Here is a 230,686-nt window from a genome sequence, read left to right as displayed (position 1 = left end):
GGAGGAAATGTTTTTGGATGGACACTGGATGAAAAGCAGTCTTTTGACATACTGGATCAATTTACAGAAGCAGGATTTAATTTCATAGATACCGCAGATACTTATTCATGGTGGGTGAACGGAAAAGGAGGCCAGTCGGAGGAGATCATCGGAAAATGGATGAAAAGCCGTTCTAACCGAAAGGATCTTGTAATCGCCACCAAAGTAGGCTCGGAAACTAAAGAACATGGTTTCGATATCAGCAAAAAACATATTTTACAGTCAGTAGACGAATCATTACAAAGGCTTCAAACCGATCATATTGATATTTATTATACCCATTTCGATGATCATAAAACGCCTGTAGAAGAAACTCTTTCAGCTTATGATGAGATTATTAAAGCCGGAAAAGTACGTTATATTGCGGCTTCCAACCTTTCGCCTGAGCGCTTAAAAGAATCATTCGAAGTTTCAGAAAAACATAATCTTCCCAAGTATGTTGCTTTGCAGCCTCATTACAACTTAATGGAAAGGGAAGGTTTTGAAAAAAACTATGCTCCGCTGGTGGAAGAGTATAACCTGAGTGTATTTCCGTACTGGTCTTTGGCAGCCGGATTTTTAACAGGGAAATACCGTAATGAAGAAGATCTGGCAAAAAGTCAGCGAGGTGAGGGGGTTAGAAAATATCTTAATCCTAAAGGACTGGAAGTCATCAAAGCTTTAGATCAGATCAGTGAGAAGCATAATACAACTCAGGGAGCCGCAGCATTAGCCTGGCTTTTGGCTAATCCACTCATTACAGCTCCTATTGTAAGTGCAACCAGCAAATCCCAGCTTACCACACTTTTCAATGCTCCGAAGCTTGTTCTTGACAAGGAAGATCTTGATCTTCTGAATACCGCAAGCCACTAAGGAACAGTACATTATCAACTTTTTATAAAAAAATAAGCTATCCATTGGGACAGCTTATTTTTTTATTTATTAATCTGAATACTCTTTCAAAAGCTGTCTGTAGCTCATCAAAATAGACGATTTCGAAATAAATCCTATGAAACCATTAGTTTCACTGACGACAGGGAGATTCCAAACTCCGGTATCATCAAAAATCTGAAGGATTTCCAACGGTTTAAAGTCCGGATAAACCACGGCCGGAGGTGCTTTCATAATATGAATAACAGATAATGAGGAATCAATTTCTTTATTAAAAAGATAAGGGCGTATATCATCTAATGTTAGAATTCCTTTCAGCTTTTTAGCTTCATCGACTACGGCAAAAATATTTTTATTTCCATTTTTCACAAGTTCAAATAATTCTGTAACGGGTGCGTTTTCACTGATGGTCTCCGAATATTTATCAATAAAATCTTCGGTCCGCAATAAGAAAAGAATATTGTTATCATGTTTATTGGTGAAAATTTTCCCCTGATCGGCTAAAAACTTCAATTCCGGAGAGATGGGAGAAAACCATTTGGCAATCAGATAAGACATAATGGAAACGATCATTAAAGGAATGAACAGGTCGTATCCAAAACTGGATTCTGCAATCAGAAATATTGCCGTTAACGGTGCATACAGCACACCGCTCATTGCTCCTGCCATTCCTACCAACACAAGATTAGTCACCGGAACGTCTGCAAATCCTAAATGCTGGCAAATCAATGCAAATAAATATCCCACTGTTCCGCCGGCAAAAAGAGAAGGAGCGAAATTCCCACCGTTTCCGCCACTGAAAATCGTAAAAGAAGTGGCAAAAGCTTTTAAAAGGCATACCAAAACTAAAAATATAATCACTGTCCAGTCTCCGATCTCAAAATACCTGAAAAAACTGTTTTCAATAATAGAGTAGGTGTTGCCATTCGTAAAGGCTTTTACGGTCTCATATCCTTCACCAAATAATGGTGGAAACAATACGCAGAGCAGTGATAATACGGCACCACCAAACATCGCTTTACGCATCCTTGAAAGTTTTAACCCTTTAATAAAATGCTCAACTTTTTGAGAAATTACCAGGAAATAACGGGCATATAAGCCGGTTACAATTCCTAATATTAAATAATAGGGCACGTTTTTATAATTGAAAGCTTCCCTGGTATAAAACCTGAAAAGGACGTCTTCCTGAAGCAATATCCTGGATAGAAGACTTCCGCAGACCGCGGCAACCACCAATGGAATAAAATCGGTAAATACAACGCCTGTCAGCAGAATCTCAAAAGCAAACATAATTCCGGCAATAGGAGCGTTAAATGCTGATGCAATCCCCGCTGTAGCGCCTGCTGCCAATAATAGAGTCCTTTCTTTATAACTCAGTCTATAGGTTTGGGCATAATTAGAGCCTATCGCGGCTCCTGTTACCGCAATGGGACTTTCCAGTCCGGCCGAACCTCCCAATCCAACCGTTATTGCACTCTGAATAACCTGAGAATACATTTTAACGGAAGCAACAATACTTGAATTCTGGGCAATTTCATATAAAATCGCACCAATCCCTTTTCGGTCCTGTCCTTTAAACAGGGTAAGAACGATACTTGTCGTAAGGACGATCCCTAAAAACGGGAAAATAATATAGAATAAAATCTGATATTCAAAATGAACCTTGTGGGTAATAAAATAATGAATATTATGCACCAGTGTCTTCAGGATTACTCCTGCAAGACCGGCCGTACATCCCACCAGAATTCCCGATAGAACCAGGAACTGGCTACGGCTGAGCCTATTGTTCAGCCAATGCAGGATAAGCTCATAACTGCGCGCTTTTTCAAGTCCATATTTCTGAAAGTCTCGTTTAAACTTTAGAAAGCTCAGGTACTTTTTTTTATTGTGAATTTTCACCTGGGAATCATTTTAGTGCTGTCACCGAATTGTTACAGTTCCGTAAATTTATGAAATATATCATGAATCATAAAATGACTGTGTTATATGAATATTTCCAATATATTCAGTTTTCACATGATCAGTTCAAACTTCGGTATTCAATAGGTGACATTCCTACTTTTTGTTTAAAAAGGCGGGTAAAATGCTGCGGATATTTAAATCCTAAATGATAAGCAATTTCACTGATGGATTTATCAATCTCGAAAATTCGTTCTTTGGCAATATTGATTACTTTGGTCTGGATATATTCCTGAGAGGAGATTCCTGTTTCTCTTTTAATTAAATCCCCAAAATAATTGGCTGAAAGATGAAGTTCTTCTGCACACCAGCTTACTGAAGGAAGTCCTAAATTCTGAGGTTTATCGGAAGAAAAGTAGTCGTTCAAAAGGCTTTCAAAACGTTCCAGAATTCCCTTATTTGCATTATCGCGGGTAATAAATTGACGGTCATAAAAACGGGTGCAGTAATTGAGAAACAGTTCAATATTGGAAGCAATTAATGTTTTGCTGTGCTTATCGATATTCTGTTCAAGCTCTTCACGGATGTTGGCAAAGCAGTCTAATACGATCTGTCTTTCTTTTTCAGAAAGATGAAGTGCCTCGTTGGAATCGTAGGAAAAAAAAGTATACTCCTGAATATGTTTTCCCAATAAAGTTCCTTTGATCAGGTCAGGATGAAATAATAAAGCCCAGCCTTTGGGATCATATGTTTTCACGTTCGGCTGTACTCCCATTACCTGCCCGGGAGCAATAAAAACCAATGTTCCTTCCTGGTAATCATAGGTATTGCGTCCGTATTTCAGTTCACCACAATTCAATTCTTTCAAGTAAATGGCATAGAACCCAAAATGGAAGGTCCGGGCGGGCATCGCTGCTGCCTTCGACAGATCAATAATACTGATTAAGGGATGAAGGGTTTCCACACCACGTATTTTATTATAGACATCAATACTATCCAGTTGTATAATCTTTTCCATGATTTTTTATTTTGCCTGTACAAATCTACATATTATAGAACACTGATTATCATCCTGAAATCCCAAACAGTGATTTTGGTAATAAATACAGTAATCTGTATAAAAGCCTGTTCACTTTTACTGCTGAACTTTGCATAGAGAGATAAGGAAATAAAAAAGGGTTAAAACTATACTCTGTTATTGATTAACATAACGCATCACTTTATGTTGTATGCCGGGTTATCTATCATAAATACATTATACATTAAAAACAAAAAAATATGAATACCAGAACATTAGGAAACAGCGGATTGGAAGTATCTGCCTTAGGATTAGGATGCATGGGATTAAGCTTCGGCTACGGTCCTGCAACCGGCACAAAAGAAGCAATACAATTGCTGCATACAGCGTTTGATTCAGGAATAACGTTCTTTGATACAGCGGAAGCTTATGGTCCTTATACCAATGAAGAATTATTGGGAGAGGCATTACAACCCTTTAGAAAAGAAGTAGTAATCGCTACCAAGTTCGGATTTAAAGAAGGAAAAACAGATTTGGGAATGGATAGCCGCCCGGAAAATATTATTTCATTTGTGGAGGCTTCTTTAAAAAGATTAAAAACAGATGTTATCGACCTGCTTTATCAGCACAGGGTAGATCCCAACGTTCCGATCGAAGAAGTGGCAGGCACCGTAAAAGATCTTATCCTACAGGGTAAAGTGAAACATTTCGGATTGTCGGAGGCCGGGACGGAAACGATTAGAAAAGCCCATGCCGTACAGCCTGTAACAGCGCTTCAAAGTGAATATTCACTATGGTGGCGCGAGCCTGAAAAAGAAATCCTGCCGATACTTGAGGAACTGGGAATTGGTTTTGTACCCTTCAGTCCGCTTGGAAAAGGCTTTTTAACAGGAGCTATTAATGAGAATACACAGTTCGATAAAACGGATTTTAGAAATATTGTTCCCCGTTTTTCAGAAGATAACAGAAAAGCCAATCAGACATTAGTGAACCTTCTTCAAAGCATTGCAAAAGAAAAAGAGGCAACCTCTGCACAAATTGCTCTGGCATGGCTGCTGGCTCAGAAACCATGGATTTCTCCTATTCCGGGAACCACCAAAATCCACCGTCTGCAGGAGAACATTGGCGGTGCTTCTATCACACTGACTTCAGAAGATTTACAAAAAATAGAACATGCTGCATCCAAAATAGAAATTTCAGGAGCCAGATATCCCGAACATCTGCAGCAGAGAGTTGGAAAATAAAATAATACCATGAAAAAAGTACTTATTATAGGAGCCGCCGGAAGCCTTGCGGAATATGTTATTGAAGGTAGTAAACACTTAGAAAATACCTCACTGACTCTATTCGTAAGGAATAAAAACAAGCTTTCGAAAGAATTATCGGATTCATGCGAAGTAATCGAAGGGGATGCACAGCGATATGAAGATATTAAAAATGCAGTAAAAGGAAAAGATATCGTGTATATCAATCTGGCCGGAGATCTTGAAACAATGACTGGAAATATTATTAAAGCCATGCAGGAAGAACACGTCAGAAGAGTCATTGCTATCAGCTCAATCGGTATATATGATCAGCCTCTTAGAAGTGTTTTGGCTCCATACAGGAAACTTGCAGATCTTATTGAAAGCTCAGGTCTGGATTACACAATCCTGCGTCCCGACTGGTTTACCAATGCCGATGAAATAGAGTATGCAATCACCCGAAAAAATGAACCGGAGTCCGGAACTGCTGTTTCCAGAAAGAGTATTGCTCATTTTGTGACAAGGCTCATCCATGAACCTGACTTATATATTCATGAAAATCTTGGAATTAGCAGACCTGATTAATGATCAAAAAGGGAAAAATTATTCCACTTCTTCATCAGAGAAAATATGTATATGAGATAAAATAGTTCACAGAAAGATGGCCTTAAAAATGAAAAAAAATCGAAGAATATACTTTCAGTTATTATGGATAACCCTCTTTTTAGCAAATAATTACTCTATACAATCTCAAGTAAAAAATAACGATAAAAATTTAAAAATGAATTCATTTACAGATAAAGGAAACCACGCACCAAAAGAAAATTTTACCGGCACAGTTTGGGTCAATCTGAATATCGGAAAAGATGATGACTACAATACCATTATAGGAACCGTGACTTTTGAACCTAAAGCAAGAACAAACTGGCATACCCATACTACGGGACAGATCCTTTTTGTGGTGGAAGGTATGGGATATTATCAGGAAAAAGGAAAACCTATTCAGATCATCCAAAAAGGAGATGTTATTAAAATTCCTAAAAATATTGTTCACTGGCACGGAGCCTCACATAACAGCTTGATGAGACACATTGCCATTGTTCCGGAATCAGATAAAGACAAAACAGAATGGCTTTTACCCGTTAATGACGAGGAATATAACAGCTTTAAAGCTTCCGATATAAGGTAGAAATCATATTATTGAAACAGTTATTATGAACCGCGAAGATCGGTAACCTCATCCAAAACACGTTTTGACAAAGGACTGGCTTTACAAAAAGAAATTTAAAATTATATTCCCCTTAGCGGAACGCCTGCCCGTTCTTATGAAATTCAGGAATTGTATTTAAACATATTTACTCCAAACTATAAAGTATCTATCCATTTGTACAGATCTATGTCAGCAGATATTCCGAATGATTTCCTCAGCCTACTTTTCCTTGTCTGAACGGTCCGCACAGAAATATGATTGTATTCTGCTATATCTTTTGTAGTGAAGCCTAGCTTGAGAAGAGCACATAATTTAAACTCCTCGGACGTAAGATCCGGATTTATTTCCATGAGGTTATCATATAAATTTGGAAATGAAGATTTTATTTTGGGTATGAAAGCAATATCATCATTCATGGCCAGTTTTACTAGATTCTCCAAATCCATATCGTCTTTTCTGTTAAGCTTTGCACGCATATCAGAGATTATTTTTTCACTCCTAAGAACCTTATGGTATAATTCCAAAACCGTAAAGTGTTTTGACAGGATAAAATATCCGAGAATTGCAAACCATATAAACACCATTATAAAAGTTACAAGTCTCCGATTTTTTAAATATTTTAAATTTTCAGCACTTTCAACCTTGAATATTCTGAAATCATAATAATGGCTTATGAAAAAAAGTATAAATGCGGTAGCAAAAATAATTATGATATATTTCGAAGTTTTTCTTGTATTAAAAATAAACAGCGAAATAGTAAAGAGCGGAAAATAATATAGTGATATGCCATTTTCAAAACCTGATGTGGATGAAAAAAAGAAAACTAGCAACATGGAAATCTCAATACTAATCAGGCATACCAAAGAATTTTGTCGAATCTTCGTAAAAAAGAAAAGGGCAAGGAAAATAACCCCCAATATAAACAAAACCCAAAAATAATCTTTGAACCCAAATAGTAAATCCCTGAAACCACTCAAAATCAAAATAATGCCTATAGAAAATGCGAATAAATTTAATCTTTGGGCATCAAGACGCTTAAAGGCGTCCTCATCTGGGTCAATGTGTAGATTCTCTATATAATTCAATATTCGGCGTAGCATTGTTTATAAATAATTGTAAAAAGATAATACTTATTTATTGATAAATTTTATGTTTTAAAAATTAATTTTCTGTAAAATCAAAAAAAAATTATAGTTTGTAGACATTTGTTTATCAATAAAATATAATAAAAAGTCTTCTTTGAAAAACTTCAGATAACATTTCCAGAATGCATTTTATTAAAGAAAAACCGCATTCCCTTTTATACGAAAAAACGTTTTTTCCATTTGGTTACCGAGTTACGGCTTAATTTAAAATGGATGGCAAGTTGAGTATTGTTAAGTTGATTTTTTTTCTGATAATCAAGTATTTTAATAATATCTGTTTTTCTATATGAACGGTGTCTCTGGTTGGCAGCAAAAGTTGCTTTGTCCGGGAAGCCGAAAATTTTTTCATTCAGTTCTATAATATCTACAACAGATAAGCTTTCTTTCTGTAATAATCGCATACAGCAATCTCTTTTGTCCGGAAAATCTTTTATAATGATGTCGTTATAGATTCTCTTATAATCAGGGATTAATTTCTCCATAAGTCGTTTTTATTTTAATTTCATATACCTTTTCTTCTTTGAAATACAGCAATAATACTTTTACTTTTCCCAGCCAACGCTTAGGCAAAATATAGAACCAGAAATCGGCGGGGTAGTAGTTAAAGTGTTGTTCAAGAAGTTCTGTTATCTATTTTTTGGATTTTTCCATCAGATAATTATATTTATTTTTTTTCATCTTTATACTTGCTCATCCACTTATAAAGAGTTGTTTTTGGGATTTTATAATGTTCTATTACTTCAACTTTTGACATTTCTCCTGATTGCATTTGTCTCAGAATGAAATTAATAACTTCTTTTGTATACATGTTTTTTCGGAACTGAGGTAAGATTGTTTTTTTGTATTTCTTGCTTTCTGCACTTTTATTTGCCGGAGCATACAAGATCAAATGCTGTGAATACAGCCTGAAAAAATCATATTCTAATAGCTTGCTCCATTTCAACAGATTTTCTGTTTCTATACTTTTTGCTTTGTACATTCCCTTTATTTCCTGTTCCGTACATTTCATAAAATTGCAGATACGGGAAAGTTCTATCCCGCGTGCTGCAACTTCTTTTTCAATCAAAGGTCCTATTGGAATCTCTTTAAAATTCATTTGTTTGTGTTTTTAGAATCCTACAGATTTCTTAGCCTAAACCTATTTTATAGATGTATGTTTAAACCGGCAGATGAATGCATCTGCCGGATAAACTAAATTTAAGGAGCTTTAATTTGTTCTATCTTTATATACACTTTCATATCACTAGGATTAGTTCCGGTTGGTCCATTATTAGCCCCACCCATTATAGTTACAAGGTATGCTACTTTTGTAGTTCCCTGTTCTATCCAGCTGTAATATCTAAATTCCGGTCCGTTATTAGATCCCTGATAAATACCAGGATCTCCCCAATTCCCTCTGACTGATGTTGTAGCTTGATTCCAGGTATTATCAGTTGTTCCTCCCCATTGGCTTGGTGGAAGTACAACAGAATTACCAGAGTTGGTTGTCACTCCACCTCCATAACCTCCAAGGTGATTGTACATCAACGTTTTGTTTCCTGCTGCATTACTTCTTATCTGAGCATCCGCATTTTGTACCTGATTGGTATTATTGGTAGCAGTTCCAGAAGCTTGGTCACTATGTCTCAGAAATGCTCTTACAGTATATAAACCATCCGGTGTGGTAAGGGCTACCTGAAAACCTCTGGTATTAGTACTAGGATCTACAACATATTTCAGAAAATCCATGGTAGCCGCCACCTGTACATCAGCTTTAACCTCTTTCCCCACTGTAACACTGGAACAAGAATTGGTAATTGATGGATTTGCCGTATAAAAAGGCGTAAGGTCAAATGTCATACCGGTAGGGGCCTCCTGTGAAGTAGTAGGTGTACCGCTGATAGTAAAATTCAATGTACCAGATCCAACTTCAAATGTTCCTGCGCTTAGGGTTACTGTTACTGCAGCGTTTCCAACAGACTGTAAAGTCACCCCACTATAACTTCCCCCGTTACCGGCTACATAAGGTATTTTTAAGATGGTTCCTGTCGAAAAAGCAGTTCCGCCTGTGATTGCCTGTGCCGGATCCAGATATACTTGTGTGCATTGTAATGTTGCATTAGGTGCAACAGAAGACTTATTGTCTATTCTTCTCCATTCCGTTCCGTTCCAGAAAAAATATCCTCCTGTAAGGATAGTTCCACTATTATATACCAATAGTCCTTTTGGCTGATTGCCAATATTATTATCTCCATCGGCATTAAGGTCCATAGTGGAGGATGTTAAATTAACCCTTGGCGCCAAAATGCCTTGGTTGGTAGATTTAACATCCAATGCGGCATAATTGTCTGGTATTGTACCGATACCTGTTGTTCCTTTGCTCGTTACAATAAAATCATCAGCAAGCTGTACTGCAGTGGGAGTTCCTGTGGTAGCATTGTTTTTACCACCATCTATATTGAAAACGCCCTGTGGATTTTGTGTATTAATCCCCACCTGTCCGAAAGCTAACGAACCGATCGTTAATGCAAAAATTGTATAAAATTTATTTCTCATTTTGTGTAATAATTTTAGAAGAATGGAAAAGAGTTTTACAATTACTCCTTTCCTAAGTTGATATATTTGAATTTATGTTTTTATTATATAGGGCATTTAAAAGAAGGTGGAGGGCGGATCTGGATTCCTAGCAGAAAAGTCCTTTCGAATAATCCTGCTTTGAAAGATTGTTTTGGAAAAACTTTATTTTCGTATACGACAAACATCTTGTATTTGTTCTGTAATACTCCCTGTTTTTCCTTAAAAGTATTGGTTATGATAACAGCAATATTTACTGATTTCTCATTAGAAATTATAACAGAGTTTCTTTTTTCAGATATATAGACTTCCCGTTTGGAAACCAATTTTAAAGCCGTCTTTTCTTTTGTTAGACTTTTAGATTTTCTTACGGTTTTAGCAAAAGAGGTCGGTGATGATTTTTGTAGAGTAGGAACAGAAAGCACAACCACTTTGATATTGGAAATTTGTTCCGGATTATGCATTGTGGTGATGTCTTTTACATATAATAAAACCGGACTATCTTTTTTCTCTGTATGAAAAGGAATACTGTCTTTTATATGTAGACTACCACCTGTACTGATGTATAATTGTGCATTGGTATTATAAAAAGAGCATAGCAAAAGAAGCATGTTGGATGCTTTTTTTATACTATAACTGCTTTTCTTTACATGCATTTTTTTACCTCTTAAGAATTAAGAAGCAAGATTAGTCTTATTTTGAGCTGTAATAAAGGAATGAGATACGCTGCAGATACTTCATGAGTACAATTAGACATACTACATAGATACGATCAAAAAGTGCAACATGAGATTAAATCACTTATTATCAATATTTTACTGTAATATAACGTATTTTAATTTGTGATGGTATTTTCAAAATGCGGAGCTAAGTAAATACGTTAAAGTATATCCTATTTTAATATAAGTACGAACTAAAATTCATGAGATGTGGAAAATTAAACTTTAGTAATATGCTGCAAATTCTAGAACAGGGCTTCTCCAATTCCTGAAGATGCCCCGTAATCCAGATTATTATATGATTAAAATAGATGTTTGGTGTATTTATGCTTATTTCAATGCTGCAATATATTTTCCTGCCTTCATTCCTGAAAAGATACATCCACCCAGAAAAGTGCCTTCCAATGCCCGGTATCCATGCATTCCGCCGCCGCCAAAACCAGATACTTCTCCTGCAGCATACAATCCTTCCAGTATTGTATTATCTTCCTTTAAAACCTGTCCGTTAAGATTGGTTTTAATTCCTCCCAACGTTTTGCGGGTCAGAATATTAAGCCGAACGGCAATCAGTGGTCCGTTTCCGGGATCTAATATTTTATGCGGTACAGCTACACGACCCAGTTTATCACCCAGATATTTTCTGGTGCTACGTATATAATTTACCTGAGTATCTTTTGAAAACGAATTATCCAATTCCCTGTCCCTGGCTTCAATCTGTAATTTTATATATTCATAATCTAAAAGATGATCTCCCGAAAGCATGTTCATTTTTGAGACGAGATCTTCCAAGGTATCAGAAACAATAAAATCTTTTCCGTGCTCTTTAAATGCTTCTACAGGACCAGGTGCCTTTTTTCCAAAGATCCTTTTTAAAAACAGTGCATAGTCTTTATTGGTAATATCGGGATTCTGCTCAGATCCGGAAAGGGCAAATTCTTTTTTTATAATTTTTTGAGTCAGAATAAACCATGAATACGAAAATCCTGAATCCTGTATATATTTTAGGGTGCCCAACGTATCAAATCCAGGTAAGAAAGGGGCGGGGAGGCGTTTTCCTTTTGCATCAAACCAAAGTGAAGACGGCCCCGGCAAAATCCTGATTCCGTGATCCGGCCATATAGGATTCCAGTTTTGCAGGCCTTCCGTATAATGCCACATTCTGTCGCGGTTGATCATATGAGCTCCTACATTTTCTGCAATACTGATCATTTTCCCATCTACATAGGCAGGAACACCACATACCATTTTTTCCGGTGCCTTGCCTAACCGTTCCGGCCAGTTTTTCCGAACCAGCTCATGATTAGCACCTATACCGCCAGATGCTATTACAATATGCGGTGCATGATACGCAAATTGCGATACAATCTGCCTGTTGGTCGGTGCCCCTCTTTCCTGATCATCTTCTTTCAGAACATCTCCTTTTACACCGGTTACTTTTCCATTTTCAGTAATAAGTTCGGTAACGCGATGTCTGAACTGCATCTTTAGCAATCCCTTTTCCTTTGCTGCATAAGCTTTTTCTACAAAAGGTTTTATAATTCCGGTTCCGGTACCCCAACTTACATGAAAACGGGGAACCGAATTCCCATGGCCGTCTGCAGATCCATCACCACGTTCTGCCCATCCAACCATAAACATCAGTTTTATTCCCATCTTAGAAATATATTCGTATTTTTCCTTTGCTGCGAATTGTAAATAGGCTTCAGCCCATTGTTTAGGCCAGTAATCTTCCTCACGGTCAAATCCTGCAGTACCTATCCAGTCCTGTCTTGCCAACTCATAAGAATCTTTGATTCCCATTATGCGCTGCTGGGGTGAATTGATCAAAAACAGTCCGCCAAATGACCAAAAAGCCTGTCCGCCGATATTCTGTTCCGTTTCCTGGTCTATCAGTAATACTTTTTTTCCGGCGTTGGTGATCTCCATTGCAGCAGTGAGGCCGGCCAGTCCGGTTCCGATGATGATCGCATCGGGTTGAAATTCTTTATCCATATATTGTATTTCTAAAGGTCTATTTCTTCTATACACTAATATAAAAGTTTTTTTTCCTAATACGAAGAAAATTTAGGATACAGAGTAATCAGTATATTTAGAATTTATACATAGCCATTCTTTCCAAAATAGTAATATAATGGAGAGACTAGTCACGACTGTAAAATGTAGTATTAGGACTGATCAGGCTTTGAAATAGGCTTAAATACCGGAGATTCCCCGGAGGAAAAGTTTCTTTCCTCCTCGTCAAGAGTTTATATGGTTTTGTTTTTTCTAACTCTTTTAAGATAAAGAAATTATTGACAGAAATATTATATATCAGTCTGTTTACTTGCTTTATCCTGACGCTTGGTCAGCTTATCAGCTTTCTTTTCTTTTGCTGTTTTCAACGCTGGCGTCTTATCTGATTTCTTTTTACCGTCTTTTTCTTTTGCCATAATGGAATATATTTTATTAATGGTAAAGGTGGCCTATTAAAAGCCAAAAAACTTATACTTATCTTTCCATTTGTTGCATAAATCATACTTCTTACTTGTTTCTATTTTTTTAATATAAATAAAATCAACCTTTTGCGCGATAACAATTCATTAAAGCGTAACTTTGGGTATAATGACGTGTACTGATTTACGATATTAGGTGGATCTGCTTGAAAGTTCTTATACAATACAATGAAATTGTATATAAAATATATGGTGAGTCTTCGGTGTAAAATGGTCGTACACGAAGAACTGAATAATCTGGGTATAAAACATGCTGTTGTAGATCTGGGTATGGTAGAAATACTGGACGATATCACCAGACAGCAGCGAGAAATACTGAAAGAGAATCTGCTGAAATCCGGACTGGAATTACTGGATGATAAAAAGAGTATTCTTATCGAGAAGATCAAAAACGTAATTACCGAAATGATTCATTATTCTGAGGAAATGCCCAAAGAAAATTTTTCAGATTACATCAGCGAAAAATTGGGATATGATTATACTTATCTTGCCAATACATTTTCAGAAGTAAAAGGCATTACCATTCAACATTTCATCATCGTTAATAAAATTGAAAAAGTAAAAGAACTGCTGTTGTATGATGAACTCAATCTCACAGAGATATCTTATAAACTCAATTACAGCAGTGTCGCCCATCTTTCCAATCAGTTCAAGAAAATAACCGGACTTTCTCCTTCTTTCTATAAACAGCTAAAAATCAAACGTAAAAATAATCTGGAAGACCTCTAAATATATGGGATATATATAACTTTATTATAATGTTGTACAACATCATCCATTTAAAACGAGTCATCTTTGTATGATAAATACCCTAATTATGGAAACCAATCACAACAGACCCCGTACCCCCTTTAAAATTACCGGAGACTGGAAAACACAGTCAAAACAACTGAAAGAAAAATTTTCAGTTTTAACCGATTGGGACTTGCTGTTTAGTGAGGGTAAAGAAAGAGAACTCGTTGAAAAAGTAGGAAACAGATTGAGAAAGAACAGGGAAGAGGTAATCGATCTTTTAAAATACATCAATCTTTCTTCAATATAATCCGGAGCTGTATGAATCATACTCAACTTGAAAAATCAAAAGTACACGATACTGTTGAAATGATAGAATATGTTCCGCACTCTGTGGTAAGCAAAACTATTGTAAACAAATCAACGGGCAGCGTCAGTATTTTATCTTTTGATGCCGGTGAAGGAATGACCGAAAAAATTTCTCCTTTTGATTCTTTCATACAGGTTGTAGAAGGAAACGCAGAAATTATTATCGAAGAGCGTACTTTCTTTTTAGAAACCGGACAGTGTATGATCATCCCTGCCCATAAATCCAATTGTATTAAAGCAAATGAACGTCTTAAAATACTGATCACCATTATCAAAAGCGGGTATGAATAAATTCCCAAAAAATTATCCCACTACTCATATTCTTAATCATTTAATGCAATTTTCTTCTTTATGAAAACCATTCATCTTTTTCAATTTAAAAAATCCATTACCAGCGAACCGCCTTTTTTCAATGAAAAATACAGACCTCTGAACGTAGATGATTTAATAAAATCCAATGCAGTTAATACCGAAAAAGTAAGAGAATTTATTATGGATGTTTCGGATGATTTCATTTTTGAAAATACACATATAGAAGATCTGCTGCGGATGTGCCTGAATGCCCGCCAATGCATTGATCATCATTTTGGTGCTGTTCTAAGCGATCCTGTTTCAGTGTAAAGTAATCATTCAATTGTTAAAATAATTGAACGATCCGGACAAAATTGATCATGTAACAAAAAAAACAATACAGTAAAACCGATTGCTATTTTTATCATTCTTTGATTAAACGAAAAGTAAGATTAATACGTGGCTGCATGGGTTTTACGGATTTTGCGATCCGATGTTCCCAATGAGTTTGAAGATCTCCTTTCATAATAAGCAGTGAACCATTTAATAATGGCAAACTATATTTTTTATGATGATCATCAACTTTACGAAAGTCAAAATTCCTAACCTGTCCGAGACTGACAGACGCAATAACAGGCCGAATGCCCAATTCACTATCTTTATCCCTGTGCCAGGCAACAGAATCATTGGCATCACGGTATAAATTCAGCAATACCGTATTGAACTGATATCCCGTACTTTTTTCTATGTTTTCCTTCAGTGCCAACAATTCGGGAGACCAAGGATTGGTATGTACCATATTATTTCCTAATTTGTACGATTTCCCTTCCTCGCCGTACCAGGCAGTAAGTCTGGGGGTAAGAACCGTTTTATCATACATTTTTTGAGAGGTTTCTCTCCATGAAACATTTTCTATCAGCAGTTCGTAAAGCATTGCTGCTTCCGCTGCTGATAGAAAATGTTCTGTATACTCCAATAACTCTTCAGGGAATTGATAATATTCATCTGCATTAAATAAACTAAGTTGATCCATTACAAATAAATTGTTTTTCTTTTCGTAAAAATTCTTTTAATTTTGTCCCTGAGCATTGGAGTATTTATCTAATCAAGAGGCTTTCGGCCTGAAATAAGATTATAAAGCACTACAATAACAGCTATTACCAATAAAACATGAAGTAAATAACCTGTACTGATTCCCGGTATTACATTTAACATTCCTAAAAGCCAAACAATAATACAAATAACGGCGACTAACCATAATAGACTTCTCATAATGTAAATTTTTAAAGTTATATAAGTTAATACTAGCATATTTTGTGCCTTTTATAATTATTATGCATGAATTTTTAGGCAAAATTCATTCAAAATCAGTATTCAAATTTTAAAATCAACCATAAAACAATGATTTTTCACAAGGAATAAATATTTGATTTGCAGGATATTATATATTTAAAATCGAATAATCATTATATCAGCTAATTTATTTTCAGCTTAAAAATGGATTAATGTAAAGTGTGGTATCTAAATAATGATTTGCCTTTTTTATCCACTTATTAAAGCCGATATTTTAATGATATATCAGAATTTTCCCCTTGAAAATATTGTAAATATTCAAAACAGAGCCTGATATATGATGATCTATTTTATTCTGTAATTTCTATCCAGTTCCCCTCGGGATCTTCCACAATACTTTCATAATATCCATCACCGGTAGTTCTGGGCTCTCCAACAATAGAATAACCATCAATACGTAATTTCTCAGTCAGTTGATCGACTTTTTCTCTGCTGCCCACCGATACTGCCAGATGAGCATAGCCCATTAACATACCTCTCGTAACATTATTGTCTATACAGTCAGGACGCTGCATCAGTTCCAGCCGAGTAGAAGAATCAGTATCAAATGATAAAAAGTAAGAGGCATATTTCTTTGCATGATTCTCGTATTTTTCATTACTATTCATTGCAAAATATTTCATATAAAAAGATCGCATCACTTCCAGATTACGACACCAAAGTGCCATGTGTTCAAATTTCATCTGTAAAATTTTAATTAAAATTAGTTGTTAAAACATTTTGCAAATTTATGCAAATTTGCATAAGTTTGCAAAATAAAATAATAATTGAATGGCAACACCTAGAATAATCAAAGCAAAAAGAGCCACACAACTCATATTTTTAGTATGCGGATTGGGCATAGCAAGTTGGGCTCCAATGGTACCAATAGCCAAAGACAGGCTTGGACTTAACGAAGCTGATTTAGGATTGCTTCTTCTTTTACTGGGAGGTGGAGCATTGCTAATGATGCCACTGTCTGGTATTCTCATTAACAGAGCAGGAACCCGAAAAGTCATTGCCGGAAGTGTCGTATTAAGTGCTTTATTACTGCCTTGGTTGTTGGTGATCTCAAACATATACATGATGGGAGTTTTTCTTTTTGCATTCGGATGCAGCATAGGAACCATTGATGTCGCCATGAATGCACACGGTGTACAGATTCAGAATGAGTATGGGAAACCTATTATGTCATCATTGCATGGATTATTCAGCGTCGGAGGACTTTTCGGATCACTTGGATTAGGATTTTTAATGAAAATAGGTCTTAATCCTATTTATGCAGCAGTCAGTATTTCCGGGCTTCTTATTTTTCTGCTGGTCATTCAGTTCAGGTATTTGCTGGGATATAAAGAAGAGAAAGAAATCATTATAAAATTTTCGCATGCTGACAATAAAAATAATGATATAACACGGTTTCAATGGCTTAATTCAAAAATAATATTGCTGGGAACGATGTGTTTTATTGTATTTCTTTCCGAAGGAGCAATGCTAGACTGGAGCGCTGTATTTTTAAGAGATAACAAAGGTGTTGAGCCTGCATTTTCAGGAATCGGATACGCAGCATTTTCAGTCGCAATGGCGGTTATGAGATTATCGGGAGATTCTTTAGTCAGTAAGATAAGCAGCAGAGTAGTCGTGATAGGAGGCAGCCTTGTCGCTTCGTTTGGAATGCTCATCTTAATTTTCAGTCCATGGATAGGTTTATCTTTACTGGGATACATCCTGCTGGGACTGGGTGCCGCGAATATTGTTCCGGTATTCTTCAGTGAGGGAGGACGGATTCCGGGGATTTCATCAACGGTAGCCATTCCTGCTATTACCACTATGGGATACGCAGGACAATTGGCAGGGCCGGCATTATTAGGCTTTATTGCTCACCATTTTTCTTTGACCGTTGCCTTCGAAAGTATAGCTTTGCTGTTTATTGTCGTTGCATTACTCTATAAATTCAGAAATAACTCACCGGTATGCTAAAAGAAGAACGTTTTGAGATCATACTGACTCAATTAAAGGAAAAAACAAAGGTAACCTTTGAAGAACTGGCTGTAGGTCTTCAGGTCTCTGAAGATACTGTACGAAGGGATATTGAAGTCCTTCACCGAAACGGGCTCCTGTCAAAAGTAAGGGGTGGTGCTATGCTAAGAGAAAAAGATCCTCTTTCCTTTCATGACAGACAATCATTTTCAACAGATGAAAAAAATGTGATCGCTTTAAAAGTACAGCCTTTCATTAGAGACGGAATGACGGTATTCATGGATGGAGGAACCACTATTGCTGCCGCTGCCCATGATATGCCCGCCAATATCAAGCTTCGTGTGATTACCAATAATATGTCGCTCATCCCTGTACTGAGTAGATTTAAAAATATAGAACTGGTGGTTTTAGGAGGAAATTATGATCCAGATCTCGCTGTTACTGCAGGACCGGCAACCTGCCATGAAGCATCTCAATACATTGCCGATCTTTTTATCATGGGAACCTGCGCAGTAGACGGAGTATTTGGAGTTTCAGCAACATCTGATGCGGATGCAGAGACAAAAAAAGCAATGATCCAGTCTTCAAAAAAAATCATTGCACTAGCAGATCAAAACAAACTCCGCCGTACAGAGCCATTCAAAATATGCAGTATCAGTGATATTCATATTTTAATTACAGATTTGCCGGCAGATGATTCAGAACTGGAGCCTTTAAGAAACTCAGCTATTCAAATCGTATAACCTGTCTAGAAAGATAGCGAGTACAAAAAACAATATTCTTAATGTTAATGTATCTTAATAGTATGTAAACTGTTCTTTTTTTGCGGTAACTTAGAAGTATATCTAAAAAACATCTGATATGAACACTTCAAACGCAAAATCTCTCCAACAAATTAATGTTAATGGTAAAACGTATTCCTACAGCTCTCTGAAAAACCTTTCGGCAGGAGTCAGCCATCTTCCATTCAGCATCCGTATTCTTTTAGAAAATGTACTGAGAAATTACGATGGCTTCAGTATTACCGATGAACATATCAATACCTTACTCAGCTGGACTCCGGCATTTACGGATAAAGATATTCCGTTTAAACCGGCAAGAATCCTGATGCAGGATTTTACAGGAGTTCCGGCCGTTGTAGATATGGCCTCCCTGCGGGCGGAATTTGTGCGCCAGGGAAAAGACGGACAAAAGATCAATCCGGCTATCCCGGTGGATCTGGTGATTGACCATTCTGTTCAGGTAGATTATTTTGGGACAGATTATGCGTATGATAAAAATGTAGAACTGGAGTTTGAAAGAAATAAAGAACGGTACGAGCTTTTAAAATGGGCACAGCATGGGCTCAATAACTTTACGGTAGTTCCTCCCGGTATGGGCATCTGCCATCAGGTAAATCTGGAATATCTGGCTAAAGGAGTCATCAGCAGAGACGGCTGGCTTTTCCCGGACACCTTGGTAGGAACAGATTCTCACACACCCATGGTGAATGGAATTGGAGTGATTGCATGGGGTGTCGGAGGGATAGAAGCAGAAGCCGCAATGCTGGGACAGCCGATCTTTTTTACCTGTCCTGAAGTGGTGGGGTTAAAACTGACAGGTAAAATCCCTGATCACTGTACCGCAACTGATATGGTACTTTCTATTACAAAAATATTGAGAGATAAAGGAGTGGTAGGGAAATTTGTTGAAGTTTTCGGGGATGGTCTGGACCATCTGACGGTAACCGACCGTGCGACTATTTCCAATATGTCTCCGGAGTTTGGCTGTACGGTAACTTATTTCCCAATTGACAACAGAACATTGGAGTATATGCATTCTACCAACCGCTCCCCTGAACAGATCCAGATTGTTGAAGAATATTGCAAAGAAAATCTTTTATGGAGAACAGGAACCGAAGAAATCATCTATTCTTCCGTAGCAGAACTTGATCTTTCAACATTAGAGCCTACCGTATCTGGACCTAAGCGTCCTCAGGATAAAATTTTAGTAAAAGATCTCAGTCATAAATTCTCTGAAGTGTTAATAGATGAACACCACCGGATATATGAGCCTATTTCCAAAAGAACAGACTATGCATGGCTTGCCGATGGTGGATCAGGAACTGAATTTACCTTTGGAAAAGTACCTATTGAAGGAGAATTGCATTCTGAAGTTATTCAGGATTCTCTGCGTACCGTAAGAATCAAACATAATAATTCCGAATTTACGTTGAGTGATGGAAGTATTGTTATTGCAGCAATCACCAGCTGTACCAACACTTCAAATCCTGCGGTAATGATCGGAGCAGGGCTGCTAGCCCGAAATGCTATTGAAAAAGGCCTCAGAACTAAAAGCTGGGTAAAAACATCTTTAGCACCAGGTTCTAAAGTCGTTACAAAATACCTGGACCGTTCCGGATTAAATACAGATCTTGAGGCGCTTCGCTTCCATACCGTTGGATATGGATGTACTTCTTGTATCGGGAATTCAGGGCCGCTTCCTCCTGCAATTGCTACAGCGATTGATAAAGGAGAACTGGTTGCCGCTTCAGTACTTTCAGGAAACAGAAACTTCGAAGCCCGTGTTCATCCGCAGGTAAAAATGAATTTTCTCATGTCTCCGATGTTAGTTGTAGCCTATGCTTTAGTAGGACACGTTGACATCGATCTCATCCATGATCCCATTGATTATGACCCGAATGGACAGCCTGTGTATTTAAAAGATATCTGGCCTTCACGGGAAGAGATTCAAAAAACGATTAATGAATGTATGAAACAGCAAGATTTTGAAGAAGTATATAATGTGATCTTTGACGGGGCAGAAGACTGGCAGAATTTAGAAGTGAATCTTGATCAGAATTTTGAATGGAGAAAAGATTCTACCTATATTAAAGAAGCTCCTTTTTTTGAAAATATCAATGCTACTCCTGATGTGGTAACCGACATAAAAAATGCACGGGTACTGCTGTATCTGGGAGATTCTGTAACAACCGATCATATCTCGCCCGCTGGATCATTTAAAGAAGATTCTGCAGCCGGAGGGTATTTAAAAAACAACAGCGTCAATAAAGAAGATTTTAATTCATACGGTTCCAGAAGAGGAAATCATGAGGTCATGATGCGCGGTACCTTTGCCAATGTAAGAATCAAAAACAAAATAGCAGATAAAGAAGGAGGATACAGCAGATATCTGCCGACCGGAGAAGTGAAAACCGTATACGACACTGCTATGCAGTACCACAATGACAATACTCCTTTAATTATACTGGCAGGAAAAGAATATGGTTCAGGTTCGTCCCGTGACTGGGCTGCAAAAGGTACTTTCCTGTTAGGAGTACGTGCAGTTATCGCTGAAAGTTTTGAACGTATCCACCGAAGCAACCTCGTAGGAATGGGCGTCGTTCCGTTGGTTTTCAATGAGGGAGAAAATACCGAATTATTAGGCTTGGACGGTACAGAATCCTATACCATTACCGGTTTAGAAGAAAACCTGGTTCCTCATAAGATTCTGAATGTACATGCAGTCCATCCTTCAGGAAAAGAAACTCAGTTCACGGTTAAAGCCAGACTAGATTCTGCCATAGAAATTGAGTACTATAAAAATCAGGGAATTCTGCAGTATGTATTGCGTGATTATTTGAAAAATAATTAACCCTAAAATGTAAGAACAGCTCCTCCCGTTAAAGAGGAGCTTTTTTAATAATACAATGGATCACCCAAAAATATTTCCTGTTCTATTTATTTTAACGATTAAAAAATATACCTTTTGTAAATTAAAAAATGAGCTTCTCAGAAACATAAATTGAGCTTTACAATAACAGTGTAGTCCATGTTAATGAGTAAATTTGTTAGATTTAATTAAAGTGCAGAAAAAAATGGAAGTAAAAAAAGAATTGAAAACATTAAGCTATTCCGGTATATTTCTCTCATGCTTTTCGGAGTACAGTGAAAAATGCATTCATGCAACGCCTGAACACACTTTGGTTTATCTCTATTCGGGAGAGCAGATTATTGAAGACAGAGGAGAAAAAATGATCATAAAAGCCGGAGAATGTGCCTTTATCCGAAGAGATCACCGAACACTGATGTATAAAAACAGCATTGGCGAAGATTTGTATAAAGGTATTTCATTAACGTTTAAAAGATCCGTTTTGAGGGAATTTTACAGTAACATGAAGAAATCTGAAATCCCTGAAAACCTTTCTATTTCTGAAAAAAATATTTTTAAAATAGAACCCCGTCCTGATATCACCAGTTTATTTCAGTCGCTGACACCTTATTTTGACGATAATACAAAACCCACAGAAGGAGTAGTACATTTAAAATTACTGGAAGGAATTTATGCATTACTTAATAATTCTGAATTTCTATATCCCATCCTTTTTGATTTTACAGAACCGTGGAAAGTAGATATCATAGAATTCCTGAACCAAAACTACATGGATGATCTCAGTATGGAGCAAATTGCGTCTTACACGGGAAGAGGTTTGGCAACTTTCAAAAGAGATTTTAAGAAAATAAGTGATCTGACTCCCCAAAAGTGGCTGATTAAAAAACGTCTTGAAGAAGCTTATTTTAAATTAAAAGAGGAGGGAAGAAAAGTACAGGACGTTGCAATGGAAGTAGGATTTAAAAACTCATCTCATTTCTCAACAGCATTTAAAAAGCAGTACGGATTTCCACCTGCAGAGCTTTAAAAATGCACTTCTGAGAAAGATATATTGAGCCTCACAGCAAACCCATTGTGAGGCTTTATCTATAATTTTGCTTTGTATTAATATGATAAACAATGCAAAACAAAGAGATTTTAGAAAGGTTAAAAAACGGTGAACCCATTCATCTTCATGATCCTGAATATTCCAAGATCAATGCGATTGTCAGCAAAACCATACAGCTGTCTCAGCAGCTTAATCAATCTTCGGATATTGCACAGATACGTCATTTCCTTGGCGAGATTACAGGAAAAGAAATAGAAAAGAGTACAACAATATTTCCTCCGTTTTATACCAATTTCGGACAATTTATCACCATTGGTAAAAATGTTTTCATCAATCATGCCTGTTCCTTCCTGGATATGGGCGGTATTACCATAGAAGACGATGTTTTAATAGGCCCGAAGGTCAATCTTATCACCGAAAATCATCCATTGCATCCAGAAGACCGGAGAGCAATCATCACCAAACCTATCGTTATCCAACGCAACGCCTGGATTGGTGCCAATGCTACCATTCTTCCGGGAGTTACCATCGGGGAAAATGCAGTGGTAGCAGCAGGAGCGGTAGTATCAAAAGATGTTCCGGCCAATACCATTGTAGGAGGTGTGCCAGCAAAATTCATTCAATCAATTCATAAACAATCATAAGATGAAAAAATTACTAGTCATTATAACAGCGCTTTTATTTTTAGGACAAGTTTCAGCACAGAGCTCTCAAAAAGAAAAATCAGAAAAAACAACTATGAAGCTTATTTCACCAGATGCTTATACAACCTTCAAAGTAAACAGCAACCTTAGCATGTATCGGGTCAGTTTTAAGAATCAATATGCTATGGAGGTTGTAGGACACCTTTTTATTCCAAAAAGTTTTGACCTCCAAAAAAAATATGCTGCTATTATTGTAGGCCATCCTATGGGCGCCGTAAAGGAGCAAAGTGCTGATGTGTATGCAGCACACATGGCAGAAAGGGGCTTTATTACGATGGCAATAGATGTATCTTATTGGGGGGAAAGTGCAGGCGAACCAAGAAATGCTGTTGCTCCCGACATCTATTCTGAAGATTTCAGTGCAGCCGTCGATTTTTTGGGAACCCGCTCGTTTGTAAACCGTGATAAGATTGGCGTTATTGGCGTTTGCGGAAGTGGGAGCTTTGTCATCAGTGCCGCAAAAATAGATCCTAGAATGAAGGCCATTGCCACGATAAGTATGTATGATATGGGATCAGCAAGCCGTAACGCTTTACAACATTCCCAAAGCCTGGAACAAAGAAAGAAATTAATAGCAGAGGCTGCTGCACAACGCTATGTAGAATTTACAGGAGGAGAAATAAAGTATACCGGTGGAACAGTCCACAAGCTGGATGAAAATACCCATCCTATCCAAAGGGAATTCTATGATTTCTACCGTACTCCAAGAGGTGAATACACCCCTAAAAACAGTTCTCCGGAACTAACCACTCATCCTACATTGAGCAGCAATACAAAGTTTATGAATTTTTATCCGTTTAATGATATAGAAACTATTTCACCGCGCCCTTTGCTTTTCATTACAGGAGATCAGGCACATTCCAAAGAATTTAGTGAAGATGCCTACCAGCATGCTGCCGAGCCCAAAGAATTATATTATGTTCCGAATGCAGGCCATGTAGATTTATATGATAAAGTAGAACTCATCCCTTTTGAAAAGTTGGAATTATTTTTCAAAAAAAATCTTTAAATCATAAAATATACCTCCCTAAAAAAGCATTGGTATACCTTTAAGAGCAGTTGATACGAAATGTACATCCTTTATTTTCCTGATTCTATACTTTTGGATCATGAAAAAGAGTTTCTTCCTTCGTTTGGCGCTTTCAGTAATCTTACTGATGCATAGCATACATTCTATCTTAAGTGGAGACGTTAATAATTTCGGGCTCCACTTTCTCAATACTATAGGTTTTAGTCCGTTTGGACTGTATCTTGCCTGGGCCATTAAATTGACCCATCTTATTTCAGCTCCATTACTTTGTATGAACCATTACATAAAACCTGTGGCGATCTGTAATATCTTAATTTTTATCTTTGGGATCTATTATGTTCACCTTCAGAACGGATGGTTTGTAGTAGGCGGTGGGACCAATGGTGTTGAATTTAACTTCCTGCTTATATTCTGCTTTCTCAACCTTATGTATCCTGAAATTACCCTGGGAGGTACAAAAACACACAGTTCGTAGACCAATTCAACGATTTCGTAGTTTTTCTGTTTTTATATTACGTAGAAAGATATTACTTTGTATGGTAAAACCTAATTCCCTTGAAGCCCAATATATCATCTAAATTATACACCCATCTGACTTTCTGGATACTCTATTTACTTCTGGAAGTGTATCTGGATTTTTATTGGTCTAGGTACCAGTTTCCGGATTTCAAATGGCAGGTACGACTTCAGAATACCGTTATGCTGGAGTTAGGATACTTACTGATCAAAATTCCGCTTGCCTATGCGCTGTTGTATGTTTATGAAAAAATAAATATTCACAGGATTTTCAAATATCTTTTATGCGTAATTATTCTGGTAACGGGAGTACTGATACACCGGTTTTTCACTCATTATATCATTTATCCGTTCATTTATGGAGTAACGGAAACCCTCGACGGGCATCAGCCTTCAGGATTTATTAACGGACTGGTAGCGTTCAACGCATTTATGGATCTTATTTTCATGGTTGGCTTGGTCTTCGGAATAGAAATTACCAGACAGAAAAACCTTCTGAATCAACAAATTTCAATACTGAAAGCAGAAAAGCTTGATCAGGAACTCACCATGCTGAAAGCCCAGATCAATCCGCATTTTCTATTTAATACCCTTAACAATATTTACGGAATGGCATTAAAAAAAGCCGATGAAACTCCCGATGTCATCCTTCAGCTTTCCAAAGTAATGCGGTACAATATTTATGAAGCTGCGGTAAAAAGTATCGCTCTAGAAAAAGACATTGAAAATATTAGAGATTTTATACAGATTCAGAAAATCCGCCATCACCAGCTTTCTGTAGTTTTCAATGAAAATATTGATCATCCTTCACAGCAAATTTCACCGTTGATATTGATTCAGTTTGTTGAAAATGCTTTTAAACACGGCGTTTCTGAAAGTCTGGGGCATTCATTTATTAGTATTGATATCCAACTGAAAAATGGAATTCTTACCTACCGAATTGAAAATTCCAAAGAGCAAAGATCTCAGGGACAGTCAACCAAAATGGGACTGAAAAACATCCACAGACAGCTTGAATTATTATATCCCAGGCATACGCTCAGCGTTGAAGATCAAAATGACCGATATATTGTAGAACTAAGCATTGATTTTAATGATACATCCAGCCTCTAAAAAATACCGCTGCATTATCGTGGAAGATGAACCTATTGCAGCAGAAATCCTCGAAACCTTCATCTCCAAAGACGAAAACCTTCATCTTGTGGGAAAATGTGCCGATGCCGTGCATGCAAGCAATCTGTTACATACCCACAAAGTAGATCTTATGTTTCTGGATATCAATCTCCCTGTAATCAAAGGTTTTGATTTCCTGAAACAATTAAAAAATCCACCATTTGTCATTGTAACCACTGCCTATCACGAATATGCGGTAGAAGGGTATGAACTTGATGTCGTAGATTATCTGATGAAACCCATTCCTTACTGCAGATTTCTTACTGCAGTCGGAAAGTTTACGTACCTCCTCGAAGCAGAAGACGCTTTATTAGAAATTGCTGACCGCGATCATATTTTCATTACTATTGGAAAAAAGCAAATCAAAATAACCCTGGAGGATATTTTTTATATCGAAAGCTTAAGAGAATACATTCATATTCATACTAAAACCGAGACTTTCACGGTTAAAATGCCTATCAGCCGAATAGAAGAAAGTCTCAATCCCAAGCTATTTATACGGATTCATAAATCATATATTATTTCCAAGTCTAAAGTTGAAGTGAAATCCGCAAATATGATGCAAGTAAACGGCAAAAAACTCCCGATAGGCAGAACTTATAAGCCTTCTATAGAATTTTAAATAAAATTTATTCTTTCAAAAACACTCCAAAATAGAGTGTTTTTATTTTTAATAGACGTAAGCCGCTGTTTATATATTTATTTTCAGGGTTGGGGGAAATGGTTTTGCTCTTAGTTTACTAAAAAAATGAAAAGAACCAGAGATCTTGATTTTGTCGTGTTTATACAATCCTGATCCGGGAGCATTTCAGAATTTTGTAACCAATAAACAAGACAAAATATGTTACTTAACAATAAAAAGGTAGCCATTATTGGTGCCGGACCCGTAGGTTTAACCATGGCTATATTATTACAGCAAAAAGGAGTGGATGTATCCGTGTACGAAAGGGATACCGATGCACAAACCAGAATTTGGGGTGGCACGCTTGACCTGCATAAAGGTTCAGGTCAGGAAGCTTTGAAAAAAGCAGAACTGCTGGAAAGCTATTACGAAAAGTCTATACCAATGGGAATCATCATTACAGACGAACATGCCAATCATTTATTCACGAAAGAAATTACTCCTGAAAACCAATATGATAATCCGGAAATCAACAGAAATGATTTAAGAACAATGCTTTTTGACAGTTTAAAAAGCGGTACAGTTGTTTGGAACAGCAAAATAACCAGCCTTGATGAACAACAGGGAAGATGGCACCTGCAGTTTGAAAACCAGCCCGATGCTACCGCAGATGTTGTCATTATAGCCAATGGAGGAATGTCAAAGCTGAGAAAGTATGTTACGGATACCGAGGTTGAAGATACAGGAACTTTCATCATCCAGGGAGATGTTCCGGAACCCGAAATAAACTGCCCTGAATTTTACCAGTTATGCAATGGCAGCAGATTAATGACTGCTCATGGAGGAAATCTATTTGTTGCCAATCCACGAAATAATGATGCATTAAGTTATGGAATCATTTTTAAAAAGCCTGAAGAATGGGGCGATCATAATGGATTAAACTTTCATGATAAGGACAGTATTGTTACCTTTCTTTCCAGCAGATTCTCACACTGGGATGAGCGGTACCAACAAGTATTCCGTGCAACTTCTTTCTTTGTTGGACTCCCGACCAGAAAACTGCCATTAGGCAAACCATGGAAAACAGAGCGTTCTTTGCCGATAACCCTTATCGGAGATGCTGCCCACCTGATGCCTCCGTTTGCAGGACAGGGCGTGAATACGGGACTGATTGATGCCTCTGTTTTATCTGATAACTTAACGAATGGCACATTTGCAACCCTGCACGATGCGATCAGCGACTATGAACAGAAAATGTTTAGCTATGCTTTGGAAGCCCAGCTTGAATCAAGTAAAAATGAAATGGAAATGCGTGATACCAATTTTTCTTTCATGACCCTGATCAACCAGTAACTTTGAATTCCAATATGTTATTTTGATAATTTTTCATTTAATCATATATTTTGATGGAATAATTATTGCCTTATGACCAAAAGAGATCTAATAATTTATCCAAATCATGAAAATAGCAACGTATAATGTGAATGGAATCAACGGGCGGCTGCCGGTCTTACTTCAATGGCTGAAGGAAGCACAACCCGATATTGTCTGCCTTCAGGAATTGAAAGCTCCACAGGAACGTTTTCCAATAGAAGAAATTAACGCTGCCGGATATCAGGCGATCTGGAAAGGACAGAAAAGCTGGAACGGGGTTGCTATTCTCACCAAAGATCTTGAAATCACAGAAGTTCAGAATACGCTGCCCGGAGATCCTGAAGACGTTCAAAGCAGGTATATTGAAGCCATTATTGATCAAATGGTCATCTGCTGTCTTTATCTTCCCAACGGTAATCCTTATCCGGGACCGAAATTCGATTATAAACTGTCATGGATTAAACGTCTGAAAAAACGGACGAATGAACTCATCAGCATGGAACTTCCCGCCATTATCATTGGTGATTTCAATATTATTCCTACGGCATTGGATGCTCATCATCCGGAGCGGTGGGAAGATAATGCGCTGTATAGAATTGAAGTAAAAAAAGCCTATCAGGAACTGCTTAAAAAAGGATGGCTTGATTCTATCCGTACCTTATTTCCCGATGATGAAATCTATACTTTTTGGGATTATCTGTACAAATCATACGACCGGAATGCGGGATTAAGGCTGGATCATATTTTATTAAGTCCTTATCTCGTTTCCCGTTTACAATCGGGTGGAGTAGACCGCCATGTCCGGGGATGGGAAAAGACCAGCGATCATGCTCCTGTATGGATTGAATTACAAAAAGAAAAGTAATTATTTTTCTCATCAGAATGATTCATTTGATAAATTAATTATTGGTGGGAATTAAAACATTTTACGTAATATTAGAATATTAACTTAAACATTTCAATATATGAAAAACACAAATTTATTACTGGCGGCGATGATGACCGTAACGTTTGCCACAGCAGGATTTGCACAGAAAACAACTCCAAAAGCAGTAGGTTCTGATAAAGATAAACATGGCTGCATCGGTTCGGCAGGCTATACTTTTTCGGTGGTAAAAGATAAATGCATCAAGCTTTTTGAAGAAAAAATACAGCTAAAAGAAGCTGACTCCAAAAAATCCTATATAGCCAATGCGGTGGTTATTTTGAGTAAAGATGGGAAGAAAGCAGAAGTATTTATGCCTGATGCCAAAGGAAGCATCATACTTACCAGAGCTCTTGAATACAGAGATACCACGGTATATAAAAACAAAAAAGGAGCTTACGAACTTTCTAAAGATAAAGACAGTTATACTCTGAAAAAATCTAAGAAAATTATTTTCAGTATTTAAAACTTAAAAAGCCGGAGCCCAGATAACATATCTGGGCTCCGGCTTTTACTATTTACTAATAAATTATTTTTCCTTAAGATCTTTTTTGACCTGTTTCTCGGCATTCTCCGCTTTTTTCTCCTGAGCTTCTTTGTCTTTACGCTGTTGTTGACGCGTTTTTTTCTCAGCTCTTCTTTCTTCCCGGATTACTTTGTTGGATTTTTTATTGTATAAAGCGTCTACGATTCCCTGTCCGGTTTTGCTGAAAATTTTTATTTTCGGTTTGTCATGGGTTCCTGTTACCACGACCGGAAAACCGATCCATCCGGCAGGCGGCAATCCAACTCTTACCCGGAGATCCAGCAATCCGTTGAAGCTTGTCGTTCCGCTGATAGAAGGTCTTAAAATAGAAACCTTGAAGGTGAATTTATCAACATGGATCAGATTATTTTTAATGAACGTTTCAATAGTCACTCCTTTCATATCAGGATTATTAAACGCGTTAGCACCAATATCATCCCCAATTGCGGAAAGCATTTTCAGGTTTTTTACTTCCACATCACGAAGGTTTACAATACCGCCGCCTTCCAGTGATGGATAAATAGGGCTCATATTTTTATCAAAATCACCTTTCAGCTTATAATCCAGTGATACAATTCCTTTTACATTTTTTGCAGCAGTCGCCATTTCACGAACCATATCAATCTCTTTATACGCTCTCTCTACATTAAAATCCTGAACTTTAAGTGCTACATCATAATTAGCGGTTAACGGAGATTCGTCCTGATAACGGGCATGAATATTCATCCGGCTTCCAATAATGTCAAAAGAGGTGTTTTTAAGATAAACTTCTCCTTTATTTACAGAAGCCGTTCCTTTAAGATGATTAAGCCCTAAACCTTTAAATTCTACTTTTTTTGCATTGGCTTCCAGCGCTACATCCAGATTTTTCGGAACGATTACTACACCGCTGCTTTTTGGGTTTTCGGCTTTAGCGTATTCAACTTCTATAGATTTGTCAGTGTTGTCACCATTTTTAAGCGCCATAAATTCATCTATCAGAATATAATTGGAGTTCATGACAAACTTTCCATGAAGCGTCCCTTTTCTTTCAATAAAATAATTAATCGTGTTCAGAAGATAACCATTCAGTGCAAAATCTGATTTCCCGTAGGTGGCAAAAAATTTTCTGAACCACATTTTTTCATTTTCAAACTGGAAATTTCCTTCTTTAATATAAAATGACTTCGGCAAATATTCTGTAGTGGCTTTGATATCCTTTAATACCAGAGTTCCTCTGTTATCAAGTTTGCTGTATTGACCTGTAGTGGCATAACTTTGTCGTCCGTTAAGAGAAAGATCAGCCATAATCAATCCACTGATATCTAATCCTTTTTTAGCAAAAACTTTATAAATTCTACCTACATTTAAAACTCCTTTTGCCTTTACTTTATACAGCAGATCTTCAAAATTCTGTAAATCAGCATTCACAAAAACCGGGTTTCCCTCAAAATCAAACTGGAAAGGATTCAATTGTACTCCAAGGCTTTTGAAAGTACCATCGGTATTTTTAACATGGGCTGCCATGCTGATGTTTTGGATAGGGTTAGGATAATATTTGGTCTTCAGCCAACCGTTTTTAAGATTGATATATCCATTGGTAATGGGAAACAGCTTTTTATCGAGGCTGAAGATCCCGTCTGCTTTGATGTTGGTATCGATAAGACCTCTTATGTCGATATCTTTTAATCCTAATGCCTGATCTAATGTCTGAAGGTTAACCGCTCCTTTTACATCTGCTTTGATCTGCATTTCATTCAGTCCTTTCGTTTTTACTACCGCCCGGAAATTATTATTCGGGCCAAGATCAAAACTTAATTTTTTAAGATTCAGAGCCAATTGCTCGGTGTCCAATGACGGAAGATCCACATTGAGATCCATATTAAGGTTGTTCATAGGAACTGGAGCTTTCCCGCTGGATACAAATCCATTTTCTACAACCAGCTTGGCAATAAGTCTCGGCTTAAGCTTTTTAGGTTCACTGAATTTACCTTTCAGACTGAAAAACAGATCACTGTTACCTTCTATTTTCGTATCCTTTGCCCAGTCCAGATATTGTGGCGGCAATACGGAAATCATATCGCGAATCGTGGTTTTTTCAGATGCTGCATTGATGTTAAGATCATATCCATCTTTAAGAATACTTAAATCTCCGGTAAATTTTAATGGCAAATTATTGATTCTTAACTCATTTTTTCGTAGAACGAAAGTCAGTGCATTCGTATTGATTCTGGTAATCAGGTCGGCATGCAGTGTTTTTTGCTTCGCATAATAAATCCTGTTCAGACTAAAATCCACTTTATCAATATCCAGATTCGTTTTAAGATCAAAAATATCTTCACTTAATCCTCCTTTTCCGGTATAATTTAACCCTTTTGCATCTACTAAAACTCTTGCTGCATGATCATTATATCTGATATGGCAGTTCCTGAACTTAATAAGATCCAGTTTTATGGATGCTCCTTTTTCATTGCTGTCTTTCGGCGTTGTGGAAGGTTTGGAAATGTAGACGTTATAATTGGCTTCTCCTTTGGTATTCACAAAAACATTGGCGTAAGCATCCGTTACATATATTTCATCAATCTTCACTTCGCGGTTAAAAATCAGATTTTTTAAATTGATGCCTACAGAAACTTCTTTTGCCGCTAATAAAGTATCCTGTTGAAAAGGTTTCGACCCATTTAAAATAAGATCATCCACAGAAACCGTTAGGGAAGGGAAATGCCTGAAAAAAGTAAGATGTGTTTTCTTATAATCAAGTTTTCCGGCAAGATGTTTATTGGCAAATAATTTCACTTGTTGAGAAATCGTACCGGGAAATAAAATAGGAATGATAAACATCAGAAATAGAATTGATGCAACTGAAATTCCAGTCCATTTTAGAATTTTCAAAATTATTTTCTTAAATCTTTCCATAAATCTATAATTTTGATTCAACAATATGATTATTACATAATAAGTAAGAATAATGAATTATTTATTATCTAAAATCAAGCCATTTTCCCTGCATACATATTAAATTCAGAATCAAAAAGGGGAGGATACTTCATATTCTAAATACAGAGATTCTCAAAGAGGAAGTATTATCAATAATTTAATGCTCCGTTAAAAATAGACTTCTTCTTTATTGATAATTTTGAACAGATTTAACCGTTTATGCTGTACATATTTATTGTAGTTATTCTCCAGGCCTTTATTACCCTGGCAGTTTTACTTTGCCTGGCGCAAAATAGAAATTCTTTTCACAATATGTTACTGCTTTATATTGTGACCGTAGTCCTGGATATGGGCTATGAATACTTTATTATCAACAGATTCGGCTATGAATCTGTTCTTTACGAAATCCCCTGCAGCTTAAGAATCTTCAAAGGGTTACTTTTTCTGTACATTACCCTTTACCTTATTGAGAGCAAGTGGCGGGATAAGCTGAAGTATCTATTATATCCTTTCTGCATGATCGTTTTATTCCACACCTTTGCCTTATCTATAAAATTGTTCGGCTATAAAGAAGCAGATTCACTTTTACATCTGTATAAGACCTGTTTCTTCAATTTTTATATTTATTATTGGACCGGAAGTCTCAGCGTTTGTATTTTCCTACTTTATGTGTTTCAGAACCGCACCAAAAATCCTTTTGCTAAAAAATTCAGATTATTTTTATCGTTTGTTTTACTGAGTGCTTTGGCATTTTGGGGAAGTTTTACATTAGGACTGGACGTTTTGTTATTTCAAAAAATTTACAGCCTTCTGTTTTTAGTTCAATTTGCCTGGATTTTGTACGTTTATATTTTAACGTACCAGGAACAGCTGAAGAAACTGGCTGCTGCCATCGCTGAAGAAATCACTGTTAAAGAAAAATACCAATACAAAGATCTTTCTAAAATAAATTTTGAGGATATAAAGCATTCCATCTCCGAATTTTACAGCAACAGCAGGGTATATCTGGATGAAGGCTTTACCCTGGAACAGCTTTCCCAGTACCTCTCAGTTTCCAAAACCGATCTCACCATTACTTTCAGTCAATATCTCTCTTCTAATTTTCATGAATATACCAATCGTAACCGCGTGCTGCAGTTCAGGAGGATGCTTGAGGAAGAACCAGATGCGAATGTAACAGATCTTGCGTATCAATGCGGATTCAAATCCAAATCTACTTTTTACAAGTATTTTAAAAAGGAATTTAACTGCCTTCCATCAGAATATGCCTTTTAGCTTTTTGATGATGTTACAATTATTTAATATTTGTAAATACCAATAAATCAATTACTTAAAAACAATCACATACAAATTTAGTCTGTTAAAATTTAAATGAACTTATTTTTTTTCGGGGCAAAACATCTTTGCATCAAATTTAAAATATGTTACAAAGAAGATTTTTTTTAACCACCGCTGCCGTCTTTTTATTAGGCAGCTTTGCGGTAGCCCAAACCACCATACATGGGGTTGTAACAGATCATCAGGGGAATCTTCCCAATGCTTTGGTCTATCTTGAAAATAAAGGTGAAAAAATAACATCCAATACAGACGGATCGTTTATTCTAAGTAATATTCCGGACGGAAATTACAGACTTGTCGTTGAATATACCGGCTATGAAATTACCTATCTGCCTTTCACTATTAGCGATAAAAAACCTGTAGATCTTGGGATGATCCGCATAAGAGAAAACAAAGCCAAGGAAAATACAATTCAGGAAGTTGTGGTAACCAGTGTTTATAAAGCATCTCAGGCCAGAGCGATTACCATGAAGAAAAATTCCAATACCATTACGGAAGTTTTAAGTGCAGACGCCATTGGAAAGCTTCCGGACCGTAACGCAGCCGATGCTGTACAGCGTATGCAGGGAGTTTCCATTGAAAGAGATATGGGCGAGGGGAGGTTTGTCGCAGTACGGGGAACCCCGGTACAATGGACTTCTTCTACACTCAATGGCAACAGAATGCCGAGTGCCAGTGGTGATAATGCCAACAGAGGGCTGCAGATGGATATCTTCCCTTCAGAACTTATCCAAAATGTACGCTTGTCCAAAGCTTTAACTCCCGATCTCGACGGAGATGCCATTGGAGGGAGCATAGATTTTATTACAAAAACATCACCCAACAAAGAAACTCTCGCCATCAGTACATCCACCGGATATGTGAATATGTCCAGATCGCCTACTTTTAATTCCTCTATTGTCTACGGAAATAAAATTACAGACAAATTAAAGTTCATTTCCTCGGCAGTGATATGGCAGCGATCCAGCGCGATAGACCAGATGCGTAATATTTTCAACTATGGTCTGGGTGGGACTGCATCTAATTCTATCAATCAGCTGCAGTTGCGTGATTATCTGGCTGACAGGAGAACGTTAGGTTTCAATTATGCCATGGATTATGATATCAACAGTAAAAACAAGCTGTATTTCAAAGGTTTATACAGCCAATACAAAGATCAGCAGTCGGTAAGAGAAACATATTTTAATTTTGACAGTAAAAATGTGATGCTGCAGGCAAGGCATGCGGATTATCTTACAGATCTGTATTCTATGCAGATTGGGGGAAACCATCAGGTAGGGCAGCGACTGGAAATAGACTGGTCTGCATCGAAGGCAAGATCTGCTTTTAAATTCAATTCTCCGGGCCAGCTGGATGAACATGACAGGGTATATCCTATTATTAATTTTATACAGCCCATGGGTTATGGAAATCTTGCTTCCGATGGCAGAAAATATTTTGCAATGGACGCTCCCAATGGCGTCGGCGATCAGACAGCGTATACATTACCCTATAATCAAAATACCATTTCAGGCAATCAGTTAAAGCTGAACCAGGTTATTCTCAGCCAGAACCGCAACAGCGAAACAGACTTGCGGGGCCAGGTGGATCTGAAATATATGGTTGCAGAAAATTTCAAATTACAGTTTGGAACCAAATTCAACAATAAGGAAAAAGTGGTAGATGCTGCCGTATTGGTATGGATGCCCAAATCAGCATTAGGAATTCCGGGCGCACCAATAAGTTATATGAATCAGTTTGGACAGACGGATTTTCCATTGAACGGAGGCTTTATGAACCCTCTTGGAAATCCATATCAATCTGTTATCATCAATCAGATTACCAATACCCAGATTGACCAGTTTTACAATGCCGATACCCAAAACAGTCTCGGACTTCAGCAGGTAAGCGGGAAAAACAGCAGTTCCAATATCACCAGCTCTTATCGCGGACAGGAGAATGTTTGGGCAACTTATCTTATGGGTACATGGAAAGTTAATGAAAAACTGCAGTTACTGGGCGGTGTACGGAATGAATATAACGATATTTCCTTTTACGGTAAAAAAGTAGTCTCCACTCAGGCAGGAATTGCAGCAGAGGACATTAAAGACAGTAAAAAGTACAATGTATTTCTTCCGATGATCAATATGAAATGGAATCTGAGTAAAGATCAGATTGTGAGGGCTGCTTACACAAGATCTTTTGCAAGACCGGATTTTAATGACCTTAATCCCGGTACTATCGTGAATGATCTCTCCAGCACGATAACGCAGGGAAATACCCAGCTGAATCCTACATTTTCCAATAATTTCGATCTGATGTTAGAAAACTATTTTGGAAAACTTGACCTTGTAACTGCCGGGGCTTTCTATAAAGATATTACCGATCTGATTTATAAAGATCAATCGATTGTCAGCCTCAATGGGCTGCCTTATACCTTTACCACTCCTAAAAATCTGGAAGGAGCAAAACTCTATGGTTTTGAAGTCGGGATTTCCAAACGTTTTGAAGGGCTTCCGGGGTTTCTAAAACATATTGGTTTCGAAGGAAACTACACTTTTATTGCTTCAGAAATGAAAATGCCGGTATATGAAAACGGCCACCAGACAGGAACCATGAAAACTACGATTCCTAACCAGGCCAAGCATATTTTTAATACCATTTTATTTTATGAAACCGGTTCATTTATGCTCAGGCTGGCAGGAAATTACAAAGGAAACTATGTAAGCGAAATAAGAACTGCTGCAGGTCCGGATCATTATCAGCATTTCGATAAAAACTTTACGGTAGATGCTTCGGCTTCCTACAGCATTCACAAAAACATAAGGCTTTTTGTAGAACTGAATAATATCTTCAATGAACCCAACCGCTATTATATGGGCATTAAATCCAGGGTAGAAAATATTTCGTATTCGGGGATACGGGGTCAGATGGGTGCAACTTTCAATTTTTAATAATACAATAATCTTCAATTTTATGAAAAAATATATCTGTACTGCTGCCATAGCAGCTGCAACGTTATTCCATGCGCAGGAAAAATGCCGGAATATTAAAATCAATCAGATACAGGTGCTCGGAACGCATAACTCCTATGCAGAACCTGTGGATCCCAAAGTGCTTGAATTAGTAGCTCCCATTATCAAAAATGCCATGAAAAGCTATGATTCTGGGATGTCTCCGGAACAAAAAGCAAAATTTCAGGAATATCACCCCAACGGATTAGATTTTAATGAAGCGCTTAATTACAATCATCCGGATTTTATTCAACAGCTGAATGCCCATCTCCGCAGTCTCGAATTGGATGTGTATTATGATCCTACCGGAAACCGTTTTAATCACCCTGCATCGTATCGTGTTTTGAACGAAAAAGGAGTTAAAGATCTTGCTCCCCATAATATTCAAGGATTGGACAAACCAGGTTTCAAAGTACTGCATATGGCAGATATTGATTTCAGATCCCATTATCCGACTTTAAAAGCTGCATTAACAGAACTTCGTCAGTGGTCTGATAAAAATCCGAAGCATACCCCAATTTTTATAATGGTCGAAGCTAAAGATTCAGGTTTTCCTATTTTTCCCAACAGTACTCAGGTTTTACCTTTCGATCAGACAGCCTATGATGATCTGGACAAGGAAATCTCTCAATATCTTGGAAAAAATAAGATCATTACTCCCAAAGAGGTTCAGGGGACATTTCCCACCTTGCGTGAGGCGGTTATTCATGGTAACTGGCCAAAGCTGGAAGACAGCAGAGGCAAATTTATCCTGATGCTCCTTCCTGGAAGTGCCGGAACCCGATCTACTAAAGATAATCCGTATCTGGTCAACGGTTCTCTGGAAAAAAGACTTATGTTCATGGAAAGCGAGCCCGACGACAATTTTGGAGCTTTTATTTTAAGAGATAATGCTCTGGTCCGTCAGAAGGAAATTAAAGAGATGGTACAACAAGGATTTATGGTAAGAACAAGAGCGGATATTGAAACCTATGAAGCTAAAGTAAATGATCCCACCCGTTCAAAAGCTGCCTTCAGCAGTGGGGCACAAGTGGTATCCACCGATTTTTTCAAACCGGGAAACAGCTATGGAACGCCTTATTTTGTGAAACCTCCGCAGGATAAAGATTTTCTTGCCAATCCGGTGAACGGAGAATGTCAATAAAAAAGTTCCGCCTCAAGTTATTCTGAGGCGGAATTTTTATTTTATACAAAGAGCATATCCTTAGTTAAAAGATATTTTTATAAAATTCTGAGTAAGAAGTTACGAGATCTTCAAGACCAAAGCCACGGTTCAGGCCGCTTGTATTGGGCAATACCCAAACTTTAGCCCCACAAAAATCTGCATCCTGAGGTCCCCAGGGGATTTCTTTTTTTCCAGAGAACGCTTTGTATGCCGCTTTACCGAGAAAGGCAATATATTTAGGCTGAAATTGGTTCATTTTATTTTTGAAAGTTTCAAGGGAATGATCAAATTCTTCACTGGAAAGCTCATCTGCACGGGATGTTGCCCTCGCTACGGCAGTCGTCAGTCCATATCCAAAATCTAAAATACTGGTGTCATTTTCAGCTTCAATCTGATAAGGGGTAAATCCTGCCTGATGCAGAACTTTCCAAAAACGGTTGCTTCTTCCTGAAAAATGATGTCCGTCGTCCGAAGATTTTAATCCCGGATTAATTCCGCAAAAGAGGACTGTCAGATCGTTGGTGATGATATCGGTTAACATAGTTTGAATTAAAGGAGATTCTATAGATTTTGTTTTACTATTATTTATTAGGCTTGCTCACATATTTATTGCCTTTTACAAAAAAACGCCATGGCAAGAATGCATCTTCCTGGGCATAGGCAACTCCTATACGAGGTCCGGCGGTAATCTCATCCGGTGTATACCGAATGTTGTGATCTTCAATCCATATCTCTTCTCCGGTTAGATCTTTGGTATTGAAAGAACGGTCAATGCCTAAAGCTTTCGCAGCAGAACCTGGACCGGAAGAAATAGCAGCTTTAGAAGCAGGCATATTCCGCCGGAACTCCATAATCTCTATACCTAGTAAAGGCTCAACAGCCCGCACCAGTACTGCATGAGGCTCGTCTTTAACAGAGCTCACTATATTGAAGAGATGGTGAATGCCATAGCATAGATACACATAGGAAAGACCACCATCATTGTAGAGAATTTCAGTTCGGTCAGTTCGTCGGCCGCCATAAGCATGAGAAGCCTTATCCATTACCCCGAAATACGCTTCTGTTTCTACGATAATGCCTGCGGTGATATTTCCTTCAATCTCAGTAAAAAGTACTTTTCCCAAGAGGTCTTTTGCCAGAAAAACAACGTCCTGATTTTGATAATAAGAAAACGGTAATTTCAAATCTTTTATAGGTTATAATGAAATTTAAAGGTAATCAAAAATTATATTTTTATCCTAAAGAATCAAATGTCAATCGATCAGATAATTTTGCGTAGCAGTTCAAGAGACTGTTCAATTTCCTGTTCATTAAGTGATGCAAATCCCAGTCTAAGACCGTTGGGTATAAATATTTCATTATTATAAAACGAGCCGTCAGCTATTTTTAATCCCTTTTTTGCCGCAGATTGTGAAAGCTCGGATAGGTTAATGGAGGCATCAAATACGGACCAAACAGCAAGGCCGCCTTCAGGAATTTTAAAGTCAATCACATCACTGAACCTGCTATGAAGTATTTCACAAAATAAATCCCTGCGCTGTCTGTATATTTTCAACGATTTACGGAAATGCCTTTCCATTTCTCCATTATCAAACAAAGAAGAAAACGCTTCTTCCAGTAAGGAATCACCTTGTTTATCGATCAGCTGCCTCAATGAAGATGAAGCTTCCACAAAACCCGATTCAGCAATCATAAATCCTGTTCGTAGAGCAGGCGCAAAGGTTTTGGTAATAGACCCGATATAGATAACATTTCTGTTGTGGTCTATACTCGCTAACGGAATATAGGGTTTATTATCATAATGAAAATCGAAATCATAATCATCTTCAATGATCGCAAAACGATATTCTTTGGCGAGCTTCAGAAGTTTCAGTCTCCTTTCCATACTCATCGTTACCGTAGTGGGAAAATGATGGTGCGGAATAATATAAACCGCTTTAATGGTATGATGATGCAGAACTTCCTCAAGAACATCAATATCCATCCCATAATCATCTACCGGAATTCTTAAAAGAGAAGCCCCTGTATATCTGAAAATTTCATCAGCAGAGCGATAATTGGATACTCCTACAGCTATATGATCCGATGCTTTCAGTAAAAGCTGGGCGGCAAGATATATACCCATCTGGCTGCCTTTTGTAATCAGAAGATTTTCAGGAGTAACTACTAAGCCCCTCGTATCCGCCAGATAACGGCACAGGGCATTACGAAGATGCTCCGAACCTTGTGGATATCCATATTTCAGGAAGTTTTTCCCGTAAAATTTTTTAGAGATGCTTCGATATTCACGCATCAGCAGATCTATCGGTGTCAGCCTTACATCAGGAAATCCATCATCAATCGTTAAAACTGATTGCTGGAAATTCTCAGTTTCTTTCTTTCCCATAAAGGGATTATCCCATATAAATGATTCCTTTGGCAGATCCAAATCCCGGGTAGAACTATTTTTTTTACTTTTAGAAAGGGCAGGCAGCTTAGACAATACAAATATGCCTTTACGTTCGATGGATTCAGCCCAGCCCTGGCTTACCAGTTCTTCATAGGCCAGCTTCACTGTATTCCGGTTGAGTGCGGTTAATTCCGAAAGCGTCCGCGTACTGGGCAATGCATCTCCAGCCTGCAGCGTACCATCGGTAATCAGGCTGATAAAGCTATTGCACAGCTGAATATACAATGAAATATTTGATGCTCTGTTAAGCTGTATCAGTGTTTTGTAAGGTAACATTCCAGGTCAGGTATTTTTATTTTACCCTGTAATTTATATTAAAAAAATTATTAATAGATGTAAAACTCTATAAAAAACTGCTTCCATATAAAGTAAGGAAACAGTGATAATTCAGATAAAAAATGATTATTCTAACCAGGAATTAATTGGGTGGTAATACCAATTCTATTCCATGCGTTGATCGTTATGATGGCTAGAATCACCTGGGCCAGATACGTTTCTCCCAAAGCTTCCAGCGCTTCCTGGTACGTTTGATTCTTTACATGATTACTGATCAAAGTAACTTCCTCAGTTAAGGCTAATATCGCACGTTCTTCTTTAGTGAAAAAAGGAGTATCACGCCAGGCATTAAGGGCATAAATACGTTGTTCCGTCTCACCGGATTTTCGGGCTTCTTTTGTATGCATATCAATACAAAATGCACATCCGTTGATCTGTGAAGCTCTGATTTTTATTAAATCCTTATGCGTTGCCGTAAGGGGAGTGCTTTCAATGAATTTTTCAAGACCCAGGATCGCTTTGTATCCTGCCGGTTCTGCCTGATCAATTTTAATACGTGTTGCCATTTTATTATTATTTTATATGTGTTTTATTGGATGTAAATACTTTCTAAAAGAATGGGAGCGTTATTTACCTTTAAAAAAATTGTCCAGGCTCCATTCATAATTAGGTATACGGGAAAGCAGGAAACTTGCAGCAGTTGCTGTAAAGACCCCAAAATTGATTGGTTTTTGTATTCCGACAAAAAGAGTCATAAACACAATAAATGTGAGCGTCAGCAATGAGCCCGCTATCGCAGCATATTTTGTTTTAAAACCTATGATTAAAAGGATGCCGATCACCAATTCACATACAGTAGCGATTCCACCCATTACATTGACCATCGGTCTGTCTAAAAAAGGCATGAGCGTTGTAGTGTAACTAATGAAATTATCCCAATTTCCCCATTCTACATTTCCCGTACCTGCTGGTCCTAAAAGTCCTAATCTGTCTGAAACCGGTGTTAAAAATGTAATCCCCAATGCAAACCTTAACAGAAACTGTGGAATTTTGAATGAATCCTTCATAAATCTTGTATTTTATTGGCACAAAAGTAGGAACATTCTGAACCACTTTATAGATCCAGATTTATCAAATTACATGGCCCAGCAAAATAATGGTTCAGTAGTATTTCAAATATTTTGTGAAAGTTCTTGACTCAACATGTTTTCAACATATTGTAAATAAAAAAGAGCTATATTGATATTCAACTCTAGCTCTTTTTATATGTTAATTGGGATATTATTGTGGGCTTTATGCCATCTTATCCTTTAGGTTTTTCTTATTATTTTTTAATGCCGATAGCTTTTAAAGCAGCGTGCGTTAAATATATTTCTTCAAAAACAGTAAAGGACTCAATATCTTTAAATGTTGGAGACCTTAAGTCACTTTTATTAAAAGTCAGTTCAATAGAATCATCATAGTTGGCTACGATTCTTACCACTGAATAGCCGTTATAATCAATTCTGAATTCTTCAAAAAAACATTTTTGTTCGGCCTTTTGATACATTCTGTGTTCATCAGATCCAACCCCTTCATCATCTGTTCCATTGTTATGTTCGAGTGTTTTCCAGATGGTGTAGTTTTTGGGCATTTTCAGCACGTTTCCTTTTGGATCTACAGGAACAAACATTCCAAGTGTTAGTGGTTTTTTAAGGAAATTAGCATAATTATTCATCAAAGCTAATGTTTGTAAATCAGCATATCCTTCGTGTGAATAATATTCAATCACAAAGGTTGTCATAGGAATCAGCTTGTGAGACGCTTCAGTCGGCATAACCAGTATTTTTTTTTGAGAAATAAATATAATATTTTTATTTATTCTTCCAGCCTCTATTTACAGCTTTCCGATTATTCGTGGTAAACTGTTAATTAAAGCAACAGTACAGAGCTCTGAAGAATGAAATTGATTTTCAATATATTTTATGATTTCATAGTATTTTTTTCAACAAAAGAAAATAATATATTTGCAGATCACCATTGAAAATAAATACTTCAAGAAATTTTAAACTCTTGGGTATACCCATCAAATGTCAGATAACGAAATTACTTACCCCATTTATTCGCCGGCTTCAGTCATTGGGCTTTTCAGCAATGCATTAAAACTGCCTGCAACGGTAAATCTCATTTACCTGAAAGGAAAATATTCTTACGGTGGCGGCAAGGCATATGGGAATTATTATTATGACTATCTGTATTCTGAAGGAGACAATACCAGCATAGGAGTTCGTATATCGTCTTTGATGCGGAGTACAATTATCAATAATGAAATTTATACTTTAAAAGGATTTATAGAGAAGAGTATAAAAAACTCAAGCATAGAACTTCGTTTTGTTGTTGATGAAATCATCCAGCAGGAAGAAAAAGCCATATCGGAAGAAGAACTGCTACGTTATGAACTGATCCAGAAAAAGCTTGAAAAGGGATCAAAAGATTTGGAAACAGTGATCAGAGATAAAATCCTTAAAAACGAAGAAATAAGAATTGCCAACATTTACGGGCACAATGCTATCGTTCAGAAAGATTTTAAAGAAGGGCTGGATGTCTCACAGGCTTTTTTTCATATTTCAGAATATACCTGTAATATCACATCTTCTACTTCCATTCTATCAAAGTTAGGGGAAATCACTGCACTGGATTATGACATTATTGCTTTAGTAAGAGGAGGGGGCGACAGGCAAAGTCTCGAAGCTTTCAACGATTTGAAACTGTCCGAAACATTTATTTCCCTCAACACGGTTACCATTACAGCCATCGGCCATACGGTTGATGAAACATTATTAGACAAACTTGCCGACAGAAGATTCCATCTGCCTCATGATTATGGTGCCGGACTTCATTCCATTATAGAAAAACTTTCTCATGAAAAATCCAATTCCAGAGCTTTACTCATTGAAGAAGTGAAGAAAGACATGGTAAAGCAGTTTCTGGAACAGGTAACCACTCTGGAAAAGCAGCTGAAGAACAAGAATGACGAATTCACAGAAGCTCAAAAAGCATTTAAAGAACAGGCTGAAAATCAGAATAAAGCTTTTACAGACCAATTAAAGCTCCGCAATGAGGAAGTCGAAAAATTAAAAAAGGATCTTTCTGAAAAACATGGGGAACAGCTGAAAATGCTTTCCGAACAGTTGGCAAAAAAGAATGATGAATTCCAGAAATTTCAGGAAGCATCCGCAAAGCAGGCTCAGGATGTACAGAAAAACTTCCAGGATCAGCAGAAGCAGCGCCATGAAGAAATGGATCAATATAAAAAGGAAATCGCCTCCCTTCATGAGAAAAATATACAGTCTGCCGTGAATGAGAAAACAGCCACTTTACATGCTAAACTGGAAACCTATCAAAAAGAAAATACACAGCTTCAGCAAGAGCTGAATACTCATAAACCCAATTATATAAAGCAGATTATTTTTATCATTCTGGCTCTTATTGCAGGAATTATTATCGCTAAAATCCTATAAAAATCAAACATATGTGATTTAATTTAAAAGAACTATATTTACCAGTAAGCATTATTTCTTTAATTAAAACTTAAGCATATGTCATTTGTAACAGCAGAGGGAGCTAGAAAAGCTCAGTTATCCAAATCTGAAAGGCTACCGATTGCGAATGCAATGTTATCAGGTGCCGAAAATATTTCAAAATACAACAGTGGAGTATGCCACGATGTGGTAGGATACGCATTATACATGCTCGGTTCCGGAATAGCTCCCGATGATTTGGTTGAATTATACGGGCAAAAGTGGTTGAATAAATTTAATTACTCCGGAGGACAAAAATGGAATGGATATTCTGTCATTCCAAAAGGAAAAGCGATAGGTTTTTATAGGCTTATTGATAAAACCTGGTTTCATTCAGCGATAAGTACCGGAAACGGAAATGAAATCCGCTCAGTCAATGGATTGGCATTGGGAACCGCTTGGTCTGTACCGGTAGATTTAAAATGGGTGTTGGGAAAAATAAATCCGGATGGAACATTTAATTATGACGGAACCAAAATAGAAGTGTATATCTCTTCTTTATAAAATCATTTCAAACCTTTTCTAAACTGTCAGAAAAGAAAAGAAAAGCCGCTTCAAAAATAAGAAACGGCTGTATATATAGTATGATGTAATGTAGATTAAAAATCCTCTGGAAAAATTCCTGAAGCATACTGCCATATTTCCAGAATGTCTTCCAAAGGAATATCATACGGATCATAAAAAGAATTGTCCGCAGCAACAGTAATGGAGTATTCTTTTTTCCCTTTGAACCTTTTATATGTAATACCGTCATTCGAGGTTACAAACACATAGGTTTTCTCTTCTTTCAACTCACTGATGCTTTCAACATATTTTCCGATAATGAAAGAACCGTCTTTAAACGGCGGCATCGAATCTCCATCAGCAGGAAATGCCCTGAATTTCCCATTTTTAAGAAACGGAAAAGAAATTCTCTGCAAGCCTTCAATGTATCCGGGATCACTGTAACCCGCCAAATACCCCATTGAAGCTTTCTGGGAAACAATCTCAATACTTTCATTTCCTGCCTGATCTACTACAATCGGCAGTACAATCCTGTTATCCGGAAGTTTCAGCATGTCTTCCAAAGGGTATTTTGTAATGTCGACAGACAATAAAAGATCAATGCTTACATGGAAAAATTTTGACATTGTAATCAGTACGTCGATTGGGGGCCGGGATCTTCCGTTTTCATAAGAAATATATCGTGAACGGGTAATTTGTAAATGTTCGGCTATTTCACGTTGAGTTTTTCCCTGCTTACCCCTCAAAAGCCTTATATTATCTGAAAAAATTGACATTGTTAAAAATTAGAATGGTAAAAATACAAATACTTTAAAGATAACACCAACTTTAGAGCTTAGAAAATGATGTCTGGAAGCCTATAAAACCCCATAGATTCAGTAAATTTTGAAATCCTTTGCTTTTTTATCTTCTAAAAATTATCAAAGACGGGAAAACCGTTCTTTTTGAAATTCTCATTTAATATCAAGAAAATCAATCAAATAACCGAAATAACTCATATAATGATATATTCATTAAATATCGTTTATATTAATGGAATATTAAATTATAAAAATATTTAATTATTTTTTTCGAAAACATATTGCTGTATTGTTATTATTCATATCTTAGTGATGTAATAATCATACAAATTTATATCATGAAAAATTTAAAAAAACTAAACAGAAACGAGATGAAAACTATCTCAGGAAATGGATTATTTGACAATATCGGTGGCGTAGTAGGCGGCCTTGGTGGCGCTATTGGCGGTGCAATAGGAGGTGTAGGAGGAGTAATCGGCGGTGCTATTGGCGGCGTTGGTGGAGTAGTTGGAGGTGTAGTAGGAGGCCTAGGTGGTGTTGTAAGTGGTACTCTATGTAACGTACAGTGCGTTATCAATGGAGTAGTACACATCCAGGTTCTTTCATGTGGATCCACTTGTTAAGATTAGTAATGAATTTATAAGGTATACCGCTCTGAAAAGAGCGGTTTTTTTTATGGAATATTCTTAGTTATTAAATTGTATAAAATACTGAATGACAGTAATAAAAACTCATGGAAAGTAAAGAATTAAATACCTATAAAACAATATAAACATTTTCGGGATTAAATTCAATACCAATAAAAATAGCTAAAACATTTTTTACTATATTGGATTAAATAAATTTTAAATGATGAAAAGGTTTTATTTAATTTCTTTGAGTGTTTTTCTTTTTACTATTTCCTGCAAAAAAGAAAATACTACAATTTCTCATTCCGAAGGTGTCGTTAATGTGGAGGATCTAGAAAATATGACTGATGAAAAAAAGCTTGAATTTTTCTCTAAAAGGGAGTTTAAAGGTTTTACCTTGAATAATTTTATTATAAAAAAGATAAATGATCACGAAATCATCCCTAACAATAAGAATACATTAAAAGCTGATTTTTCAGTAGATAAGATTGATTTCAATGTGAAGATTAATTTGACAGATAAAACTAAATTTTATTCTGTTTCTGATAAAAAAATAATGGTATCAAATGATAAGGAAAAGGATTATTTCTCTGCAAATGATAATAGGTACTTTATTTCCGGATATTTTAAAGAAGGAAAGTTTTATTTTGATAAGGTGAATAAATTAGGCTCTTAATTGATCACAAAAATGAATAATTAAAAAATAGTAGATAAAACTTTTAGATTTTTCTACTATTTTTTAATACTAAACATGTCCTTCAATAGCTTGAAGATGATAGTACAGCAACAAATATGGTTTCCGTTAATTATATCAAAATTGCACAATATATATTTGTTAATCAATTACACTTTTGTGTAATATCTAGATGTGATCTTCTAATATCTATACAAACCTTTATTGTAAATTGTGATAGTAATTAATTAAATAATAAGCTTTTAATGAAGAAGAGCAAATACGTGATCATATTCTATTTAACATAATATAAATTATAGGATAAAGTATAATTCAAACATTAAGCTGGTTATCTTGCCAAATGACAACTTCTATTATCCTAAAACATCATAACTTTATCCTACCCAAAAATAAAATAATATGAAACCTAAAATGATCTGGTCTAATCTGGCTGTAGCCAATCTGGAACGCACCTACAAATTTTATACGGAATTAGGATTTACACCAAATGGTCCGCATACTTCCGATCAGCTGGTAAGCTTCTTTTTCGGGGAAAAAGATTTTATTATTCATTTCTTCTTACAACATATAGAAAGCCAACGAAATAGTTTTTACTTTATCTGCTGATAGCAAGGATCAGGTAGATATGTGGGCTAAAGAAATTGAAAAATCCTGCGGAAAAATTATTTCAGAACCTGAGAGCTTCGGAGAAAATTATTATGGTTTTGTTTTTGCCGATCCCGACGGTCACAAGTTTAATGTTTTTTATATGTAAGCTTAAAAAATATTTTTCCTATATTTGAGCTACAACAAATAAATATGAACCGCGCGAACTGTCTGCCTCCTCCGGCACCTTAATATTTTCAAATTGCTTTGAAGTATACTTATGTTGTTAACTTATTAACTACTCGTATTGTTATGCTTCAGATTCTGATGAAAAATATTAATTCAAAATCTTTACAGTTCATTCTCCATGAAAAAATCATATTTATTATTACATCTGGCCGTGATACTGGCCGGATTCACAGGCATATTCGGAAAATTAATCACTCTTAATGAAGGATTGCTAGTCTGGTATAGACTCTTATTTTCCTCAATCATATTATTTGTTATTCTAAAACTGCTGAGAATCCCCTATAACCTCTCCACACAGGAAAAGATCCGTATAATGAAAGTTGGACTGCTTATCACAATGCACTGGCTTTTTTTCTATGCCAGTATCAAATATTCTAATATTTCGATTGGCGTAGTCTGCTATTGTCTTACCAGTTTTTTCACTGCTGTATTCAAACCTTTGCTCGACAATGAGAAGTTTAAGATCTCTGAACTCCTTCTCAGTACATTAACTTTACTGGGGATCAGTCTGATCTTTCACTTCGATGCCTCTTACCAGCTGGGAATTATTTTAGGGATTATTTCTTCTGCTTTAGGAGCTCTTTATACGATTTACAATAATCGTCTGGTCAGGCATTTTGATACTAAGGTAATTAACTTCTACCAAATGATTGGCGGAACCTTATGCCTAGGAGCATTTTTGCCCATTTACCTTGTTTTTTTTCCGTCAGATAGCATAATACCTGACTTAAAAGATGCAGCTTATTTGGGCGTTTTATCACTTTTTTGTACTGTAGGCTTATATGTGGCTTTTGCGGAAGTTTTGAAAAAAATTCCGGCATTTACTGTTAACTTAACCTTTAATCTGGAACCTGTTTATGCGATCATTATGGCATTTTTATTCTTTAATGAAAGCAAAGAAGTTAATGGCGCATTTTACATAGGACTCTCATTTATAGTTATTTCCGTTATCTTACAAACCTTCATTTCAATAAAGAAAGTCTAACTGTTAACAGCCCTCATTATGATATATGAGGGCTGTATATTATGTTAAATTGTGACAGTATCACTTTACGTCATCAGCTTCTGCCTCCAAATAGTAAATTATTTTAGTTTTGTCTCTTTTCAGATTTTAAATACATTTAATTCACCATAATCATCTGTGAAATCTGTATAATCTGTGGTAAAATGAGAGTGAAAATCTGTATAATTAGCGCGAGCATAAAATTAAGTCTAGAATTCTAATTTTATCTATTAATGATCATACTTTTTCTTCAGCCACAAACTTACTCTTACCAAAAGTATTAATACCGGAACTTCTACTAAAGGACCAATAACTCCCACAAATGCCTGGGGTGAATTAATCCCGAATACCCCTATTGCAACAGCAATTGCCAATTCGAAATTATTTCCAGTAGCAGTAAATGCGATAGATATATTCTTGTCGTAAGGAACTTGTAAAGATGTGTTGATAAAAAAGCTCACTAAAAACATAACAACAAAATAAATGATTAATGGTATTGCTACTTGTATTACATCCATTGGTAATTCTATTATTTTTTCACCCTTCAGACTAAACATCAAAATAATGGTAAACAATAATGCATATAAAGTAACAGGGGATATTTTTGGGACAAATTTCCTGTTGTACCATTCTATTCCTTTTGATTTTATGAGAAAATAACGGCTTAAGAAACCAGCAAGAAAAGGAATTCCCAGATAAATCAATACACTTTCCGTGACATCTTTCATCGATACCGTAACATTGAAATTGGCAATTCCCAATTGCCGTGGCAGCACATTAATAAATATCCAGACAAAAAAACTGTACGTAAATACCTGAAAAATACTGTTTAAGGCAACCAATAAAGCGGCATATTCCCTACTTCCTTTTGCGAGATCATTCCAGACAATTACCATAGCAATGCATCTTGCGAGACCAATGAGGATCAAACCTATCATATAATCAGGTTCATTTTTCAGGAATAATAATGCCAGTACAAACATGAGAACAGGACCAATAATCCAATTCAGGATCAGTGAAATGCTGATTACTTTTTTGTCTTTAAATGCGATGGGAAGTAATGAATAATCAACCTTTGCTAATGGCGGATACATCATTACTATTAATCCTATGGCCAGCGGAATATTGGTAGTCCCCACTGATAAAGCATTAATAACTTTTGAAATATCCGGAAAAATATATCCTAATCCTATCCCCACAGCCATGGCAAGAAATATCCACAGGGTAAGATACCGGTCTAAAAATTTCAATTTTGGATCCATTATTTGGTATTAATCTGTGAAAAAACATATCTCATTTCTGCGCCTATCTGCAGACTTCTGTCATTGTAAATTTGATCCTGTTCACGGGTGCCATCAGAGATTTTCGGATCTTCAAAAGGGAGAGAAATTCGAAGATCAGCACCGGCAATAAACGGGTATCCGCCATCAGCTTCCGAGCAGGTCATTACCGCTATAAATCCGTTTGCTGGATTGAACTCATCGTCATACTTTTTAGAAAAAGCGATTACAGGATGCGAGTTTTTATCATACTTAATGGCATATACCGGATTATTAGTATCGGTTATTTTCTGAATTCCAAATCCCTGTTCAGAAAGCGTTTCTATAATTTTAGGATACACAGCTGTATCTCCTGTACCTCCTGAATAACAGTCAACTATATGAATATTGTAATAAAAACTCATCGCTTGTGCCCAAACCTGAGCCAAATGGCTTCTTCTGGAATTATGAGTACAAATGAAAACAATATCTATCGCTTTTTCATTTTGAATGTGGTCCTGGATACAATCTATTAAAGGGTGCAGCATTAATTTTCTTTCTGCACTTATTTTATAATTCTTTAAGAATTCTATCGTTTGCAATAGTTTCAAATTCATAGGCTTTATATATTAGGTATGACAATCGATTGGTTAGCAGCATCCTGACCCTGGAGCACAGCTGGAATTTGAAGGAGAAGAAAGTTTCGAATTTTCCACATTTGCCTTTGCTGCGGGAATACCACATGCTTCCTGAGCTAAACAGGCAGTCGTTTTATTGATGAGTACAAACGTTTTTCCATTAAAACCTAAATCATATCTTCCAATGGTGGTATTCTGAAACTCAACTTCAATTTCATCATCTTCAATTCCTAATTTTTCTTCAGATAGCTTAATGATATTAAGAAGTTTAGCAGGTTTTAACCGATGCTCAAAATCATCAGCATTCCATAGCTGGAAGTTGACTGCTTTTTCAGTACGGATTGTTCCGCCACAATCTATAAACTGTTTGGTTACCGTCCCGACTTCAGTTACATGAAAATGTTCCGGTACAAAAGTTCCGTTTTCCAATTGAAATTCAACATTTTCTAATGTGGTAAGAATTTCTTTAATTTCAGATAATTTCATATTTTTTAATATATTATTAAATCGTAATATTACGATAATTAGAGCAAAAAAAATGCTTAACAGCACTTTTGGTGAGTCACTGTAGTGATGATTTTTGAAAAATAGGCATTGACAATTTCAAAAGTATTTTCATTAATACAGTAACAAATAGCGGTTCCTTCAATGTTTCCTTTGATCAGTCCGGCATTTTTTAATTCTTTTAAATGCTGAGAAACCGTAGCTTGGGCCAATGGAAGTTCATTCACAATATCTCCGCAAATACACGCATTTACTTTTAGCAAATATTCAATAATCGCTATTCTGGCCGGATGCCCCAATGCTTTAGCAATCGCTGCAATCTGGTTTTGTTCATCCGTGAAATGTTCTGTTTTTGTAGTGCCCATCTTCTAATTATATATCGCAATATTACGATATAATATAGTTTCGACCAAATTTTATCTTTTATACTTTTAATTTTTACGCAAAATAAATTCTTACTTCATAATAATAATTTTTTTTCAAAAAAATATTTGCGTAGTCAAATAACTTCATTTAAATTTGTAGTTAAATAGCTACACGATGAATTTAAGAAGAGATGTATTTCAGGCCATTGCCGACCCTACCAGAAGATCAATCCTGATGCTGGTGGCTGCACAATCTATGACGGCCGGTGCCATCGCTTCCAATTTCGATACTGCGAGACCTACCGTTTCCAAGCATCTTCAGATTCTTACAGAATGTGAATTATTGACTCAGGAACAAAACGGACGTGAAATGATTTACCATCTTAACCCAAACAAAATGAAGGAAATTGCTAATTTTATAGAGCCATTCCGCAAAATGTGGGACGACCGGTTCAATACGTTGGAAAGTGTAATGAAAAATTATAAAGCATAATATAGGTTCGAAATTTTAAGTGCCTCATTAATAAAACATCACCCTCCGTTCCAAAACACTAAACACCAAACACCAAAATACTAAACACCCAACACAAAATGGAACTCAAAACCAAAATCCACGCTGAAGATAACAAACAGGAAATCCTGATCACCAGAGAGTTTGATCTTCCGGTAGAGCTTCTTTTCAAAGCATATACAGAATCAGAAATTGTAGAACAATGGATGGGAACTAAAGTCTTGAAACTTGAAAATAAACCACATGGCAGTTATCAGTTTGAAACTTCAAATCCTAAAGGTGAAGTTGTTTTCCGGGCCAATGGAACCATCCATGAATTTCTCCCGGATCACAAAATAACCCGAACTTTCCAGATAGAAAACACCCCTTTTCCGGTTCAACTGGAATTTTTAACCTTTGAAAAAATCACTGATAGTACCAGTAAAATAACCATTCACACCATCTATCAGTCAGTAGATTACAGAGATAAAATCCTGAAACTTCCTTTTGCACAAGGATTGAATATGGCTCATAATCGCCTGCAGGAAATCGGGAATACATTGAAATAACAGTCTATCATTTTAACATCAATATTATGAATCCAAAAGTAGATTTCTTTTTCGATCAGGCCAAACAATGGCAACAGGAGTTTGAAAAATTAAGAGCCATTGCGCTGGACACCGGACTTGAAGAGGAAGTAAAATGGGGATGTCCGTGCTATACTTATCATGGGAAAAATGTTTTTTTAATCCACGGATTTAAAGAATACTGTGCTCTCCTATTTTTCAAAGGAGCATTACTGAATGATTCAGAAAAAATACTGATTCAACAGTCTGAAAATGTGCAGGCTTCCCGACAGATTCGCTTCACTAATCTTCAGGAAATTACTGATCTGGAAAAAGCAATAAAAATGTATATGTATGAAGCCGTTGAAGTAGAAAAAGCCGGATTGAAAGTTGTATTAAAAGAAACAAAAGAATTCGAAATGCCTGAAGAATTTCAACGTCAATTAGATGAAAACATTGAATTAAAAACAGCTTTTGAAGCGCTAACTCCCGGAAGACAAAGAGCTTACCTACTCCACTTTTCTGCGGCAAAACAATCTAAAACCCGCGAGTCGAGGATTAAAAAATACATTCCACAAATCCTTCGTGGAAAAGGAATTAACGATTAACCATACACTTTCAACCATGAAAACACCCACTCAATTCCGAAAAAGAACCACTATTATTTACTGGATTTTCACAGCATGGCTGTCATTAGGAATGCTCTCAACAGCAGCTGTACAACTCCTGAAAAATAAAGATGAAGTAGAAAACTTTACCCATCTGGGATATCCATTGTATCTTATGACCCTTATTGGAATATGGAAAATATTAGGCGTGATTGCAATACTCATCCCCAAAACACCATTATTAAAAGAATGGGCATATGCCGGATTTTTCTTTGTAATGTCCGGAGCTATTATTTCCCATATCGCATCAGATCACAATTTAAGTAAAATATTTGCATCGTTGCTCCTTCTTGTCCTTACCATCATATCATGGTATTTCAGACCGGCAGAACGAAAAATGATTTAATATATTTGAATACAGATTTAAAATACACCAAAACCAATCTTATGAAAAACAATAAAAAATTATCTACCGAACAAGCTCAGGATTTATTAAAAATACTACAAACCCGTTTTGAGAAAAATATAAAACGTCATAAAGATCTTGACTGGAAAAAAATTCAGCCAAAATTAGAAGCTTCACCCGAAAAGCTCTGGTCTTTGCACGAAATGGAACAAACGGAAGGCGAACCAGATGTAACAAGTTACGACAAAAAAACTGACGAATATATATTCACCGACTGCTCTACTGAAAGTCCGAAACGCAGAAGTCTCTGTTATGATAAGCAAGCCTGGGATTCCAGAAAAGCAAACAAGCCAGAAAGTAACGTGATTGATAGAGCGACAGAAATGGGAATTGAATTACTAACAGAAGAACAATACCGGAAACTTCAGGAAATAGAAAAATTTGATTTAAAAACTTCCAGCTGGGTAAAGACTCCTCAACATATCAGAGATCTTGGAGGTGCGATTTTTTGTGACCGACGTTACGATATGGTTTTTATGTATCACAACGGAGCAGATTCTTATTATGCTGCAAGAGGTTTCAGAGGAATGTTAAAAGTTTAATTTTTTCAGCTTGGGGATTTGCCAATTTTGTACATTGAGCAAAACTCTTCTTTCTTAAATCTGCGGAATCAGCTTGATCTGCAAGAGCTAAAATAAATTATCGGAATTTCAGATTTTAATTTTCTCGCCGATTTTGCAAATTGAGCAGATTTTTTTTGATCTGCGAAATCAGCTTGATCTGCAAGAGCAAAAAATAAATTATTGGAATTTCATGTTTTCTGAATCGACCGCGGATTTTACAGGTTGAGCAGATTTATTATCTTATTTTTGGATATTTTCTACCACCTTTATTTTTTGATGTACGGGAAAAGATACAGAAATATTTTTTTTAAACGATTCTCAGCGATTAGAAAATAGCTAATCTTTTCTCATTTATATTCAGTTACTTACGCTTATAAATTGCTTACAATCAAAAAATAGTTTTTAATTTATAGATAATTTGCTTTCATATACAAATACTATTATTAATTTAGCCTTAACGAAATTGAATTTAACATAATAATAATGGGTATGAAAAAATTGATCGTATTGGGTTCATTATCTGTATTTTTAATGAACTGTAATAAAAAAACAGAAACTCCAGCTCCTAAAGCTGAGACAGATTCTGTAGCGACCGTTGAAAAGGTAGTAGATACGCTAGGTTCGAAATCATTCTGTTACATGGGAGTAACCGGAAAAGATACTGTTTTTGCATCTATTGATGATAATCTGGGAACGGTGACCGGAAAATTATTCTACAAAAACAGCGAAAAAGACAGCTCAAAAGGTGACATAACGGGTTTTAAATCAGGAGATACCTTAAAATTAACCTATGAATTTACTGCTGAAGGTTCAAAAAGTAAAAGCGATATCTTCTTCATTCAGAAAGGTAATACATTGGCTGAGGGAATTGGCGACCACAAAGAAGAAAGTGGACAGTCAAAATATGCTGATGAGAAAAAAATAAATTATGCCAGCGGACAAAAATTGACTTCCGCAGATTGTACTCTTGTGAATAAAGCTTTAAAATAAAATTCGCTAAAACATATAATTCCCTTAAAAATGAAATACTTGCATGGTATTTGCTATTAAAAAGTTTCGCACACTTAACAACAAATTATTAATAACTAACTATGCAGCGTTTACAATTAAAACCATTTTCAAAAACTGAACTTATTGAAGGACTGAAGAAAACATTTCCTCAATATAAAATCCAGACAAATTTTGGATCATTACAAGTCCGCACCAGTGGTTTTACTCTGACGGGAAATGTGAAAATAAATGCACATCCGGAAACCGGAAAAATATCTACACAAACTCAATTAGATTCTGGTTTTTTTCTTATCCTGTATTTCCCTATCGGAATTTATGTGATGATGAAAAAAGAAAAGATAAAAAGGCTTGAAAATGAAGTTGTTGAGGGAATAAAAAAAATACTCAGTCAAGAAAACTAAGAATTCTTGTCAACTTAAAAAAGAAAAACAGCCTGATCAGGCTGTTTTTTATTTATGATAATTCACTGTTAATCATTTCATTAAAACTGTCTACTGCTTCATCGCTGGTATTCCAGGAAGTAATAAGACGGATTGCAGAATATTTTTCGTCGATTTTTTTCCAGACATAAAATTCAAACTTTTCAGATAAAATTTCAATCATTTCATTGCTGATTACAGGGAAAATCTGGTTGGTATAGGTATCCGAAAGAAACTGTACTCCCCTTTCCGCCATGGTATTTTTCATTTTCATAGCCTGTTGGTTAGCATGTTTTGCAAGATCAAAATACAAATCATTCTTCATCAGCTCCAAAAACTGAATTCCAAGAAGTCTTCCTTTTGCCAGTAATGCACCTTTCTGTTTGATATTAAAACCAAAATCTTCCTGAATAGCAGGATTATTAATGACAATCGCCTCTCCTATCAATGCCCCGTTTTTGGTTCCTCCTAAATAAAAAATATCCGTTAATTCGGCTACTTTTTCAATAGTAAGATCACTTATTTCTGCAGTCAGTCCATGTCCAAGTCTTGCACCATCCATAAAAAGATAGAGTTTATGTTCTTTACAGAAAGCAGAAAGTTCCTCTAATTCTTTAGCCTGATAAATGGTTCCTAACTCGGTAGAATTAGAAATATACACTAATTTCGGCATCACCTGATGCGGTACATTAGAATGGTTTTCCAGGATAGGAATAATATCCGCAGGACTTATTTTTCCGTCTTCGGTTTCAATACCTAAAACTTTATGACCGGTTGCTTCGATAGCTCCCGCTTCATTGTTCAAAATATGTCCCGTAGAAGCGGAAATCACACATTGATAAGGTTTTAACAAGGAAGAAATTACAATTAAATTAGCCTGAGTACCTCCGGAAACAAAGTAGATTTCTGAAGCGGGGCTTTTAATTCTTTCCTTAATTAATTCTTTAGCCTGTAAAGAATACTGATCTTCGCCATAACCTGCCTGTTGGTCCGTATTATTCAACAAAAGTGATTGTAAAATATTAGGGTGGCAGCCCTCTGAATAGTCGTTTTTAAATGAAAATTTCATACTGTAAAATTAAAAAAAGTTAAAATAACAAGAGCAAAATTTTAATAATATTTTGTTAGATTTGTAGTGAAAATCATCTAACATTTTGAGAACAACATTAACAGAAGAAAATTATCTGAAGGCTTTGTTTCATTTAGTTGACAATGAAGGGAAAGTGACGATTAACGAACTCAGCAAATTTTTAAATGTAAAAATGCCGAGCGTCAATAATATGATGAAAAAATTCGCGGATAAGAACTGGGTTATTTACGAAACCTATAAACCATTGATTGTCACAGAAAAAGGAAAGCAGGAGGCCGCTTTAGTTGTCCGCAAGCACAGACTGACTGAAATGTTTTTGGTGAAAACCATGAATTTTGGATGGGAAAATGTGCACGAGATTGCTGAACAGCTGGAACATGTACACTCACAGCTGTTTTTTGATAAAATGGATGAAATTCTGGATTACCCAAAATTTGATCCTCATGGTGAGCCCATTCCTGATAAAGACGGAAATATTATTGCCCAGGATCTGCAAAAACTGAGTAACTGTGAAGATGGAGAAACGGTAGTATTTGCTTCAGTAACTCTTTCTGACGACAGCTTTTTAAGCTATCTCACTGAGAGAAATCTTCTTCTGAATACCAAGATAAAAGTGATTAAAACAGAAAGTTTTGATAAATCGATGACCATAGAAATTGGTGACAAAAGAGAAATTATCAGTAAAAAAGCTACTGAAAAGATATTGGTAAAGAAATAAAATAGGAATTTCTTTACCAATATTATTATTTTGAAAGTATTTCCAATACCGCTTCAATTTCATCAGAAGTATTGAAATAATGTGGGGAAAAACGAATCACACCGTCTACATTTTTATGGGTAAAGTCAATTAAAGCTCCGTTTTTCGGGCTTATTGAAAAGTATACATTATGCTCTTTTAATACTTTCTGAATGCTTTCAATACTGCCATCCTGAGTGCAAAATGTAATAATACTGCTCAGATTGTTCCCTTCATCCAACACTCTGAAACCTTTATTCTGAAGTTCATTCCGTAATTTTCCGGATAATTTTTGGTTGTAATTTTCAATTGTTGATAATCCGATATTGTTGGCATAGTTCACGGCTTCGGTAAGCCCAAGCAATGCTGCATATGAATTTTCCCAAAGCTCAAATCTTTTCGCTGTTTTGATCAATTCATACTCATTAAATCCTGTCCAGACCGCACCGCTCATATCCAAAAACAAAGGGGCAAGGTTTTGAGCGATTGCTCTGTCAGAGACATATAAAAATCCGGTTCCACGGGGTCCACGCAGAAATTTCCTTCCTGTAGCCGTAAGAAAATCACAGCCTATTTTCTCAACGTCTACTACCATCTGACCAACCGACTGACAAGCATCAACAAGATAAAGAACGTCATACTTACGGCAGATTTTCCCAACTCCTTCCACATTTTGAATCAATCCTGAATTGGTGGGAATATGGGTAACCGCAACTAATTTTGGATTCCGTTTTTGAATGATATTCTCCAGATCTTCTAAGTCGAGTTCATGGTCAGCAAGATTTTTAAGCCTGATAATCTCTATATTATATTTTTTCTGTAGCGAAATAAAAGCAATCTGATTGGAAACATAATCGTCATTCGTCGTGATGATACAATCTCCTTCTGCAAAGGAAATACTTGATAAAGCCTTTACGTAAGCATCAGTAGCACTTGATGTGAAGGCCATATTTGAAGCTTTAGCATTAATTAATTTTGCCGTTTCTTCATAAAACCCGCTGATTAATTCAGCATTACGATTCGCAGTTTCATAACCGCCATACATCTCTTCCTGATGTAAATAATCAGTCATTGTTTTTACTACAACTTCCGGCATCAGCGATGAGCCGGCACTGTTTAAAAAAATTTTATCAGATAGTCCTTTAGTATCTTTTCTTATTGAATGTATGTCCATCTTATATCGTTTTTCTCTTTTAAATATATGTTCATCGGTAAAATTGTCAATAATTTCACTTGTATATAGAGTAACAATTTTACACAAAAAATCCCGAAATTTGCATAACGGGATTTATTTTTAAGGTATTGAAATTAATCCAGGACACTCCAGCCTCTCTTTGGATTGCTGTTTGAGGATACTTCCTGCTCATTAACAATAATGTTTTCTTTTCTCTGACCGATATAATCAAGCTCGCTTAATTTGGAGAAAATAGTTTCTAAACTCTTCAGCATCTGATTGATATATAAAAGAGGTTCTCCACAATTATGATGATCATAGTTGGTTTCTGCAACAATAGAAAGTTGGTTCAATATCGTATGAGGTGCTATTTCACTCCATTCTAAGCTGTAATTCAGCATTTCTTCCAATTCTGCAGGTACCAGAACCTGCGTGGAATTATAAAGATGAAGCGCTAATTTCGCAAAAGAATCAATTAAAAATACCGGCGGTTGCCAAGGGATAATATTTCTGAACTGGAAATACATATCGCCAAAGGTATTGACCATCGTGGTACACAAAAATTTAACGTTCTGCGCTAATGCCGTATTTTGATTTTTATGAGATGCTTTTTGAATGATCTTAAAGGCGTATTGCTGCAAATTACCAATCGCTTTTGCATAACTGTTGTAATAATCCAGCAACGCAGGATGGCTCTGAATAGAGGTACAAGGCGGAATAAAGTTGGAATCTACCTGTGCAATATTCCCTTTTAAGTCTACTTTACCAATAATCAAATAATTTCCACCCGAATAACTGCTGTTCAAAGAAGTTACGGGAAGCAATTCGATATGATGGTTAGGTTGTGCACTGGGATGACGTGGCGGAATTTCTTCCGGATCAATATCCCCGAAAGGCACTTTATCAAAAGGATTTACTGAGATTAAAATGTAATATTCCCCATCTGCCTGCTCTTCATTCATAGATCTGGCTAATGATTTTACACTAACTCTTCTATCGTTAAGTTCGATTCGGTACCCTGCCATGGTAACAGCTGTACAATGCTTTATAACCAACTGAACATCATTGGTTGCCGTATTGTGAACATCAAAAATAGTTCTGTCTGTAAATTCATTGGATATGGGCAAAAGCCCATAATTGTATGTCGTGATCCCAAGTGAATTGGAATCTCTAATAGTATCAATTAAGAAATTATCCTGATCATTAAGGTGTTTCTGGGAAACTTTCATCCCATCTACCCAATTGATAGCAAAATGTTTAATAGGCTGTATCATAGTAATACTTTTTAAAATTTTGTGTGATTATGGTCGTCTTTTAATTCCTTCTTCCTCATGCTGGATCACCCTTTTACAGATTACCACTTCATTTTCGGAAATACTGTTGGTAGAAATATCATGATCAAAATCAATATATTTTCTGAAGCTGAAAAAGGACTTCTTGGTGTAGAAAATCCAGTAATATGGCTCTTTTTCCTGATCTGTAAGGTGAATGATCGAATTAGGATTTTTGTGATTGTAATCATCAACAACCCTATAAAACCAATCTCCGAAAGTAACTCCCGTCGGTAATGTTTTGGCTTTAATCCTGAATCTGTTGGCATCTTCCAGTTTTTTACTTAATTCAACATTAAGTACCAATAGGCGGTCAAAATCAACGCCTTCAAAGTCCGGCAGCCTTTGATCAGGTGAATACCTCCATGTTTTATAAATATCAAAAGGAATACTGATAAGCTGGATATAACAGTAATAAAATACCATGGGAACAAAGAAAATAAGTATACTTGTTGCTGACATTACAGCATATCCCATTCCATTACTCATCCAATTGAAGATCAATGTAAAAAGAAATCCTCCGAAAACAACACAGGTAAGGGTAAGTATTGATTCAAACAAGATGTTCATTGCTAAAGAATCAATATGTTTCTTGAAATATCTATGAAGCAGATTAACATGGATAATCCCAAAAATAAGGTAAATAATCTGTGCGATAAGATACCAGTAAGGATTAAACAAATTCCCTGCAAACCCGAAAAATCCAGGCAGGGCAAGACATAAACTGCATAGAAGAACGTATACAATGATGACTTTAATTTTAATCGCAGGTTTGTTTCGTCTGATTATCCCAAGGATAAACATCATAATAACAGCGATTAAAGGCATTAAAATATATCTAAGAAAGATACCTTTTACTGAAGAAATTTCCATCTGTTTCTTTTCAAAATTAAAATTGGTTGGTGATTGTAAATATAATAAAATAATCTACAGAAAAGTAGAGTATCCAAGACGGTTTGCATTTCTTCCGTCATCTTCAAGACTAAATGAATACTCTTTCTTATCGGTAACAAAATTTTCCACAACATCTACTGTTACAGGAAGAAAATAATCATATAAAGCCTGAAGTACTTTTCTGAATGGACTTCCGTCAATATATTTTGTCATTTCTTCATAAGGAATCGGTCCGATATTCACTACCCAGTTGCGCTGTCCGTCCATATGCCTTCCACTCGGAATATAGGTAACGCCCAAGGTAGAATTTCCCAATAACATAGAATCGTCATTTTTCTCTATTCTGTCGATTACATTTGGAGTGAAAGTTACTTCCACCGGCATCTGTAAAAAGGCGGTCATGCACCTTTCAAACCATTTTTTGTCGCCTCTTATCTGATGAAAGAATGGCAAAATATAGATGAAAATGTACGCATGCTGCTTGTCCAGCATCCTTACCAAGGGCCAGAGCTCACTTACTGTTTCCAGTAAACTATCCGTGTCACTGGTAATCTCAAAATCAAACTCTTTAAGGAGAGAGCTGATTTCCGTGAAAAATATTTCCAATTCGAAGGGCTGGAAAAATTTTCGGGCATCCTCTTCTACCCTTTTCTGCTTACGGATCTCTCTTACTACCGTATCTACGTTTTTTCTTGAAGCACCCAGTGAAGGCGGATGAAAAAGTCCTTCAGGAAGATAATCATAGATTCCCTCCCTATAGGTTTCTATTGTGAAAACTTCTTCATCAAACCCCAGGTAACTGCTCGAAATACTTTTGATATCCTTTAAATAGGCACGATCATTAATGCCGAGCCTTTCTATAAAAATATTACTTACCGCTCTCTGGTATTTCAAAAGATTAACGGCTACCGCTTCAGCTTTAAAATCTGTCTGAAGCTTATTGTAATGCATATCTACAATATTGTTCTCATACATAGTGTTTCCGTGATTATGACTTGTAAAGATAATATATCTCGTAAGGTAGAAAAATATTTTGGCTATTAATTTTACTTAAAAATGCTAATTAATTGAATTCACAAAGAATAAAATGTAATCAGATCAATAAATGTATAAAAAAACTGAATAAAAAGCACCGATTTCAGAGGGAATATAAGAATCTTAATAAATCAGATCTCCAAAAATGATGTCGTCTATCAAGCTGTTCACCTTTTAATTAATATCAAATCAAATTACGGAATGAAGTATAAAATTCAGTTGTAAGGTTAAGTCTTATTTAGATTAAATTTTATTAACGCATATAAACGAAATAAATTAGCCAAATCCTAACACGAGTTAGAAAAGCGAGCCGTATCTTTGTGCTTTGAAAATGTTATTTAAAATGAAAAGTATTTATTCTAAAATTCTGATTTTAGCATTCATCTCCTCTTCACTGTATTCTTATGCATGGGGATTGACCGGGCACAGAATTATTGCAGAAATTGCAGAAAATCATCTTTCCGGAAGAGCAAGGAGAGAAATCAGAAAAATAATGGGCCAGGAACGTCTTGCCTATTGGGCAAACTGGCCGGACTTTATTAAATCTGATACCACAGGAGCATGGAAACAGGCTTCATCATGGCATTATGTAAATATTGATCCACAGGTTGATTTTAAAGCTTTTGAGCAGAATCTTAAAGCTCAGGCAGGTCCAAGTCTTTATACACAGGCAAAAACTTTATCCAGCCAGATTAAAGACAAAAATACTTCTGAAAAAGACAGAAAAATTGCATTGATCTTCTTGATTCACATCATGGGAGATCTGGCTCAGCCACTACATGTAGGAAGAGCTGATGATTTAGGAGGAAACAAAATTAATGTAACTTATTTCGGAGAGAAAACAAATTTACACTCTGTATGGGATGGAAAGTTAGTGGATTCTCAGAAATACAGCTATACAGAATATTCTAAATTACTGGATATCAAATCTAATGATGAAGTAAAACAGATCCAATCCGGAACTCTGGAAGACTGGTTATATGATTCTCATAAGATCGCAAACAAAATCTACGCACAAACGCCGAATGATTCAAAATTATCTTATGACTACCAGTATAAATTCAATGATACCATGGAAAGACAACTTTTATATGGTGGATTGAGATTAGCAAAAATGCTTAATGAATTGTTTTAGTTGATAGTTGAAGGTAGTATTTTAAAACATCTTTTATCTTCATACAAATAAAATAATTCTTAATATAATACATAAGCGAAACTTCGGTTTCGCTTTTTTTTGTGTAATTTTTTTTTCAAGTTCATAAATACAGTAAAGATTAGCCTTAAATTCCACTATATCATTTATTCATAAATGATTGATATGCAAATATTTAATATCATTTAAAATAGTAAAATTCAGCATAGCCCATCTCTATTATATATCTCTTCAATGGTGTAAAAGTTGTATTTGTAAAGCGGAAAAACAGGAAAAAAAGAATGTACAATGCATTAATTTAAAAAATAATTAAAGTACGTGTAACCTTTTTACCCTTTCAAGCGTATAATATATAGTAACTCTATTTTGAGGAATAATAAATGAGACAATTAAAAATCACTAAGCAGGTTACCAACAGGGAAACTGCTTCATTAGACAAGTACTTGCAGGAAATTGGTAAAGTGGAACTGATCACTGCGGACGAAGAAGTAGATTTGGCACAGAGAATCCGTGCAGGCGACAGAGCTGCACTGGAAAAATTAATCAAGGCCAACCTTCGTTTCGTAGTTTCCGTATCTAAACAATACCAAAATCAAGGTCTTTCTTTACCCGATTTAATCAATGAAGGTAACTTAGGACTCATGAAAGCAGCCAAAAGGTATGATGAAACTAGAGGTTTCAAATTTATCTCTTATGCGGTTTGGTGGATTCGTCAGTCAATTTTACAGGCTTTGGCAGAACAGTCAAGAATTGTAAGATTGCCATTGAATAAAATTGGTTCCATCAACAAGATCAATAAAGCATACGCTCACCTTGAACAGGAAAATGAAAGACCTCCTTCTCCGGAAGAATTGGCTGAAGTTCTTGATATGAGTGAGGAAGATATCAAAGAATCTATGAAAAACTCCGGTAGACACCTGTCTATGGATGCACCTCTTGTAGAAGGTGAAGATTCTAATCTTTATGATGTATTGCGTTCAGGAGAATCTCCTAGTCCGGATAAAGATCTAATGCTTGAATCTCTTCAGATTGAAATTGAAAGAGCATTGAATACTTTAACTCCAAGGGAGGCTGACTTAGTAAGATTATACTTCGGATTGAACGGAAAACATCCAATGACTTTAGAAGAAATTGGGGAGACTTTCGATCTTACAAGAGAAAGAGTCCGTCAGATCAAAGAAAAAGCAATTAAGAGACTAAAACATAATACCAGAAGCAAGATCCTGAAATCTTACTTAGGTAAATAAATTTTAGCGTAAAAACAATGTATGCGGAGTCTGTTTTCAGGCTCCGTTTTTTTATTTTTGTATCATGGAAATGTATTATATTTTCGCAGGAATGTTCTGTTTTTTTATTTTTGGAAACTTGGGGATTCATCTTTATTATAAGAAAATGCATCAAAAACTTATTGAATCTCTAAAAGGTAAAAACTACATTTTATTTAAAAATGTAGATATGGAAATGGATTCTTCCGGGAAATTAGCATTTAGCTATCAACGTAATAAGGCCGACATTATAATTTTAGATAATGAAATTTTTATTTTGCTTTTTAATAAACCATTGAGGCAAGCCCAGCCTATTTTACAAATAAGCAACAGTAATGAAACTTTTCCTTTTATCTCAAGAAAAATTTCTTTTGATTCAAAATTCGGAGTAAATGGAAAACTTAGAATACAAGGTACTTTCGGACAAGGAATAACAAGTGGAAAGTACAAGATATTTTTAGATTTTAATACAATAGATTTCGATCTAGAATACTATTTACATCATTCAACGTAACAATTTTCACATGATCTTCAACTAATTGAAATAACAAGTAGCTATCACATTTGTCATTCAGAACGAAGAGCAGCAGAGTGAAGAATCTCTGCAATGAATTATTAATTAGCCATTAAGATGTAAGATTATTAGAGATTTCTCTTATCATCGAAATGACACCATCAACTTAAAAAAACAAATTATGAAAAAAATACTCTTCTCCTCTATCTTAATCTTATCATTACTTTCCTGTTCAGAAAATAAGCATGAAAATCAACCAATTGTAGAAAATGCCGTTGACAATACAGATTCTAAATTCTCCTCCACAAGATATGGCAAAAGCCAAAATATGCTTGATGCAATTTATTATGAACAAATCAAAAATGATGAAAGTTTAAAAAAGTTAGATAAAAAGATTAATTTATTACGCGAAGAGAGTCATAAAGTTAAAGATCTCTATGATGATATTCTGCGCAAAAACGATGAATACTATTCTGATGCTGAATATGGAGCTAACAGCATTATTGATTCTGTTTTAAAAAAGCAAATTATCAGTATAGTAAAAGAAAGTTCGGATAAATACTATTTAAAAACTAAAAAACTAAAAGAGCTTACTTTTCAAATGAATCGCAATAGTCAAAATATTTATAATTGCTATGTAGCTTTTAAGATCAAAAAAACGCTTCCAGAGATCGAAAAATACCAGAGTGCTCATCCCCTAAAAACTGACAGCCTGGAAAATTTCATCAATAAACAGAATCAATTACTGAATGAACTGAAAAATTTGAAATAAAATCATGAACTATACTACACAATGGCTTACCGATAATAAAAGAACTGAAGAACTGGTTGATTTTTTTATGACCCATAAAACAGATTCTTATATCTCACACGGCGAAATCATCTCCGGAAGAGCTTTGGATTCACAGCACTGGAATCCTGATCTTAAAGCCATATTAACGGCACAATTTAATTCCGGTTTTACTGCTGATCAGCATTCAAAACTAAATATTCTGATTGCTGAAAATGAAGACGGAAAGATTATAGGAATACTGATTTTCAATATAATTACCGGATTCAAAAATTATGCAGTACTGGAAGATATGCTGCTGGACCAATCCGTTAGAGGACAATCACTTGGCAGTACTTTACTGGAAAAAGCTGTAGAAAAATCCAAAAACTGGAACATCAGCTTTATCATGTTAGAAAGCGGAATTAATAATACCGGTGCGCATCACTTTTTCAATAAGTACGGATTTAAAAAAGTCTCTGAAAATTATATTTTAACGCTTTAAGAAGACCAAAAACCGATCCTGATGAACAACATTTCAATAATTGGAGCGGGAATCGGTGGACTTAGTCTTGCCAATATCCTGAAACAACAAACGCTGGATTTCTCTATCTATGAATCTGCCTCGGAAATTAAACCTGTAGATGCTGGAATCATGATGTCTATCAATGCGATGCAGATATTTGACAAGCTGGGATTAAAAGAAAAAATTGAGCATGCAGGAAATAAAATCCATGGGATTACCATTACAGATGAGTCTTTAAAAAATATTTCGAAAACCCGTATTCTTGAACTGGAAAAGAAATATAATTCCTGCAATGTCGCTATTCACAGGGCTTCCCTTCAAAAAATTTTAGCGGAAAACATAGGTCTGGAAAAGATACAAACTGGCCACAAGCTGCTGCAGATTGAAAAGAAAAACAATTACCACGTGACTTTTGAAAACGGAAATACTGTTGAAAGTAAAATCGTTTTCGGAGCAGACGGCATACAATCAAAAGTAAGAAATCAAATATTACAAACCGGAACCATCCGAAATGCCCGGTCAAAAATGCTGGCGTGGCTGGGTTAACTTTGATCTTCCCGAACAATATCATCAGGAAGCCATGGAAATGTGGGGCAAAGGAAAACGGTTTGGGTTTGTGAAGATGTCTGACAAAAGTCTGTATTGGTATGCTTTAGTAAATAAAAAACATTTCAGCAAGGATCTAAATTTATTGTCTGTTTTCAAGGATTTTAATGGTTTAGTTTCGGAAATTCTCCAGGCTACTCCACCCGAACATATTATTCTGAATGATATTACAGACCTGTCTCCTATTCCCAAATGGTATTCTGAACATCTTTGCCTGATTGGAGATGCAGCGCACGCAACAACCCCTAATATGGGTCAGGGAGCCTGTCAGGCCATTGAAGATGCCTACATCATCGGAGAACTTCTGAAAACTCACACCGAGTATGATAAGATCTTTGAAGAATTCCAGACCATAAGAAGAAAAAAAGTAGACTATATTGTTCGTACAAGCAGGACCATTGGTGAAATATCCCAATGGGAACGTGGAAATTCAATACGGAATTTTTTAATGAGGTTTCTCCCGGAAAGCGTCAATCAAAAATTAGCTGAAAAAATTATCCGATTGGAAAAGTAAAAACTCTGTAGATCTTTAATTATTTTAAAATATTTAATTGCAATTTGATCAAGAAGATATTAGACCACAGATTTCACAGATAAACACAGATGTTTACGTGATTTCTAATCTGTGAAAACCTGTGCCGATCTGTGGTAAATGAAAATACTAATCATTATTAAACAATACCTATAGCAGATTTATCTATTTTAATAAAATCATATGAAAATATTAAACCACGGATTTCACAGATCAACACAGATGTTTGCGTTATTTTTTAATCTGTGAAAACCTGTGCCGATCTGTGGTAAATGAAAATACTAATCATTATTAAACAATACCTATAGTAGATTTATCTATTTTAATAAAATCATATGAAAATATTAAACCACGGATTTTACAGATCAACACAGATGTTTGCGTTATTTTTAATCTGTGAAAATCTGTGCCGATCTGTGGTAATTAAAAAAACAAGTAATAATTCAATAAAAAAGACCGCCTCTTGGAAGCAGTCTCATGGTTTAATAGGTTAAAGTAACCCCGGCTCCCCAGCCCATTTCATTATCATAATTTCCGGAAACCGAAAACCATTTTTGTACAATATACCGGAGCCCAGTTGTAAACTCTCCGTCAGAATTAAGACTGAAATTTCCTCTAATTCTTCTGGAAATAGGAATATCTTCCCTGCTTAACTCTAATAGCACCTTTCCGTTATGATCTACACTTGCATCAGCTGTAATCAGCATTGGCAGAAGATATTGAGCTCCCACAATAAATGCATACCGGTCTTTTGAAGCTTTATATTGTCCAAACCAGGTCTTTTTACCGTGATTTTCCATTCCTGATTCTCTCGCCATCTGTCTTTCCATGATTTCATGGTTTTTCTGCACTCTGAATCCTGCATAAGGAAGCGCCCATTGAAATTTCCCTAAGAATCTCCCCACTTTAAAATTTCCGTCAAAATGATCAAAATCCCAATTCGAATGAAATTCATTCAGGTTAGCCCATCTTGGTCCGAACATCGTCATGGTTTCAGCATGCATTTTATTACTTGCCACATCCAGCATTGCCATTGAGCTTACCATCTTATTGTCTTTTATAAAATCTTTCCATGCCAGTTTTCTATTCGGAAGCTGTGGGTTAGGTTTAGAATCTTCATAACTGAAAACTCTTCCCATTCCAGCCATCATATGGTATAAAATATGACAATGGAAAAACCAATCACCATCCTGATTGGCTGCAAATTCAATAACACTGGTTTCCATGGGCATGATATCGACTACATTTTTCAGAGGGGAATATTCTCCTTTTGAATTGATCAGTCTGAAATCATGGCCATGCAAGTGCATAGGATGACGCATCATTGAGTTATTATACAATGTAATTCTCAACACTTCTCCCTTTTTGATCAGGATCTTATCTGTTTCCGTCACAGTTTTATTGTCCAGTGTCCAGAGATAATGATTCATATTTCCTTCGAGGGTAAATTTCATTTGCCTTACACTATCAGTTGGAAGAATTGTCTTTTCAGGAGATTTCAACAGGTTATAAGAAAGCCTTTTTATTGGCTTTTCTTCTTTCATGTTCATTCCTACATGCTGTGAATGATCTTCTGCCGCATCAGAGTCTTTTGTTTTGACTCCCATCATTTCATTCATATGTTTCATGGTCATTTTCCGCTGACTTTCCGGAAGTTCAGGATACATCACTTCGTTCATATCCATCATTTGATTTCCCATCGTCATATTCATCGGTTTCATATTTCCGCTCATTTCCATCATGCCGTTCATCATTTTCATTCCTTCAAAAAGCATTAGTCTTGGCAGGTTCGGAGCTTCCATTTTTTCACCAGCTCCCAGCCAAAGTGATGTGTGTCCTACCCGATCTTCAGAAGTTGCCCGAAACTCAAAACTTTTATTTTCAGGAATCGTCACTTCGATATCATAAGTTTCCGAAACACCAACAATAAGACGGTCTACCTCTACCGGAACCACGTCATTTCCGTCATTTCCAACCACTTTTATTTTTCCACCCCCATAGTTGAGCCAAAAATAAGTGGAAGATCCTCCGTTGGCCACTCTCAATCTTACTTTATCACCCGCTTTCAGGCCGGAATAATCAGAACTTGGCTGTCCATTAATTAAAAATTTGTCATAGTAAACATCACTTACATCCATCGCTTCCATCCTTTTCCATTCGTTGAGGGCCTTGGTTCCGAAATTGCCGGATTTTATAGCTTCCCAATAGCTTTGAACGGCATTTTTTTTAATGGCATACCAGTCGGTATTGGCCATATGAAGCCTTCTGGCGATCTGCATAGGATCATCATCACTCCAATCTCCCAATAAAACAGGGATTTCAGCATTATATTCCGTTTTAGGTTCACCTTCCCTTTTTTTGAAAACCAAAATACCATTCATTCCTATCTGCTCCTGAAGTCCTTCATGGGAATGATACCAGTAGGTTCCATTTTGGGAAATCCTGAACTTATACAAATGGGTTTCGCCGGGTTGTACAGGTTTTGTAGTCAGATAAGGCACACCATCATGCTCATTGGGCAACATCACCCCATGCCAGTGAAATCCAGTGTTTTCCTTCAGCATGTTGTGAAGATAGATTTCCGCAGTATCTCCTTCCGTAAAGTATAAGGTTGGAGCCTGCAGCTTTCCGTTGACCGCAATTGCCCGTCGGTTTCTTCCTGTAAAATTGACAATGGTATCTTTTACATATAAATCATAGCGTACTGTTTTACCACCAAAGCTTATTTTTCCGTTTTCGGTATTCTTTTTTAAAACAGACTGAGCTTCTTTTTCACTGTTTTCTGTTTTAGGCTGATTTCGCTCTATTTCAACCAGATCCATTCCGCATTTCGGGCATTTTCCAGGTTGATTGGAAATCACTTCAGAATGCATTGGGCAGGTATATTTTGCTTGAGATTGGACTGTTGATTGGGGTTGTATCCCAGATTTAGGCTTCCCATTTCCATTAAGCTTTTCCCCGTGAATTTCTTTAGTTTTCGGTTTTATCTTCGCTTTAACCTCCGGTTTCAACTTAGATTTAGACTTATCCTCAGTCTTAACTTTAGGTTTAGAAATCTGTATTTTAGGTTCTGTAGCTTTTGTTACTGTCTTGGATATCGGCTTAGTCTCCACTTTTGGAGTAGCCTTAGGTTTCATGATTACAATCTTTTTTACCAAAGACATGCTGCATTTAGGACAATCTCCAGGTTTTGAAGACACCATTTCAGCATGCATAGGACAGATGTAATATATTTTTGTCGTTTGCGCAAAACTGAAAACAGAAAACAAAAGCATCAGAAACATTATCAATTTTTTCATAATATTTCGAAGTTGTAACATTGTACCGCTTCATTATTTTATCACAAAATAAAGTGACATGAAGTGATACAATCTGTTAGTTTAAAGAGAGATAGGGAAGTTATTTAATCGTGGACTTTACACTTCCGCAAGAAAGCATAGAACTTCCGTAGTAAGGATTTACGATCTTTTCTTCATTGCTCAGCCAGCTTGCATCTGCCATTGGGCAATACTGTACGAATATAGGTTTCTCTGAAAGCTTGAATTCTTTCGCTAAAGCAATCATATTGTCAGAAAGGTTGGAAAAAGTTTCTCTTTGAGCATCAATACTTCTGGCATCAGAAATAACGGTTGCATCTTTTCTTAATGTATTTAAGTTTCCTTCTGTTACTACTTTTAAATCAACGGCTGAAGCAGTTTTAATAAATTCTGTGGCTGCCTTTGATGTTTTGTCTGCATCATCTGAAGCCAGAGCTGATTTAATCGTAAGATAATTTTGATATAATTTTGAAACCTGAGCATCAGATTTCGACTGAGCGGTTATAGAAATTATTGAAAATAAAGAGAATACTGCTGTAATGATATACTTTTTCATTGTTTTAAATTTTAGAATTAATAAAGAATAATTTGAAGCCGCAAGAACGCGACAAGTCCTGTCGTCATTAGTGATATCAATATCAGACGACTGACGAATTCTAAATTCTAAAATTACAATGATTCAGATAGATGGGAACCGGCCTGTATTCAGGCGGTGCATTGATTTGTATCTGTGTAGCTTTTGTAGCAGAAAAAGACCGGTCTGCAAAGAAAAAATGATGATTGGGAACCTCCGGAAGCTGTTGTAAAAAATTTATGGTCAGCAGATCCGTCTTTTGGGAGTTATCTACTTTTACCACTTTAATTTCTGTCTTACAACAGTCCTTTTTAGTTTTAACCCCGCATTTACTGCAAAGATCATCCACTTTCTGGCTTACAGAAGCCATTTCTTTCATACAGTAGTGAACGCTAAAAGCTGCCCCGGAAGAAAATCCGAAGTAGAAAATAGAGAATAGTATGGCAAGAATCTTTTTCATTGGCTTGTACAAAGGTAAAAATATCTTTGAGACCCTTGTTATAAAATTCTGTATTCTTGTTATAGAATTCAGGAATAAAAAAACTCCTGAACGTATTCAGGAGTTTTGTATGTTGTTGCAAATATTGTATTACAGCTTGAATTCTAATTTTACATTGAAGAAACGTCCTGTAAGGTTAACAGGAACCGGAATCATTGTATTTGAATTATAATTGGTAATCCACTGGTTTGAAACTCTATTCGTTATATTAAATGCATTGAAAACCTGTACTCCTAATGTAAGTTCTTCAAAATTACCCCAGAATCCATATCTGTTTTTCTTATCTTTCGAATCAATGAATACTTTTGAAAGTCCGATATCTACTCTTTTATAAGCCGGCAATGTAGCCTGATACTGGTAAGGATCTGTGAAAACAGCCGCTCCATTCGGAAGTCCCATTGCATAGACTAACGTAAGGTTTACACGCATGGAAGGAAATTGTGGCATATAATCCTGATAAAATGCAGAAAATCTGAACCTTTGATCGGTAGGTCTTGGAATGTTTCCTCGTCCGTCAATATTTTCGAATGTCCTTGCATAACTGGCAGACAACCATGAATCTACTCCTGGAACAAATTCACCAAACAATCTGGTGTCAATTCCGTAGGCATATCCTGTAGCATTATTCTTACCGGAATAACGAATCCTTACATTATCCATATAATAAGGGATCAGGTCATCCATTTTCTTGTAATACAACTCTGTTGTTAACTTAAATGGCCTGTCGTACATCTGAAATTCATAGTCATTCGCAAGAATTAACTGGATCGAACGCTGAGACTTGATATTGGAATTAAAATTACCATCCAGATCCTTGATTTCTTTATAGAAAGGTGCCTGATAGTACACCCCTCCTGAGACTTTAAAGAGCATATCGCTTTCCCAGTCCGGCTTTATCGCAAACTGAATTCTTGGTGAGAATATGGTTTCTTTATTAAAACTCCAGTTTGAAACTCTCGCACCGGCATTCAGAAATACTTTACTGGCTCCCCAATAAAACTTTTGAGAATATTGAGCGTATGCCGATAATCTTGTTGGTTCAATGCTGTTTTTCCCGGCGATATGGTAAAAAAGATCAAGGTCTCCCGGTGTCCCAAATCTTGGATCATTTATAGGCAACGGAAGGCTGTACCCTGCAGAATCTACCAACTTCCATTCATTGGTAAGGTCTTTCAGGTTTTCTTTTTCATATTTAAAACCTACTTCAATATCTGTATTGACATTAGGTGAAAAATGGGCTCTGAACTGTGTTCCATAGGTTCTTACGAACAAATCATTTCTGGCTTGTTCTATTTGTCCGCCACCATCGTATGTGGCAACCGGATTATTAGTGACAGGATCAAAAGTCTGGATTTCATAGCTGGAAGCTATTGAATAATATTCTTTTTCTCTGTTCTGATAGGAAAAAGTATCCAATGTAAACCTCCATTTGTCGGATGGTTTATAGTTCATTGAAAAAGTTCCCATCATATTCTTATACATATCATCTTCTCTACCTCCGTAGCCTATATTTACGGTCATTGGCTGTAAAGTACTCCCAAAATTCACCGTTTTTTGTTTGGGAATCATCTCATAATCATTCTTAGAATAGTACCCTATAAAAGAAAGAGAGAATTTATCGTTGATATGGTAATTGATATAGGATTGAAAATCCCAATACGTCGGATTAAAATCCGTATCCTCATTCAGTGTATTCAGGACAAGATTGGTATTTCTGTATCTTCCTGAAAATAATGCGGTTAATTTTTTATTTTTTGAGGCTAAACCAGCGGTTAACCTACCTCCTACTAAACTCGCCTCGCCTGAAACTTCAAATTTTTCAGGTTCACGGTAGTAAATATTCAGGGCAGAAGACATTTTATCTCCATATTTAGCTTCAAATCCTCCTGCTGAAAAGTTAACCGAAGATACCATATCCGGGTTAATGATACTCATTCCTTCCTGCTGGGAATTCCTGATCAGGAAAGGTCTGTAGATTTCAATATCGTTAATGTAGATAAGGTTTTCATCATAGTTTCCACCACGAACCATATATTGGGACGAAAGTTCGGTATTGGAGTTTACGGAAGGAAGTGTCTTCAAAAGTCCTTCAATCCCGCCACCAATAGTCGCTACATTTTTAGCATCTTTCGCTGAAATCTTGACATTGGTAATGTCATTCGTTCTTCCGACTGCTTTTTTCTGGAAAACGACTTCCTCAATATCGGTTACTTTTGCTGCGGTATCTCTTTTTTTATTTTGAGAGAAAATAAGCATGGGAACCATAAGGCTCAACGGTAAAACTAGTTTTTTCAAAAGAAATATTTTAAGAATTTCTAAAAATAGGTATTTTTTAACAATTACAAAATTGATTCTCTGATTCTTGTTAATTTTTGTAACAAATCTTCTAATAAATCTAATCTTAACATGTTGGCGCCGTCTGATAAAGCGGTTTCAGGGGTTGGATGGGTTTCAATAAAGATTCCGTCTGCTCCTACCGCAATTCCTGCTTTGGCAATAGTTTCTATAAGATCCGGTCTTCCACCTGTAACGCCTGAAGTCTGATTAGGCTGTTGTAAAGAATGGGTAACATCCAAAATTACCGGAGCATATTCTCTCATGGTAGGAATTCCTCTGTAATCCACGATCAAATCTGTATATCCGAAAGAATTTCCTCTTTCAATAATTGCAACTTTCGGGTTATTGGAATCTGTAATTTTTTGTACTGCAAATTTCATGGATTCCGGAGAAAGAAATTGGCCTTTTTTCAGAGAAACACATTTTCCAGTGGCTGCCGCAGCTATCAAAAGATCGGTCTGACGCACCAAAAATGCAGGAATCTGTAAAACATCTACATATTGTGCCGCCAAAGCCGCATGTTCGTTCTCATGAATATCTGTAGTCGTAGGAATATTAAAAGTTTCTCCAACTTTTTTAAGAATCTCCAGTGATTTTTCTTCACCAATAGTGGTAAATGAGTCTACACGGCTTCTGTTGGCTTTTTTGAAGCTTCCTTTGAAAATGTAAGGAATATTATATTTATTGGTAAGTTCAATTACTTTCTCGGCAATTCTAAGAGCCATATCTTCGCCTTCAATAATACAAGGTCCTGCAATAAGAAAGAAATTTTTTGAATCTTTGTGGTGGATATTATCTAAATACTGAATCATTTTATTAAAATTAAAAAGTTCAGTAAAAATACTTATAAAGTTTCAGAATCGGAAATTATTTGAGAGGAATAGATGGTGTGGATTAGATAGAAGATTTCAGATGCCAGATCTCAGACTTTAGATTAAGCCTGTTATTATATATTGTATAAAAAAATAATACATAATCATGTGCAAAATCAGTACAATTTGCGAGAAATATCATTAAAAAATATATATTGTTTCAGAACCTTATGAGCTCATTTTCTTCAAAACTTTTTCAAAAGTATTGATATTCCGGCTGGTGAATTGGTCTTTTAAGTTTTTCCTGCCTAAAATCTTTCCAAAAGAGGAATCCAACGTATTTCCTTTCGGTACCTGCCAATAAAAAATCCCATTAACAACGGTTGCTTTTTCATGTTCAGTTTTGGAAGCTTTTTCAAATTCCTCCACAAGGATATTCTCTACTCCATCAGCTCCTACAAAAGCATAAGTATGAAGATCTTCATTTTTTTCAAAAGGATTTCCAGACCAAAAAGCTTCCGTATCATCATGAGATTTCACAAATAAAAAAGCTTCATAAGAAAAGTGGTCTGACATCGCTTTTTCAAGGATCTTTTTTAGATCTGCAATATTTTTATCGGAAGAGAAAACAATATTTCCTGAAGCCAGCACAGAACCAACATCCTGCATTCCGGCTTCTTTAAAAACCTGGCATACATCTGCCATTTTCATATTGGTTCCTTTTACATTGACTCCACGGAGAAAAGCACAGTATTTCATGGGTTGGTTTTTAGTGTTTGGTGTTTGGTGTTTGGTGTTTGGTGTTTGGTGAAAGTACTAATCCTTAAATCTTCAAATGTTTTAATCTTTAAATTTTATTAAACCTAATCTCTCACCCTCTCATACAAGTTGTAATCCGTTCCGGAAGGCTTCAGAATATAGATCTTTTCCAAAATCTTATTGTTGCTCTTCAAATGATCTTTTACCCTGAATTCTTTTAATAGTTTATAATGAATCTGGTAGTATTCCGCGTCTTTCCCTTTAAATAGATTGTCATAGGAAAGCAGATATTTCGGTTTTCTCTTTTCTACAGTATTGATCCAATAATGTTTCTTGTCTTTTATGGCTTCTGCCTGAATCTGTTTGTCTACCAGCCCTACTTCATCTATTGTCTTTAATCCTGAAAAATAAGGTACATAGCCTGCCGGTTCAAGTAAAATCCACTGATTTTTATCTTTTTCATAGGTATTTAAAAAGAGTCCTATCGTTCTTCGATAATTCCATTCCCCGTTTCCTGTTGCAATGGAATGAACCGTCTGGAAAGCCAACATTGGAAGGATATAAAAAACGGCAAGAGAAGAAATCCACCAGTTTCTTTTTTCTTTCTGCTCCAGTACAAAAATAAGAACAGGAACGAAAAGCAGAAGCTGCGGCACCCAATAATACCAATCAAAAAGGCTTTTCTGAGAAAGGAAAATAAGCTGTTTTGCCCATCCAAAAATGAAAATCATCCATAAGAAATAATTTCTTTTGTCTCTTTGCCTTATCAGATAGATAAAGCATACAAGTTCGAAAATCAATACAACAATAGTAATGATATTAAAATTCCCGGGAAGCTTCAGCATTCCCCAGAAATTTCCGAAACTTATGATGAAGTAATTCAGATTTTGCTGAAAGTTAAAAGAATGATCGTACAGCAGCTTTTTGGCAACAATCGTATTGTTCACCAGTTCTCCAAAATAGAACCAGTTGAATGCCACCGTCGTTAAAACACCCAGAATACCTCCTAAAACATAGTTCCACCTGATTTTTTTATTCCAAAAAAGATCCACTAAAAATACAATTCCAAGGAAAATTACGGTATCTATTCTTGTAAATAATATCAAAATCGGAAGGATGATAAAGGCCCATTTTTTCTGCTGATGGAAACCATAATAGAGCAAGGTCATTTCTAAGAAGAAAAGAATTCCATATTCCATTCCGAGAATAGAAATCTTGATACCTGGAGGCAGAATTCCTAATAAAAATATAAAAATAGCTTTATGCCATGGATTTTTTAATACTAAATTCGACAGGAATAATGTTCCAATAGTAAAAAGAATGGAATTGAAGATCAAAAGAGGTTCAATGAAATGTTCTTTACCAAAAATCAAATTGAAAAAATAGGAAACGAAAACATACAAATGGGTTGTAGAGGCCGAAATTTTAGTATCTCCATTAAAGCCTATTACGCCATAATCCAATAGATTTTGGGCTACGCGCCAAGTAATAAAAGCATCTTCCTGAATATAATGGGTTAATAAAAAAAGGAGCTTGAATAGTACCGTTGTTGCGACGGCATAGATAGGGAGTCTGCTAATTTTGGTTTCGGACATTGTGTATTTTTAATTCCACAAATATAATCTTAAAATTTATGAATCCCAATACAAAAAAAGCGGAACCGAAGTTCCGCTTTTAGTCATTTATTATTGTGTGACTTTAATAATTGCTGTGGTGATCTGACTTTCTTTTTCTTTCGAATAAGTGGAATCAAAAGGTTCCATAATATCAAATAAATATTGGTAGAAAGGAGTAATCTTTTGAATATTTTCAGATTCTTTTCTTGCTTTTTCTTTACCCATCTGCTGAAGATCTTTTATAAAGACATTAAACTTTTTGTCGATCGGCTCAATGGATTTCACAAGATAATCGTAAGCTTTTTCCTTTTGTCCTATCTTATTGTAAGCATCTGTAACCGCTGAAACTACAAGTGAATATTCCATAGGTTTTGTTCTCATCTGTCTTCTCAGATAGCTTTGATCTGACGCGGAAAGACTCAGGTAATAATCGTACTCGTCAAAAATACCTTTTTTAAGAACTTCTGCCAGTTTCAATCCTTTCTGCTCCTGTCCGGCAATGATGTATCCCGATACAATGGAGCTTAATGAACGTGGATCATTGTATTTTTCCGCAGGAATTTCTTTGGCAGCAAGATCTAATAACTCCAGTGCCTTTGCTTTCTGACCACTAAGAGCCAGCGCTGAGGCGGCTCTGCTTGCTGACATTCTGTAGCTGATGATGTTTGATGTTGCTGTTTCATCGAAATGAACATTCAGGTTTTTAAAATTACCCCATCTATAGTTTTTCACTACATTATAAAGGGAGTTAGGATCTACTCTTCCCATATCACCATCTGCACTTGGAGGTGTATGAATAGGTACCAATCTGTAGCTAAATCCATCAAACTGAAGGTACTCATTTAGGTAAAAAATGTTTTCGCTGTCATACACTCCTCCTGAAGAGAAGTTAATCGGACGCTTCCAATCAAAGTTTGCCAATAGATCCATCATGATTAGATTATTCTTATATAAAGTGTTTCCTTTATAAGTAATCATAATTTGGTTGGCTACGTTTGGAAGGTCTGCCTGGTTGATGATTCCAGCTCGTAAGGCATTATCCTTATTAACCGGTAAAATGAATTTATTAACAGGAAGAATATTATATTTTTCAAATTTCTCTTCTCCGAAATACATTTTCAGAAGTTCATCTTTGGCTGGAGACTTATGCTTAATGAAATTAATAGCCTCTTTCAATGACATTGAATCCTGAACAAGGTATTTTCTGAATTCAGCAAACTCCGTTTCAGGAGCTCCCTGCTCTTTAAGCATAGAAAACACACCTTGCCAATCCTCTTTCTTCATCATATAGATCTGGTCATTAACACCATCTCTGTAATCTTCGTGAGTTAGCTGGCTTGGAATTCCCTGCGCATTGTATGTTTTTCTTTTAACCTGATCTAAATTCCATGGAGTTGAAGCTAAAGTAAAGTTAACCACTTTCACATCATCTCTGAATCTTTCAGTCTCCTGAATTGCCCAAACAGGGTAAGTATCGTTATCTCCATAAACGAACAGGATTCCATCTTTCGGTAATGATTTTAACATTGAATATGCATAATCATAAGCTGTATATCTATTGCTTCTATCATGTACATTATAGTTCTGGAAGCCCATCATAAAAGGTACTCCCAATAACATTACTCCTGCAGCGATATTCGCCCCGTTTGATTTTATTTTAGATTGCAGGAACCATAGAATTGCTCCGGCTCCCATCCCGATCCATATCGCAAATGCGTAGAATGAACCTACCATTGCATAATCTCTTTCTCTTGGTTCAAAAGGTTTTACTCCTGTATAGAAGACAATCCCTACACTTGTTATAATGAATAAAGATAATATCGCATAGAACCTTCCAAAGTCTCTGTTCAGCTGGAAGAAGAATCCTATTAATCCTAATAATAATGGTAAGAAAAAGAAGGTAACCGTACTTTCATTTTTGAATTTCGCCGGCATTTTCTCCTGATTTCCATATAAAGCATCATCAATGAAAGAAATCCCGGAGATCCAGTTTCCTTTTGTGCTTTCCATATTTCCTTCAAGGTCATTCTGTCTTCCGACAAAGTTCCACATCAGGTATCTTGCAAAATAATATCCGTTCTGGAACGTAATGAAATAATCCATATTCTGAGCCAGAGAAGGCTTCTGGACATTGATCAGGTTATAAGGTTTTACCTTTAAATAATCTGCTGCGGTAATCGATTTATCTTCATATTTACCTCTCAGCTCTTCAAAAATCTGCTTAGCCTGAGGGTTATCAGCAACTTCTTCATTGCCGTAGTTAAAGGTAAAATCCGGTGCCCCATACATAGAGATATAATTAGCCATTACATCCTTATCCTCATTAAACATCCTTGGCATCAAACTGATCTGAGACTTACTGAAAACATAATTAAAACGGTCTCCTGTCTTTCTATAGGTTCCTGTTTTCTCATCTTTTTCGTAGATATCACCACTTTTCTCAGTCTTGAAGCTTCCGTCTTCATTTTTTTCGATTCCATTGGCATCAAGGAAAGCTGTATAGTTCTGTCCGTAAATAGTAGGCCAGTCTCCGTACTGAGCTCTGTTATAATAGTCCAGCATACCGATAGCAGTATCAGGATCGTTAAGGTTCATTGGAGGATTAGCATTCGCTCTGATAGGAATTACCATCCAGCAAGAGAACCCAATCATCATATACACTACAGATAATGCAGCAGTCTGGTATAAATTTCTTTTTGCTTTTCTTGCATATTTAATCATGAAATAACAGATCGCCACCATTAAAATAAAGGCTACAATCGTTCCTGAATGGAAAGGAAGTCCAAGACCATTCACAAAGAATATTTCCAGTCTTCCGAACATCGTCATGATTAAAGGGAAAATAATTTTGAAAACAATAATCAAAATTCCCAGGGTAATAAGGTTTGCCCAAAGAAAGTTTTTCCAGGTAAACGTATAATTTCTTGCATAATATACTAAACAAACTGCAGGAATAGCAAGCATACACATCATGTGCACCCCAACAGAAAGTCCTAAAATGAAGAAAATAAGAATAATCCATCTTTCATTATCCGGCGCCTGATATTCGTTTTCCCATTTCGTGATCAACCAGACCAATAATGCGATAAACATTGAAGCCATTGAATACACCTCTCCTTCTACAGCAGAAAACCAGAATGTATCCGAGAATGTGAAACATAAAGCTCCCACTGCACCGGCAAATAAGATCGAAATCTCCTGGTGTATGGTAACTTCTTCAAAATCTTTGTTCAGGAGTCTTCTTACAAAATGAGTAATCGTCCAAAACAAAAATAAAATAGTAAATGCACTGAATAATGCAGACATCGCATTGATTACGATAGAATAATTTTCCCCTTTCCCCAAAGCAAAAATGGCTGCAACGGCACCCACAATTTGGAATAAAGCCGCTCCTGGAGCGTGCGTTACCTCTAACTTTACTGCTGAAGAAATGTACTCGCCACAGTCCCAAAAACTGAAATTGGGTTCTATCGTCGACAAGTACGTGAAAAATGCAATGACGAAAATCACCCATCCTAAAGCGGTGTTCCATTGCCTAAAAGTCCAATTTTTCATAGTATTAAATCAATTATGCGAAAATAAGGCTTTTATACCATTTTAGATTGATTTTAACAAAATTTAAAAAAAATGGCGTGGTATTTGAAACCATAGTACACCGAAGATTGCAAATAAGAAAATGATTTTTGTTTAATCTATGCTTACAAATCAAACAAAAGTTTAGAAATTATTTATTTTTTTGTATTTTTGCGGTCAGATTTTTATTGAAAAATAACAAATAATGAGTAATGTTTACGATAATATCCTTGGCCTAATAGGGAACACTCCTATGGTAAAGCTAAATACTGTTACAAAAGATATTCCTGCAACTGTTTATGCCAAGTTAGAATCATATAATCCTGGACATTCCACTAAAGATAGAATCGCACTTCATATTATAGAAAACGCCGAGAAAAAAGGTTTATTAAAAGAAGACTCAGTAGTTGTAGAAACTACATCCGGGAATACCGGATTTTCTATTGCAATGGTTTGCATCATTAAGGGATATAAATGTATTCTTGCAGTAAGTGATAAAACAAAACCCGAAAAAATCGCTTATCTGAAGGCGTTGGGAGCTGTTGTGTACATATGCCCTGCTAATGTGCCCGCAGATGATCCAAGGTCTTACTATGAAGTTGCCAAAAGGATTGCTTCAGAAACACCCAATTCCGTGTACATCAATCAATACTTTAACGAGTTGAACATTGATGCGCATTACCAGTCTACAGGACCGGAAATTTGGGAGCAGACAAAAGGAAAGATTACCCATCTTTTTGCATGCACTGGAACAGGTGGAACGTTGTCAGGATCGGCAAAATTTTTAAAAGAAAAAAATCCCGATATCAAAATAATCGGAGTAGATGCCGACGGTTCTATTTTAAAGAGCTACCACGAAACGGGAGAAATTCATAAGGAAGATGTGCATCCTTACCAGATTGAAGGTATGGGGAAAAATTTAATTCCTGCTGCTCTTCTTTTTGACAAGGTAGATGAATTTGTAAGGGTAAATGATGAAATGTCTGCTTACAGAACGCGTGAAATTGCTTTGAAAGAAGCCATTATGGGAGGTTACACTACAGGGGCCGTTACCCAGGCATTAATACAGTATGCCAATTCTCACGAGTTTTCTAAAGATGATATCGTTGTTTTAATTTATCCGGATCACGGTTCAAGGTATATCACGAAAGTATATAGCGACAAATGGATGGCTGAACAAGGTTTTGTTAATAACTGCGTTCATAATTATGACGAAGTCTTCAAAACGGAATTCATCAAATAATAATAAATTAATTATACAAATTAAGCCTTTTTTGTAGATCACAAAAGGCTTTTTTACTTAAAAATCACTAATAAAATGTTAGATATTTTTGAAAGAATAAAACAAAATCCAGGACCTCTTGGTCAGTTTGCAGATTATGCTGAAGGATATTTTGTTTTTCCAAAACTGGAAGGTCCTATTGGCCCAAGAATGAAATTCCAAGGTAAAGATGTAATTTTCTGGAGTGCCAATGACTATTTAGGATTGTGTAACCATCCGGAAGTGCTGGAAGCTGATGCAAAAGCGGCTGCAGAATTCGGAATGTTTTATCCGATGGGCGCAAGAGCAATGTCCGGTGAAACACAACAACACCAGCAACTGGAAAAAGAATTAGCAGAATTCACTCAAAAAGAAGCTGCTTATTTATTAAACTTTGGATACCAGGGAATGGTTTCGACCATTGATGCTTTGGTAACCAGACATGATGTAATTGTATATGATGCTGATTCTCACGCTTGTATTGTAGACGGAGTTCGTCTTCATATGGGTAAAAGCTTTACATTCAAACACAATGATATTGAAAGTTTAGAGAAAAACTTAGCCAGAGCAACCAAAGTAGCAGAAGAAAACGGAGGTGGAATTTTGGTGATTACGGAAGGAGTTTTCGGAATGAGAGGAATGCAGGGTAAACTTAAAGAAATCTGTGATCTGAAATCAAAATTCAATTTCAGATTATTGGTGGATGATGCTCATGGATTCGGAACTTTAGGTAAAACCGGTGCCGGAGCAGGTGAAGAACAGGGATGCCAAGATCAGATTGATGTTTACTTCTCTACTTTTGCCAAATCTATGGCTGGTTTCGGAGCTTTTCTTTCAGGAGATGAAACCATCATCAGATTTTTAAAATACAATCTTCGTTCTCAGATTTTTGCTAAATCTTTAACCATGCCAATGGTAATCGGAGGTTTAAAAAGACTGGAACTGTTGAGAACACGCCCGGAAATTAAAGCTAAATTGTGGGAAAACGTGTACAAACTTCAAAACGGATTGAAAGAAAGAGGATACAACATTGGAAATACCAATACTTGTGTAACTCCTGTTTTTATTGAAGGAACAACGATTGAAGCTACACTTTTAGCGAAAGATTTAAGAGAGAATTACGGAGTTTTCACTTCTGTGGTAGTATATCCGGTAATTCCAAAAGGAATGATCTTATTAAGATTGATCCCGACAGCTTCGCATACTGATTCAGAAATTAATGAAACACTGGCTGCTTTTGACGGCATCCGTGAAAAATTAACTTCCGGACATTACACAGAAATGGAAAAACAAATGAATATCGAGTACAAGCAAATGTAATACTTGATACCGTCATATCATAAAAAAACCACTGATGTATTTTCAGTGGTTTTTTATAAAATAAATAGTCAATGAAGTTCAAAGGGTATGCATTAGGTATTATATCTGCTATTTCGTATGGCCTGATTCCTATTTTTATTTTACCAATCAAACGGTCTCATTTCTCATTGGATGTCACTTTATTTTATCGTTTTTTATTTTCAGCATTGATGGTTGGGGGTTACCTTATCTATTCTAAAGAAAATTTTACTTTAAATAAAAAAGAAACTTTAATATTGGCTTGCCTGGGAATTTGTTATGCACTTTCTTCCGAATTTTTATTTTTAGGATATGATTTTCTCAGTGCCGGAATTGCGTCCACAGTGTTGTTCATATATCCTATCATTGTCGCATTAATCATGTTTTTTGTGTATAAAGAAAAACTGACGTCACTTTCTGTCATTTCTTTGCTCTTTGCTTTTGCGGGAGTCATTGTGCTTTGCTTACAAGGTACTGGATTTCAAATCAACTTTAAAGGGTTGGGCATTGTAATGTTAAGTTCCCTTTTCTATGCATTGTACATGGTGATCGTCAATAAATCCAATATGAAAATTTCGGGATTTAAGCTGGCGTTTTATTCCATGCTGACGACTTCGGTATTTTTTATGATCAAGGCATATTTCGGAAATGATTCATTTATCATTCCTTCCGTACCTATTTTCTTTAATTTTGTTACTTTTGCATTTCTAACCACTCTTATTTCGAGTGTATGTTTAGTGTATGCCGTTCAATATATCGGCCCTACACCGGCTTCCATTTTAGGCGCATTAGAGCCTGTGGTTGCAGTGATGATAAGTGTCCTGATATTCCATGAAGCGTTTACCAGTAATCTGTTTGCAGGAATTGTATTCATTCTTTTCGGGGTTACTCTGAATGTTATTTCAGACAGCAGAAAATTGAAAAAAAATTAAAATTGCTTATTTGCAAACAGCTTCATTATCTTCTATTATAATTAAAAAAACTTCTCTTTTGAAAGATCTGCTTCTTATCACTCCCCCTTTTACTCAGCTTAATACTCCTTATCCGGCAACAGCTTACATAAAAGGTTTTCTGAATACCAAACATATTTCCAGTCATCAGATCGATCTGGGGATTGAAGTTATTTTGGAATTATTTTCGAAAAAGGGAATTCAAAAAATATTCAGCAAAGAAATTGATCTCCAGACGATTTCTGAAAATTCTCAGCGTATTTACGCATTGAGAGAGGAATATATAAAAACGATTGACCAGGTTATTCTTTTTCTGCAGACTAAAAATCCTACACTGGCCAGACAGATTTGCAGCATGAACTTTTTACCGGAAGCCTCCCGTTTCAATCAGCTTGATGATATGGAATATGCATTCGGAAATATGGGGCTTCAGGATAAGGCAAAACATCTTGCCACGTTATACCTTGAAGATCTTTCGGATTATATCGTTGAAAATGTAGATTCCGATTTTGGATTCAGCAGATATGCAGAACGATTAGGGAAAAGCGCCAATTCTTTTGATGAATTATATTTAAAACTGTTAGGAGACGAGTCGTTTATCGATGTAATTTCCTTGCAGATCCTTCAGGAAAACCTGGAAACCGTGCAACCCAAACTGGTTTGTTTTTCGATTCCTTTTCCCGGAAATTTATATGCAGCTTTCCGATGTGCCAAATTTATTAAGGAACATTATCCACACATAAAAATAGCGATGGGCGGTGGCTTTCCCAATACAGAACTCAGAGAAGTAAAAGATGTCAGGGTATTCGAATTCTTTGATTTCATTACGCTAGACGACGGTGAACTTCCGATAGAATTACTTCATGAAAATATGGATCAGCATGAAAATGCTGCTTACAAAAGAACTCTTCTCTTGGAAAACGGAGTGGTTACGTATAAAAATAATACCACAAGACACGACTATAAACAGGCTGATATCGGCACTCCTGACTATACGGATTTACAGCTTGGCCACTATATTTCTGTCATAGAAATTGCCAATCCGATGCACAGTTTATGGAGCGACGGAAGATGGAATAAACTGACTATGGCTCACGGATGCTACTGGGGTAAATGTACTTTTTGCGATATTTCTTTAGATTATATTAAAATTTATGAACCTATTTCAGCCAAAATCCTGGTCGACAGAATGGAAGAATTGATTGCCACCACAGGAGAAACGGGATTCCATTTTGTAGATGAAGCAGCCCCGCCCGCTTTGATGAGAGAAGTTGCTTTGGAGATTTTGCGGAGAAATCTGGTGGTTACCTGGTGGACCAATATCCGTTTTGAAAAAAGTTTTACACGAGATTTATGCTTTTTATTAAAAATATCAGGCTGTGTCGCAGTTTCCGGAGGACTTGAAGTGGCGAGCGACAGACTGCTAAAACTGATCGAAAAAGGAGTATCTGTAGAACAGGTAGCCCAGGTTACCAGAAACTTCACAGAAGCCGGTGTTATGGTGCATGCTTATCTTATGTACGGTTATCCTACGCAGACGATTCAGGAAACGGTGGATTCGCTGGAGATGATCAGGCAGCTGTTCGAAATGGGTGTTTTACAGAGTGGATTCTGGCATCAGTTTGCCATGACCGCTCATTCACCTGTCGGATTGAAACCGGAAGAATTTGGGGTGGTTCCTATCAAACAGGAGATCTTATTTGCCAATAATGATATCGATTTTACGGATACCACCGGAATCGATCATAACAAGTTTAGTTTTGGATTGAAAAAATCTCTTTTCAATTATATGCATGGAATTAATTTTGAAATTCCCCTGCAGGATTGGTTTGATTTTAAAATTCCAAAAACAACCATTCATCCGGATTATATTCATGACTGTCTTTTGGAAGATGAAAATTTTACATTTAAAGGAAATTCCAAAGTTATTTTCTTAAGTAAAAATATAATCAGTGAGGAACGTGTAAAAGCAAAAAAAGGAAATTCATGGACGTATACCCATCTTACCTTTCATTTGAAAACCAATATTGTATCTATTGATCTGGAGCCGGAAAAAGCTGAATGGTTGATGAAAATCCTGCAGGAAAATTCAATAGAACATTCCAAAAAGATCACTCTTCAGCAGCTTAAAGTTCTGTTTGAAGAATACTTTGAAGATTTCGAGTTGTTCTGGTTTTCAAAACCTATGCAACAATTGAAGGAAAATGGTATTATTTTAAGCCTGTAATTTTTGAATGTATTGAGAATAAAAAATCCGGAAATTTATTTTCCGGATTTTTTAATGTATTTAAAGTCAATATAATTTTATTTTTCAGCATTGCCTTTCACCACATCCCCAACGATTACTTTTTCCTGAACTTTGATAAAACTCGGATCCATAATGGCTATCCGCTCTGCAATGGATTTATAGGTCGGGAATTTTAATAGTGCTGCCCTGCCGGACATTTCCCGGTAGAGCGTAAAAATCTTTCCGTTTGCTGTTTTAATCTGCTTGGTGGTGGTAATATATCTCCCAATATATTTACTCTTGGCATCATACACTTCTATATCGATGAAGGTTTTATCCGTAATGGTATCTTCTGAACCGAAACTTACAGGAAGATTGGTAAAGTATCCTACCGGAACGCCGTTGCTGATGATCTCTCCTACTTTATTGACTTCAATATTCAGCTTATCGATTTTGCTTCTTGTGGTATAGGCATCTTTTGTTTTGCTGTCCAGCTTTCTTTTCGGAACATTTTTGAAAATTTCATCCAGATTTTTAACATTGATTCCTTTGTTATCAATAACCTTTAATCCTTTTATGGATGTATACACCGCCGACTTTTCTTCGCCTGAAAATGCCGACGGAGAAATATAGTCGAGTTCTATTGTTTTATCTCTGTTGTAAACCCTGTTCAGCTTAATGTAGCTGTCTCTTACCGAATCTACCACACTTTTGTCTATAAACTCCATAGTATACATTGGGGTTTCCCCCAGATCCATGAAAGTATAGATATTGGATTTGTTTGAGATTTTGGCAACATGTATTCCGTCAAGACTTACAATACCTCTTTTGGTTTTAAAATCCTGGGCATTACACAAGATTCCCAGAACAATAGTAAAGAATATGATTGTACTTTTCTTCATAAAATCAGACTTTTACACAATAAAAAAAGTGTAACCAAAGTTACACTTTCTTGAAAATATATTTAGCTTTTCATTTAATTATTCACAAAGGATAATCCCTTTATTATGATTAAATTCTACAACACCGCTTTTGATAGGATATGAATAAACAGCGTCTTTCCCGCCCTCTTGAGTAAAGTTTTTAGCGTATGCTTCATCCACAGATGAAACAAAAAGCTTTACATTACCGCCTACTAAAGAAGAAACGATTCCTGCGTGGTTTTTCATGATGTGAAATTCACCATTTTTTCCAGGCAATAATACAGAGTTTACTTCTCCTTCAAAAACTACGTATTCTGGTGTTAAAATTTTTATATTCATTTTAATTTAGATTTAAAGATTTCAGAATTCAGATTTCAGACATAAAAGTCTCATGTCTAGAATCTGACATCTTGTGTCTAATTAATTTATTACGCGTTATCAGCTAACATTTTTTGTCCAGCTTCGATCGCTTCTTCAATAGTTCCTTTCAAGTTGAAAGCAGCTTCTGGTAAGTGATCTAATTCACCGTCCATAATCATAGTAAATCCTTTGATGGTATCTTTGATATCTACCAATGATCCAGGAATACCTGTAAACTGTTCTGCTACGTGGAAAGGCTGAGATAAGAATCTCTGAACTTTTCTGGCACGGTATACTACAGATTTATCTTCTTCAGAAAGTTCTTCCATACCAAGGATCGCGATAATATCCTGAAGCGCTTTGTATCTCTGAAGAATTTCTTTCACTCTTTGAGCACAGTTATAGTGTTCTTCACCGATGATTTCCGGAGCTAGGATTCTTGAAGTTGAAGCCAATGGATCTACCGCCGGGTAAATACCTAATGAAGCAATTTTTCTGTCTAGTACCGTTGTTGCATCCAAGTGAGCAAACGTTGTTGCCGGAGCCGGGTCAGTTAAGTCATCCGCAGGTACGTAAACCGCCTGTACTGAAGTAATTGAACCATTTTTAGTTGAAGTAATTCTTTCCTGCATCGCACCCATTTCAGATGCCAATGTAGGTTGGTAACCTACCGCTGAAGGCATACGTCCAAGAAGTGCAGACACCTCAGAACCAGCCTGTGTAAAACGGAAAATGTTATCTACGAAGAATAATACGTCTCTACCTTGTCCGCTTTCACCTCCATCTCTGTAGTATTCAGCTAACGTAAGACCAGAAAGTGCTACTCTAGCTCTTGCTCCTGGTGGCTCGTTCATCTGTCCGAAAACGAATGCCGCTTTAGAATCTTTCATAGCTTCTAAGTCTACTTTAGAAAGATCCCAACCTCCGTTTTCCATAGAGTGCATGAATTCGTCACCATACTTGATGATCCCTGATTCAAGCATCTCTCTTAAAAGGTCATTTCCTTCTCTCGTTCTTTCACCTACTCCGGCGAAAACTGAAAGACCTCCGTGTCCTTTTGCAATATTGTTAATCAACTCCTGGATTAATACTGTTTTACCTACACCAGCACCACCGAACAATCCAATCTTACCTCCTTTTGCGTAAGGCTCGATAAGGTCGATTACTTTGATACCTGTAAATAAAACTTCTGCAGAAGTTGAAAGTTGATCAAATTTTGGAGCTTCTCTGTGGATCGGCAGTCCGCCTTCCTTAGAAATATTCTGAAGCCCGTCGATAGCATCACCAACCACGTTGAATAGTCTTCCGTTTACAGCTTCACCGATTGGCATTGTAATAGGCATACCATACCCGATTACTTCCTGCCCTCTTTGAAGACCGTCTGTAGCATCCATAGCGATACATCTCACTGTATCTTGTCCTATATGCTGTTCTACTTCTAAGACTACTTTTTCACCGTTTCCTTTTGTAATTTCCAATGCATCATAAATGCTTGGAATTGCCTCCACATTTGAGAAGACTACATCGATTACAGGACCAATAATTTGAGAAATTTTTCCTTTAATTTGGTTTGCCATTGCTAAATTTTTTCTTGGTGCAAATATAATGATTCTTAATAAACCCACAATTGGTAAAAAAAAGATTTTTATCATACTTTTTAAAGAACAAAACATTCAGATTTTGAGGCTATTTTTTTTGAATTTTGAATTAATTTAAATATAATTATACGTTAATTCCATTTCCCGACCTTCACAGATGATAGAGATTTTGATTGTAATTGCCTTTTTATCAGACCGGCAAGAGCAGCATTTCACAAAAATCAATTCTAAATTATGAATTGATCCTATAAAACATGATAAGAGAAAATAACTTCGTATACATTATTATAGATAATTTAAAGGCTTTATATTTGCAGTCAAATTTTTTCCGTTTTGAAAGTTTTCAAGAATTTTAAAGATTATTCCTCTCAAAAGCCTCTAGCATTGTCTTTAGGAATGTTTGACGGCGTGCATCTTGGCCACAAAAGTATTATTGACGCGTTAACTAAAGTGGGTACGCAAAACAATTTAGAAACAGCAATCCTTACTTTTTGGCCCCATCCACGATTTGTTTTTAATCCTAATGAAGATTTAAAACTGCTGAATACGATCGATGAAAAAAAATTACTGATTGAAAAATATGGCGTCAATAATTTATTTCTAAAAGAATTTGACGACGAGTTCAGAAATCTTACGGGTGAGGAATTTGTGAGACAAATCCTGGTTGATCAGCTGAACGTAAAGTATCTTATTATAGGATACGACCATTCTTTCGGAAAAAATAAAAGCGGAAACTTTGCTCTTCTTCAGGAATTATCTAAAGAATTGGATTTTGAAGTCGATCAAATGGAAGCCATCAACATTCATGAAAATAATATCAGCTCTACGAAAGTGAGAAATGCACTTTTAGAAGGCAATATTAAAGAAGCGAATGAAATGCTGGGATACACCTACTCTGTTTCCGGAAAAGTGGTTCATGGGAAGAAGATCGGAAGAACGATTGGTTATCCTACGGCAAACATTGGAACAGAATCCATCAAATTGCTTCCTAAAAAAGGGGCTTATATTGTTGAAGTCTATGTAAAAGGACAGTTTTATAAAGGAATGCTGAGCATTGGCACCAATCCTACGGTGAATGGAGATTCATTAACGGTTGAAGTTTATATTTTAGATTTTAATGAAGATATTTATGGTGAAAACATCACCGTACAATTCAGGGACTTCCTTCATGACGAAATTAAATTTGAAGGGCTCGACAAGCTGATCGAAAGGTTGGACGAGGATAAAAAAATTACTAATAATTATGGTTTCTAGAGCTAATAATTTTGATTTTTTAAGACTGCTTTTTGCCAGTGCTGTTGTTATAACCCATTCTTATCCTTTATCCGGGATGCTGGAGTCTGATATTTTAAACCGAATGACTTCCGGCCAAATATCTTTTGCTTACCTCGGGGTTAAGGGATTTTTTATTATTTCAGGATTTTTGATTTTTAAGAGTCTTCTTCGTTGTGATAATCTTCTTGATTTTTACTGGAAAAGAGTTTTAAGACTTTTTCCGGCATTAATTGTTATTCTGCTCCTGACGGTTTTACTGGCGCCAATGGTTTATGAAAGTTCCATTCCTTATTTGAAAAACAAATCTGTACTTACCTATATTCCCCACAATATATCTTTGTTTTTTCTTCAATCTAAAATTGAAGGAGTCTTTGAGAACAACCCATACAAAGGCAGTATCAATGGGAGTTTATGGACAATATGCTATGAGTTCAGTATGTATATTATGGTGTCTTTACTGTTTTTTATCCGCAAAAAATCTTTTGTTAAGACTGTCGTATTTTCATTATTCATTTCAAGCTTTGCTTTATCCCTTTTTTATCCTAATTTTTTATATGGAATTTTAGTAAGGCTGCAATTGAATAGTTCAATCTTCTATAATCTCATGTGTTTCTTTACCGGTGGAATGTTGCTTACCTATTTAGATATTCGTAGTAAGAAGTTGGAGAATATTGTAATAATAGCCGCTCTTATTGTCTTTATAGCCAGTATTTATCTGAAAATATCTATTTATACCTGTAATTTTACCTTGCCTATTCTGATCATTCTTATTGGTAAAAGATCGACAAAATATATCAATAAAGTAGGTGATGTTTTAGGGGATATTTCTTATGGAATATACATCTACTCATTCCCTATCCAGCAAACCTTAATGTATTTCTTTAAACTGGATACGATCCCATTAATGATATGTTCGCTGATACTCTCTTTTTTAATGGGATATCTTTCATGGCATCTGGTAGAGAAAAAAGCCTTAGGATATAAGAATTTAATGATCCAGTTGCAGCAAAAGCGCAATTCACTTTCCATGAAGAAAGGCTGATTATTTCCCGAACATTTCTAGGAAAGATTAATTTCTTCTCTCGCTTTTTTCGTTAATGAATTAAAAACCAGTTCATACGACTGATCTATCATTTTAAAAATAAGATCTCTTTTCAACCCGTCTACCGAAACCGAATTCCAATGGGTTTTATTCATGTGGTAAGCTCCCGTGATCTGCGGATATTGTTCGCGGAGTTCTGCACTCCATTCCGGATCAGTTTTTACATTGATCCCTAAAGGCTGTCTTTCAAGCCCCATCAGAAGAAACATTTTTGTTCCTACTTTCATCACAAGGGTTTCATTATCAAAAGGAAAAGTTTCTGTCACTCCCTTTTTTGCAAGACAATAGTCTAAAATTTCGTTGGCGTCCATAGGTTTGGTTGTTGGGGTTTGGTTGTTAGTTGTCTGTTGTTGGTTTTTAGTGTTTGGTGTTTGGCCTGTGTGTTAAGTTGATGTCTAACTTCTTTATTCCTGTCTCTTAATTCTTACTATTCAAAAATTTCAAAAGTCAATATTATTAAAATTTTGTAAATTTAAAGGTGTATCTTTAAAATATTCAATCTACAAACTCAATTATTATGAAAGCTTTAGTTATTGGCGCCACTGGTGCTACGGGAAAAGATCTGGTTCAGCAGCTGCTGAATGATAAAGATTTTGAGGCAGTAGATGTTTTTGTACGAAAGCCCATCGATATTCAGAATGATAAATTAAACGTCCACATTGTTAATTTCGAAAAACCTGAGGAATGGAAAAATGCTGTGAAAGGCGATGTCGCTTTTTCATGTCTGGGAACGACTTTGAAAGATGCCGGAAGTAAAGAAGCCCAGAGAAAAGTAGATTTTGATTATCAGTATGAATTTGCCAAAGCAGCTAAAGATAATAATGTTGATGATTATGTTTTAGTTTCAGCATACGGTGCAGATCCAAAATCAAAAATTTTCTATTCTAAAATGAAAGGTGAACTTGAAGAGGCTGTAAAACAACTCCATTTCAACAAAATTACAGTTTTCAAACCGGGAATGCTGGAACGAAAAGATTCCCAGAGAACCGGAGAAGTTTTAGGAAGCAGAATCATCAAATTTGCCAATAAAATTGGACTTTTAGAAAGTCAGAGACCGCTTCCCACCGATGTTTTAGCAAAAGCTATGATCAATTCTTCAAAAATAAAAAGTAATGGCTATTCCAGTATTAAACTTGGAAATATTTTTTGTTTTGCAGAGAAAAGTAATGAGTAATTGATTTTTGGTTGTTGGTTGTTGGTTCTTGGTTCTTGGTTCTTGGTTCTTGGTTGTTGGTTGTTGGTTGTTGGTTGTTGGTTGTTGGAAATTACAATAAGGGAAGATAACTGCAAAATTTCTTTGTATGACTAATCCTTTTGATTTGTTATTTATTTTGTAGTGGTAGCTCCCATACTTTTACCAAGTTTTTCATATTCTACATCATTAGGTTCCCAAAGCTCTATTTTATTGCCTTCCATGTCCATGATATGAACAAATTTCCCATATTTGTAGGTCTCAATTTTATCAACAATGGTGACATTTTCTTTTTTAAGTTCTTCAACTAATTTTTCAAGATTCTCTACACGATAATTGATCATAAAATCCTTTTCAGAAGGCTGAAAATACTTTGTTTTCTCACTGAAAGGGCTCCACTGTGTAAATCCTTTTTTAGAATTATCTGCACCCTGATACCATTCAAACACTGCTCCATAATCATTGGTGGTAAGACCTAAATGATCTTTATACCATTGTCTCATTTTTTTAGGGTCTTTACAGGTAAAAAAAATCCCTCCGATACCAGTTACTCTTTTTACATCTTTGCCAGATTCATTTTCTGTCACCGATTTAAAAGCAAATCCAAATACAAAAGAAGCCAATATACAAACGGCGAATGTCAATTTTTTCATGATAAAGTGCGTGTTTTTAAATATTATACTTGATTTTTGTGAAAGTTATAAGCCTTTAATTGAAACGGCTATTATCTATAACCTCTTTAATCCAACTGTATTCATGTAAACTCTGAAGCTTTGATAATAATCCTGCTGGTATATTTTCAGTCCCAATCAATGTTCCTGAAATTTGTCCAGCAATAGATGCATTAGTATCTGTATCTCCTCCAGAATTAATTATTTGCTGAAACATTTTTTCCAATCCCAGATCCAAAATTTTCGTTGAACAAAAAATTGCAAGGGGAATAGAATTGACAACGTATCCATTATTTCCCAATTTAGCTATCTCAGGAATTGTTGCTTTTGAAGTATAATTATTAATCTCAATTAACCGGTCTCTTACATTCGTATCGGGAAGTTGAGGAATGATAATATCAAAAAGGTTATTGATTCCATCCCATTCAGAATTTAAAATTGCTTTTATGGATAAATATACCGCTAAAGTACCTGCAAAAGCTTCATCATTTTTATGAGTAATTGCACAAGCGTTAAAGACATCTTCTCTTGTTATATTAGAATAAAATGCCAGTGGTGCTATTCTCATTGCAGCTCCATTTCCTGCTGCGTATTCTCCGGTACGTCCAGCTTGAGTCCAATGAAATCCAGCTTCTTTATCTAGAATAGCCTTAAGTGTCGCTGCTCCTATTCCTGTTAACTTATTACTTCTGTAATAGGTAATAAACGTATCAATAAGTTTTTCGGGATCAAAATTTTCAATTAATAAAGCTTCGCAAGTAGCCAAGGTCAATTGAGTATCATCTGTAATACACCATTTCCGGGGTTTAGTACTTTTCCCTCCTAAGTAATAAATGTTAGAATCATCAACGATAACTTCGTTTTCATAACTGCTTCCCCAGGCATCACCAATAGCTCCGCTCAATATACAAGCCTCAAATCTATTAAAAATGTCCACGAATGCCCGAAGTTATATGAATATTATTTCAAATATTTAGTAATTGCTTCATCAGTAGGTTTTGTTGTACTTATGAAGGTGTCGATTAATTTTCCGTTTTCGTCAATTAGAAATTTGGTGAAATTCCAAAGGATCGTGGTATTTTTTACTCCGTTCAAATCTTTTTCTGTCAGATATTTAAAAATAGGTGCTGTATCATCTCCTTTTACAGAAACTTTAGCTGCTAAAGGAAAGGTTACCCCATAGTTTTTCTGGCAGAATGTTCCAATTTCAGTATTCGTTCCCGGTTCCTGACCGCCGAAGTTATTAGCTGGAAATCCAACGATGACCAACTTATCTTTATATTGTTCGTATACTTTCTCAAGATCTGCATATTGAGGAGTAAATCCGCATTCGGAAGCGGTATTAACAATAAGAATTTTCTTTCCTTTAAAATCTGCAAAGTTAATTTCTTTACCATCAAGGCTTTCAACTTTGAAATCATATATTGTTTTTCCCATAAGTTCGGTGGTTTTAGCTTTAGAAATTTCACTTTTTTGATTGGTGCAGCTTTGCAAAAATGCGGTAAAAGAAAGCAGCATTAAAAAAATATTTTTCATTTGAATATTTTATATTTATTATTATATCTCAAAAGAGTTTCTGAATCTCTTTACATCCTTGTTTCACACTGCTAGTTACAAAATATATTTTATGTAACCATTAAAAAACTTGCAATATTATCTATTGCATTCTATTGATAATCCCTGTTGCAACTTATCCTTATCATCTTACAATACATAAAAAAGGAACAGAATTTACAGTCTGTTCCTTTGTATTTTTGATTAAGTTCTACTCTCCTATTAAAATTTAAAAATATTAGCAGGAAAAACTTTATTAACATCTATTTTATTGATAATCATTACGTAATCACCGTCTTTTTTAGCGCTTGATGATTCTATTCTGAAAGGCATCATCATATTTCCTACTTTTTTGTAATCGAAATAGCTTAATGCTTCGTCTTTCTTCACTTCTTTTACCAGCATATAGGTTTTAGTATCAAAGTAGTATAGATTTTTGTTTACATTTTTGGTAAGTTCTACTTTATGACAGTAGATATCTCCTACTTTTTCTTTTCCCAAATATTTGGCTTCAAATCCTTTATTTTCCCAATCTATAAAATCATTATCGAAGCTTTCGGCCACGTAATCCGGGTATTCCTGAAGTTTATTGGTAGCATAATTCATTGCATACCCTTTGTTTCCGTCATATCCTTCGATGGCTGTATCTTTATTATTGATGGTAAGAACCGTTTTGGTAAGATTCGGGCGCTGCTGGTATATTTTTATAGGATATTCATCTTTAACTCCTAAAATAACCTTGCCTTGCAGCAGTACTGAATTCAACAGCTTCCAACTCGTTAATCCTCCTGACAGTTCGATATTTTTATCTATAATTTCCTTTGCGGTCTGTGCAAAAGATATTTGTGACCAAATCAGGACGAATACTAACAGTAATTTCTTCATTAACTCAATTTATAAATTCAAATATAGGGTTTTATTAATTTATGAATGTATCGGTTTAACGATTTATCAATTAATTGAATAATAATTTTCTAGCTTTTTCCAGATCTTCCGGAGTATCAATTCCTACTCCAACGAAATTGGTCTCAATCATTTTAATCTTCATTCCATACTCCAGATAGCGAATGCATTCTATTTTTTCTGATATTTCCAGCGGTTTCATTTCCAGTTTTGAAAACTGAAGCAACGCGTGCTTTCTAAAAGCATAGACTCCGATATGTTTAAAATAGTCCACATTATAAGAGATTTCTCTATGAAAAGGAATTACAGAACGGCTGAAATACAGCGCAAAACCGTTATTATCGGTAATTACTTTTACGTTATTCGGATTTTCAATTTCTTCTTTTTCAACCAGTTTTATTTTTAGAGAAGCCAAAGAGATTTCCTGATTATCATCTTCTCTGAAAACTTCAATAAGCTGTTGTAACGGCTCCAATTTCAGAAACGGTTCATCTCCCTGAACATTAATCACGATATCGCAGTCAATATTTTGAACGGCTTCTGCAATACGGTCGCTTCCTGTTTCGTGCTGGCCGGTCATCACTGCTTTTCCTCCGTTATTTACAATTTCATTGAAAATAATTTCTGAATCTGTAGCAACAAAAACTTCGTCAAAAAGACCTGTTTCCACTACATTATGATAAGTGGTGGTAATCACGGTTTTGTCTCCTAACGTTTGCATAAGCTTTGCAGGAAAACGGCTTGCTTCGTACCGTGCCGGAATGACAGCGATGATTTTCATCTTATTGTATATTAATTATTATTGTATTTATAGAAATAAACGGTCTCAGGACCGGATAATCTATGGCTAAAGTACTGTATTTCTTTACTGTCTTTTATTTTAAACCCGTAAAACGTACCTTTCATTATGTTATTGGCTAAAAGCTTACACTCAATCGATACAAAATCAGTATCATAGACGAGTTTTTTTTGAGATTTAAAATCCGGAGGTTTTATTATTTTTAAAAATAATTGATAGGTAATGGAGTCTTTGGTTTTGTACGTAAAAACATCATTAAGTCCTAACGCTTCAAATTCAAATAGCTGCGCATCTTTATTAAATTTAAATTTTTTAAATCTTTCGAGAGTAGAATTACAATTCTTCAGTAATCCCCATTCTGAATCAGAAATAGCCTTAAGCTTTTCACCATCTTTTTTAACAATAAACTCGTTTCCATCCATTACTCCTGGATATAAAGCATACGTATCTTTACTCATGAGTATTTTATTAATTCTGACATTCGGTCCTAAATCCAGTTCTAAAATTTTGGAACTGTCATTTCTTTTAATAAGTTGAGCATCTACTGTTCTATACTTATTGGTGACCGTATAAGAATTAAAATACGTATGCTTTACAACCATAGAATCACATGCATTATCAATAGGATAAAGCACATAATCCTCTTTTTTACAAGAGATTAAACTCAATGCTGCAATTATAAAAAAACCTTTGTGAAGGTATTTCATAAAAATGATGTTTTATTTTAAAGCATTCAGCGCGTTCTCCAGTTTCGGCATCATGACTTCAATTTCGTGAACGTCTAATCCTCCTACTGAAGCACGGAACCAAGGTTCTGATTTTTCTTCTCCAAAAGCAGAGAAAGGAACCAATGCTACTCCGGCATCGTTGATTAAATAAAATACCAGATCAGAAGAGTTTCCGATTACGGTACCGTCCGGTTTTGTTTTTCCGATATAGTCTAATTTAATGGTAAGATAAAGCGCTCCCATAGGCTCAATACTTTCTACGGCCAATCCTTTAGCTTTCAGATCCTGAATTCCTTTGTGAAGTACTTTTAAGCTGGTTTCCAGCTTTCCTTTGAAATCATTTACGAAAGTATCTACATCTTCAGTGTTTTCATAGAATTTAGCAGTAGCTTCCTGTTCCGGTTTTGGTGCCCAGGCTCCAACGTGGGTAAGAAGCGCCTTCATTTTATCGATAATATGAGCAGGACCGAATCCCCATCCTACACGAACTCCAGTGGCTGCCAGACATTTAGAGATACCGTCTATATAAATTGTATATTCTTTCATTTCCGGGAAAAGAGAAACGGGATCAACATGTTTCGCACCAAAAGTAAGACAAGAATAGATTTGGTCATACATCAGGTATAGAGGCTTTTCATCTTCTCCTCTTTTTTTGTTTTCTTCCAACACCATTTCACAGATTTCGGAAAGCTGTTCTTCTGTAAACATAGTTCCGGTTGGGTTCAGTGGAGAACACAATGCCAATAATACTGCTCCGTTCAGATGGGGTCTTAAATCATCTGCAGTGGGAAGAAAGTTATTTTCAGGGGTCGTCTTTACTTCTACAGCATCAGCTGACGTTAAATAAGCATAGTGGTTGTTATTCCAAGATGGAGTTGGATAAATTACTTTATCTCCTTCATCAACAATGGTTTTGTATACTGCATAGATTAATGGTCTTGAACCTGCAGTGATCAAAATATCATTGGGTGAATACTCAAGATTCCATCTGTTTTTAAGGTCTCTTGCAACCTCTTTTCTTAATGATAGAAGTCCATTAGCTGGCGGATAATTTGTCAGATTGTTCTGATATGCTTTCTGAATTTCTTCCTTCAACTTTACAGGTATCGGATACAGATTAGAATTCAGGTCGCCAATGGTAAGGTTGGCTATTTCTGCTCCTTTTGCCTTTAAATCATTTACTTCATTACCAATTTTTACAATTTCAGAACCGATCAGGTTCGCTGCTAATTTTGAAACTTTCACTTTATTTTTATTTAAAATTTACTAATACTATCTTCTTACATTGATTTTCTCTCCTATTTGATCCACAGGTACATGGGCATCAAAGGCGGCTATTAGTTCTCTAGTTTTTTTTGCGGTATTGGAATTCGGATATTTTTTGATAATCCGGTTATATTCTTCCATTTTGTCATCAAAAATTTTTCCTCCTTCGCTGTCATAAATCGGATCACTATCCATTCCCAAGAGATAATCAGACAAATAACTATCATAATCATTTTTCGCTCTTTTGATCAATAGGCTTTTTGGATATTTATTGATAAAGTTCTCCCATACGATCAATCGGTCACCTAATTCTTCCCAGGTTATCATCAGACCTCCATTGATGGCATAATTTTCCTTATTATCTTTTGCCATCTGTGAAATATAAGCACCATAATCAGGAGTCACCTTATTCTTAAACACAGACTCATAATATCCCGGTAATGAATGAATTTCGGTAAGACCTTCGCCCATTACACGAAATTCAAGACCGACTTTATTCAGTTCTGCAGCCATTTTTTTCACATTGTCGGGCAGATCATAGGTATCCGGTCCTGTATGATAATCAATATATTTGTCTAATATATCTGTATGCAGACCATTGAGACAGTCTGTATATTTTTCTCTTATTTTCAGGTAATCTTCGTATACTTTGTCGTTCTGTTCCGGGCTGTTTTCCGCTATTTCCTTGTCAACCTTTGTACGGTACCATTGAAGAGCAGTCATATAATCCTCCGTCTTGTTAGCAGGTGAACACGCTGTATCAATCGGCTTAAACAGGTCTTCTTCCATTTCTGTTCTGGCAATTGAATCATTGGCTGTTTTTCCTTCTGCTGTTTTAGATGCTTCTTTTTTGCATGAAAAAATAAGTACGGAAAGCATACAGACTGCTAAGCTCTTTCTCATCATTTTCTATAGATCTGATATTAATCCAGCTTCAGATCTTTTCTTACTTCTTCAATCTTAGCTTCCAATGTTTTCAATTTGTCTTTGAAGTCTGCTTCTGAAGTGATGCTGTCTTTTACAGAGATATAAAATTTAATTTTAGGTTCTGTTCCTGAAGGTCTTACACAAACTTTAGTTCCGTCCTGGGTATAATAAATCAGTACGTTAGATTTTGGAATGCCATCCATTACCTTCTTCGCGTTTTCAGAAACCACAAAGTTCGTCTGTTCTTTGAAATCCTTTACTTCTTCTACCAATGAACCCGCTAATTCTTTAGGTGGATTTTCACGGAAGTTTTTCATCATATTCTGAATTTCTTCTGCTCCGTCTCTGCCCTTTCTCACAAGGTTTACCAATCCTTCATAATACATTCCTACTTCCTGGTAAATCTCGATCATATATTGGTACATGGTTCTTCCGTTTGCTTTACACCAGGCTGCAATTTCGCAGGCAAGCACAATACTTCCACAAGAATCTTTATCACGGACAAAATCTCCGGTCATGAATCCAAAACTTTCTTCTCCTCCACAGATAAATTTTTCTGTTCCTTCCGCTTCACGGATCATTTTTCCGATCCATTTGAATCCGGTAAGTCCTGCTTTACAGTCTACTCCGAATTTCTGTGCGATATCAAAGAATATATCTGAAGTTACAATGGTAGAACCTATAAATTCTTTACCTGTAATTTTACCCAATTTTCTCCATTCATTTAAAATATAGTACGTAAGAATGGTATTGGTCTGGTTTCCATTCAATAACTGCATTTCACCATCAAGGTTTCTTACGGCAATTCCCAATCTGTCGCCATCCGGATCTGTTCCGATCACGATATCTGCATTGGTAATTCTTGCCAGGTCCATTGCCATTTCTAATGCAGCAGGTTCTTCAGGGTTTGGTGATTCTACCGTCGTAAAATTACCGCTAGGAATCATCTGTTCTTTTACAAGATCAATTTTCTTGAAGCCCGCTTTTTCTAATGCTTTTGGAACCGTAGTATAGGTAGTTCCGTGGATTGAGGTGAAAACAATATTTAAGTTTTCTTTTCCTACATTCTGATAGGTAGAATTTTCAATACAGGCATCGATATAAACGTCATCCTGCTCTTCTCCGATCCATTCAATTAAATCATCATTTCCGTTGAATTTAATTTCCTCGAATTTTACAGAATATACTTCATTAATGATTGCTTCATCATGAGGGGGAACGATCTGAGCTCCGTCATTCCAATATACTTTATAGCCATTATATTCCGGCGGATTGTGAGAAGCCGTTAATACAATTCCACCATTACATTTTTTATCACGCACTGTGAAAGATAATTCAGGGGTTGGTCTGTGTTCTTTGAAAAGAAGAACTTTAATTCCGTTTGCTGTTAAAACATCAGCCACTAATTTTCCAAATTCTTTGGAGTTGTGACGTACGTCATAAGCTATAGCCACTTTTATTTCTTCGTTAGGAAACTGCGTCAACATATAATTCGCAAGTCCCTGTGTAGCTTGACCTAACGTGTACTTATTTAAACGATTGGTTCCTACTCCCATAATTCCACGCATTCCTCCTGTTCCGAATTCCAATTCTCTGTAAAAAGAATCTTCCAAATCCGGTGAGTTGCCGTCTATTAATAATTGTACGGCATCTCTTGTTTCCTGATCGAAGGTGTCACTTAACCAAAGTTTCGCTTTTTCTAGTGTTGTCATATGTATATTTCGTATTTTTTTAGTTGTAAGCCGGATGCTTGAAGATGGAAGTTATTGTATTTACTACTTCTTGCACACAACTGTAATTTATTCTTCTTATTAATCCAGTTTTTTATTCTCTACCCTGGTTGTTTTATCAATTTTAAAAGCTCTGATAGGATCATTATAATAGATGAATTTCGCCGTATTCTGAACATGTCCTTTTAAGGAATCTTTTACATTAACTTCTGCATAATTCCCATTTTTAGAATCAATATTCAGGTTGGTAATCTTCCAGTATGGCGCAATAAAACTCGCTGTATCTGAGATCTTTATCACTGCATTTTTAGTCTCTCCAAGAAAATTGGCACGGCTTCTGTTCCGCATTTCTACTTCTGCTCTTCTCGTATTGACCGATCCCATAAAAGTAGCGTTATTTTTTAAATTCAGCCTAAAATTATCGGTTTTAATTTCACTTGAAATATTCATTTCTACAGAATCTGCAACAGAAACTTTTTCAAGGTTATATTTTGAATAGATGGTTACATTATAAAAATCAACCCCTTTTGTCCCTCTGCTTTCTTTGATAGAAAGGGTTTTATCTTTTACATCAACATCAAGGTTGGCAGCAACATTCGGATAGGTTTCAATTTCAACGAAATTCTTTGGGCCTCTGGCATAAAATACCCGGAACTTCCCTTCCAGGTCGAGATTAACGAATTCTGCAACATCTACATCTTTTTTCTCAATATTTCCTTTCGGAGAAATTTTCCCGCAGGAGATAACGGAAAGAATCGCTAATGAGTATATTATATTTTTCATTGAATTTAAAAAATTTTATAAAACAGTACAATAAATAGTAGAATCTCTATGATCATTAATAAATAGAACACAGCGATCCTCCCAATTAACTCTAAATGGGAATATGAACTTCTAAAAGCATTACAATAAGTAAAGGCCGGAAATAAAAGTATACTTAAAATAAACATTTTATCTATGACATCCGTAATTTTCAATAAGGGTTTATATATTCCTATAATACTAATTATATCATCCAGTAACAACAGAAGTAAAATTCCTGAAAGAATTACAGATGCTAGGATTACATGCTCTGCAAGATTCAGCTTAATACGTTTAAAAAGAATCCATCCATTGAAGGCAAAAATAGGGATTAATCCAAATAAGATTGTTTTAGAATATTTAGAGAAAAAACCTATAATATTAGTACTTCCGTCAGGAATTTCAGCAGGGTTGAGATCCAGATAAAAATGAAGGGCCAATACATTGAATCCGAACAAAATAAGGAGTAAGGAAAACAAATTATAATAGGTAATCCTTTTGCCCGAAATATAGTCTGTTGCCATTTTCCCGGGGCCCAATAAAACATGCTGTATCGTTCGAAAAAATCTTGCTTCAACATGCCAAATCGATCCCAGGATATCGTTTTTAAAGAGAGAATGTGAAGTTATTCTTGCGGTATCGGATTTTTGTCCGCAATGAGAACAAAACTCACCGGAAACCGGGTAACCGCAGTTTAGACAACTCTTTTTATTCATCTTTAAGATCAACACATTTTTTAACCATTCTCAACGGATGCCGCATACACCATGAGTGCAATAAAAGCTGCAGTGATCATCACAGCGATGATCAGGGGGTTCCAAATTTCTTTTTTAGGATATTGTTCTTCATCCGGAAAATATTTCGGAACAAAATAATTTGAAAGTAAACTTCCTCCTGCAAAACCACATACATATGCAAGATAGCTTTTAGGATTTTCGGGTATATTTACAATAATTATACTGATAATAGTTAGCAGTATTGAAATTCCCAGAACAATATAAGCCTCTTTCTTCTTTCTGACATTAATTAAATTTTGATATAATAAAATGCCTCCAAAAAGAGTTGACATAAAAATAGAAAAACCTAAAATAGCTTTTTTAGAATATATTTTCGGCGTTTGATCATCCATGCCTATATCACTTCATCAATATTATAATTTTTATGCTCGCGATTGGTTCTGATAATCATTTCCCCTAAGAATCCGGCGATAAAAAGTAAAGTTCCCATAATCATCATGGTTAATGCAATAAAAAACCATGCATTATTGGTAAGAAGATGTCCGTAAATTCCTCTGGCCACATCAATCAGTTTGGAAACCCCAAGCCAAAGGGCAGAAAGAAAACCCAGGATAAACATCACGGTTCCAACTGCTCCAAAGAAATGCATTGGTCTGCCTCCAAAACGGCTAACAAACCAAAGTGTTACCAAATCCAAAAAGCCACGGATAAATCTTTCCGTTCCAAATTTAGAAGTTCCGTAAGGTCTTGCCTGATGCTTCACTTCTTTTTCGGTAATTCTTCTGAATCCGGCGTTCGCAGCCAGCACGGGGATATAACGATGCATATCTCCATATACATCGATCGATTTTACTACCTGCTTTTTATACGCTTTCAAACCGCAGTTGAAATCATGAAGTTCCACTCCGGACACTTTTCTTGCCGCAGCATTGAATAGTTTTGAAGGAACATTTTTGGTCATTACGTTATCAAAACGCTTCTTTTTCCAGCCTGAAACAATATCATAATTATCTTCGACAACCATTTTATAGAGTTCAGGAATTTCTTCCGGAAAATCCTGTAAATCAGCATCCATGGTGATTACTACATCTCCATTCGCTCTTTCAAAGGCTGCGTGAAGCGCCTGGGATTTCCCATAATTTCTGGAAAATTTAATCCCGTGAATCTGAGGGTACTGTACTTTCAGATTTTCAATAATATTCCACGATAAATCCGTACTTCCATCATCTATGAACCAAATTTCATACAATAAATTGTCTGTTTTACAGACATAATCGATCCTTGAAAAAAGTTCTTCCAGAGAAGCTTCTTCGTTAAGTAACGGAATAACTATAGATAGATTCATTTAATTTTAATAAAATTATTCTTGATTTGTTATTTCCTGGTGCACCGTTCTCGTTCTGAAAAACGCTCCGAAAAATACTGACAAAACTACGTAAAATATAAGAATTGCTGCAAAATATCCGGAAAAATGACTCAGCGTAAGCATATCTTTTCCCTTAACCGCTTCTGGAGTAAAGCTTTGAATTCTTTCGTTATATTTCTGATCTAATTCATCAATGTCTTTCTGATGCTTCAATATCTTCCTCGCAGAAGTATATTCGGTATCCAATTCTGATTTCTGTCTTTGAACATATTGGTAGTTCAACAGTTTTTTTGCATCGGTATCTACGAAATTTAAAAAGGCGAAAATGCTGATAATTGAAAGGATTCCCCCAGTGAACATCGGCACAAATGCTCTTTTAAACGCTTGTTTAAAACTTACTGTTTTATGAGCTCTCCAAAAGGTATTCACAGACCAGAAAGCAGCTCCTGCATAAATCAGCGGAAGCACGAATGCATTGGCTTTTAGAGAGATATCGAAATAATTAATTCCGGAGAAAAAGCCGTATACGATAAAAAAAATAGTCATCGTGGCTATAAAAAGTATAATTCCTAATGTTGATGGACTTTTCGTCATATTTAATTTTTTAGAAAAAAGTTGAAAAATTATTCCCTTACCATTCAGCATTTTAGCATTGACAGAGGATTTTTCAAGTGAATTTTCTGTAATTTTATTTTGAAGTTTATAATTTATTCCTACCTTTGCAACGGCAAGTCCTAAACAACCAGCTCCTGAGAATCCTCCAGGGTGGGAACACAGCAAAGGTAATTGGTCGTAGCGGTGTGATTTAGGTAGCTTGCCATTTTTTTTGTCTTAAAGTGAAGAGAGGTAATTTGATAATTATCTTTTTTTTGTTTTAATATCTTAAACATCTTTATTCTCATTTTCAAATTACCGCAATCTCAATTAAAATTCGAACTCCTCTCCCAGTTTTGGCAACACAAGTTCTACATTTTTATCAGCAAAATGCTTCAATGCACTTTCATGATTAATTTCAATGGCAGGGAAAGTATCAAAATGACATCCGATGACCTTCGGAGTTTTCAATAATTCTGAAGCGGCAAAGGCTGCTTTTCTCGGGCACATGGTATAATGGCTTCCAATCGGAAGGATCGACAGGTCTAAGTTTCCGTATAGCCTTGGAAACAGCTCCATATCTGCCATTACTCCTGTATCACCTGCCAAATAGATGTTCTTACCTTCAGGAAGTCTGAAAATATATCCTACAGGAACACCTCCATAGCTTCCATCCGGAAAAGAACTTGTATGGTGAGCCGGTACCATTGAAATTTTAAGATCGTCGATTTTTGCTGACCCTCCTAAGTTCACATCGTCTTTGTTTTTTGCCGTTTTAAAATAGGCACACACTTCAGGAACTCCAATCACTACTGCTTCCGGGTAATGGTGTAGTACCTCTTCAACATCAGCAATGTGATCTCCGTGCGCGTGAGTCAGCAGAATATAATCTATTTTCTGAGCAGTGATATCAAATCCGGACTCTGCCTTTTTGTAATTGTAAAAAGGATCGCATAAAATCGTCTTGTCTTTATACGTGAACAGAAAACAGTTCTGTCCTAAGAATTGTATTTTCATTTTAATTTATTTTTAAAATTGTTAAACACAAATAGCTCAAATAGTTTCACAAAAAACTCAATAGTATTCGTGAAAAGATTTGTGTTATTTGTGTTTTAATTAACCGCAAACGGTCATTATTTAAATATATTATTTCCGGGAAAATCTATTTCTGCGGAAATTTATCTTCTATCAAATTCAGTTTTAATCCATGCTCAAGATAAGCTTTACAGCCATCTAAAACGGTTGTAAAACCACCTGTATTGTCATTAATGGTCTTCAGCAAATCTTCTCCCGTTTGGGTAAAGCCATAGCTTTTAATCACTACAAATGTTCCTTTTTCCATCTTCCTGAATTCATAATCTACATGTGTTGAAGGATTTCCCCATTCTGTTTTGATCAGTTGATTGGGAATAATCTCATTTACCTTTACATCGGATTTCACACCGTACATTTCCCATTCCCAGGTTACTGTTTTTCCGGCTTCCAATACTCCGGTAGATTTTGTAAACCAGAACTGAGTGGTAATTTCAGGATTGACAAATGCTTCGAAAACATCTTCAATGGGTTTTCTGATCAGCATCTGAGCTTCAACGTACGCAGTAGCATTCATGATGGTATATTTTTATCTAAAAAAATTAAGGCCTATTGCGGTAAGAACAGCCATCGTAAAGGTAAGAATACCAACTTGTTTTAAAAACTGGTCGAGTTCTTTAGGCTCTTTTACAGACATAATTCTTCTTCTTAATTTAGCAAAAGGAATGATCAGAATCATGACAATAAACACATAATAGTTTTGTGACTGTATGAAACCATTTATTGCTAAAAATATAAGAATCAGTATCAAAGGAAGCTGAAGCAGGATCATTTCATAGATCATTGCATTTTTAAAACCAATCCTCAAAGCGAGACTGTTCTTCCCTGACAGCTTATCGCTTTCAATATCTCTCATATTATTCAGGTTAAGGACCGCCATGCTCATCATTCCAACTGCAGTTCCCGGCAGCAGAATATCCCAGCTGAACGTTTTTGTAAATAAAAAGTAGCTTCCACATACGGAAACCAATCCAAAAAAGATAAATACGAAAAGGTCTCCCAATCCCATATATCCGTAAGGTTTTTTACCTACCGTATATCCAATGGCTGCTAAAATACTGGCTACACCCAATCCTATGAAAATATAAAATTCTGTCATGTATTGCGGTATGAAAGCTACATACAACAAAGCTATTGTTGCTGCAAAAGACAATACTGAAAACAGGATTACCGCATTTTTCATCTGTTTTGCAGTAATTTTTCCGGATGCTACAGCTCTTGCCTCGGCTGATGTACTTCTTTTTGCGTCAGTCCCTTTGATTCCGTCACCATAATCATTGGCATAGTTGGATAAGATCTGATAGAGCAATGTCACCAAAAGCGCCAATGCAAATATTTTCCAATCCCAGGTTCCGCCTTCACCCCAAAGTCTCCATTTAGCAATGAAAGCACCCATAATAATCCCGCTTAAAGAAAGCGGAAGTGTTCTTAGCCTTGCGGCTTTTATCCAGTCAGTCATATGTTATTGTATTCATGTACAATGTATTCACGTAAAATGACAATTCATCAATACATTTTACGTGAATACTTCAGTACATTTTTAAGATATCCATTTATTTTCTCCGAAGTCAGGTTTTCTTTTTTCTAAGAATGCGTTTCTTCCTTCCTGAGCTTCTTCCGTCATATAAGCTAATCGGGTTGCTTCTCCTGCAAATACCTGTTGTCCTACCATTCCGTCATCGGTAAGGTTCATGGCAAATTTCAGCATTCTGATAGAAGTTGGAGATTTAGCTAAAATTTCCTGAGCCCATTCGTAGGCTGTATCTTCTAATTCTGCATGAGGAATTACTGCATTTACCATTCCCATATCTAATGCTTCCTGAGCGGAATAATTTCTTCCTAAAAAGAAGATCTCACGGGCTTTTTTCTGACCTACCATTTTCGCCAGGTAAGCAGAACCATATCCACCATCAAAGCTGGTAACATCTGCATCTGTCTGTTTGAAAATTGCATGTTCTTTACTTGCTAATGTAAGATCGCATACCACGTGAAGTGAATGTCCACCACCAACAGCCCAACCTGGTACTACTGCGATTACTACTTTTGGCATAAAGCGGATCAAACGCTGTACTTCCAGAATATTCAGACGATGTCTTCCATCTTCTCCTACATATCCCTGTTTCCCTCTGGCTTTTTGATCACCTCCACTGCAGAAAGCCCAACCTCCGTCTTTAGGACTTGGCCCTTCTCCTGAAAGTAAAACAACGCCTATTGAAGAATCTTCAGAAGCGTCATAAAAAGCGTCATATAATTCTGAAGTTGTCTTGGGTCTGAATGCATTACGGATTTCTGGTCTGTTGAAAGCAATTCTTGCTACACCGTTGCATTTTTTATAGGTAATATCTTCGTATTCTTTGACGGTTTTCCACTCAATCATCTTGTAAAAATTTTTCTCAAAGATACGGAATTGCAGAGAATTTTTAAGGCGAAATTTAATGATAATCTCTACAAATACAGAGATCGTTTCAGGCTAAAAACAAAAAGCCGGAACACTGATGCTCCGGCTCTTTTTATAGTTTAGTTATTGCTGTTATTTAGCAGCTTTTCCTTCAAGTTCAGCTAATTTAGCTTTCATTTCTAAGGCTTTTGCCTGGTTTTTAGTCACTACATAGATGTCTTTTAATGCAGAAACTGCATCAACACTTGTAGGTACTGCTTTGTACCAGTTTTCAGCGTATGGTAATGCTTTACCAAATCTCTCTCTTCTTCCGTCGATCAGCTTAGTCGCTTCATCCGGCTTATCTTTTCTCAAAGCATTGATCTGCTCAACAGTTTTTGAGTCATCACCAATGATGGTAAATACTAAATTCTGATGTGCATTTGCGAAATCAGGTTTAATCTCTACTGCTTTTTTGAATGATTCTATAGCATCGTTAACGGTAGCAGGATCTTTAGACTGCATTACTCCCAGATTATACCAGTTGGTAGCATCTGTAGGATTTTTTGCTAACTGCTCTTTTAAAGTGGCTACAAATTTCTCTGTATTTCCAGATTGGAAATACGCAGTGCTTTGAGCTTCTTTTAATTTTGCATTGTTTGGAAATTTAGCCAATCCTTTTTCAACGATAGCAACAGCTTCAGTTCCTTTTTTTGCATTAAGAAGCAAAGTAGACAATGTTTCATACAAGTCCGGCTCTACGCTTGGAGTTTGTTCCGTTTTGAAATCTGTATAATCAGGACTTTTTTTCATTAGGTCCCAAGTTGCTTTATCAAAAGGTTTTACTTCTCCAGACTTCTTTTCTTTTGCAGTATAGGTAGTCTGTACCCCTGTGTATCCTGAATTAATTAAATCTGTATAGATTTTAATTGATTCGTCGCTGTTATTAGCCAATGCATAGCTAAGACCAGCATAATACATATAGGTTTTATCATCCTGACCGCTTGTTTTCAACAAGTTGTAAACCTCCAAAAATTTAGGTGCTGCAGCTGCATAATTTTTTGAGTTATATGCGTCCATCGCCGCTTTATTAGCACTTTGAAGCTGGGTATTCACATCTCCTTTCTGTCCAAAGACAAAAGCTGATGCTACAATAGCCATCCCTAAAATCAGTTTCTTCATAATAACTATTTTATATTAATTGTACAATTTATTCTTCAGAATCAGAATTTTCAGTTTCCCCGGTTTTATCTTCAGCATTGTTTTCTGCTTCAGCCTGAGGAGCTGTATTTTCCTGGTTATCAAGTGTAATTTCTACTCCTTCTTCATTTATTTCAGTGTCATCTTCAACATCTTTATCCATTTCTACTTTCGCAATGGCTGCAATTTCGTCATTCTTCTTAAGGTTGATCATTTTCACACCCTGCGTATTTCTACCCATCACTCTCATTTCATCCATATTCATACGGATAGCCACTCCAGATTTGTTAATGATCATTAATCCGTCTTCATCCGTTACATTCTGGATAGCGATCAGATTTCCTGTTTTTTCGGTGATATTTAAAGTGATCACTCCTTTTCCTCCTCTGTTGGTAATTCTGTAATCTTCTACCGCTGTTCTCTTACCGTATCCTTTTTCAGAAACTACAAGAACGGTTTCGTTCTCCACATCGTTCACAACAATCATACCAATAACCTCATCGTTGTCTTCCATGGTAATTCCACGAACCCCGATAGATCCTCTTCCCACTTCTCTTACTTTTTCTTCAGGGAAACGGATACATTTACCATTTTTAGTAGCAATCATGATCTGAGAAGTTCCGTTGGTTAACCAAGCTCCTAATAACTGGTCATTATCACGGATTTCAATCGCGTTGATACCATTGACTCTCGGTCTTGAATAAGCTTCAAGAGATGTTTTTTTGATTGTACCGTTTTTGGTAATCATCACCACACTCATCTGATTGATGTATTCAGAATCTTTTAAGTCGTTGGTTCTGATATAGGCTTTGATCTTGTCATCCGGCTCAATATTGATAAGGTTTTGCACCGCTCTTCCTTTGGCCGTTTTGGAACCTTCAGGAATTTCAAATACTCTCAGCCAGTAACATTTTCCTTTTTCTGTGAAGAACAGCATATACTGGTGATTCGTTGCAGAAACAATATATTCCAGGAAGTCTTCATCTCTGGTAGTTGCTGCTCTGTTTCCTACACCACCTCTGCTCTGAATTTTATATTCTGAAAGAGAAGTTCTCTTCACATATCCCGCGTGAGAAATGGTAAGCACTACAGAATCATTCGGAATAATATCTTCGATAGACATTTCTCCTCCTGAGAAGTCGATTTCGGTTCTTCTTTCGTCACCGTATTTCTCTTTAATTTCAGCTAATTCGTCTTTGATAATCTGGAATCTTCTTTCTTCATTGGCCAAAATATCTTCCAAATTAAGGATCTCCTTCATGATCTCGTCGTACTCGTTACGGATCTTATCAAGCTCCATACCTGTTAAACGAGCCAAACGAAGGTCTAGGATTGCCTGTGCCTGGATTTCAGAAAGCTCAAACGCTTCGATCAATCCTTCTTTCGCTCCCTGTGGGTTGGCACTGTGACGAATAATCGAAATCGCTCTGTCTAATGAATCCTGAGAACCGATCACTTTCATGAAACCTTCTAAGATATGAGCTCTTTCTTTCGCTTTTTTAAGCTCAAACTGAGTTCTTCTTACGATAACAATATGTCTGTGCTCTACGAAATGGTGGATGATATCTTTCAGATTCAACTGCTCCGGTCTTCCGTGTACCAAAGCAATATTATTCACACTGAACGATGTCTGAAGCGAAGTATATTTATATAATAAGTTAAGAACAACATTAGGAATGGCATCATGTTTTAATTCATACACAATACGAAGACCTTTTCTGTCCGACTCATCTCTTATTTCATAGATTCCGGTAAGTTTTTCGTCTTTTACCAGTTCAGCTGTTTTGGCGATCATTTCCGCCTTGTTTACCTGATAAGGAATTTCAGTAACAATAATGGCACTTCTGTTTCCTATTTCTTCAAAGTTCACTTTAGCTCTTAAAACAACTCTTCCTCTACCGGTATGGAAAGCATCTCTTACCCCGTCATATCCATAGATAATCCCCCCTGTAGGAAAATCGGGAGCCGTGATATGCTGCATCAGCTCATCGATGGTAATATATTTGTTATCAATATAGGCAGAAATTGCATCTATCGATTCAGATAGGTTGTGTGGGGCCATATTGGTAGCCATCCCTACTGCAATACCTGATGTTCCGTTTACCAGAAGATTAGGGATTTTTGTAGGCATCACGGTAGGCTCCGTTAAACTATCATCGAAGTTATTCTGAAAGTCAACCGTTTCTTTGTCTAAGTCTGAAAGTATATCATCAGAGATTTTTTTCAATCTTGCTTCGGTATAACGCATTGCTGCAGGCGGGTCGCCGTCCATTGAACCAAAGTTACCCTGCCCGTCAACCTGAGGGTATCGTAAACTCCATGGCTGCGCCATTCTTACCATTGCATCATACACAGAGGAATCTCCATGCGGGTGATATTTACCCAAAACATCCCCAACAATTCTCGCAGATTTTAAATATTTCCTATTAGAAAAAACCCCTAATCCATACATACCGTAAAGTACTCTTCTATGAACGGGTTTCAAGCCATCTCTTACATCAGGTAACGCTCTTGACACGATAACCGACATCGAATAATCGATATAAGATGACTTCATTTCATCAACAATGTTGATAGGAATCAGTCTTTCTCCTTCTTTTTGCATAAACAAATTTTATTATAATGATAGTCAGACTTTTAGCTGTGGGTCTGAAAATTATTTATTTTGTATTTTTATTAACGGGCTAATTTACGAAAATTTTGTCGATTTTTGCCCTAGAATTTATCCTAAAAATCTTAAAAATTCATAAAATATGAGCGTATTGAGTATAACTTTCCACTGCACGAAAAACAATATTGAAGAATGGGAAAATTATATTGATGAAACACTGGTTTTAATGACGGAAAACCTAATGGATGTCAGCAAATATATCCTATCGGAAGTCCACAGCGACTATATTGAAGACGGGAAAAATTATAACCTTCTGCTGATCTTCGATAATGAGGATCTTCGAACGGATTTTATTGAGAGTGAACTGGAAAATATTGCAGAAATCATTGAAAAGAAATTCGGACAGGAAATAATGATATTCAATACCTTCCTTAATCCGAAAAAAACCAGATTATAATTTTATTGAGATCAAGGTTTATTAAAGCCAAGTTCACATACAAGAAAAGCACTGAAATAATCAGTGCTTTTTTATTTATAATCTTACGACCACTACAGGTCTGCTTGAAACATACGGTCTTCTGTGATGATAATGTCTATGTGGCCTTACAGGTCTGTAATATCTTGGTTCGTAATAATGCCTTACAGGTCTATGATATGTATAGGCAACAGGTCTGTAATGTGGTCTCGGTCCGTGATAATAATGTCTCGGTGGCCCATGGTGAGGGCGTCTTTGGACAGGTGATGCTTGATAGTAAGCAAAAGAAAAGATAAGTAAGAAAAGTCCTAGTATTTTAGTCAGCATTTTCATAAATCAACTATTTTCAAATTACATTAGAAACCTACAAGACCAATGCCAATACTCTTTTTATTATTAGGTTCTATTGAAATTTTATAATTTTTTATGATTTGATCCAATCTAAGAAATTATTTCGCTTCTTCTCTCATACATGATAAGGTCTTTCCACACTCCGTTTAATTTTGCAATTTTTTTGCGGGTTCCGACATTTCTAAACCCATTTTTCTGATGGAATTTAATAGATGCTTCATTTTCAGGGAAAACATTTGCCTGCAACGTCCAGAATCCATGATCCTCGCTATCCAAAATCATCTTTTTAAGTAATACGGAACCCAAACCCCTGCCTTGATATTCGTTATCGAAATAAATGACCGCTTCCGCCACTCCTTTGAAACATTCTTTTTTGCTTATGGGTCTCAGTGCACACCACCCTACTACTTCATTATTTTCATTTTCCAACACCCACCTGCAGTCGTTAAAGTATTCCATATTCCAGGCTTCGCCGTTAGGGACCGCTATATCAAATGTGGCAATTCCGCCGTCTATGCCCTGCTGGAATATTTCCAACACTTTCGTGCTATCGCTGGGAAGCATTTGTCTCAGTTCGTAGTTCATTATATTTAATGGTATTTTCTTTTGTTTTTCCTTTTTATTCTTGAATAGTGGGTCTGCTTGCTCATTTCATCTTCGGAAACCACACTGATATTTCCATCCACTTCCAGTACGGATAATTTTACACTTTCTATTTTTTCTATCCCATGTTCGCGGATAGCTTCTTCTAATTCATCTCTGGTAATTTTCACTTCATTTAATGCCCGCTGGTCGATCACACCATCTCTTACTAAAATCACAGGATCTGCTTCCATGAATGATCCAAAGGAACGATTGGAAAACATTAATCGTTTCAACGTAAAATTTGCGGCAAAAAGTACTAAAGCCGCAATGATTCCGCCCTGGAGAGAAGTATCCGGGCCCACCATTGCATTTTGAACGGCATTGGAAATCAGAAGTAATAATACCACATCCCCGGCATTAAGCTGAGAAAGCTGGTTTTTACCAAACAGCCGGATGGCAACCACCATAAAAAGGTAAACGCATAGAGAGCGTACAGCCACATCAAGAATAGAATTCACAGGAGTTTATTTATCTATTCAAATGTAGAAAATTTTATGAAGTATAGGGATAATTATTTTAAACTTTAGAATCTAAATCGGTATATAGTATGAACCTTCGGTTGAAAAATTATGCCACCTCATCTATACAACCATTATTGTATGGAATTTGCTTATTTTATCTCAGATCAGAATTAAAAAAAGCCGCCTGAGAGGCAGCTTTACTTTTTAAGGGCATTGACCGATGGGAACTTCGCTGCATACTACCTGATTGATTCTTTCGCAGTATACACAATACTTTTTAGGCTGTCCGCCATACACTGATTGTAATGCCGTCTTGCTTAGTTTTGTTAAATTTTTCATATCGTTTTAATTTTGTAGGTTAAAGTTAAAACGAAAATATATCCTTTTTATTACAGCTTGCTGATTGAAATTTTCAGGATTTTCACTTGAAGATAAGGCTCAAAAAGAATCTGCTTACACAAATTCTTTTCTATTATTCAATTGATTTTATATTACTCCAGCTCTCTCTTCAGGAACTTTCCGGTTAAACTCTTCTTAGATTTTACAATCTCTTCCGGTGTTCCCTGGGCAACGATCTGGCCGCCATGTTTTCCGCCTTCAGGTCCAACGTCAATAATGTGGTCTGCCAGTTTGATCACATCCATATTATGTTCAATGATAATGAATGAGTTTCCTAGTTCTACCAGTTTATTAATAGCTTCCATCAAGATCTTTACGTCTTCGAAATGAAGTCCTGTAGTAGGTTCATCCAGAATATATAAGGTATTTCCGGTCTGTCTTTTTGCCAGTTCTGTCGCCAGCTTGATACGCTGTGCTTCTCCTCCGGATAATGTTGTCGACTGCTGCCCTAATGTAATATATCCCAATCCGACATCCTGTAATGTTTTTACTTTACTAAAGATCTTTGGAATCGGCTGGAAGAAATCTACGGCTTCATCAATTGTCATATCCAGTACATCGGAAATAGATTTTCCTTTGTAACGCACTTCCAGGGTTTCTCTGTTAAAACGTTTTCCGTTGCAGGTTTCACAGTGAACATATACATCCGGAAGGAAGTTCATTTCAATGACTTTCAATCCTCCACCCTGACAGGTTTCGCATCTTCCGCCTTTAACATTGAAAGAGAATCTCCCCGGCTTGTATCCACGGATTTTACTTTCCGGCAATTCTGCAAAAAGGTTTCTGATATCGGTAAACATTCCTGTGTAGGTTGCAGGATTTGAACGTGGTGTTCTTCCAATCGGAGTCTGATCTACATCTACAATTTTATCGATATTTTCAAGACCTTCAATCTTTTTGTACGGAAGAGGTTCCTGAACGGCTCTGTAAAAATGTTTGTTTAAGATTGGGTATAAAGTTCCGTTGACCAGTGAAGATTTTCCGCTTCCTGAAATTCCGGTTACTACCACTAGTTTTCCCAAAGGAATATCAAGAGTAACATTTTTAAGGTTATTTCCTGTTGCTCCTTTTAGTACTATACTTTTTCCGCTTCCTGCTCTTCTTTCTTCAGGAATAGCGATTTTTCTTTTTCCATTGATGTACTGTGCTGTGATGGTATCGGCATGCAGCAAGTCTGCAGGTTTCCCCTGCCACAGGATTTCACCACCGAATTTTCCAGCTCTTGGGCCAATATCCAGTACCTCATCAGCTTCCATGATCATATCTTTATCATGTTCTACGACTAAAACAGAGTTTCCGATATCTCTAAGGTTTTTCAATGAAGCGATAAGTCTTTCATTATCCCTTTGGTGAAGTCCAATGCTTGGTTCATCCAGAATATATAATACATTCACCAGCTGTGATCCGATCTGCGTTGCCAGACGAATCCTCTGTGACTCTCCTCCTGAAAGTGTTTTTGAACTTCTGCTTAAACTCAGATAATCCAATCCTACATCCAGCAGGAACTGAAGGCGGGTTTCAATTTCCTTTAAGATTTCGTGGGCAATGATTTTATGTTTCTCTGAGAATTTGTCTTTTATCTCATGTAACCAGTCTTTAAGATCGGCCAGACTTAAGCCATTCACCTCAGCAATATTCTTTCCGTCAATTTTAAAACTTAAACTTGCAGACTGCAGACGGGCTCCGCCGCATTCAGGACATGTTTCTTCTGTAGTAAAATGTCTTTCCAGCAGAATTGCTTCATAGGATTCTCTCTCTTCAATCATTTCTTCCATAAAAGGAATCAATCCATCAAAGCTGATTTTTATTTTTTTCGCAATACCTGCGTATTTAAGATCTTTATTAAATTCTTTGTGACAGCCATGGTAGATATAATCCAACGCTTCTTCAGGAATATCTTTAAAAGGCGTTGTCAATCCTAAACCAAAGATCTCAAGAATACTTTTAATCTGTGCAAGGATCCATTTGTTAGATTTAATATCTTCCAAAGGCAATAAACCACCCTGGTTGATAGACAATTTTGTATTTTCTACAAAATGATCCGTATTGATTTTCTTGATCGTTCCTAATCCTTTACAATTCGGACAGCTTCCTTTCGGAGAGTTGAATGAAAATGTATTAGGTTCCGGTAATGCTAATGAGTGTCCGGTTTCAGCATCCATCAGGTTTTTTGAGAAATACTCGATCTCTGTTCCTCCTAATTTTTGAATTCCTATGATTCCCTCGCCCATCTCCATAGCGGTACGAAGCGATTTCTCCATTCTGTTCTCGGAAGCACTTTCTCCAATGATCCAGCGGTCGATAACGATATCAATATCGTGGGTTTTATAACGGTCTAATTTCAGATCATATTCGATATCCTGAAGATCGCCATCAATTCTTGCCTGCCCATATCCTTTTTTTGCCATCTGGACGAAAAGTTCATGATAATGTCCTTTTCTGGAACGCACAACGGGTGCCATCAGCATTATTTTTTCGCCTTTATAGTTTTCTTTAATGGTATCCAGGATCTGATCTTCGGTATAGCTTACCAGTTTTTTTCCTGTAGACAGTGAATATGCATCGGAAACCCTTGCATATAAAAGACGCAGGTAATCATAAAGCTCAGTCACTGTTCCTACTGTAGAACGCGGATTTTTATTGGTTGTTTTCTGCTCAATGGCAATAACGGGTGAAAGTCCCTCGATTTTGTCTACATCAGGACGTTCCAGACCTCCCAGAAACTGGCGGGCATAGGCCGAGAATGTTTCAATATATCGGCGTTGGCCTTCTGCAAAGATTGTATCGAAAGCCAATGAAGATTTTCCGCTTCCGGACAAACCAGTAATTACCACCAGTTCATTGCGGGGAATTTTAACATTAATATTCTTAAGATTATGCTCGCGAGCACCGTAAACTTCTATATATTCTCTTGATTCGCTCATACTGTAAGAGTGATCTTACCTGAAAATCACAATGTGCAAAATTACGGAATTTTATGGAATTTTTATAGTAAATGATCTTCTTAAAATAGGATTACTTTAAGACAAAACAGATGTGGCTAGTCATTTATGTCTCTCCTTTCTTCTACTGGATAAGGAGCCGTAATTTTTTTCTTACTTTTATGCTTTATTTAACGTATTGAGTTTTCATAATTGAATCAGGACAAAACAGCATGGACAGATTACGACAGCATATAGAAGAGATTACGCCATTGAGCAATGAGGAGTTTGACTATATAAAAAGTTTCTTTATTTTGAAAAAGGTCCGTAAAAATCAGTTTCTTGTTCATGAAGGAGATGAAGTGAAATTCGAATTTTTAGTGCTTGAGGGTATTTATAAAGTATTTTACCTGGATGCCAATGGAAAAGAACATATTGTTCAATTTGCCAAAAAAGACTGGTGGATGACGGATTATATAGGTTTTTTCAAACAAAAAAATGCAACGATGTTTGTAGAATGCCTGCAAGAAGGAGAAGTTTTATGTCTTTCTCTGGAGGGAAGAGAAAAGTTAGCCTCGGAATTTCACACCATGGAACATTTCTTTAGAGTAAAGCTGACTAACGGTTTTATTGCCTTACAGCAAAGAATCACTTTTTTGCTTTCCAGTACTCCGCAAGAGCGTTACGAAGAGTTTTCAAAATTATATCCTGATCTCATGCTCCAGATTCCTAAAAAGTATGTTGCAGAATATTTAGGAGTAAGCAGGGAAACATTAAGCAGACTATATTCAAATAATAAATAGACGGTGTGATCTCGATCACACTTTTTTTGTGACTTCAATCCTTCTCCTGGCGACCCGGCTCGCCATACATTTGCTCTATCAATTGAGAACATTTTCAAGAGAGTAACAAGAGTATTTAATTCATAAAAATTTAAGTCATGAAACCACGAGTATTAATTATTGTTTCCAATGCCCATTCAATAGGACCTAACAACAGAAGAACCGGAACTTTCCTTCCTGAGGTAGCCCATCCCTATGCTGAATTTCAGAAAGCAAAATATCAGATAGATTTTGCAAGCTTAACCGGTGAAGTTCCCTATCTGGATGCACTGAATTTAGCCGATGATCCGGATAACTTACAATTTTTAACAGGCCCCGGATGGGAAGGTATGCAAAAAGCATCTTTGCTTTCTGATATCAACGCAGATGAGTACGATGCAGTTTTCATTCCGGGAGGTTTAGCACCAATGGTAGATATGCCTGAAGCACCACTTCTAAAGAAAGTTATTGCCCAGGTGTACGAAAACGATGGTGTTGTAGGAGCCGTATGTCATGGTCCTGTGTCATTTCTTAATGTCGTGTTGAGTGATGGGACTTATTTAGTGGAAGGTAAACAGATCACTTCATTTACGACAGAGGAAGAAGATCAATATGCAAGAGCTGATGTTCCTTTTGATCTTCAGATGGCACTTTCCAGCCAGGGAGCTGTTTTTCATGCTGCGGAGCCATGGTCTGCACACAGTATTGCCGACGGAAATATTGTAACCGGTCAAAATCCGGCTTCTGCCAAGGAGGTTGGTGAGAAAATGATTGTTGTTTTAGAAGCTAAAAAAGCTTAATTATATCTGATATTTATTAATTTTAAATAAAAAAAAGATGATTCAAAAACCCGTTTATGTATACGCACAATGGCATGTAAAGGATGGTCATGTAGATACTGTGTTGGAATTGTTGCAGCATGTTGCCGGTAAAACCTTACAGGAAGAAGGGAATTTATTTTACAAAGTACATCAAAACCAATCGGACAAAAATAATCTGATATTATTTGAAGGCTATTCGGATGCTGATGCTGTAGAGGCGCACCGTCATTCGGAGCATTATACAAGCTTTGTAGCAGAACAGATTATTCCTTTACTGGAAAAAAGAGAAGTAATCCTTATGGACCAGCTTATGTAAGGAGAGTTTCTCCTTTATTTTAATATTCCGAAAAACGTTGAACTTATTCTCAAAGTCTTTCGGAATATTTTTAGGTGGTTATATACCTTTTTACCTCTATTGTCATTCCGACGAAGGAGGAATCTTTTTTGATAGATCAGATTCTTCATTTCACTTCGTTACATTCTGAATGACAGCAGAAATAAGCAGATGTAAAATTATATATTGTTACCTACTTTTATTTTATTTCTTATTTAAAAATCAACATCTTCATTGCTGACCTTTACAATATATTCTATTCCGTCGATTGCTTTTAAAATAATCTGGTTTCGAAGAATGTTAGACATATTTTCCCAATATACTCTTCCGTAGAAAGAATAATTCTGTGGGATGATCTCCACCTCAACAGTTCTTACAAAACCTTCTTTGGGTTTATTGCTGATCATCGTTCCTCTTCTTACTCTTACTTCTTTCAATTCATCTTTCAGCACCATTCTGCAATAGTTTTTCACATCTTCCAGGGAAATGATCTTATCTCTCGTAGTTAATGCATATTTGTAAGCCTGAATACTGTCTGTTCCTTTCTGCTCTTCGGCACCGCCAATGGTTTCGGTAAGGAGAATAACAGTTTGTGATTTCAGCTGGTTGGAAAGTTCCGTTCCCGGACGCATATGATTGGCTAACGTGCAATGTGTGATCCAGAATGAAGCATAAGTGTGGTCTGTTTTTTCTACAGGTTCCATGATGACGTAATTCAGTTCCTGCTTGATGGTTCTTTTAGCATTATTTACTTTTTGTACCATCGACTTCATCTTGTCCGACATTTCGCTGAGGATGCCTTTCACATTATCCCTGTTTAACAGAGAAAATGCAGCAATTTCATCTCTTGTCAGCTCCAGAACATTGGCGATCATATCCACCGCATTCCTGTTGGTGAAACGTTCCATGCCTCCTTTTCTTACTGTATATAAACCTTTCTTCAGATCATCCGATGGAGTGAAAGGAATTTCTGTATACTTTCTTCCTTCGCCGTCCTGAACCTCATCCACATACAAAAAATGTTCTCCTTCGTCCGTCACCAAAGGAATATTATTCCCCATGATATCTAAGCTGTATTCTGTTTTTTTCCAGCCTCTGTTATACATCGGAAATGCATTAAGAACAAATGAAAAGTTATCCAGTATTTCGGCAGAAAACTGTGGCGGAAATTCGAAAGTAAGCCATAAGAATTTTTTGCCGTCAAGGTATTTTGTGATCTCTTCTTTCTGTTCAAGAAAATCAAGATTTTTCGGAAGCTTTCCGGGTTCAGAAAACAAACTGTTTGAAATTCCTGTGATCTCGATAAATTTATGGTGGTAAATGCTTTTAATATCTTCAATGACCTTATTTTGTATAGACTGCTCGCGGAACATCTGTTCATAGCCTTCCGCCTGATTGTTTTTAACGTAAGACAATCCTTCTCTTACAAATAATGGATTTTCATTACTGGACACCGTAATGTAAGGCAGCAGTTTATATACAAAGTCTAAATGCTCAAACGCAGGATTTGAACAAAATATACTTAAATATTTAGGGAAATTTTCATTGGTATATTTACTGACATCAATTCCAATCGTAACTTTTCTGTAATCTGCAGGCTGTCCCTGAAATCTTGAAATAGGAATTTTATTCAGCCTTTCATCGATACTGTAGCATGTATTTCCCACAAACATCACAGAAGTCTGGGCTTTATTGATTCGTATATTTCCGATCGGTGTAAAAGGAATGTTTACCTGTTTATCGGATTCCGATTTTACCGTAGAGGTCATCTGTTTCCGGAAAAAAAATTCGGTGTGCTCTAAAAGTACCTCGGAGGATTCATAAGGCTGCGTAAACGCTACGGCATGAGCGGGTACGGGATAAGTGTAAATTGATGGCGTAAGCAATTTTGCCAGTTTTTCTAAAATCCGAGCATTGACCGTCTGGATTTCGTTATTGGCTTTAAAAACTTCAGTACTGAATGCATCAATCAGTAATTTTACGAAAGGATCCAAAGACTGTGGACTTTTCAATCCCCAAACTTTGGTGGCATTCTGAAGCATTCTTGCTTTTACGGACTCTTTGGAATATATATTCTGATCTAAATTCATAAATTTTGGTTACAATTAAAACATTAATCGATCGACATCGGGCTTAAGAACAATTCGGTAGAAAAGCTGAAACGGTCTCCTGTTTCTTCCATTTTGGCATTAATTGCAATTCTTACCTTCTTTTTGATCTCGGTGTGCTCTTTGGTATCGTAACTATGCTCTACAAACTGTATGTAGGCATCAATCTGCGCCTGTACAATCCGGGGTTCATATTCCTGGATCTGTCTTTTAAGGCTTTTAATGAAAACGCTTTCCCAGACGGCGCTTGTAACTCCATTATCGAATTCCAGACTCCAAACATCGTTTCCGTAATTTTCGTCATATCTGTTTTCGCCTTTTTTGGTGGTTATCAGCAGCATAATGTTGTGGGCAATACTTTCTCCCATATCGCAGGTATCAATACTCCCGCCTTCGGTCATTAACGTTGATGGAACAAAAGGCATTCTGTAATTTGGTGTGTCCATAAATCAACTTCTTTATTTTTTACTTCGTGGTGTTAGTTTACTTGAAACGAAATACCAAATTAATCATTTTCACGAATATACATGGTATAAGAATTTAAAAATATTGCTTAAACAACAAGGCTTCCAAATAAATCCGGAAGCCTTGCATAATTTTTTATGTAAAAAGTGAAAATATCGTAAAAATACATCGACCCAATAGAAGGTTTTTTTATTAGTCTATTTTATGATTGCTTAGTATTCTTCTGATTTCGGTTGATAAAATAATACACTGGAAGCCCAAGTAAAACCATCACGAATCCCGGCCATGTATACTGCTGCTTATAGATTAAAAGCAAAATACAGAATACCGAACCTATCACTAAGTAAATGATCGGAGTTATAGGATAAAGCCACGTTTTGTAAGGCCTTTCAAGATCAGGTTGTTTTACCCTTAAATAGATCACTCCAAAAACGGTGATCATATAAAATAAAACAATTACGAAAGAGATCATGTCTAAAAGGTTTCCATACTGTCCGCTCAAACATAAAAGAGAGGCCCAGACTCCCTGCATCCATAAGGCATTTCCGGGTACTTCATTTTTGTTATTATTCACAGCTGCTTTAAAAAACATTCCGTCTTTTGCCATGGTCTGAAAAACCCTTGCACCAGCTAGGATCAATCCATTATTGCATCCAAATGTAGAAACCATTACCAGTAAAGCAATAATGATGGTTCCGGCGCTTCCGAAAATTTGCTGTGATGCTGCTACTGCTACCCTGTCATTCGTGGCAAAGGCAATAGAATCTCTGTCGAGTGCATTAAGATAAATATAATTCACTGCGATATACAAAATCATTACCGCAGAGGTTCCGTAGATCATAGCCTTTACGACATTTTTCTTGGGGTTGTCTATTTCTCCGGAAACAAAAGTCACACTTTCCCAGGCCACGGAACTGAAAACAGAACCTACCATCGCCGCAGCAATTCCTCCCATTAAAGTCATGCCGCCAATCGGCTCCCAGCCCTCTTTTAGAAAATTGCCGCTGATATCTTTTTTAAGATTATTAAATGAATCAAAACCCAAACTGAAATTTTCAGCCAGATGAGAACTTTCCACCAAAATAAATCCTGCCGCTATTAATCCCAGCAAGGCAATGATTTTTGACCCTGTAAATACATTTTGTAAAATTTTTCCGCTTTGTACTCCTCTCGTGTTGATGTAGGTTAGCAGAAGAATAATAGCAATGGCTAAAATCTGTATCCATGTAATTTTAAATTCTCCACTTTGGAAAAGGGGAGCCGCGTCATTAAGTGCCGGAAAAAGATAGGCTGTAAATTTTCCGAAAGCCATCGCAACTGCGGCAATCGTTCCGGTCTGTATAACGGTAAATAATCCCCATCCGTACAAGAATCCCATCTTTCTGCCGAAGATCTCCTTAAGATAGGTATATTGTCCTCCAGCTTTAGGAAAAAGAGCGGAGAGTTCTCCATAACTGATCGCAGCAGCAACCGTCATAATCCCTGTAATTACCCAAACGATGATCAGCCAGAATCCTGAACCCAGGTTTCGCATCATATCGGCACTTACGATAAAGATTCCGCTTCCTATCATGGAGCCCATTACGAGCATGATGGCGTCCCAAAGTTTTAATTTTTTTTGCATAGTAACGTATAGGCGTCAAATATAAACAAATATGCATTCGGTTTCGATTATTGTTTAAAATTTAGCAATACACCTGTTTTTTATCAAGTTTTTAACGATTTATGATTCAATTTTTATTAGTACTTTTGAAAAAAATATTAAAAATGAAATTCAAGGCTATATTATTTGCAGCAGCGGTAAGTGTTTCCACTTTAGCTTTTGCACAGGAGACATCACAGAAAAAGTTTGGACCACCGGCAGGAAATGCTTTGGTAGGAGATGCTTATGGAGCCGGAGTAGCTTCTACCGTTGAAAGTAAAGCAATCTCTGTTGAAAAATTAAGCAAGAAACTTAAAAAAGACAACAAGAAAGTTGAGAATGTAGCGATCAAAGGAAAAGTTATTGATGTTTGTGACAAAAAAGGATGCTGGTTGACGATACAGACTGAAGACGATTCTCAGCTTTTCGTGAAAATGAAAGATTACGCATTTTTCGTACCTACTGCCCTAAAAGGTAAAACTGTAGTACTAGATGGAAGCGCTGAAAGAAAAGTAACTTCTATAGACGAACAAAAGCACTATGCCGAAGATGCTAAAAAACCTCAATCTGAAATCGACGCCATTACAAAACCTAAAGAAGAAATCAGATTCGTAGCCAACGGAATTAAAGTAGTTAATTAATACAAATTGTCATTGGGTCAAGGTAAGCAGTTTCTTAAGATTTCTGTGCTCCCGAAATGACCATATTTTATACAAAAAAAGCGGAACAAAATGTTCCGCTTTTTTTAATTAATCTTCTATCGTAAATTCTACCACAGCATCCAGTTTCGGATATTTTGTGGGAGAAATAAATTTCTTTCCGGTGCAGTCTATTTCCAGCCAGCCTTTTCTTTTTTTCACATCACCTACTTCCATCACAAAAGGTACAAATGATATTTCGTCTTTTCCTTCTTCTATCATTTCCCGGTATTGAACGGCAACATCCAAAATACATTCATGATCCGTGTTTAGTTTTACATTCCGGTAAATAATATCATAGTGCGTTTCCTTATTTTCCGGAATCTCAAGATAAGTCTCCCAACCTGTAATATCGGAGTTCAATTCTGCGATTGATTGTAGCGCATAATACAAGGCAACCGTATAATATTTTCTTGTTCCTTTCCTGGTATAATCATCTATGAAATGTCCGCCTTCAAATAAGATGGTTGGCATACCCGCTTTAATAAAATTGTCGCCGGTTGAGTTCGGGTAAAATTCATCCGAATATCTTCCGATCTGATTAGGGATCATTTCTTTCAAATGGTTGTAAACAGCACCGATTACCGCCATACATTTTTTACGGTTATCTGTAATGGTACGTTCTACATTTTCCGACGGTGCAAGAAAAGAAAGAGTAGCGGGATGAATTCCGTCTGTTGTGAAAATAGTTCTCTGCTCATGTAAATTAAGAGCGTAATCATATTTCTTGGAACCTACTGCTGATTTAAGGAATTTAATCTCTTTGCTGGACTCATTATGAAAGTCTCTGTTCAGATCAATATCTGCAGCATTCACCCTTGTCCATTTTTCCGAGCCGTCAGGATTGAGCATAAAAATAAAGTCCAGTTGAATCTTACTGAATAATTCATCCTTCATTTCAGGATCCTTATCCAGGCTTACCAATAAATCTAACATTGCATGTGTTGCGTTGGATTCGTTCCCGTGCATTTGGGACCATGCAAGAATATGAATGGAACCTGTTCCTATGCTTAGCTTATAAATGGGTTTATCTAAATAGGATGTCCCGATTTCCTGAATCTGATCCGCCAGATTAGCCTGTAGGTAGGAAAATAATTTTTCAGGAGAAATATATCGGTTTGGAAAGTTAGGGTGTGCAGTGTATAACTGTTCAAAATTCATTGTGCAATAATTTACAAGAGTCAAATTTAACCATTTTTGAGCAAAAAATAAAATTAACATTTGTAATTAGTTTAAACAATGTAAATAGTCATTTTGTCTGTTGATAACTTTGTGGATTGCTAATAATTCAATACAATATTGTTAATTTACTAAAAGTGAGTGTTTTACAACTTTTACCTCAATAAGTGTATTAAATATACTTTAAGTATGTAAATCCCTGTTTATCAACAAATGGGTGTAATTTCATTAAACAGAATTGACTGTGCAAAACTATTTGATTTACGCATTTACACAAATGTAAATTGTTAATTACTTCAAAATCTGCCATAGAATTCTCTTTTTTGAAGCCTTCTAAAAGATAACATAACTGGTCAAAAAAAATAATAGTATAATAGATGGTATTTGTCATTCTATTCTTTATAAAACAGGTCTATATAGACGTTTAAGGAAAGAAATTACAGTTTACAAATGCATATTCTATTGGATATACCGTAAAAAAGGGCATCTACTACTCTATTTGTTAAATTTAAGCCAATATAATGATGTAAACAACTTCTAACAGGCATTTTATCAGCAATATACTTCTCTAAAATATTCATTATTTCATTTATCTCATCCAATACTTTAAGTCATAATTTACATGATGAGCATTGTGGATAATTTGTATAGTAAAAATTGATGTATATTAATAAATATGACACATACATCTGTTTATTAATATATTATATGGATTTACATATGTATATTCAGTAAAATGATTCTTATTTACATTTATGGTTTGCATTTGTAAACATTATTTTTTACATTTGTAACACAAATAAAAATCATTTTTATGAGTTTAAACGAAAGGATTTCAAAAGTAATAGAGTATTCTAAGCTCACTCCTTCAGAATTTGCAGATGAAATTGATGTGCAGCGTTCTTCCATTTCTCATATTACTTCGGGAAGGAACAAGCCTTCTTTAGAGTTTATCATAAAAATAAAATCCAGCTTTCCTGAAATTTTATGGGATTGGCTGGTTACCGGCGAAGGCGAAATGCTGAAGCAGGATCTTCCGGAAGTGAATGAAATTCCAGCAGACGAAGAAGAAAAGAGCAAGCCAACTTCCCTCCCCGATTTATTTACGATGATGAATACGGATGATGATTTTGGTGCCGAAGAAACGGAAATTGACACCCCAAAACAGACCGCTGGAGAATCATTTATTCCACATCAAAGTCTTACTCAGGAAAAAATATCCGATTCTCAGCGATTAGAGAAATCCAATGATCAAATCATAAGTGAAGCTATTGGTAATCAGATTCATAAGATAAAACGTATCGTATTATTCTATGAAAACGGAAAATTTGAAAGTTTTGAGCCTTAAACAATGAATGGATAAAAAAATAGTGGATAAAAATCATAAATTATACTTCATAACCAAATTTGCTTTTCATGATTTATGGATCAATTTATCTAACATCGGGATTTTAAAATCTATTCCATCTCTAAATTATTTTATATTTTCCAGAGGTTTAAGCTTTACTATTGAACCGAAATTATCAGTTAATTTTCACAACTATTTTATATTTCGAAACAAGAAACAGCAGAAAATATCCTAAGAATTTTACTCTATTTTAGAACTAATAATCGCTTCTATTTCTTTAAATTTTAAATCAAAACTATCAAAAAATAAACTTGGAAAATAACTATTTCAAGCCATTTTTTCAATACTTAAATCTACTTTTTAAGAGGTTGTCGGTTCAAATATATAGCTGAAATTTCCGTCAAATTTTCTATATTATTTTATAATTTTAGTGAAGTTTTACACTGAAAATTCCTTAAAAATTTCACTACAATTTGAGGTTAATAATAGTATTTCGCTTTGAAGTACAAAAAACAATTATTTCGGTCTATTCAATGAAGGTTTTGAACATTGACAAGCATAGCAATATCACAAAAAAAACAATACAGATTCAAGTCTGATTTAAGTAAAAGATTACTACAAATTTTGATTTAAATCTTATATTTTTAAAGAACAAAAACTGAATAATCTGATTGAAATTCTACAATATTTGAGGGCTAATTACGACGATAATTCTACTTTATAACCTGCAATTTTAATGTCTATTTACTGAAAAAAATAATACAGAAAAATAGAAATATTGCTCACTTTTAAGAAGTAATTAAGCGGGAAATTATTGCTAAGAATTCAAAAATAATACTGATTTTCTTACCTGAATTTACCTAAGGATTTGATGAAATATTCACCGTAATTTTGATTGAAATCTTATCTTTTTTTAATTAAGATATTATGAAAATTAAGCTGCAATTTTATGTTAATTAAAGCTTGATTAACGTCCTCAATTTTTGGAAATAGGTAATAAAAAACGCCTCACTAATCAAGTGAAGCGTTGTATATGGTAAGGCTGAAAACTATTTCTTTTTTCTTCTTTCAAGCTCTTTTTTAATCAATCCAAGCTCTCTTCCTGTTTGTCCTGCTACCGAAGTGTTTTCCTGAGCTCTTCTGGTAAGATAAGGCACAACGTCTTTCACAGGGCCGTATGGAAGGTATTTAGCCACGTTATAGCCTTTATCAGATAAATAGAAGCTGATATTATCACTCATCCCATAAAGCTGACCAAAATAGATATGTGGATTATCATTTTCCAATGATTTTGCCTTCATTTTGTCCATAATCAGTTCTGAAGAAATCTCATTGTGGGTTCCAAAAAAGGCTGAAACTTTATCTAAATGGTTCATCACAAAGTCAATTCCTGCATTATAGTTTTTGTCCGAAGCGTCCTTATTAGGCTGGATAGGATCCGGATATCCTTTTTCTGCTGCCCTCGCTCTTTCTTTCTCCATATAAGCACCACGAACGATCTTATATCCTATGAAATAATTCTTTTCTCTGGCTCTCTGAAGGTTGGCTTCCATATATTCCAGTCTTCCTGTTCTGTACATTTGGATCGTGTTCCAAACGATAGGTTTTTCCCGGTTATATTTCTCCATCATTTCTTCACAAAGATGATCTGCAGCGTCCTGCATCCATGTTTCTTCAGCATCCACCATTACTTTTTTATCATTTTCATGGCACAATCTGCATACTTCATCAAATCTTTTTACGACTCTTTCCCACTCTTCTTTTTGACTTGTCGTTAGTTCTGCCTTTTTTCCAACGGCTTCATATAGGTCGATTCTTCCAAATGCTGTAGGCTTAAATACAATAAACGGAATCGCCGGATTTCCAATAGAAAACCTTATGATATCTTTAATTTCATTGCAGACTGCATCAAAAGTGGCTTCATCCTCCTTTCCTTCTATGGAATAATCGAAAATACTTCCTACTCCTCTTTTAAAGAGCTGTTTTACAACTTTCATACTTTCTTCACGCGTTTCACCACCACAGAATTGCGCAAACAAAGTGCTTTTTACAATTCCGGTAACGAAAGGGAAGTCATTATGTACCGTAAAATTAAGGATAGAAGTTCCAAGACTGGTAAGAGCGGGCTGTTCGATCATTTTGAACATCCAGTACGCCTTTTTCAATTGTGCATCTGACTTGTCTGCAAATGCAATTTTAGTATCGTTAAAAATGGGCATTCCTTTTTATTAAATTTAGTTCTGCAAATGTAATAATAACCTAAGCTTTTTTAAAGAAATTTCTCTACAATTTACCTTCCAGGCCATTTAAAAGCATTGCAATAATTCCTACAAAAACCCAAAAACGCAAGATGTTGAGGGTCAGAAATTTGCTTTTCCACGAAGAATTTAAAAGAAGATAGATGCAAAAGATCATCATCAGCAAACCGCTGGCGAAATAATAGGCCATAAAACCTGAAATACCTGTTCGAAGAATCAGCTTCATAGAAACAGCCATCGTAATAACCAGTAAAGAAATAATGATGCTATTAGTTGTTTTGCTTTTAAAATAATTGGGAATCGTAGTGTATCCAAAGGCCTTATCCACACTTTTGGTAAGGGTATCTTTTACAATATCAATGCATAAAAGAATAAGGAAAAGGAAAATAGCCATTAAAAACACCTTTTTGGAAAATCTTTCATAATATACCATCATTCCAAAGAACGGATATAAGGTTAAACTTACAAAGGTTAGATTATTAACGATCAGGATACGGCTTAATTTATGGCTGTACAGCCACATAAAGAACTGGTAAACCACAAAAAAGGCAAATACTCTATGGGAAATCATCCAGGCTACCCCCAAAGAAATAACACTTAAAGCCAGGTAAGCGTACAAAAAGTACTTTTGCTTGATAAAACTTTGAATTCTTGTTCTGAAAGGCTTAACAATATGATCTTTTTCCAGATCATAGAACTGATTGATGATTCCTCCGGCAAGAATTGTGAGTACAGTACAGAAAATAATGCCATGAACTTTAAAATCAAAGACGAATTTTCTGAACGTTTCATCCTGATTAAACAGGAAAAAAGTGGAAACATAGAGTGCAAAAGTCAGCAGCAAAGCCACAGAAACCCTTGCTCCCAGAAGAAATCCCACGAATTGTGAAAATCTGTAATATAGAGATTTGGATATATAATTTTTCTGTTGGAAAGTTTCTTTTTCAGAATTCATTCCAACGCAATTAAAATCTGTAAATCACTTCTTTTTGGAAGCCTTCAAGCATTTTTTCAGCTTTTTCATAGTCTTTGGTAAATCCTAAAATATAACCTCCACCACCGCTTCCGCAGAGTTTTAAATAGTAAGCATTGGAATCCAGCCCTTTTTTCCAGATATTAAAAATACTTTCCGGGATCATCGGACGGAAATGTTCGTATGCCCAATGAGAAAGCTTCTTTAAATTTCTAAAGAAAGGGGTCATGTCTTTTTTAAGGAAAGATTCTATACACGCATTATTATAGCGGATAAACTCTTCTTTAAGTGTTTTTCTAAACCCTTCAGTCTTCATTTTTTCAAAGAAAATCTGAATCATCGGTCCAGTTTCTCCGGACATTCCGGAATCAATAAGGAAGATAGCTCCTTTGCCTTTTTCTCCATCGGGAATAGAAACCCTGTCGAGGTTTTCTTTATTTTCGATAAGTATAGGCAGGTTCATATAGCAAATTAAAGGATCCATTCCTGAGCTTTTTCCATGGAAATAGCTTTCCATTTCTCCAAAAACGGCTTTTAATTTCTTTAAATTTTCTTTTGAAATATTTTCAGGATCAAGTTTATTGATAGAATATTTTTCAAAAATAGCAGCTACTAAAGCTCCTGAACTTCCCACCCCATATCCCTGAGGAATATTGGAATCAAAGAAAAGTCCTTTTGAAATATCATTTTTAAAACTTTCAATATCTAATTTGAAATTGTCAGAAAGATCCAATCCTAATAAATAATCGGAGTATTTCTGTAAATGTTGGTTTGATTTAAGCTCAAATTCAGGACCTAGATCCGAGAATTTTAAGGTTCCTTTATAAAAACTGTAGGGAACAACAAGTCCTTGGGAATCTTCTATCATCCCATATTCTCCGAAAAGGATAATTTTAGCGTAAAATAAAGGGTTTGTCATTTTGTGTTAAAAATCTTTATGCAAAGTTACTATTATTCTGCTGAATATTAACAAATTTTAAGCCATTCTACTACTTTATCTTCGATTTTAAGAATCGTATCAAAATAGCTCCTACTGCAAAAAACGCCGACATGGTAATAAAAGCATACTGCATGTTGTGAAACTTCTGAATAAATACACTGAAAATAAGCATTCCACAAATGATTGCTATTTTTTCAAGTACATCATAAAAACTGAAATACGTTGTATTTTCCATAGAATTTTCCGGCAGAAGCTTTGAGTAAGTTGATCTAGACATTGCCTGAAGGCCACCCATCACCAAACCAATCAAACCAGCCAAACCATAAAACTGAAGCTGAAGATTAGGATTTTCTTTGTTTAATGAATATGCAGACAAACAGCAGATAATCCAGATAATCACAGCAATAGTGATCACGTTTTTATTTCCAATTTTTTTAGATAATCTTGAAAATAAGAAAGCTCCAAAAATGGCAATAATCTGAATAACTAAGATGGTAATGATCAATTTATATTTATCGGCTTCTTTCGGGAAAATCACTGTACTTCCAAAGGGAACTGCCATTAAAAAGATGGTCTGCATCCCAACACTGTAAAAGAAAAAACTCGACAAGAAAAACTTCAAAGCTTTGTCTGAAAAAAGCTTGTTTCCCACTCTGAATAATTCTCTGAAACTCTCTTTAGCAATATCTTTATAGAAACTGATATTATCTTTTAATACTTCAAAAAAACCTCCCTGCTCTTCATGCTTTTTAAAGATATTTTTATAATTTAAAAGCACTAAATCTTTAGGAAGTTTTTCCTTCACATCTCCAAATTGCGGTAAATGTTTGAATGTATATTGTGAGAAACCAAACCACCAAGCTCCTGTTAATAAAAAGCTTATTCTGATATAAATTTTAGCCTGATCCGGCCCTTTCGCAACCACCTGAATCAAAACCAAACAAATAATTAATAGAACTACAGATCCTATATAACCATAAATATACCCTTTTGCAGAAAGCGCATCTTGTTTATCCGGAGTGGCAATATCTGGTAAAAATGAATTATAAAAGACTAAACTTCCCCAAAAACCAACACTCGCCGTAATACTGAAAAGGAGTCCTAAAAAGATATTTTCCATACCTGTAAACATGGCCAATCCCATACAAGAAGTCGCACCCAAATAACAGAAAAACTGAAGAAATGACTTTTTATTTCCAATGGTATCTGCTAAAGAAGATAAGAATGGAGACAGTAATACAACTAAAAAGAACGAGATGGCATAAGAAAAACTCAAGACCGCTTCCGGTTCATAAGTTTCTCCGAAAATCTTGATCATATTTCTAACAGGAATTTCCTGAATCTCCCTTGCTTCCGGCACATACTCTTTCTTGTTGTAAGCCGTAGTAAGAATCGTGTAGTAAATTGGGAATATCGCAGAAGTAATTACCAAAGAGTAAACAGAGTTTGCCCAGTCATAGACCGCCCAGGCTTTCATAATCTTTGGATTATTTTTTATATTTTGAGTAGGTTGAATTTCAGTTTCAGACATTTTCAAATAAATATTAGTAGCACAAAAATATAAAAACCGCTGAATATTCGGCGGTTTTTATATTAAATTAAATTTATAGTTTACATATTTTCAATAACAATGGCTGAAGCACCACCTCCACCGTTGCAAATTGCTGCTGCACCATATTTCGCATTGTTCTGCTTTAATACGTTGATCAGCGTTACAATGATTCTTGATCCTGAGCTTCCCAGCGGGTGTCCTAATGCTACAGCACCCCCGTTTACATTTACTTTAGAAGCGTCTAATCCCAGGATTTTATTGTTAGCCAAACCTACAACAGAGAATGCTTCGTTGAATTCAAAGAAATCGATATCAGAAATTTGTAATCCTGCCTTTTTCAGAGCAATCGGAAGTGCTTTTGCTGGTGCAGTAGTGAAGTTTTCAGGCTCCTGTGCTGCGTCAGCATAAGAAACGATTCTTGCTAAAGGCTTAAGACCTAATTCTTCCATTTTTTCTTTAGAAACAAGGATCAAAGCAGAAGCACCATCATTTAAAGTAGATGCATTGGCAGCTGTAACGGTTCCTTCTTCTTTCTTGAATACAGTTGGAAGTGTAGGAAGTCTGTCAAAATTAACAGCTTTATATTCTTCATCTTCTGCAAAAATTACAGGCTCTCCTTTTCTTTGAGGAATTGAAACAGGTACTATTTCTTCATTAAATTTCCCTTCGCTCCATGCTTTTGCTGATCTATTATAAGATTCAATGGCAAAATTATCCTGATCTTCTCTTGTAATGCTGTAGTCTGCTGCACATTTTTCTGCACAAACTCCCATATGAACTTTGTTGTAAACGTCTGTAAGACCGTCTAACACCATTCCGTCCAACATTTTGATATCTCCTAATTTGGTCGCTACTCTCGCGTTATAGTAATGAGGAACCATAGACATGTTCTCCATCCCGCCTGCAACGATTACTTCCGCGTCGCCTGCTTTGATAGCCTGTGCAGCCATTGTTACAGCCTTCATTCCTGATGCACAAACTTTATTAACTGTAGTAGAAGGTGTCTCAATAGACAAACCTGCTCCTAATGCAGCCTGACGGGCAGGAGCCTGTCCCTCTCCAGCCTGCAATACGTTCCCCATATAGATTTCCTGAACGTTTTTAGGATCTAAGCCGATTTTATCTAATGCTCCTTTTACAGCAATAGATCCCAGCTTTGTAGCCGGAACAGTTGATAAACTTCCTAAAAAACTCCCCATTGGTGTTCTAACTGCAGAAACGATGAATACTTCTTTCATGTGTATGATATTTATTTTTTTAGTCAAATTCAGCCTTCCGGCTTCACTCTTTGATCACTTTTATTTTTCTTTAATTAATACAAAACTGTACTGGTCATTATCAATTTTAGTCTCTACTTTCAGGTAATTATCCTGAGTAGCCACTATTTTATTGCTGAAAACATCTCCTACTTTTATCAGATTCTCCTTTTCAGTTTTTTCAAGGACGATCGATTTATAATTGCAGTCGTCAATAAAAACCATTGTTGATTTCACAAAATCTTTTCCATCATTATAATATTCGGTCTGAACATTATCTTTCACGGTCATGTACCAAAGATTTTTCGGGTAATTGGAACGTAGAAATGTTCCTTCCTTTATATTACTGCATTTAGGAGGGTTATCTACCGATTTTTGCTGTACTTCCTCTTTTTTCTTAGTGTCCGTCTCTTTTTTCTGAGCATTTATCTGAAAAATGCCCAAAAACAATGCGGCAACGGAAATGGTCTTTATACCCTTCATATTGGTATCTCTTATTTATTTTTATTTTTATTTCCCAGTAAAATCATCAAAATAGCTCCTAAAAATTCAACAGCCCAGCCCCATTTTAGTTTTACGACTCCGGCAAAGGTTTCTCTCCAGGATTTAAACGGTAAAAAGCTGAAATATTCTAATGACTGCATTTTAACCGCTACTAAAGTGAAAGCGAATAAAATAATCAAAAATACACCAAAAGTTCTTACCACTTTGGCACTGCCATTTACCAGTCCAAAGGCCGCACATGCAGAAAGAATCCAGCATGTAATCGCCAGATAGTGGTCTAGTTTCCAATAATTCCAGTTTCCAATAATAGGAACATGAACCAGGGGTAGAAAGCTCCCTGCCACCACTAATAACAATCCTAATAATTGAATATTTTTCATATTTCTTAAAGAGCCAAAATACAAAAAAAAACACACTTTACAGAAGTGTGTTTTAAAAACAAATTATTGGCGTACAAACATTTGTTAGTGTAAAAAAAATATATTAAAATTATTTATTTCGCAATAAAAATCATTTTTTATTATTTAATTAAAAATCAATATTAGCTATTTCTATCCCGATTTGTAAACCATATTTCTTCTTCAGGGTAGCATCACTGGTAAACGCCGGGGTAAAATCTTTTTGAATGAATATATTAAATCCACCATATCCAACTCCGAACTTGCCTCCAAAGACAAAGTTATTTAAACCTTGTTTTACTCTTTCCCGCTCTACAATCCTTCTGGAATCTTCATTTGAAAACCTATTATAAATGGTGCTGAACAATCTTGTTCCTCCATACACACCGGCAATTATAGAAAACTGGCTTTTTCTGTTGTCCAGGTATTTCACTCCATCTACCACTTTATATTCAGGGTTCAGGACAAATCTCAGATCCAGAGGAATCATAAGGTAGGAATTATTAAGGTATGTTCTCCTCAAATTTCCTCTTGAGAAATCATCCACGACAAGCCTTTGATTTTCCTGAGCGAATACTTTATCATATTTAGGAGTGAACCTGTCTGAACGGAATCCCAGTCCAATACGGTAAAAAAACGGACTTGTGAATCCTCCCAATTGGTTTTCGTATCTCAGAGTGGTATTGGTTGAATTGATAATCGTATTTTTCACATCAGAATGCTGGTTGTAAAATTTAAAAGGATCGTCTTTTGAAGTCAGATTCGCTCCTGTTAAGCTTACGGAAAGCTGCCATGACTGCAGATAATCCTTAACCGTTTTCTTTCTTCTGTCCAGTTTAATTTTTACGCCATCTGTTCCCAGTTGCATCTCATTTTTGCGCCATAATACACTGTCACGTCTTCCTAATACAGCATTTTTCACCATTTCTTTAGTGGCATTTTCCAACTCACTTTGCTGGGCATCTACTTTATCGTTGATGTTTTGCTGGTATCTCGTTGCAATTTCTGCTCTCTTGCTTTGCTTTTCTTCGGAGGTAATTTTCTTTTCCTGAAACATTTTATCAACGTTATCAAGTTCCTCATTCATCTTTGATTTTTCTGAAACCACAATGCTGTCAATCTTTTGAGAATAAGATTTCATATGGTTATTTTCTTGTGCAAAGCTGTATGAAAAAGCCATTACAGCGGTCATTAAGGCAATTTTCGTTTTCATATTTTAGATTAATTTTTAGACAATATTATCCCACAACTCATTTTTCAGAGCAGTATTTTTTTATGTAAAAGGTTAAAAGATTATTTGGTTTCCTGATCGGAAAAGACGGTCACTCCAAGTATTTTTAAAGAATTTGGGCTTTTGAATTTGATCTTCGTAGCATCCAGCACTCCGAATTTGCCCTGTTCACCTTTATTTTCTTCACGGGTTCTGTCAAATTCTCTTCCCAGCAGCAATTCATCGGCTTTTATATAATTTGCTTTATTTTTTGCTGCAATCACAGGTTTTTCAATGCTATTAGCAACCGTGGAATTTATCGCAGGAACAGCGATCACATTATTTTTGATGATAACTTTTTCTTTTGCTAAATGCTGGACATTTGGTATAACATGGTCCTCAGAAATGATAGATACTTCTTTATCGGTTTTGATTTTATCAATTTTATTTTCCTTGAGAACGGCTACCTCAGCATGTTGAGCCTGATCGGTATTTGAATTGACGATTTCAACGGTTGGTTGGGGTTCTGCAACAGTATTTGACTTTTCAGCTGTTGCCATTACGGCTTTATTCTCAGTCTTATTTGAATTAAAATAAAAGAAAGCGCCAAAAGAAATCAAAAGCAATATGGCAACCGCGTATTTCCAACTCTGGAACGGCTTCTTAATCCCTGAAGCAGGCACTTTGTCCAATTCAGCTTCCATTCTGTCCCAAAGATCAGCCGAAGGCTTTATTTCAAGCTTTTCGTAATCAGATCTTACTTGTTTCAATATTTCTTTTTTCATTTTCTTTTGTTTTAAAAAATTCGGCAAGCCATTTTTTCGCTTTACTCAACTGACTCTTGCTGGTCCCTTCCGAAATATTGAGAATTTCGGCAATCTCATGATGTTTTTTCTCTTCAAAAACATATAAATTAAAAATCAGCCTATATCCTACCGGCATCTGGGAAAATATTTCTTCAATATTGATTTCACCTAGCTGTTCTTCAATATCTTCTTCGGAGTAGTCATCTGCAATTTCTATATCCACATAGAGAATATTTTTATTTTTCCGGACAAAGCTTATAGAATCATTGACAACAATTTTTCTGAGCCAAAACGGAAAACTTTTCCACTCTCTGCATTCATCAAGTTTTGTGAAACATTTCATAAATGCATTTAAAAGAATATCCTCTGCATCATGAATATTGTTTGTGTAAGAGTTTGCAACGGCAAGCATCCTTGCTGAAAACAGATCGTAAAGCGCTTTCTGAGCCCTACGGTCCTGTTTTTTAGCCAGCATAAAATTCTCTTCTAAAGTCTTCATGTATGAGTTTCTATATATAAGACGGGATCTGTTGTAAAAGGTTGCCTGAAAATAAAAAAAATTGCACTTTTTTTCAAAAGTGCAATTTAATATTTTAATAATCAACGAAATAAATTAATGATTTACTTCTTTTAATTGATTAGGATCATGCTTATGTTTAAAAATAACAGCAAATAAAACGGTCACAATTAATGCATAGCCTGCAAATATGTACCATGAGGTCTGCCATCCTTCCAGCTGTAACGCAGGATCGGTTTGCGAAAATACATAATGATTCACCACTCCCTGAGCGGCAAGCATTCCTATTGTCGCACCAAAACCGTTGGTCATCATCATGAAAACCCCCTGAGCACTTGAACGGATACTCTTATCTGTTTCTTTATCTACAAATAGTGAACCTGACACGTTGAAGAAGTCAAATGCAATTCCATATACAATCATTGATAGGACAAACATCCATACACCGCCGCCAGGATTTCCTAATCCGAACAGTCCAAATCGTAAAACCCAGGCAAACATCGCCATCAGCATTACTTTTTTAATTCCGAATCTCTTTAAGAAGAAAGGAATCAACAGAATACATAATGTTTCAGAAACCTGAGAAAGAGAAATCAAAGCGTTGGCATGATTTGCTCCCCATGTATCTTTGAAAGCCGGAATATCTTTAAAACTGGTAATAAACGGATTTGCATATCCATTGGTAATCTGTAATGAAACTCCCAACAGCATAGAAAAAATAAAGAAAACAGCCATTTTTTTATCTTTAAAAAGGGCAAATGCTTTCAACCCTAATGCATCAGAGAAGCTTTTCTTCTCATTACTTTCATTAGTAGGACATTTCGGTAAGGTAAATGAGTATATAAATAATACGATTCCTAAAATTCCTGACACGAAAAATTGTGAGTAGCTATGCTGAAATCCTGTAAAATCTACAAACAGCATCGCACAAATAAACCCGATTGTACCGAAAGTACGAATCGGAGGAAATGCCTTTATCGTGTCATAGTTATTGTTCACAAGAACGGTATATGCCACAGAGTTTGAAAGGGCAATAGAAGGCATATAGAACATCACACTTAAGCTATATAAAAGGAATAGTTTAGAAAATTCCACATCGCTTCCTGCTGACATTCCATAATATCCTGCTGCAATCAAGAAGACGGCTGCGAAAAAATGACAAATCCCAAGCAGCTTCTGAGCCTGTATCCACCGGTCTGCAATAATCCCCATCAATGCGGGCATAAAAATAGAGACAATCCCCTGCATTGCATAAAAAAGGCCTATTTTAGAGCCTAATCCAACTGAACCTAAATAATTTCCCATGGAAGTTAAATAAGCCCCCCAAACAGCAAACTGAAGAAAGCTAAGGATGGTAAGTCGTAATTTTAAATTCATAGTTTAAATGTAAATATCTTAATCAATTTTCTTTTTTCTCCTTTTGATTTCTTCCTGAATCTCCAGAGCAGTATCATAATCTTCTTCTTTTACGGCTTCATCCAGCAGTTTTTGGAGTTCTTCCATTGAAAGAGACTTTAAAGTGTCTTCGGACTGCACCGTTTCAGAAAACGATTGTTCTTCTTTAGCGACATCTTCTAATTCTAAAAGGATCCCGGCTTCGCTCAACACCTGCTGAGTAGTAAAGATGGGAGCATCAAATCTTACTGCCATGGCGACAGCATCTGATGTTCTGGCATCAAGAATTAATTCTTCATCATTAGCTTTGTTTTTGAAGTTAATATTTGAAAAGAAAACTCCATCTACAATCTGATAGATGATCACTGAAACCAATTCGTAATTGGCCGAAACTATAAATTTTGTGAATAAATCATGGGTAAGAGGACGCGGCGGATGAATATCTTTTTCCAGTCCTAATGAAATGGACTGTGCCTCGAAATTTCCTATAACAACAGGTAATTTTATATGTGTTTCTTCATGCTCCAATAACAAGGCGTACGCCCCCGATTGGGTCTGGCTGTACGATATTCCGCGAATAATTAGCTGCTTATAATCCATAGCTACAAATATAAATTAATTTTGGTAATTATACGCCAGTTTACACCGAAGGTGTAAATTTAAAACAAAACAATAAAGACCAACTATTAAAGTAGTAGGTCTTTTTTATTTACTAAAATTAAAATTTACAAAATGGAAACGAAGCAACAAAAAATAAAAAGATTAGTTAGTGAATTGTTAATTGAACTTCAAGGAGAGCCATATTGGAAAGCAAATTGGGTTTTACACTTTCTGAAAAAATGGCTGATAGAAAATTCAACTGTAAACACAGGAATTGAAAAAATATGGAATGAAGAAAATTATCCTTCTGATTCTTTTATCTTTTTTTCAAAATCCAATAAAGATGTATGAGTATCTTTCATGATCTCTTTTAAATCAGTCAATTGAGGTGTGCTACTTCCTGGAGTCATATATTCCAAGATCCCTCTAATTTGAGTGTTAATTTCTGATTGATTTTTAAGAATATTAATTAACTGTTCTAAATCTTTTTTGTCCATGAATTATAAAATTTTGCCCTAAATATAAGCAATAAAAGGTACAATTTTTGTATTTTTGTAGGAATATTTATCGAACAAGAAAGCGTTAAGCTATTTTAATCTGGGTTCTGAAATCTGACAGTTTCTACACTTTGCCCCTAAAGATTAATGTAACTGATGCTCACTCCATATGGTGTGGGTTATATGTTGCTATTTAATCATTGGGGCAGGTTTTGTCAGAACCTCAGAACAGGATTGAGTAGTCTACAAAACCCACACTTTCTATTTTAAACAACAAAATATTTCTACTTTGGGTTTTGAGTGGATTAGCAAATTCACCAATGAAAAAAATTATCTTTTCACTATGTATGTTGATTGGAACTTTTTGTTTTTCTCAAACAGTAACAAAGAAGTATAATTCATATTCTAACAGATATGATTATTTTGATTCTTCATCAAGCCTTATAGGTTATGAAAAATACAACAGTTACTCTGGACGATGGGAGTATTATAGTTTAAAAAGCCCCCAACAGTCAAGGCAGCCTTATCAGTATAAAGATCCTGAACAATTAGACATTTCTAATTTAGGTAATGCTGCAACAGCTTTACAGAATAGATATAATGATAATCGAAGAAAAGCTCAAATTGTAATAGACGATATTGTTTATCAAATAAAATCCATGAATATATCAGATTCTAGAAAATCTAAGATATTAAATGCTTTTAATGAAACTGTTAATATGAATTTACGAAGAATTTCTAATGGTGAGATTAATTGGCTTTATGATGTATCTAATATTATTGTAAAAAATACAACTGAATAGATTATGTTTAACACCAATATAAAATCAGTATTTGAATTAACTCAAACCTTTTCAACAGAACAGGATTGTATTGATTATTTGGAGATGTTGAAATGGAACAAACTTCCTGTAAGTCCTTTTGATGAAACTTCAAAAGTATATAAATGTAAGAATAACCAGTATCGTTGTAAAAATACAGGCAAGTATTTTAATGTTAAGACAGGAACAATGTTTGAGAATTCTAAAGTTAGTCTTCGTAAATGGTTTATGGCTATTTGGCTTGTTACCTCTCATAAGAAGGGAATTAGTTCGATACAGTTAGGAAAAGATATTGGAGTAAGACAGGCAACAGCATGGTTCATGTTACAAAGAATTAGAGCTTGTTTTGGTGTCGAAAATAATAATGAGCTTGAAGGTATTGTAGAATGTGACGAAACTTTTATTGGCGGTAAGAACAAGAACCGTCACAAAGACAAGAAGGTTCCACACTCACAAGGTAGAAGTTATAAAGATAAAGTTCCTGTAATGGGAATGCTCCAACGTGGAGAGAGTGAAATAATTGAAAGACCGCACAAAGTTATACCAAATAAAACAGTCAAAGAAAAGATCATTTATAAAACAAGCAAGATGAATGCTTTTGTAGTGAATGATACTAAAAGAAAAAGTATTCAACCTTTTATATATCAATACGTAAAAGCAGATACAAAACTTATGACCGATGAATGGTGGGCTTATAAAGGTTTAAATAAACACTATGATCATAAAAATATAGATCATTCAAAAAAAGAGTATGTAAGTTTACAGGATAATAATATACACACAAACAATATCGAAGGAAGTTGGAATATACTGAAAAAAAGTGTTTCGGGAACATACAATCATGTTTCAAAAAAGCATCTTCAAAAATATGTTGATGAATTTGTGTATAGATTTAACCTGAGAAAGGTCACAGACCAAGAAAAGTTCCGATATTTGCTGTCAAATTCAAATGTCAGAACTAAATATAGAGAACTATGTCATTAGGTGAAGTACTTAAAGAAAAAAATGTGAGATACATTACAAAAGATGGTGTAGATTATTTTTATGTTGAAGATATAGAGAAAAATTATGAATACTTTATGTTTAATGGTGGAGAAATAATTTACATAAATAGTATTCCTTTAATTGACGGTAAATATGTAGTTAAATTAACGGAATTCGATTTGAATATGAAAAAGGTTTTAAACTTTAAACCTAAAAAGAAAGATAAAGAATCTTAATTTTAAAATTAAAGTTTTTGGTAAAATGGTTTAGTTTCCTTATATTTAATAATGATTATTTGTTATATTTACTATTAAATATAGTTTTAATACAAATGATTTAAATGAAACTAAATAACCAAGAACTTTATGATTTCTTTGTTGAGAAAGAAATATTAGCTCTTTATCATGCTAATACTGTTGGTACAACTATTACATATCTTCAAAATGATGGTTTACTTTCAAGAGGTGCTGTTGAAGATAAAGGATTATTTCAAACCTATCAAAAAACTGATGCAAAAGATAAAATAGTAGATGTATGGAATGATGTATTTTTAGATACAAATGATTTGCATACTTATTTTGATAGAGAAAATAGATATGGGCCAATTTTATTCGAACTCGATTTAGATTTAGTAAAGGACGAAAGTTTTGAAATCTGGATAACAAAAGATAATCCTATTCGTTGGATGAAAATACTCCTTATACAGATCGTTACTTTCAGAATATGGAAGAATTAAGAGAGTTATGGGATAAGATTAAGCCAGAAAGAAAAATGATAACAATAAGAAATAATAAATCTCCAATTTTGTTCAATCATGTACGAAGAGTTATTGTAGATGATCCAAAATTGGCTATAAATGAGGGAAATGCACAAATTCATTTGTTTAATGATGCTAAGAGTAGAATTTTAGATGTCGTTACAGACAAACATCCTTTAAATGGAAAGTTTGCGGTTAGAAAATGTGAAGATTGTTGGTGTTCAATAAATTATCCTGATCGTTCTATAAGTGATCTAAGAAGACTTTTTTTAAATTAAAACAATACAATAATGAAAAATGAAATTTTATGTAATAATTGCAATACATTAAATGTTGTAATTGAAGACAAATTATTTTTTCCAGAAGAAAAAAAAGCTGATAATATAATTTGCCCAGTATGTAAAGCCAAAATGACAACTTTATATACTGACGGATGGTTTTTTGTTCAAACTAAAGAAAATTATATTTTTGAACAAAAGATAGAAGAACGGAAAAAGACTATCAAGTATGTTGAAGAATTAGTTTGATTTTTTGACAGAAAATAATTTAATAAAAAGAGGACTAAAATTAATTAGTCCTCTTTTATTTTTAACAAGTTAGTGTAAACTAACGTATAATTACCTTAATTTTTTATTGTAGGTTTTACTTTTAGACAAAAATAAAAGCCCGGAAACCGAGCTTTTATTTTTTTATGGGAATTGTGAATCGTGAAATAACTTCGTGGTCAACTTTTCAGATCTGCGAAGCAACTTTCACAGTTGCACTACTCTTATCCTTTTAAAGCTTTAATCTTTTCAGTTAATGCAGGGATGATCTGGAATGCATCTCCTACTACACCGTAATCTGCAGATTTAAAGAAAGGTGCTTCTTTATCACTGTTGATCACTACAATAGTTTTAGAAGAGTTTACTCCAGCTAGATGCTGAATAGCTCCTGAAATACCTACTGCGATATAAAGATTGGGAGCAATTGCTTTACCCGTCTGCCCTACGTGTTCTGTATGAGGTCTCCATCCGATGTCTGAAACTGGTTTTGAACAAGCAGTAGCAGCGCCTAAAACGTTTGCCAGCTCTTCAATCATTCCCCAGTTTTCAGGACCTTTCATTCCTCTTCCTGCAGAAACTACAATTTCCGCTTCTTTAAGGTCTAGTTTTCCTGAGCTTTGTTCGTGAGAGATTACTTTGGTATCTTCATTGGCTACAGATAAATTTTTTACTTCTTCTGAACCTGAAGCTGCATTTTCTTTTACTCCAAAAGCATTTTGAGAAACGGTAACAATTACGCCATTTCCTTCAGCTTTTGCATGCATAAAGCCTTTTCCGGAGAATGCTCTTCTTTTTACCTGGAAAGGAGAAAGGCTTTCCGGAGCTTCCAATACGTTGGTAATTAAAGAATAATTCTTCATTACAGCCAACATTGGAGCGACAGATGAAGCGTCTGTAGTATGTGGGAAAATAATGATATTTCCATCCAATACTTCACTTACAGCCTGAGCGAATGCTTTTGCTGAAAAGCTTTTAAGACCTTCGTCTTTGATATTGATAACATTTGATGCTCCATATTTGTACAACAAATCTGAAGAATCGGTAGGGTTTACAGAGATTGCCGTAACGGTATCTCCTGCTTGATCTGCAACTGCTTTAGCATAAGAAACTGCTTCGAAAGCTGCTTTTTTGTAAACTCCGTTTATATTTTCTGCGTATACGAATACTGCCATTATTTTACATTTAAAGATTAAAAAATTTAAATATTAAAAAATTGAATCCAGATTGAGAAGTCTGTGCTTCTGCTTCCAGCATTCAGTTTTCTATTTTTAGATAACTTTAGCCTCTTCGTGAAGCAATCTTACCAATTCATCCAGGTTGTCCGGAGAAACAATCTTAACGGCAGCTCTTGGTGGAACGCTGTCATAAGAAACTCCCTGAACTTTTACTTCAGAAGATGAAGGCTCTACTACCTGCAAAGGCTTTGTTCTTGCAGACATAATTCCTCTCATGTTTGGAATAATTAAATCTTTCTCGTCTACTAATCCTTTTTGTCCTGCGATAATAGCTGGTAACTTTACAGAAATAGTTTCTTTACCCCCTTCGATTTCTCTGATTGCAGTAGCTTCACTTCCATTGACGTCTAATCCTACAGAAGCGTTCACAAAAGGCTGGTTTAATAACTGAGCTACCATTCCCGGAACAGAACCTCCGTTATAATCGATAGATTCTTTACCACAAAGGATTAGATCATATCCGCCATTTTGAGCCACTGCAGCAATTTCTTTTGCTGTAGAATAGCTGTCTTTTGGGTCAAGGTTTACTCTTACTCCATCGTTGGCACCAATGGCCAATGCTTTTCTGATTACCGGTTCCGTAGTGGCATCTCCAACATTGATTACTGTTACGACAGCTCCCTGAGATTCCTGAAGTTTAATTGCTTTTGTTAATGCAAATTCATCTAACGGATTGATTACCCATTGGATTCCATTCTTGTCAAAAGCAGATTTGTCTGCTGTAAAGTTAATTTTGGAAGTAGTATCCGGAACACTACTAATACAAACTAATATTTTCATGTGTACTATTTTAATTTTCTCCCTTTTGAGCATAAAAACCGAGGATGTTTATGCAGGGATTTTGTTCTAATTAATTTTTGCTAATATAAATAAAAAATATATTATGCATGCATAATACTTATTATTTTACTATTCAATACATTAAAAGTATTTACTTGGCTGGTTTTGTTGCTCTAAACTCAATTTTGCTTGGCAAAACCCGTGGATTCATTTTTAGAATATCTAAAATAAGATTCCCCATATCTTCGGGCTGGATCTTCCAATCGTCTTTTTCTGAAGGAGTATTTCCATTAAAATGAGTGGCTACAGATCCAGGCATTATCACTGTAGATTTGATATTATATTTCCTTAAATCAATCATTGCCGCCTGGGTAAATCCTACAACTCCAAATTTTGAAGCGTTATAACCTGTTCCGTTCTCAAAGAAGTTGGCACCTGCCAGACTTGAGATAGTGATATAGTAACCTTCTGTTTTCTTTAATGCTTCTACAGAGGCTTTTAAAGTATAGAAAGCTCCGGTTAAATTGGTTTCGATCATCTCATTCCATTCTTCTGCAGACAATTCATCTACCGGTTTAAAAATCCCCAATCCTGCATTGGCAATAACAAAATCCAGTCTTCCGAATTTTTCAAGGGTTTGTTGTACTGCTTTTTCTTCGCTTCCCAGATTTTTAACGTCAGAAACGATTCCTACCACCATTTCCGAATATTGTTTAAGTTCTTCTTCAGCTTTTAGGACATCTTCTTTTTTTCTTCCCGAAAACGCCACTGAAATACCGTTTTCAAGCAAAATTTTTGCAATACCAAAACCAATTCCTTTGGTTCCTCCCGTTATATATGCTACTTTATTTTCAGACATGTATTCATTTTAATTCTCTAAAATAACAAAAACGCTCCAATTGGAGCGTTTTACTGATGCTAAGATTTATCAGTTATTATTTTTTGATGAATTTTTCGGTGAAATTCTTTCCTTCAATTTCTACATTGATTATGTATACTCCGGAAGCCAGATTTCTTACATCTACTTTATTTCCATCTAATTTTGCCTCAACTCTTTTTCCGGCGATATCAAAAATTTCAATGTTTTTAACCTTACCAGATCCATTAATTGCAACGAAATCTGTAGTAGGGTTTGGATACACCGAAATGGCTTTCTTACTTACTTCGCTGTCGTTCACAGCAAGTGTTGGTCTGTCAATTGAAAAAGTATCGATTCCAATTAAATCTGAATTGGCTCCGCTTGGCCCGCCGTTCGTTACATAATATCTAAATCCAAATTTAACCGACACGGGTGTAGTACCTACCCCAGCAACTGTAAAACTGTACTTTGTCCACGTTTTTGGGTATACAAAACCAGCAGCCAAAGCAGCATTAACTGTAACTCCAAGATTGGTAAAAGATCCTACCCCGGTGGCTCCGGTTGGATTTACTGTTGTTGCAGCTGTACTGTAACGCAATTCCAGTCTGTCTGGATAATCATCCACTCCATCTGTTCCCTTTCTGGTAAAAAAACTCACTATATCCCCATCTTTCACACTGATAGCAGGGGTAATAAGCCAGTTACTGATGCTTCCGGCGCCTGATGTACTGGTATAGTTTACCAATGCAAAAGAATTAGCGCCACCTGCCTGTCCTACCGGAATAGTAGTTGTGTTTCCACTTCCAAACAGGGGATTTGCTAATGGTGTAGTGTAGGTAGCTTTGCTCCATAAAGTGGCTGTAAGAGGACTACTTTGATTGGTAAGTGTCCAATCTGCTGCGAAAGCAGTATCAAATCCGTAACTGTAAGTGTTTTGTGCACTTAAAAAAGAAAGGCCCATTAACGAACCTAATAGTAAAATTTTCTTCATGATATTATTGTTTGGTTTGGTTAAAATAAACAAATTAATTCAAATTTAAACTATTAATCAGTAAAAAAAATCAACATTTACCAGAATAAATAGAAAATAAAATATCAATTTAATAAAATATGTTTTCAATCACAATTTAAAATAATATTCATTTTATTCTTTATTTTTTAATAAATTTTTTAGTAAAATTCCGACCCTCTGTTTCTATATTAACCAGATATAGTCCAGAAGATAAATCTCTAATATTCAGCATATTATTATTTACCTTCAGATTAATCCTTTTTCCGGCAAGATCAAAAACTTCAACATTTCGTATTGTATTGCTAGAATTAATTTTTATAAAATCAGTAGAAGGATTTGGGTAAATAACTAATATACTTCCATTTACAGAAGTACTTTTCGTAGACAACAAGGTCTCATTATCAATTTTTATATTATCAATATAGGCGGTTCCAATATTGTTATTATGAACAAAACGCACTTGATCAATATTCAGTTCATTTACCGCAGCTCCTGTATAAATCAATGTATCATTAACAAAATACTTAATATTTGCAGCGGAACCAACTACTTTAAATCTGTACCACGAATTAGGCACCCAATTGCTTGTCGTAGAATCAAGCATTACATTACCAGCCACTGTATTTAATATTTTAACTCCTCCTGAATTATCGAAATCTACTCTTATCACAAACTGTTCCTGGGTACTGTTAACCCCTTGAAATCCAAAAACAGACCCATTAAGCTGAGACATATTGATATCAAATGACACTATAAAATTAGTATAAGTAAGCGGTGTTGTAAGGTTATTAAACCCTCCAATAATAGGAATTGACTGAGTTCCATAGACCGGTTCTTTTACGATTTTAAGAGAATAGCTGCCTGTAGAAGCCTTTTCTGTATTGATAATCTGGTGGGTAACATTAGGCGGCATTCCGCCTGTCGGCGTACTGATCCATGTCCCCTGTCCATGAATATCTGCTGTTGTAAAACCCTCCTGAGCTTCAAAGGAAATTGTCTGCTGAGACATTGCTAATGCCGAGAATAATGACAATGCCATTAAGTAAATTTTTTTCATGTAAATAGTGTATTAGTTCCAGCTAAATGTATACATTTTCAATGAAACAAAAAATACATCATCAATAATTGAATAATTATTTAGATTAAGTAAATCATTTTAATCAATAAGACATTATTAACAACAATTAAACAACATTAAACAACATTAAACAACACCAAATAACAACTGAAATAAAAAAAACGCTCCAAATGGAGCGTTTCTATATTAATGTAAATGCCTGTATACTTATTCTTTTATAATTTTTCCACTTATTTTTCCTTTTCCAGTTTCAGCGTTAATAATATAACTACCTGTAGGTAAATTTCTTACATCAATTTTATTATCTGCAAAATTTACTTCAATTCTTTTTCCACTATTGTCGAAGATCTCAACTTTATTAATTTTTTCTTCAGTTTTAATTACAACAAAATCTTTTGCAGGATTAGGATAGAATATATTTTCTGTATTTTTAGTTTTAATATCATTTACCGCTAAAGTAGTTCCTACCGATACTGTATAGTCTTCAGCCTGACCGTTACCTACACTTGCACAAGGATCAGATAAAGCTGATACCAATGATGTAGTTGACGAATTAAAATTATATTTTATCCTCATTCTCTTGTTACCACTTGTAACTCCAGCAGGTACAGCAATATTTCCTGTCAAAGAATTTGCTGTAAGAGTTCCTCCGATATAATTACCTGATGTCGTAAAATACGATTCTCCACTATCATTAAAATCTCCATCACTATTCCAGTCAATAAATACCGTTGCCCCAAATCTGTTTGGCGTAAGCCCTGTACCTGCAATTGTAATTGGATATGTATTACCTGCGATGACATTCATGATGGTAGTAGTATTATCTTCATAGGCAGGAGAACCTGTTGCTCCTGAAGAAGTTTTAGTAACTCCATTTAACGCAACAGAAGAAATAGGATACACCGTAGAAGTAGCAGTTATAGGGCCACAGTATGCTAATGTACTATTTGTTGTAAAGCTTATTTCTGTACATCCAACAGCATCACCAATTAAATTTGAAGGGGTAACCTTAGCATAGTAATTCGTATTTGGAGCTAAAGTAATATTTGCAATTGTTCCAGCAACAGTAGAATTCAGTATATCTGAACCGCCTGAAGTTGTTCCAACTTTCACTTTATAGTTTACAGCAGTAAGCACACTTGACCAGGATAATGCTAAGTTTCCTGCGGATATTGTAGATCCATTAACAGGATTTGAAATGGTTGCACAAGAAGGAGCTGTAGCTACGGCCTCCTGGTTCAATACAATATCATCAACGAAAATATTTCCTGAACCACTACCACTTCTTACAAACCAGACTCCTATACCATAAATTTTATTAGGCTGAAGTGCTCCTGCAGGGATCGTTCCAGTTAATGGAGTACAAGTAGTAATTGCAGTAGAAGCTAAAGTAACAGGAGTACCAAATGTATTAATATTCCATAATGCAGTTACTGAATCATATTCAAAATATGCCAAATTCAAAGTACCGGTAACTGTAGCTCCTTTTTTATAATTTACAGATACATCTACTTTCTGACCATTTCCCGTCTGGCTTATTGTACTTACATCAATCATATATCCCGTCGAAGGGTAAGTAGCACTAATTGCAAGCTGGCCTCCGTAAGTTCCGGCGCAAGCAGCAGCTGTGGCTTGAGTACCACCACCAAATTGTTTATAAATTGTAGTAGAGTAACCAGGACTTTCAAAGTTTCCTGTGTAGGTGTACTGAGCGTTTAAAGTTAATCCTAATCCTAGGAAAAACGAAAATAGAATTTTTTTCATAGTATATTTATTTTTGTGAAAATAAATATAAATATAATTATTTAAAATACACCCCTTTAAACAAAAAAATCCTCAAGAAAAAATCTTAAGGATTAAATATTATGTAAACTAAATTACTATTTTGTGTAATTATCAAAAAACAGCGGGATACTTTCAATTCCTTTATAGAAATTAAACAACCCGTAATGCTCGTTTGGAGAGTGGATCGCATCAGAATCAAGACCAAAGCCCATCAAGACTGATTTAGCACCTAGAACCTGCTCAAACATAGCCGTAATAGGAATACTCCCTCCGCCTCTGTAAGGAAGAACTTCTTTACCAAATGCTGTTTCCATGGCATTTTTAGCAGCACGGAATTCTTTTGTATCCGTTGGTAAAACATAAGGCATACCTCCATGGTGTGGTGTAATTTTTACTTTTACATTACCCGGAGCTATTTTTTCGAAATGTTTAGTGAATTTTTCTGTAATTTCTTCAGGAGTCTGATAAGGAACCAGACGCATTGAAATTTTAGCAGAAGCTTTGGAAGGAATTACGGTTTTTGCTCCTTCTCCTGTATACCCTCCCCAAATTCCGTTACAGTCTAAAGTAGGACGGATGGAAGTTCTCTCTAAGGTTGTATATCCTTTTTCACCTTCCACTCCTTTCAGCCCGATTGATTTTTTAAATTCTTCAGGATTGTCTTTCAGTTTGTTCATTTCTGCTCTTTCTTCATCAGAAACTGCCTCTACATTGTCATAGAAACCGTCGATTGTAATACGCCCGTCTTCATCAATCAATTGAGCAATCATTCTTGAAAGAACGTGGATAGGATTAGGTACCGCACCACCATATAATCCTGAATGCAGGTCTCTGTTTGGTCCCTCCACTTCTACTTCTACATAACTCAACCCTCTTAAACCTGTTGTCACAGTAGGTTGTTCGTTGCTGTAAATATGAGTATCAGAAATCAGAATACAGTCGCAAGAGAGTTTTTCTTTATTTTCATTAACAAAGTCTCCCAGGCTTACAGATCCTACTTCTTCTTCCCCTTCTAAAATAAATTTAACATTACAAGGAAGTGTATTGGTTTTCATCATGGCTTCAAACGCCTTTAAATGCATAAAAAACTGTCCTTTATCATCTGCTGAACCCCTTGCAAAGATGGCTCCGTCAGGATGAAGTTCGGTTTTCTCAATATACGGTTCAAAAGGTGGTCTTGTCCAAAGCTCTAATGGATCTGCCGGCTGAACATCATAATGTCCGTACACCAATACTGTTGGCAGATTTTTATCTATAAGTTTTTCTCCAAAAACAATAGGATATCCGCTGGTTTTGCATACTTCCACATTATCCGCTCCTGCATCCTTAAGATATGCTGCACATACATCCGCACACTTCAATACGTCATCTTTATAGGCAGGATCTGCAGAAATAGAAGGGATTCTCAATAACTCAAATAATTCATCCACGAAACGCTGTTTGTTTTCGTTAATGTAATTTAATGTCTCTTGCATTGTAAAAATTTGTTTTGTTAAAAATAAAAAAAATGCCTTGCATAGGCAAGACATTCATATTTTCTTTATTGCAGATTATTATTTTGTAAATCTTACAGACATTTTTCTGTCTGCAGCTCTTTCAGCATCAGAAGCTTTTGCATCTACATGTGCAAACTGGCTTCCGTATCCTTCAGCAGAAACAATCTGTCCGGTAACACCTGCTTTAGAAAGTTCAGCTTTGATAAAGTTAGCTCTATCCTGAGATAATTTTAAGTTTTTAGCTTCATCACCTGTTTTATCAGTATATCCACCAATTTTAATTTTTGCATCCGGATACGCTTTTAAGATTTTAGCTAAGTTATCCAACTGCTCATGAGAACCAGCTTCTAGTTGATTAGCAGATCCTGTTTTAAAATTCACATTGTCGAAATTATACCAGGTATTTTTCAGTCCATCTTCAGTTGCAGTTGCATATTGTCCAGACTTCAGGTAAGTAATGATACTTTCTTCCATCCCGTTAGCAAAACCTTTTAAAGCTGTACCATTCAAATCAATAGAAACCTGAGCTTTCTTTTCAGCATGACCAGCTGCTGCTTCATGAACCTCACCTCCCTGATGATCATCAGAATATCTCTCTATTCCTTCTTCCAGTTTCAGGGTATTCTTATTTCCTCCAGCTTGTATTTTTTTACAGCTTACAGCTACAGTTGCCACCGCTAAACATATAATTAATTTTCTCATGCTTAAATTTTAGATTGCCCAAAATTAAGAAATCCTACATTTTATGGCAACATTTTTATACTGATTTTAAAATAATTTTACCTTTTTTGGATTGTGTAAAAATAAGGTAGCTTTCTCCACCGTCTTTTAATCCATATTTCTTTTTGATTTCCTCAGATTTTAAAGGATAGTTTTTTGAGATGATATTAAACTGTTCTTTCTTTTTAACCTGCTTACCATCAATCACTTCCATCTCTATTACTCTTCCCGGGAAGTTGGGTATCTTATCATTTGAAGTGTAAATATGGGTATTTGAATGCAGCTTTTTAAGTCCGAATTTTTTTGAAATTAAATTGAAAATTCCCGCTTTTAAAATTGAATTATTGGGAATATAAATGAACTTTTCGGGATCTGAGTATTCAGATTGGGCATTTTCTTCGTCTCCAAATTGATATTCAAGCTCAAACTCTTCACTTTCCAGGTTCACACATTTACAGATAATCTGTCCTGAATTTTTTCCGGAAAGAAAAACAACGACCTCTTTTACATCATTTTTTAATGCAATAATTTCTATTCTGAAAATATTCGGCAAAACAGAAACCAAGTATTTCAGATCAATTAAAGGCGATAATTTGATCACCACTTCATTTGAAATAGAAATAAGTTTATCCTGAATTTCTATAATATTGGGCGACAGGTCTTCCAGCAGAAAAACTTTATTTTTGTTTTGGTCTCTTCTTGCAGGATCCAGATAAATAACGTCAAATGTATTGTGGTTTTCAGCAAGAAAGTCTTCCAATTTTTGGTTGATAAATCTTGCTTTTTTTTCTAAAACGCCCCAATTGTGTGCGACAATCTCTAAAAGCTCTGAATTTTGCTCTATCAAAGTGATTTCTTCAAAATTTCGAGAAAGATAGTAAGCATCAATCCCAAATCCGCTGGTAAGATCTATAAAAGTTTTTCCTTTCAGAATATTTGATTTATAGAGAGCAGTTTTCTCAGAGGAAGCCTGTTCCAGATTAAGCTGTGGCGGAAAAATTATTCCTTCTTTTAGTAAAAACGGGAATTTTTTCTGTGCCGTTTGCTTTCCTTTGATTTGTTGAACGATTTCCTGTATGGAAATGTCAGGAAATGGCGATTTTTTCAATAATAATGCATGCAGGTCTGAATGCAGATTAGCATTGATATAGTTTTGTACTTCTTTATTCAATAGTTTTTTTCCCACAGATCTCAAAAATGATTGCATTTATTTTTATCGTGAAGCTTTAATTAATCTAAAATCCCATTTATTTTTCTGAATATACTTTTATCGATATAGTCTGTATTAAAATTTACTAAAAGACCCAGTTTTAAATCTGTTAATTTTAAATAAGTCAACAATTGCTGGTGATGTATATTCTGAATTTCTACTATCGCTTTTACTTCAATAATAACTTTATTTTCAACAATAATATCAGCGATAAAACTAGAATCTATAAAAGTATCTCTATATTTTATTTTCATTGGAACTTGAGTTTTAACCTGTAGTCCATTATTTTGAAGCTCATAAGCTAAAACATTTTCATACACCTTTTCTAACAGACCGGGTCCAAGTTCATTATATACTGAAAATATGGATTTTCTGACATAAAAGCTTATCTCATTTTCTTTCATCATGAATGTGTTTTTTGTGTTTATGAAAATTACACAAAATTTATATTTGTGCACAATAATCTGTGAAAATTTGTGTAATCTGTGGTCACATATTTTTTTATTTGACCACAGATTTTCGCAGATTAACACAGATGCTTATTTTATAAAAATAATTTACCAGTATAGCGGTAAGTCCCTTTTTGTTTGAGATTTACACAAATTTATATGTGTGCATGATCATTTGTGAAAATTCGTGTAATCTGTGGTCACATATTTTTTTATTTGACCACAGATTTTCGCAGATTAACACAGATGTTTATTTTATAAAAATAATCTACCGGTATAGCAGTAAGTCCATTTTTTTTTCATCGTTTGTGCATAATCATCTGTGAAAATTCGTGTTATCTGTGATTAAAAATCTTATCTATTTTATTGACCACAGATTTCGCGGATTTGCACAGATACTTATCTTTTATAAAAAATATAGTCTGTCAATATAGGGGTAAGTCCACTTTGTTTCAGTAAAGAATTGATTTGTCCTCTATGGTAGGTTGAGTGGTTGACTGCATGAAACAACATTTCAAAAATGCTGTTTTCAAACTTTGTGCCTTTGGAATTCTGATATTCTATTCTTTTGTCCAGATCATAATTATTCAGAATTCCGATGGTTTTTACATGGTTTCTATCATTAATTTCCTCCAAATTTTCAAAAGGATTGATCTGCCATACTTCAAAAGTCTTTTCACCCAGAATGCGGGAATTCCAGATTTGTTGAGCATTTAACGTATGATTAATTAAATTGATCGTTTTATCATCAACTGTAGATACATTTTCTGAAATATATTGAATCATTTGCTTATTGAAATGATGGGTATATTCAAACAAGTCAATCAGTTTTTCATTCATTGCTCGAGGATATTAGTATGAAAAGAAAAAATAAGCCTTTTTTCATTGTCATTTATTCAAACATTTCTGCCCAACGAACAGCTTTGATTTCTTTTTCGTTATATAGTTCTGCAACAGACTTTTTAGCGTCTAATTTTGGATACAAATTAACTCCGATCAGCTTTATTTTGCCCTCTTCTACCCATTTTTGTTCTTCTACAGCGTGATCAAAGATCTTTTTCTGGATCACACCTTGCTGTAAAAGCTCAAGATACCCTCCTGCTTCCTCAATCTCTACAAATAAAGCCCAGGATTTCTCAGCGATCTGTTTCGTAATATCTTCTACGTAATAACTTCCGTTGGAAGCATCTTCGAAGACATTGATAATACTTTCATAGGCCAGAACGATCTGCTGCTTAAACGAGATCTCTTCTGAGTTCTCCGTACTTTTTCCTACACGGTAATTGGTACTGAAAACTGCATCAGCTCCACCAATCATTGCCGCGGCAAGTTCCAGTGTGGAACGGATAAGGTTATTTTCGCTGTCAGCAACCGCTTTATTTCTCAACGAAGTCTCAGCAAAAATATAAGGGATTTCGTTTTGGTTATATTCTTTTGAAAATTGATTGAAAATAATCTTAAAGGCTCTGAGTTTGGCCATTTCAAAGAAATAATTTCCTCCTACAGCCACTCTGAAAATCAGTTTATGTAAGATTTCAGGGCCATAAACTTCTATCAATTCTTTAGCTTTGGCTAATGCAATAGCCAACTGCTGGTAGATGGCAGCACCTGCATTCTGATGAAGAGAAATGTCTACACAGATATTTCTTTTGAAATTTTTTGCTAATAATTCTTTGGCCAGCTGATCATCAACACCACCTTTTTCATCGAAAACATCGATTAACGAAAAATACTGGTCTTCTTCTGCCGGGCTGATATGTCCTGCAAGATCTTTATTATTGACGAAAACTGTTTTCTGTTCAAGGTTTTCTACGTTTTGATCTAAGAGAAATGCAAATACATCATCTTCTAAACTTTCATGATATCTGGCAACCAAATGGGTATTTTCTTCAACTTTTGGCAGGTTTGCCAATGGTTTTTGAACAGAGCTATAGAAAGGTTTTACATCGATGCCTTCTAAGTTTTCTTTCTTAAGGATCGTGTAAATATCTTCTGATTTAAGCTGTTTCTCTACGAGTTTTTCCCAATCCGGAAGTATATCTGTATTTAACATTGAGTTCAAAGTTATGAGCGTTAATGAGTGACTTGTGAATGTTACTGCGCAAATGAATTAATCATTTATTCACTATGAATTATTTTTTCTTCGGAATATTAGTGCTATCTACTACTAAAATGAAAATTTCCTCATTTGGTTTTTTCATAAAATAATTTTCTCTGGCGTATTTTTCTTTTTCCGATTTATTATTCATCAGTTTTTTATAAAACGTATCATTTTTTTCGTATTCCGCTTTATAATAGGTCAATTGATCTTCGTATCGGTTGATTTCGCCGTTGAGTTCATTAATTACCAAAAATGAGGTCTTATCAAAAAAGGTCATCCAGACCAGGAAAAGGCATATCGTAATGGTGTACTTATTCAAAAAGATTTTTTGAATTTTTTTCAGCGTTTCAGATTTTGGCTGTATGTCTTTGATAAGGTTATTTTCTTTCATTTTAATGTTTTCTTAACGAGTTTTTAATAACGGTAGTTAAAAAATCAATCGCTACGGAATTCTGCTTCATATTGGGAATAATAAGATCGGCATCATTTTTAGATGGTTCGATGAATTCCTGGTGCATCGGCTTCAGAGTTGTCTGATAACGGTGCAATACTTCACTCAGGTCTCTTCCCCTTTCCTGGGTATCTCTCCTGATCCGCCTGATTAATCTTTCGTCTGAATCTGCGTGAACGAATACTTTCAAGTCAAATTCTTTCAATAATTCTTTATTGGTAAGTACCAAAATTCCTTCTACTACCAATACATTCTTAGGTTCTACAGTTACATGATCCCCAGTTCTGGAATGCGTCACAAAGCTGTAAATGGGCTGTTCTATAGACTCATTATTTTTTAAAGCTTTTACATGTTTCAACATCAATTCAAAATCTATGGACTTGGGATGATCGTAATTCAACGCTTCTCTTTCCGTCAGTGTAAGATTTGGGTTATCGTGATAATAATTATCCTGAGAAAGGATGTTCATTCCTTCAATATCAAGCTGCTGAAGTATTTTATCAACAACTGTAGTTTTGCCGGAGCCTGTACCCCCTGCAATTCCTATTACAAGCATTCTTTTTTTGTTTCTTTATAGTTTTACAAATATACTATTTTAGTTGAATGCAAGTAAAGTAATCCCTATACAAATTGATATTCAAAAAAATCCGATGCCAAAACACCGGATTTAAAAAGATTTTTCTATTTATTTTTTGATAAATTTCGTTGACAGGCTGATATCTTTTATGATTAACATATAGTTTCCGGTCTGAAGGTTTGATACATCAATTGTACTGTTGCTATTTACCTTGGCCTCCATCACTTTTCTCCCTTCCATATTATAAATTTCGACTTTTTCCTCTTTATTTCCCTGTAATGAAACATGTAAAAGATCAGAAACCGGATTTGGATATACTGACACCGTATTTTCTTTACCTGTGTCTCTGGTACTCAGTGTACAGCTGTATTCCGGAAGTACATATCCCGCCGATGTAAATTCCTGCGTCATAGCCATGACATCGCTACAACTGAACCCGAACTGGCCCATCATATCGATTGCGGCCTGTCTCACAGCGATTGCTGCATTTTGCTGATTGGTAGTGGAAGTAGTCATTGCTAACCCTTCTAAAAAGGCTCTGTCAGTTTTTTCTTTACCAATCTTATCATAAATTCTCATCAATGCTGCCGACCAAATCTGCGCCTTATCATAAAAAGATCCTGATCCGGGATATACCATAGTTGTATTGGTTATCCTTCCTGCCCAGCAGCTATTATGACCATCCCAATTGAATACCCAGTTATATTGCGGTGCGGAAGAGCTCCACTGGTTTAAACTTCTGCTGTATGACTGTGCCCAATAATCTCCACAACCTTCACTCAATCCATCATTATTTGAAACACCTCCGGAGAGCCAGTGATGGATTCCGTGGCCTAATTCGTGAAGGATAACGTCTGCATCTTCTGCATCGTCTACACATCCTTGTCCAAATTCAAGGGTTCCGGCAGTTGTATATTGTGAATTATCGGCTCCGCCTAGCGCATGCGGGTCATACACAACGGCGCCGGCATTGGTTGCAGGTCGGCATAAGATATTTAAGGTTTCATTGATGTATCTTAAACTTTTATCAATGTGCCAAAAAGCATTCACTGCTTCAAAACCAAGCTCACTCCTGTTAAACAAAAACTGATTGGTAGACTGCGTAAATAATCCGGTAGCAGGGCTACTTAATTCTCTTATTTCTACGTAAGCATTTTTTAATTTGTATTGTCCGCCAGCTAACTCAATATCAGATAAAGTCACCAAACTTCTGGCATTATCTAAGCTGGCATTGGTTGCATTGTTATTATCCACATACTGTCCTCCATATGTGACACCCATTCTGGATAAAGGATCGGCATCAAAAACATAGCCTGCACCTGATGCTTTAAAAGTGGTTTTATTTTCAGGGATTTCTTCTTTGTTTATTTTCTGTTTTGCAGGCTTATCTCCTTCTTTATGATGGTGAACGGCAATGTCTTTAACACTGATTACGGCTCCGGACTTAGCATCAACAATCGTTTCCCAGCTTCCTGGGTTATCGTGGGAATTGAGAATAACTCTATAGACAAGTTTTGTTTTACCATCTCCGGTAATGTAAATGAATAATTTATTTTCCTCATATGTCACTTCTCCAGCTGCTTTAGAAGCAACATATGCTTTATTCCTAGCTTCGGAAGCAGAAAAAGCAGGAACTACATCAACTTCAGTAAGGCCTCTTTTCACACCTTCTGTTGCCGTAAAGTTCATTTTGCCTTCTTTGTTAAAGTGGATAACAATTTCCGACTGGAAAACGGGAACATCTTTAACCGTTTGCTGAAAGCGAAGCGTCTCACCGGTATTTCCCTTCCTTACAGAGCTCAGTGTAAAGTTGCTGAAATTCTGGATTCCAATACTTCTGGAGTTTTCATTGATCCATTTTTTTGCAGGGGTTTCCAAAGGAGATTGCTGAGCTGCTAAAAAAGTACAGGAAAATGCACAGCCCAGAACTAAAGAATTAATTCTTAATTTCATATTTGTATTCTATTGAGAAAGCTAAATTAAAAAAAGATTCTCAAAAAAACTAGTTAGTATGGAAGCGGATTATAAAAATTGTCTTATCATAAAGTTTAAAACCACCTCAGAAAAGCAGATAATAAAAAAGCTCTGACCAATGCCAGAGCTTTTTCTTATACTATTTCGCTTGTTAATTCCCTTGAAAGCAATCTTTCATGCATAGGCTTCAAAAGATCTATTGAGCCTGTTTTTACGGTGCATTTGCCTTTGTAATGAATCAACATGGTACATTGCTCGGCCTGCTCCGGGGTATGTTTACAGATTTCGATAAGACAATCAATCACATAATCAAAAGTATGGATGTCGTCGTTATGCAGAATTAATTTATAAACATCATCTGTTTCGTCCAAAACGAGAACTTCTTCTTCATATTTACGTTTTGGATCTTCGTAATCTCTTATACCGTTAAAAAATATCATTCTTACTTATTTAAACTTCTCCTAATTTATCAGCCAAATCATTGATGCTGTTTGGCGCTTCATAGACCAATTCTACGAGTTCTACACTCTTATTATTCATTTTCAAAATCTTGAAATGATAATTTTCCAGATCAAACTCCTGATTTTCTTCCGGAATATCTTCTAATTCGTGAAGGATAAAACCGGCAAGTGAGTTGTATTCGCTTTCTTCAGAAAGGGGTAATTTTTTAGGTAAATGTTCATTAATCTCATCCAAAGGCTGTGTAGCCTGAACCCAATAGGTATTGTCAGCGATTTTATCCACCAATTTCTCTTCATCATCCTCTTCATCCTGAATTTCACCGACAAGCTCTTCCAGAATATCTTCCAGGGTAACGATTCCTTCAGTACCACCAAATTCGTCAATAACAATGGCAAGGTGCTGTTTTTTCTGCTGAAAGGTCTTTAACAGGTCTGAAATCTTCTTACTTCCTACCACGAAAAAGGTATCACGCATCAAATCTTTAAGATCTTCATGGGTAAGATCTCCTTTTCTTTTAACAAATTCCCTGATAATTTCCTTGGTATAGAAAATACCAATCACATTATCGATGGAATCCTCATACACAGGAATACGTGAGTATCCGCTGTCCATGATTTCGTTGATGATATCATTGACATCTTCTTTGAAATCGATAGATGTAATATTCTGTCTCGGAACCATGATCTGCTTGGCAGAATGATCTGTAAAATCAAATGCATTTTTAATGATCTCATAGTTCTCCTCCTCAATTTCACCACTGTCCGCACTTTGTTTTACCAAAAGCTGTAATTCTTCTGTTGAGTGAATTTCCTGTTCAGAAGCAGGATGAATTTTCAGAAGTCTTAAAAATCCATTGGACATGATGTTCATCAACCAGATGAATGGTTTAAAGACGGTATAAAAAACTCTCAGAGGAACGGCTGTTGCCATGGTAGTGGCTTCCGATTTTCTGATCGCAATTGATTTAGGTATAAGTTCTCCGAATACAATATGCATTACGGTAATTAATACAAAACTGGTAACCACTGAAATGGTGGTAATGGTTGTTTCCGCCAGATCAATATGTAAAGAGCTGAAAATATTTTGAACGACGTGATGTAAAGCACTCTCACCTACCCAACCCAAGGCCAGGGATGCTAAGGTAATACCTAATTGTGTGGCAGAAAGATATTCATCAAGATGCTTGATAATGTGTTCCGCCTGCTTAGCCATAGAATTCCCTTCTGCAGCTTTTAACTGGATTTGTGAATAACGTACTTTAACAATTGAAAATTCTGCGGCTACGAAGAAACCATTTAGTAAAACAAGAAATAAGGCTAGCAAAAGCCTGACTATGTCCGAATCCATTTAGAAGTTGTATAATTTTATTGGTACAAAGATATACAAAATAAAAATAATAAAAAAAGCATCGATATACTCGATGCTTGTAATATTTTGTTAAAGAGATTCTTTATGAATTCTTTAAGGCTTCTGCTCCTGAAACAATTTCTAAGATTTCGTTTGTAATAGCAGCCTGTCTTGCTTTGTTGTAATAGATTACCAAATCGTTCTTCATGGCCTGAGCGTTGTCTGTTGCTTTATGCATGGCAGTCATTCTCGCTCCGTGCTCAGATGCTACTGAATCTAAAACCGCTTTGAAAACCTGAGTTTTGATAGATTTTGGAATTAAGTTGTCCAAAATTTCATTTTTGTTAGGTTCAAAGATATAATCAGCCTCTACTCCAGGTTCTTCTGTGTTTTCAGGCATTAAGATAGGAAGTAATTGTTCTACAGTAACTTCTTGAGTAGCAGCATTTACAAATTTATTATAAATAACATAAACTTCGTCAAACTTGCCTTCTTTGAAGCTGGTCATTGCCGCTTCCGTAAGGTTAGAAACTGCATCGAAGTTCAGGTTATCAAAAACAGAACTTCCGTTTGCATATACATTACGGCTTCTTCTTACGGCATCATATCCTTTTTTACCGATGGTAAGCACTTCAATCTCATATTGAGAATTATTCTGAAACTGAATATTAAGCTCTTTTACAATCGATGAGTTAAAAGCACCTGCCAGACCTCTGTTTGAAGTCACAGCGATAAAAAGTATTCTTTTAACCTCTCTTTTTTGGGCATAAATAGAAACCTGATCAGGATCTGAACTAGAATTTACATTCTGGATGATTTCTTGTAGTTTTTCAGAATAAGGTCTTAACATCACGATGGCATCCTGCGCTTTTTTTAGTTTCGCTGCAGAAACCATTTTCATAGCACGGGTAATCTGCATCGTAGATGAAATTGAACTGATTCTTCCTCGTATTTCTTTTAAGTTTGCCATATTGGGTTAGTTGTTGGTTGTCGGTTGTTGGTTGCTAGTTTTAGAAAATTCCGTCAACTATCAACCAACAATCATCAACTAATTTTAGTTATATTTAGAAGCCAAATCGTTAGCCGCCTGCTTAAGAACTGCTGTAATATCGTTATCGATTTTTCCAGCTTTAAGAGCAGCCATTGTATCTGGATGCTTAGATCTTAGGAATTCGATATATTCTTTTTGGAATTCTTTTACTTTTCTGATCGGAACGTTTCTCATTAAGTTCTCTGTTCCAGCGTAGATCATTGCCACCTGGCTATCTACAGGAAGAGGAGAGTTTACCGGCTGCTTAAGAAGCTCAACGTTTCTTTCTCCTTTAGAGATTACTGCTAAAGTAGAAGCATCAAGGTCAGAACCGAATTTAGCAAATGCTTCCAATTCTTTATATTGAGCCTGGTCTAATTTAAGAGTACCAGAAACTTTTTTCATTGATTTGATCTGCGCGTTACCACCTACTCTTGATACAGAGATCCCTACGTTGATTGCAGGACGAACCCCAGAGTTGAATAGATCAGACTCCAAGAAGATCTGTCCGTCAGTAATAGAGATTACGTTTGTTGGAATATATGCAGAAACGTCACCAGCCTGAGTTTCGATAATTGGAAGTGCAGTTAATGAACCGCCTCCTTTTACGATTGGTCTTAATGAATCAGGTAAGTCGTTCATCTGTCTCGCGATATTGTCATCAGCAATTACTTTTGCTGCTCTTTCCAATAATCTTGAGTGAAGATAGAAAACGTCTCCAGGATAAGCTTCACGGCCCGGTGGTCTTCTTAATAGAAGTGAAAGCTCACGGTATGCAACCGCTTGTTTAGATAAATCATCATAAATGATCAATGCCGGTCTACCAGTGTCTCTGAAGAATTCACCGATAGAAGCTCCTGCCATTGCAGAATATACCTGCATTGGAACTGGATCTGATGCATTAGCAGCAACAATTACAGTATATGCTAAAGCTCCTTTATCAGAAAGCGTTTTAACGATTTGAGCTACTGTAGATGCTTTCTGTCCGATTGCAACATATATACAATATACTGGGTTACCAGCATCAAAAAATTCTTTTTGGTTGATGATCGTATCGATAGCAACAGTAGTTTTACCTGTCTGTCTGTCACCGATGATCAATTCTCTTTGTCCTCTTCCTACAGGGATCATAGAGTCGATAGCAACGATACCTGTTTGTAAAGGTTCAGTTACTGGCTGTCTGAAGATAACTCCAGGAGCCTTTCTTTCCAATGGCATTTCGTATAATTCTCCTGAGATAGGACCTTTACCATCGATAGGATTACCAAGAGTATCTACTACTCTTCCTAACATTCCTTCTCCTACTTTGATAGAAGAGATTCTGTTTGTTCTTCTTACTGTATCTCCTTCTCTTACTAATTTACTTTCCCCAAGTAAAGCAACCCCTACGTTGTCTTCTTCAAGGTTTAGTACAATACCTTCTACATCACTAGAAAATTTCACCAACTCTCCGTATTGTACGTTTTCTAACCCGTATACACGAGCAATACCATCACCGATGGTTAAAACTGTACCTACTTCCTCAACATTTGATTGAGTATCGAAGTTGGCCAATTGCTGTTTTAAGATCGCAGATACTTCTGCCGGATTTATTTCTGCCATTGTATGGTTTTTTTTTCTTTAATTTAATTGAAAATCTTTTTTAACTTGAGTAAGTTTAGTTTTCACAGATGCATCGATCTGCTGGTCTCCTACTCTTAGGACATATCCTCCTAAAATAGCAGGGTTTACATTTACTTTCAGGTCAAAGTTTGAACCAGCTTTTACTAAATCCGTAGATCTAAGGATTTGGTCAATATTTTCTTTTGAAAGTGACGTTGCAGTAGTCAAAGTTATTCTCTGTACTCCGTTAACATCTTCTACTTTATTGATATATTCCTGAGCGATATTTTTCAGCTGTGTCTCACGCCCCTGTCTGATCACTAATTTGATCATATTCTGGGAAGTTAATGATAAACTTTTGAAAATTTCGTGCGCTACTTCTATCTTCTTTTTAGAATCAATGTAAGGCGTTTGGAAAAATTTGTTTAAATCAACAGATTGAGCCATCAGCTTTACTACATCTTTCATTTCAGAAAATACAGCAGCCGTTTCTCCTGATTCATTGGTGAAATCAAGCAAACCTTGTGCGTATCTTTTAGCTACTTTAGATGTAAGCATTCTTAGTTAAGGTTAGATTTGTTTAAATAATTTTGAACCAACTCATTCTGAGCCTCAGTGTTGTCTAATTTTTGCTTCAAGATAGATTCAGCAATATTTACAGACAAGTTACCAATTTGAGATTTGATATCTGCCATAGCAGCATTTTTCTCTGACTGGATGCTTTGTCTAGCCGATTCGATTAATTTATCTCCTTCAGATTTAGCAATATCTTTAGCTTCACCTACGATTCTATCTTTAATTTCTCTGGCTTCTTTAAGGATCGCATCTCTTTCGATCTTAGCTTCACGAATGATTCTTTCGTTATCAGCTTTTAGCTCTTCCATTTCTTTTTTAGCCAATTTAGCTTGGTTCAATGCATCAACAATTGAAGTTTCTCTATCATTAACTGCATTAACGATTGGTTTCCAAGCGAATTTTGCTAGAATAAATAATAGGATAACAAAAGTAAGCGTCATCCAAAACAAAAGTCCAATTCCAGGTTCAATAATTCCCATATCTGTAAATTCTTTTTTTTAATGTAATTTATGGATCATTTTTTTAAAATTCTTAGCAGCAGCCAACCGCTTCACTGCTAAGAATATTTTCTTTGAGGATAATTATTACTTGATGAAAGCACCAAAGATAATAGCAATAAGACCAGCTCCTTCAATAAGACCTGCAGCAATAAGCATTGCTCCTTGAATCTTACCAGCTTGTTCTGGCTGTCTAGCGATAGCATCCATTGCATGCCCACCGATTTTACCGATACCAAGACCTACTCCTAGTACTGCTAAACCTATTCCTACGTAAATTAATCCTGCTCCAGTTGTGATGTCCATAATAAATAAATATTTAGTTAAAATTATTTTTCTTAGTGAGTATGCTCCTCATGGTGAGCATGAGCATGTTCGTGTTCGTGTTCTGCAACTGCAATACCGATAAACAATGCAGATAATACTGTAAATATATAAGCTTGTAATGCGGCAACTAATAGTTCTAATACCGAAACAAATAAAGCTAATGGTACAGATGCAAATCCTAAAAACGGAGATTTAAAAATAAAAATCAAAGATATAATTGCCAGAATCATGATGTGTCCTGCAGTTATGTTTGCGAAAAGTCGCATCATCAATGCAAAAGGTTTTGTGAACACCCCGATAATTTCAATCGGAACCATGATCGGATATAATAATATTGGAACCGGCGGCATGAAAATGTGCTTCCAGTAATCTTTATTAGCACTGAATAAAGTAATTAATAAAGTAATAATAGCCAGTACTGCAGTAATTGCAATGTTTCCGGTAAGGTTAGATCCTCCAGGAAAGAAAGGAATCAATCCAAAAAGGTTGTTGAACCAGATAAAGAAAAATGCTGTTAAAAGATAAGGCATATATCTTTTGTACTTTACAGAACCGATGTTTGGAATAGCCACTTCATCTCTGATAAATACAATTACAGGCTCTAATAATTTCCCTGCACCTTTTGGTAACTGAGATTTTTTATAGTTCCTTGCCATTCCTATGAATATGATTCCCATGAAAATTACTGACAAGAACATTGATGCTGCATTCTTAGTAATTGACATATCAAAGAATACTTCGTTTGATTTTTGTTTTCCACTAATGATTGAAAACAATGTAGCTTTCTGGATTCCTTTAGTAGAAACGACTTGTCCTTCTTCTAAAGTATAGCCATCATGATCATGTCCGTGAGCAATACTGCTTGAAAGGAAAGTATGCCATCCTTCGTTATCTTTAATGATCACAGGCAATGGAATAGAAACATGGTGCTCTTCACCGTTATCGTCTTTGGTAGTCCATAAATGCCATTCGTTAGAATCACCAATGTGTTCCATGATCATTTTGGTAGCATTGAATTTGTTGCCATCTTCTTTATGCTCTACTTTTTCAGCGGATTTTTCACCTTCAGAATCATGTTGTGCAGTAGCTAAACTGCTAATAAACACAAATAAAAATGCGAAAAATAATGAAGAAATCTTTCTGTTCATATCTCTTTTTTAATCGTGTGCAAATATATTGATTTTATTAAACTTTACCAATATTAAAAATTGATTTTTATCATCAAAAAAATCAAGACTTGTTAATGAGTTTTATTATGGGTATATATATAAGGAGTGAGCCTATAATAAAGCTTATAACAATAAAAAGAAAATTGGTTTTTGTTTTTTCTAATATTATTAAAGAAATAACCAACCAAATAAGGTCTTTAGAAATATTTATGACTAAAAATTTCATCCCTTCATCAGGCTTTTTGTATAAAAATTTCTTAAAAACAAAAAATACTGTCAAATTAAAAACAGCAAGTAAAAAAATAATGGTAAAGAAAATCATCCTCTAATTTTAAGCTTGAATTAACTATGAACGCAAACATAATAAAAATACCTTATAACAAACAATTTTCACAGATGATAAAAATTCTCTACTTCTTGAAAAATAAGCATCACATAAATAAAAACAGTTTTTCATTCCTGAGCTAAATTCTATGTAATGCTTTATTGCAATTTTATATAACCGTTGTGCATTTTAAATACTCCTATTTTAAATTGTTGATATTTCGGTTGAAATAGACTTCATTGATGAATCATATAACGGTTAAAGCTGTTGTTTTAGGCTAAGAAATTTGTTTTTAAAACTTTACAGGTTTTATTGAGTAATAATTCTGCAACAGACATTGTGTAAGCCAAAATTAAAAAAAACAAGAACTCTTTTGTTTACTCTTTAATAAGCTTTTTTGTAGAGGTTTTTCCATTTTCAAAGGTTACTTTTGCCATATAAACAGCTTTGGAAAGATCAGAAACATCAGAATTATTTTCTTTCACAGTTTTTAATAGTCTTCCATCAGCAGAGTAGATTTCTATCATATCAATTTTTTCTTTTGATCTATAAACCAGATCATGTTTTATAGGATTTTCAAAAGTTATCTCAGTATTATTTTTTACAGTTTCTGTCGTGGATAATGTAGCTGTATTAAATAAATATTTTATGATTACCGGATCATTGGCAAGACCCCCACTTACAAAGATTGAATTATCAAGAACTTTCATCTTACCCATACCGTAATCTACTAAATTAGGATCAGTTTCTATATACTCTCCAAAAGCGGTGTCTAAAGACCCATCCTGATGAAGCCTTGATATATAATATGTATAATGTGGATTATCTGGATTAGAACCATTGATAGTCATAGTACCTACAATATAGTAATACCCATCTTTTTCATAAAAATCATTTATATAATCATGTGCAGCAGTGCTACTGACATTAAACGTGGTATCAGGAGTTCCATCTGCATTTCTTCTTTTTAATGAAGAGGGACTACCTAACGCCGGCGATGAGAAATAAAGTATTCTGTTATTGGAATCTATTTTTGTTGGTAACTCTGAAAACCAATAATCAGAGAAAGGAACTTCACCATTATTACCAAAACCAGTCATCAGTTGACCATTTACAGTATATTTGATGATTTTATTAGTGTCTATTATAATAATATTGTTTTGATTATCCAGACAAGGTGGTTTTGATGAATGACCTACCAATTTTCCGTTATTGCCAAAGCTTCCATCCAATGTTCCGTCATCATTTAATCTATAGGTATATGTGGAGCCCCCACCTACTCCATCATTTGCAGTTACCAGTATTTTAGAACCCTGCTGTTTTATGTAAGAATTAAGATCTCCATTCACTATCATAATCGGAACATAGTTATTGGGAAATATCTTTACACCATTATTCGCAAATGCAGGATCAAGTTGCCCGTTAGCCAGTAATTGTACCAAATACAAGGTATGAGTATTGTTTGTACTATCATATCGGTTAAACAATAAATTCAACTTACCATTAGAACGTCTTAAAAAACCAGTGAGATAATTCCCAGGATAATTTACAGAAGCAATTCCCCCATTACCAAAAGTTAAATCCAGAGGGCCTGCGTAACTTGTAGTTTTGTAAATGTTTGCATTAGTATTTGCTGTACCCTGTGCATACCCCTGTATGTAAAATACACTTGATGAACCATCTACTAACTCTCCCAAATAGTCATTTTCATAAGGATAAGTAGAGTAAGTGTAAAATATACCATTCGATGCAAACGTAGGATCTTTAGAAATAATCTGTGCAAAAAAAGTCTGTGCTATAAAAATAGCAGAAATAATAATTGTTTTTTTCATCATGTTTTTGCGGCAAATATAAATAAATCACAAAACACATGGAATATAGTTATTAAACAAAATTTATAAAAATGATGTTTTAATTCAGCAATTATCTGCACTGCAACAATTTGAGACAAAATATTTCAATGCACTTTTTCAATAAATTATAAATTTTATATCAGGTATGTACTCCTCCTGACGCCATGATCATAGCACAGGAATTTTTAAGTTTAAAAATACTTAATAAAAAACAGAATAAAAAATACCATTAAAAATAATTAACCTCCATATGAATTGATGTGCTATTATCCGACAAACACGTTGTCCATACATAAACTTTACCTGGATAAATCCAGTACAATAAATAGTTATTAGATTTTAACCATCAGATATAGCAAAAATTCCCTATTTTTGCAAACTATAATTTACAATTAATATGTTTAATAGTTTACAGGATAAATTAGACAAAGCGCTTCATAATATTTCCGGGCGCGGAAAAATTACAGAGATCAATGTTGCCGAAACCGTAAAAGAAATTCGTAGAGCATTGGTGGATGCCGACGTTAACTATAAAGTTGCAAAAGACTTAACCAAAAGAGTTCAGGATAAAGCTTTAGGAGAAAACGTTCTTACCTCCCTTACTCCAGGACAGTTGATGACGAAGATTGTTCACGACGAATTGGTAGCCTTAATGGGGGGAACTCAGGAAGGAATCAATCTTTCCGGTAAGCCGTCTGTAATTCTTATCGCAGGTCTTCAGGGTTCCGGTAAAACAACCTTCTCTGGAAAACTTGCTAATTATTTAAAAACTAAGAAAAATAAAAAACCTTTATTGGTAGCTTGTGACGTTTACCGTCCGGCTGCTATTGAACAGTTGAAAGTATTGGGTGGCCAGATTGGTGTTCCTGTTTTCACTGAAGAAGGTGCTACCAATCCATCAACGATCGCTGAAAATGCAATCAATTTTGCAAAACAAAACGGACATGATGTTGTCATCGTGGATACTGCCGGACGTTTGGCAATTGACGAGCAGATGATGAACGAGATCAAATCTGTTCATTATTTCATCAAACCTAACGAAACACTATTTGTTGTTGACTCAATGACGGGTCAGGATGCTGTAAACACAGCAAAAGCGTTTAACGATGCTTTAAATTTTGATGGTGTTGTTTTAACGAAATTAGATGGTGATACTCGTGGGGGTGCTGCATTGACAATTCGTTCTGTTGTAGAGAAACCTATTAAATTTATCTCTACCGGTGAGAAAATGGAAGCATTAGATCTTTTCTATCCAGAAAGGATGGCCGACAGAATCTTAGGAATGGGAGACGTTGTTTCCTTAGTAGAAAGAGCTCAGGAACAATTTGATGAAGAGGAAGCTAAAAAACTTCACAAAAAAATTGCTAAGAATGAGTTCGGTTTCGACGACTTCTTAAAGCAGATCAACCAGATCAAGAAGATGGGTAACATGAAGGATTTGATGGGAATGATTCCGGGAGTTGGAAAAGCAATCAAGGATGTAGAAATCAGTGATGATGCATTCAAACATATTGAAGCTATTATTTATTCTATGACTCCGGACGAAAGAAGAAGACCTTCTATCATTAATTCTCAGAGAAAACAGAGAATTGCCAGAGGAGCAGGAAGAAAAATTGAAGATGTAAACCAGCTGATGAAACAGTTTGACCAGATGGGTAAAATGATGAAGATGATGCAGGGCCCTCAAGGAAAGCAGATGATGCAGATGATGAGTAAAATGCCTAATATGCCGGGCATGGGCGGAATGGGAAAATAATTCATTCAGAAAAATATAAATAAAGCTCTCAGAAATTCTGAGAGCTTTTTGTTTGTATATGACTCATCTTCTGACTTAGCAATGGAAGGAACTGAATTAATGACGGTACCATCTTAATTGATATACAATTCAGCACTCTTCGTGAATTACCACTTTTTTGCTACAATACGAATAAATCTAATAATCATGCTGGAGCATAAAAAAAGCCCTGAAATATTTCAGGGCTTCTATGTTGGGTATGTTTTACTAATTATTTAGCAAATACATATTTAACTCCGAAAGTTACAGCTGATAAGTTCAAACCGAAGTTATAGTTGTTAACGCTCTTAGCTCCATCAACGTCAAATTTAGAAGTGTTGTATCCAAATTCTCCGAAAGTAGCTTCAATGCTCCAGTTTTTGTTTAAGAAATAATCTAAACCTGGCTTAATGTTAACTCCGATTGAAGTATAGTTAGCTTTTGTTGAAGTAGAAGAAGTTGCAGTAGAACCTCCTACAGTTGTAGTAGAAGTACCTTCGTTTTTAACTTGACCAAATTCCATAGGAACTTCTAATTGACCGAAAATATATAATTTGTCAGCAATAGTCCAGTATTTTCTTACGAAAGGAGCTACAACAAATGCAGATTGAGTATTTTTAATTTCAGAAACAACTAAAGCATTGTTTGTAGTAGTTGTAGTCTTGTCACTTGCATAACCTACACCTAAACCTACAGCTAGGTTAGTCCCTACGAAATATCCTGCAGTTGGAAGAACTCTGAAGCTTTCTATTTTAGAATCATTGTTGTTGTTCTCTTGTTGAGAATAACTTACTTGACCTGATAAATAAGCAGTACCTTTAGCAATCTGTGCATTAGATAATCCGAAAAGTGCAACAGCACCCGCTAATAATATTTTTTTCATTTTAAAAATTTTTAATACTTTCTGAGGGCAAAGTTACATTGGGTAGCATGAATATTAAAATTTGTTAATGTGATTAATATCATTGACCTATATTCGATATTTACCATAATAAAATGTATCCAATAAAGGCTTTTAGCTTATTCACAAAATTTTGAATAGAACAACTACAATTTTTCAATTAGAGCCAAATATGTTTGGTTATTTTAATTTCATCATTTTTGACAAAATTGTTAAAACAGACATTTATCTCTTAAAATTTTGGGATAAAACTGATTTTAATTAACCAATTTAACTTAAAATAAAATTTTGCATTATGTTAAATTACCATTGATTTAGGCTTACCTAGTCTGTTAATAGATACAAACAAAATAAAAATCGGTTCCTTGTAAACACTGTTCCAGAGTTTCAATAAAAATCATGCAGGCCACTAAAAAGCTCCAATTTTTCAATTGGAGCCTGTTTATTCATTTCTTAATGTTGCATTCTTATTTCAGGAAGAAGTTATAGCCAATGTTGACTGCACCAACATTCCAGCTTACTCTGTAAGGTCCAAAATCACGCTTGTTACTAATCGTTTGGTATCCTAAATAGAGCTCTCCTTTAGCCATCTGATAACCGAATTTTGGCTGAGCATAGAATCCACCGTCTACCCCATCTTTTGTGGAAATGCCATATCCTAAATCTAATCCCACAAAAATAGGAGCTCCCGAAAATTTGTATTTACCGGAAACCGCTACCGGAATAAATCCGAAATCATCAAAATTATCTTTTCCAAAGAAATGAGAATATCCCGTTGCGACTCCCAGGTCAAGCCCTTTTGTAATATTCCACATATAAGCAGCATCCACTCCTAATGTGAATGATGATGCATTACTTGCGTCGGAAACCGGAATACCGATATGTCCCCCAAGTTTAAAACCTTCCTGCGCCTGTGCAGCCCCTCCCAGAAAGGCGAAAGCACTTAATAGTAGTAATTTTTTCATATTTTCTAATAGTTTTTTGATTGAGCTCTCAAAATTAATAAATATTTTATATTTCATCAAGAGGTCAAAAAAAATTAAATCAAAACATAAAAAAACCGCTTAAAAAATAAGCGGCTTGTCTTTTATAATAGAGTTAATTAAAACTTATAAGCATATCCTATACTTACTGTTGAAAGCTCATATCCGTCTTTGCTGATTCCTTTATATCCTGCAAAAACATTATGTTTTTCTGCAAATGTATACCCTACTTTAGGCTGATAGTAAAAACCACCACCATCTGCATCTCCTGTAAGGAAAGCATATCCAAGATCTGCTCCTACATTAAATCCACCCTCAAACGTATATTGCGCCGTTGCTGCTACAGGGATTGACCCAACATTTGATTTGTATGATATTGAAGGAATGATAACCGATCCCATAAAGTTTAATTCGGGAGTCTTGATTTCTTTTCCGAAATAATGAGAGTATCCTGTGGTCGCTCCCAATTCAAAATGATCTGCGATTTCCCACGTATAGGCTACATCTACTCCTGCATTAAATGCATAGGTATCTCCTGCATCTCCTACAGGCAATCCTACATGTCCTCCTATTTTAAAGTGACTTTCCTGAGCGTTAACATTTGCTCCCAAAAGAGCCAAAGCTCCGATTAATAATAGTTTTTTCATGGTTATTTGTTTTAAAATTCGACCGCTAAACTAATTATTATTTAGGAAATTAACAATTCATTAACCCAACAATGATATTATGTTAAATAATTACAAATCTTTAATCATTCTTCAGTCTCTTATCTTCTTCATTGTAAGCAAGGATAATCTTTCTTACTACCGGATGTCTTACCACATCTTCTTCGGTAAGATGTACAAACCCGATCTCTTTTACCCCATGCAGAATCCTCATGGCTTCTTTTAACCCGGACTGCTGGTTTTTCGGAAGGTCAATCTGGCTTGGATCTCCGGTAATGATGAATTTGGCGTTCATCCCCATTCTCGTCAGGAACATTTTCATCTGCGCATGAGTTGTATTCTGTGCTTCATCAAGAATTACAAAAGCATCATCAAGGGTACGCCCTCTCATAAACGCCAACGGAGCTACTTCAATAACTTTCTTCTCCATAAAACCTTCCAGTTTTTCATGAGGAATCATATCCCGAAGTGCATCATATAGAGGCTGTAAATACGGATCCAGCTTTTCTTTAAGATCACCCGGCAAAAATCCCAGGCTCTCCCCCGCTTCTACCGCAGGTCTTGTCAGAACAATTCTTTTCACTTCTTTATCCCTCAAAGCCCTTGCTGCCAAAGCCACACTGGTATAGGTTTTCCCGGTTCCCGCAGGTCCGATCGCAAAAACCATATCCTTTTTCTCCGTTTCTTTAACGAGTTTTTTAAGGTTGGTGGTTTTAGCTTTAATAATCTTACCGTTTACCCCTTTTACAATGATATCCTGATCAAAGACCAGCTGTTTTTCATTCTCATCCTTGATATTAAGGATGTTTTCAACATCTTTAAGGGCAATAGAATTGTTTTTTGAGATAAATGCTATAATATCATTCAGTTTTTGTTTAAGTATGTCTAACGCTTCCTGATTTCCCATTGCAAAAATATAATGGTCTCTTCCAGTAATTTTAATGGTTGGGAAGCTTGATTTTATTAAATTGAAAAATTGGTTATTTACACCGTAGAAGATCTTTACGTCAACATCTTCCAAATCATATGTTAATTCAAACATGCAGGTATTTTTTATTAGTATCTAAATTTAGAATTTTTTTTCCAGATTTATATCAAATTCTTATCCACAATATTTACAGCATACCGCTATTAATCATTAGTTGTAAAAATAATAAGCAATAATTTGTACATTTATTCTGTTATTTGTTTTATTACGTCTTTAATAATTCACCAATTTTTACAAAACTCATTCAAATAAAGCATATTAATTAAAAGGTAAGCAATTCAGGCCTCTGCCTTCAGAAAACAAATTCGGAAGCAGACGCGTATTTTATAATTTTTTATGAACCATAACCTCTCTATTTCCCTTTATTTTAAATAAATTTGCATTTCTATCATTCTACAAATTACAAATGTCGATTATTACCCTTACTTCAGATTTCGGAAATTTAGACTACAGAGTTGCCGCTGTAAAAGGCAAGATTCTGTCGCTGAATCCTGAGGTTGATATTGTTGATATAACCCACGACATCCAGGCATTCAACCTCATACAGACCTCTTATATTGTCAGAAACGCTTATAAATATTTTCCAAAAGGAGCTATTCACATTTTATCGGTTGACAGTTTTTTCCATAAATCAAGAAAAAACATTCTTTATAAATCGGATGGATCTTATTTTCTGGCGGCCGACAATGGCCTTTTAAGCCTGATCTTTTTCGATATAAAACCCGAAGCAATTTATGAGATCACTCTTAACAGCAGGTTTGACGATGTGGTAGATTTCACGTCAACCGATGTTTTCGTGCCTGCAGCCGTACATCTTGCCAACGGTGGATTACCGGAAGTAATCGGAAGAAAAATAGACAGTGTTAAGCAGCTTTTATTTCCAAAACCTGTTTATAATGAGAACGAAAGAATGATTATTGGGGAAGTTACCTATATTGATAATTTCGGAAATATTATCTCGAATATCAACAAAGAATTTTTCGAAAGTGCAGGAAAGGGCTATGAAAATTTCACCATTAAATTCAGAAACTTAAGTCTTTCCAGAATATTTTCAAGCCACACCGAAGTGGTTTCCGACTGGGAAAGGGAAACAGAATACCACGGACAGTCTGCAGCAATTTTCAATGACAGCCAGCTTTTGGAGCTTACCATCTATAAAGGAAGCAAAAAAAACGGCGCAAAAAGTTTGTTCGGATTGAATGTTGGGGAAAATATTTACATTGAATTTTTCTAAGATTATATATTCCATAAAAAAACCGATTTTTTTTATATATTTGTCAAAATCTAAAAATTAAAAATGGCAGAATACAAATTATTGCTTCCTTCCATGGGAGAAGGTGTTATGGAAGCGACAATTATCACTTGGTTATTTAATGAAGGTGATAATGTAAAAGAGGATGATTCCGTAGTAGAAATTGCAACAGATAAGGTAGATTCAGACGTTCCGACACCAGTTTCGGGGAAAATCGTTAAAATTTTAAAACAAAAAGACGAGGTTGCAAAAGTTGGTGAAGCCATTGCTATTTTAGAAATTGAAGGAGAAGGCGGAAATACAGCTTCAGAAGAGGTAAAAACAGAGGCTCCGGCTCCAACTCCGGATGCTGAAACATTAAAAACAATTGAAGGAGCTTTACAGCCTACCGCTACTTCACATGTAGAATTTTCAGGAGACCTTTATTTATCACCTCTTGTAAAATCCATCGCACAACAAGAAAATATTTCTGAAACTGAACTGCAATCCATCAAAGGAAACGGTTTAGAGGGAAGAATTACAAAAGAAGATATATTAGCGTATGTTGCCAACAGAGGAAACCAACCTCAGGCAGCACCACAAGCAGCAGTAGCAACGACTCCTGCTCCAAAACCTGCAGTATCTGCTCCGGCAGCTACCGTATCAACAGCAGCAGGTGACGAGATCATTCCAATGGACAGAATGAGAAAGATCATCGCTGAAAACATGGTAAAAGCAAAACAGACTGCTCCACACGTTACTTCTTTCATTGAAACTGATGTAACCAACGTGGTAAAATGGAGAAACAAGCATAAAGATATTTTCGAAAAACGTGAAGGTGAAAAATTGACTTTCATGCCTATTTTCGTAAAAGCAATTGTAAAAGCGATCCAGGATTATCCGATGATCAATGTTTCTATCAATGGAGATAACATCATTAAAAAGAAAAACATCAACATCGGTATGGCAACAGCCCTTCCGGATGGAAATCTTATCGTTCCTGTAATTAAAAATGCAGATCAGCTTTCTCTTTCAGGTTTGGCAAAAGCTATTAATGACCTAGCTTACAGAGCAAGAAATAAGAAATTAAGACCAGAAGATACGCAAGGAGCTACTTATACGATTTCTAACGTAGGAAGCTTCGGAAACTTAATGGGTACTCCTATTATTCCACAGCCTCAGGTTGCTATTTTAGCAATTGGAGCGATTGTGAAAAAACCAGCAGTGCTGGAAACTAAAGACGGCGACGTAATTGCTATCCGTCAGTTGATGTTCATGTCTCACTCGTATGACCATAGAGTGGTAGACGGATCTCTGGGTGGAATGTTCCTTAAACATGTTCATGACTACCTGCAGAACTGGGATATGAATACTGAAGTATAAATCATAATAAACAATCAGTTATTCAGATACTACTGATCAACTTATATAAAAACCTTCGATTTTTTCAGAGGTTTTTTTGCTTTGGAATTGTAATAAATAATATTAATTTTAAGACCAATTATTTTTCAACACCAATGGAACTGGATTTCAGAAAGCTTTATACCCCCAACTTATTTGATTTTTCTAAAGAACAAGAGAAATTAATTTTTGAAGTGTACGACAGATTGTTCCAAACGTACAGTATTTCAGTTGCAGAAATTGAAAAATCTCCTTACAGCAAAATAAAAGCAGAAAATGAAAACCAACTGCTTACTCCAAAAATCTGCTATTATATTACCCATAAAGACAAAACAAATTCTTTTTACCTATATATTACCAATAAGATCTGGGTCACTGCCAGAGGAGATGTAAGCAGCAATAAATATGATACTTTACAGATTTGGGGAATCAAAGAACTCCATGAAAATCTGGAATACATTTCCATAAAAAGGAAAAAGACGATGGATTGTATTGCTGGAATTTTCAATAAATTCTCGATAGATTTTACAGAAGATAAAGATTTCAACAAAAATTTTTACGTTTTAGGTACAGATGAAAACAAAACCAGAGGTTTTCTTACTTCGCATAGAAGACAGGCAATACAGTCTTTTCCAGATGAAAATTTTCAGTTCGAAATAAAAAATGAAATCCTTATTTTCGGAATCGCTAAAGAACTCTCTGTGAATAGTGCATTGGCAGTAACAGATTTTTTGGAAAAAATTTAACTGGAATAGCTCTCTAATCTACTATATTACGATACACAATGTTGAAAATTTTAAATCCCATACGCAAAGGTCTTAAAAAATCCTTTGATAATATCCGGAACGAGCAGCTGAAGAACAACCTGCTTCAAGCCATTCCTTTTTGGATAGGCTCAGTGATTACTGGTATTTTTGCCGTGATGTATGCCAACATATTCGCATGGGGAGAAAAACTTTTAGCCCTGATCCTCAACTGGCATGACTGGATGATTTTCATGATTGCACCCATCGGATTTGTTCTTTCCTGGTGGCTTGTTAAAGAATTTGCACCCTATGCAAAAGGAAGCGGAATTCCTCAGGTAATGGCCGCAGTAGAACTTGCCAATCCTAAAGAACATACCAAAATAAGAAGTCTTTTAAGTCTTAAAATCATATTTTTCAAAATCCTCTCATCTGTTATTCTGGTTATTGGGGGTGGCGCTGTAGGTCGTGAAGGCCCCACCATACAGATTGCCGGTTCCATTTTCAGAAAAGTCAATGAATACCTTCCTGACTGGTGGCCAAAAATATCTAAAAAGAATATGATCATGACGGGAGCTGCTGCAGGCCTTGCTGCTGCCTTCAATACCCCGCTCGGCGGAATTGTTTTTGCAGTGGAAGAACTTTCAAAGACCCACATTAATTATTTTAAGACCGCACTCTTTACAGCAGTGATTATCGCAGGCTTAACAGCTCAAACATTGGCAGGATCCTATTTGTATCTGGGCTATCCCAAAACCCATGACGTTTCCTTAATGGTGATGTTCCCGATCATTTTGGTGGCCGGAGTTTCAGGGATATTAGCGAGCCAGCTTTCCGTGATGATGCTTGCTATGAACAATTGGAAAAAGAAAAACCTGACTACCGACAGAGCAAATGTCATTTTTCTGGTTATCTGTGCCTTATTCATTGCCTGTATTGCTTATTTTGTCAACAGGGAGATCTTAGGTTCGGGAAAGGAGATTATGCAGCGTGTTCTTTTCACGCCTAATAAACATGAAGAATGGTATGTGCCTGTTTTAAGGATGCTGGGGCCTGCCCTTTCCTTTACTTCAGGAGGTGCGGGCGGAATTTTCGCCCCTGCTCTTGCAGCGGGTGCAAGTGTAGGCTCTGTTATTTCAGGAATGATCCATTTAACACAAAATGAGACCAATGTTGTTATCCTCGGTGGTATGGTTGCTTTTCTTACTGGAATTACACGGGCTCCCTTTACTTCGGCGATTATTGTATTAGAAATGACAGACAGACATTCGTTGATATTTCATCTAATGCTTGCGGGAATGATTTCTTCTATTGCTTCCATCCTGGTAAGCCGCCATTCTTTATATGATGTTATAAAAGTTAATTTTTTACACGAGATCAGAAATAAAGATCATAATGAACCCCTTTGAATTAGGACAAAAGATATAAAACAAAAGTATTCTCATTTAAAAATAAATGATTTTATGCTCAATTAGCAGACGGAATTTATATGGTAACTGCAGAAACTGAAAACGGAAAAGAATCCGTAAAAGTGATTAAAAAGTAGCTATATTCACCATAAGATAGAAAAGACCTGCAAAAACAGGTCTTTTTTCGTAAATAATCCTTGGTAATATTGCATATTAGAAATAAAATTTCTACTTTTGCACCTCGAAATAATTAACAAATTCATTTAACATTATGAACAATTACGAAACTGTTTTCATTTTAACTCCCGTTCTATCTGATGCTCAGGTGGAGGAAGCAGTGAAAAAATTTGAAGATCTTTTAAAAGAAAAGAACTGTGAAATCGTTGCTAAAGAGAACTGGGGATTAAAAAAACTAGCGTATCCGATCCAATTAAAAAAGAACGGATTCTATACTTTAATCGAGTTTAAAGGAGAAGGAACTATCGTTTCTGATTTGGAATTAGCTTTCAAACGTGACGAAAGAGTAATCCGTTACCTTACTACAAAACTTGATAAGCACGCTATTGAGTACGCTGTAACAAGAAGAACTAAAGTAAAAGCAGCTAAAGCTTAATTATTAATCCTTAAAAAAAGACAAGACAATGGCAATAGATGATATGGCTAAACAAGCCTCAGCTGGAGGAGAATCAGAAGTAAAATTCCTTACTCCACTTGATATCAATACAAAATCTGAAAAGAAATATTGTAGATTCAAAAAATTTGGAATTAAGCATGTAGATTACAAAGATGCTGATTTCTTACTACAGTTTGTAAACGAGCAAGGTAAGATCTTACCAAGAAGATACACTGGAACTTCTTTAAAATACCAAAGAAAAGTTTCTGCTGCTATCAAAAGAGCAAGACACCTTTCTTTAATGCCGTACGTAGCGGATTTATTAAAGTAAGATTCTATAAAAAAATAAATGAGAGAAGAGGGCAACCTCTTCTTTTGTTGCTGAATACATATTTAATTCTAACTTAATTTAGATTAACAGATTCCTGATTTCAGACTTAAATGTCTATTATCTACTATCTAGCTTCTAAATTCTAAAAAAGGACAACAACAATGCAAATTATCTTAAAAAAAGACGTAGAAAATTTAGGTCTTGAATTCGACACAGTAAACGTAAAGCCAGGTTACGCAAGAAACTTTTTACTTCCTCAAGGGATTGCTCTTTTGGCAACTCCTAAAAACAAAGCTGCTTTAGAAGCTACTTTGGAAGCGAGAAAAGAAGAAGAAGCTAAATTAATTGCTGCTGCTAACGCTGTCGTTGAACAATTAAAGAAAACATCTATCTCTATTCCTGCTAAAGTAGGTACAGGTGATAAATTATTCGGATCTATCAACAATTCTGATCTTTCTGCTGCTCTAGCTAAAGCTGGTGTACAAGTAGACAAGAAATACATCAAAATTCCCGGGAACACTATTAAGAGAACTGGTAAAGTAACATCTATCGTTAGACTACACAGAAATGTAGAATACAACTTCGAATTCGATGTTGTATCTGATGCACCTCCTGCTCCTGCAGCTCCGGCTCCTGCTAAAAAAGTAGAAGCTAAGACTGAAGAAGAAGCTTAGTCAATAAGAGAATTTTTTCTCACATCATATTAACCACTTCAATTGAAGTGGTTTTTTTATGCATTATGATGAACTATAAATTTGTTATGAGGCTTATTAAAGAGTCCCTTCTTATCCGTTGTAATAAGCTTACTGCTCTCCTTTTAAACGCTGCTGATATTCAGTAGGTGGAATTCCAATTACTTTTTTGAAAATATTGCTGAAAGAGGAAAGACTATTATACCCTACCATCATCGCAATCTCGTACATATTGTACTTTTCCTCCAGCATTAGCTCCAATGATCGGGTAATTCTTAACGCCCGAAGAAAACGGACATAATTCATGCCTAAAATCTCTTTAAACTTCCTCGAGAGGGTTCTTGTACTCATTCCGAATTCTTTCGCCGTAGATTCGATGCTAAGCGGCTTTTCGAGGTTCGTATGAATATACTGAGCAATTTTCAATAAGGTTTCATCTTTTGGAAAAGGATGCTGAACAGGAAACGTTAATTTTTTATCTCTTTTTTCGGGTAGAACTCCTTTTAAAGCTTTGAGAAAATAATACTTAGAGCTTTCATTTTTTGTGATTTTCCCATCCCATTCTTTTGTGTATAAAATCATCTCTCTCAGGAGGTGACTGACGGAATAAATATCAATTTCATCAAAAAAGCCATCTTCTGCTTCCTCTTTTTTAAAATAAAAATTATATAAATCCACTTTTGGGCTGGAGGTAAATATATAATGCGGCATTCCCGCCGGGATCCACATAAAGCATCGGGCTGGAAGATACCAATGTTTAAGATCGGCAAAAATATGCACAATTCCCCCTTCTGCATACACTAATTGTGCAGAACTATGATGATGGATATCTGTCTTTATATTGCCGGTAAGGACATGATAGACATAAAATGCGGCATCTTCTTCCTCTACTGCCTTAAAATGTTCGTCATTCATATCCTAAAGATAAGTAGAAAATTTTGATTTGGCGTAAATGAGCAAATCTTTTTCTGTTTTCACAAATCGGGTCCCTACGTACACATCGTAACTTTGCAACATCAAAATCAATTCTACAAAAAACCTTTAATTTATTTATGAAAATGATATTTAACGCATGCGGATATCAATGCATAGCGTTGTGCTTATTATTGATAAGTAGTTTATTACCCTCACAAGTGATAGATTACCAGCATCTCAATCTCCAGCAAGCCATAGAACTGGGTTTAAAGAATAACAAGAATATTCAGATAAGCCACTTAAAGCAGGCCATGTCCGAAACCAAAGAAAAAGACCTTGCTATGGAAAAACTTCCGGACATTGAATTTCATACCAGTTACAATCAGGTAACGAATCTTTTCCAGCACGAAAACGGTGTATTCGGGAAAGCGACCAAATACGATGTGATCAATGGAATGTATGATTTCACTCTTTCTGCTTCCATCCCTGTATACATGGGAGGAAGAATTAAAAACACGGAGAAAAAAGCAGCCATAGACACTGAAATCTCTACTTTAAAGACCCATTTGGATGAGAGACAACTTAGTATGGAAATCATTACGGCTTTTCTCCAGATCCATCATTTAAAAGAGCAGCAAATGCTTATCAATGAAAAGATGAAGGAAGATTCTGTGAATATTAAACAGGTAAAAGCCTTAAAAGCCAATGGCGTAGTTACCGTAAATGAGGTACTGAGAACTTCTTTACAGCTTTCCAATCATACGATGAGCTGGACAGAACTGGATAATGACATCCAAATCGCAGAACATAAGCTTAAAACAATTCTTTCTCTTCCTGAAAATCAGGAAATGCATGCCAACACGGAAGATCTGATCTCTGAAAAAGCCACCATTCCTTATATAGAAGAACTGACGGAAACGGCTTTAAACAAAAATGAATCTGTAGAAATTACACATAAGAATCTTTCGTTAAAACAGCTGGACCAAAAAATTACAAAAGCGAATTATTTACCTAAAATAACCGCTGGCGGAGAATATTTTTTGAAATATCCCAATATGATGTTCTTTCCCCCGGAGCCTTATGCTTATCGTCTGGGAATGGTTGGAGTCAACCTTACCTATCCAATCGAAAGCCTGTATAAAAACAAATACAAAATGCAGGAAGCCAAGGAAAATATTGACCTGGCAAAGCTTCAGATCGAAGAAAATGAAGAGAATGTAAGACATCATGTGTATGAAGCTTTCAAGAAGTTCGAAGAAACCGACCAAAAAGTAAAAATTGCGGAAGAAGCCATCAATCAGGCTAAAGAAAACTACAGAATCGTACGAACGAAGTATGTGAATAAATTAAGCCTTATTACTGAGCTTATTGATGCTGATAATGCTTATCTGGAAGCCCGCTCCAATTTAATTTCCGTAAAAATAAACCGACAACTGAAATACTATCAACTCCAATATACGATTGGAAACTTATAAAAACTATGGCAAAGAAGCAATTAACACAAAAGGAAAAAAGAATCAATAAGACGATTACTTTATTAGCCTGGATCCTTATTATCAGCGGTGTCACGGGGATGGTAAGTTTTTATCTTTTTTCCCGAAAAAATGTTACGACTAATGATGCACAAATCGAGCAATATATTACGCCTGTTTCGAGTAAAGTTTCAGGGTTCATCAAAACGATACGATTTAACGAAAATCAGTTTGTACACAAAGGTGATACACTGATTGTCATAGACAACAGAGAATTCGTCAATCAGGTTAAAATGGCGGAAGCAAATCTGCACGCAACTTCTGAAAATATCACCACTATTGAAAGCGGCGTGAACACCAAAGAAAGTGATACGAAGATCATTGATGCTAAAATATCTTCTGCAAAGATCGATATCTGGAGAACCGAACAGGATTATAAAAGATACAAAAATCTGGTGGCTGAAGATGCCGCAACCGAACAGCAGTTTGAAAATGTAAAAGCATCTTATGACCAGGCTAAAGCCAATCTTATAGCATTAGAACAGCAAAAAAATGCGGTAAGAGCCAGCGCCAGCGAACAGGAAACGAAAGTTGCCCCGGCAAAAAGCCAGATTCAGCAGAGTTCTGCAAGTTTGAACAATGCTAAATTATTTCTTTCCTATACGGTCATTACAGCACCTTACGATGGATGGGTCGGAAAAAAAACGATCCAGGAAGGACAGTTAATCAAGGAGGGACAGGCACTCGTACAGATCGTAAGCAAAGAAAAGTGGATCATCGCCAATTATAAGGAAACTCAATTGGGAGAAATCGATCAGAAACAGGACGTGATTATCACCGCTGATGCCTTTCCAAATGTGGAATTTAAAGGAAAAATCGTATCCGTTTCTCCTGCGTCAGGATCTCAGTTTTCTTTGATCAAACCAGATAATGCCACCGGAAACTTTGTGAAAATTGAACAGAGATTTCCTGTGAAAATTATTCTTGATAATAATAAAGACAATGAAAAGCTGCTTTCCGGAATGAACGTTCTGGTAAGCGCCAGAAAAATCTAAAAATTTGGGAGGGATTAAGCAGTAAGATTAATGAAGCAGAAAAATCCCTTTCAAATTTTACCCATTAAATTATTTTTTAGCGAAAAGGCGGAATCGCAAAATCATGAATTTGCCATTTTTTTCTTTAGCATTTTTATCATTTTACTTTTTTTACACTTATGATTTTCAGCCTTTTCGCTTTTTATTTTTTGCCAATCTATTATGCAACATAATACCATCTACTATAATTGGGTACCACAATGGCTGAAACTGCCGCTCCTTGTACTGGCACTGTTTCCCCATTTGATGTTGTTATCGCTTTTACACTCTAACAGCGCTTTCACATCTTCTTTTATGGATGTAGATTCAGACGACATCCAATATTTATTGATTTTGATGTATGGGACATTTGTGGTTACCCTTTTAGTTTTACCGAGATTTATGGCCTATTTCAGCGTCAAATATTATATTCTGCTGATGTCTTCCATCTCAGTGATTATTTTATACATTTTATCCGTGACCCACGATTATCATGTTATCCTGGTGATCCGGTTTCTGGAAGGGATTTTCGGATTGCTGGAAGGTGCGATCTTTCTGCCTTTGATTATTGCAGAATTAAAAACAAAGCATGCCAAAGTCATTGCGTACCTGTTTATGTACACCATTATGCTTACAGGCGGTACCGTTACCAGTTCTTTATTAAAATCAAGCATTCAGGATTATGATTTCCGTCATATGATTTTAATGATTTTATACTTTCATATTTTCGTTTTAATCATTGGTATTGTTCTATTCAACAGAAATAGATTTTTCCCTAAAAAACCTCTGTATCAACTGGATATTACAAGTTGGTTTCTGTTGTGGGCCTGTCTGCAGGCTGGAGCCTATGCTATTATTTATGGAAAAAGGCTGATGTGGTTTGAATCTGATATCATCACGATGTGCCTTTTTGTATTCCTGATTTCAGGAGGTTTATTTATGCTGAAACAGAGAAATTCCAAACGACCGCTTTTCCATTTTGAAGTGTTCAGCTCCAGAAATGTTGTTGCCGGAATGGTCCTGTTTTTCATATTTTATTTGATCCGTGCAGGTCTCAATAATGTGTACAGTATTATGGCAACCGTCTGGAAATGGCCATGGGATTACATCATCAATATCCAGTACTGGAATGTTGCAGGAACGCTTTTAGGCGTATTTTTATCCGGTATTTGTTTAATGAAAGGAGTCTCTTCAAGAATTGTTTTCTTCACAGGGTTTCTCCTTCTTGCTATAGACTGTGCCTGGTTTACGTACACCTTCTATCCCGATACTACCCTTTCAACCATTTGTCCGCCTTTATTTTTACAGGGAGTTGCTCAGGGATTATTATTTACCCCATTGGTTTTCTTCCTGATTTCCGGGATGCCTGAAGAATATGTGGCCAATGCCACCGCACTAGGTACCAGTACCCGTTTCTGGACGACGGCCATTGGATATGCTTTAATGCAGAATTTGATGCTGGCATTAAGTTTAAAACATTCTGATACGATAAGTTCTCAATTGACCGACACCAATCCTGTTTTCTACTCCCAATGGAATCAGATATTTGGAGCGAACATCTCCAAATTGCCTGTCAATGAATCAGTATCCATGACTGCCGGAGCTTTTAAGGCTAAAATTGCCGCACAATCTATGCTGCTTTCCAATATGGAAATATTCACAGGATTATTCTGGCTGGCTTTAATCACAGCCTTACTTTTACTATTATATCATCCGGTAAAAATAGCCATAAGAAACATTATGTAATTTTTAGGCAAAAAATTTGCTTTATCTACCGAAATTTACGGTATGAATATTCAGGAAGTCCTATCAAACCAAAAAGTGTTTTTTCAAAGTCAGAAGACTAAAAATATAAAGTTCAGGAAAATATATTTAGAAAAGCTAAAATCATTGATCATCCAGAATGAAGAACTTCTGTATGAAGCAATCGATAAAGATTTTGGAAAATCTAAATTTGACACTTTTACCACAGAAATTTCTTTTGTCTTAAAGGATATTGACTATTATCTGAAAAATCTTAATACGCTGTCAAAACCTAAAAAAGTAACGACTAACCTGGCCAATCAGCTGGGAAAAAGCAGGCTGTATCCGGAACCTTTGGGCTGTGTTTTGGTGATTGGTGCCTGGAATTATCCGTATCAGTTGTCTTTATCTCCCATTATTGCAGCTTTGGCCGCTGGAAATTGCTGTATTCTTAAGCCAAGTGAAATAGCAGAAAATACCATGAAAGCCATGGCAACCCTCATTAATGAAAATTTTCCACCGGAATATCTATATGTTTACGAAGGTGGAATTGATGAAACGACAGCCCTTTTACAATTGAAATTTGACAGTATATTTTTCACCGGAAGTACTAAAGTTGGGAAAATTATTTACAAAGCCGCAGCTGAACATTTAACGCCGGTAACCTTAGAATTAGGAGGAAAATCACCTGTGATTGTTACCAAAGATGCCGATCTGAATGTGGCAGCCAAAAGAATTGTATGGGGAAAATTTTTAAACGCAGGGCAAACCTGTGTAGCTCCGGATTATCTGCTGGTTGAAGAAACCGTTCAGGAGCAGTTTTTGGAAATGCTGAGAAATTATATTAAAGAATTTCAATACAGCCCAGGTTCTGAACAATATACCAGAATCATTAATCAAAGAAACTTCCAACGGCTTATTAAGCTTATCGATAAAGAAAAAATATATTATGGCGGTACATGGAATGAGGATCAGCTGTATATAGAGCCTACCCTCCTTACTCAGGTAGATTGGCAGGATGCTGTGATGCAGGAAGAAATTTTTGGTCCCATTCTTCCGGTAATTTCTTTTACAAGCTTTCCTATAGCCCTTAACTCAATACTGGAACTGGAAAAACCTCTTTCGGCCTATTTATTCACCAATAATGCTGAGGAAAAAGAAAACTTCTTACAGAAACTTTCTTTCGGTGGAGGCTGCATCAATGATGTTATTATGCATTTAAGCAACGACTATTTGCCTTTTGGCGGTGTAGGTCACTCCGGCATTGGAAATTATCATGGAAAATACGGTTTCGAAACTTTTTCGCATCAGAAAGCCGTACTGGAAAAAACAACCTGGGGCGAACCCAATATTAAATATCCTCCGTATTCTGAAAAAAAATTAAGCTGGATCAAGAAACTTTTATAAATAAAAAAACCGAGAAATTTCTCGGTTTTTTGTTGTTTATGACTTAGGAGTCCAGGTATTGAAAAATTCTTTTACTTTTTCTTCACTGTATCCTTTTCCTTCTTCCAAAACATCACTTTGCTGTACATGAAGTTTTTTACCATCTTTATCTAATACAATAAAGAAAGGGTACCCTTGCTGCTCTTTCGTATTTATATAATTGGAAAACACTTTTTCATTTTTATTCTCCGGAGAATAATTAAGGTGATAATATAAGTAGTTCTTATCTAAAATACTCTTCAGTGCAGGAGTAGTCTGCACATAATTATTAAAGCGGAGACACCAGATACACCAGTTTCCTCCTGCCTGAATAATAATATTCTTCCCTTCCTTCTTCGCCTGCGCCACTAATTTATTGATATCTGCCTGTGCATCCGCTTTTGGATTATAAGGTTTAGGCAATTTCCCCTTTTCTTCTGCAGCTTTTTTCTTCGCCTCCAATTCTGCAGGATCTGTTTTTACCAGTAAAGCATTATCTTTTTTTCTGGGTTCAGCTGGTTTTTGTGCCTCTTGTGAAAACGCCAGCGTGCTCAATCCTAAGAAAGCTATAATTGACAATTTTTTCATACCATAAAAATAAAAAATTAATACTTATTATCAGCAAAAATAGAACCGTAATTTTTTTATCACTAAATTTGCCTGTTTTATGAATTTCCTGATCAAAATATTATATCTCATCTCCAAACTTCCGCTTAAAATATTGTATATTTTTTCGGACGTTATGTTTTTCCTCAACTACTATATTGTAGGGTACCGGAAAAAAGTGATTACTCAAAACCTGAAAAACTCTTTCCCCGAAAAATCTGACGAAGAGATCCGGGAAATACGAAAGAAGTTCTACCTGAATTTTTCAGACTATCTGGTAGAAACGATCAAATCGTTCAGCATTTCTGAAACCGAATCCAGGGTGAGAATGCAGCACATCAACCAGGAAGTTTTTCATGATGCTAAAAGAGAAGGTAAAAACATTATTTTACTGGCAGGCCATGTATTTAATTGGGAATGGATGAATGCATTTGCAGCGATTATTCCCCAAAAGCACTGCCATCCTGTATACAGAAAGGTAAACAGTGATTTCTGGGAAAACCAGATGAAAAAAGTGCGGAATAAATTCGGAAATGAAGCCCTGGAAGCCAATGAAGTGATCATCAATATTTTCAGATCAAAAAACGATGGCGATTCGACTTATATGTTCGTAGCAGATCAAACACCGCATATCGCTCACGTTAATTACGGGTTAGAATTTCTGAATCAGAGAACCCCTGCTTTCATCGGGTACGACAAACTGGCTACCAGAATGGACCTGGCTTTTATCTATTGCGAAATGAAGAAAGTGAAACGTGGATATTACCAGGTAAATTATCATAGAATATTTCCTGACGGTGAAAAATTTGTAGAACATGAAGTGGTAAAAAAATTCCATAAACTGCTGGAAAATACGTTACGCAAACGTCCGGACAATTACCTGTGGTCTCACAGAAAATGGAAATACCAGGACTCTATCAAAACATTTGATTCTGAAAAAAAATAGATTGTCAATGCCTCACAAATTAGCAGTTGCCATTTTAAACTGGAACGGTAAAAACTGGCTCGAAAAATTTCTTCCAAGCGTTATTCAGTTTTCTCAAAAAGCGGATATTTATGTTGTCGACAATTTTTCTACAGATGATTCTATTGAATTTCTGAAGCAAAATTTCCCGTCGGTTACCATCATCACAAACGATAAAAATTACGGTTTTGCAGGCGGATATAACGAAGGATTAAAAAAAATTGATGCCGATTATTATTGTCTTTTAAATTCTGATGTAGAAGTTACCGAAAACTGGATTGATCCTGTGCTGGAACTGTTTGAAAATAATTCAGAAATTGTTGCTGTACAGCCTAAAATTTTAGCCTACGACAACAAAAAATTCTTTGAATTTGCTGGAGCCGGCGGAGGACTCATTGATAATTTAGGTTATCCTTACTGCAGAGGACGTGTTTTTGACAATCTTGAAGAAGATAAAGGTCAATATAATGATGAAACAGAGATTTTCTGGGCTTCAGGATGCTGCTTTTTTATCCGTTCAAAAGATTTTTGGGAACAGAATGGCTTTGATGCAAGATTTTTCGCCCATCAGGAGGAAATCGATCTTTGCTGGAGGCTGATCAATACTGGGAAAAAAATATTTTATACGGGAAAATCCACTGTCTATCATGTAGGAGGAGGTACATTAAATAAACAAAGTGCTCAAAAAACCTATTTAAACATCAGAAATAATCTTTCAATGATGCTGAAAAATCTGCCTTTTCCGCAACTGATCTGGCTGATATTTTTCAGGCTTTGTTTAGATGGTATTGCAGGAATTTACTTTGGTTTTAAACATGGATTTCCCCATCTTTGGGCTGTTGTGAGGGCTCATTTTGGGTTCTATGCTCAGCTGCCGGGTACAATCAGGCTTCGTCAAACCCATCAGAAGGCAGCCTTTTATCAATCTAAATGGCTTATTTTTAAACATTTTTTATAGATAAAAGAAGACGAAGATTATTGAAAAAGGAACCTAAATTCACCTGTAACAATCAATTCATAACTAAAATTTAATTCAAAAAGATGGATTTCTGCGCAATAGATTTTGAAACGGCTACCAATGACAGAAGCTCCGCCTGTGAGGTTGGGGTGTGTATTGTACAGGATTCAACGATTATAGAAACAAAAACCTGGCTGATTAAACCACCTAGTTTTCCTTATTTCAGTCAATATAATGTTGCTGTTCACGGTATTCAGCCTAACGATGTGAAAGATGCTCCTACTTTTGATGAAATCTGGTATGAAGTACAGGAAATGATGTACGGAACATTGATGGTGGCTCATAATGCAAGTTTTGATGCCGGAGTTTTAAGAGGATGTCTGAATCATTACGGAATGTTTACTCCAAAAATTGACTATTTATGCAGTATTCAGCTTGCTAAAAAATCATGGAATTATCTTCCAAAATATGGTTTAAAACATCTTGCTGAATATCATCAGATCAAATTTAATCATCATAGAGCCGGTGATGACGCAGAGGTTTGTGCAAAAATTTCTTTATTAGCTTTTGAAAAACTGTTTATCACAAGCAATGAAGAAGTTCATGAAAACTTGAAATTAAAGATCAAGAAACTCTAATTATCACCTTTCTTCCCACAGATTATTGTGAAAATCTTCTCTTTTATCGGGAACCTACATGCAATTAATTGCTTAACACTTCAGACAACAGATTGAATTTTGGGATATCAATCTCAAAAGTTTCCTGCGTATTCATGTTTTTAACGAGGTATTTCCCGCTCATATTGCCAACTCCTGACCGAAGCATTACATTAGAAAAGTAAGCGAAATTTTCGCCAACCGACACTTCCGGAGTTAATCCAATTACACCATCTCCTATAATTTCTGTAAATCCAAAGCCTACATCAAAAATAAGCCATTTTCTTTTAAGAATTTTTATAGGAAAACTTCCGTCATTTTCGATCGTGATATTGTATTTAAATACATAACGATTTTCAGACGGATAACTGTTTTTACTATCATATTCAGGTAATACTGAAACATTGATATTGGAGGTCATTTTTGAGAACATCATCGTAGTATTTGTTGTAATTGATACAAAAATCTCGCCCTTTTGAGGCGAGATCGGATATTTATATTATAATTTTATTAAAACTTATAATTCCAGGCCTCTTCTTTCGTCACCACCCATTAATATTTCAACAGGATTGTCGATACCTTCTTTTACTGCAACAAGGAATCCTACAGACTCTTTACCGTCAATAATTCTATGGTCATAAGACATCGCAACATACATCATAGGACGAATAACTACCTGTCCGTCAACCGCAACCGGTCTCTGGATAATGTTGTGCATTCCTAAGATTGCAGATTGAGGCGGGTTGATGATCGGTGTAGACAACATAGATCCGAAAGTACCTCCATTAGTAATGGTGAAAGTACCGCCAGTCATTTCGTCAACCGAAATTTTTCCGTCTCTTACTTTAGTTGCAAGATCTTTGATGTTAGCTTCGACTCCTTTGAAAGACATATTTTCAGCATTTCTCAATACCGGAACCATTAATCCTTTAGGACCAGATACCGCAATTGAGATATCGCAGAAGTCATAGTTTATTTTGAAATCACCATCAATAGATGCATTTACATCAGGATACATTTTTAGGGCTCTTGTTACCGCTTTCGTGAAGAAAGACATGAAACCGATTCCTACTCCATGCTTTTGAGCAAATTCTTCTTTGTATAACTTTCTTAATCTGAAGATTTCAGACATATCAACTTCATTGAAAGTAGTCAACATCGCTGTTTCATTCTTTACAGCAACTAATCTTGAAGCGATTTTTCTTCTAAGAACTGAAAGTTTAGTCGTAGTTGAAGCTCTTGAACCTGTAGCAGACAATGAACTTCCTCCCATTGCAGGAACAGCCGCTAATTCAGCATCAGTTTTAGTGATTCTTCCATCTCTTCCAGATCCTGAAACCTGTCCTGCATCTACTCCTTTTTCGTCAAGGATTTTCTTAGCAGCAGGAGACGGAGCACCCGTTGCATAAGTTTGTGCAGCAGCCTGAACAGCTGGTTTTGGAGCCTCAGCTTTTACCGGTTCGGCAGCCTTAGGAGCTTCTTCCTTTTTTGGAGCTTCAGCGGCAGGAGCAGCAGCACCTTCCGGTTTTGCAGCGTCCCTATCAATTAAACAAACTACCTGACCTACTTGTACCACATCACCTTCTTCTGCTTTTAAAGTGATAACACCACTTTCTTCTGCAGGCAATTCCAGTGTTGCTTTGTCTGAGTCTACCTCAGCGATAGGTTGATCTTTTTCTACATAATCACCATCTTTTACAAGCCAAGTTGCAATTTCAACTTCTGTAATTGATTCGCCCGGTGAAGGAACTTTCATTTCTAAAATTGACATATTGAGTATTTTTTATTTTTTAATTGAATATTATTTAAATTAAGCTGTTACCGGTCTTTTTGCGGGAGCATCATCTCTATCGAACACTCTGTTTATAACCGCATTTTGATTTTTCTCAAACATTTTATGACTTCCCGGAGCCGGAGCACCGCTTGGAACCGGTGAAATTACCTGAATTCCTGTATCTCTGAAGTTTCTTAAAATGTAAGACCAAGCTCCCATGTTTTCTGGTTCTTCCTGAGCCCAAACAATTTCTTTTTTGTTTTCGTATTTGCTGAAGATTTGTTCGATGGTATCGGTTTGTAAAGGATACAACTGCTCGAATCTTACCAATGCAATATTTTCAGCATTAAGTTCTTCTTTTTTAGCCAATAATTCAAAGTAAAGTTTACCTGAACACAGTACTAATTTTTCTACTTTTTTAGGATCAGCTGTTGGATCGTCCAAGATAGGCTGGAATGATCCGTTGGCGAAATCTTCTAATGGAGAAACCACTTTTGGATGTCTTAATAAAGATTTAGGACTCATTACGATCAATGGTTTTCTGAAGCCCCATTTCAACTGTCTTCTTAACAGGTGGAAATAGTTGGCTGGAGAAGTGATATTGGCTACCACCATATTTTCGTTGGCACAAAGTGTCAGGAATCTTTCTAGTCTTGCTGATGAGTGTTCTGCACCCTGTCCTTCTGAACCGTGAGGCAATAACATCACCAATCCGTTCTGGATTTTCCATTTTTCTTCTGCTGCTGCCAAATATTGGTCAACAATAATCTGAGCACCGTTCACGAAATCTCCAAACTGAGCTTCCCAAATGGTTAAAGTATTAGGAGAAGCCATCGCATACCCATAGTCGAAACCTAGTACCCCATATTCTGAAAGGTGAGAGTTGAAGATATCAAATCTGCTTTCTGAAACATGTTTTAACGGAACGTATTCTTCTTCTGTATCTTCTGTTTTTACGACTGCATGTCTGTGAGAGAACGTTCCTCTTTCCACATCTTCACCGGAAATTCTTACGTTATGACCTTCAACAAGCAATGTAGCATATGCTAACCACTCACCTAGTGCCCAGTCTAATGAATTTCCTTCAATCGCTTTGATACGGTTTTCGAAAAGTCTTGTAATTTTATTGATGAATTTTTTATCTGCCGGAAGAGTTGACATCGTTAATGCCAGTTCTTTCAGCTTTGCAATATCATATTTAGTGTCTACGGGAATCTGAACTGCTCCTCTTTTCGCAATCGGATAAGGAACCCAGTCTTCTGACATAAACAGATCCATTGTATTTCTTTCGATTTCCTTAGATGCATCAAAGTCTTTATCTAAAAGTGCTTTAAAATCTTCTTCCATCTTCTTAAGGATGTCATTGGAAACTACACTTCCTTTGATTAATTTCTCTTTATAAATCTCTCTTGGATTAGGGTGCTTAGAAATTAATTTATACAAATTAGGCTGCGTGAATCTTGGTTCATCCCCTTCATTGTGTCCGTATTTTCTATATCCTAATAAATCAATGTATACATCTTTTCCGAATTTAGCTCTGAAATCAGCTGCAAAATGAATGGCATGTACTACTGCTTCTGCATCGTCAGCATTCACGTGCATTACCGGAGATTCAGTTACTTTTGCAATATCAGTACAATAAGTAGATGATCTTGCATCAGCATAGTTAGTGGTAAATGAAACCTGGTTATTGACTACAATATGAACTGTTCCTCCTGTTCTGTAACCTTCAAGGTTCATCATCTGCGCTACTTCATACACAATACCCTGTCCTGCAACCGCACCGTCTCCGTGGATGATGATTGGTAATATTTTAGAGAAATCTCCTTTGTATTTATCATCTACTTCAGCACGGCAAATACCTTCTACCAAAGCAGCAACTGTTTCTAAGTGTGATGGGTTTGGAGTCAGATTAATTGAAACTTCTTCTCCTGAAGCGGTTTTAATTCTTTTAGAAGATCCCAAGTGATATTTTACGTCACCTGAAAATACATCTTCTTCAAATTCTTTTCCTTCAAATTCTGAGAAAATCTGTTTGTATGACTTACCAAAGATGTTGGAAAGAACATTTAATCTTCCTCTGTGAGCCATTCCTAACACCACTTCATCTACTCCCAGCTGAGAAGATCTTGAAATCAACTGGTCCAAAGCTGGAATCAATGTTTCTCCTCCTTCTAATGAGAATCTTTTTTGTCCAACAAATTTTGTGTGAAGATAATTTTCAAAAGCAACCGCCTGATTTAATTTTAATAAAATTTCAGTTTTTTCATTCGCTGAAAGGTTCGGGTGGTTTTCATTCACCTGAAGCCATTTTTTAATAAAATCTTTTTCTTCAACATTGTTGATGTATGTATATTCTACTCCGATAGAATCGCAGTAAATATTTTCCAAATGTTTGATAAGATCCTGTAGTGTTGCAGGCTCTTTCATACCTGTTTCAACAGCACAGTTGAATTTTGTGTTTAAATCTTCCTTGCTAAGACCGAAGTTTTCGATGTCTAAAGTAGGCATGTAATGTCTTCTTTCTCTTACAGGATTGGTTTTTGTAAACAAGTGTCCTCTTGTTCTGTACGCTTCAATAAGATTTACTACTTTAAACTCTTTTTTGATATGCTCAGGAACTTCTCCATTTGATACCGCCTGAGATATTTGCTGTACTGCCGGGGCAGCATTGGCTGAAGCCTGAATATATTGGATGTTTTCGTCATCTCCGTAGTTCTCCAAAGCAAAATCGAAGCCTTGAAAGAAGGCTTTCCATGATGGTTCTAAAGAATCCGGGAATTTTAAGTATTGTTGGTATAAATCCTCAATTAATTGAGAATGAGCTGCGTTTAGGAATGAAAATCTGTCCATTATTACAGTTTATCTATTATTAAAATTTATTTGTATAATTAATCTTCAAATTTAATAAAAAAAACCGACTTGGAACAGCCTGAAAACTATAAAAAAACCATAAAAAAAATAATTTTCAATATTTTACTTAAATACTGATAATGAGAGTTTCATATTTACCTCCTGCCCTTCTACGGGACGCTCGATAAAAGTCTGTCTGATATCGCCGAAACGCATCTCATCTTTTTTCGCTTTTTGGATCAGTTGCAGGATTGCTTTCACTCTTGCTTCATAGCTTCCTCTGTAGTACATCACATAATTCTGTGAAGCATTAACGGATCTGAAATTAAAGTTGTTGTCTGAAACCCCTATTTTTTTGGAAAGCGGAATCCCCAGGAAGTAAGAAACTTCTTTGTCTTTGTAGTTATCTGCATCCGTGATGAGTATTGGATATCCGAATTCATCATCTTTTTTTCCTAAATCCATTGTCACAAAGTTATAAACCTTGTTATAGTTCATAGCGATATTCCTGTACAGAGCATCTTTTTTGTTGGAAGTACTTACATTGATCCCGAGCAGCATTTTACTTTCTTCATTTTCCACCATCAGACTGTCATACTTAATCGCGGCCATCTGGTTGTCTTTTTCTACTTTGTTGCCCAATACATTTTTAAGGTTCACCATACTTTTAGTAATGTTTTCAGCGAACCTGTCTTCCGTCCAGAAGTTTTCAACTCTTCTTAGCACTGAAAGTTTCGGGGTATGTACATACCAGATGATTTTTGTCTTTTCAGCGGATACTGCTTTAAATTTAACATCTACCAGCGTAGGATTTTCATTTCTGTCCTCAAAAAGCTGGTATTTTAATGTTTTATTTGGATTTTCATACCGGATGAACATTTCTCCATCAGTATCGTTTTTAGGATCTACGTAACTGATTGCGCTTCCCTGCCCTTCATAAGGGGTATAATAATCGATATCAATAGACTGGGAACTTTTAAAGAAGTTGTTCCACCGTGTAAAATTCTGCAGATTATTGAATTGCGGAAATACTTTATCCACGGGATAATCAATCTCTTTTTCAATCTGAAAATTTTTACTGTCGTCCACAAAGTAGTACATGGAAGCGGCATAAGCCCCCACAATAAGAACGATAATTACACTTATTATTTTAAAAAAACGCATCGCACAAAAGTAATACAAATAAAAAAAGTGACCAATATGTTGATCACTCTAGTTGTATGTTTAACAATAATTAACCAATATGGGTTCCGGAAGGAAGAATAGCCCCTTTTTTCACCACGACAATACCGTCCTGTACAGAATGGGTTCCATAGTCTCCGTCTGGAATATGTTTTCCGCCAATAATTCTTACATTGTCTCCGATGTAACAGTTTTTATCTAAAATTGCTTTTTCGATATAACAGTATTTGCCGATTCCCATGTTAGGAAGGCCGCTGCTGTCATTAGCCACAATTTCAGTAGTGTTTTGGTAGAAATCTGCACCCATGACGTAAGAATTCACAATGGTGCTTCCTTTATCGATACGGGTTCTGTTTCCAATCACGGAATTTTCAATTTTATCTGCCATAATGATGCATCCGTCTCCGAACACCGCTTTGCTTACATAAGATCCGTTGATTTTTGACGGCGGAAGCATCCTTGCTCTTGTATAAATCGGGGAGGATGAGAAAAGGTTGAATTGAGGAAGATCCTGGCATAGATCCAGATTGGCTTCATAAAAAGATTCAATTGTTCCGATATCCGTCCAATATCCTTCATACTGATAGCTCAAGGTAGTATATTTCCCTATTGAATTCGGGATAATATCTTTTCCGAAATCATCTCCTGCGCCTTCATCAAACATCTTTTTAAGGATAGTTTTCGTGAAAATATAAATTCCCATCGATGCCAGATATTCTTTTCCTTTCTGTTTGTTCTCCTCTGAAACTTCAGATTGTAAGCCATCCAGAACATCATAGCCCGGTTTTTCCACAAAGGAAGTAATATTTCCTTCATCATCTGATTTAAGGATTCCAAACCCTGTTGCATCTTTTGCATTAACAGGAATGGTTGCGATGGTTACATCACCACCGTTTTCAATATGGAAATCCAGCATGGCTTTAAAATCCATCTGATACAGCTGATCCCCGGAAAGAATTAAGATATAATCATAATCGTATTTTTCAAGGTGCTTCATAGACTGACGTACGGCATCTGCCGTTCCCTGATACCAGCTTTCGTTCTCTACATTCTGCTCAGCCGCTAAAATATCAACAAAACCTTTGCTGAAAATATCAAAGTGATACGAATTCTTGATGTGAGAATTTAAAGAAGCTGAATTAAACTGCGTAAGAACCAGAATTTTATTCAATCCTGAATTTAAACAATTAGAAATAGGAATGTCTACCAACCTGTATTTTCCAGCAATTGGAACTGCCGGTTTAGACCTTGAATACGTTAAGGGGAACAATCTTGTTCCTCTACCTCCTCCCAAAACAATGGAAATTACATTGCGTTTCATAAATATATTGCGTTTTTTTATTTTATTAAATTTACTGTTCTATTTTTAGTATTTACTCTCATGCTAAAACATTCTTTATTTTCCGCTTTTAGAGCATTATTATATACCACAACTTCATACAGCCCCGCTTTTAATTCTTTCACATCTTGGTCTACCCCATCAATTGCGATGTAATGTTTTTTAAGCTCTTCCCTAAATATTGCATTGGTAATCAGCACATCCATTACCTCCATCCTTTTCATTGCAAAACCTTCAATATCTTTATTATATTGTACCCTCCAGTCTTTCCCATATTTTCTTTCAAGGGCATTATATGTACACTGATTTTCAGCCATAATACTATCCATTGTCTTTTGGGCAACCATACAACCCGCCACATTGAAATATTTAATCTTCCATTTGCCAGATATACCTTCTCTGGCAGCATCAGTTACCGGATGAGTAAACCCGAAACTCAGAATCCAATAATTACCATCTGCATGAATGGCAGGATCCTGTCTTTTACAGGAAAACATTACGATCAGACATAGAATGGAAAACAATATTTTCTGCATTCTAGTTTTTATATAAAGCTATATATTTTTCTGCAGATTTCTCCCATGCAAAATCAAAATTCATGTTGGCATGAATTAAATCTTCCATGACTCCTTTTTGATTGTAGATAGCAACTGCCCTGTTCATGGCATGAAGGATATCATCTACTCCTGAATAAGTAAAATTCAGTCCGGCGCCTCCGGTGGAAATATCTTCCACAGTATCTCTTAAACCGCCTGTATATCGCACTACAGGAACTGTGCCATAACGCATCGAATACATCTGATTCAGCCCGCAAGGTTCCACTCTTGACGGCATCAACAGAAAGTCTGCCGAGGCATAAATCTTATGGGAAAGATGTTCTTTGTATCCCAAATCTAAAGCAAAATTTGTATAGGTATAATCGTACTCTTTCAGTTTGTTTTCAATATAGGTATTTCCTGATCCCAGAATTATAATATTCAGAGCGCCATAGCTTTGCTTAATACTTCGCCAAACCACATCCGGAAGGAGATCTGCTCCTTTTTCCGTGGCAAATCTTCCAATGAAAGCAAACAAAGGAAGCTCCGGTTTTAGGCCATACTCTTTACATAATTTTTCTTTATTTTTCTTTTTTTGAGTGACTGCATTTTTTACAGAAAAATTAAAATCAAGCATTGGATCGGTCTCCGGATTCCAGACTTCGGTATCAATTCCATTGATAATTCCGTATGCTTTCCCGAATTCATCGCGAACAAGACTTTCCAATCCTCTGAAACTTACAAAAAGTTCTTCAAGGTATCCCTCGGAAACAGTTGTAAAAGCATTGGCACATTTGATCATACTTGCCAGCGGATTGATATAGCCTTTCCAGTCCAGAAGTCCCCATTTATAAGAATCAAAAGCAGGCATATAGTTGGACATTTCCCAGCTCATCATTCCCTGATATTCGCCATTATGAATCGTTCCAATGGTTTTCACATCTTTTAAAAATGAAAATTCAGGACAATATTTAATCATAAAAGGAACTAACCCTGTATGATAATCATGACAGTGAAGAACGTCGGGTTTTATCTTCATCGCGCTTAACCAATGCAGAACACCATGCTGAAATGCCAAAAACTGAAAGCTTTCATCCTGATAACCGTATGGATTATCGCGGTCTAAAAGTCCAGGAATTTTGATCATATATAGCTCAAATCCTAAAGCATCTGTTTTCTCCTTCATTACCTGAACCTGAAGCATATTCGGGCCCTGGTGAATGAATCCATCAAAAACAACGTCAAATTCATGATCATAGATGAAAGATTTGTTGTACCAGGGCATTACTACCTTAGCATCTACTCCTTTTATTTTATTCTGATATTTCGGCAATGCTCCTACAACATCTGCCAACCCTCCTACTTTGGCTACAGGATAACATTCTGTGCTAAGGTGATAAATTGTCATTTTTATTTAAAAATTTAATTATTAAAAAAACTCCCTTAAAAAGTTGTTTTGATATTGAGTTCTAATTCAAATAGATATTGTGTTTTATCATCAAAAAAATACTCTTTGACCATAATCGTACAATCTTCTGATTGAAAGGTTATTAATCCATATTTTTCAAGGTGGTCAACATCAAAAGCTGATGATTCATCGAATGCAAAAGTTTCCACTTTCCATGATAAAAACCCTTCTTCTGAATCATGATCTTTATGTACCTCTCCTCTGTTTTGCAATTGTTCATTTGGGTAAAATCTGAACATAAGAGAATCCTGGGTTATCAGTTTTTTAATAAGACTGCGTGTGTCGGCTTCACTTACCATACAAATCATTTCATGCACCTTGTCATGTGAAAAAATGATTTTATGTTTTTCCACTTTAAAATCATAAAAATACAGTTCATCATTTAATTTTGCATCCGACAAGGGTGGAACAATTCCTGCCCCGGCAAAATCCCGTAACGTCTCTTCATCAAAATCGGTTCTGATAATATCCTTTTTAAGATCTTTATACTCTTTTCCTAAAACGTCTAAAACCTGAATCATTTTTTATGCTGTTTTATTCTTTGTAATTTATAACTTTTATCTTTTTTCTGCCGTAAAATAACGCCTGCAAGAGGCGGTAGTTTTATACTGATTGACTTCGGATGATTCATCCATTCTTCCTGCTGTTCTTTAAAAATATCCGGTTCTACAGCACTCCCACCGTATTTTTCATCATCAGAATTAAAGACAACTTCCCAATGGGTTCCTGCATTCACTCCAATTTTATAGTCCAGTACAATGGGTTTTAAATTCAGAATCACCATAAAGACATCATCTTTTTTCTTACCTTTTCTTGCATATATATAAACGGAATTCTCCAGATCATCTGCTTCGATCCATTCAAAACCGTTTTTATCAAACTGATTCTCATAAAAAACAGGCTCACCTCTATACAAATGATTCAGATCTTTCACAAGGGTCTGCAGTCCTTTATGGACGGGATATTGCAGCAGGTGCCAGTCAAGACTTTGGGTAAAATTCCATTCGCTGGTCTGCCCAAATTCATCCCCCATAAAGAGCAGCTTTGCTCCCGGGTGCGTGTACATATAAACATACAATGCCCGAAGGTTTGCAAATTTCTGCCATTCGTCTCCGCTCATTTTATAAATCAAGCTTGCTTTTCCGTGTACTACTTCGTCATGTGACAAAGGCATCATATAATTTTCATTATACATATACATGGAAGCAAATGTGAGTTTATGATGATGAAACTTCCTTGCATCAGGCGTTTCTTTAAAATAATCCAGCGTATCGTGCATCCAGCCCATCATCCATTTCATTCCGAAACCAACTCCGCCGTCATGAACAGGCTTTGTCAACAACGGAAAATCTGAACTTTCTTCAGCGATGGTGATAATGCTCTCTCCAAATTCTTTATAAACTGCTGTATTGAACTCCTGAAGAAAAGCTTTGGCTTCAAGATTTACATTGTCACCATATATATTAGGTTCCCATTCTCCTTCGTTTCTGGAATAATCCAGATGCAGCATTGAAGTTACGGCATCTACCCGTAGCCCGTCTGCATGATAACGTTCAAGCCAGAACATGGCATTGGAAATCAGGAAAGATTTCACTTCATTTCTGCCATAATTGAAAATATATGATTTCCAGTCCGGATGAAAGCCTTTTCTGGGATCTTCATGTTCGTATAAATAAGAGCCGTCAAAACGATGAAGCCCATTCGCATCTCCCGGAAAATGAGAAGGTACCCAATCCAGGATAACCCCAATTCCGTTTTTATGGAGCTCATCGATCAAAAACATCAGATCCTGTGGTGAACCGAAGCGTGATGTTGCCGCGTAAAACCCTGTGATCTGATATCCCCAGCTTGGATCATACGGGTATTCCATTACCGGCATAAACTCTACATGGGTGAAACCCATTTCTTTGATATAAGGAACGAGCTTTTCTGCGATATCCCTGTAATTCAAAAAACGTTTTGGATCATCACTTTCTCTCAGCCATGAAGCAAGATGCATTTCATACACAGATATGGGAGCTTTTAAGCTGTTGTTCTGCCATCGGTTCTCCATCCATTTTTCATCTCCCCATTCATACCAAGTGGTAGAAACAAGCGAAGCCGCCTGAAGGTTCTGTTCCCAACTTAAGGCATACGGATCGCTTTTTTCCAAAATATCTCCGCGTTCAGTTTCCACAGCATATTTATATAACGTTCCCCAGGTAAGTCCTGCAATAAACCCTTCCCAAATCCCTGATCCGTCCCATCGGGGAAACAAAATATGGTCTTTATCGTTCCAATTATTAAAGTTCCCGATTACCGAAACTTTTTTTGCATTCGGGGCCCAGACTGAAAAATAAACCCCTCGAACTCCGTCTTTTTCTACAGAATGTGCACCAAACTTGTCATAGAGTTTATAATGCTTACCTTCTTTAAAAAGATAAACATCATGATCCGTGAAAAGCGTGTATGTTTTAACAGAATTCATCAATAGTTTTTTGTATTTAAATATTTTTTTGAAACTACGAAAAACATCAACAAGAGAAGTTAATTATTAATGAAATAATTACCATGTTAATCTTCTTCATGAGCCAATCTATCAAATATATAGTTTTTAGTGCATTATTTTTATAAATTTAACCACAATCTATATAAAAAGTTTTTTTATACATTTAGCGTTTAATTTTTATATAAACACTCATGATGACGTTTGAACTTTACACTGAAGAAAGTGATGACAGGACGGTATATATCACCGGAAACTTCAATAACTGGAATCCGAGAGATCCCGGTTTTCAACTTAAAAAGCTAGATCCCAACTCATATTCTATTGACATAGACAGCCAGCTTCTGCCTGACCATATTGAATATAAATTCACCAAAGGAGGCTGGGAAAATGTAGAGCTCGATCAATACGGAAGTATTACTCCCAACCGAAAAGCAGAAAAAATAGAAGGCAAAGTTGAGAGTATTGTTGAAAAATGGAGACTTAACTGGGGACCTTTCAAAAAAGAATTTTTCCCGATCGCAGAAATTATTTCAGAAGAATTTTATATTCCCCAGCTTGACCGCTACCGTAAAGTCTGGGCATTATTGCCTTACGACTATTACGTTTCCAATAAAAGCTATCCTGTACTTTACCTGCAAGATGCTCAAAACCTCTTTAATGAAGGAAGCGGGTACGGAAACTGGGAAATCGATAAAAAACTTTCTATTCTCGCTGAATATGGCCGTGGAGATGTTATCATTATCGCCATCGAACATGGAAGTGAGGAACGCATCAAGGAATACATTTTTGATAACGACAATATTGCCCACGGCTCTGAAGGTAAAAAATATATCCGTTTTATTACAGATACTCTTAAGCCTTTTGTGGACGAACATTACCGCACCAAAAAAGACAGGGAAAATACGGGCATCGGCGGAAGTTCTCTGGGTGCTTTGATCAGTATATACAGTGGTTTTCTGTATCCGGAAGTCTATTCTAAACTATTGATTTTTTCTCCTTCACTTTGGGTGGAACCTAATAATAATTTCCCAATGATGAGTTTAAGGGTTCCTTTCAAAACAAAGATTTACCTGTATGGAGGTGGCCAGGAAGGATCTAAAATGGTAAAAAGAATCTACGTTTTTGAAGAATATTTAAAGAGATGGGAAAAGAAGAATCTTTTTGACTTCGAATTCAAAACAAGCATCAATCCGGAAGGTACACACAGTGAATTTTACTGGTCGCAGGAATTCCCAAGAGCGATGGAATGGCTGTTCTATGACAATACGGAAAACCCCGTGGAAGTAACTCCTCAACAAAAAAGCATTACCCAATAAAGCATATGAAATTAATCAACAAAAAAAATAAAAGCTACACTCAGATCTTTCAACTGTTTACAGAAGAGGAATGGGGAAAAACGAATCAGAATTTTAACAAAAATGTTTCTTCTTTTTTTACGGGAAAGAAAAATGAAGTTTTTGTTATTACAAATGAAGATACCATCACCTATTGTATTGGTCTTGGGAAATCCGGAATTCAGGATTTTGAAGTACAGCAGGTAGCCACTAAATTTTCTCAGACTCAGAAAAAAAATCTACTGCCCGCTCCTACACTTTTGGTAGCTGATTTTCTGAATGAAAAACAATTCGAAGAGTTTGTAAAAGGACTCCTTATCGGAACTTACCATTATCCTTTTGACAAAAGTCATCCTTTCTGGAGTGCCGATTTTGAGATTCATACCGAAAATTTAACTCAGCAAAAACTGGATAATATCAGTCAAAAAGCTGAAGCGTTGAGTAACGGACAGAGTGCCTGCCAGGACTGGCTTAATAAGCCTGCCAATCTTAAAAAACCTGAGATTTTTAGTGCCTATCTTCAGGATTTAGCAAAAAGTCATCAGCTAAACTATACGTCTTTCGACAGAAAAAAATGTGAGGAACTCGGATTAGGCGCCTATCTTTCCGTTAATCAAGGAAGTGCTTATGATGCTGCCTTTACTATTTTAGAATACAAAACAACCGCTAACAATGCCAAAACAATTGGATTAGTTGGAAAATGTGTCTTGTTTGATACAGGAGGAGTTTCTTTGAAAAATCCCGACAATATGCATTATATGAAATCTGATATGGGTGGCGCCACTGCTGTTTTAGGAGCATTAATTTACGCTTCTGAGATGAAACTGCCGGTGAATATCATCGCGATTTTACCGATTACCGACAATGCTATTTCTGAAAATGCTTTTCTTCCAAGTGATGTGATCACCGCGTACAACGGGAAAACGATCGAGGTCCTTAATACTGATGCGGAAGGAAGAATGATTTTAGCCGATGGGCTTTCTTATCTTGCTAAAAATTACAGCACTGATATACTTATTGATCTCGCTACTTTAACGGGAAGTTCGGTAAGAATGTTCGGTGATACGTGTGGGGCTTTATTTTCAAATGATGAAGACCTTAAAAATCTTTTGGTGAAAACAGGAGATAAAACCAATCAGAGATTATGGAATCTGCCTTTATGGGATGTTTGGAAAGATGACATCCAGTCTGATGTTGCAGACCTTAAAAACATCTCTATGAAGCCTATTGGCGACTGTATCATCGCTGCAAAATTCCTGGAACATTTTATTGAAGGGCACCCAAAATGGGCGCATTTAGATATCGCAGGAGTGGCTTTCGGAAGCATAGGATATGCTAAAGAAAAAGCCGCAACCGGCTTTGGAGTGCAATTGCTGGCCGATTTAATCGAAAATTATCATTAAAAATTAGTTTATTACAAAAAATCTCTGTATACTTGATAGAAGAATTCTCAAAAGCACAATAATTGAAGGTTTTTAACATTAATTAATCAACAAAAAATCTCTTTTATTTTTGAATATTCATCAAAATTAAAAAAACATTATATGGAGGAGAAAACTATAGTATGTATTTCATGCTATTACAAAGGCTATGATTTCATGGATGAAATGAAAAAGCTGGGTAATAAAATAATCTTAATAACATCTGAAAATCTTAAAGAGAAAAACTGGCCGTGGCATTCAATAGATGAAACATTTTATATGCCCGAAGTCAAACCATCCGTATGGAATCTGGAACATCTTGTGCAGGGATTTTCTCATTTAATGACCACTAGAAAGGTTCATGCTGTAGTAGCTCTTGATGACTATGACGTAGAAAAAGCTGCACTGATCAGAGAAACGTTCCGTATTCCGGGAATGGGCCAAACCACACACCGGTATTTCAGAGATAAACTTGCCATGAGGCAAAAGGCGAAAGATTCGGGGATTAATGTCCCTGAATTCACTGCCGTTTTCAATAATGATGAGGTCAATGCATTCGCTGAAACGGTTCCTGCCCCATGGGTACTTAAGCCCCGTTCAGAAGCCTCTGCTTCCGGAATCAAAAAAATAACTTCCAAAGAACAGCTTTGGGAAGCTCTTGACACGCTTGGTGAAGAACGCCATCTTTTTTTGCTGGAAAGCTTCAAACCGGGTGATGTATACCATGTAGACAGCTTGACATTTAATCAAAAAATTGTTTTCACTTCTGCCTCAAAATATCTTGCTCCTCCGATGCAGGTTTCGCACGAAGGCGGGGTATTCAGAACTAAGACATTGGGATCAAGCTCTAAGGATTTTATTGATCTTGAAGAAATCAACGCTAGAGTACTTTCCAATTTCGGGCTCCTTAATGGTGCCACGCATACAGAATTTATCCGTAGTAAAGAAGACGGACAACTATATTTTCTTGAAACCTCTTCCAGAGTTGGAGGTGCTCATATTCCTGATTTGGTTGAAGCAGCAAGCAGCATCAATATCTGGAGAGAATGGGCAAAAATTGAGGACGCACTTCTAAAAGGTAAACAATATCAAATTTCAAAATCTACAGGATATTATTCAGGATTAATTATCGCTTTGATTAAAGATAAAGAACCGGATTACAATGATTTTGAATGCGAGGAAGCCGTGAAATTCCTTCCGATAGATTACCATGTAGGAATTGTTTATAAATCAAACAATTCTGTGGCCGTACAGGAAAGACTGGACAGTGCAGCGGAAAAAATCCATGCGGAACTGTTAAATATCCTTCCACCCAAAGGCAAACCAACATCATAAGCCCTTAATGAACCCATAATTTAATATTCAAAAACTTAAATAGTTTTATAAAATTATTACATTTAATTTATAAATTTTTTATCTTTTTTGGTATTAATTAAATAAATAGTAAAACTCAAACAAGAAAAAATGCCCCATATAGAACATACTGACTACTACTCAAATATATTAGGAATAAGCCTTAAAGTAGAGGTCACAGGCCATTACGGATATCCTATCATCATGTTTCCTACTTCCCAGGGACAATACACCCAAAATAATGATTTCCATCTGAACGGAAGCATCAATTGGTTTGTGGAACAGGGAAAAGTAAAGCTGTACAATATTCAGACAATAGATGCCTGGAGTTTTTATGATGAGAGTATTTCTCCTCAGCAAAGAATAAAAAATTACGAATTATATGTGCAGTTCCTGATTAAAGAATTTGTGCCCTATATTCAAAAACTTCATAATACACATCGTGTAGCTATTGCCGGAGCGAGTTTTGGAGGATATCACGCCGCCAATTTTGCTTTTAGGTTCCCGGATGTCGTTTCCCATCTATTCTGTCTTTCAGGAGCATTCAGTATCCGTAATTTTATGGATGGCTATTCTGATGATCTTGTGTATTTCAACTGCCCCAATGAATTTGTAAAGAATGATGAAGCCTGGAAATATAAGCATATGCATATCGTATTAAGCACTTCCGATCAGGATATATGCAAAGACAAGAATCTTGAAATGGCTGGAATTTTAACTTCAAAAGGGATTGATTTCTGGTATGATGAACGAAAATGGATCAATCATGACTGGCCTCTATGGAGAATGGTTTTCCCAACCTTTATAGGAACCTTCTTCTCGTAAATTATCAACAAGTAAATTATTAATATAAAAACAACAATTATGACAAAAAAAGTGGGAATTCTATTCGGTATGGAAGACACGTTTCCTTGGGCTTTTATTGACAAGGTAAACGAGCTGGGTGGTGGAGAAATCATTGCTGAGCCTGTACATATCGATAAACTGGAACAAGGTGCAGACTATGGATATGCAGTAATTATCGACAGAATTTCGCAGGATGTTCCTTTTTACAGAGCATATCTTAAAAATGCAGCGCTTAACGGAACGTATGTAATCAACAATCCTTTTTGGTGGAGTGCAGATGAGAAATTCTTTAATAATGCTTTGATGACGAAACTGGGAATACCGCTTCCTAAAACGGTTTTACTTCCATCTCATGAGAGACCGACGAATACTTCTGAAACTTCATTCAGGAATTTAAAATTCCCTCACGACTGGGAATATATTTTCGATTATGTAGGATTCCCTGCTTATATGAAACCTCATGACGGAGGCGGATGGAGAAGTGTTTACAGAGTAGAAAACCCTGAGGATCTATGGAATAAACTAGGCGAAACAGAGCAATTGGTAATGATGGTTCAGGAGGAAATTATCTTTGATGATTATTACAGAGTGTATTGTCTGGGCAAGAAATACGTTCATATTATGCCTTACGAACCCAGAAATGAACCTCATTTAAGATATGCCACAACTCATCAGACAGAAGGTAAAGAACTGGAAAAACTTCTAAAAGTAATCCATGACTACACGATTAAAATGAATGAAGCCCTGGGATACGATTTTAATACGGTAGAATTTGCAGTGAGAGATGGAATTCCTTACGCCATAGATTTCTGTAATCCGGCTCCTGATGCGGACAGAAATGCTGTTGGTGAAGAAAACTTCGCCTGGATTGTAGAACATTCTGCAAAACTTGCCATAGAAAAAGCTAAAGAATATGTTCCCGGAAAACCGAATATTTCCTGGGGTACTTTTGTAAAAGACTCAGCAAAGTAAAACATTGAAAGATAAAGATCAAAAACACGAAAAAAAATGCATCAATTTACTATAGGAATAGAGGAAGAATATCAAATTATTGATGTTGAGAGCAGAGACTTAATATCTCATGTTTCGAAAATTATTGAAGGTGGAAAAGCCGTTTTAAGCGAAAATTTAAAACATGAAATGCACGAATCCATGATAGAAATGGAAACGGGTATCTGTCAGAATATTCAGGAAGCCCGGGCTGAGCTTACGAACTTAAGAAGACACCTTATCAACACAGCCCATGAACAAGGCCTCCGCGTTTCAGGGGGTGGAACGCATCCGTTTTCTAACTGGGAACACAACACCATCACCGATGGTGAACGTTATAACAAGATTGTAGATGATATGGGTGATGTAGCCCGCGGAAATCTTATTTTCGGATTACATGTTCATATTGGTATTCCCAACCGTGAAGAAGGTGTAAGGATTCAGAATGTCATGCGTTATTTTCTTCCGCATGTGTATGCCCTTTCTACGAATTCACCTTTCTGGATTGGGAGAAATACAGGTTTTAAATCGTACAGACAGGAAATTTTTGTAAAGTTTCCAAGAACGGGGATTCCGAGTTATTTTAATTCTTTAGCAGAGTTTGACAGCTATGTTGAGCTTCTGGTAAAAACTGGAACAATCGATAATGCCAAAAAAATATGGTGGGATTTAAGAGTTCATCCATTCTACCCTACTATTGAATTCAGAATCTGTGATATGCCGTTAAGAATTGATGAAACGGTTTGTATGGCCGCCATTATGCAAAGTCTGGTGGCAAAAATCTATAAGCTTCATCAGCAGAATTTAAGTTTCAGAAGCTATAGAAGACTGTTATTGAATGAAAACAAATGGAGAGCCTCTAAAAGCGGAATTGAAGCCCATCTGATCGACTTCGGTAAAGAAGAATCAGTTCCCTATCCGGACTTACTGAAAGAGCTTCTTGAATTTATTGATGATGTAGTAGACGATCTTGGATGCAGAGAAGAAGTTAATTATGCATGGACCATTTTAGAAAATGGAACAGGTGCCGACAGACAGCTTAAAATCTTCAAAGAAACAGGCGATCTGACTAAGGTTGTGGACTATATGATTTCAGAAACTGAGTATGGCATAACGCATGGTGAAACTGCTTCATAATATTTTTGATAACTTTGTAAAAAATATGAAGTAGTATGAAGGATATTCGAATTGCCTTATTGGATATGAACAACAACCATGTCAATCAGGGTTTTAGAAACATCAAAGAAATCTCCGAAGCGTTTAAAGAAAGTTCCGAGGAACAGGTAAGCATTGATATATTTGATGTACGATATAAAAATGAGATCCCCAATGTGGAAGATTTTGACATTTTCATCTCATCAGGAGGCCCGGGAAATCCACACAGGGAAGGTCATGAGTGGGAAGATAAATTTGCCGGTTTCCTGGATGAAGTGTACAGCCACAATCAATATAATGAGGATAAAAAATATTTATTTTTAATCTGTCATTCATTTCAACTGGCAAGCATTCATTGGGAATTGGGAAATATCTGTAAAAGAAAATCATATTCTTTTGGCGTAATGCCGGTCCATACCACAGAAGAAGGAAAGCAGGACTTTTTATTCAAAAATCTTCCGGATCCTTTTTATGCAGTGGACTCAAGAGCATTTCAATTTATTGAACCTAACCAGGAACGATTTGAGGAATTGGGAATGAAAATTACGGCTATTGAAAAATTCCGCCCGCATATTAATTTGGAAAGAGCTGTGATGGCTATTCGTTTTTCCGATGAGATATTTGGAACTCAATTTCACCCTGAGGCAGACCCTCAAGGCATGATTGAGAATCTGAAAGATGAGAAAAACAGAGAGGCCATGATCGAAAACTTTGGAATGGAAAAATATCTTGAAACCGTTGACAGAATGGATGATGAAGATAAAATCATTCTCACAAGAAGCCAGATTCTTCCAAGATTTTTGCAGTCTGCAAAAAAAAAGATTCTGAAAGGAGCTGAAGCAATGGTTTAAATACGAATGAATGATAAAACAACAACCTAACGATACCTAATCGAGCAATTTTGCTCGATTTTTTTAAAATCACAAAGAAAAAAACATGATTCCAACATACAGAAAACAATTTAATCAGGACTTTTCACAGGAAAAATACAGCCAGCTTAAAGAGATCTTACAGCAAAAAAGTGGTCTGAAACCGGGATTCAGAGTTTCTGAAAGCCCTATTTTTCTTACTCAGGAATTTAAACATAAATTAATCGATGCCACAGAAAGTATTATCGATCAAATTAAAGCTCTTCCTGTTGAACTCCTTCAAAAAGCGGTTCCTGAAAACTGTAAAGTTCCTAATGACACCACGCAGCCTCATTTTTTCACCATAGATTTTGGTATTTGCAGCAATGAAAAAGGAGAAATCGAACCACAGCTGATTGAACTTCAAGCTTTTCCTTCTTTATATGCTTTTCAAAAAGCTTATGAAGAAACCTTTTGCGAAGTGTATCCGTTTCTGGATGAAATTAAAAATCCCATGTCTCCTGAGGATTTCAAAAACTATCTGCAAGAAGTTATTGTAGGTGAGGAAAATCCAGAGAATGTAGTGCTTCTGGAAATCTTTCCGGAGAAGCAGAAAACTGCCATTGATTTTGCTTTTACCGAAAAATTACTTGGTATACCAACCGTTTGCCTGACAAAAATAAAGAAGGAAGGCCGAAAATTGTATTATAACAATAACGGTACCCTTACCGAAATCAAAAGAATCTACAACAGGGTGATCTTTGATGAGTTAGATAAAATACCCAATCTTACCACTGAATTTGATTTCCGTGATGAGGTAGATGTACAATGGATTACCCATCCAAACTGGTTTTTTAAAATTTCAAAGTTTCTTCTGCCATTACTGCATCATCAATATGTTCCAAAAAGTTACTTTCTGCATGAGTTTCCGGCAGATGAAAAACTGGAAAATTTTGTTTTAAAACCATTGTTTTCGTTTGCAGGAAGCGGTGTGAATTTAAATCCTACACAAGAAATTACTGAAGCTATTACAGACAAAGAAAATTATATTCTTCAAAGGAAAGTAGATTATGCCCCTATTTTTGAAGATATCAACGGGGAATTTTCAAAAGCAGAAATCCGTTTGCTCTATATTTGGAGGGAAAATGATGAACGCCCTATCCTATTGGAAAATCTAGGAAGAATGACTAAAGCCGCTATGGTAAACGTAGACTTCAATAAGAAAGATGCGATATGGATTGGCAGCTCCAATGTATTTTTCGGATAGACATAGAAATTAAAACCTAATAGATCATGGAAGAAAAATCTGATTTTAAAGAGTTTGAGCCCCAAAAGAATCCTCTAACAAGAAAAGGCCTTCTCCCTGGCTGGATTAAATTTTTCTCTTGGTTCTTCTTACTTGTTGGAATAATAGGTGTTTTAATATTAGCCTTTGGTTTTTTCCTGAATGATACTACCCTTTCGTTATATGGATTGAAAACCGAGCAGCCTTACTCTATAACAGGCTTCATCGTATGTTATTTATATATTTTTAAAGGTATTGTATCATACGGGCTTTTATTTGAGAAGAAATGGGCTCCTGCAGCGGGTATCATTGATGCTGTATTAGGAATTATAATCTGTATCGTTATGATGGCGGTCGTTCCGTTTATATCAGAAACAATACATTTCACCATCAGACTTGAACTGATACCACTCTATTATTATATAACAAAGATGTTCGAAATCAGAAAAAAATGGATCAACATATAACAGTACAAACCTCCGGAATTCCAGAGTTTTTTTTATGTCTATATATTTTTAAAATCTACCTGCTATCTATTTGGAAAGAAAATCATGAAAGAGTTATATTGCTGAAGAATAAATAAATTAAGATAAAACCAATGAATCTTAACCCTATTGATGAAATGATTTTTCGGCCGCTCGGTCTGAAACTTATTCATGTAGAAGAAGACAGGGAGGCTAAAGAATATTCCGGCTGTAGTTTTATGGTAAACCATATGCATATAAAATTCCGTACCTCTAAGATAACCCCTACCAAAACCGGACAGTTCGTTACCCTTTGGAAAAGGAATGAAAAAGGAATTACAGCCCCTTTTGATCACAGTGACCAATTTGATTTTTATCTGATTGCCGCACGTAAAGAACAAGATTTTGGAGTATTCATCTTTCCGAAAGAAATTTTAGTACAAAAAGGAATTGTATCAGACGAAAAGAAAGCCGGAAAGCGGGGAATCAGGGTATATCCAACCTGGGACGCCGTAGAAAGTAAGCAGGCTATTGCTACTCAAAAATGGCAGACTCAATACTTTCTGGAGTTCTCTTCAAATAAAGAACATACTATTGAAAAAGCCAAACTTTTATTAGCTCTATAAAAAAAGAATTCCGGCTGAACTTTAGTTCAGCCGGAATTTTATAATGATTTATTTTCTATCCGTTTTTATCATCTTCCAGCAGTTCTCTGGCCTGATATTCCTGGACAAGATCGATCGCATTAGAAATTACATCGCTTAAAGCGGTGATAAATGTTCCGTCTTCAGCCATGCCCATTGCATGTTTCAGGGCTTCAATCTCTTTAGGAATGATCTCATAGCTCACATCTCTTCCTGCTTCATTAATTCCATCTATGATCAATCCGTTGATTTCATCCTCTGTTCTTCCACGAAGGTGCTTTTCATTTCTGATAATGATATAATCAAACATTCTTCCGGCGATCTTTCCGCATTCTCTGATATCATTATCCCTTCTGTCTCCCACACCTGAAATAATCCCGATCTTCTTTGTAGATTCTACATTTTTAAGATAATCTTCAATAGCTTCATATCCTGCAGGATTATGGGCGAAATCGATCAGTACTTTAAAGCTTTTAAACTTGAAAATATTCAGTCTGCCCGGTGTCAGTTGTGCACTTGGAATAAAAGTTCTCAAAGAATTCGAAATATCTTCAATTCCAAAGCCCTGAAGGTAACTTGCCAAACTTGCAGCCAATACGTTTTCAATCATGAATCTCGCTTTTCCTTCCATCGTAATCGGGAAATCTTTTGCTTTTCCGATTCTGATCTTCCAGTCTCCTTTTTTGATCGTTACAAAACCTTCTTCATACACGCAGGTAATTTTTCCTTCTTTCGCAAATTTCTTAATGTACGGATTGTTCTCATCCATACTGAAAATTGCAACATTAGACTGAAGATCGTTGACTATTCTCATAGAATATTCATCATCAGCATTCATTACACTCCACCCGGTTTTTTTAACGCTGTCCAGAACCACCCTTTTTACTTTGGTTAAGTCTTTAAGGTTATGGATATCATTCATTCCTAAATGATCTTCCTTGATATTAGTTAATACACCGATATCACATTGTGAAAAACCAAGCCCGGAACGAAGAATTCCACCTCTTGCAGTTTCCAGAACAGCAAATTCTACGGTAGGATCTTTCAGAACAAATTCAGCAGAAAGAGGTCCTGTAGTATCTCCTTTGGTAAGCATTGTATTTTGGATATAGATTCCGTCTGATGTCGTAAATCCTACTCTATAGCCATTGTTTTTAACGATGTGTGAAATTAAACGTGTTGTGGTTGTTTTCCCATTGGTACCTGTTACGGCAATAATCGGAATGGTGAATGGTTTTCCCTGAGGATACAGCATATCAACCACCGGGGCAGCAACGTTTCTAGGTAATCCTTCACTTGGCGCCAGGTGCATTCTGAAACCTGGAGCTGCATTCACTTCAATAATGGCTGCACCGCTTTCTTTCAAAGGCTGTGTAAGGTTTTCCGCCATAATATCTATACCGCAGACATCCAATCCAATGATTTTAGAAATTCTTTCTGCCATGGTGATATTTTCAGGGTGTACCATATCAGTAACATCAATTGATGTACCTCCGGTTGAAAGATTGGCTGTAGATTTCAGATATACCACTTCCCCTTTTTGAGGAACACTTTCCAGCGTATAATGAAGTTTTTCCAAAAGCTCCATCGTATCTTTATCGATAGCGATTTCGGTCAGGACATTTTCGTGTCCATAGCCTCTTCTCGGATCTTTATTTTCTTTTTCGATCAGCTGGCTGATATTCATTTCTCCATCACCTACAACATGAGCAGGAACTCTTCTTGCAGCAGCCACCATTTTATTATTGATCACCAATACTCTGAAATCGTATCCGGTGACATATTTTTCAACAATTACTTTTTTTGAATATTTCTGTGCATGTTCCAGACCGATTTTAGCAGCTTCCCAATCATTAACGTTGATAGAAGAACCTTTTCCATGATTACCGTCTAAAGGTTTTAAAACGATAGGATACCCGATCTTTTTAATGACAAGGTCCAAGTTTTCTTCGTCCATTACCAAATCTCCAATCGGAACAGGAATCGCTGCATCATGAAGCATTTTTTTCGTCAATTCTTTATTACAGGCAATATCAACAGCAATAGAACTCGTATTTCCGGTGATTGTTGCCTGAAACCGCTGCTGATTAACTCCATATCCTAATTGTACCAAAGAATTCGTTCCCAATCTGATCCAGGGAATCTTTCTTGAAACTGCTTCTTCAACAATACTTCCGGTTGACGGTCCAAGACGGACACGTTCTCTTATTTCTTTTAATTTTTGAATACAGGTATGCACATCATAATCTGTTCCTTCAATCAAAGCTTCTGCAATTTTCACTGCTTCTTCTGCTGCATAGATTCCTGCGTTTTCTTCGATATAATCAAAAACCACATTATAAACTCCGGGTGTTTTTGTTTCTCTGGTTCTTCCAAAACCTGTTTCCATACCGGATAAAGACTGGATTTCAAGCGCAATATGTTCAATAACATGTCCCATCCAGGTTCCGGTTTCTATTCTATGGAAGAAACCACCTTGAACCCCTTCTGAGCATCGGTGTGTAATTAAGGATGGCAATAATTTTTCGATTCTTTCTCGAAAGCCATCGATCTTATTGGTAGGGAAATTCTCTAATTCTTCAAGGTCCAACCTCATCTGTATCAACTTTTTCCTTCTTATACTCCATATGTTTGGCCCCCTTAACGCCTGTATCTTCTCAATTTTCATAATCAATTTGCATTTTTCATAGTTAACGATAACTTCTTCTAAAATCAAAGATAATGCAAAACCCTAAACGAAACTATACCACACTTAAGATTTCCTAAAAAAGAATCAGAATTTATTAGCAATTATAAAATCCTCATAATCAATTTAAATATGCCTTAGATTTCGCCAAATGTGAATTATTTTTTAAATTTGCACCCTATGATGAAACCCGTTGGAAAATTAATAGTTATCGGAGGCGCTGTAAACAAAGGAAGTTTTGCAGAAACCGATTATGATCAGAATATTGAAAAAAACCTTAATTTTTTCGAAAGAGGCATTTTAAGGAAGATTATCAATGAATCTAAAAATAAAGAAAACTCTGTTATTGAGATCATCACAACCGCTTCTCAGATCCCTCAGATTGTTGGTACAGAATATAAAAAGGCATTTGAATTTTTAGGTGCTAAAAATGTTAATATTCTGGATATTCATAACCGGGAAGAAGCCAATTCTGATGCAATGGTGGCAAGAGCCAGTGCTGCAGATGTTGTGATGTTTACTGGTGGCGACCAGTTACGGTTAACCTCTATTCTTGGCGGAACCAGATTTCATGAAACCATCCTCTTAAAATATCAGGAACAGGATTTTATCTATTCGGGAACATCTGCAGGAGCCGCTGCTGCCTCTGAAAATATGATTTATCAGGGAAGCAGTTCTGAAGCTCTGTTAAAAGGAGAAATCAAAACAACACAAGGGTTAGGTTTAATTGATAATGTAATTATTGATACCCATTTTGTGCAAAGAGGAAGAATCGGACGTCTTTTCCAGGCTGTTGTGAACAATCCAAGAACTTTAGGAATAGGTTTAGGAGAGGACACCGGGCTTTTCATCCATAATGATGTGATGACTGCTGTAGGATCAGGACTGGTAATTATTGTTGACGGAAGGTTCATTAAAGATACCAATCTTACGAATATTAATTTAGGAGAACCAATTTCTATTGATAATCTTACTGTACACGTTATGTCGATGAATGATCATTACGACCTGACGACGAAAACGCTGACGATAGAAAATTCACAGTTTAATCCGATTCCTCAGGATAAATAAGTTGTTGGGTTAGTTGATGGTTGATGAATTATTGTTGCATATGTAAGGTTTTATGACCTCTATCTGCATGATGATATTTCACTTCACCTTCGAGCCTGTGTATGCCTGATGAGCCACTATAAACCAATACCCAATTAAATAATATGAAAATAATTATCCACGGCGGTTTTTTCTCTGAAAGCGACCAAAGCCATGAAATAAAAACAGCAAAACAAAATTCTTTAAAAAATATTGCCCGGCAGGCATTCGAATATCTTACAACGCATTCCGCGTTTGAGGCTGTAGCGTATGCAGTATCCCTTTTAGAGAACGATGAATTGTATAATGCCGGAATTGGTTCTCAAATCCAAAGCGACGGTGTAATTCGTATGAGCGCAGCAATTATGGATGGTGAAACCCAGAAATTAAGCGGGGTGATCAATATTCAGGATGTCAAAAATCCTATTTTGGTTGCTAAAGAATTAATACAGGAAGACGACCGGGTTTTAGGAGGAAGTGGGGCTAAAAACTATGCAACAGAACACGGTTTTGAAAACTTTTCTACTGAAATTCCTCAAAGAAGAAGCGAGTATGAAGCCAAGCTCAGCGCCGGAGGAAAAGGAACCGTAGGCTGTGTTGCCATCGACAAAGATGGAAAACTGGCTGTAGCAACGTCTACCGGAGGAAAAGGATTTGAAATTCCCGGGAGAATTTCAGATTCTGCAACGGTGGCAGGAAATTATGCCAATTCTTTTTGTGCAGTAAGCTGTACAGGCGTCGGAGAAGATATTGTAAGCAATGCGACTGCTGCAAAAATCGTTACACGGGTTACAGACGGATTGAGCCTGGAACAGGCTTTTGATAAAACTTTTGCAGAATTAAAAACCATTGACGGTTTTGCCGGTGCGATTGCTATTGATAAAGATGGTACACTTTATCATCAGGATTCTTATCCCACTATGGTCTTTGCAAGTTTTGACGGCGAAAAATTTGAAGTATTTAGTTAATTTTAACATTTTTTTATCATTTGGTTTTATTTTTTGGCACGTATTTTACATGTTTACTAATAACAAATTTTAATATTAATAAAAAAATAGAAATCATGGGAAACAAAACAAATGGCTTATTAGCTTTACTAGGTTTAGGTGCTTTGGCTTATTGGAAATATAAAAAATCAACACCTGAAGAACAACAAGCTGTAAAAGATAAGATCAACACGGCAAAAGATAATTTTAATAAGTGGGGAAATGACATTAAAACGAAAGCAAATGATGTAGCTTCCCAGGTTCAGAATAAAGTTGATGAGGCTAAAACAAAGGCCGAAGATTCTTTAAGCTAAGATTATTTTAACATTCATATATAAAAAGTCATCGTATTTACCCTACGATGACTTTTTTTGTGCACTTAAAGCATATACTATGGGTATTTTGTTCCCAAATTGAGGAATACGCCACTTTCCTTTTTCAAACTCATCAACATGTTTAAAGCAAGGATATGGTGACCAGTCAAACTCCCGGAAATCCTGCAACAGTATCTTATTTGCAATCAAGCTCTGAATAACCTCAGAAAGTGAATGGTTCCACATTACATATTCCTGAACAATAGCTGCAGATTGATCAGCATAGGTTCCTTCGTACGTTTCTACAATCGGTTTTTCATTAAAATAATTGTAGGTAACTTCTTTAAAATCATCATCAAACATCCAGACCACAGGATGGAATTCTGCCATTATAAATTTCCCGTCAGGTTTTAAAAAATGATTAATCACCTTTGCCCATTGATCAAGATCAGGCAGCCAGCCGATTGTTCCATAGCTGGTAAATACAATATCGAATTTCTGGTCTAAAATAGCAGGAAGATGATACACATCGGAACAAATGAATTCTGTATCAGTTCCGGATTGTTGTGCTAAATCTTTCGCGGCTTCAATGGCTTTATCAGACAAATCTATTCCGGTAACTTTAGCCCCGAGCCGGGAAAGCGAAATGGAATCCTGTCCAAAATGACATTGCAGATGCAGAATGGTCTTCCCTGATATATCACCCAAAAGATCCAACTCTATTGAGTTGAGAGAACTTCTTCCTTTTAAAAATTCATCTACAAAATAAAAATCTGATTTCAGATGCGGTTCTACTTTCGCATTCCATGATTTTTTATTGATTTCTAAATAGTTTTCCATGGTATTGTTCAAATCTAAGTTCTATTTTTTATACTTTTCTCAAGCTTCTACATCTTTAATTCGGATTTTATTCCCGGAATAACAATAGAGCTATATAAACTTTCTATTTTCCAGCCTAGCGATTCATATAAAGGCTTTCCACCTTCTGTTGCTACAAGAAAATTATTCACTACACCTTTTGATAAAGCTATTTTTTCAAGCTCTTTCATCAAAAAAGTGGCAAGTCCTTTTCTTTGATGTTTATTATCTGTAGAAATCCTGTCATAAACAGCGAGATCATTAACCAAAACTAAACGACCTGTTGATACCAGTTCTCCTTCTTTAGTCACAATTTTAACAACACATGTTGAGTTATAGCTTTCGTATTCTAATTGGTAATCATGATGAAGCCTAATATCCGGAATCTTCATTGAGTGGGAACAAGACATCATATAACCCTGAGGCTGCATTTCCCATTTTCCGGAAATTTGGCTTTTTACTTCTTCAGGAGATGCACACACTTTAAGGTAAACCCAGGGATCACTGATTGATGAGATGAGTTGAATAAAGTCATCATTAAGCACAGGGAATACATACCGTGTTTTTTGATTAGGATATCCTACCTCCACTTTAAAACCGGACTTATAGGCAATTGGCATTGGCAATTCCCGTGATAAAGACCATCCTTTGAGCCATTTTTCGATTGTATCCTTAGAGACTTTATTCTTCATGCCTATCTGAAAATTTTGATACTTCAGCGTTATAACTTCCCCAAAAGTTTCTTTTTTTGTTCAGCAAATTCTTCTCCTGTTAAGATTCCGTTTTCCCTCAGTTTTCCCAATTGTTCCAGTTGTTCTATCACTGTTGCTGAAGCCTCCGGAGTCACAGGTGTTTCCAGTTTTTGAGGTTCTTTATTATATCTGTTCTTTATTTTATCATAAAACATTTCAGCATCAGTCTTGGCATTGTAACATTCAAACTCAACTATTCTGTCTTCCGTATGGATTTTAATGATTGGAGATCTCGAATGTGGCACAAAGCTTACTAATGCAATCGTTTCATTGGGATATTCACTGATCTTAGCAGGGGAAAACATAGATTTTGAAACGGATATTAGTCTTCTGGGAGTCGCCACCAAGATACCGGCATCAAATGTATTGAGATACTGAGCATCTGTAATAGCTATTATTTTTTCATCAGCCGACAGAATATAAGGTAGTTTTTTTATTTCTCCTTTGGTGAACATGGAAAGATTGGCATTCAGTTGTTCCAGTTCTTTTTTTATTTCTTTTCGTCTTCTTTTAATAGCTTCCAAAGAGAAATCTCCTTTCAGTATATTTTCATTTTCAGAAGTGAAGGCACCCATTTCTTCCTGTTCATCAATTACCGCAGGTTGGATTTGTCCTTTTTCTGTTAAATTTTTAATATCTGCCAGACTAAAATTCTTCAAATCAGATAGTACCTCCTGATTAATATTGCTTGCTCTGTCTAAACACTGATTACAAATAACCCCATCATCTGAAAGTTTATTTTCTCCCAACAGCGTATCCATAGATGTTAATACCGCTCCACACATCACACAATTAGTACTCATAATCTTAATTTATTAGTTACAGTTTTTCAAGTAATTTTTTCTTTTGTATAGCAAACTCTTCTTCCGTTAAGACTCCGCTTTCCTTCAGCCTTCCCAGTTGCTCCAACTGATCTAACATGCTTGTTTCTGAGGTATTTTGAAAATATTCTGTAGGACGGGCCATGAAATCTCTTACTTTTTCACAGAATAATTCAGCATAATATTTTCCGACATTATCGATCTCAAGAATATTCTCTGAAATATGAATATCTATTGAAGCCAGCATCAGAGACTTCTCATATTGTATGGAGCTTACTTTATCATAAGAAAAATCTTCCACTTTCAGTCCGTACATGAATTCTTTGTCCACAAAAATCAGTCTTCTTTCGGTGGCCACTAAAATGATGTGATGATCGGTAAGTTTATTCCTTCCCTCAATTAAATACACAATTTTTTCATTCTCTGAAAGCACTTCCGGTAAGGCATGAATTTCTTTTCTGGCAAAAATGGTAGGATTAATTTCTAATAGTTCCAATTCATCTTTTATTTCGTCAAGTCTAAATTTTTCGCTCATTATTAGTTTTTATAAATAGTAGATATTACAAATTTAATTTTTTTCTAAAATACGGAAAGTTATAAGACTATTATTTCCATTTATTTTTAACCTTACAAGATGTTATAACTGTAATAAGGTCAATACTACCCATAAAAAAAGCATTACCGATTGGTAATGCTTTCCATTTTATATTTTTTTCAGATATTATCCTAAAAACTCTTCCAAAGAAACAGTTTTCTGTTCTCCGGCTTCAAGGTTTTTAAAAGTAACCTTTCCGTTTTTTATTTCTTCTTCTCCTAAGAAAACAAGATTTTTAATGCCTTTCTTTTCAGCATAAGTAAACTGCTTATTGATTTTTGAATTTTCAGGATACAGCTCTGCAGAAACTCCTTTCTCTCTTAGCTTCATGATAAGCTTCAAGGCTTCCAATGTTTCTTCTCCACCAAAGTTAGCAAACAGATATTCCATTTTGGATGATGCTTCTTCAGGGAAAAGATCTAATTCTTCCATAACAAGATAAATTCTGTCTAATCCAAATGAAATTCCGATTCCTGGTATATTTTTCACCCCAAAAACTTCTGTAAGGTTATCATATCTTCCACCGCCACCGATAGAACCCATGGCTACTTCATCTGCTTTCACTTCGAAGATTGCTCCTGTATAATAATCCAATCCTCTCGCCAGCGTAATATCAAATACTAAATTTTGAATATCTACCCCAAGATTTATGGACTGTGTTAATACAAATTCTAATTCTTCAACTCCTTTTGTCCCTACTTCATTACCTGCAAATTTTTCTTTAAGTTGTAAAAGATTTTCCAGCGCATCATCAGACTGTGTAAATAAGAAGTCCAGTTTATCAATAGATTCCTGTGAAATTTCTCTTTCCAACAATTCTTTTACCACTCCTTCTTTCCCGATCTTATCAAGCTTGTCTAAAGCAACCGTGAAATCTATTAATTTATCTGTAATTCCTGCATATTCTGCAAGGCCAGAAAGAATCTTTCTGTTGTTTAAATGAATCGTTACCGGAACTTTAAGATCTGAAAATGATTTTAAATATAACTGTACCAAATCTACTTCCTGGAAAAGACTTTCGCTTCCTACCACATCTGCATCACACTGATAAAACTCTCTGAATCTCCCTTTCTGAGGGCGGTCTGCTCTCCAAACCGGCTGAATTTGGTAACGTTTGTATGGAAAAGTTAATTTCCCATGATTCATGGCTACAAATCTTGCAAAAGGTACGGTAAGGTCATAACGAAGGGCTTTATCTGAAATTTGAGAAGTCAGTTTCTGATGACTTTTATTTTCCCAATCCTCCTGATTTACTTTTGAAGTATAATCTCCTGAATTTAAAATCTTAAAGATCAGTCGGTCACCTTCTTCACCGTATTTTCCTGTTAAGGTCGAAAGATTTTCAAAGCTTGGAGTTTCCAATGGCTGGAATCCAAATAATTCGAAGTTATTCTGTAAAATATTGATGATATATTTTCTTCTGGAAACTTCCTGTGAGGTAAAATCTCTGGTTCCTTTTGCTAAACTTGGTTTCATTTTATAATTGATAAATGATATTACTATTAAACATGTTTTAAACTTATCTAAACGTTCTCAATCCAAAGAAAAACACTTTGATTACATTAAGATTCATTATAAAATCGCTCATTAAGAACATATAAGTTTTTGAAAATCTTAATTTCCATCTTACTATAGGTAATATATAAAAGTTTACCTATAAAAATTATAAAGTTCTTTGTAAGTTCATCTCAAAAATTTGCCCATTTTGCAGATGAATAGATAAGTCTTGCAAAAATAAGGAATTGAAAGGACTTTTCCGAAACATAAAAAAGCTGAAGAAAGATCTTCTCCAGCTTTCCGATGCATTACCATCATTAATTACGAAAAATCAGACGCTTTCAAGGATCTCCAGAATCTCTTCACCATAATTTTCAATCTTATGTTTTCCGAAGCCTTTAATCTCTAGCAGTTCCTCTTTTTTAGCAGGTTTATACTTGGCTACAGACATCAGTTCTTTATTGCTCGCGATAAAGTAAGTCGGGAGATTCTGTTCTTTAGCCTTCTCAGACCTCCAGTATTTCAGGGCATCTAAAATTTTTTCTTCATCTGAGCTCAAAATATCTTCATCTGCAGAGTATTTTACTGCCTTTGGTTCCTTCACTATATTTTTAGCTGTTTTCAGCTCTTCAAAGTATAGGACTACGGACCAATAACATTCAGCACTTACAAAAGCGGTTTCCACTTTTATAATTTCGTTAACCTCCAGAAAAGTATCCAGTGTTTTCTGATCTTTGTAGAGAAATTCTTCGGGAAGTCTGATTTTAAAAACTTTTACTTTCATCATTTGTGTTTTTAGAATTATTTACCTCCCAAAAGAAGAATTTCATCTACTCTGATCTCTGTAATATACCGCTTAACGCTATCTTTATCGTCATACGATCTGTACGTAAGCTTCCCTTCAATAGCAATCTCTTTTCCTTTTGGAACGTATTTCTGAAGGATCTCAGCTGTTTTTCCAAAAGCAATCAGATTGTGCCATTGCGTTTCTTCTACTTTTTCGCCTTTTGCATTCGTGTAATGGTCGCTGGTTGCTAAAGACACGCTGGCTTTTACATTTCCACTTTCGAAGTTTACCGTTTCCACTTCTTTTCCTGTGTAACCTATTAATGTTACTTTGTTTCTTAGTGACATAACTTTTTTGTTTTTTTAAGATTAATAATTCAGATAAGAGACGTTCACTGTGTTTCTCAAATCTCTGTTGCAAAGATTGTTATAGCACAGGAACTTATTCGGTTGTAAACTATTTAAATTCGTTTGTAATCGTTTGCAAATGGATATGAAAATAAATAAAATTCAAAATTATTACCACTTTTCATATTAAAAACAGAGGTTAACTTATTTTAAATTAAAATTATTAAAGAATAAAGCCGCCCAATAAAATAAATTTTATTTCTGCTTAAAAAGTATTAAAATCGTGCGTTCTATCCATTTGCAAACGGATAATTCCGTACCTTTGATGAAACATCATCTATGAAAAGGGACATCAATATTTTTGAGTTTCCTCTCAACCTCGGGCTTAAGAAAAAGGATCATGAAACGGAGCCCGGCGTTAAAAAGCTCCCGGAATGGCTCAGGAAATTTGATTTTCATAGAGCAATCAATCCCAACAATATTTTCAGACTGGAAGCACCGGAATATTCGATGGAACTTGATCAGGAATCAAGAGTTCTAAATGCGAAAGCTATTATTAAGTACGCCAAAGAACAGGCAGATTTCATCACAAAGAATCATCAGGAAAACACTTTCAATATTATGCTTGGAGGTGACTGCAGTATTTTGATAGGAACTGCCATAGCCTTAAAGAAATTGGGAAATTTCGGGTTATTTTATCTGGACGGACATACAGATTATATTCCGGTCCATCTTTCCGAAACTGCCGCTGCTGCGGGAATGGACCTTGCTATTATTACAGGATTCGGGCATGAAAAACTGACTCATATTAATGGGCTTAATCCTTATTTTTCAGAAGAAAATATTTATTGCGTAGGAAATGCAGAAACTGATGATAAAGAATATGTAGACCAAATCCTTAATTCCAATATTAAATATTTTGATCTGGATAGGCTCAGAAAAAACGGCTTTGGAAGAACAGCCGAAGATTTTCTAACAATGATTAACAGTAAATCGCTGGACGGATTTTTTATTCACCTTGATGTAGATGTTTTGAATGATCAGCTGATGCCTGCCGTAGACAGCAGAATGGAAGACGGAATCGATTATGAAAATCTCAGAGAAATTCTGCAGCCGCTTATCAATTCTCCCCTTTGCTTTGGAATAGAAATCACTGTTCTGGATCCTGATTATGATGAAAACGGAATGTATACACAAGCATTGGCGAAAAACTTAATTCAAATTATAAAAAATAAAGAAGATTAAATGAAGAAGACTATAAAAAGAACGTTCAGAGTTTCAAAATATGTAATCTACAAGGAAACACTTGTTGACTATAAAGAACATTTCTGGTCATTTTTAGGTGCATTTTTTGGAATTGGGCTGATTGCATTTATCCAATCTCATTCCTTGTTAGAAACTGAAAATATATTCCTGATCGGTTCTTTCGGGGCCTCCAGTGTTTTGATCTATGGTGCTATACAAAGTCCGTTAGCACAGCCTAGAAATCTTATAGGCGGTCATGTTCTTTCAGCTATTGTAGGTGTTACAGTCTATAAACTGGTACCCGATATTATCTGGCTGTCTGCCCCATTAGCAGTTGCTTTTTCTATTGTACTGATGCAGTATACAAAAACCCTTCATCCGCCGGGCGGCGCTACCGCTTTAATTGCTGTGAGCTCAACCGGAAAGATCCCTGAATTAGGATATTGGTATGTCCTCTCCCCTGTTCTTTCAGGATGTATCATATTGCTGCTGGTCGCTCTATTTTTTAATAATATTACCCCCAACAGAAGTTATCCCAATCACAATAGATTTAAAAAGTTACTAAAGAAAAAACACAATCATACCCTGAAAAAATAATGAATTGCCTAGAATGCGGCGAAAAAATTAACGGAAGGTCAGATAAAAAGTTCTGCAATGATGCCTGCCGGAACGCCTACAACAATAAGCAGAATAAAGATTCCAGCAACCTGATGCGGAATGTGAACAACAAACTACGTAAAAATTACCGGATCCTCTGTGAAATCAATACAGACGGCAAAGCAAAAACAGCAAGATCCAGACTGGATAGTTTAGGTTTTGATTTCGATTATTTTACGAATCTGAAAGTCTATAAAAACGGTTCTGAATATAAGTTTATCTATGATTACGGCTATAAACTCTTAGACGATGATTATGTTTTAATTGTAAAAAATCAGGCTTAATTTTCACCATTTACATTTTAATTATGAAAGAAATTGTTTTAATTACCGGTGCCGGCGGATTTGTTGCCCGTGAACTGTCGAAAAAGATTGAACAACAATATACGGTAAGGTTTTTAACCCGGACCAAAAAACAGGCTAACGAATTTGAATGGGATATAAAAAAAGGAATCATTGATGAATCAGCCTTTGATAATATCTCTCACATCATTCATTTAGCAGGAGCCAATATTTCTGAAAAACGCTGGACTGACGAAAGAAAAAAAGAACTGATTTCAAGCCGTGTCGATTCTGCAAAATTATTGTTGAATACTTTACAAAAGAAGAACATCAGACTTAAATCTTTTATTTCTGCTTCAGGAATTAATTTTTACGGAACAATAACCACAGAAAAAATTTATACGGAAAACGACCAACCCGGCAATGATTTCTTAAGTGAAGTGGTGGTTCTTTGGGAAAAATCAGCAGATGAATTTAAGGAACAAAACATGGCCGAACGGGTAGTGAAAATACGTACTGCAATTGTTCTTTCTGAAAAAGAAGGAGCTTTAAAAAAGATGATGCCTCCGATTCAGTTGGGAATCGGTTCTCCACTGGGAAGCGGCAGGCAGTATATGCCCTGGATCCATATTAAAGATATCTGTTCTGTTTATGAATTTGCTTTACAGAATCCCCATATACAGGGTGCTTACAATGCTTCATCTCCTCAGCATACCACGAATGAAAATTTCACAAAAAAGACGGCCGAAGTTTTAAAAAAGCCATTATTTATGCCGAATGTTCCCGCATTTGTTCTGAAAATACTATTTGGAGAACTGGCTGATGCTTTACTGGAAGGTTCCAGAGCTTCGTCACAGAAAATACAGGATACCGGCTTTCAGTTTAAATTTCCAGATCTCAAAGAAGCACTGGAAGATCTGTTGAAAAAAGAGAAATAAAATAATTTATTAATATTTATGCACTTTCTACATTCCTGAGAGTCGTCACTTACATTTTTATTTTCTCAAGTATTTTATTGAGTAAAAAGGTTAATGCTTTTAATTCTGTTTTATCTAAAATATCAGATGCCTGATCTGCTACTTTTTTTCTAAAGTTTTCAGAATTATTGATCAAAAATTGCCCTTTTTCTGTAACAGAAAGATTAAATATTCTCCTGTCTGAAGCATTTTGTTTTTGCTCAATAAGATCGTTTTTAATTAAAAATTTAATTTGTTTTGACACTGCCGCCTGGCTAACATTAAATGCCACAGCCACTTGTTTTCCAGTAACCTCATTTTTCCGATAAATATATTCGATGATATTATAATGGGTTGCAGTAACACCACTGATATTACCTTTGTTCATATTGGCCAATATAAAACACTGAAAATCAGTAAATGTATTGAAAAATTCATCTTTTGTATCCATAAAAATACTTAACTTAGTTAATTATTAACAAAGTTAATGAAAATTATAATGAAGGATATTATCATTACCCACGCAAGACAGAATAATTTAAAAAATATCTCACTGCGTATCCCAAAAAATAAAATTACGGTCTTCACCGGGGTTTCGGGATCAGGAAAATCATCGCTGGTATTTGAAACTATTGGTGCTGAAGCCCAGCGCCAAATCAATGAAACTCAAAATAGTTTTATAAGAACCCGCTTACAGCATTTTGGAGTTCCCAATGTCGATAAAATAGAAAACCTGAATGTTCCTTTTATTATTAATCAAAAGAGATTAGGCGGAAATGCCCGGTCTACAGTAGGTACAGCAACAGATATTTATGCCTCTCTGCGGTTACTTTTCTCCAGAATCGGAAAACCATTTGTTGGCTATTCCAATGTATTCTCGTTCAATAATCCTCAGGGCATGTGTCCCGAATGTGAGGGGCTTGGATATGTACAGACCGTCAATATTGAAACTCTTTTTGATAAAAACAAATCACTGAACGAAGGAGCCATACAATTTCCAACATTTCAGCCGGGTGGATGGAGATTGACCCGTTATGTTTATTCAGGCTACTTTGACAATGATAAAAAGCTTAAAGAATATACAGAAAAGGAATGGGATATATTATTGAATGCCGAAGAACACACTCCTAAAAATCCCACCAAAGAATGGGGGAAAACAGTAAAATATAAAGGCGTGATTCCCCGGATTGAAAATTCATTTCTGAAAAAAGATTCCAAAGAGAACAGTACCAGAAAAGACTACTTAAAAAAAGTTATTATCACTAAAGAATGCCCTGCCTGTAAAGGAAAACGTCTCAACCCCAAAATTTTGTCATGTAAGATCGATGGTAAAAGTATTTCGGATTGCACATCACTATCCATCGATGATTTACTCATCTTTATACAAACTTTACATTCTGAAAAGTATTCTTCTGTCACCAAAGAGCTGGAAAAAAAACTGCAGAACCTTATAGATATAGGGCTACAGTACCTCACTCTGGACAGACAGACTGATACCCTGTCCGGCGGAGAATCTCAACGGATAAAAATGGTAAAACAACTGGGAAACAGCCTCGTAGATCTATTATATATTTTTGATGAACCGAGTATTGGGCTTCATCCCAAAGACATTGACCATATCGTGGATATCATCAAAAAAATAAGGAGTAAAGGAAATACCGTCTTAATTGTAGAGCATGATCCGGACCTCATCAAAATAGCTGATCTTGTCGTAGATATGGGCCCTGACTCAGGGAAAAACGGTGGCGAAATTATGTATCAGGGAACTTTCAATAATTTAAAAAATGCCAAAGGCAAAACGGCAAGTTATTTCAACAAAAAACGCAGTTATAATAAAGCTCCCAGAGCACAGAAAAGCTTTCTTGAATTGAAAAACGGCAACCTTCATAATTTAAAAAATGTCAGTGTAAATATACCTACAGGAATTATGAATGTCATCACGGGGGTAGCTGGTTCAGGAAAAAGCACCTTGATCAATAAAGTTTTACCGCTATTCTATCCCCAGGTTACTGTGGTAGACCAATCGGTTTTTACAGCCAGCAGCCGTTCCAATTTATTGACGTACCTCAATCTATCCAATACGGTCAGAAAACTTTTCTCACAAGCCAATAAGGTCTCTGAAAAACTTTTTAGCCGCAACGGAGAAGGTGCTTGTCTCAATTGTAGGGGGTTAGGTGTTGAAAAAATAGACCTCGCTTTTATGGATGATATCGAACAACCCTGTGAAGTCTGCCAAGGATCAGGATACAAACCTGAAGTTCTACTCTATCTGTATCATGAAAAAAGCATAGCAGATATCATGAATATGACCGTTTTGGAAGCACTCCATTTCTTCCCTCAATTTCAAAATGAACTTACTCTGCTGATCAAACTGGGACTTGATTATTTAACTCTCGGGCAACGTCTGGATAGTTTTTCGGGTGGTGAAAGACAGCGTCTGAAACTGACCAGAGAACTCAGTCATACCGATAAAATTATTGTTTTGGATGAGCCTAGTACAGGACTTCATCCCATTGATAATGAAAAGCTGCTTTCTTTCTTTGAGGAATTGGTGAACGCAGGGAATACACTGATCATTATTGAACACAATCTGGATATCATCGCACAGGCAGACTGGGTGATTGATATAGGCCCCGGTGCTGGAAAAATGGGTGGTAGTATTGTATTTGAAGGAACTGTAGCCAACCTTTTGCAGGCAAAGCATTCTGCAACTTCTTACTATTTAAAGAAACATCTCCAAAGTAAATAAAAACTTAAAAGACTGTTTTCTGCCTGCCTGAGGATATCCATCTCATAAATCTTCCGATTTTAAGGGGATTTTCAAACGCTTGTTGAAAAAGAAATATTAATTTAGCATTTATATATAAGCCTCATCCGGGCATTACCATTTAATAAAAAAAAGAAGACATTACCAATGCAGAATAAGAATATACAAATTATAAACACAGAAATTTTATCGGATAACTGGTACATATTAAATAAAATAACTTTCGAAAAAACTCAAAGTAACGGAACAATACAAACTCAAAGCAGAGAGGCTTACGACAGAGGAAATGGCGCGGTCATTCTGCTTTATAATAAAGATAAAAATACGGTGATTCTTACCCGTCAGTTTCGTCTTCCCACTTATATTAATGGAAATTCCACGGGAATGCTTATCGAAGCGTGTGCAGGCTTACTGGATAATGACAATCCCGAAGAATGTATAAAAAGAGAAACTGAGGAAGAAACAGGTTATAAAATTACACAGGTTCAAAAAGTCTATGAAGCTTATATGTCGCCTGGCTCCGTTACTGAAATATTGCATTTTTTCATTGCAGCCTATTCTGAAGATATGAAAACAGCAGATGGCGGCGGTCTCGAAGAAGAAGGCGAAGATATCGAAGTACTCGAACTTTCCTTTCATAATGCACTTACGATGATTGATAATGGGGAGATTAAAGATGCCAAAACCATTATGTTATTACAGTATTTACGTCTTAAAAATATCTTGTAAATTAAATAGTACTGGAATTTCTTAAGCCAAAAAATATAGTATAGTTTTGTGCCTCCAAAATTAAACTGATTTTTTCATAGAAAAACTACTGAAATCATCTGCACAAACCATAACAATAAATAACGAAAATTATGCTTCAAGATACAATTACTCTACAAAATCAACATAAAAATTTCATTAAAAAAGTTAGCGAATCACAAATTGTGTACGCTCTGAAAGGCGATAAAGGCTATGCCGTTTCCTATTCCAACGATATGGAACATGAAGACGGCAGTCCTGTACAGGTCGTTTGTTTCTGGTCTGTAGAAGCCCTTGCAAAATCCTGTATTGAAAATGAATGGGAAGAATATGTTGTTGATTCCATCCCTTTAAATGATTTTCTTGAAAACTGGTGTCTTGGAATGAACAGCGACGGCATTATGACGGGAACTGATTTTAACAATAATTTATTCGGGAGCGAAGTAGAACCTATTGAGTTGATCCTTGATATTATAGAGGAGCTAAAAAGAATTGAAAAACCATTGGAATTCGTGAAATTTGAAAATATTGAAGATTTGGAGACCCAGATCAGAGAGGTTTTAAACAGCTAGAATAGATGAGTTTACAGGAAAAAACAAAGTCCTTTTTATCGGATTCGTATATACGGTTTTTAATTATATTCATCCCGCTTATGTGTATGGACACCTTCTTTTTAAAGCCTTTCATTAAAAATCATTATTTAGATCAGGATCTGAATAGTTTTAAAGACTATTCATGGAAGTACTTAATTGCTATAACAGTTTTATTAACTATAGTTTTAACTATCTGCTTAAAAGTTAAAACAATATCCCACTTTATTACCACATGTATATTTTCTACAGTATTTATCTTTTTTGTATTTAGAACAGTACTCATCAGTATTATGCTATATATCAATACTCAGACTGAAAAATCGCAGATAACAAATACTTATAATGTAATCAGATATAAAGAAATGAAGATCTTTTGGCTTAATTCGGACGAGAAAAATTCTATTAATGACAATGATAAAATAAAGCTGATTGACAAAAGAAGAAAGGAAAAAGGTCAGAAATCATTGTTTGAATATAAAATGAACGATACCATACAAGTCAAGTTAAAGAAGGGTGTTTTTAATGTAAATTATATTGAGTAATCGAAACCCAAATCACTCATCCCAACTACAATTTTTCAAAAAATAATTGGTTTCAGGAGTGAAAAGTATTCGTACAACCTCTGTTAAAAATAAAAAAATGGAAATCCAAAACATCGACCACATTGTACTGACAGTAGCTGATATTGATGCAGCGGTTACTTTTTACACTGAAATTTTAAATTTCAAGGTGGTCACTTTCGGTGATAACAGAAAAGCATTGACTTTTGGAAATCAAAAGATTAATCTTCATCAAAAGGGACATGAATTTGAACCTAAAGCTCATCAGCCCACATGCGGTTCTGCTGATCTTTGCTTTATCTCATCAACCGATATTGAAACGGTTTTGAAAGAACTCCAGGAAAAAAATATTGACATCATTGAAGGAATTGTCGACAGAACAGGAGCATTGGGAAAGATCAGATCAGTGTATTTCCGGGATCCTGATATGAATCTGATCGAAGTAAGTACCTATTCAAATAAACAATAAGAATAAAAACAGGGAATTGCGTACAGATGATTTCTTATTTTTGCAAACCTGTCATATATCATAGAATTATAAACTATTATTAATACCATGAAAAAAATTTTCATCTGCTTTTCAATCATCCTTTCAGCGATGAGTTTTGCGCAGAAAAAAGGTGCTAAACCCAGTCTTCCTTCATATTCTTACCAGACTTTCAATTGCTCTAACATAGGATATTTTGACCCCAACACCTATAAAAAAGAAGAAATAGACGGAGTTTACCAACTTCTCTACACCTTTACAGGCGTTAATTTCGATTCTCATCCTGTTTTTAAACTCTCGGACGTTGAAGATATCCGGAAAAATAAAGATACCTACCTC

Annotated in this window: 232 protein-coding genes, 1 other RNA gene and 1 pseudogene (2 of these 234 only partly in view); 104 read left to right on the top strand and 130 right to left on the bottom strand. The window is 35.8% G+C overall.

Features of this window, described 5'->3' with window-relative positions; genetic code table 11:
- Positions 1 to 891 carry the 3' portion of an aldo/keto reductase gene (locus SB679_RS01395; RefSeq protein WP_410700451.1) on the top strand. It extends 54 nt beyond the left edge of the window, so only the last 891 of its 945 coding nucleotides appear in the window; its start codon lies off the left edge, out of view; its stop codon occupies positions 889 to 891.
- A gap of 69 nt (positions 892 to 960) precedes the next feature.
- Here SB679_RS01395 and SB679_RS01390 read toward each other — a convergent pair whose 3' ends face one another.
- Positions 961 to 2,808 carry a chloride channel protein gene (locus SB679_RS01390; RefSeq protein ID WP_410700450.1) on the bottom strand — a complete coding sequence of 616 codons (1,848 nt, stop codon included), beginning with the start codon at positions 2,806 to 2,808 and terminating at the stop codon, positions 961 to 963.
- A 121-nt stretch (positions 2,809 to 2,929) separates the two neighbouring features.
- Entirely contained in the window at positions 2,930 to 3,826 is an 897-nt protein-coding gene (locus tag SB679_RS01385) for a helix-turn-helix domain-containing protein (RefSeq protein ID WP_410700449.1), read from the bottom strand.
- A 260-nt stretch (positions 3,827 to 4,086) separates the two neighbouring features.
- Between SB679_RS01385 and SB679_RS01380 the strand changes: the two genes are divergently transcribed.
- From SB679_RS01380 to SB679_RS01370, 3 genes are all read left to right on the top strand, one after another.
- On the top strand, positions 4,087 to 5,070 hold the full coding sequence (locus SB679_RS01380; protein ID WP_410700448.1) for an aldo/keto reductase: 984 nt from the start codon (positions 4,087 to 4,089) through the stop codon (positions 5,068 to 5,070).
- Between the two features lie 9 nt (positions 5,071 to 5,079).
- On the top strand, positions 5,080 to 5,655 hold the full coding sequence (locus SB679_RS01375) for an NAD(P)H-binding protein (protein ID WP_410700447.1): 576 nt from the start codon (positions 5,080 to 5,082) through the stop codon (positions 5,653 to 5,655).
- A 196-nt stretch (positions 5,656 to 5,851) separates the two neighbouring features.
- Positions 5,852 to 6,259: a cupin domain-containing protein gene (locus tag SB679_RS01370; RefSeq protein ID WP_410700446.1), complete on the top strand. Its 408-nt coding sequence runs from the start codon at positions 5,852 to 5,854 to the stop codon at positions 6,257 to 6,259.
- A 176-nt stretch (positions 6,260 to 6,435) separates the two neighbouring features.
- Here SB679_RS01370 and SB679_RS01365 read toward each other — a convergent pair whose 3' ends face one another.
- From SB679_RS01365 to SB679_RS01335, 7 genes are all read right to left on the bottom strand, one after another.
- Positions 6,436 to 7,380, bottom strand: coding sequence for a helix-turn-helix transcriptional regulator (locus SB679_RS01365; protein ID WP_410700445.1), 945 nt, complete (start codon positions 7,378 to 7,380; stop codon positions 6,436 to 6,438).
- Positions 7,381 to 7,580: 200 nt separating this feature from the next.
- The gene (locus tag SB679_RS01360; RefSeq protein ID WP_410700444.1) at positions 7,581 to 7,907 is read right to left on the bottom strand and encodes a helix-turn-helix domain-containing protein; all 327 of its coding nucleotides are present in this window, start codon (positions 7,905 to 7,907) and stop codon (positions 7,581 to 7,583) included.
- A gap of 182 nt (positions 7,908 to 8,089) precedes the next feature.
- Complete coding sequence (locus SB679_RS01355) at positions 8,090 to 8,521, bottom strand: transposase (RefSeq protein ID WP_410700443.1); 432 nt, start codon at positions 8,519 to 8,521, stop codon at positions 8,090 to 8,092.
- A gap of 101 nt (positions 8,522 to 8,622) precedes the next feature.
- Positions 8,623 to 9,960: a hypothetical protein gene (locus SB679_RS01350; RefSeq protein WP_410700442.1), complete on the bottom strand. Its 1,338-nt coding sequence runs from the start codon at positions 9,958 to 9,960 to the stop codon at positions 8,623 to 8,625.
- Positions 9,961 to 10,043: 83 nt separating this feature from the next.
- Positions 10,044 to 10,589: a hypothetical protein gene (locus SB679_RS01345; RefSeq protein WP_410700441.1), complete on the bottom strand. Its 546-nt coding sequence runs from the start codon at positions 10,587 to 10,589 to the stop codon at positions 10,044 to 10,046.
- A 438-nt stretch (positions 10,590 to 11,027) separates the two neighbouring features.
- Positions 11,028 to 12,689 (bottom strand): FAD-binding dehydrogenase, encoded by a 1,662-nt coding sequence (locus SB679_RS01340; RefSeq protein ID WP_410700440.1) that lies wholly within the window; start codon positions 12,687 to 12,689, stop codon positions 11,028 to 11,030.
- Between the two features lie 311 nt (positions 12,690 to 13,000).
- On the bottom strand, positions 13,001 to 13,126 hold the full coding sequence (locus tag SB679_RS01335; RefSeq protein ID WP_410700439.1) for a hypothetical protein: 126 nt from the start codon (positions 13,124 to 13,126) through the stop codon (positions 13,001 to 13,003).
- A gap of 231 nt (positions 13,127 to 13,357) precedes the next feature.
- Here SB679_RS01335 and SB679_RS01330 point away from each other — a divergent pair, with 231 nt between their 5' ends.
- From SB679_RS01330 to SB679_RS01315, 4 genes are all read left to right on the top strand, one after another.
- Positions 13,358 to 13,918, top strand: a complete 561-nt coding sequence (locus tag SB679_RS01330; protein ID WP_410700438.1) for a helix-turn-helix domain-containing protein — start codon at positions 13,358 to 13,360, stop codon at positions 13,916 to 13,918.
- 70 nt (positions 13,919 to 13,988) lie between these two features.
- Complete coding sequence (locus SB679_RS01325) at positions 13,989 to 14,231, top strand: hypothetical protein (protein WP_410700437.1); 243 nt, start codon at positions 13,989 to 13,991, stop codon at positions 14,229 to 14,231.
- 11 nt (positions 14,232 to 14,242) lie between these two features.
- Entirely contained in the window at positions 14,243 to 14,581 is a 339-nt protein-coding gene (locus tag SB679_RS01320; protein ID WP_410700436.1) for a cupin domain-containing protein, read from the top strand.
- A gap of 60 nt (positions 14,582 to 14,641) precedes the next feature.
- A complete protein-coding gene (locus SB679_RS01315) occupies positions 14,642 to 14,911 on the top strand; it encodes a heme oxygenase (RefSeq protein WP_410700435.1) in 270 nt (89 codons plus the stop codon).
- A gap of 94 nt (positions 14,912 to 15,005) precedes the next feature.
- On the opposite strand, the gene SB679_RS01310 is transcribed toward SB679_RS01315, so the two are convergent.
- The 3 genes from SB679_RS01310 to SB679_RS01300 form a co-directional block, all read right to left on the bottom strand.
- A complete protein-coding gene (locus SB679_RS01310; RefSeq protein WP_410700434.1) occupies positions 15,006 to 15,614 on the bottom strand; it encodes an alpha-ketoglutarate-dependent dioxygenase AlkB family protein in 609 nt (202 codons plus the stop codon).
- 68 nt (positions 15,615 to 15,682) lie between these two features.
- A complete protein-coding gene (locus tag SB679_RS01305) occupies positions 15,683 to 15,853 on the bottom strand; it encodes a lmo0937 family membrane protein (protein WP_410700433.1) in 171 nt (56 codons plus the stop codon).
- A gap of 371 nt (positions 15,854 to 16,224) precedes the next feature.
- Positions 16,225 to 16,617 (bottom strand): VOC family protein, encoded by a 393-nt coding sequence (locus SB679_RS01300; protein ID WP_410700432.1) that lies wholly within the window; start codon positions 16,615 to 16,617, stop codon positions 16,225 to 16,227.
- A gap of 88 nt (positions 16,618 to 16,705) precedes the next feature.
- Here SB679_RS01300 and SB679_RS01295 point away from each other — a divergent pair, with 88 nt between their 5' ends.
- From SB679_RS01295 to SB679_RS01240, 12 genes are all read left to right on the top strand, one after another.
- On the top strand, positions 16,706 to 17,890 hold the full coding sequence (locus SB679_RS01295) for an MFS transporter (protein ID WP_410700431.1): 1,185 nt from the start codon (positions 16,706 to 16,708) through the stop codon (positions 17,888 to 17,890).
- Positions 17,884 to 18,633 carry a DeoR/GlpR family DNA-binding transcription regulator gene (locus SB679_RS01290; RefSeq protein WP_410700430.1) on the top strand — a complete coding sequence of 250 codons (750 nt, stop codon included), beginning with the start codon at positions 17,884 to 17,886 and terminating at the stop codon, positions 18,631 to 18,633. Before SB679_RS01295 ends, SB679_RS01290 begins: the two co-directional genes overlap by 7 nt.
- Before the next feature lie 118 nt (positions 18,634 to 18,751).
- The gene (gene acnA / locus SB679_RS01285; RefSeq protein ID WP_410700429.1) at positions 18,752 to 21,523 is read left to right on the top strand and encodes an aconitate hydratase AcnA; all 2,772 of its coding nucleotides are present in this window, start codon (positions 18,752 to 18,754) and stop codon (positions 21,521 to 21,523) included.
- Between the two features lie 223 nt (positions 21,524 to 21,746).
- Positions 21,747 to 22,568, top strand: coding sequence for a helix-turn-helix domain-containing protein (locus tag SB679_RS01280; RefSeq protein WP_410700428.1), 822 nt, complete (start codon positions 21,747 to 21,749; stop codon positions 22,566 to 22,568).
- A gap of 92 nt (positions 22,569 to 22,660) precedes the next feature.
- The gene (locus SB679_RS01275; protein ID WP_410700427.1) at positions 22,661 to 23,233 is read left to right on the top strand and encodes a DapH/DapD/GlmU-related protein; all 573 of its coding nucleotides are present in this window, start codon (positions 22,661 to 22,663) and stop codon (positions 23,231 to 23,233) included.
- A 1-nt stretch (position 23,234) separates the two neighbouring features.
- On the top strand, positions 23,235 to 24,302 hold the full coding sequence (locus SB679_RS01270; protein WP_410700426.1) for an alpha/beta hydrolase: 1,068 nt from the start codon (positions 23,235 to 23,237) through the stop codon (positions 24,300 to 24,302).
- Between the two features lie 100 nt (positions 24,303 to 24,402).
- Complete coding sequence (locus SB679_RS01265) at positions 24,403 to 24,798, top strand: DoxX family protein (RefSeq protein ID WP_410700425.1); 396 nt, start codon at positions 24,403 to 24,405, stop codon at positions 24,796 to 24,798.
- A gap of 80 nt (positions 24,799 to 24,878) precedes the next feature.
- Entirely contained in the window at positions 24,879 to 25,952 is a 1,074-nt protein-coding gene (locus tag SB679_RS01260) for a sensor histidine kinase (protein WP_410700424.1), read from the top strand.
- Positions 25,933 to 26,634 (top strand): LytR/AlgR family response regulator transcription factor, encoded by a 702-nt coding sequence (locus SB679_RS01255; protein WP_410700423.1) that lies wholly within the window; start codon positions 25,933 to 25,935, stop codon positions 26,632 to 26,634. Before SB679_RS01260 ends, SB679_RS01255 begins: the two co-directional genes overlap by 20 nt.
- A gap of 219 nt (positions 26,635 to 26,853) precedes the next feature.
- Positions 26,854 to 27,987, top strand: a complete 1,134-nt coding sequence (locus tag SB679_RS01250; protein WP_410700422.1) for an FAD-dependent oxidoreductase — start codon at positions 26,854 to 26,856, stop codon at positions 27,985 to 27,987.
- 106 nt (positions 27,988 to 28,093) lie between these two features.
- On the top strand, positions 28,094 to 28,873 hold the full coding sequence (xth, locus tag SB679_RS01245) for an exodeoxyribonuclease III (RefSeq protein WP_410700421.1): 780 nt from the start codon (positions 28,094 to 28,096) through the stop codon (positions 28,871 to 28,873).
- A gap of 100 nt (positions 28,874 to 28,973) precedes the next feature.
- Positions 28,974 to 29,399 carry a hypothetical protein gene (locus SB679_RS01240; protein WP_410700420.1) on the top strand — a complete coding sequence of 142 codons (426 nt, stop codon included), beginning with the start codon at positions 28,974 to 28,976 and terminating at the stop codon, positions 29,397 to 29,399.
- A gap of 63 nt (positions 29,400 to 29,462) precedes the next feature.
- Here the strand turns inward: SB679_RS01240 and SB679_RS01235 are convergent, their stop codons facing one another.
- Positions 29,463 to 32,354, bottom strand: coding sequence for an AsmA-like C-terminal region-containing protein (locus tag SB679_RS01235; RefSeq protein ID WP_410700419.1), 2,892 nt, complete (start codon positions 32,352 to 32,354; stop codon positions 29,463 to 29,465).
- A gap of 333 nt (positions 32,355 to 32,687) precedes the next feature.
- Here SB679_RS01235 and SB679_RS01230 point away from each other — a divergent pair, with 333 nt between their 5' ends.
- From SB679_RS01230 to SB679_RS01220, 3 genes are all read left to right on the top strand, one after another.
- The gene (locus SB679_RS01230; protein ID WP_410700418.1) at positions 32,688 to 33,650 is read left to right on the top strand and encodes a helix-turn-helix domain-containing protein; all 963 of its coding nucleotides are present in this window, start codon (positions 32,688 to 32,690) and stop codon (positions 33,648 to 33,650) included.
- A gap of 146 nt (positions 33,651 to 33,796) precedes the next feature.
- Entirely contained in the window at positions 33,797 to 36,646 is a 2,850-nt protein-coding gene (locus SB679_RS01225) for a TonB-dependent receptor (RefSeq protein ID WP_410700417.1), read from the top strand.
- 22 nt (positions 36,647 to 36,668) lie between these two features.
- Entirely contained in the window at positions 36,669 to 37,850 is a 1,182-nt protein-coding gene (locus SB679_RS01220; protein ID WP_410700416.1) for a Ca2+-dependent phosphoinositide-specific phospholipase C, read from the top strand.
- Between the two features lie 64 nt (positions 37,851 to 37,914).
- On the opposite strand, the gene mug is transcribed toward SB679_RS01220, so the two are convergent.
- From mug to SB679_RS01190, 6 genes are all read right to left on the bottom strand, one after another.
- Positions 37,915 to 38,412, bottom strand: coding sequence for a G/U mismatch-specific DNA glycosylase (gene mug, locus SB679_RS01215; protein WP_410700415.1), 498 nt, complete (start codon positions 38,410 to 38,412; stop codon positions 37,915 to 37,917).
- Positions 38,413 to 38,452: 40 nt separating this feature from the next.
- Entirely contained in the window at positions 38,453 to 39,055 is a 603-nt protein-coding gene (locus SB679_RS01210) for a DNA-3-methyladenine glycosylase (protein ID WP_410700414.1), read from the bottom strand.
- Between the two features lie 77 nt (positions 39,056 to 39,132).
- The gene (locus SB679_RS01205; RefSeq protein ID WP_410700413.1) at positions 39,133 to 40,596 is read right to left on the bottom strand and encodes a PLP-dependent aminotransferase family protein; all 1,464 of its coding nucleotides are present in this window, start codon (positions 40,594 to 40,596) and stop codon (positions 39,133 to 39,135) included.
- Between the two features lie 131 nt (positions 40,597 to 40,727).
- On the bottom strand, positions 40,728 to 41,162 hold the full coding sequence (locus tag SB679_RS01200) for a carboxymuconolactone decarboxylase family protein (protein WP_410700412.1): 435 nt from the start codon (positions 41,160 to 41,162) through the stop codon (positions 40,728 to 40,730).
- Between the two features lie 60 nt (positions 41,163 to 41,222).
- A complete protein-coding gene (locus SB679_RS01195; RefSeq protein WP_410700411.1) occupies positions 41,223 to 41,663 on the bottom strand; it encodes a DoxX family membrane protein in 441 nt (146 codons plus the stop codon).
- A gap of 257 nt (positions 41,664 to 41,920) precedes the next feature.
- Positions 41,921 to 42,412, bottom strand: coding sequence for a hypothetical protein (locus tag SB679_RS01190; RefSeq protein WP_410700410.1), 492 nt, complete (start codon positions 42,410 to 42,412; stop codon positions 41,921 to 41,923).
- A gap of 253 nt (positions 42,413 to 42,665) precedes the next feature.
- Here SB679_RS01190 and SB679_RS01185 point away from each other — a divergent pair, with 253 nt between their 5' ends.
- Together SB679_RS01185 and SB679_RS01180 are read left to right on the top strand one after the other, a co-directional pair.
- Positions 42,666 to 44,096: an exodeoxyribonuclease VII large subunit gene (locus tag SB679_RS01185; protein ID WP_410700409.1), complete on the top strand. Its 1,431-nt coding sequence runs from the start codon at positions 42,666 to 42,668 to the stop codon at positions 44,094 to 44,096.
- Between the two features lie 78 nt (positions 44,097 to 44,174).
- Complete coding sequence (locus tag SB679_RS01180; RefSeq protein WP_034711329.1) at positions 44,175 to 44,660, top strand: hypothetical protein; 486 nt, start codon at positions 44,175 to 44,177, stop codon at positions 44,658 to 44,660.
- Between the two features lie 95 nt (positions 44,661 to 44,755).
- Here the strand turns inward: SB679_RS01180 and SB679_RS01175 are convergent, their stop codons facing one another.
- Positions 44,756 to 45,436: an XRE family transcriptional regulator gene (locus SB679_RS01175; protein ID WP_410700408.1), complete on the bottom strand. Its 681-nt coding sequence runs from the start codon at positions 45,434 to 45,436 to the stop codon at positions 44,756 to 44,758.
- A gap of 362 nt (positions 45,437 to 45,798) precedes the next feature.
- On the opposite strand from SB679_RS01175, the gene SB679_RS01170 reads away from it, so the two are divergent.
- The 5 genes from SB679_RS01170 (at position 45,799) to SB679_RS01150 (ending at position 48,602) form a co-directional block, all read left to right on the top strand.
- Positions 45,799 to 46,083 carry a bacteriocin-like protein gene (locus SB679_RS01170; protein ID WP_410700407.1) on the top strand — a complete coding sequence of 95 codons (285 nt, stop codon included), beginning with the start codon at positions 45,799 to 45,801 and terminating at the stop codon, positions 46,081 to 46,083.
- Positions 46,084 to 46,309: 226 nt separating this feature from the next.
- A complete protein-coding gene (locus SB679_RS01165) occupies positions 46,310 to 46,765 on the top strand; it encodes a hypothetical protein (RefSeq protein ID WP_410700406.1) in 456 nt (151 codons plus the stop codon).
- Between the two features lie 417 nt (positions 46,766 to 47,182).
- Positions 47,183 to 47,389 carry a VOC family protein gene (locus tag SB679_RS01160; protein ID WP_410700405.1) on the top strand — a complete coding sequence of 69 codons (207 nt, stop codon included), beginning with the start codon at positions 47,183 to 47,185 and terminating at the stop codon, positions 47,387 to 47,389.
- Positions 47,390 to 47,408: 19 nt separating this feature from the next.
- Complete coding sequence (locus tag SB679_RS01155; protein ID WP_410700404.1) at positions 47,409 to 47,537, top strand: hypothetical protein; 129 nt, start codon at positions 47,409 to 47,411, stop codon at positions 47,535 to 47,537.
- A gap of 198 nt (positions 47,538 to 47,735) precedes the next feature.
- A complete protein-coding gene (locus SB679_RS01150) occupies positions 47,736 to 48,602 on the top strand; it encodes a DMT family transporter (protein WP_410700403.1) in 867 nt (288 codons plus the stop codon).
- 248 nt (positions 48,603 to 48,850) lie between these two features.
- Here SB679_RS01150 and arsB read toward each other — a convergent pair whose 3' ends face one another.
- The 4 genes from arsB to SB679_RS01130 are packed head-to-tail and all read right to left on the bottom strand — an operon-like array spanning position 48,851 to position 51,386.
- Positions 48,851 to 49,882 carry an ACR3 family arsenite efflux transporter gene (gene arsB / locus SB679_RS01145; protein WP_410700402.1) on the bottom strand — a complete coding sequence of 344 codons (1,032 nt, stop codon included), beginning with the start codon at positions 49,880 to 49,882 and terminating at the stop codon, positions 48,851 to 48,853.
- Positions 49,882 to 50,496 carry a low molecular weight phosphatase family protein gene (locus SB679_RS01140; protein ID WP_410700401.1) on the bottom strand — a complete coding sequence of 205 codons (615 nt, stop codon included), beginning with the start codon at positions 50,494 to 50,496 and terminating at the stop codon, positions 49,882 to 49,884. Before SB679_RS01140 ends, arsB begins: the two co-directional genes overlap by 1 nt.
- A gap of 33 nt (positions 50,497 to 50,529) precedes the next feature.
- Positions 50,530 to 51,003 carry a DUF6428 family protein gene (locus tag SB679_RS01135; RefSeq protein WP_410700400.1) on the bottom strand — a complete coding sequence of 158 codons (474 nt, stop codon included), beginning with the start codon at positions 51,001 to 51,003 and terminating at the stop codon, positions 50,530 to 50,532.
- 56 nt (positions 51,004 to 51,059) lie between these two features.
- Positions 51,060 to 51,386, bottom strand: a complete 327-nt coding sequence (locus SB679_RS01130) for an ArsR/SmtB family transcription factor (protein WP_410700399.1) — start codon at positions 51,384 to 51,386, stop codon at positions 51,060 to 51,062.
- Positions 51,387 to 51,561: 175 nt separating this feature from the next.
- Here SB679_RS01130 and SB679_RS01125 point away from each other — a divergent pair, with 175 nt between their 5' ends.
- The 7 genes from SB679_RS01125 to SB679_RS01095 all read left to right on the top strand — a co-directional run bounded on the left by SB679_RS01125 (position 51,562) and on the right by SB679_RS01095 (position 55,491).
- On the top strand, positions 51,562 to 51,879 hold the full coding sequence (locus SB679_RS01125; protein ID WP_410700398.1) for an ArsR/SmtB family transcription factor: 318 nt from the start codon (positions 51,562 to 51,564) through the stop codon (positions 51,877 to 51,879).
- 98 nt (positions 51,880 to 51,977) lie between these two features.
- Entirely contained in the window at positions 51,978 to 52,445 is a 468-nt protein-coding gene (locus tag SB679_RS01120) for an SRPBCC family protein (protein WP_410700397.1), read from the top strand.
- A gap of 26 nt (positions 52,446 to 52,471) precedes the next feature.
- A complete protein-coding gene (locus SB679_RS01115; protein WP_410700396.1) occupies positions 52,472 to 53,050 on the top strand; it encodes a YdeI/OmpD-associated family protein in 579 nt (192 codons plus the stop codon).
- 16 nt (positions 53,051 to 53,066) lie between these two features.
- Positions 53,067 to 53,456 carry a DoxX family protein gene (locus SB679_RS01110; RefSeq protein ID WP_410700784.1) on the top strand — a complete coding sequence of 130 codons (390 nt, stop codon included), beginning with the start codon at positions 53,067 to 53,069 and terminating at the stop codon, positions 53,454 to 53,456.
- 41 nt (positions 53,457 to 53,497) lie between these two features.
- A complete protein-coding gene (locus SB679_RS01105; RefSeq protein ID WP_410700395.1) occupies positions 53,498 to 54,058 on the top strand; it encodes a DUF4256 domain-containing protein in 561 nt (186 codons plus the stop codon).
- Between the two features lie 510 nt (positions 54,059 to 54,568).
- Complete coding sequence (locus SB679_RS01100; protein WP_410700394.1) at positions 54,569 to 55,069, top strand: hypothetical protein; 501 nt, start codon at positions 54,569 to 54,571, stop codon at positions 55,067 to 55,069.
- 101 nt (positions 55,070 to 55,170) lie between these two features.
- Positions 55,171 to 55,491: a hypothetical protein gene (locus SB679_RS01095; protein ID WP_410700393.1), complete on the top strand. Its 321-nt coding sequence runs from the start codon at positions 55,171 to 55,173 to the stop codon at positions 55,489 to 55,491.
- A 52-nt stretch (positions 55,492 to 55,543) separates the two neighbouring features.
- Here the strand turns inward: SB679_RS01095 and SB679_RS01090 are convergent, their stop codons facing one another.
- Positions 55,544 to 56,578, bottom strand: a complete 1,035-nt coding sequence (locus tag SB679_RS01090) for a threonine aldolase family protein (protein WP_410700392.1) — start codon at positions 56,576 to 56,578, stop codon at positions 55,544 to 55,546.
- 85 nt (positions 56,579 to 56,663) lie between these two features.
- Here SB679_RS01090 and SB679_RS01085 point away from each other — a divergent pair, with 85 nt between their 5' ends.
- Positions 56,664 to 57,317 (top strand): metal-dependent transcriptional regulator, encoded by a 654-nt coding sequence (locus tag SB679_RS01085; protein WP_410700391.1) that lies wholly within the window; start codon positions 56,664 to 56,666, stop codon positions 57,315 to 57,317.
- A gap of 25 nt (positions 57,318 to 57,342) precedes the next feature.
- Here SB679_RS01085 and SB679_RS01080 read toward each other — a convergent pair whose 3' ends face one another.
- From SB679_RS01080 to SB679_RS01065, 4 genes are all read right to left on the bottom strand, one after another.
- Positions 57,343 to 58,509 carry an aminotransferase class V-fold PLP-dependent enzyme gene (locus SB679_RS01080; RefSeq protein WP_410700390.1) on the bottom strand — a complete coding sequence of 389 codons (1,167 nt, stop codon included), beginning with the start codon at positions 58,507 to 58,509 and terminating at the stop codon, positions 57,343 to 57,345.
- Between the two features lie 134 nt (positions 58,510 to 58,643).
- Positions 58,644 to 59,783 (bottom strand): hypothetical protein, encoded by a 1,140-nt coding sequence (locus SB679_RS01075; protein WP_410700389.1) that lies wholly within the window; start codon positions 59,781 to 59,783, stop codon positions 58,644 to 58,646.
- Positions 59,784 to 59,810: 27 nt separating this feature from the next.
- A complete protein-coding gene (locus SB679_RS01070; protein ID WP_410700388.1) occupies positions 59,811 to 60,713 on the bottom strand; it encodes a TssN family type VI secretion system protein in 903 nt (300 codons plus the stop codon).
- Positions 60,714 to 60,767: 54 nt separating this feature from the next.
- On the bottom strand, positions 60,768 to 61,709 hold the full coding sequence (locus SB679_RS01065; RefSeq protein ID WP_410700387.1) for a type VI secretion system baseplate subunit TssG: 942 nt from the start codon (positions 61,707 to 61,709) through the stop codon (positions 60,768 to 60,770).
- Positions 61,710 to 62,112: 403 nt separating this feature from the next.
- Between SB679_RS01065 and SB679_RS01060 the strand changes: the two genes are divergently transcribed.
- From SB679_RS01060 to SB679_RS01030, 7 genes are all read left to right on the top strand, one after another.
- Positions 62,113 to 62,904: a S1/P1 nuclease gene (locus SB679_RS01060; protein ID WP_410700386.1), complete on the top strand. Its 792-nt coding sequence runs from the start codon at positions 62,113 to 62,115 to the stop codon at positions 62,902 to 62,904.
- 398 nt (positions 62,905 to 63,302) lie between these two features.
- A complete protein-coding gene (locus SB679_RS01055) occupies positions 63,303 to 64,169 on the top strand; it encodes an RNA polymerase sigma factor RpoD/SigA (RefSeq protein ID WP_027385416.1) in 867 nt (288 codons plus the stop codon).
- A gap of 64 nt (positions 64,170 to 64,233) precedes the next feature.
- Complete coding sequence (locus tag SB679_RS01050) at positions 64,234 to 64,701, top strand: hypothetical protein (RefSeq protein ID WP_410700385.1); 468 nt, start codon at positions 64,234 to 64,236, stop codon at positions 64,699 to 64,701.
- Positions 64,702 to 64,882: 181 nt separating this feature from the next.
- Positions 64,883 to 65,473, top strand: coding sequence for a hypothetical protein (locus SB679_RS01045; RefSeq protein ID WP_410700384.1), 591 nt, complete (start codon positions 64,883 to 64,885; stop codon positions 65,471 to 65,473).
- Between the two features lie 4 nt (positions 65,474 to 65,477).
- A complete protein-coding gene (locus SB679_RS01040; protein ID WP_410700383.1) occupies positions 65,478 to 65,975 on the top strand; it encodes a GNAT family N-acetyltransferase in 498 nt (165 codons plus the stop codon).
- Between the two features lie 21 nt (positions 65,976 to 65,996).
- Complete coding sequence (locus SB679_RS01035) at positions 65,997 to 66,542, top strand: FAD-dependent monooxygenase (RefSeq protein WP_410700382.1); 546 nt, start codon at positions 65,997 to 65,999, stop codon at positions 66,540 to 66,542.
- Positions 66,508 to 67,116 (top strand): FAD-dependent monooxygenase, encoded by a 609-nt coding sequence (locus SB679_RS01030; RefSeq protein WP_410700381.1) that lies wholly within the window; start codon positions 66,508 to 66,510, stop codon positions 67,114 to 67,116. The genes SB679_RS01035 and SB679_RS01030 overlap by 35 nt, the downstream gene beginning before the upstream one ends.
- A gap of 500 nt (positions 67,117 to 67,616) precedes the next feature.
- Here SB679_RS01030 and SB679_RS01025 read toward each other — a convergent pair whose 3' ends face one another.
- The 8 genes from SB679_RS01025 to SB679_RS00990 form a co-directional block, all read right to left on the bottom strand.
- Positions 67,617 to 70,433 (bottom strand): multicopper oxidase domain-containing protein, encoded by a 2,817-nt coding sequence (locus SB679_RS01025; protein WP_410700380.1) that lies wholly within the window; start codon positions 70,431 to 70,433, stop codon positions 67,617 to 67,619.
- Between the two features lie 100 nt (positions 70,434 to 70,533).
- Positions 70,534 to 71,007: a DUF3347 domain-containing protein gene (locus SB679_RS01020; RefSeq protein ID WP_410700379.1), complete on the bottom strand. Its 474-nt coding sequence runs from the start codon at positions 71,005 to 71,007 to the stop codon at positions 70,534 to 70,536.
- 100 nt (positions 71,008 to 71,107) lie between these two features.
- Positions 71,108 to 71,485, bottom strand: coding sequence for an HYC_CC_PP family protein (locus tag SB679_RS01015; protein ID WP_410700378.1), 378 nt, complete (start codon positions 71,483 to 71,485; stop codon positions 71,108 to 71,110).
- Positions 71,486 to 71,614: 129 nt separating this feature from the next.
- Positions 71,615 to 73,819 (bottom strand): TonB-dependent receptor plug domain-containing protein, encoded by a 2,205-nt coding sequence (locus SB679_RS01010; RefSeq protein ID WP_410700377.1) that lies wholly within the window; start codon positions 73,817 to 73,819, stop codon positions 71,615 to 71,617.
- A 44-nt stretch (positions 73,820 to 73,863) separates the two neighbouring features.
- Positions 73,864 to 74,673, bottom strand: a complete 810-nt coding sequence (kdsA, locus tag SB679_RS01005; protein ID WP_410700376.1) for a 3-deoxy-8-phosphooctulonate synthase — start codon at positions 74,671 to 74,673, stop codon at positions 73,864 to 73,866.
- A gap of 228 nt (positions 74,674 to 74,901) precedes the next feature.
- Positions 74,902 to 75,432 (bottom strand): DUF1697 domain-containing protein, encoded by a 531-nt coding sequence (locus SB679_RS01000; RefSeq protein WP_410700375.1) that lies wholly within the window; start codon positions 75,430 to 75,432, stop codon positions 74,902 to 74,904.
- 104 nt (positions 75,433 to 75,536) lie between these two features.
- Positions 75,537 to 77,027 (bottom strand): hypothetical protein, encoded by a 1,491-nt coding sequence (locus tag SB679_RS00995; RefSeq protein WP_410700374.1) that lies wholly within the window; start codon positions 77,025 to 77,027, stop codon positions 75,537 to 75,539.
- A gap of 90 nt (positions 77,028 to 77,117) precedes the next feature.
- Complete coding sequence (locus SB679_RS00990; RefSeq protein WP_410700373.1) at positions 77,118 to 80,603, bottom strand: DUF2723 domain-containing protein; 3,486 nt, start codon at positions 80,601 to 80,603, stop codon at positions 77,118 to 77,120.
- Positions 80,604 to 80,826: 223 nt separating this feature from the next.
- Between SB679_RS00990 and SB679_RS00985 the strand changes: the two genes are divergently transcribed.
- From SB679_RS00985 to SB679_RS00970, 4 genes are all read left to right on the top strand, one after another.
- On the top strand, positions 80,827 to 81,864 hold the full coding sequence (locus SB679_RS00985) for a PLP-dependent cysteine synthase family protein (RefSeq protein ID WP_034711358.1): 1,038 nt from the start codon (positions 80,827 to 80,829) through the stop codon (positions 81,862 to 81,864).
- Positions 81,865 to 81,939: 75 nt separating this feature from the next.
- Positions 81,940 to 83,202 (top strand): pyridoxal phosphate-dependent aminotransferase family protein, encoded by a 1,263-nt coding sequence (locus SB679_RS00980; RefSeq protein ID WP_317739876.1) that lies wholly within the window; start codon positions 81,940 to 81,942, stop codon positions 83,200 to 83,202.
- A 71-nt stretch (positions 83,203 to 83,273) separates the two neighbouring features.
- Positions 83,274 to 84,152, top strand: coding sequence for a DMT family transporter (locus SB679_RS00975; RefSeq protein WP_410700372.1), 879 nt, complete (start codon positions 83,274 to 83,276; stop codon positions 84,150 to 84,152).
- Between the two features lie 58 nt (positions 84,153 to 84,210).
- Positions 84,211 to 86,397 (top strand): B12-binding domain-containing radical SAM protein, encoded by a 2,187-nt coding sequence (locus SB679_RS00970; protein ID WP_410700371.1) that lies wholly within the window; start codon positions 84,211 to 84,213, stop codon positions 86,395 to 86,397.
- Between the two features lie 77 nt (positions 86,398 to 86,474).
- Here SB679_RS00970 and SB679_RS00965 read toward each other — a convergent pair whose 3' ends face one another.
- From SB679_RS00965 to atpD, 3 genes are all read right to left on the bottom strand, one after another.
- Positions 86,475 to 87,299, bottom strand: coding sequence for a hypothetical protein (locus tag SB679_RS00965; RefSeq protein ID WP_410700370.1), 825 nt, complete (start codon positions 87,297 to 87,299; stop codon positions 86,475 to 86,477).
- 78 nt (positions 87,300 to 87,377) lie between these two features.
- Positions 87,378 to 87,659, bottom strand: coding sequence for a FoF1 ATP synthase subunit delta/epsilon (locus tag SB679_RS00960; RefSeq protein WP_034711363.1), 282 nt, complete (start codon positions 87,657 to 87,659; stop codon positions 87,378 to 87,380).
- 89 nt (positions 87,660 to 87,748) lie between these two features.
- Positions 87,749 to 89,257 carry a F0F1 ATP synthase subunit beta gene (atpD, locus tag SB679_RS00955; RefSeq protein ID WP_410700369.1) on the bottom strand — a complete coding sequence of 503 codons (1,509 nt, stop codon included), beginning with the start codon at positions 89,255 to 89,257 and terminating at the stop codon, positions 87,749 to 87,751.
- 354 nt (positions 89,258 to 89,611) lie between these two features.
- Between atpD and SB679_RS00950 the strand changes: the two genes are divergently transcribed.
- Together SB679_RS00950 and SB679_RS00945 are read left to right on the top strand one after the other, a co-directional pair.
- Complete coding sequence (locus SB679_RS00950) at positions 89,612 to 90,532, top strand: bifunctional riboflavin kinase/FAD synthetase (protein ID WP_410700368.1); 921 nt, start codon at positions 89,612 to 89,614, stop codon at positions 90,530 to 90,532.
- Positions 90,522 to 91,595, top strand: a complete 1,074-nt coding sequence (locus SB679_RS00945) for an acyltransferase family protein (protein ID WP_410700367.1) — start codon at positions 90,522 to 90,524, stop codon at positions 91,593 to 91,595. Before SB679_RS00950 ends, SB679_RS00945 begins: the two co-directional genes overlap by 11 nt.
- A gap of 17 nt (positions 91,596 to 91,612) precedes the next feature.
- Here the strand turns inward: SB679_RS00945 and SB679_RS00940 are convergent, their stop codons facing one another.
- Positions 91,613 to 91,966 carry an MmcQ/YjbR family DNA-binding protein gene (locus tag SB679_RS00940; RefSeq protein WP_410700366.1) on the bottom strand — a complete coding sequence of 118 codons (354 nt, stop codon included), beginning with the start codon at positions 91,964 to 91,966 and terminating at the stop codon, positions 91,613 to 91,615.
- A gap of 206 nt (positions 91,967 to 92,172) precedes the next feature.
- Between SB679_RS00940 and SB679_RS00935 the strand changes: the two genes are divergently transcribed.
- Complete coding sequence (locus SB679_RS00935) at positions 92,173 to 92,829, top strand: NAD(P)H-binding protein (RefSeq protein ID WP_410700365.1); 657 nt, start codon at positions 92,173 to 92,175, stop codon at positions 92,827 to 92,829.
- A gap of 152 nt (positions 92,830 to 92,981) precedes the next feature.
- On the opposite strand, the gene SB679_RS00930 is transcribed toward SB679_RS00935, so the two are convergent.
- The 14 genes from SB679_RS00930 to SB679_RS00865 all read right to left on the bottom strand — a co-directional run bounded on the left by SB679_RS00930 (position 92,982) and on the right by SB679_RS00865 (position 104,923).
- Positions 92,982 to 93,500, bottom strand: coding sequence for a VOC family protein (locus tag SB679_RS00930; protein ID WP_410700364.1), 519 nt, complete (start codon positions 93,498 to 93,500; stop codon positions 92,982 to 92,984).
- Positions 93,501 to 93,555: 55 nt separating this feature from the next.
- Complete coding sequence (locus SB679_RS00925; RefSeq protein ID WP_410700363.1) at positions 93,556 to 94,455, bottom strand: ADP-ribosylglycohydrolase family protein; 900 nt, start codon at positions 94,453 to 94,455, stop codon at positions 93,556 to 93,558.
- Positions 94,456 to 94,478: 23 nt separating this feature from the next.
- The gene (locus SB679_RS00920) at positions 94,479 to 95,054 is read right to left on the bottom strand and encodes a glutathione peroxidase (RefSeq protein ID WP_410700362.1); all 576 of its coding nucleotides are present in this window, start codon (positions 95,052 to 95,054) and stop codon (positions 94,479 to 94,481) included.
- A 240-nt stretch (positions 95,055 to 95,294) separates the two neighbouring features.
- Positions 95,295 to 95,957 carry a histidine kinase gene (locus tag SB679_RS00915; RefSeq protein ID WP_410700361.1) on the bottom strand — a complete coding sequence of 221 codons (663 nt, stop codon included), beginning with the start codon at positions 95,955 to 95,957 and terminating at the stop codon, positions 95,295 to 95,297.
- Positions 95,958 to 96,027: 70 nt separating this feature from the next.
- Complete coding sequence (kdsB, locus tag SB679_RS00910) at positions 96,028 to 96,756, bottom strand: 3-deoxy-manno-octulosonate cytidylyltransferase (protein ID WP_410700360.1); 729 nt, start codon at positions 96,754 to 96,756, stop codon at positions 96,028 to 96,030.
- 11 nt (positions 96,757 to 96,767) lie between these two features.
- Positions 96,768 to 97,481, bottom strand: coding sequence for a hypothetical protein (locus SB679_RS00905; RefSeq protein WP_410700359.1), 714 nt, complete (start codon positions 97,479 to 97,481; stop codon positions 96,768 to 96,770).
- Positions 97,482 to 97,493: 12 nt separating this feature from the next.
- Positions 97,494 to 98,747, bottom strand: coding sequence for a pyridoxal phosphate-dependent aminotransferase (locus SB679_RS00900; RefSeq protein ID WP_410700358.1), 1,254 nt, complete (start codon positions 98,745 to 98,747; stop codon positions 97,494 to 97,496).
- Between the two features lie 27 nt (positions 98,748 to 98,774).
- The gene (locus tag SB679_RS00895; protein ID WP_410700357.1) at positions 98,775 to 99,674 is read right to left on the bottom strand and encodes a hypothetical protein; all 900 of its coding nucleotides are present in this window, start codon (positions 99,672 to 99,674) and stop codon (positions 98,775 to 98,777) included.
- A 17-nt stretch (positions 99,675 to 99,691) separates the two neighbouring features.
- Entirely contained in the window at positions 99,692 to 101,407 is a 1,716-nt protein-coding gene (locus tag SB679_RS00890; RefSeq protein ID WP_410700356.1) for a phospho-sugar mutase, read from the bottom strand.
- Positions 101,408 to 101,506: 99 nt separating this feature from the next.
- Entirely contained in the window at positions 101,507 to 102,208 is a 702-nt protein-coding gene (locus SB679_RS00885; RefSeq protein WP_410700355.1) for a GIN domain-containing protein, read from the bottom strand.
- A gap of 5 nt (positions 102,209 to 102,213) precedes the next feature.
- Positions 102,214 to 102,942, bottom strand: coding sequence for a DUF3667 domain-containing protein (locus tag SB679_RS00880; protein ID WP_410700354.1), 729 nt, complete (start codon positions 102,940 to 102,942; stop codon positions 102,214 to 102,216).
- Positions 102,943 to 102,962: 20 nt separating this feature from the next.
- A complete protein-coding gene (locus SB679_RS00875) occupies positions 102,963 to 103,355 on the bottom strand; it encodes a hypothetical protein (RefSeq protein WP_410700353.1) in 393 nt (130 codons plus the stop codon).
- 2 nt (positions 103,356 to 103,357) lie between these two features.
- A complete protein-coding gene (locus SB679_RS00870; protein ID WP_410700352.1) occupies positions 103,358 to 104,308 on the bottom strand; it encodes a glycosyltransferase family 2 protein in 951 nt (316 codons plus the stop codon).
- A gap of 15 nt (positions 104,309 to 104,323) precedes the next feature.
- Positions 104,324 to 104,923 carry a DUF4199 domain-containing protein gene (locus SB679_RS00865; protein ID WP_410700351.1) on the bottom strand — a complete coding sequence of 200 codons (600 nt, stop codon included), beginning with the start codon at positions 104,921 to 104,923 and terminating at the stop codon, positions 104,324 to 104,326.
- A 131-nt stretch (positions 104,924 to 105,054) separates the two neighbouring features.
- On the opposite strand from SB679_RS00865, the gene ffs reads away from it, so the two are divergent.
- An RNA gene (gene ffs / locus SB679_RS00860) (signal recognition particle sRNA small type) lies at positions 105,055 to 105,152 on the top strand.
- Positions 105,153 to 105,253: 101 nt separating this feature from the next.
- Here the strand turns inward: ffs and SB679_RS00855 are convergent.
- The 6 genes from SB679_RS00855 to gyrA all read right to left on the bottom strand — a co-directional run bounded on the left by SB679_RS00855 (position 105,254) and on the right by gyrA (position 112,197).
- Positions 105,254 to 105,940, bottom strand: a complete 687-nt coding sequence (locus tag SB679_RS00855) for a metal-dependent hydrolase (protein WP_034711879.1) — start codon at positions 105,938 to 105,940, stop codon at positions 105,254 to 105,256.
- A gap of 145 nt (positions 105,941 to 106,085) precedes the next feature.
- A complete protein-coding gene (locus SB679_RS00850) occupies positions 106,086 to 106,532 on the bottom strand; it encodes an SRPBCC family protein (RefSeq protein WP_410700350.1) in 447 nt (148 codons plus the stop codon).
- A gap of 12 nt (positions 106,533 to 106,544) precedes the next feature.
- Positions 106,545 to 107,474, bottom strand: coding sequence for a 1,4-dihydroxy-2-naphthoate octaprenyltransferase (gene menA, locus SB679_RS00845; RefSeq protein WP_410700349.1), 930 nt, complete (start codon positions 107,472 to 107,474; stop codon positions 106,545 to 106,547).
- Positions 107,475 to 107,555: 81 nt separating this feature from the next.
- Complete coding sequence (locus tag SB679_RS00840; protein ID WP_034711881.1) at positions 107,556 to 108,392, bottom strand: 1,4-dihydroxy-2-naphthoyl-CoA synthase; 837 nt, start codon at positions 108,390 to 108,392, stop codon at positions 107,556 to 107,558.
- A 153-nt stretch (positions 108,393 to 108,545) separates the two neighbouring features.
- Complete coding sequence (locus SB679_RS00835) at positions 108,546 to 109,574, bottom strand: tetratricopeptide repeat protein (RefSeq protein ID WP_410700348.1); 1,029 nt, start codon at positions 109,572 to 109,574, stop codon at positions 108,546 to 108,548.
- A gap of 28 nt (positions 109,575 to 109,602) precedes the next feature.
- On the bottom strand, positions 109,603 to 112,197 hold the full coding sequence (gyrA, locus tag SB679_RS00830; RefSeq protein WP_410700347.1) for a DNA gyrase subunit A: 2,595 nt from the start codon (positions 112,195 to 112,197) through the stop codon (positions 109,603 to 109,605).
- A 148-nt stretch (positions 112,198 to 112,345) separates the two neighbouring features.
- On the opposite strand from gyrA, the gene SB679_RS00825 reads away from it, so the two are divergent.
- Positions 112,346 to 112,660 (top strand): DUF4286 family protein, encoded by a 315-nt coding sequence (locus SB679_RS00825; protein ID WP_034711382.1) that lies wholly within the window; start codon positions 112,346 to 112,348, stop codon positions 112,658 to 112,660.
- A gap of 459 nt (positions 112,661 to 113,119) precedes the next feature.
- On the opposite strand, the gene SB679_RS00820 is transcribed toward SB679_RS00825, so the two are convergent.
- The 4 genes from SB679_RS00820 to uvrA form a co-directional block, all read right to left on the bottom strand.
- Positions 113,120 to 113,614: a GNAT family N-acetyltransferase gene (locus SB679_RS00820; protein WP_410700346.1), complete on the bottom strand. Its 495-nt coding sequence runs from the start codon at positions 113,612 to 113,614 to the stop codon at positions 113,120 to 113,122.
- A 5-nt stretch (positions 113,615 to 113,619) separates the two neighbouring features.
- Positions 113,620 to 114,132, bottom strand: a complete 513-nt coding sequence (locus SB679_RS00815; RefSeq protein ID WP_034711385.1) for a DUF421 domain-containing protein — start codon at positions 114,130 to 114,132, stop codon at positions 113,620 to 113,622.
- Positions 114,133 to 114,339: 207 nt separating this feature from the next.
- Positions 114,340 to 114,474: a protein with bacteriocin-type signal sequence gene (locus tag SB679_RS00810; protein WP_410700345.1), complete on the bottom strand. Its 135-nt coding sequence runs from the start codon at positions 114,472 to 114,474 to the stop codon at positions 114,340 to 114,342.
- A 152-nt stretch (positions 114,475 to 114,626) separates the two neighbouring features.
- Positions 114,627 to 117,458, bottom strand: a complete 2,832-nt coding sequence (uvrA, locus tag SB679_RS00805) for an excinuclease ABC subunit UvrA (RefSeq protein WP_410700344.1) — start codon at positions 117,456 to 117,458, stop codon at positions 114,627 to 114,629.
- Between the two features lie 230 nt (positions 117,459 to 117,688).
- Between uvrA and SB679_RS00800 the strand changes: the two genes are divergently transcribed.
- From SB679_RS00800 to SB679_RS00790, 3 genes are all read left to right on the top strand, one after another.
- Entirely contained in the window at positions 117,689 to 118,258 is a 570-nt protein-coding gene (locus tag SB679_RS00800; protein ID WP_410700343.1) for a Crp/Fnr family transcriptional regulator, read from the top strand.
- A gap of 137 nt (positions 118,259 to 118,395) precedes the next feature.
- Positions 118,396 to 119,076, top strand: a complete 681-nt coding sequence (locus SB679_RS00795) for a type 1 glutamine amidotransferase domain-containing protein (protein WP_410700342.1) — start codon at positions 118,396 to 118,398, stop codon at positions 119,074 to 119,076.
- Positions 119,077 to 119,113: 37 nt separating this feature from the next.
- Positions 119,114 to 119,413, top strand: coding sequence for a putative quinol monooxygenase (locus SB679_RS00790; RefSeq protein ID WP_410700341.1), 300 nt, complete (start codon positions 119,114 to 119,116; stop codon positions 119,411 to 119,413).
- Positions 119,414 to 119,646: 233 nt separating this feature from the next.
- Here the strand turns inward: SB679_RS00790 and SB679_RS00785 are convergent, their stop codons facing one another.
- The 3 genes from SB679_RS00785 to SB679_RS00775 all read right to left on the bottom strand — a co-directional run bounded on the left by SB679_RS00785 (position 119,647) and on the right by SB679_RS00775 (position 123,628).
- Positions 119,647 to 121,521: a type VI secretion system baseplate subunit TssF gene (locus SB679_RS00785; RefSeq protein ID WP_410700340.1), complete on the bottom strand. Its 1,875-nt coding sequence runs from the start codon at positions 121,519 to 121,521 to the stop codon at positions 119,647 to 119,649.
- 23 nt (positions 121,522 to 121,544) lie between these two features.
- Positions 121,545 to 121,985 (bottom strand): GPW/gp25 family protein, encoded by a 441-nt coding sequence (locus SB679_RS00780; protein ID WP_410700339.1) that lies wholly within the window; start codon positions 121,983 to 121,985, stop codon positions 121,545 to 121,547.
- Between the two features lie 221 nt (positions 121,986 to 122,206).
- On the bottom strand, positions 122,207 to 123,628 hold the full coding sequence (locus tag SB679_RS00775) for an APC family permease (protein WP_410700338.1): 1,422 nt from the start codon (positions 123,626 to 123,628) through the stop codon (positions 122,207 to 122,209).
- 143 nt (positions 123,629 to 123,771) lie between these two features.
- On the opposite strand from SB679_RS00775, the gene SB679_RS00770 reads away from it, so the two are divergent.
- On the top strand, positions 123,772 to 124,287 hold the full coding sequence (locus SB679_RS00770) for a DUF4920 domain-containing protein (protein WP_410700337.1): 516 nt from the start codon (positions 123,772 to 123,774) through the stop codon (positions 124,285 to 124,287).
- A 108-nt stretch (positions 124,288 to 124,395) separates the two neighbouring features.
- On the opposite strand, the gene SB679_RS00765 is transcribed toward SB679_RS00770, so the two are convergent.
- Positions 124,396 to 125,505 (bottom strand): M14 family zinc carboxypeptidase, encoded by a 1,110-nt coding sequence (locus tag SB679_RS00765; RefSeq protein WP_410700336.1) that lies wholly within the window; start codon positions 125,503 to 125,505, stop codon positions 124,396 to 124,398.
- 832 nt (positions 125,506 to 126,337) lie between these two features.
- Here SB679_RS00765 and SB679_RS00760 point away from each other — a divergent pair.
- The gene (locus SB679_RS00760) at positions 126,338 to 126,871 is read left to right on the top strand and encodes a helix-turn-helix transcriptional regulator (RefSeq protein ID WP_410700335.1); all 534 of its coding nucleotides are present in this window, start codon (positions 126,338 to 126,340) and stop codon (positions 126,869 to 126,871) included.
- A 1,049-nt stretch (positions 126,872 to 127,920) separates the two neighbouring features.
- Here SB679_RS00760 and SB679_RS00755 read toward each other — a convergent pair.
- The 13 genes from SB679_RS00755 to SB679_RS00695 form a co-directional block, all read right to left on the bottom strand.
- On the bottom strand, positions 127,921 to 129,090 hold the full coding sequence (locus SB679_RS00755) for a proline dehydrogenase family protein (protein ID WP_410700334.1): 1,170 nt from the start codon (positions 129,088 to 129,090) through the stop codon (positions 127,921 to 127,923).
- A 64-nt stretch (positions 129,091 to 129,154) separates the two neighbouring features.
- Positions 129,155 to 130,084: a UbiA family prenyltransferase gene (locus tag SB679_RS00750; RefSeq protein ID WP_410700333.1), complete on the bottom strand. Its 930-nt coding sequence runs from the start codon at positions 130,082 to 130,084 to the stop codon at positions 129,155 to 129,157.
- A gap of 10 nt (positions 130,085 to 130,094) precedes the next feature.
- Positions 130,095 to 131,021 (bottom strand): mevalonate kinase, encoded by a 927-nt coding sequence (locus SB679_RS00745; protein WP_410700332.1) that lies wholly within the window; start codon positions 131,019 to 131,021, stop codon positions 130,095 to 130,097.
- 70 nt (positions 131,022 to 131,091) lie between these two features.
- Complete coding sequence (locus tag SB679_RS00740; protein WP_410700331.1) at positions 131,092 to 132,573, bottom strand: MFS transporter; 1,482 nt, start codon at positions 132,571 to 132,573, stop codon at positions 131,092 to 131,094.
- A gap of 80 nt (positions 132,574 to 132,653) precedes the next feature.
- Positions 132,654 to 133,832, bottom strand: a complete 1,179-nt coding sequence (locus tag SB679_RS00735; protein WP_410700330.1) for an acetyl-CoA C-acyltransferase — start codon at positions 133,830 to 133,832, stop codon at positions 132,654 to 132,656.
- 60 nt (positions 133,833 to 133,892) lie between these two features.
- Positions 133,893 to 134,333 carry a hypothetical protein gene (locus SB679_RS00730; RefSeq protein WP_410700329.1) on the bottom strand — a complete coding sequence of 147 codons (441 nt, stop codon included), beginning with the start codon at positions 134,331 to 134,333 and terminating at the stop codon, positions 133,893 to 133,895.
- Between the two features lie 11 nt (positions 134,334 to 134,344).
- Positions 134,345 to 134,734 (bottom strand): hypothetical protein, encoded by a 390-nt coding sequence (locus SB679_RS00725; protein ID WP_410700328.1) that lies wholly within the window; start codon positions 134,732 to 134,734, stop codon positions 134,345 to 134,347.
- Positions 134,735 to 134,882: 148 nt separating this feature from the next.
- Entirely contained in the window at positions 134,883 to 135,965 is a 1,083-nt protein-coding gene (locus tag SB679_RS00720) for a hypothetical protein (protein WP_410700327.1), read from the bottom strand.
- Between the two features lie 80 nt (positions 135,966 to 136,045).
- Positions 136,046 to 136,747, bottom strand: coding sequence for a hypothetical protein (locus SB679_RS00715; RefSeq protein WP_410700326.1), 702 nt, complete (start codon positions 136,745 to 136,747; stop codon positions 136,046 to 136,048).
- Complete coding sequence (locus SB679_RS00710) at positions 136,713 to 137,267, bottom strand: RNA polymerase sigma factor (protein ID WP_410700325.1); 555 nt, start codon at positions 137,265 to 137,267, stop codon at positions 136,713 to 136,715. Before SB679_RS00710 ends, SB679_RS00715 begins: the two co-directional genes overlap by 35 nt.
- 114 nt (positions 137,268 to 137,381) lie before the next feature.
- Positions 137,382 to 138,662 carry an MFS transporter gene (locus tag SB679_RS00705; protein ID WP_410700324.1) on the bottom strand — a complete coding sequence of 427 codons (1,281 nt, stop codon included), beginning with the start codon at positions 138,660 to 138,662 and terminating at the stop codon, positions 137,382 to 137,384.
- Between the two features lie 18 nt (positions 138,663 to 138,680).
- On the bottom strand, positions 138,681 to 139,280 hold the full coding sequence (locus SB679_RS00700) for a bifunctional nuclease family protein (RefSeq protein ID WP_034711405.1): 600 nt from the start codon (positions 139,278 to 139,280) through the stop codon (positions 138,681 to 138,683).
- A gap of 299 nt (positions 139,281 to 139,579) precedes the next feature.
- Positions 139,580 to 139,777, bottom strand: a complete 198-nt coding sequence (locus SB679_RS00695) for a hypothetical protein (protein ID WP_410700323.1) — start codon at positions 139,775 to 139,777, stop codon at positions 139,580 to 139,582.
- 320 nt (positions 139,778 to 140,097) lie between these two features.
- On the opposite strand from SB679_RS00695, the gene SB679_RS00690 reads away from it, so the two are divergent.
- The 6 genes from SB679_RS00690 to SB679_RS00665 all read left to right on the top strand — a co-directional run bounded on the left by SB679_RS00690 (position 140,098) and on the right by SB679_RS00665 (position 142,866).
- A complete protein-coding gene (locus SB679_RS00690; protein ID WP_410700322.1) occupies positions 140,098 to 140,580 on the top strand; it encodes a hypothetical protein in 483 nt (160 codons plus the stop codon).
- A 3-nt stretch (positions 140,581 to 140,583) separates the two neighbouring features.
- Positions 140,584 to 141,582, top strand: a complete 999-nt coding sequence (locus SB679_RS00685) for an IS1595 family transposase (protein WP_410700321.1) — start codon at positions 140,584 to 140,586, stop codon at positions 141,580 to 141,582.
- Positions 141,573 to 141,818: a hypothetical protein gene (locus SB679_RS00680; protein ID WP_410700320.1), complete on the top strand. Its 246-nt coding sequence runs from the start codon at positions 141,573 to 141,575 to the stop codon at positions 141,816 to 141,818. The genes SB679_RS00685 and SB679_RS00680 overlap by 10 nt, the downstream gene beginning before the upstream one ends.
- A 104-nt stretch (positions 141,819 to 141,922) precedes the next feature.
- Positions 141,923 to 142,318, top strand: a complete 396-nt coding sequence (locus SB679_RS00675) for a hypothetical protein (protein WP_410700319.1) — start codon at positions 141,923 to 141,925, stop codon at positions 142,316 to 142,318.
- Entirely contained in the window at positions 142,306 to 142,617 is a 312-nt protein-coding gene (locus SB679_RS00670) for a hypothetical protein (RefSeq protein ID WP_410700318.1), read from the top strand. Before SB679_RS00675 ends, SB679_RS00670 begins: the two co-directional genes overlap by 13 nt.
- 12 nt (positions 142,618 to 142,629) lie before the next feature.
- On the top strand, positions 142,630 to 142,866 hold the full coding sequence (locus SB679_RS00665; RefSeq protein ID WP_410700317.1) for a hypothetical protein: 237 nt from the start codon (positions 142,630 to 142,632) through the stop codon (positions 142,864 to 142,866).
- A 242-nt stretch (positions 142,867 to 143,108) separates the two neighbouring features.
- On the opposite strand, the gene SB679_RS00660 is transcribed toward SB679_RS00665, so the two are convergent.
- The 24 genes from SB679_RS00660 to SB679_RS00545 all read right to left on the bottom strand — a co-directional run bounded on the left by SB679_RS00660 (position 143,109) and on the right by SB679_RS00545 (position 167,781).
- Positions 143,109 to 144,056, bottom strand: a complete 948-nt coding sequence (locus SB679_RS00660) for an electron transfer flavoprotein subunit alpha/FixB family protein (protein ID WP_410700316.1) — start codon at positions 144,054 to 144,056, stop codon at positions 143,109 to 143,111.
- 96 nt (positions 144,057 to 144,152) lie between these two features.
- A complete protein-coding gene (locus tag SB679_RS00655) occupies positions 144,153 to 144,899 on the bottom strand; it encodes an electron transfer flavoprotein subunit beta/FixA family protein (RefSeq protein WP_410700315.1) in 747 nt (248 codons plus the stop codon).
- Between the two features lie 151 nt (positions 144,900 to 145,050).
- Complete coding sequence (locus tag SB679_RS00650) at positions 145,051 to 145,758, bottom strand: SDR family oxidoreductase (RefSeq protein WP_410700314.1); 708 nt, start codon at positions 145,756 to 145,758, stop codon at positions 145,051 to 145,053.
- 76 nt (positions 145,759 to 145,834) lie between these two features.
- Positions 145,835 to 146,749 carry a choice-of-anchor J domain-containing protein gene (locus SB679_RS00645; protein ID WP_410700313.1) on the bottom strand — a complete coding sequence of 305 codons (915 nt, stop codon included), beginning with the start codon at positions 146,747 to 146,749 and terminating at the stop codon, positions 145,835 to 145,837.
- A 160-nt stretch (positions 146,750 to 146,909) separates the two neighbouring features.
- Positions 146,910 to 147,827 (bottom strand): T9SS type A sorting domain-containing protein, encoded by a 918-nt coding sequence (locus tag SB679_RS00640; RefSeq protein WP_410700312.1) that lies wholly within the window; start codon positions 147,825 to 147,827, stop codon positions 146,910 to 146,912.
- A gap of 228 nt (positions 147,828 to 148,055) precedes the next feature.
- On the bottom strand, positions 148,056 to 149,612 hold the full coding sequence (locus SB679_RS00635) for a GEVED domain-containing protein (protein ID WP_410700311.1): 1,557 nt from the start codon (positions 149,610 to 149,612) through the stop codon (positions 148,056 to 148,058).
- Positions 149,613 to 149,728: 116 nt separating this feature from the next.
- A complete protein-coding gene (locus tag SB679_RS00630; protein WP_410700310.1) occupies positions 149,729 to 151,108 on the bottom strand; it encodes a dipeptidase in 1,380 nt (459 codons plus the stop codon).
- A 78-nt stretch (positions 151,109 to 151,186) separates the two neighbouring features.
- Positions 151,187 to 151,831 (bottom strand): OmpA family protein, encoded by a 645-nt coding sequence (locus tag SB679_RS00625; RefSeq protein WP_410700309.1) that lies wholly within the window; start codon positions 151,829 to 151,831, stop codon positions 151,187 to 151,189.
- A 55-nt stretch (positions 151,832 to 151,886) separates the two neighbouring features.
- A complete protein-coding gene (locus tag SB679_RS00620; RefSeq protein WP_410700308.1) occupies positions 151,887 to 153,056 on the bottom strand; it encodes a class I SAM-dependent methyltransferase in 1,170 nt (389 codons plus the stop codon).
- A gap of 23 nt (positions 153,057 to 153,079) precedes the next feature.
- Positions 153,080 to 153,466, bottom strand: coding sequence for a GxxExxY protein (locus SB679_RS00615; RefSeq protein ID WP_410700307.1), 387 nt, complete (start codon positions 153,464 to 153,466; stop codon positions 153,080 to 153,082).
- A 441-nt stretch (positions 153,467 to 153,907) separates the two neighbouring features.
- Complete coding sequence (locus SB679_RS00610) at positions 153,908 to 154,348, bottom strand: DinB family protein (protein WP_410700306.1); 441 nt, start codon at positions 154,346 to 154,348, stop codon at positions 153,908 to 153,910.
- A gap of 52 nt (positions 154,349 to 154,400) precedes the next feature.
- A complete protein-coding gene (locus SB679_RS00605; RefSeq protein WP_410700305.1) occupies positions 154,401 to 155,561 on the bottom strand; it encodes a methylmalonyl-CoA mutase family protein in 1,161 nt (386 codons plus the stop codon).
- A gap of 79 nt (positions 155,562 to 155,640) precedes the next feature.
- Positions 155,641 to 156,000: an FtsB family cell division protein gene (locus SB679_RS00600; protein WP_410700304.1), complete on the bottom strand. Its 360-nt coding sequence runs from the start codon at positions 155,998 to 156,000 to the stop codon at positions 155,641 to 155,643.
- A 1-nt stretch (position 156,001) separates the two neighbouring features.
- Positions 156,002 to 156,616, bottom strand: coding sequence for a uridine kinase (udk, locus tag SB679_RS00595; RefSeq protein WP_410700303.1), 615 nt, complete (start codon positions 156,614 to 156,616; stop codon positions 156,002 to 156,004).
- A 129-nt stretch (positions 156,617 to 156,745) separates the two neighbouring features.
- Positions 156,746 to 158,590 (bottom strand): T9SS type A sorting domain-containing protein, encoded by a 1,845-nt coding sequence (locus SB679_RS00590; RefSeq protein ID WP_410700302.1) that lies wholly within the window; start codon positions 158,588 to 158,590, stop codon positions 156,746 to 156,748.
- Positions 158,591 to 158,745: 155 nt separating this feature from the next.
- Positions 158,746 to 159,051, bottom strand: a complete 306-nt coding sequence (locus SB679_RS00585; protein WP_410700301.1) for an ATP-dependent Clp protease adaptor ClpS — start codon at positions 159,049 to 159,051, stop codon at positions 158,746 to 158,748.
- 10 nt (positions 159,052 to 159,061) lie between these two features.
- Positions 159,062 to 160,420 (bottom strand): hemolysin family protein, encoded by a 1,359-nt coding sequence (locus SB679_RS00580; RefSeq protein WP_410700300.1) that lies wholly within the window; start codon positions 160,418 to 160,420, stop codon positions 159,062 to 159,064.
- Positions 160,421 to 160,523: 103 nt separating this feature from the next.
- The gene (atpG, locus tag SB679_RS00575; protein ID WP_410700299.1) at positions 160,524 to 161,390 is read right to left on the bottom strand and encodes an ATP synthase F1 subunit gamma; all 867 of its coding nucleotides are present in this window, start codon (positions 161,388 to 161,390) and stop codon (positions 160,524 to 160,526) included.
- A gap of 84 nt (positions 161,391 to 161,474) precedes the next feature.
- On the bottom strand, positions 161,475 to 163,052 hold the full coding sequence (atpA, locus tag SB679_RS00570) for a F0F1 ATP synthase subunit alpha (RefSeq protein ID WP_034711422.1): 1,578 nt from the start codon (positions 163,050 to 163,052) through the stop codon (positions 161,475 to 161,477).
- Positions 163,053 to 163,070: 18 nt separating this feature from the next.
- Positions 163,071 to 163,610, bottom strand: a complete 540-nt coding sequence (atpH, locus tag SB679_RS00565; protein ID WP_034711423.1) for an ATP synthase F1 subunit delta — start codon at positions 163,608 to 163,610, stop codon at positions 163,071 to 163,073.
- A gap of 2 nt (positions 163,611 to 163,612) precedes the next feature.
- Positions 163,613 to 164,107 carry a F0F1 ATP synthase subunit B gene (locus SB679_RS00560; RefSeq protein WP_034711424.1) on the bottom strand — a complete coding sequence of 165 codons (495 nt, stop codon included), beginning with the start codon at positions 164,105 to 164,107 and terminating at the stop codon, positions 163,613 to 163,615.
- A gap of 105 nt (positions 164,108 to 164,212) precedes the next feature.
- Complete coding sequence (locus tag SB679_RS00555; protein ID WP_034711425.1) at positions 164,213 to 164,431, bottom strand: ATP synthase F0 subunit C; 219 nt, start codon at positions 164,429 to 164,431, stop codon at positions 164,213 to 164,215.
- A 32-nt stretch (positions 164,432 to 164,463) separates the two neighbouring features.
- Positions 164,464 to 165,600, bottom strand: coding sequence for a F0F1 ATP synthase subunit A (gene atpB, locus SB679_RS00550; protein WP_410700298.1), 1,137 nt, complete (start codon positions 165,598 to 165,600; stop codon positions 164,464 to 164,466).
- Positions 165,601 to 166,323: 723 nt separating this feature from the next.
- Positions 166,324 to 167,781, bottom strand: a complete 1,458-nt coding sequence (locus tag SB679_RS00545) for a T9SS type A sorting domain-containing protein (RefSeq protein WP_410700297.1) — start codon at positions 167,779 to 167,781, stop codon at positions 166,324 to 166,326.
- Between the two features lie 415 nt (positions 167,782 to 168,196).
- Between SB679_RS00545 and ffh the strand changes: the two genes are divergently transcribed.
- Entirely contained in the window at positions 168,197 to 169,555 is a 1,359-nt protein-coding gene (ffh, locus tag SB679_RS00540; protein ID WP_034711429.1) for a signal recognition particle protein, read from the top strand.
- Between the two features lie 250 nt (positions 169,556 to 169,805).
- On the opposite strand, the gene SB679_RS00535 is transcribed toward ffh, so the two are convergent.
- From SB679_RS00535 to SB679_RS00520, 4 genes are all read right to left on the bottom strand, one after another.
- Positions 169,806 to 170,456, bottom strand: coding sequence for an outer membrane beta-barrel protein (locus SB679_RS00535; RefSeq protein WP_410700296.1), 651 nt, complete (start codon positions 170,454 to 170,456; stop codon positions 169,806 to 169,808).
- A gap of 485 nt (positions 170,457 to 170,941) precedes the next feature.
- Positions 170,942 to 171,439, bottom strand: coding sequence for a hypothetical protein (locus SB679_RS00530; protein WP_410700295.1), 498 nt, complete (start codon positions 171,437 to 171,439; stop codon positions 170,942 to 170,944).
- A 137-nt stretch (positions 171,440 to 171,576) separates the two neighbouring features.
- The gene (locus SB679_RS00525) at positions 171,577 to 172,104 is read right to left on the bottom strand and encodes an outer membrane beta-barrel protein (RefSeq protein WP_410700294.1); all 528 of its coding nucleotides are present in this window, start codon (positions 172,102 to 172,104) and stop codon (positions 171,577 to 171,579) included.
- A 100-nt stretch (positions 172,105 to 172,204) separates the two neighbouring features.
- On the bottom strand, positions 172,205 to 173,164 hold the full coding sequence (locus tag SB679_RS00520) for a PhoH family protein (RefSeq protein WP_034711434.1): 960 nt from the start codon (positions 173,162 to 173,164) through the stop codon (positions 172,205 to 172,207).
- Positions 173,165 to 173,516: 352 nt separating this feature from the next.
- On the opposite strand from SB679_RS00520, the gene SB679_RS00515 reads away from it, so the two are divergent.
- The 8 genes and pseudogenes from SB679_RS00515 to rplI all read left to right on the top strand — a co-directional run bounded on the left by SB679_RS00515 (position 173,517) and on the right by rplI (position 179,512).
- On the top strand, positions 173,517 to 174,344 hold the full coding sequence (locus SB679_RS00515; RefSeq protein WP_034711436.1) for an S-adenosyl-l-methionine hydroxide adenosyltransferase family protein: 828 nt from the start codon (positions 173,517 to 173,519) through the stop codon (positions 174,342 to 174,344).
- Between the two features lie 63 nt (positions 174,345 to 174,407).
- Positions 174,408 to 175,724 (top strand): dihydrolipoamide acetyltransferase family protein, encoded by a 1,317-nt coding sequence (locus SB679_RS00510; RefSeq protein ID WP_410700293.1) that lies wholly within the window; start codon positions 174,408 to 174,410, stop codon positions 175,722 to 175,724.
- A gap of 134 nt (positions 175,725 to 175,858) precedes the next feature.
- Positions 175,859 to 176,488, top strand: a complete 630-nt coding sequence (locus SB679_RS00505) for a hypothetical protein (protein WP_410700292.1) — start codon at positions 175,859 to 175,861, stop codon at positions 176,486 to 176,488.
- A 38-nt stretch (positions 176,489 to 176,526) separates the two neighbouring features.
- Positions 176,527 to 177,894, top strand: a complete 1,368-nt coding sequence (locus SB679_RS00500) for a chloride channel protein (protein ID WP_410700291.1) — start codon at positions 176,527 to 176,529, stop codon at positions 177,892 to 177,894.
- 68 nt (positions 177,895 to 177,962) lie between these two features.
- Positions 177,963 to 178,031 (top strand): annotated as a pseudogene (locus tag SB679_RS00495) (hypothetical protein); the annotation flags it as partial.
- Between the two features lie 134 nt (positions 178,032 to 178,165).
- Positions 178,166 to 178,507, top strand: a complete 342-nt coding sequence (gene rpsF, locus SB679_RS00490) for a 30S ribosomal protein S6 (protein WP_410700290.1) — start codon at positions 178,166 to 178,168, stop codon at positions 178,505 to 178,507.
- Between the two features lie 28 nt (positions 178,508 to 178,535).
- Positions 178,536 to 178,838, top strand: a complete 303-nt coding sequence (gene rpsR, locus SB679_RS00485) for a 30S ribosomal protein S18 (RefSeq protein ID WP_034711446.1) — start codon at positions 178,536 to 178,538, stop codon at positions 178,836 to 178,838.
- Positions 178,839 to 178,999: 161 nt separating this feature from the next.
- Entirely contained in the window at positions 179,000 to 179,512 is a 513-nt protein-coding gene (gene rplI / locus SB679_RS00480; protein ID WP_410700289.1) for a 50S ribosomal protein L9, read from the top strand.
- 129 nt (positions 179,513 to 179,641) lie between these two features.
- On the opposite strand, the gene SB679_RS00475 is transcribed toward rplI, so the two are convergent.
- Positions 179,642 to 180,445, bottom strand: coding sequence for a helix-turn-helix domain-containing protein (locus SB679_RS00475; protein WP_410700288.1), 804 nt, complete (start codon positions 180,443 to 180,445; stop codon positions 179,642 to 179,644).
- 137 nt (positions 180,446 to 180,582) lie between these two features.
- Between SB679_RS00475 and SB679_RS00470 the strand changes: the two genes are divergently transcribed.
- The 4 genes from SB679_RS00470 (at position 180,583) to SB679_RS00455 (ending at position 186,140) form a co-directional block, all read left to right on the top strand.
- Positions 180,583 to 181,920 (top strand): TolC family protein, encoded by a 1,338-nt coding sequence (locus SB679_RS00470; RefSeq protein WP_410700287.1) that lies wholly within the window; start codon positions 180,583 to 180,585, stop codon positions 181,918 to 181,920.
- Between the two features lie 5 nt (positions 181,921 to 181,925).
- Positions 181,926 to 182,972 (top strand): HlyD family secretion protein, encoded by a 1,047-nt coding sequence (locus SB679_RS00465; protein ID WP_410700286.1) that lies wholly within the window; start codon positions 181,926 to 181,928, stop codon positions 182,970 to 182,972.
- A 333-nt stretch (positions 182,973 to 183,305) separates the two neighbouring features.
- Positions 183,306 to 184,736, top strand: coding sequence for a hypothetical protein (locus SB679_RS00460; protein ID WP_410700285.1), 1,431 nt, complete (start codon positions 183,306 to 183,308; stop codon positions 184,734 to 184,736).
- 42 nt (positions 184,737 to 184,778) lie between these two features.
- Entirely contained in the window at positions 184,779 to 186,140 is a 1,362-nt protein-coding gene (locus tag SB679_RS00455) for an aldehyde dehydrogenase (protein ID WP_410700284.1), read from the top strand.
- Positions 186,141 to 186,176: 36 nt separating this feature from the next.
- On the opposite strand, the gene SB679_RS00450 is transcribed toward SB679_RS00455, so the two are convergent.
- On the bottom strand, positions 186,177 to 186,746 hold the full coding sequence (locus tag SB679_RS00450; RefSeq protein WP_410700283.1) for a thioredoxin family protein: 570 nt from the start codon (positions 186,744 to 186,746) through the stop codon (positions 186,177 to 186,179).
- 79 nt (positions 186,747 to 186,825) lie between these two features.
- Between SB679_RS00450 and SB679_RS00445 the strand changes: the two genes are divergently transcribed.
- From SB679_RS00445 to SB679_RS00435, 3 genes are all read left to right on the top strand, one after another.
- Positions 186,826 to 187,710 carry a lysophospholipid acyltransferase family protein gene (locus SB679_RS00445; protein ID WP_410700282.1) on the top strand — a complete coding sequence of 295 codons (885 nt, stop codon included), beginning with the start codon at positions 186,826 to 186,828 and terminating at the stop codon, positions 187,708 to 187,710.
- Positions 187,711 to 187,717: 7 nt separating this feature from the next.
- Entirely contained in the window at positions 187,718 to 188,686 is a 969-nt protein-coding gene (locus tag SB679_RS00440; RefSeq protein ID WP_410700281.1) for a glycosyltransferase family 2 protein, read from the top strand.
- Between the two features lie 83 nt (positions 188,687 to 188,769).
- Complete coding sequence (locus SB679_RS00435) at positions 188,770 to 189,324, top strand: 3'-5' exonuclease (protein ID WP_034711459.1); 555 nt, start codon at positions 188,770 to 188,772, stop codon at positions 189,322 to 189,324.
- Positions 189,325 to 189,388: 64 nt separating this feature from the next.
- On the opposite strand, the gene apaG is transcribed toward SB679_RS00435, so the two are convergent.
- The 9 genes from apaG to glgB all read right to left on the bottom strand — a co-directional run bounded on the left by apaG (position 189,389) and on the right by glgB (position 200,961).
- Complete coding sequence (gene apaG / locus SB679_RS00430) at positions 189,389 to 189,778, bottom strand: Co2+/Mg2+ efflux protein ApaG (RefSeq protein ID WP_410700280.1); 390 nt, start codon at positions 189,776 to 189,778, stop codon at positions 189,389 to 189,391.
- An 81-nt stretch (positions 189,779 to 189,859) separates the two neighbouring features.
- Positions 189,860 to 191,113: a 2-oxoglutarate dehydrogenase complex dihydrolipoyllysine-residue succinyltransferase gene (gene odhB / locus SB679_RS00425; RefSeq protein ID WP_410700279.1), complete on the bottom strand. Its 1,254-nt coding sequence runs from the start codon at positions 191,111 to 191,113 to the stop codon at positions 189,860 to 189,862.
- Positions 191,114 to 191,152: 39 nt separating this feature from the next.
- Positions 191,153 to 193,969 carry a 2-oxoglutarate dehydrogenase E1 component gene (locus tag SB679_RS00420; protein WP_410700278.1) on the bottom strand — a complete coding sequence of 939 codons (2,817 nt, stop codon included), beginning with the start codon at positions 193,967 to 193,969 and terminating at the stop codon, positions 191,153 to 191,155.
- Positions 193,970 to 194,092: 123 nt separating this feature from the next.
- Entirely contained in the window at positions 194,093 to 195,133 is a 1,041-nt protein-coding gene (locus SB679_RS00415) for a polyketide cyclase (RefSeq protein ID WP_410700277.1), read from the bottom strand.
- Positions 195,134 to 195,203: 70 nt separating this feature from the next.
- Entirely contained in the window at positions 195,204 to 196,472 is a 1,269-nt protein-coding gene (locus SB679_RS00410; RefSeq protein ID WP_317739945.1) for a glucose-1-phosphate adenylyltransferase, read from the bottom strand.
- Positions 196,473 to 196,489: 17 nt separating this feature from the next.
- Positions 196,490 to 197,026, bottom strand: a complete 537-nt coding sequence (locus tag SB679_RS00405; protein WP_410700276.1) for a hypothetical protein — start codon at positions 197,024 to 197,026, stop codon at positions 196,490 to 196,492.
- Position 197,027: 1 nt separating this feature from the next.
- Positions 197,028 to 198,434, bottom strand: a complete 1,407-nt coding sequence (locus SB679_RS00400) for a glycogen synthase (RefSeq protein ID WP_410700275.1) — start codon at positions 198,432 to 198,434, stop codon at positions 197,028 to 197,030.
- Between the two features lie 35 nt (positions 198,435 to 198,469).
- Entirely contained in the window at positions 198,470 to 199,015 is a 546-nt protein-coding gene (locus SB679_RS00395) for a hypothetical protein (RefSeq protein ID WP_410700274.1), read from the bottom strand.
- Entirely contained in the window at positions 199,012 to 200,961 is a 1,950-nt protein-coding gene (gene glgB / locus SB679_RS00390) for a 1,4-alpha-glucan branching protein GlgB (protein ID WP_410700273.1), read from the bottom strand. Before glgB ends, SB679_RS00395 begins: the two co-directional genes overlap by 4 nt.
- Positions 200,962 to 201,173: 212 nt before the next feature.
- On the opposite strand from glgB, the gene SB679_RS00385 reads away from it, so the two are divergent.
- From SB679_RS00385 to SB679_RS00340, 10 genes are all read left to right on the top strand, one after another.
- Positions 201,174 to 202,298, top strand: a complete 1,125-nt coding sequence (locus SB679_RS00385) for an alpha/beta hydrolase (protein WP_410700272.1) — start codon at positions 201,174 to 201,176, stop codon at positions 202,296 to 202,298.
- A gap of 5 nt (positions 202,299 to 202,303) precedes the next feature.
- Positions 202,304 to 203,719 (top strand): M17 family metallopeptidase, encoded by a 1,416-nt coding sequence (locus tag SB679_RS00380; RefSeq protein ID WP_410700271.1) that lies wholly within the window; start codon positions 202,304 to 202,306, stop codon positions 203,717 to 203,719.
- Positions 203,720 to 203,860: 141 nt separating this feature from the next.
- Complete coding sequence (locus SB679_RS00375) at positions 203,861 to 205,072, top strand: acetyl-CoA carboxylase biotin carboxylase subunit family protein (RefSeq protein WP_410700270.1); 1,212 nt, start codon at positions 203,861 to 203,863, stop codon at positions 205,070 to 205,072.
- Positions 205,073 to 205,201: 129 nt separating this feature from the next.
- On the top strand, positions 205,202 to 205,915 hold the full coding sequence (locus SB679_RS00370) for an alpha/beta hydrolase-fold protein (protein ID WP_410700269.1): 714 nt from the start codon (positions 205,202 to 205,204) through the stop codon (positions 205,913 to 205,915).
- Between the two features lie 39 nt (positions 205,916 to 205,954).
- Complete coding sequence (locus SB679_RS00365; RefSeq protein WP_317739953.1) at positions 205,955 to 206,908, top strand: hypothetical protein; 954 nt, start codon at positions 205,955 to 205,957, stop codon at positions 206,906 to 206,908.
- 36 nt (positions 206,909 to 206,944) lie between these two features.
- Positions 206,945 to 208,063, top strand: coding sequence for a carboxylate-amine ligase (locus SB679_RS00360; RefSeq protein ID WP_317739954.1), 1,119 nt, complete (start codon positions 206,945 to 206,947; stop codon positions 208,061 to 208,063).
- Between the two features lie 35 nt (positions 208,064 to 208,098).
- On the top strand, positions 208,099 to 208,932 hold the full coding sequence (locus tag SB679_RS00355; RefSeq protein WP_410700268.1) for a type 1 glutamine amidotransferase: 834 nt from the start codon (positions 208,099 to 208,101) through the stop codon (positions 208,930 to 208,932).
- 85 nt (positions 208,933 to 209,017) lie between these two features.
- Complete coding sequence (locus tag SB679_RS00350) at positions 209,018 to 210,196, top strand: hypothetical protein (RefSeq protein ID WP_410700267.1); 1,179 nt, start codon at positions 209,018 to 209,020, stop codon at positions 210,194 to 210,196.
- 26 nt (positions 210,197 to 210,222) lie between these two features.
- Entirely contained in the window at positions 210,223 to 210,681 is a 459-nt protein-coding gene (locus tag SB679_RS00345; RefSeq protein ID WP_410700266.1) for a hypothetical protein, read from the top strand.
- A 131-nt stretch (positions 210,682 to 210,812) separates the two neighbouring features.
- The gene (locus SB679_RS00340) at positions 210,813 to 211,304 is read left to right on the top strand and encodes a MepB family protein (protein WP_410700265.1); all 492 of its coding nucleotides are present in this window, start codon (positions 210,813 to 210,815) and stop codon (positions 211,302 to 211,304) included.
- A gap of 55 nt (positions 211,305 to 211,359) precedes the next feature.
- Here the strand turns inward: SB679_RS00340 and cphA are convergent, their stop codons facing one another.
- On the bottom strand, positions 211,360 to 213,990 hold the full coding sequence (gene cphA / locus SB679_RS00335; RefSeq protein ID WP_410700264.1) for a cyanophycin synthetase: 2,631 nt from the start codon (positions 213,988 to 213,990) through the stop codon (positions 211,360 to 211,362).
- Between the two features lie 201 nt (positions 213,991 to 214,191).
- Between cphA and SB679_RS00330 the strand changes: the two genes are divergently transcribed.
- The 3 genes from SB679_RS00330 to SB679_RS00320 all read left to right on the top strand — a co-directional run bounded on the left by SB679_RS00330 (position 214,192) and on the right by SB679_RS00320 (position 216,397).
- Positions 214,192 to 215,079, top strand: coding sequence for a cyanophycinase (locus tag SB679_RS00330; protein WP_410700783.1), 888 nt, complete (start codon positions 214,192 to 214,194; stop codon positions 215,077 to 215,079).
- A gap of 143 nt (positions 215,080 to 215,222) precedes the next feature.
- Positions 215,223 to 216,065 (top strand): isoaspartyl peptidase/L-asparaginase, encoded by an 843-nt coding sequence (locus SB679_RS00325; protein ID WP_410700263.1) that lies wholly within the window; start codon positions 215,223 to 215,225, stop codon positions 216,063 to 216,065.
- Positions 216,066 to 216,160: 95 nt separating this feature from the next.
- On the top strand, positions 216,161 to 216,397 hold the full coding sequence (locus SB679_RS00320; RefSeq protein WP_317739961.1) for a YtxH domain-containing protein: 237 nt from the start codon (positions 216,161 to 216,163) through the stop codon (positions 216,395 to 216,397).
- A 42-nt stretch (positions 216,398 to 216,439) separates the two neighbouring features.
- On the opposite strand, the gene SB679_RS00315 is transcribed toward SB679_RS00320, so the two are convergent.
- The 7 genes from SB679_RS00315 to SB679_RS00285 all read right to left on the bottom strand — a co-directional run bounded on the left by SB679_RS00315 (position 216,440) and on the right by SB679_RS00285 (position 222,054).
- Positions 216,440 to 217,237 (bottom strand): class I SAM-dependent methyltransferase, encoded by a 798-nt coding sequence (locus tag SB679_RS00315; RefSeq protein ID WP_410700262.1) that lies wholly within the window; start codon positions 217,235 to 217,237, stop codon positions 216,440 to 216,442.
- A 47-nt stretch (positions 217,238 to 217,284) separates the two neighbouring features.
- Entirely contained in the window at positions 217,285 to 217,947 is a 663-nt protein-coding gene (locus SB679_RS00310) for a GNAT family N-acetyltransferase (protein WP_410700261.1), read from the bottom strand.
- A gap of 29 nt (positions 217,948 to 217,976) precedes the next feature.
- The gene (locus tag SB679_RS00305) at positions 217,977 to 218,810 is read right to left on the bottom strand and encodes a PH domain-containing protein (RefSeq protein WP_410700260.1); all 834 of its coding nucleotides are present in this window, start codon (positions 218,808 to 218,810) and stop codon (positions 217,977 to 217,979) included.
- Positions 218,811 to 218,826: 16 nt separating this feature from the next.
- Positions 218,827 to 219,363 (bottom strand): PH domain-containing protein, encoded by a 537-nt coding sequence (locus SB679_RS00300; protein WP_410700259.1) that lies wholly within the window; start codon positions 219,361 to 219,363, stop codon positions 218,827 to 218,829.
- Between the two features lie 186 nt (positions 219,364 to 219,549).
- Positions 219,550 to 220,899 carry a histidine--tRNA ligase gene (hisS, locus tag SB679_RS00295; protein ID WP_410700258.1) on the bottom strand — a complete coding sequence of 450 codons (1,350 nt, stop codon included), beginning with the start codon at positions 220,897 to 220,899 and terminating at the stop codon, positions 219,550 to 219,552.
- Positions 220,900 to 221,251: 352 nt separating this feature from the next.
- Entirely contained in the window at positions 221,252 to 221,707 is a 456-nt protein-coding gene (locus SB679_RS00290) for an HRDC domain-containing protein (RefSeq protein WP_410700257.1), read from the bottom strand.
- Between the two features lie 14 nt (positions 221,708 to 221,721).
- A complete protein-coding gene (locus SB679_RS00285; RefSeq protein ID WP_410700256.1) occupies positions 221,722 to 222,054 on the bottom strand; it encodes a single-stranded DNA-binding protein in 333 nt (110 codons plus the stop codon).
- Between the two features lie 339 nt (positions 222,055 to 222,393).
- Between SB679_RS00285 and SB679_RS00280 the strand changes: the two genes are divergently transcribed.
- The 4 genes from SB679_RS00280 to SB679_RS00265 are packed head-to-tail and all read left to right on the top strand — an operon-like array spanning position 222,394 to position 225,175.
- Positions 222,394 to 223,299, top strand: a complete 906-nt coding sequence (locus SB679_RS00280) for an arginase family protein (RefSeq protein ID WP_410700255.1) — start codon at positions 222,394 to 222,396, stop codon at positions 223,297 to 223,299.
- Positions 223,300 to 223,896 carry an HPP family protein gene (locus tag SB679_RS00275; RefSeq protein ID WP_410700254.1) on the top strand — a complete coding sequence of 199 codons (597 nt, stop codon included), beginning with the start codon at positions 223,300 to 223,302 and terminating at the stop codon, positions 223,894 to 223,896. It abuts the gene before it with no gap.
- Positions 223,896 to 224,240: a hypothetical protein gene (locus SB679_RS00270; protein ID WP_317739970.1), complete on the top strand. Its 345-nt coding sequence runs from the start codon at positions 223,896 to 223,898 to the stop codon at positions 224,238 to 224,240. The genes SB679_RS00275 and SB679_RS00270 overlap by 1 nt, the downstream gene beginning before the upstream one ends.
- Positions 224,241 to 224,263: 23 nt before the next feature.
- Positions 224,264 to 225,175: a TIGR01777 family oxidoreductase gene (locus tag SB679_RS00265; protein ID WP_410700253.1), complete on the top strand. Its 912-nt coding sequence runs from the start codon at positions 224,264 to 224,266 to the stop codon at positions 225,173 to 225,175.
- 49 nt (positions 225,176 to 225,224) lie between these two features.
- Here the strand turns inward: SB679_RS00265 and SB679_RS00260 are convergent, their stop codons facing one another.
- Positions 225,225 to 225,644 (bottom strand): MarR family winged helix-turn-helix transcriptional regulator, encoded by a 420-nt coding sequence (locus SB679_RS00260; RefSeq protein ID WP_410700252.1) that lies wholly within the window; start codon positions 225,642 to 225,644, stop codon positions 225,225 to 225,227.
- Between the two features lie 36 nt (positions 225,645 to 225,680).
- Between SB679_RS00260 and SB679_RS00255 the strand changes: the two genes are divergently transcribed.
- The 6 genes from SB679_RS00255 to SB679_RS00230 all read left to right on the top strand — a co-directional run.
- Positions 225,681 to 227,942 carry an ATP-binding cassette domain-containing protein gene (locus SB679_RS00255; RefSeq protein WP_410700251.1) on the top strand — a complete coding sequence of 754 codons (2,262 nt, stop codon included), beginning with the start codon at positions 225,681 to 225,683 and terminating at the stop codon, positions 227,940 to 227,942.
- 165 nt (positions 227,943 to 228,107) lie between these two features.
- Entirely contained in the window at positions 228,108 to 228,689 is a 582-nt protein-coding gene (gene nudK, locus SB679_RS00250; protein WP_410700250.1) for a GDP-mannose pyrophosphatase NudK, read from the top strand.
- Positions 228,690 to 228,820: 131 nt separating this feature from the next.
- On the top strand, positions 228,821 to 229,279 hold the full coding sequence (locus tag SB679_RS00245; RefSeq protein WP_410700249.1) for a DUF2750 domain-containing protein: 459 nt from the start codon (positions 228,821 to 228,823) through the stop codon (positions 229,277 to 229,279).
- Positions 229,280 to 229,662: 383 nt separating this feature from the next.
- Positions 229,663 to 229,842: a hypothetical protein gene (locus tag SB679_RS00240; protein WP_410700248.1), complete on the top strand. Its 180-nt coding sequence runs from the start codon at positions 229,663 to 229,665 to the stop codon at positions 229,840 to 229,842.
- A 97-nt stretch (positions 229,843 to 229,939) separates the two neighbouring features.
- Complete coding sequence (locus SB679_RS00235) at positions 229,940 to 230,329, top strand: VOC family protein (protein WP_410700247.1); 390 nt, start codon at positions 229,940 to 229,942, stop codon at positions 230,327 to 230,329.
- An 87-nt stretch (positions 230,330 to 230,416) separates the two neighbouring features.
- A protein-coding gene (locus SB679_RS00230) for a hypothetical protein (protein WP_410700246.1) crosses the window boundary here: on the top strand, positions 230,417 to 230,686 show its beginning. 492 nt of this gene lie beyond the right edge of the window; 270 of the gene's 762 nt are visible here — the first part of the coding sequence; it begins with the start codon at positions 230,417 to 230,419; its stop codon lies beyond the right edge, outside the window.

The sequence above is a fragment of the Chryseobacterium sp. SIMBA_029 genome (genome assembly GCF_046535275.1).
GTDB lineage: Bacteria > Bacteroidota > Bacteroidia > Flavobacteriales > Weeksellaceae > Chryseobacterium.
The sequence above is the reverse complement of the archived record's forward strand: the minus strand, read 5'-3'. Positions and strand labels throughout refer to the sequence as shown.

Coding starts and splice junctions, on each gene's coding strand:
- SB679_RS01385 (WP_410700449.1), bottom strand. CDS start 3,826: ATGGAAAAGATTATACAACTGGATAGTATTGATGTCTATAATAAAATA.
- SB679_RS01380 (WP_410700448.1), top strand. CDS start 4,087: ATGAATACCAGAACATTAGGAAACAGCGGATTGGAAGTATCTGCCTTA.
- SB679_RS01375 (WP_410700447.1), top strand. CDS start 5,080: ATGAAAAAAGTACTTATTATAGGAGCCGCCGGAAGCCTTGCGGAATAT.
- SB679_RS01370 (WP_410700446.1), top strand. CDS start 5,852: ATGAATTCATTTACAGATAAAGGAAACCACGCACCAAAAGAAAATTTT.
- SB679_RS01365 (WP_410700445.1), bottom strand. CDS start 7,380: ATGCTACGCCGAATATTGAATTATATAGAGAATCTACACATTGACCCA.
- SB679_RS01360 (WP_410700444.1), bottom strand. CDS start 7,907: ATGGAGAAATTAATCCCTGATTATAAGAGAATCTATAACGACATCATT.
- SB679_RS01355 (WP_410700443.1), bottom strand. CDS start 8,521: ATGAATTTTAAAGAGATTCCAATAGGACCTTTGATTGAAAAAGAAGTT.
- SB679_RS01350 (WP_410700442.1), bottom strand. CDS start 9,960: ATGAGAAATAAATTTTATACAATTTTTGCATTAACGATCGGTTCGTTA.
- SB679_RS01345 (WP_410700441.1), bottom strand. CDS start 10,589: ATGCTTCTTTTGCTATGCTCTTTTTATAATACCAATGCACAATTATAC.
- SB679_RS01340 (WP_410700440.1), bottom strand. CDS start 12,689: ATGGATAAAGAATTTCAACCCGATGCGATCATCATCGGAACCGGACTG.
- SB679_RS01335 (WP_410700439.1), bottom strand. CDS start 13,126: ATGGCAAAAGAAAAAGACGGTAAAAAGAAATCAGATAAGACGCCAGCG.
- SB679_RS01330 (WP_410700438.1), top strand. CDS start 13,358: ATGAAATTGTATATAAAATATATGGTGAGTCTTCGGTGTAAAATGGTC.
- SB679_RS01325 (WP_410700437.1), top strand. CDS start 13,989: ATGATAAATACCCTAATTATGGAAACCAATCACAACAGACCCCGTACC.
- SB679_RS01320 (WP_410700436.1), top strand. CDS start 14,243: ATGAATCATACTCAACTTGAAAAATCAAAAGTACACGATACTGTTGAA.
- SB679_RS01315 (WP_410700435.1), top strand. CDS start 14,642: ATGAAAACCATTCATCTTTTTCAATTTAAAAAATCCATTACCAGCGAA.
- SB679_RS01310 (WP_410700434.1), bottom strand. CDS start 15,614: ATGGATCAACTTAGTTTATTTAATGCAGATGAATATTATCAATTCCCT.
- SB679_RS01305 (WP_410700433.1), bottom strand. CDS start 15,853: ATGAGAAGTCTATTATGGTTAGTCGCCGTTATTTGTATTATTGTTTGG.
- SB679_RS01300 (WP_410700432.1), bottom strand. CDS start 16,617: ATGAAATTTGAACACATGGCACTTTGGTGTCGTAATCTGGAAGTGATG.
- SB679_RS01295 (WP_410700431.1), top strand. CDS start 16,706: ATGGCAACACCTAGAATAATCAAAGCAAAAAGAGCCACACAACTCATA.
- SB679_RS01290 (WP_410700430.1), top strand. CDS start 17,884: ATGCTAAAAGAAGAACGTTTTGAGATCATACTGACTCAATTAAAGGAA.
- acnA (WP_410700429.1), top strand. CDS start 18,752: ATGAACACTTCAAACGCAAAATCTCTCCAACAAATTAATGTTAATGGT.
- SB679_RS01280 (WP_410700428.1), top strand. CDS start 21,747: ATGGAAGTAAAAAAAGAATTGAAAACATTAAGCTATTCCGGTATATTT.
- SB679_RS01275 (WP_410700427.1), top strand. CDS start 22,661: ATGCAAAACAAAGAGATTTTAGAAAGGTTAAAAAACGGTGAACCCATT.
- SB679_RS01270 (WP_410700426.1), top strand. CDS start 23,235: ATGAAAAAATTACTAGTCATTATAACAGCGCTTTTATTTTTAGGACAA.
- SB679_RS01265 (WP_410700425.1), top strand. CDS start 24,403: ATGAAAAAGAGTTTCTTCCTTCGTTTGGCGCTTTCAGTAATCTTACTG.
- SB679_RS01255 (WP_410700423.1), top strand. CDS start 25,933: ATGATACATCCAGCCTCTAAAAAATACCGCTGCATTATCGTGGAAGAT.
- SB679_RS01250 (WP_410700422.1), top strand. CDS start 26,854: ATGTTACTTAACAATAAAAAGGTAGCCATTATTGGTGCCGGACCCGTA.
- xth (WP_410700421.1), top strand. CDS start 28,094: ATGAAAATAGCAACGTATAATGTGAATGGAATCAACGGGCGGCTGCCG.
- SB679_RS01240 (WP_410700420.1), top strand. CDS start 28,974: ATGAAAAACACAAATTTATTACTGGCGGCGATGATGACCGTAACGTTT.
- SB679_RS01235 (WP_410700419.1), bottom strand. CDS start 32,354: ATGGAAAGATTTAAGAAAATAATTTTGAAAATTCTAAAATGGACTGGA.
- SB679_RS01230 (WP_410700418.1), top strand. CDS start 32,688: ATGTTACTGCTTTATATTGTGACCGTAGTCCTGGATATGGGCTATGAA.
- SB679_RS01225 (WP_410700417.1), top strand. CDS start 33,797: ATGTTACAAAGAAGATTTTTTTTAACCACCGCTGCCGTCTTTTTATTA.
- SB679_RS01220 (WP_410700416.1), top strand. CDS start 36,669: ATGAAAAAATATATCTGTACTGCTGCCATAGCAGCTGCAACGTTATTC.
- mug (WP_410700415.1), bottom strand. CDS start 38,412: ATGTTAACCGATATCATCACCAACGATCTGACAGTCCTCTTTTGCGGA.
- SB679_RS01205 (WP_410700413.1), bottom strand. CDS start 40,596: ATGTTACCTTACAAAACACTGATACAGCTTAACAGAGCATCAAATATT.
- SB679_RS01200 (WP_410700412.1), bottom strand. CDS start 41,162: ATGGCAACACGTATTAAAATTGATCAGGCAGAACCGGCAGGATACAAA.
- SB679_RS01195 (WP_410700411.1), bottom strand. CDS start 41,663: ATGAAGGATTCATTCAAAATTCCACAGTTTCTGTTAAGGTTTGCATTG.
- SB679_RS01190 (WP_410700410.1), bottom strand. CDS start 42,412: ATGCCGACTGAAGCGTCTCACAAGCTGATTCCTATGACAACCTTTGTG.
- SB679_RS01185 (WP_410700409.1), top strand. CDS start 42,666: ATGTCAGATAACGAAATTACTTACCCCATTTATTCGCCGGCTTCAGTC.
- SB679_RS01180 (WP_034711329.1), top strand. CDS start 44,175: ATGTCATTTGTAACAGCAGAGGGAGCTAGAAAAGCTCAGTTATCCAAA.
- SB679_RS01175 (WP_410700408.1), bottom strand. CDS start 45,436: ATGTCAATTTTTTCAGATAATATAAGGCTTTTGAGGGGTAAGCAGGGA.
- SB679_RS01170 (WP_410700407.1), top strand. CDS start 45,799: ATGAAAAATTTAAAAAAACTAAACAGAAACGAGATGAAAACTATCTCA.
- SB679_RS01165 (WP_410700406.1), top strand. CDS start 46,310: ATGATGAAAAGGTTTTATTTAATTTCTTTGAGTGTTTTTCTTTTTACT.
- SB679_RS01160 (WP_410700405.1), top strand. CDS start 47,183: ATGAAACCTAAAATGATCTGGTCTAATCTGGCTGTAGCCAATCTGGAA.
- SB679_RS01155 (WP_410700404.1), top strand. CDS start 47,409: ATGTGGGCTAAAGAAATTGAAAAATCCTGCGGAAAAATTATTTCAGAA.
- SB679_RS01150 (WP_410700403.1), top strand. CDS start 47,736: ATGAAAAAATCATATTTATTATTACATCTGGCCGTGATACTGGCCGGA.
- arsB (WP_410700402.1), bottom strand. CDS start 49,882: ATGGATCCAAAATTGAAATTTTTAGACCGGTATCTTACCCTGTGGATA.
- SB679_RS01140 (WP_410700401.1), bottom strand. CDS start 50,496: ATGAATTTGAAACTATTGCAAACGATAGAATTCTTAAAGAATTATAAA.
- SB679_RS01135 (WP_410700400.1), bottom strand. CDS start 51,003: ATGAAATTATCTGAAATTAAAGAAATTCTTACCACATTAGAAAATGTT.
- SB679_RS01130 (WP_410700399.1), bottom strand. CDS start 51,386: ATGGGCACTACAAAAACAGAACATTTCACGGATGAACAAAACCAGATT.
- SB679_RS01125 (WP_410700398.1), top strand. CDS start 51,562: ATGAATTTAAGAAGAGATGTATTTCAGGCCATTGCCGACCCTACCAGA.
- SB679_RS01120 (WP_410700397.1), top strand. CDS start 51,978: ATGGAACTCAAAACCAAAATCCACGCTGAAGATAACAAACAGGAAATC.
- SB679_RS01115 (WP_410700396.1), top strand. CDS start 52,472: ATGAATCCAAAAGTAGATTTCTTTTTCGATCAGGCCAAACAATGGCAA.
- SB679_RS01110 (WP_410700784.1), top strand. CDS start 53,067: ATGAAAACACCCACTCAATTCCGAAAAAGAACCACTATTATTTACTGG.
- SB679_RS01105 (WP_410700395.1), top strand. CDS start 53,498: ATGAAAAACAATAAAAAATTATCTACCGAACAAGCTCAGGATTTATTA.
- SB679_RS01100 (WP_410700394.1), top strand. CDS start 54,569: ATGAAAAAATTGATCGTATTGGGTTCATTATCTGTATTTTTAATGAAC.
- SB679_RS01095 (WP_410700393.1), top strand. CDS start 55,171: ATGCAGCGTTTACAATTAAAACCATTTTCAAAAACTGAACTTATTGAA.
- SB679_RS01090 (WP_410700392.1), bottom strand. CDS start 56,578: ATGAAATTTTCATTTAAAAACGACTATTCAGAGGGCTGCCACCCTAAT.
- SB679_RS01080 (WP_410700390.1), bottom strand. CDS start 58,509: ATGGACATACATTCAATAAGAAAAGATACTAAAGGACTATCTGATAAA.
- SB679_RS01075 (WP_410700389.1), bottom strand. CDS start 59,783: ATGATACAGCCTATTAAACATTTTGCTATCAATTGGGTAGATGGGATG.
- SB679_RS01070 (WP_410700388.1), bottom strand. CDS start 60,713: ATGGAAATTTCTTCAGTAAAAGGTATCTTTCTTAGATATATTTTAATG.
- SB679_RS01065 (WP_410700387.1), bottom strand. CDS start 61,709: ATGTATGAGAACAATATTGTAGATATGCATTACAATAAGCTTCAGACA.
- SB679_RS01060 (WP_410700386.1), top strand. CDS start 62,113: ATGAAAAGTATTTATTCTAAAATTCTGATTTTAGCATTCATCTCCTCT.
- SB679_RS01055 (WP_027385416.1), top strand. CDS start 63,303: ATGAGACAATTAAAAATCACTAAGCAGGTTACCAACAGGGAAACTGCT.
- SB679_RS01050 (WP_410700385.1), top strand. CDS start 64,234: ATGGAAATGTATTATATTTTCGCAGGAATGTTCTGTTTTTTTATTTTT.
- SB679_RS01045 (WP_410700384.1), top strand. CDS start 64,883: ATGAAAAAAATACTCTTCTCCTCTATCTTAATCTTATCATTACTTTCC.
- SB679_RS01040 (WP_410700383.1), top strand. CDS start 65,478: ATGAACTATACTACACAATGGCTTACCGATAATAAAAGAACTGAAGAA.
- SB679_RS01035 (WP_410700382.1), top strand. CDS start 65,997: ATGAACAACATTTCAATAATTGGAGCGGGAATCGGTGGACTTAGTCTT.
- SB679_RS01030 (WP_410700381.1), top strand. CDS start 66,508: ATGCCCGGTCAAAAATGCTGGCGTGGCTGGGTTAACTTTGATCTTCCC.
- SB679_RS01025 (WP_410700380.1), bottom strand. CDS start 70,433: ATGAAAAAATTGATAATGTTTCTGATGCTTTTGTTTTCTGTTTTCAGT.
- SB679_RS01020 (WP_410700379.1), bottom strand. CDS start 71,007: ATGAAAAAGTATATCATTACAGCAGTATTCTCTTTATTTTCAATAATT.
- SB679_RS01015 (WP_410700378.1), bottom strand. CDS start 71,485: ATGAAAAAGATTCTTGCCATACTATTCTCTATTTTCTACTTCGGATTT.
- kdsA (WP_410700376.1), bottom strand. CDS start 74,673: ATGATTCAGTATTTAGATAATATCCACCACAAAGATTCAAAAAATTTC.
- SB679_RS01000 (WP_410700375.1), bottom strand. CDS start 75,432: ATGAAATACTGTGCTTTTCTCCGTGGAGTCAATGTAAAAGGAACCAAT.
- SB679_RS00995 (WP_410700374.1), bottom strand. CDS start 77,027: ATGTCCGAAACCAAAATTAGCAGACTCCCTATCTATGCCGTCGCAACA.
- SB679_RS00990 (WP_410700373.1), bottom strand. CDS start 80,603: ATGAAAAATTGGACTTTTAGGCAATGGAACACCGCTTTAGGATGGGTG.
- SB679_RS00985 (WP_034711358.1), top strand. CDS start 80,827: ATGAGTAATGTTTACGATAATATCCTTGGCCTAATAGGGAACACTCCT.
- SB679_RS00980 (WP_317739876.1), top strand. CDS start 81,940: ATGTTAGATATTTTTGAAAGAATAAAACAAAATCCAGGACCTCTTGGT.
- SB679_RS00975 (WP_410700372.1), top strand. CDS start 83,274: ATGAAGTTCAAAGGGTATGCATTAGGTATTATATCTGCTATTTCGTAT.
- SB679_RS00965 (WP_410700370.1), bottom strand. CDS start 87,299: ATGAAGAAAAGTACAATCATATTCTTTACTATTGTTCTGGGAATCTTG.
- SB679_RS00960 (WP_034711363.1), bottom strand. CDS start 87,659: ATGAATATAAAAATTTTAACACCAGAATACGTAGTTTTTGAAGGAGAA.
- atpD (WP_410700369.1), bottom strand. CDS start 89,257: ATGGCAAACCAAATTAAAGGAAAAATTTCTCAAATTATTGGTCCTGTA.
- SB679_RS00945 (WP_410700367.1), top strand. CDS start 90,522: ATGGTTTCTAGAGCTAATAATTTTGATTTTTTAAGACTGCTTTTTGCC.
- SB679_RS00940 (WP_410700366.1), bottom strand. CDS start 91,966: ATGGACGCCAACGAAATTTTAGACTATTGTCTTGCAAAAAAGGGAGTG.
- SB679_RS00935 (WP_410700365.1), top strand. CDS start 92,173: ATGAAAGCTTTAGTTATTGGCGCCACTGGTGCTACGGGAAAAGATCTG.
- SB679_RS00930 (WP_410700364.1), bottom strand. CDS start 93,500: ATGAAAAAATTGACATTCGCCGTTTGTATATTGGCTTCTTTTGTATTT.
- SB679_RS00920 (WP_410700362.1), bottom strand. CDS start 95,054: ATGAAAAATATTTTTTTAATGCTGCTTTCTTTTACCGCATTTTTGCAA.
- SB679_RS00915 (WP_410700361.1), bottom strand. CDS start 95,957: ATGAAGAAATTACTGTTAGTATTCGTCCTGATTTGGTCACAAATATCT.
- kdsB (WP_410700360.1), bottom strand. CDS start 96,756: ATGAAAATCATCGCTGTCATTCCGGCACGGTACGAAGCAAGCCGTTTT.
- SB679_RS00905 (WP_410700359.1), bottom strand. CDS start 97,481: ATGAAATACCTTCACAAAGGTTTTTTTATAATTGCAGCATTGAGTTTA.
- SB679_RS00895 (WP_410700357.1), bottom strand. CDS start 99,674: ATGATGAGAAAGAGCTTAGCAGTCTGTATGCTTTCCGTACTTATTTTT.
- SB679_RS00890 (WP_410700356.1), bottom strand. CDS start 101,407: ATGACAACACTAGAAAAAGCGAAACTTTGGTTAAGTGACACCTTCGAT.
- SB679_RS00885 (WP_410700355.1), bottom strand. CDS start 102,208: ATGAAAAATATAATATACTCATTAGCGATTCTTTCCGTTATCTCCTGC.
- SB679_RS00880 (WP_410700354.1), bottom strand. CDS start 102,942: ATGAATAAAAAGAGTTGTCTAAACTGCGGTTACCCGGTTTCCGGTGAG.
- SB679_RS00875 (WP_410700353.1), bottom strand. CDS start 103,355: ATGGATGATCAAACGCCGAAAATATATTCTAAAAAAGCTATTTTAGGT.
- SB679_RS00870 (WP_410700352.1), bottom strand. CDS start 104,308: ATGAATCTATCTATAGTTATTCCGTTACTTAACGAAGAAGCTTCTCTG.
- SB679_RS00865 (WP_410700351.1), bottom strand. CDS start 104,923: ATGACGAAAAGTCCATCAACATTAGGAATTATACTTTTTATAGCCACG.
- SB679_RS00855 (WP_034711879.1), bottom strand. CDS start 105,940: ATGAAAATACAATTCTTAGGACAGAACTGTTTTCTGTTCACGTATAAA.
- SB679_RS00850 (WP_410700350.1), bottom strand. CDS start 106,532: ATGAATGCTACTGCGTACGTTGAAGCTCAGATGCTGATCAGAAAACCC.
- menA (WP_410700349.1), bottom strand. CDS start 107,474: ATGACTGACTGGATAAAAGCCGCAAGGCTAAGAACACTTCCGCTTTCT.
- SB679_RS00840 (WP_034711881.1), bottom strand. CDS start 108,392: ATGATTGAGTGGAAAACCGTCAAAGAATACGAAGATATTACCTATAAA.
- SB679_RS00835 (WP_410700348.1), bottom strand. CDS start 109,574: ATGAAGAAACTGATTTTAGGGATGGCTATTGTAGCATCAGCTTTTGTC.
- gyrA (WP_410700347.1), bottom strand. CDS start 112,197: ATGCAAAAAGAAGGAGAAAGACTGATTCCTATCAACATTGTTGATGAA.
- SB679_RS00825 (WP_034711382.1), top strand. CDS start 112,346: ATGAGCGTATTGAGTATAACTTTCCACTGCACGAAAAACAATATTGAA.
- SB679_RS00820 (WP_410700346.1), bottom strand. CDS start 113,614: ATGAACTACGAACTGAGACAAATGCTTCCCAGCGATAGCACGAAAGTG.
- SB679_RS00810 (WP_410700345.1), bottom strand. CDS start 114,474: ATGAAAAATTTAACAAAACTAAGCAAGACGGCATTACAATCAGTGTAT.
- uvrA (WP_410700344.1), bottom strand. CDS start 117,458: ATGAGCGAATCAAGAGAATATATAGAAGTTTACGGTGCTCGCGAGCAT.
- SB679_RS00800 (WP_410700343.1), top strand. CDS start 117,689: ATGGACAGATTACGACAGCATATAGAAGAGATTACGCCATTGAGCAAT.
- SB679_RS00795 (WP_410700342.1), top strand. CDS start 118,396: ATGAAACCACGAGTATTAATTATTGTTTCCAATGCCCATTCAATAGGA.
- SB679_RS00790 (WP_410700341.1), top strand. CDS start 119,114: ATGATTCAAAAACCCGTTTATGTATACGCACAATGGCATGTAAAGGAT.
- SB679_RS00785 (WP_410700340.1), bottom strand. CDS start 121,521: ATGAATTTAGATCAGAATATATATTCCAAAGAGTCCGTAAAAGCAAGA.
- SB679_RS00780 (WP_410700339.1), bottom strand. CDS start 121,985: ATGGACACACCAAATTACAGAATGCCTTTTGTTCCATCAACGTTAATG.
- SB679_RS00775 (WP_410700338.1), bottom strand. CDS start 123,628: ATGCAAAAAAAATTAAAACTTTGGGACGCCATCATGCTCGTAATGGGC.
- SB679_RS00770 (WP_410700337.1), top strand. CDS start 123,772: ATGAAATTCAAGGCTATATTATTTGCAGCAGCGGTAAGTGTTTCCACT.
- SB679_RS00765 (WP_410700336.1), bottom strand. CDS start 125,505: ATGAATTTTGAACAGTTATACACTGCACACCCTAACTTTCCAAACCGA.
- SB679_RS00760 (WP_410700335.1), top strand. CDS start 126,338: ATGAGTTTAAACGAAAGGATTTCAAAAGTAATAGAGTATTCTAAGCTC.
- SB679_RS00755 (WP_410700334.1), bottom strand. CDS start 129,090: ATGCCCATTTTTAACGATACTAAAATTGCATTTGCAGACAAGTCAGAT.
- SB679_RS00750 (WP_410700333.1), bottom strand. CDS start 130,084: ATGAATTCTGAAAAAGAAACTTTCCAACAGAAAAATTATATATCCAAA.
- SB679_RS00745 (WP_410700332.1), bottom strand. CDS start 131,021: ATGACAAACCCTTTATTTTACGCTAAAATTATCCTTTTCGGAGAATAT.
- SB679_RS00740 (WP_410700331.1), bottom strand. CDS start 132,573: ATGTCTGAAACTGAAATTCAACCTACTCAAAATATAAAAAATAATCCA.
- SB679_RS00735 (WP_410700330.1), bottom strand. CDS start 133,832: ATGAAAGAAGTATTCATCGTTTCTGCAGTTAGAACACCAATGGGGAGT.
- SB679_RS00730 (WP_410700329.1), bottom strand. CDS start 134,333: ATGAAGGGTATAAAGACCATTTCCGTTGCCGCATTGTTTTTGGGCATT.
- SB679_RS00725 (WP_410700328.1), bottom strand. CDS start 134,734: ATGAAAAATATTCAATTATTAGGATTGTTATTAGTGGTGGCAGGGAGC.
- SB679_RS00720 (WP_410700327.1), bottom strand. CDS start 135,965: ATGAAAACGAAAATTGCCTTAATGACCGCTGTAATGGCTTTTTCATAC.
- SB679_RS00715 (WP_410700326.1), bottom strand. CDS start 136,747: ATGAAAAAAGAAATATTGAAACAAGTAAGATCTGATTACGAAAAGCTT.
- SB679_RS00710 (WP_410700325.1), bottom strand. CDS start 137,267: ATGAAGACTTTAGAAGAGAATTTTATGCTGGCTAAAAAACAGGACCGT.
- SB679_RS00705 (WP_410700324.1), bottom strand. CDS start 138,662: ATGAATTTAAAATTACGACTTACCATCCTTAGCTTTCTTCAGTTTGCT.
- SB679_RS00700 (WP_034711405.1), bottom strand. CDS start 139,280: ATGGATTATAAGCAGCTAATTATTCGCGGAATATCGTACAGCCAGACC.
- SB679_RS00695 (WP_410700323.1), bottom strand. CDS start 139,777: ATGGACAAAAAAGATTTAGAACAGTTAATTAATATTCTTAAAAATCAA.
- SB679_RS00690 (WP_410700322.1), top strand. CDS start 140,098: ATGAAAAAAATTATCTTTTCACTATGTATGTTGATTGGAACTTTTTGT.
- SB679_RS00685 (WP_410700321.1), top strand. CDS start 140,584: ATGTTTAACACCAATATAAAATCAGTATTTGAATTAACTCAAACCTTT.
- SB679_RS00680 (WP_410700320.1), top strand. CDS start 141,573: ATGTCATTAGGTGAAGTACTTAAAGAAAAAAATGTGAGATACATTACA.
- SB679_RS00675 (WP_410700319.1), top strand. CDS start 141,923: ATGAAACTAAATAACCAAGAACTTTATGATTTCTTTGTTGAGAAAGAA.
- SB679_RS00670 (WP_410700318.1), top strand. CDS start 142,306: ATGGAAGAATTAAGAGAGTTATGGGATAAGATTAAGCCAGAAAGAAAA.
- SB679_RS00665 (WP_410700317.1), top strand. CDS start 142,630: ATGAAAAATGAAATTTTATGTAATAATTGCAATACATTAAATGTTGTA.
- SB679_RS00660 (WP_410700316.1), bottom strand. CDS start 144,056: ATGGCAGTATTCGTATACGCAGAAAATATAAACGGAGTTTACAAAAAA.
- SB679_RS00655 (WP_410700315.1), bottom strand. CDS start 144,899: ATGAAAATATTAGTTTGTATTAGTAGTGTTCCGGATACTACTTCCAAA.
- SB679_RS00650 (WP_410700314.1), bottom strand. CDS start 145,758: ATGTCTGAAAATAAAGTAGCATATATAACGGGAGGAACCAAAGGAATT.
- SB679_RS00645 (WP_410700313.1), bottom strand. CDS start 146,749: ATGAAGAAAATTTTACTATTAGGTTCGTTAATGGGCCTTTCTTTTTTA.
- SB679_RS00640 (WP_410700312.1), bottom strand. CDS start 147,827: ATGAAAAAAATTTACTTAATGGCATTGTCATTATTCTCGGCATTAGCA.
- SB679_RS00635 (WP_410700311.1), bottom strand. CDS start 149,612: ATGAAAAAAATTCTATTTTCGTTTTTCCTAGGATTAGGATTAACTTTA.
- SB679_RS00630 (WP_410700310.1), bottom strand. CDS start 151,108: ATGCAAGAGACATTAAATTACATTAACGAAAACAAACAGCGTTTCGTG.
- SB679_RS00625 (WP_410700309.1), bottom strand. CDS start 151,831: ATGAGAAAATTAATTATATGTTTAGCGGTGGCAACTGTAGCTGTAAGC.
- SB679_RS00620 (WP_410700308.1), bottom strand. CDS start 153,056: ATGCAATCATTTTTGAGATCTGTGGGAAAAAAACTATTGAATAAAGAA.
- SB679_RS00615 (WP_410700307.1), bottom strand. CDS start 153,466: ATGATGAAAGAAAATGAGATAAGCTTTTATGTCAGAAAATCCATATTT.
- SB679_RS00610 (WP_410700306.1), bottom strand. CDS start 154,348: ATGAATGAAAAACTGATTGACTTGTTTGAATATACCCATCATTTCAAT.
- SB679_RS00605 (WP_410700305.1), bottom strand. CDS start 155,561: ATGTTAAATACAGATATACTTCCGGATTGGGAAAAACTCGTAGAGAAA.
- SB679_RS00600 (WP_410700304.1), bottom strand. CDS start 156,000: ATGAAAGAAAATAACCTTATCAAAGACATACAGCCAAAATCTGAAACG.
- udk (WP_410700303.1), bottom strand. CDS start 156,616: ATGCTTGTAATAGGAATTGCAGGGGGTACAGGCTCCGGCAAAACTACA.
- SB679_RS00590 (WP_410700302.1), bottom strand. CDS start 158,590: ATGAAATTAAGAATTAATTCTTTAGTTCTGGGCTGTGCATTTTCCTGT.
- SB679_RS00585 (WP_410700301.1), bottom strand. CDS start 159,051: ATGATATTTTTTAACGGTATAAGAGATTACGAAGATCCAAAACGTAAA.
- SB679_RS00580 (WP_410700300.1), bottom strand. CDS start 160,420: ATGGATTCGGACATAGTCAGGCTTTTGCTAGCCTTATTTCTTGTTTTA.
- atpG (WP_410700299.1), bottom strand. CDS start 161,390: ATGGCAAACTTAAAAGAAATACGAGGAAGAATCAGTTCAATTTCATCT.
- atpA (WP_034711422.1), bottom strand. CDS start 163,052: ATGGCAGAAATAAATCCGGCAGAAGTATCTGCGATCTTAAAACAGCAA.
- atpH (WP_034711423.1), bottom strand. CDS start 163,610: ATGCTTACATCTAAAGTAGCTAAAAGATACGCACAAGGTTTGCTTGAT.
- SB679_RS00560 (WP_034711424.1), bottom strand. CDS start 164,107: ATGGGAATTATTGAACCTGGAATTGGACTTTTGTTTTGGATGACGCTT.
- SB679_RS00555 (WP_034711425.1), bottom strand. CDS start 164,431: ATGGACATCACAACTGGAGCAGGATTAATTTACGTAGGAATAGGTTTA.
- atpB (WP_410700298.1), bottom strand. CDS start 165,600: ATGAACAGAAAGATTTCTTCATTATTTTTCGCATTTTTATTTGTGTTT.
- SB679_RS00545 (WP_410700297.1), bottom strand. CDS start 167,781: ATGATGAAAAAAACAATTATTATTTCTGCTATTTTTATAGCACAGACT.
- ffh (WP_034711429.1), top strand. CDS start 168,197: ATGTTTAATAGTTTACAGGATAAATTAGACAAAGCGCTTCATAATATT.
- SB679_RS00535 (WP_410700296.1), bottom strand. CDS start 170,456: ATGAAAAAAATATTATTAGCGGGTGCTGTTGCACTTTTCGGATTATCT.
- SB679_RS00530 (WP_410700295.1), bottom strand. CDS start 171,439: ATGAAAAAATTACTACTATTAAGTGCTTTCGCCTTTCTGGGAGGGGCT.
- SB679_RS00525 (WP_410700294.1), bottom strand. CDS start 172,104: ATGAAAAAACTATTATTAATCGGAGCTTTGGCTCTTTTGGGAGCAAAT.
- SB679_RS00520 (WP_034711434.1), bottom strand. CDS start 173,164: ATGTTTGAATTAACATATGATTTGGAAGATGTTGACGTAAAGATCTTC.
- SB679_RS00515 (WP_034711436.1), top strand. CDS start 173,517: ATGTCGATTATTACCCTTACTTCAGATTTCGGAAATTTAGACTACAGA.
- SB679_RS00510 (WP_410700293.1), top strand. CDS start 174,408: ATGGCAGAATACAAATTATTGCTTCCTTCCATGGGAGAAGGTGTTATG.
- SB679_RS00505 (WP_410700292.1), top strand. CDS start 175,859: ATGGAACTGGATTTCAGAAAGCTTTATACCCCCAACTTATTTGATTTT.
- SB679_RS00500 (WP_410700291.1), top strand. CDS start 176,527: ATGTTGAAAATTTTAAATCCCATACGCAAAGGTCTTAAAAAATCCTTT.
- rpsF (WP_410700290.1), top strand. CDS start 178,166: ATGAACAATTACGAAACTGTTTTCATTTTAACTCCCGTTCTATCTGAT.
- rpsR (WP_034711446.1), top strand. CDS start 178,536: ATGGCAATAGATGATATGGCTAAACAAGCCTCAGCTGGAGGAGAATCA.
- rplI (WP_410700289.1), top strand. CDS start 179,000: ATGCAAATTATCTTAAAAAAAGACGTAGAAAATTTAGGTCTTGAATTC.
- SB679_RS00475 (WP_410700288.1), bottom strand. CDS start 180,445: ATGAATGACGAACATTTTAAGGCAGTAGAGGAAGAAGATGCCGCATTT.
- SB679_RS00470 (WP_410700287.1), top strand. CDS start 180,583: ATGAAAATGATATTTAACGCATGCGGATATCAATGCATAGCGTTGTGC.
- SB679_RS00465 (WP_410700286.1), top strand. CDS start 181,926: ATGGCAAAGAAGCAATTAACACAAAAGGAAAAAAGAATCAATAAGACG.
- SB679_RS00460 (WP_410700285.1), top strand. CDS start 183,306: ATGGATGTAGATTCAGACGACATCCAATATTTATTGATTTTGATGTAT.
- SB679_RS00455 (WP_410700284.1), top strand. CDS start 184,779: ATGAATATTCAGGAAGTCCTATCAAACCAAAAAGTGTTTTTTCAAAGT.
- SB679_RS00450 (WP_410700283.1), bottom strand. CDS start 186,746: ATGAAAAAATTGTCAATTATAGCTTTCTTAGGATTGAGCACGCTGGCG.
- SB679_RS00445 (WP_410700282.1), top strand. CDS start 186,826: ATGAATTTCCTGATCAAAATATTATATCTCATCTCCAAACTTCCGCTT.
- SB679_RS00440 (WP_410700281.1), top strand. CDS start 187,718: ATGCCTCACAAATTAGCAGTTGCCATTTTAAACTGGAACGGTAAAAAC.
- SB679_RS00435 (WP_034711459.1), top strand. CDS start 188,770: ATGGATTTCTGCGCAATAGATTTTGAAACGGCTACCAATGACAGAAGC.
- apaG (WP_410700280.1), bottom strand. CDS start 189,778: ATGATGTTCTCAAAAATGACCTCCAATATCAATGTTTCAGTATTACCT.
- odhB (WP_410700279.1), bottom strand. CDS start 191,113: ATGTCAATTTTAGAAATGAAAGTTCCTTCACCGGGCGAATCAATTACA.
- SB679_RS00420 (WP_410700278.1), bottom strand. CDS start 193,969: ATGGACAGATTTTCATTCCTAAACGCAGCTCATTCTCAATTAATTGAG.
- SB679_RS00415 (WP_410700277.1), bottom strand. CDS start 195,133: ATGCGTTTTTTTAAAATAATAAGTGTAATTATCGTTCTTATTGTGGGG.
- SB679_RS00410 (WP_317739945.1), bottom strand. CDS start 196,472: ATGAAACGCAATGTAATTTCCATTGTTTTGGGAGGAGGTAGAGGAACA.
- SB679_RS00405 (WP_410700276.1), bottom strand. CDS start 197,026: ATGCAGAAAATATTGTTTTCCATTCTATGTCTGATCGTAATGTTTTCC.
- SB679_RS00400 (WP_410700275.1), bottom strand. CDS start 198,434: ATGACAATTTATCACCTTAGCACAGAATGTTATCCTGTAGCCAAAGTA.
- SB679_RS00395 (WP_410700274.1), bottom strand. CDS start 199,015: ATGATTCAGGTTTTAGACGTTTTAGGAAAAGAGTATAAAGATCTTAAA.
- glgB (WP_410700273.1), bottom strand. CDS start 200,961: ATGAATTCTGTTAAAACATACACGCTTTTCACGGATCATGATGTTTAT.
- SB679_RS00385 (WP_410700272.1), top strand. CDS start 201,174: ATGATGACGTTTGAACTTTACACTGAAGAAAGTGATGACAGGACGGTA.
- SB679_RS00380 (WP_410700271.1), top strand. CDS start 202,304: ATGAAATTAATCAACAAAAAAAATAAAAGCTACACTCAGATCTTTCAA.
- SB679_RS00375 (WP_410700270.1), top strand. CDS start 203,861: ATGGAGGAGAAAACTATAGTATGTATTTCATGCTATTACAAAGGCTAT.
- SB679_RS00370 (WP_410700269.1), top strand. CDS start 205,202: ATGCCCCATATAGAACATACTGACTACTACTCAAATATATTAGGAATA.
- SB679_RS00365 (WP_317739953.1), top strand. CDS start 205,955: ATGACAAAAAAAGTGGGAATTCTATTCGGTATGGAAGACACGTTTCCT.
- SB679_RS00360 (WP_317739954.1), top strand. CDS start 206,945: ATGCATCAATTTACTATAGGAATAGAGGAAGAATATCAAATTATTGAT.
- SB679_RS00355 (WP_410700268.1), top strand. CDS start 208,099: ATGAAGGATATTCGAATTGCCTTATTGGATATGAACAACAACCATGTC.
- SB679_RS00350 (WP_410700267.1), top strand. CDS start 209,018: ATGATTCCAACATACAGAAAACAATTTAATCAGGACTTTTCACAGGAA.
- SB679_RS00345 (WP_410700266.1), top strand. CDS start 210,223: ATGGAAGAAAAATCTGATTTTAAAGAGTTTGAGCCCCAAAAGAATCCT.
- SB679_RS00340 (WP_410700265.1), top strand. CDS start 210,813: ATGAATCTTAACCCTATTGATGAAATGATTTTTCGGCCGCTCGGTCTG.
- cphA (WP_410700264.1), bottom strand. CDS start 213,990: ATGAAAATTGAGAAGATACAGGCGTTAAGGGGGCCAAACATATGGAGT.
- SB679_RS00330 (WP_410700783.1), top strand. CDS start 214,192: ATGAAACCCGTTGGAAAATTAATAGTTATCGGAGGCGCTGTAAACAAA.
- SB679_RS00325 (WP_410700263.1), top strand. CDS start 215,223: ATGAAAATAATTATCCACGGCGGTTTTTTCTCTGAAAGCGACCAAAGC.
- SB679_RS00320 (WP_317739961.1), top strand. CDS start 216,161: ATGGGAAACAAAACAAATGGCTTATTAGCTTTACTAGGTTTAGGTGCT.
- SB679_RS00315 (WP_410700262.1), bottom strand. CDS start 217,237: ATGGAAAACTATTTAGAAATCAATAAAAAATCATGGAATGCGAAAGTA.
- SB679_RS00310 (WP_410700261.1), bottom strand. CDS start 217,947: ATGAAGAATAAAGTCTCTAAGGATACAATCGAAAAATGGCTCAAAGGA.
- SB679_RS00305 (WP_410700260.1), bottom strand. CDS start 218,810: ATGAGTACTAATTGTGTGATGTGTGGAGCGGTATTAACATCTATGGAT.
- SB679_RS00300 (WP_410700259.1), bottom strand. CDS start 219,363: ATGAGCGAAAAATTTAGACTTGACGAAATAAAAGATGAATTGGAACTA.
- hisS (WP_410700258.1), bottom strand. CDS start 220,899: ATGAAACCAAGTTTAGCAAAAGGAACCAGAGATTTTACCTCACAGGAA.
- SB679_RS00290 (WP_410700257.1), bottom strand. CDS start 221,707: ATGATGAAAGTAAAAGTTTTTAAAATCAGACTTCCCGAAGAATTTCTC.
- SB679_RS00285 (WP_410700256.1), bottom strand. CDS start 222,054: ATGTCACTAAGAAACAAAGTAACATTAATAGGTTACACAGGAAAAGAA.
- SB679_RS00280 (WP_410700255.1), top strand. CDS start 222,394: ATGAAAAGGGACATCAATATTTTTGAGTTTCCTCTCAACCTCGGGCTT.
- SB679_RS00275 (WP_410700254.1), top strand. CDS start 223,300: ATGAAGAAGACTATAAAAAGAACGTTCAGAGTTTCAAAATATGTAATC.
- SB679_RS00270 (WP_317739970.1), top strand. CDS start 223,896: ATGAATTGCCTAGAATGCGGCGAAAAAATTAACGGAAGGTCAGATAAA.
- SB679_RS00265 (WP_410700253.1), top strand. CDS start 224,264: ATGAAAGAAATTGTTTTAATTACCGGTGCCGGCGGATTTGTTGCCCGT.
- SB679_RS00260 (WP_410700252.1), bottom strand. CDS start 225,644: ATGGATACAAAAGATGAATTTTTCAATACATTTACTGATTTTCAGTGT.
- SB679_RS00255 (WP_410700251.1), top strand. CDS start 225,681: ATGAAAATTATAATGAAGGATATTATCATTACCCACGCAAGACAGAAT.
- nudK (WP_410700250.1), top strand. CDS start 228,108: ATGCAGAATAAGAATATACAAATTATAAACACAGAAATTTTATCGGAT.
- SB679_RS00245 (WP_410700249.1), top strand. CDS start 228,821: ATGCTTCAAGATACAATTACTCTACAAAATCAACATAAAAATTTCATT.
- SB679_RS00240 (WP_410700248.1), top strand. CDS start 229,663: ATGAAGATCTTTTGGCTTAATTCGGACGAGAAAAATTCTATTAATGAC.
- SB679_RS00235 (WP_410700247.1), top strand. CDS start 229,940: ATGGAAATCCAAAACATCGACCACATTGTACTGACAGTAGCTGATATT.